The sequence below is a fragment of the Ignicoccus islandicus DSM 13165 genome (assembly GCF_001481685.1).
Lineage (GTDB): Archaea > Thermoproteota > Thermoprotei_A > Sulfolobales > Ignicoccaceae > Ignicoccus > Ignicoccus islandicus.
The window spans coordinates 111,730-341,705 of the sequence record NZ_CP006867.1; the positions used below are offsets into that span (position 1 = coordinate 111,730).

Below are 229,976 nucleotides of genomic sequence, written 5' to 3' on the forward strand. Positions count from 1 at the left end.
CTTCATCCAAGCGGGGGTGCCAAGATCTACCTCTTTTGAAATTTGTTGGAGTTCCGTAAAGAGCGAGTGAGAGATTGCTGCTATGTATTCAGCTCCTTGTCTTTGAATCCCGGCAGCTTTGAAAGGGAGACCTTCACTGCTAACGGAAACGTAGCTTATGCCCCTTAGTTTACTAACGCTGTCAACGAACTTACTTATCCTGTCTTCAGAACTCGAACTCATAACTTAGTGCCCATTCGTCAATTACGTTCGGACCTAGTTAAATAATTAACTTAAAATACGAAACGCGTAGATAGGGTAAGGAAACTATGGAGGAATTAGTACGGAAACTAGAAGAACTTCGAAAGAAGAGAAGAGCTTTCATATTAGCACACAATTACCAACTCCCGGAAGTTCAAGACGTTGCGGACTACGTTGGAGATAGCCTGGAAATGGCGAGGGTCGCCAAGGAAGTCGATAGCGACGTAATAGTAGTAGCCGGGGTTAGGTTCATGGCCGAAGTGGCCAAAGTCCTGAACCCAGATAAGGTGGTACTTCATCCGGAGCCAGCGTCCGGCTGTCCGTTGGCAGACTACATGACGGTTGAGGTCATAAAGAGGTTCAAGGAACTGTACCCTAATGCCCCCCTTGTAACTTACGTTAATTCGCCGATAGAAGCTAAGGCGCTAAGCGATATAGTAGTGACCAGCGCCTCTGCGCTAAAGGTCGTCTCAAAGCTTGAAGACGAAGTAGTTCTCTTTGGTCCAGATAAGAACCTAGCTTGGTACGTTTCTCAACGAGTAGATAAGGAAGTGGTGCCCGTTCCTCCTTGGGGTAGATGTCCCGTCCACGAGTACTTGGTATCCCCCTATTACCTTAGGAAAGCTAAGGAGAAACACCCCGGTTGTAAGCTCTTGGTTCATCCGGAAGCGCCTCCAAAGAGTCAAGAAATGGCCGACTTCATAGGTAGCACCAGTCAAATGCTGAAGGCTATAGGCGAGCTGGGGGCGGAGTGCTACATACTAGGTACAGAAGAGGGATTGAGCTATAGAGCGAGGAAGCTTTATCCGAATGTTGAGGTATATCCGCCGGATAACAGGACGATATGTATAGATATGAAGAAAATTACCCTCGATAAAATAGTTAAGAGCTTGGAAACATTGAAACCTCAAGTTAAAGTAGACGAATCAATAGCTAAAAGGGCCTTAGAGGCCATTGAGAAGGGATTGGAGCTAGCTACTAAGTAAATTGCTCAGTAGTTCCCTAACGTTACCCAACAGCTTGTTCCTCTCCCCTAGAGTTTTGAACGAATACGCAACTTCTTGAGAGGACGAGAGCTTTGGAGGCCTAGTTCCTATGATCAAGGCCCTTTCAGTTACTATTTCGCAATCCAATAGAGGCGCGTAACTCGAACTTAAGTTCGTAATAACGAGGTCCCAAGGCCCCCTTACTTCATTGCATCTCCGTCTGACCTTTTCCTTTAGTTCAATTAGTTCCATTTCGTTCAAGTCCTTTACGTAACTATCGTATGGTTCTATTGTCTCATCGCACCTTATTAGACCGTATTTAGCGCTAAGTACGTAACAATGAAGGCCCATTTCCTCGGCTAGTCGGAATAGGTTCCTAACTGATCCCATGTAAATCTCTTTTGCGGGACCTCTGAAACTTCTTTTCCGCTTCGTGCAGTTGGTAATCACCAATCCATTCATACGTACTTTCTACCCCCTTTAGTTAACTGGGCTGAAAAGTACTATTTTAAACCGGGGTAATATCCCAAATATGGAGAAGAATCAATGGAAATCAATCTATTTAATGACTATGAAATTTTCAATAAAGTTTTCAACGAGTTACTGAAGGTCGATGAAGGTAAGGTAACGCCGGAGGAGGCGGAGGAAGTAATTAAGAAGTACTTAGCTAACGTTAAAGTAAACTGCATGAAAATTAGGATGATCAGGTACCAAGCCAGAATTTCTCTAGATTATAAGTTAGCGTACGACGCGGTAGTTCAATCGATTATTGAGGAACTAGTTAAGATATTCAAGTCAGTGAGCAACCCCCCCCCCATAGACGTTAATAAAGAAAGCGAGATCAATAAGCTTAGGAAGCTCTTATACAATATACTGAACGATCTCTTTCAATGCGTTATAATGACTGTGGGATCACCTAAGAAGATATGGGAATACGTAGAAGACCCTCGTAAAAGGAAATTATTGGATGAGATATGTGTTTTCCCTACTCTAGTAAATTACATATATCCGTCTTATAAGGACGGGTTCAAGCGGTTAACCTTAACCCTATATATACTATTAGCTGTAATATTCTATGCAAATAGGAAATGCTTGGAAGACGTCAACGTTCACGAAATGAGGCTAGCTGAGTTATTGCCCCTTCTTGCGATTACGCTTGAGGGAAGGTGAAACTTGATAGAAATAGACGGATCCTTTGGAGAGGGAGGAGGTCAAATACTTAGAACGTCAGTTGCCCTCTCTGCTGTAACCTTGAGGCCCGTTAGAATATACAATATCAGAGCGAAGAGGAAGAACCCAGGACTTAGGAGACAGCACTTCACTGCTGTCAAAGCGTTAGCTGAAATGACCGATGCCGAGGTCGAGGGACTCTCCGTAGGCTCTATGGAACTCACTTTTAAACCTAAGAGATTGAAGGGTGGGAAGTTTAGATTCGATATAGGTACAGCCGGCAGCGTTAGCTTAGCCCTCCAAGCTATAACCCCCGTGACGGTCTTCGCTCCTTCTAGCGTTTCAGTGAGCTTGAGGGGAGGTACTGACGTTCCCATGAGCCCTCCCATAGACTACCTACGCTTCGTTTACTATCCGATACTCTCTAACTTTGGTTTCAAAGCCGAACTTTACCTAAAGAAAAGGGGACACTATCCGAAGGGTGGGGGAGAGGTCGAGTACGTTGTAAGGAACCCTCCACGAGAATTAAGCAATTGGGGTAGCGTACACCGAGGAGAAGTCTTAAAGGTAAGGGGTCTATCCCATTGCGTGAAGCTCCCGAAACACGTGGCTGAGAGGCAAGCTAAGTCGGCCATAGAGTTCCTCAAGTCTAAAGGATTCGATAAAGTTGAGATAGACCTCGAGTGGTATCCACCGGATAGAGATCCCCATCTGGGGCCCGGGAGCGGTATCGTACTATGGGCTATAACCGAGAAGAGTTTGTTAGGAGGAGACTCCATAGGAGCTAGAGGTAAGAGGGCTGAAGTAGTAGGTAAGGAAGCAGCCGAGAAACTTTACGAGGACTTAAGTACGGGTATGGCTTTGGATAGGCACATGAGCGATATGATACTGCCCTTCTCAGCGCTCTCGTGTGGTGAAGCTCAAATAGGCGGTTCCAAGTTGACTATGCACGCTTGGACCCATATTCATGTAATAAGGAAGATTCTCCCAGAGGCACGGATGGAGTTAAACGGTGAGTTGGGGAAACCGTTCAAACTAAAGGTTCAAGGAGCGTGTTGGAAGGTTTGAGCAACCGGGAGTAACGCCCGAGCACCTCATTGTCCCTCTTCCCGAGGGCCTCCGCGGGCTTCTCGGACTAACCTTCGGAGAGGAGCGTTTAAACGTTAGGTATGCATTTCTTACAACACTTAAACGAACCCTTCTCCTTCCACGAAACTTCGTCGTAAACCTTCCCGTAGAGTATTCCGCCTTTCCACGTCCCTTTCTGGTAGAAGGCGTTGTGGTGATAGTGGTAAACTTCCAGTGCGCTCAATGTCGAATAGGCCGTTTCTGGTCTGACCCTGACGATGACCGACTTGTTTTCCCAAGAAATGCCTACGTAGTGTTCTACGAGCTCTCCTATGAAATTCTCTATAACAAATACTAGTTCGGATTTCCATTTCAATTCCCATACTCTTCTTTCGCCCTTTATTCCGTCCGTTTTCTCTTCCGATTCCTCGCACGTTCCTAAGGGCTTCCTCAGTTGAGGTCTCCATACGTTCAGTACTTTAACGTCGCTTCCCCTCATTTGAGGTTCTACGAAGAGCTTAGCTAGAGGTAGCACTGTCGTTACTACTCTATCAATTACCTTAGAGGGGCTCTCTTGGGCCCTTTCTATATCTCTTAGCGCCCTTCGCGCTAACAACAAGTGAACGGGGCTTTCGACGCTTATTTTCAACTTACAAAGCTCGTTAAGAGGACCGTAAGACGCGAATATACCTTCTATTACCAACGGCCTCTTTAACTTTCTCTTATTATATCCAATCCTTCGGGAGAGAGTCATGTCGTAAACTGGTACGTTAACCTCTGTCTCTCCTCTAAGAGCATCCCTTACGACCTTTAACAATAGCTCCCAATCCAGTAAAGCTGGATGATCGAAAGTGGAGAGAACGGAAGCCATCTTCTCGGCATCTGGTAAATAGAAATCGTCCGTGCTTAATACGCTTCCGTCCAATAGCTCAGCGATGTTGGTAGCGAGAGTACTCTTTCCAGAAGCGGACGGACCTACTATGCATATAACGTCTTCTTCATTGATGACGTTAGCTACTACCTTGGCCGCTTCCCTTAAATCGGAGGTCTCAATCGAAATGCGCATTTTCAATTAAACCCATCGAAGCTATATACCTCTCCTTAAGTACTCCCCGAAGTCAAGCAAGTTCTTGACGTTTCCTTTAATTAGCTTCCCTAGTCCCAATAATACGCCTTCCCAGAAAACTAAAACGAAACCGCTTTTGCAAGGCCTCCTAACTAGTCTATAGGAATCTTTAAATAGGTCCCTTCCATATAAGAATAGCATTGCCTTTCTCTCCTCTTTTACCTCTATTAAGCCTCGCTTGGCGGTCCGCGATAACAACCAGATCCCTCCCGGCGTCACTTCGCCTTCGATTTCCACCGGGAAATGACCTCCGTCTATATAGGAGGCATAAGTTACCTTTCCTTCACGATGGAAGTTTAAGTAGTCAACCTTGGAGTCCAAACATTCCTTCAAAAACCAGAAAGACGGTCTCAAAGGTCCTCGGCCCTCACACGGGTCATCATTCTTCAGTGCCGGTGATCCTCTTCACAGGACCCAGTACTTTCTTATAGAATATGAATTCTTGAAGTTTGTTTAGAACGTTAGACACGTAGTCTATCTTCCTCCTGAGTTCGTAATCGCGTGGATTAACGTGTAACATGAACACGTATATCTTCTCTATCGCGTCCCTTATCTTTTCGGCCTCTTCGATCTTTCCTTCTATAAGGTAATCGGTAGCCAGCCTTAACATCTCCCCTGCAGAGTCCATGACACCAGCTACGTACTCTTGAACGCTAACGCCTATTTCCTCTGCTCTCGGTATTTCGCCTTTAGTAACGAAGTAATAGAGGGCAAGCGCTTCCACGTATTCTTGATCTGCGGTCGATACTATGTTTACCGAGGCCAATTTCAAGTTGTCTTTAATGAGATCGTATATTTCGGCCCTCATCTTCTCTATATCATCTAAATAGGACTTCGCTTTATCGTACTCCTTTCTCCTTATCGCATATATACACAACTTGCTGTTCTTTATTATCTTTCTAGAAAGATCGTAAACCTTGTCCTTTAAATCGTCGTACTCGTCTAACTTCTTAGATAGTTCTTCTGCGTAATCTAAGTTCAGGACCATTGGTCTCACACATCTATACCGGCTTGTTTCAATCTATTTCTCATTGTTGGTACGTCCGTCTCTGGGAAGAGGGATAACCTCTCCCTAATTTTCCTAATGTTCAGTTGGATCTTCCCTCTCTTAGCGAGTTCGTTTACTCCCCTTATTTGGTCTATGGCATCCGGATCTTCGGACCTCGACTTCAACACTACGTAATCTTCGGGGGAAATCTTCCTTATCTTCACGCCTTGCAGCTCTATGGTCCCGGCCTCGTTCAGTATCTCTTCCGGAACGTAGAAGTCCATGATATTATCGTAGAACTCGACCTCCACTTGGCTCTTAGGACCCCTGACGGTGTATTTAGGGGTACCTAGGCCGGTATGACCGTACTCCCATCCCTTTTCGAACGCTAGCGTTCTAAAGAAGTCTTCCTCAACTAGCGCGAAATGGTTCGTCGGAAAGAGGTCTAGATCTCCACTAAACTTATTAGTGCGTAATTCTAACTCGATTGCAGTACTACCAATTATTACGCTTTCCAGACCTCCTTCTTCTAAGTTTTTCATGATGAATACTAAGTCATCTAGCGTATACGTCAAACCTCATTACCTCTTGCCACCTAACTCGTAGTGTTTCGGTCTCAAGTTCTTGCTCCTACACCTCCTACATTTCGTTGCTCCCCAAGGGTTGAGAGCTCCGCAGTTCCTACAGACGTACTTTTTCAATGCCCTCTTTTGAACTATAGCAATTAGTTCGGGATCCGTTATTGGCATTGTTCAACCACCGATGCTCACGTAAGGGTGGAAGTAATTTAATAGTTGTGCTAGACCGTTCAAGGGGTTCTATGAGAGAAATATTAAATGCCATAATGAATCTCAGTTACGAGGAATTTAAAGATAGAGAGGAATTCTCGCTCCTCCGGGTAGATAGGGAAATAGTAGTAAGGATGGATGGGGTCAAATTCGGAAGGTTTACAAAGGAGTTCGGCAGTGTAAGAGATCCGACAGTTCACAACGCGCTCGTAAGCTCAACTAAGGCCTTAATTCAGACGTATTCTTGCGACGAAGCGTACGTCTCAAGCGACGAAATCAATGTCTTCTGTAAGAGACCTCCGTTCGCCGGAAGGATAGAGAAAATAGATAGCGTGTTCCCCTCCTTCGTTAGCGCTAATTTTTCCCTAGAGATAGGAAAGGCTGCTTGGTTTGACAGTAGGATCGTGTTAATTCGCGAAACCGAGTGGCCCAAGTACGTAGCTTGGAGATTGAAGGTAACTTTATGCAACTACGCCTCGAAGCTAACCAATCTCCCTTGCCACGAGGCGCTTACGACAATAGAACCCGACGAGTATGCTTTCGGAACTCTAATAAAGAGAGAAAAATATTTAAAGAGGGCAGTAAATCCTCTCACTGGGGAAGTTGTTACAGTAGAACGGAGAAAGTTGAAAGCAATAACTGGATGGGCCTTATTAGGAGAATTAAAAAATGTGGTAGGTAACCCCGGCTGAGAGTTAAACCGTGATGAGGGAAGTTTTCAACCGAAGAGCTAAGTAAGACTCCCTAAATAGACGGACCCTATTTTTAACATTTTTAGCATCACTATACATTGACGGGAACCAACGTGTCAATACCTTCGGACGAGAGGACTCCCAGAACCTATGACGATGCTCAATACTCAATTGACGAAATTGAGGAATTGAAGAGGAAGTTAACGAAATTGCAAAAGGAGAATAAGAGATTGAGAGCTGAAGTAGAGTATTGGAAGACGGAAATAAACAAGATGACTTCACCTCCGCTCGTCGAAGCTACTCTCCTCGACGTGCTCCCAGATGGGAGGGCCATAGTGAAGTCCAGTGCTGGCCCTAGTCTCATCGTAGAGGTTAGCGGCAAGGTTCCTAAGGATCTACTGAGGCCCGGCGTTAGCGTAGCTATAAATCAGAGAGGAAACTTGATAGTTGAAGTGCTATCTAACATTGAGGACCCTAACGTTAAGGCAATGGAAGTAGTCGAAAGGCCTAAGACGAGGTATAGCGATGTAGGTGGCCTCAAGGAGCAGTTAAGGGAAGTTAGGGAAGTAGTGGAATTACCTCTGAAGAACCCTGAACTATTCGAGGAACTCGGCGTGGAACCACTTAAGGGTGTCCTCTTATATGGACCTCCCGGTTGCGGTAAGACCTTGATTGCGAAGGCGGTAGCTGGAGAAGTAGGAGCCACCTTCATAAGGGTGGTCGGAAGCGAATTAATTAATAAGTTCATTGGAGAAGGCGCGAGGATCGTAAGGGAGGTATTCAACTTAGCTAGGAAGAAGGCTCCTAGTATTGTGTTTATTGATGAGATCGATGCAATCGCGGCCAAGAGAATAGAGTTGGGTACCAGTGGAGAAAGGGAGGTTCAGAGAACCCTCATGCAATTACTCGCGGAACTGGACGGTTTCAACCCACTCAAAGGAGTTGCAGTAATAGGTGCCACTAATAGGTTAGACATACTCGATCCGGCAATACTTCGACCCGGAAGGTTTGATAGAATAGTATACGTACCGCCGCCAGATAAGAAAGGCAGGTACGAAATATTCCTCATTCACACAAGGAAAATGAAGATGAGTCCAGACGTCGACTTAGAGAGACTGGCGGAATTAACGGAAGGAGCGACTGGAGCTGACATTAAGGCAATAGTAACGGAAGCTGGATACTACGCTATCAGAGCTGGAAGGAATTACGTAACAATGGACGACTTCATGAAAGCTATAGATAAAGTGATGTCTAAGAGACTCGGAACCACGTACAGGCAAGCTCCAAAGAAGGAACATTCGCTAAATACAATTTAAGCCCCATAGAACTCTCTATATTCCTTCTCGTACTTCTTAATGAATTCCTTGAAGGCTTCTCTACTCAATTGGTCAGCTTCCTTGTTCAATTCTCTGGGTACCCATTCCAATTGATATTCGAAGTCCTTCAGCAGTTCCATAGCTTTCCTATAAAGGGGTTTCATGCGTTCGGACCTCACTCTATATTCTCCTTTCAATTGCCTTATAACTAGCTGCGAATCCCCCCTTATTTTGACCTTCTTAATTCCCTTCTCTTTAAGACATTCCAATCCCCTTATCAAGGCCGTGTATTCCGCCACGTTGTTGGTAACGTCGTCTCCTAGGAAGCCGGCTCCTACTACGCCCTTTCCCTTGCATATAACTCTTCCGTCGCTCTTGGCCACGAATCCGTAAGTAGCTACGCCTCCCGGGTTCTTCGGTTCGCAAAGCCCATCGAAATACAAGACTACTTCCTTAGAGGAGATATGGGAGTTTCGCGTATCTCTTTGCGAATTCCTCTACCTCCGTCAATCGTATCTTCTCGTTCGGCTTATGGGCTTCCATGGAATCCCCGGGCCCCCAAGTTACCACGTCATATCCCCTATAGAACCTCATGTCTAAACCGGCCTCACATACCCTCTTCGGCTCGCCCCAAGTCTTTTCTATTAATTCCGCCAGTTCACTGTTTTCATTTAATATACCTTGATCAACGAACTTGACCCTTACTTTACCTCTTCCTTCCACTATTTCCTCGATCTTCCTAACTACGTCCTCTGGGCGGACCTCGGGAACGGTCCTCACGTCTATCGAGAACTTAAATGAACCTGGTATTACGTTTTCCTTGTTCGATGTAGAGTAAGCTACGCCACCTATGTTATAGACAGTGAACTTAGCCATGGGATGACCGCTGGTGTACTCGTACTTGCTGAAGGTCTTCGAGAACTCCTCTTTCAATGCTCTGTCTATTTCAATAGCTAATGATGCAGCTTTAATGAAGGCGTTCTCGCCGACCCATGGCATGGAAGCGTGGGCTTGGACGCCGCTCACTTCCACCTCTAACCATATTACGCCTTTGTGGCCTATCCATACCGTTCTAGAAGAGGGCTCAGCTATCACCACCTTCTTACCTACTGGGTACTTGTCCTTTAGCGCGTTTACTCTATAAGCAGTTCCGCATAACCCCCCAACCTCTTCGTCTGGAACTAGTACGGCCTTTATTTCACTACCTTTCCAATTGGAAAGGTTAGCCATTGCTAACATTATAGCTGCTACGCCGCCCTTCATGTCAACTGCTCCCCTGCCTATAACGTAACCGTTGACCAGCTTGGCATCGAACGGGTCGCTCTCCCAACCTTCGCCAGGGGGAACGACGTCGTAATGCCCATTGAATTCTAATAAAGGATCTCCATCCCCTACTTTGGCTATTATTATGGGTCTCTCGGAACCGGTAGGACAAACCTTCGATCTATAGTCCTTGTCTACGTATTCTATCTTGGCCTCAATACCTCGTTCTTCGAACCATCCTTTAACGAATTTAGCGAACTCCTCGTACTGCTTGCCTTCTGGCGAGACTGTATCATACGAAATAAGTTTCCTGAGTAGGGAAAATGCATCGTTGATGGATGACCACCGAAGCAAATTACCATAATAGAGCTAATTACCTTTTAGATAAAGGAATCGAATTGGGTGAGAGCATTAGAGGATTGGGTGAAAAGCAAATAAAAATGATATTCTATAGATATAGATTGAAGCTAAGCTATAGCGAAATAGGCGACATGCTCGGAACTTCGAAGCAGAACGTTCACTCTACGTTGAAAAGGATAAATCGGAACTATACGGAGTGCAAGGAGATCGTGGAACTAGTTGAACTCGCATCCAATCCGTTCGTAGAGGTAACCAAAGGTTCTAACGTTATGGACGTCTCGGACAGAGTTCTAGAAGTAGCCGACTCGGAAGGCATAAAGCTCCGTGGAAATAAGAGCGAGATAATTACGTGGATAAAGTGGCACTTCAATATGGACGATCTAATTATAAAGGAAGAAGGTGGCATTGTTATCAAAAACGATGGGAGTTTGATGAAGGTTAGCGACATTATATTGAAGAAGATAAAGGCGTTACTAAACCAATATGGTCAACAAAAATAGTTTACGAATTCACGGAGTGTTTTTAAATAATTCTAGAGATAGTCAACTTGGTGCATTTTATGAGAAGCAAGTTGATAGCTGCCTTCGTAATATTGGCTTTGATGACGGTAGGCCTCAGCCACCTAAGCTTTCAAAGGAACGAAAAGCCCCTCTTCCTACTAAACGCTGCAATGAAGAAAGCTTGGTTGAAAATACTACCTCTCTTTGAAAAGAAGTACAACGTGCAAGTAGAAGCCATATATGGTAGCTCCGGTCACTTGCTAGCGCAACTGGAAATAACCAAAACTGGAGAGGTCTATTCGCCAGCAACCCCAGTATATATGGAAAAGGCCGTAAGGGACGGCGTTGTTGACCCTAACACCGTTACTACTGTCGCATGCTTGAGATTAGCTATACTCGTCCCAGCCAATAGTCCGATAAGGAGCTTGGACGACCTCGTGAAAGGGAATTATAAAGTGGCCATGTGCGATCTAAAGAGTTGCGCTGTAGGTAAGTTCGCTAAACAATCTTTCGAAATGAGCGGTCTCTGGAATCAGCTTAGGGGTAAAGTAATCACTTTTACAGAGAATTTCTCTAAGCTAGTTAGCCTAGTTGCCCTAGGTCAGGTAGACGCAGCCATCGGATGGAGCGTGGGCCATTACTGGTATCCAGATAAGGTTAGAGCTATACCGCTTAACGTCTCAACCCCTTACGAACCCTGTATTCAGATAGCAATTACTAAGTACGCAAAGAATAGGGACTTGGCTGCGAAGTTCATTCAGTTCCTGAAAGAACCCGAAGTACAGCAAATACTCAAGGAACTGGGTTACGAGGTCGTGAACAAATGAAGGCCTTTGCCTTCGTAATGCCTACCTTTCTCCTCATGATTATAATTCTTCCCCTTTTCTCTGTACCACTTCGTTCCGTTGCCTCGGCCCTACTTGACCCGGAAACCCTGTATGCGTTCCAACTGAGCGTTTTCACTGCGTCCGTTGCTACAGCTCTCGCGTTATTGGTAGCGATACCATCGGGCTACTCGCTTTCCAAGGGGTGTAGGTTTTCTCGCGTACTTAAGGCGATCTCTATGATTCCATTGGCGTTACCGCCTGTAGCGTTAGGAGCGCTATTATTGATTTTCTTCTCCAGAACGCCACTAGGTAACCTCGTAAATTCCGTTATACCAATAGTATTCAACGTTCCCGGCTTGATAGTTGCCCAATTCGTCGTTGCGTACCCTATATCGCTGAGGGTAATTGAGAGTTCAATGCACATGCTCGATGAGGAACTGTTGACTTTGTCGCGCGTTTACGGTTGCGATGGACTGTGCTTGATAAGGAAAGTGATACTACCTATTATTGCACCCGGACTTCGGGCCGCTTCCCTACTCTCATTTGCTCGCTCCCTAGGTGAATTCGGTGCCTCCGTCACCTTGGCTGGGGCGATAAGGTTTAAGACGGAAACTCTCCCAATTGCGATTTACTTAACCCTTAGTTCGGGTGAGTTGGAAAAGACCTTAGCATTAATATTCGTAACGGCAATGCTCTCCTTAATATTGTTTATCATAGGTGAGGGCAATGAAGGCGCTGGAAGTTAGGAACCTAAGCTTTTCTTACAAAAAGAGACCTATTTTAAGTAACGTGAACTTAGACGTTTCACACCCATCAATAGTGGCAATAATAGGGCCTAATGGGTCCGGTAAGAGCACCTTCGCGAAAGTTATAGTTGGTCAGCTTAAAGGCGAGGGTGAAGTAAGGATCTTCAATAAGATAGTGTTGAGCAAGGGAATATATTTACCACCTAGTAGTAGGGGATTGGCTTACGTACCTCAAAGGAGCCCAGTCTTTCCACACCTCACTGTTAAGGAGAATCTGGAGTTCGTCGCTAAGAACGCTACTCCCCGCTTAATCGAGGAAGTGATGGGGCTCTTTGAATTAGAACCCATCTCCGATTTGAAGGGCAAGGAGCTTTCCGGAGGCCAAGCGAAGAGGCTTTCAATAGCAATGGCCTTCGCTAGCGGTAAAGAACTAATAATTATGGACGAACCCTTGAGCGGTGTAGACCCCAGTTCGCGCGAGAGCCTAGTTGAGGTAGTAAGGGAGCTCGCAAAGAAACGAAAAGTTTCGATCTTGTGGATTACTCACTTCAAGGAAGTAATGGAGAAATGTGACGAAGTGTATATGATGGATAAGGGATTTTTAATAAAAATTGATTAAAAATAGTGGAACTTTACTTGTTGCAAACGACTATAGTGGTAGTTACTGGTAGAGTTACAGTAGTGGTTACTACTACGGTCTTGGTGACAGTAACGACGTTACCAGCAGCCGGTGCCGGTTGGGTTGTGGTGGGTTGTTCGGCTTGCATTGGAACTGCGTTAACTATCTTAACGCCATAGGCGTCTCCAGTAGGTGCACCATCACCGTTAGCAGCTAGTGCAGCCACTTTCAGTTGGACTGGCTTGGCATCGTTAGGAGCTATCCACTCTACAACCCACTTGTTAACTTGAGCTCCCTCCTTAGTGTGAGTTACGAACGCTATAGTCTGACCGGTAGTGAAGTCGAAGGCTTGGGTTAGGAAGGTGTTCTCTGGATCAATTACCTTTAACTCGCCGGAAGAGACAGTGAAAGCGAAGCCAGCGCAGTTGCTCATAGCTGGAGTGCATTGGTGCTCGATTTCTATAGTTAGCTTGTAAGCCTTGCCGGGGACGTAATAGTACTTACCTCCCTTCTCAGGAAGACCCTTAATTATTATCTTGTTTGGAGGTAGTCCTTTCGCATCTACGTGGCATTGAGTGCAAGTTAATGAAGGCGCTCCGTTGCTCATTGCAAAGGTTACAAGGGAGGCGAGGAGTACTACCGATAATACTTTGTATGCCTTCACGAACCCTCACGCTCATAAGGGAAGAGCATGCCCTCCATAAAAATTCGTTTCGTTTAAATCGTTTGAATGGTCGCTTAACGTAGTTTTCGCCTTGATTTTTCTATTTACCTCCCTCAAAACTTGTCTCGGGGTACGAAGTCTTGGTATTCATGACCGGGTTCGTTCTAATAGATCCGAACTACAGGCACGGCGAGAAAAGGGAGGAAGTGAAGAACTTCTTAAGCAACATCGGGTTTGAAATATATGAAACTAATACGGAACCCTATCTGGTCTATTACGTAGAAGGTAGAACAGTTAAGGATCTAGATGAATTATCCAAGTTAGCGACTTCCCATCCCGGCGTCCTCAAGGTTTACGTTTCTTACGGTTACCTAGGGGATAACGAGAAACTTGAGAGCTTAGAAGAGGCTTTGGAAAGAGGGGAAATAGCCGTAGGCGAAAGCCTCATTGAATATTTGAAGGAACTCATTGAAGAGCTGAGAGGCAAATAATTACTTTTCTTCCTTTTTGAAGAAGCTCAAGGACAGAACGCCGTATGGACATACCTCAACGCACCTTCCGCAATGGAAGCAGCGATAATCGTCGATGTCTTTATTTCTGTTTATGTAATCTACTATATCAATACTCATAGGACATGCCATGCTGCATAGGTTGCACCTAGTACACTTTTTCTCATTTACTATCCTTATTCTCAACGGACTGTATTTATTCATCACGAACCCGTAGAGCGCGCCTATAGGACAAACGAACCTGCACCAGAACCTCTTTATTTTGAATACTTTCTCAGCAATTACGTTGACTACTAGCGCGAAGAGAGTAGTGTACCCGTAAGCTATTATGGAACCAACGAACGCAGCTGGTACGTTTGCCAGGACGGCAACTACGAACGCTCCGAACTTAGTCGTTCCAGCAACTGGTGACATGTTCGTAAAGAACGGCATCGCAAAGACGTAGCTCAGTACTACGTAAGCTAAGGCGAAAGCTATCGGTACTACCTTCTCGAGAGTCGTAGCCTTGTGGAACCTTATTTGAGGGGGGTCCCTAGGCATGTTGAGTTTCTTTTCAAATATTGAGAATAGTAAGTCCATGGGGCAAACCCATCCGCAGAAGAACCTTCCTAGAACGCTGTAGAGGAAAACTACTACCAAGACAGCAATAACGGATTCTAAAGTGAAACCTCTTGAAGCAGCAAGGTACTCAATCCACGCTATCGGATCCATCATTGGATAGTAGAACGTTCCAACGTTCTTCAAACTAACGAAATAGGACACTAACGTTAACACGCCTAGTGCGATTGAAGTTATGCCGAGAGCATACGCTAATCTCTTTATCCTCTCGTCTTTAGTTACCATTTCCTCTGCGTAAAGTCCGAAGCTTATAGCAGCGGCAACTGCAGCAGTAGACCCGAGTACAACCAATAAGTTTTCAGTAATTAAGAACGTTACGACGGCCATTGCAAGGAATATTGCTGAGGCGTTCATGCTGAACTTCAGTAACCCCGCCCCCTCTTTACTTATTCTCCAGAGGTAACCCAGGTAGAGCGTACCTCCAAGTATGAAGGTAATCCAAGCAGCTATTCCCGTATAATTTAACACTTCCTTAGGCTCTTGCTTGGTTCCTACCCTTATGATAGCTGTTACGTCTAAACCCAATCCTGTGAACAAGGAGTAAAGGGCAAGTATTGCGCCTATAGTTGCTAGACTCCCCCCTATTAGCCCTAGGTATTTCACCTTACCAGATTCTTTACTTAGAGATAGAGTGGCCTTCCAGAAGTGATAGGATGCAATGACGAAGAACACGGAAAGAGCTAAGTCGAGTAAGGTCTTGCTCGAGGCGAAGCTACCTTCTATGAAGTAACCGTGGAACAACGCTTGGGTAGTAAATAACGTGAGGAGGGATAGCTGTAAGAACCTTCGCAAGAAGGTGTACTTACCTCTAGGTGGCCTACCCTTCAAACTCTTTTTCAATTTCTCTATATTGATCATTCCCTTCCCCTCAGAACTCGCTAACTATCTTCTCCTTAATTAGACCCCTCTTATTGATAATGTAATCGGCGTTAATCGTGTATCTCCACGTTGCTTTCTCTGGGTCCTCGTTTTCTATCTTTTTAATCAATTTAGTGTATTCCTCGTAACTCATGCCCGTGTTCTTGAAGTTCTTCACTCTTTCTTCATATACTTCCTTAGGATACACGTGTATGGCAGCCCCTACTACTGGACAAGCTGGAATGCATTGACCACAACCGGTGCACCTTTCCGGTATGACTTCGGTGTGTACTCCGAACTCGTTGAAGGTGAACTTGAAGACTTCGCTACCGTAGGGGCAAGCCTTCGCGCAACTGTAACAGTCGCCGCTGTTCCATGCCCAGCATAGGTCAGGGTCGATCAGAGCAATTCCCATTTTGACTTTCTTTGGTTCTATTTCCTCTAGGGCTCCGGTCGGACAAGCTTTCGCACAGCTCATACATAGAGTACATGGGTAGTCCATTAGGTTCCACACAATTGGAACGCCGACCTTCTTAGAGCCGTCCTTTATGGTACCTAATCGTATTGTATGGTTTCCGTCCCTCATGCACGCGAAGTAACAGAGGCTACATCTGATACATCTTTCAGTTAACTTGAAGGCGCCTGGGGGTTCTAACTCGAACCTATCTTCGTGGTAGGGCTTCATGTACACGAGCGGCTTATCTGGGAGTACAGGATTAGCCGCATACCTCTTACCGTCTTTTTCAATTACATAACCCAAGGCTTTGTACATTTCATACCTATCGTTTTTCTCTAAAATAAATGGTTCGTACCAAACTTTCGGCACTTTCTTCTCTTCCTTATTTAAGGAGTATATTACGGGTGGGGAGAGGAGCGCCAGAGCTGATGCAGCAATAATACCCTTAAGGAACCTTCTCCTATTATTAGCATCCCCCACTACTTTTACCCGGTAAGTTAACGTGTCAAGAGGTAAATATTGAGCCGGTAAAAGAACGTAACCCTTAGACCTTGCGAGACGGAAGTATGAAGTAAAGCTTACCGCTTTCTTCTTTAGGACCTTTAGGCGTTCCCAGAACTCCTTCCCTCACTTTTTCTCTAATTGGATCGTTAGGATCGTCTAGGTCACCGAACATTCTAGCTCCCGTTGGACACGTTTCCACGCACGCTGGTTTCTGGCCTTTAGTTATTCTATGATAGCAGAATGTACATTTATCTACAGTGTAGCTGCTTGGATCCACGCTCCTCGCACCGTATGGACACGCTACAATGCACGCACCGCAGAGAATGCATTTCTCTTTATTAACTAAGACTATTCCCTCTTTCGTTTGGTAGGTCGCGGCCGTTGGGCAAACTGATACGCATGGAGCGTCGTCGCAATGGACGCACATTTTGTGCCACAGTAACACGTTTACGTTTGGGTATTCCCCTTCTTCTACCCTAACTATCTTCGTTCGTGGTTCGAACAGATTCAGTATTTCGGGATTGCCCTTAGCTTCTTTGAGTATCTCCTTGAGGGGTCGTCCTTTGTATAGTTTTATGGGTAAGTACTTGGATATTAGGGAGTATATTACGTTAGGTCTCTCTCCCTTTTCGCCTTTATATGAGTTTTCTGCAAGGCAAGCTGCTGTGCAAGCACCGCAACCGGTACATAGGTTCAGATCAATTACCATTACAGGCTTCAACTCACATCACCTTCTTTACTTTGACTTTAAAATCAACTAACAAATGAGTTCCCGTAATTGGATCTATATGATAGGGAGTCTGTAACTTGTTCAATGCTAGATACTTATATTTTGCAAACGGAAGGTCCACTTCGAAACCGTAGTTCGCTGGGATGAAGACAGTTGTCGGTTCTATAGCATTGGTAACCTTAGCTGGACCCCTAACGCATCCCCACTCGCTGCATACTTCGATTAAGTCACCGTTCTCTATTCCGAGTTCTTTCGCGCGAGCTTTGTTTATCCAAATTCCAGTGTCGTCGAGTAGGTAAGCCAAGACAGGGTTATCTTGAGTGGACGTATAACTCATGTTTCTTAGTTTTCCAGTAGTTGCAACGAATTCGTCCTTTCCTAAGGCCCCTCTCATCCATAATGGAGGTACCCATGTGGGAAGCGGATGCCACTCCGGCTTTATCTCGCCCTTTCTCTTCTTTATCAAATTGAGTAACTTCAGAGGAAGTATTTCCACTTTACCGCTTGCCGTATTGAGCCAGCCGTTAGTCAATATTTTCTCGTTCATTTCTAGTCCCCACTCCTCCGAGGTTTGATATACTATTCCGTTCTTCATTATATCATTATAGTTTATTCCCATTTTCTCGCACTGCAACTTAATCAATTCGTTCGTAAAGAAGTGTTTCTCGCCGCTATACTTCTTGGCTACTTCAACCAATTCTTCTTCGCATGCTGGACAGATGGCTTTCGCAACCCCTCTAGCATACGCTTCAATAGCATTGGAATCGACTTCCTTCAATAGGTCTAGAACGAACTCGTGGAAAGCCTTGCAGTCGCTATCTAAGGCTTGACCACCGACCATGAATCCCTTAGCGAGACTGAAGGGTATGCCACTTACTTGGTTGGGCCTCTCTAGGTAACTACATTCCGGGATGAAGACGTCCGAGTATAGGACAGTGTCGTCCTTCAGAAGCCCGAAGTCAAATATCAAGTTTACGTTTTTACTTCTCGCTATCTTCTGGAAGGCTTCTCCCATCATCGTTCTCGCAGGGTTTCCTCCTAGCACTAATATGACCCATCCGCGCTCCTTTTCAATTAGCTTAAGCAAACCAAAGTAGTTCCTTCCCCAAGGAAGCAACGGACCCTTAGTCTTGGTTCCATCTGACAGCTCTATCTCGGTTTCGTTTTCTTGAGACCACAAGTCGGAAGGTTTATCGGAAACTGGGGGTCCGGCCACCGGCGGAGAACCTCTTTGTAGAACCGTAGTAATTCCACCCATTGATAGGACTACTCCACCTCTTCTAAGGAGGCTTCCAAGTAGTATTGATAGTACTGCAGCAGCTCTGTAGGTCTGGAAGTGATTGTAAAACTTGTTGGCGCTCCATCCAGGTTCTATTGAAACGGGCTTAACAGAACCCATTTCCTTTGCTAGATCTCTAATGACGCTTGCTGGAACTCCAGTTACTTCCTCGGCCCACTCTGGAGTGTATTCTTCGACGTGTTTTCGTAACACGTTAAATACTGTCGTTACTTTCACACCGTTATAGTCTCCTTCGAAATATAGGGATGGAAGTTTGGCCTCGCGCGAGAACTTAAACGATTCGCTCGCTTCATCGTAAACTAGGAAGTCTATTGCGCTAAACTCTTTCATCGGATTCTTTAGCTTTACTTCCTTTGTTTCTATTGGCTCTAAGGTGGTAGGGTTCACTAGCATGGGTGCATTGGTGTACTTGATCAGATACTCTTCATCGTAAAGTTTCTCATTTAATATAACGTTTATTAAGGCTAGCAAGAGCGCTAAGTCAGTGCCCGGCCTTATAGGTATCCACTTATCAGCAACTATGGCCCACTCGCTTAGTCTGGGATCTACCACTACTAGCTCATACTTTCTCTTGCCTATTCCTGCCTTCCGGGTTTGGCCTACGGCAACGCTTCCTCCCAGATTTCTGCCGAAGGACAAGTAGAACCTAGTTCTCTTGTAATCTGGTACTAAGTACGCGTGATGACCTGGGACTCCTGAGAATCCCCAAGCGACTAGTTTCGAACCAATACACGTACTTAATGGCATTACTATTACGTTAGGCGTGCCTAGGGCCTTTGACAAAGCACCGACTACTTCCGGATTATGTCTCGCTGCGATAGCTTGACCTAAAATTACGACTACTTTGTTGCTTTCCCCTTTCTCTTTTAGCATTCTTATCTCGTTCGCTACTATGCTTAAAGCTTCCTGATAGCTCGATTCCCTAAAGTTCCATTCCCCTCTTCTTCCACCGTTCCTTATGAGCGGTTTCGTGAGACGACTAGGCATGTCTTGCAAATATATACCGCTGTTACCTCTAGGGCATATCCTCCCATCGTTGTGATAAATTGCATTAGGATTGCCCCTTATCCTTACTACTTCGCCATCCATCACTTCCATTATTACGCTACAACTGGCCGTACACATCCTACATATATGAGGAACTTCCCTTATCTCCTTCATTTCGTTCACCTTACATTATATTAAAATAGAAGTAACCAAGAAGAAAATCCAACCTAAAGCGTTCAAACCTATTATCAAGCTCTCCTTCGAATCAGCAAATTCGCTGCCGTATTTCCAATAGTACAGTTTGTACGGTTCCCTCTGTAGTCTCTGAAGTTGGGGGTAGTACGCACCCAGCATTTTCTCTATGAACACTCCAACTACCGCTAGTGGTGCCAGTAATGGATGTATTAGAGAAAGTACAAGCGGTACAGCGAAGTACAAGTACAACTTGAGCGGATACCTCTCAAGCCAGTATTCCCAGAAATTGATCAGTAGGTACGCGAATACAGCAAAGCCTAATGCGATCGGCTCATATACACCGAATGCTGTTGCGACGCTTAGGCCTAGCACGGCGGCGGAGAGCCAGAATATGCCTATTTTCCCTATACCTCTCCATCCTTCTATAGTACTCGTACCCATGGTCATTGCTAAATTGCTCTCTAGTAGTATGCCTAAGGCCATTGAAGCAATAGCTGAAATTGAAGATGGGAGTAAGAGGAACCATAATAGCGAGAGGAAGTAGAGACTGTAGAAAACGAGGTTCCATGCTATCCTCGAGCGAGGTTGAAAAGACGTTATCATGTGAAGTATGTGATCGGGTCTACCTAGATCTAATATAACTAACACCCAAGCTGGTATTAAGCTCAATATAGCTGCAACGACCATTCGCGGTTCTTGTATTCCTAGGAGATATAGCGAACCTGCTACCAGAGCCAGTCCTATTGATACGGAAGCGAAGAACATGTATGCAGGGACCATTGCTTTCCACGTTATTGAATTTCTCTTTACTAAATCAATCCCTATTAGCTCCCTCCATTTGAGGAGGGCTACCGCTATGGCGGCAACACCTATAATGAAGAAAAGTATCGCCGGAAGCATCAGTTATTGACCCAATAGTTTGACTGACTAGACAGTAAAAAGCATTCTCTTAACCAATTGGTCAACTTGGTGTCATTTCCATCACTAATCGCTTAATTACGCTATTGCGTGACTACTATTCAGATAGGGTGTGCTAGAGTTGATCTGTAGAGTATCACCCTTCGAGAAAAGAACTTCAGTGTGTTTGATAGCCTATAATATGCCTCTAATAGGAGATAGGGATCCGAGGCGATTGCCCCTGCTAGCAGTGAAAGTCAGTGTTGGTAAGGCCGTGGAGAAGGGGGCTCTCCATTACCTCACTTACGAATGGAAGAAAGGTTGGAGCGAGTGGCTTAGGGAATCGATTGAGTCGTTCCCTTCGGTTCTCGAGCATATCACCATGACGTTTCTAATAGAAGGTATATCGAGGGTAACCTCTCACCAGCTGGTTAGACATAGGCTGGCCTCCTACACTCAAGAAAGCCAGAGGTATTCTGAAGCTAGAATTCTGAGAAGCGTTGGTGCGGAAAACTTAGAGGAAGCTTTCGAGAAATGGAGCAGGGTATTGGGCGAAGCCAACCTTAAGGTTGTGGAGAGAACGTGCGTTTTGCCCTTTGAGGACTCGTGGAGAACGTGTGCTTCTTCGATTTTAGAATATATTACGTGTCGATTAAACGGATATAAGATGGAAGATTGTAGGTACGTCTTACCTCAAGCTATGAGGACTTCCCTTCTAATGACTACGAACCTCAGGGAATACTTACACGTAATTAAGTTGCGTTCGGATAAAAGGGCTCAATGGGAAATTAGGGGCATAGCAATTGCTATGAAGGAATTAATAGAGACAGTCGTACCGGATCTTAACTTAGAAGGGAATATATCGAAAGAAGCAGAGATAGAGTAGCTAATACTAAGATTACGTACCTGGTATTGAGTTTCATCGCGAGTCTGTTTGAAACGAACGCAACGAGTAGAGGAGGTATTGAATACACTATTGCGTAGAGCGTAAACAGTGGAATCCTCAAGGTTGGAGGTAGCGAGGACACGAAGGATATTGCACTTAAGTAAGCTCCTATTACGCATGGAGACATAGCTATAGTAGACGCAAAGATTCCTATTAGAACCGGTGACGCGCGCGACAAGGCCATTCTAGAAAGTTTGGACGAAAGCGTCCCAAAGAACTTCGATAGCCTCCTCCAAGGCTTTGCACTTAAGACAATCATGATTGAAGCAGCTATGATGCCTATAATAGAGTAGATCTTGTTTGCGCTTACTTGGGCTAACATCGTCCCTAATGCAATGTGAGCAGTAGAGTAGGCAATCACGAACTTTAATACGGCCTTCCAATACTCTTTGCGATCAGACTTCAAGTATACTGCATTGAGTAACGAGAAGACGGCTAGACCTACTGGGTTAAGCGAGTCAATTGTCATTGAAACGAGAAGGGGCACTAAATTAATAGTAGTTTCGTTTAAGCCGTTTCTAGCAACTACGCTCCAAAGCTTTTCTCCATAAAATACCTTTATTTCACTTGTTCCCGAACAATTCATTAAAGAGTACCAGAAGGCGTCGTCCTTAACTAGACCAATAACTAAGTACCTCAATGTGTCGTTACAGTACACTGCAGAAACAGGTACTTGAAACGGGAGACCGCTCCTCTCTATTAGTTCGGAAACTTTAGGCACTGGTTCAACGTTTCCTACCTTATCAATTGGTAACCAGACTAACTTGAATCCGTACCTATTGGATAATAGTTCCAAGTAATTTTTCATCTCAATACATGGCGGTCCATTCGAAACTCCTATTAAGTAAACGGTAACGTTGTTTGCTAGTAAGGTTACGTTGATCAAAGTAACTAGGGCCTTTACGCTTACGTTTGAGCAAACCACCATGATTACACCACCTTGTTAACCACTCGGTAAAGCTTCAGAAGGTAGTTTAATGGAAATAGCAACACGTGAAGGTCGTTACTAAATAAGGATATCAACAAAGCTACGACGCACGAGTAGTGTAACCAAAGAGTAAGGAAGGAGAAGTGAAATGCAAGTAACGTACCCGTTACTATACAGCAGAACATGGATATAGAGGTTGGGTTCCTCTTTATAATCAAGTTAACTAAAGAGATCGCGAGGAGCGCGAGATCTAAGACGGTCGTTGCTTCTAATTCGTATTCGTATTTAACTATTCCCCAGATGAACGTCAAGTAATATAAGGGGAGGGTTAAGTAAGCGTAACCTAGTATGAGAGCGTAAGCCCTCTTGATTTCGCCCTTAAGGAAGCTGAGTGGTATTAACGGTGCCAAGAACAACGCTGCCTTCCAGCCAACTAAGGGCCATATTATTTTAGATGCTATATGGAACAACATGAAAGGTATTATCGTGAGGTGAACAATTAGTGAGATAATCGCCCTAAGCTTCATTTCCTAACCGGCTAGTTAGGCATCATAGGCCAATATATAAGTTGTAATTCAATAACGCTCTTCAATGAATATATATAACTTAAAGGAGAACTCTAATCGGGTAATTGAAGATTGGATGAACACATATTTACGCTGAAGATAGGCTTTCTGAGAGTAGTAAACGGCATGGGATGTGGTGAAGAGATACAAGAGATATGGCCTAACATAAGGAACATCGGAATGTCACCCAGCGGATTTATTCACGTAAGGAATAACAAGAAGTTCATTGCCAGTCTCCTAATTGACATTGGTTCAGATCAGTACTATGGGGCTGTGATAGTTGAAACGGAACTACCAGATCCTAAGCCCCTCAGGGGTCCTTCTTATATATCTGCAATTGGTGCTGAGGCAGCCCGACTCTTAATAGATATGTATAAGAACGTAACGATCGAAGGTGAAAGGGAGGAAACCATACTAAAGTACAAGGATAAGAGCGTCGGTCTTAAGGAACTGTGTAAAATATGGGACGAGAGGGTGGTTCCGAGCGCAATAAGGTTGAAGGACATTAGAAGCGGTACAGAGGTGGTGTGCTCAACACCTATCTACGTCAACATGGAAGACGTAATAGATGATTTACCTAAGGTAGGAGCCGGTAGCGTTAGGGGAACTTCTAACGTCCTTAAACCTCTCTGCTACTCGGATCCATTTACTGTAGTAATAGCCGAAAGCAGTCTCGGGACAACCCTAATAGCCATAGGCGGAGAGGAAGGGATGGGAATAGGCGAGGAAATTTTCCTATAAGGTGATCGACATGGCAACGGAAGACTTAGTCTTGAAGGTAATTATGGAGGACGCTGGTTGCACAACGTTAACTAAGGATTGCATTGAGAACATCATCGAACTCGTAAAGGAAGGTAAGTATCCTAAACTAGACGAGGACGAGCTCAAGGCACTTGATGAGAGCCTGTCTAGGCTCATATTAAGGGGTGCTATAAGAGATCCCAAGCTCTCCGAAGAAGCTAGCGCCCTCGGACTTCAGAAGACGGCTGAGGCGTTAGCGGGCGAGTATACAGAGAAAGAAGAAGCACCTAAGGCCCAACCCCCTATGCCTTCGGTAAACAAGCAACCTACTAGACCGGTTCAGCAACCTATGCGAGTTCAAGAAGCGCCTCCTCAACCACCCGCTCCCCAAACTATAATTAGGGTCAAGACCAGTAAAGTTCCAGCGCTCTTGTCCTTAATTTCTCTAATAGTAAGTTTGGGACTGGCCTCACTTATCTTGGGCCTAATCACCTTACCCGAATTGCAGATACCGTCCACCTACACTATGCAACAATACGAACTCCAACTAAAGCAACTCGAGTCTAAATTAATGGAATTCCAAAAGAGTGTTGATTCAAAACTATCGAGCTTAGAGAATAAATTATCGAAACTGGAAGAGAAATCTAATATAATATCTTCTAAACTTTACAATTCTACCACTACGTTAACCAGAGAAATATCCAAGTTAAAGAACGATGTGAAAGACTTGGAGAAGAGAACTGACGTAATTGAAACAGCTATAGAGAACATACAGTTCCGAGTGAAGTATCTGAACGAAAGCTTCTCCTCTGAGTTAAACGCTATTAATGAGAAGATAATCCAGCTGAATTCAAGTTACACTGCCCTTAAGGGTATGGTATTAAATATTAAGAAGCACGTGGAAGAAATGAGGACGCAATTAAACGTTCTTAACGAGAAGATAGTTGAATTAAAGGCGAACTTAACCAACTACGCCAGCAAGAGCGACCTCGTTATCCTATTCAATAAGTTGAACAATACTGAAGAAGAAATCACTGAATTGAGGAACACTCTCAAGTACCTTTCAACCAACCTCGCTCGCAATTCAACGAGAATAGAATTAATAGAAAAGGAAGTAAACAGACTTTCTAAGAATGTAGATACATTAGAGAGAACGCTAGAGACCCTAAGCAACGTAACCTCGAAGATAACTGCAATTGAAAGCAAGTTACGGAACCTCAGGATGGAGATTCAAAGCCTTAATAGTAGTTTAGTTACCATAGAGAAAGATCTAGTTGAAAAGTTTAATGCAGTGAACGTAACCTACTCGAAGTACGTGAAGAAACTAGAAAACGAGATAACTGAATTACAGCGCGAGCTAGAGGCAGTGAAGAACGATTTGAAGGAAACTAAGGAAAGCATTAAGGAAATGTTATTAAAAGCATTGAATGATAAAGAAGTTATGGATAGGCTCGCTAAGAACTTGATAGATAAATCTCATCTAGATAAAAGGATAGCAGAAATCTTGTTACAACAAGGAAGCGCGTTCTATACGATGGTCCAGAGAATAGCCCTAGAGGTATACTATCAGATCTATCAAAACGCGAGCTTTCCCCAAACGCTAGTACCTGTAGGGTGAGAGGCTCAGCGACCGTGGGAGAGCTCATCGCATCGCTGCCCTATCGGGTCATCATTGCCATGAGAATCCTCACGCTTTCATTATAAACCTCACGTAACACTGAACCCTTTTTAGGCTCGCTCAATGAGGGTTATCTGGAGTGAGCTCGTTGAGTGAGAAGACTACTATTAGCGTTATTAAAGCGGATATAGGTTCTCTTGCTGGTCACCATACCGTTCACCCAGATTGTATGGCGGCCGCCTCGCGAGTATTGGCCGAAGGTAAGAGGGAAGGCGTAATAGAGGACTTCTACGTAACTCACGTCGGTGACGACCTAGTCCTCATCATGACTCATAGGAAAGGTAAGGACAATAAGGACGTTCACACCCTAGCGTGGAACGCTTTCAAGGAAGCCACGAAGGTATCTAAGGAACTGGGCCTATACGCAGCCGGTCAAGACTTGCTAAGCGACGCCTTCTCCGGTAACGTTAGAGGCTTGGGTCCAGCGGCGGCTGAAATGGAGATAGTAGAGAGACCCAGCGAACCTATCGTAATATTCGCTGCTGACAAGACAGAGCCTGGCGCGTTCAACCTACCTTTATTCAGGATATTTGCGGATCCCTTCAACACTGCTGGTCTAGTAATAGACCCCAGGTTACACATAGGCTTCACCTTCGAAGTGGTTGACGTATTCGAAGACAAAGGAGTACACATGAACAGCCCCGAAGAAATGTACGATATCCTCGCGCTCATCGGAACTCCCTCTAGGTACGTAATTAGAAGAGTTTTCCGTAAGGACGATGGTAGAATAGCTGCTGTAGTGGCCGTTGAAAGGCTCAACCTCATCGCAGGAAAGTACGTAGGAAAGGATGACCCCGTCATGATAGTAAGAGCGCAGAGCGGATTCCCCGCCGTGGGCGAAATCCTAGAGCCCTTCGCCTTCCCCCACATGGTGGCTGGATGGATGAGGGGATCCCACTTCGGTCCTCTAATGCCCGTTCCAGTAAGGGACGCTAGGCCCACGAGGTTCGATGGACCGCCAAGGGTAATAGCCCTCGGATTCCAAGTTAAGGACGCTAAGCTAATCGGTCCAAGCGACTTATTCGATGACCCAGCCTTCGATAAGGCTAGGCAAGTGGCCAACGAAGTTACCGATTACATAAGGAGGCACGGCCCCTTCATGCCTCACCGTCTAGATCCCAGTGAAATGGAGTACACTACCTTACCTCAGGTACTAGAGAAGCTTAAGGACAGGTTTAAGCCAGTAAAGGACCTACCCGAGCCCAAGATTAAACACAGCGAGATGCTAAGCGGGACCGAAGAAGCCCACGACTAAATTTTTTATTTCTGTTTGATCCAGACCCCTCTAGGTTTCGAAATGCTCAGGGGAGATTACAAGGAGATTGCTCTTAGAACGATTCTGGTAACCCCCAGCGGAGCCTTCAGTCCGGGTCTCCTTAGCGCGGCAGCAGTAGCCGTTGGAACTTCGCTAGGGCCCGTAGGGGGACTTATAGTCAGTACTGGTCACGTCGCCTTCGAGCTGCCTTACGTTTTCGTTTTAAGTAAGCTAATGGGGAAACTCAAACCGGTAATAAGACGACTAGAGAAGCCGCTTTCGTTAATTGTACTAGCTTTCTCGTTGTTCTTCGCGTGGGGATTGATTCAAGGAGGTTCGGCTCAAAGCAACGTAAGCGTAAGCGACGCTTTCCTTGCAGGATTCGTGTTCACCGCGTCCAACGTATACTTCCTATTGTGGTGGGCAACGATAGGCCTGCCTCTCGTAGAACTAACTGAAGGAAGGATAGATAAATTCCTAGTTATGTACAGTTCGCACGCTTGGCTTGACTACCTATGGTTGGGATTGCTAGCTGGGATAGGGAACGTGTCCAACTTATTGGGACCCTATCAAATAGCGTTTAACGCGACTCTAGCTGCATTGCTAGTGATCTTTGCCCTAGATATAACCCTACGAAGCTTCTTTGGGAAATCGTTACTTCCTTAAAACTTCGTCTATTACGACGTTCATTAACCTATTCAACAACCTTAGGCTTCTGACCTTGGAAGGGTCTCTCGAAACGGCCGCGGAACTCACTAATCCCTTCGTGCTCTGATCGTACAGGGCTGCATCGAAAGGCAATATTGCAACGACCTTAGCTCCTAGGCTGTTCTGAAGTTTCTTAGCTTCGAGCAATATTTTCTTGCTTTCTTGCGGGTTAGCGAGCATCGCTGGCGGAACCTTGTTTACCACTAAGGCTAGTATTTTCCCAGGGAACAACGTTTTCGCTAAATACTCAGTTTGCTGGAAGCTTTGCGGTAAGTGATCGACCACTACTATGAGCCACTTGGAGGTTACGTCAACTATTTCCTTGAACGCGTTTAAGCCCATCCACGAGGGCACTTGGAAGTCGTTTATGAGTATCTCACCGGCGGTGGCCATGTGCTTGGCTAGCAAGTTAGCCCTCTCGTCCCTTTCCGGATAGTTTGGCTTACCTAGCGCCTCCAGTATTTTGTCCGTTACTGCGCCGTAGCTCCTAGTAGGTGGTGAAAGGAATATAGAGAGAGGCCTACCTCCTTCTTCCCTCTTTACCTTTACTTTAATGACGGCCTTTACTGGATCGTTTCCGCAATCACCGGCTACGAAGTCCCAAGCACCGCAATCCACGTTCCAGTCGCTTCCCAGAATTCTCAACGTAGCTCTCGCGTTGTATGGGTCCCAATCTATAAGAGATGGAAACACGCCTTTTCTAGCAACTAAGAAACTCATTTCTATCGCTATTGCCGTTTTCCCTACTCCTCCCTTGAAACCGACTATACCGATGCTATTTGGAGGCGGTTCCAATTTCTTAGTGCCTTCCTTGCTCTTTCTCTTGAAAAGCGGCATTTCACTACTACCGAGTAGTTGAAGCAGTTCCATATTTATTTACGTTTTTAAGAAACGATCGCGTACCCTCTTAGGTCGTAAAAAGTATAGTCAGTAATCTTCGCTTTCGCGTTCTCACCCAGCTTCCCGTTCTCCAAAACGACTGGTATGTAATTGTTCATTCTTCCTACGAACGTTCCATGCTTCTCGTCGTACTCATCAATGAATACTTCCACTATCTTATCGAGGTATTTCCTATGCACCTCTTCGCCTACTTTAATCATGACGTCGTAAACCTCCTTGACCCTCCTAGACTTAACCATTTCACTTACCTGTTTCATTCTCGCAGCTAAGGTCAAAGGTCGAGGAGTATATGCGGCAATGTGAACTCTTTCGAACTTAAGCTCCTTTAAGGCTTCTATGGTCATTAAGTGATCTTCGTCGGTTTCATTGGGAAATCCTACGAGGATATCGGTCGCTATGCTGGGATCACCGAACTTCCCCCTAACCTCCTTTACTATTGACTTATATTGGTCATAAGTGTACTTCCTTCCCATGAGTTTCAGTAATTTGTCGCTCGCGCTCTGTAAGGGTAAGTGAAAGAACTTGAAAACCCTCTCGTCCTTCATGATATCCATTAGCTCATCCATAATCTCTTCAAACGTATCTGGATTCATCATACCCACCCTTACTTTCACGCCTTCTGGAAGGTTCTCCAACAACTCTTCTAGGAGGTTCGCCAAGTTAGTACCGAGATCTCTACCGTAAGCGGCAGCGTCCGGCGCGGTTAACCATATTTCCTTTGAACCTCTCTCAACTGCTTCGAGAGCGTATCTAATCACGCTTTCCGGTCTTTGACTCTTAAGAACGGGTCTGGCTACCTTGGTTATACAGAAGGTGCAATTGCCCAAGCATCCATCTGCTATAGGGATAACAGTAACGAACTTGCCTAGGGGTCCCTTAAGCCAATTTTCAGGTCTTTCGTAACCGAGTAGATTTCTACCATAGAGTATGGCCTCGGTTATTCGATGCATCATGCCGTTACTTACTACTACTGCTTTCGGTGAGAACGCCTTTATCAAACCGGGTTGGGCGGAAGCCAAGCAGCCGGTTACAATTACCCTCTCGTACCTCCTAGAAAGCTCCTTAATTCTAGCTATCATTCTCTGTTCCGTTTCGCTTCTAACTGTGCAAGTGAATACGAGCGCTACGTCGCCCTCTTCGTTGCTCACTTCAAAGCCATTCTCGACTAGATCGCTTAGGACCCTTTCAGCTTCTCCCCTCATTACGGCGCAACCGTAGATTTCGTAGTATACCTTCATACCCGTTCACCGAAAGCGTTCGAATTTCCTATTCGCTCCCTTTGGTACGCTTCAACAAATAAGTTTAGAGTTGGGGTAATCTTTTTACGAAGGACTCGATAGCCGCAACGGACGAAGGCGAAGAGATTGAGGCCAGTACACGAGATAGACTTAATGAAGAAAGTCGTGGTGGGTAGGGGGGTAAGAAGCAAGCTTCCGGAGGTGCTCAAGGAACTAGGTAATTACAAGGAAGTAGCCATAGTGAGCGGACCACACGTAGCGTCCACGTGGGGCAAAGAAATAAAGGAAATACTTGAGGACGGGGGATTCGACGTTCACATAGTGATTGTAAGAAGACCTACCAAGGACGACGCTGAAGCTGCATACGAGGAAGTCAAGACTACGGGTTCCGACGTAGTAGTTGGCGTCGGAGGCGGTAAGGCCATAGATGCGGCTAAGTACGTAGCCCATAAGCTTAACCTCGATGTAGTGAGCTTTCCCACTGCCGCTAGTCACGACGGCATCGCTTCGCCGTTCTCGTCCCTAAGAGGGATGAACGGGCCTACGAGCGTTAAGACGGTTGCGCCAATAGCTATAGTAGCCGATACAGAGGTCATTGTAAAAGCACCCAGGGAATTGAATCTAGCTGGTGTTGGGGACCTATTAGGGAAATTCTCTGCAGTAAAAGACTGGAGGCTTGCCCACAAGCTGAAGGGCGAGTACTACGGCTCGTACGCGGCGTCCCTCTCGCTAATGAGCGCGAAACACGTCCTGAAGTACTTGACTGCGCTTAAGCGAATGGACGAAATGGGCGTTAGAATACTGGTTGAGGGCCTAATTTCATCGGGAGTGGCCATGTGTATAGCCGGTTCGTCCAGGCCAGCTAGCGGCAGCGAGCACTTGTTCTCCCACGCACTTGATATAGTTGCGAACTATCCGGCTAGGCACGGCGAACAAGTGGCCATTGGAAGCGTTATGATGCTTTACCTATACGATTCGAAGTATTGGAAGAAAGTGAGGAAAGCCATAGAAGTGTTGGGCTTACCGAGGAACGCTAAGGAACTAGGCGTCTCTGAAGACAAAATAATAGAAGCGTTGCTAATCGCCCATAAGATACGGCCTGAGAGATATACTATTCTCGGCGAAGAAGGTCTAACAAGGGAAGCAGCCGAGAACTTAGCTAGAAGGACTGGAGTAATAGGGGACGAACCGGAAGAATGAAACGATGGATCTTGAAGTGGCGCGAGATCGGTGGCGAAAAGGTATCAGCTATAGGTTTAGGCTCATGGGACGTAAGGAACCCAAAGGCTTTCTTGGAAGTTTTGTTAGAGGCCTTCTCGCGTGGAGTTAACTTGGTAGACACTGCTGAAATGTACAAAACGGAACCTATAATAGGGGAAGCGCTCGCTGCCTATGGAGACAAGGACTCGATTTTCGTCACGACGAAGCTCTATCCATGGCATTTGAAGGACGAAGAGGAATGCTTCAAAGCGTTGGAAAGACAAAGGGAGAGGTTGGGGAAGGTTCCGGATCTCACGCTCGTTCACTGGCCTGAAGACATCGCGACCGAGGTTAGAGTGCTGGAAAAGGCGGCTGAGAAGGGTTTGACCAGAATGATAGGCGTGTCCAACGTAAACAAGGAGCAACTAGAGGTTGCCCTAAGTTCAACTAAGAAACACCCTATAGTAGCCGTTCAAAATAAATACTCATACACCTTCAGGAGGACGGAGGAACTCATTCCAATTCTCGAGGAAAGAAACATCGCCCTCCAGGCTCACACTCCATTGGATAAAGGCAAGTTTCCTCGGAACCTCCTAGAAGTCGCTAGCGAAGTGCAGTTACCGCCAGCAACGGTAGCTCTCCTCTTCCTACTCTCTAGATCTAAAGTTGTTATACCGATACCAAAGACAGAGAACAAGAAGCATCTAGAGGAGATATTGCTTGCTTTAGAGACGGAACTACCCGAAGAGGCCTTGAGGAAGCTAGAATGAAATTCCCTTAACGTACAAATAGAGCGTATGGTAAGAATGAGCGTCCTCGAACCTCCTAACGACAGTAGGTTTCCAAGAGGCCATAGGAAACTCGTAGCTCACGACCCTAGCGTTTTTAGGTAATTCTTTCTCCAACCTTCTCCTTATGGCTTCCATTAAGTCCGGCAATAGGAACATGGTAACTACAGTAGGTTCAACGAAGCTGACGTTCAATACGTTCCCGTGTATTATAGTCACTCTTCCCTCTAGTCCTCTCTTCTTCACCTCTTCTCTGGAAATTTCAACTAACTCCCTCCTTATTTCAATTCCAACAGCCTTTTTCACGCCGAACTCCTCTACGGCAATTATTAACACCCTCCCGTCTCCGGAGCCTAGGTCATATAGGACGTCGTCTCTTCCCGCCTTCGCTAGCTTCAACATTTCCCTAACTACGTGATGAGGAGTAGGGACGTAGGGGACATCGAAACCCAGTTCCGGGAAGAAAGGTATCTTGAACTGTTCCAAATAGGTCCTCCTACTCAACGCTCGAGGTAGAACCAGATAAGCTTTCTCACCAGAACCTCTTAGTTTTCAAGTAGACTTTTTCTGCCTTTATTATTGCGTCTATTAAGTCTTCCCTGCCGGTTACCCATCTTTCCAAGACCTTTGACGCTGTAGTTGCGCCTATGCCCCTTCCCGCTAAGGCCATTAGGGCGTTCCTTCCGTACAACGCCACCAAATTGGCCCTCTTCCTTGCCTCTTCCATTAGTTTCCTCTCGTCTCTCTTGAGCCTCTCACCCCGAGTAAACTTCGTTACTGCCGCTCTCAGCTCCTCCTCTGGGCGGAAGACCGGTATCACTACCTTTGCTCCGCAACTGGGACACGTTAATGGTACGTCGGCTACTTTGCCTTCCCATTTCCTGCCGCAGAGTAAGCAATACATTTCCACGTCCTTTTTCTGAAGCCTTAATTTTACAGCCTCCTTGACGACGGACTTCGTATCGCTTACGTGGTCCTTGGCGTAAGCTTGGCCCTCTACCGCCCATCTGCTCTGAGCAGATAGCCCGACCTTCGTTACTATTTCATACGAATCTAATTCGCTTACTAGCTCCTTCGCTTTTTCTAAATCGATCTTTTCCGTAAGTATTTCCCTTATGGCTTCTCTACCAGGTACCTCGTTCAGATAGGTTCTCCTTAGGCTCTTCTCGACTTTCCTTAACTCATCCAGACTCACCGTATTCCTATTTAATAACCCCATTCTAACCAACACCTTCATTAGCCTCCATGAGAACAGCTTCGACGTCTTTACGGCGCTCAATACTAGTTCCTCTATATCGAAATTCTTTAAAGAAAGCAATAGGTCCTTGGCTTCGTAAGGCGTCACCCTTGAGTTAACGAATATCATTACGTGGTAGGGCGTCGTATTGAAGGACGCCGATCCATACCTAAGCCTCGCTAACTCGCTTAACGCGTAAGCTAAGGCTAGGTTAACCTTACTTCCTCCATGCACGTTATAGACAATCAAGTTCCCCTCTACTTCTATCACTATTCTCTTATCGGTTGCAATGGGTGCGTTAATTTCGTTTAAGTAACTCCTTAACCTTTGGACGCTTTCGCGCGTTAATGGGTACGAACTTATCATCTTATCGAAGTTCCTCTTTAGCGCGCCGACTTCCCTTGCGATCTCGTATTCAACTGGTATCAGCTCCCCCTCCCAACAAGGAGGGGGTCCCTCACCGGAAGATTCCTCTACGTAAACGACTTCCCCTTCTATCCCAACTACTTTCCAGACCTTCCCTCCTAGAACGAACCTATCTCCCACGTTTAATTCCACTACGAACTCTTCATCGAGGGTTCCTACGAAGTGATTAGTTCCGTAAACCAATGCCTTGTATCTCTTGCTCTCCACTATAGGTCCAGTAGTCCTGTAGTATATTTCCCCCTTCTTCCTAGCTTTACACTTCCCTTCGGGATCGCATTCAATTAATCGGCTTTCCAACAACAAGTCAACTGTCTCTTCGAAGTCCCTCCTACTTAAGTTCCAATATGGAAAGGCTCTCCTTACTATATCGTATACCTCGTCCTTGCTCCTGGGCTCTTCCATAAGTATACCTACTATCTGATGAGCTAGCACGTCCAAGGGATTTAGGTGCACGCTGAGCTTCTCTAAATTTCCCGATTGGGCCCTCCTTGCTATTACCACTGCCTCGAACGCCTCGTAGGGCTTCAAACCAGTTACGAGCGCCCCTTTGGGTCTCTCGTTCGGTTTGTGTTCAGCTCTACCGATCCTCTGCACCAAATTGGTGGCTCTTCTCGGAGAAGTAAATTGGATAACGTACTTGATTTGACCTATATCTATTCCGAGTTCCAAGGAGGAAGTCGCCACTAACGCCTTCAACTTGCCTTCTCTAGCCGACTTTTCCGCCTCTTCCCTCTCTTTCTTTGATAGAGATCCGTGATGGACGGCAACGCCATCGAACTCTTCTCTAAGCCTCTTGCCTAGGACTTCAGCTGTATCTCTAGTATTGGTGAAGATTAGAACCGTACCATCAGTTCCAATTACTAGGTTCCTCAATCTATTTACCATCTCTTCAAAGTTCTCTTCAACGAAGACGCTTATTTCGGGTCTCTTCTCTCGTTCGTCCCTTACCTCAACAACGTATCTACCGCTACCTAGGAACTTCTTGGCTAAGTCTATTTGAGAAATAGTTGCGCTTATGCCTAATCTCTGAAAGCTCGACAAGAGCGACAGCCTCTCGAGCGCTACTGAGAGCTCTACGCCCCTCTTGTCTTCAATTACCTCATGGAGCTCATCAACGATGACGAACTTGACGTTTCGCAGCCTCTCCCTCATTTTCTTATTAACTAAGAGTATGTTAAGGCTTTCCGGCGTCGTTACCAGGACCTCCGGTGGCTTAGCGAGTATCTTCCTCCTCTTACTTTGAGGCGTATCTCCGTGCCATACGTCTACCTCTATTCCGACCTCCTTCAAGAGTTCGAACGCCCTAAGCCCTATGTCTCTATTGAGCGCTCTGAGGGGCGTTACGTATAGGACGCGTAGCTCGCCATACAGACTCTTTTCAATTATTTGGGACGCAACTGGTAAGAGAGCGGCTTCCGTCTTACCGCTTCCAGTTGGTGCCATTATCAGTGTGTTGAAACCTCTTCGTATCACCGGTATCGCCTTCTCTTGAATGGGCGTTGGCTTCTCGATCCCCCTCCTCTTGAGCGCTTCCCTTAGCGCTTCCGGCAGTTCGTCGAAGACGTTCGTAGCACCCCTCATATTCAACCTTTCGACTTACCCTATGAGAGGTTAATGAAGTAAGTGCGTTTTACTTTAGCTCACTACATACTTTATAAATTAATGTTACGAAACTGAAAGACGGGGTTTCAATTTTCATGGATGTGGTAAAAGCACTCACAATATTAAAGAAGTACGTGGACTTGATTGAAGAGACCGACCCACAGTACAAGGCAATAAAGAAGCTAGTTGACGTCCTTGGGGATAAGGCACTTCCAATAATTGTAGGTAACGCGTTAATTAGTTACAGGTTAAGTAGCACTGGAGAGCAGTATTGGAACGAGTTGGCAGACTACTTCTCGAAGAACCCTAATAGCACTTTAGAAGAGTTCCTCAAACAAAGCAAGTTCAATAGAGCCCTAAGGGAACAGAAACTAAAGAGGCTCAAGAAAGCGGAGGAACTACTGAAGGAGCTCTCCGAGGATCCCTTAAAGTTCTCAGATTTAGATCTCTTAAGATCGAGGTTAGCTGAAGTATTCAAGTCTAGGGGAACGGAAAAGACCATAGTATTCGCAGCCAAGATGGCCTATTACTTTTATAAGGCTAAGGGTATTGAAGTAAAGGGAGACGTTCCATTACCTATAGATCTGAGAATAGCTACCCTCACTTGCACTTCGGGAGTACTATACGATGAACCTGAGAGAATAATGGAAGTTTTGAGAGAAGAAGCAATGAATAAGTGGAGCGAGATAGCCAAGGAAGCCGGTATCAAGACTTTGCACTTGGACGCAATACTTTGGGTTCCCATGAGGGGAGTTAGGGAAAAGCTCATGAAACAAGGCGTTGAAGAAGCGCGGGAGAAGTTCAAGTCCAACCTCGAGAGCTTGGGAGTGAAGGAAGCGGAGGAAGTTAGCAAATTACTAATAGTTAAGCCTTGTCCTTCTTCCACGTAGCTGGGTATACCCCTCTCTTCATTACAACTCTTTTCGTCTTAACGACCCATCCCTTTTCCGCTTCTAAGATTTCCTTGGAGCTCATTAACGCCTCTCCTATAGCTACCAATTCTCCTTTCAGACTGAAAATGGCTACAACGTCGCCTTTCCTTATTCCATCCGTAAGGGCAGCTACTCCGGGAGCGGCTACGTGAGCTCCGTGGGCTATTGCGTCAACGGCACCGTCCATGACCATGACCTTCTGCATGTGACAAACGCTGTATTCACATGGCATTACGTACTTCCTCAATAGGCTGTCGTCCTTTTTCTCCTCCCATAAGAACTTGGCTTCGCTTAGCTCTTGCATGGTTACGAGGTTGTAACCCTCATGGAAGGGACCGCTTCTAGTTCTCCTCAACTCCCTCATATGGGCTCCAATGCCCATTAGCAAGCCCAAGTCGTGAGCAATCTTCCTCATATAGGTGCCGCTCTCTGAACCCACCCTAACCATAACCATTCTCCTTTCGGGATAGAATTCGATTAAGTGGATGTAGTAGACTTTCTTCGTTCTCAATTGCCTCTTGACACTGCTTCTGAGTGGAGGCCTTTGGTATATCTCGCCTACTAAGTACTTCAAGTTCTCTATAACGTCTTTCTCATTGAAGGCATCGTGGAATTGTATTACCATTACGTACTCCTTGCCCGATAGCATAACGTAATGGATCACTTTAGTAGCCTCTTTGAACGCAACCGGTAGAACGCCGGTTACTTTAGGATCTAGAGTACCGCCATGGCCTGCCTTATCTAAATTAAACATTCTCTTTATCCATGCTACAACTTCGTGCGACGTGGGTCCCGGTGGTTTATCCAAGTTGACTACACCGAGCTCTAACAGCTCTTCAGTTGTCCTTTCCCAAGGGTACTTTCCGTATCTAGGGTCAGTTTCCGATTCCTTCTTGATCAACCACTTCCCTTCGAAGTAGCACTTTTCGTGCATCTCGTTGAGCCATTGCATTGCTTCCTTCAATTCGATCAGTACCCGAGATGAGGGTAATGCGGACGAGGTTAAGAGGTATAGGAAACGTCCCGCGTTACCTTGCAAAATCCTTGTCTTCATTCACCATCCGATGGTGAATCCTCATCTCCACCTCTTGTCCAAATTCACTTTTCCATTTAATCACAATCAATTCACTCATTTCCTCAACCTTAACCATTTGAATTCAGAATTAATGGTCTCCTTAAGCACCTTCAGTTTCTACCAGCCTTCCTAATTGTCAGTTCAATTTAAACCAAATCAATTAGCATTGTATTTGCAAAAGCAAACAAGATTTACCAATCCAGAGTTCAGACCATCAGTACAAGGTTCTTTCAAGATCGATCTTTACAATGAGAAGGAGCTTAGAGGGGTTAATAAGCGATCATGGGAACTCTGATGATCATGGGGATTTCTACTCCAGCCTACCTTATACAAGCATATTCATGCATATATTGGACAACTAATTGAGTTCAAGTTCTGAAAGGGAAGGTGTGAATGTGGAAAGGCAAATGAGGGGAAAGGGTTAAAAGATGGGGAATTGATTGTTTAAATAGGAGGGCAACGGTAGAATCCCAATAGGGAGTGGAAAGAATCTGTAGACCTGCACTTCGCCGGTCCCGTCCCAGCAAAGCGTAGAATCCCAATAGGGAGTGGAAAGCATGTTACTATTACTCACTCACGGTTTTAAACATTTCGCTTTGTAGAATCCCAATAGGGAGTGGAAAGTAATGAAGAGACTTTTACGTTCGATAGGTGCGTTCTGATGTTCAATGTAGAATCCCAATAGGGAGTGGAAAGCTGTCTTGGTGGCTTCAGTAAACCGAGCTTCCTCATCCTTTCCTGTAGAATCCCAATAGGGAGTGGAAAGAGGACGTCTTTCAGGATTTTCCTAAGTCTTTCTTCACCTCTGTAGAATCCCAATAGGGAGTGGAAAGTTGAACTTTACCTCGATTACGTTCTCGAAATAGAGAGGCCTGTAGAATCCCAATAGGGAGTGGAAAGCGTAAATGGCTTCTGGCCTATCGACAGACCCGGAAGGGGTAGAATCCCAATAGGGAGTGGAAAGCTTTCAGTCTTCTTGAAATCAAAGATACAGTCGTTCCTCATTATGTAGAATCCCAATAGGGAGTGGAAAGTCTGTTTTCGATAGTGATGGCATAGATCGGTTCGTACTCGTGTAGAATCCCAATAGGGAGTGGAAAGTTCAGAACGACTCTTTTCTTCGCTTCGCTTAATGTAGTAGAATCCCAATAGGGAGTGGAAAGCTAATGGGTTATTCTTTATGTTTTCAGGAACAGGAAGCTTCAAGGTTTCTAGTGTAGAATCCCAATAGGGAGTGGAAAGGCTAGATAATATTTCGGTCTCCCCCTTCCTGGCTTCTTCACGTAGAGATCCAATAGGGAGTGGAAAGCTTCCTCGCCGATTTGGTCTGCGAACAATATGAAGGGGTTGTAGAGATCCAAGAGGGAGTGGAAAGTTAGTAGTTCGCTCGGTTCCATATTCGTTAATTTTAACTTCTTGTAGAGATCCAAGAGGGAGTGGAAAGGAAATATTCCCCGCATTGGTTTCCTGACTTTCATTATGAGGTAAAAATTCAAAGATGAAATAGAGATCTTTTCCTCAAACTCTATATTGTATTGGCATAATTGCTACATAGAAATGGAACAAGGAATGGAAAGTTGTAGAACAACTCATCAGCTAATATTCAAGTCAATGTTACGGAGAGAACATTCAATATCAATGACGTAAGTACGCCCGTCTTTTCGGAAGCACCGATGTTTTTACTAGAAAGGTATCATGTAGTAAGTACTGGAAATAAGGGCAACCTCGCGCAAGTCTCCGTTCAACTAACTTTACCATGGATGAGAATAAATTGGAATACTAGGCGTTTTCGATGAGTAAACGTGGTGGGGCCGCCGCCGGGATTTGAACCCGGGACCTCGGGATCTCCGCGGCCTCTCAGCCGGGCCTCCACAGTCCCGCGCTCTAACCAGCTGAGCTACGGCGGCCAGCTGAGGGCGGCGCCCCATTTACGGGTCTTTCGGAGTAAGATTAAAAAATTTAGTACCGATCCTCTTCGAAAAGCTGTAATAGAGATATATGAGGTGATGTGTGCGAAACGTTCCCCTAATCCTCTAGATATCCTATGTGTCACTGCGATTCTAGGCTCCGCGTAATATTCAGTCTTGGGGAGCATTGAATTCCATCAGTTCAATAACGGAAACTTTAGGTACTCTCAATGTTTAAGCACAAGGCATTGCGAGGCGTCTCGCTATCTATTTCATGGAAAGTCCTTAGCGAAGGATCGGCGCGCGAGGAAGGGTTACCGGTTCCCTTTTGTTACGCTTTTAACCATGTCAGATGGATTGAGTTGAACGGTAACAGATCTTGAGCCTTAGACTAGGTGGTAAGAAAGGGAGAATGACGTTTCTAGATAAGAGTTCTTCCAAGGCGGGCTTATACTTGTTAGCGATAGTGGTAATAGGTTACTTGATAGCATCTGCTTCTATAGAATACGAGCAAGCTGTTGCCAAGACGTACGTTCTCTCTAGGGGTTCCAGCATCGAAAACGTTGCCGCCTTCGATCAAATCTTGAAGGAGAACAAGTACGTTGCAATAATGTTCAAGAGCACAACGTGTCCAGTCTGCAAGAAAATGTATCCTTACTGGCTCCAATTAGAGGCAATGAGCGATGGAAAGGTAAGATATTACGATGTAACTTTCTCTCCTAGCACGGAGCCCATATTTAGGAGGTTTAACATAAACGACGTACCTACCTTCATGGTATTCAAAGACGGGAAGTTGGTTGGAAGACACATAGGAGGGTTCCCTGGGCCAGACGTAGCTACTCAAATGAAGAACTGGGTGTATTCGCGTCTAGGCCTCACGTCGTCTAAATTGGAAGCGGACTTGATGGAGTTCCAACTGGCTTGCGCCAGCTGCCACGGCAGTCCAAAGGAAGTCTCTAAGGAAGCGGTAATTGAATGGATCAACGAGGTTCCCCCGGATCCAACTTCCGCCAAATTGAACGAGATGTTCAGGAAAGCCTTTGCATCAAATACAACGCTCTTTGAGCTTTACGGTAAGGAGAGAGTAGTTGAAGGCGTTAAGTCAATGAAGACGTTCGTACCGAACCTAGACGAAAAGGCTTCCGAACGCTACGCAGAGTTCCTTAACGAACTAAGCAAGGTGGCCTTGGGGAGGGAGACCAAAGGAAGCGAGGCCGAATTGAACGCTCCTCTAGACGCTGGAGAGGCCAGCAAGTTAGAGGCCTCCGGTCTCCCAGCCAGCGCGCAATTGAGTTCGATACTTTCTTTCGTCGTTGGGTTAGCTACCGGACTAGCGGCCGCTCTCTCGCCTTGCGTCTTCCCGTTGTTCGTCACTCACGTCACCAGCAGCCTAAGGAGGTCTGAAAGCAACGTTAGCAAGTCCTTGGGATGTGGCGCGCTGGCGGCCCTAGGAGTGGTTGCGCTAGGCGCGCTATTCCTATTGTTCTCGAACGCCGTTCTAGCCGTTCAAAAAATCCTTCTCCCGGTAGTGGGAGGCGCTATAGTAATAGCTGGCTTAGCGAGTTTGCTTGACGTACCAATGGAAATTAGCAGCGCCAAGGTAGGCAAGAAGAGCGACTTCGCTTTCTGTGCGCTTTACGGCTTCCTATCAGTGCAATGTAACTTGCCTCTAGTAATAGGAGCTCTGTTACTAATAGCAACTACAGGTGGAGTAAGTACCTTAGCCGGATTCGCGTTAGGAATAGGTATACCGCTAGCGGTAACGTCGTACTTAGCGCCTAAGCTGAAGAACGTAGCAATAGTCTTAACTAAGAGGAGTAAGGAAATAGAGTTGATTAGCTCTGCGCTAATGGTCATAGCTGGAGTGTACTTGCTCCTCTATAGCTTTTCAGTAATATAACTCCTTTTCAATACTATTCCTTCAAATTTTCTCCCTGTATAAATTCTTATACAATGTAAAATCCCTTCAGCCGTACGGAGCTCTTAAGTAGTAGAAATGGTGCGGCGGCCGGGATTTGAACCCGGGATCACCGGCTTGGGAGGCCGGCATCCTAGTCCAGGCTAGACGACCGCCGCCCTTGAAGTCAGGCTTTCCAAGGATTAAAAAGCTTAGACTTGATAGCTATCCCCAAATGTCGTTTGACTCGGATTCTTCATAAGGATTATATTTGTACATTAATATTTTATGTAGATCGTAAGGGCCGTCCGCACCAACTATTATAGCGTATAAGCCCGAACTCGTTAGAGGCGTCATCTCAATTGAGGTTATCCTATACTCATTTGCAAATAGTAGCAGTTCATCAGTTATGTCTCTCGATACAATAACGTCGCCATTAGGTACGTTGAGGACGTAAAACGTTGTTGGCGTTGAGACTACGGCATATCGACAGTCATCGCTCACGCTAGAGTAGTAAACGTCCGAGGCGGTCACCTTCTTCCATAACATGGTTAGATCGCCATCCGTTTCGACCTCGTAAAGTTCCAGTACGCTATTACCTATTTCATCTTTACCAACCAATAGAATATATTTATCGCAATTGGAAATTGATTGAACCTTGAAGTCCAGTCTAAGAACTCCTCTCAGTTCACCCGTCTTCGAGTCGACTATATACAGAGTTCTTTGGTCTTTCCCCACGAGGTACATTGTACCATTTATGAAAGGTAAGAACGAGTGGGTTGTTACATCTAAGTCTATTTTCAAAGGTGCTTTCCAAACAACGTTCCCAGTCCTACTGTAAGCTGTGCAATTGTTTACGTTACAGACTACAAATCCGTAGTCGGTAGCAATTATTGTATCGTATTTATCCTTCAGCTCGATTACACCTTTCTTCACTCTAGAATCTAGTCCGCTTAGTCCATAGACCTCATATATCGTTACCTCATCCTTAAAGAGTTCGTAGCTGTAACCACAACAATAGTCTGTATCCATATCGAAGTCGCTCGAAGCAATTACGATGTACTTGTGCATGTCCGTCTTTAACTTCGCAACTGTGTAGTCGACGTCGATAGTCTTAGCTAACTCTAGACTGGCAGCCGAGAGGGCAAAGGCTAAAGCTAAGGCAACTAACGCCGTCCTCACCACTCATCGCCGAATTAAAGGAACGCGCAATTATTCTTTATTTATAGTATGAAACTGATCCGTTCGATCAACCTACATCTCGAAGGAGCTTCGATGGTAAAAGACAATTGATCATTTCTTGAAGTCGAACAAGCTCCTATATCTATGTACGGGTGGCAACTTCGGTCTAGCCTCTCTTTTATAAACTAGCAGGAAGTTGTCCCTAACCGGCTCATACACGTACTTAAAGAAGAGGTTGGGATCGCGGAGCACGTGTTCGGGAAACAGGGAAACGTATTCGAAGGCCCTGTCCCAAGCTATTTCGAACGGCATACCGGAGTAATCGAACTTCTTAGCTACTTGCTTGAAGAAGTCCTCCGGTCTCTGAACCTGACCCCCTATCTCGAACCACTTACCGCTTCTCGGGGCCTTGTCCTTCAAGGGGCCCAAGGGCCTCAATTTCTCTATTCGCTCTAGCTCTTCCTCGCTGTAACCTCTAGGCCTCCTTATCTTACTCGGGTTGTAGTGATACTTCAACCAAGCGTAAAATATTGCTCTATTTAGACCAAAGCTGAGCGCCTCGAGCACGTCTCCAGAAAGTATGTAGTACCTTACCGCTTGGAGCAATCCCATTACTGGAAACCTGCCCGGGTGTCTCGGGTTAGTTGGTACTTCCTTTTCGACTGCCTTAACGTAGTCGTTCAAGTCCCCTTCGCAACTATCTATAGCGTCGTCATCGCCGCTTGCCTTGTCTGGAGAAGCCAAGCTCGGAGCGAGCTCCATTACATTGTCAGACTTAAGTGGCACGTTCACTAAGTTCAAGCTCTTATGCAAACTGTATGGAGCCGATAAGAACTTCGCGATAGGTAAAACTTCATAGGGACTGAAGCCGGCATCCTCTACTATTTTTCTCATCAAATAAGATGGAGAAGCTGACTTCAGTTCTCCGTAATTGTAGCACTTCCAACTGACTATAGCGAAGGCAGATTCGCCGTTATATAAGAACCACGGAACGGCTCCCTTCCTCTTAACCGCCTCTGAGAGCTTGCGCGAAATTAACTTACACGAGTTCTCGTTAAAGCAGTAATAGCTAGCTATTAGGTCAGATCCCTTAACGTCCCTCAAGCTCTTAGATCCGTATTTGGTAGCGCTTGCCTCGACGCTCCTAGCGGATACCCTAAGGCCCTCGAGTTCCTCCCAAGAAGTTAAGATCAAGGGTTGACCCATATAGTACCTAATTACTTCGTCCTCTTTCGATAGACCGATCCATCTAAAGAGCATATGCTCCTTGAGCCTCTCGGTAACTTTAACGAACGGGAACACTTAACGCCCTATAAGATCCTATTTGTCCGTGGAGATCAATAAAGTGGGTTACCCGAGTTCTATTACGTTTATCCATTCGCCTAGACCCTTGAGCCTATCGTCCCTGCTCTCCAATACGATGGACTTCATCTCTCCCAAGGGTCCCTTTAATAGCTCCTTTAAGAAACTCAAGTAATACCTATCTCCCGGTACCTCCTCTATTATCAAGTAGCTGTGGTGGAGCGGAACGTACTCCAGTATCCTCCTCTCCATTTCCATTGTTGAGAGAGGTTCCCTTAACTTAAACATGCTTGAGAAACACTTGTAGTGCAAGGGAGCGTTCTTGAGCTCGACTTCCGCTAGGCTCCACCTACCCCTTGGAAGGAAGGCCACGTCGTCGCTACCCTCGAAGAGAGCTTCCAGCAGGAGGTCTTGAGGTAATTGAGATTCCTTTCGAAGGTCTAGCTTCCACGTGCCTTTGAGCTTTTCCCCAATGCACTTCGTTTCAACAGAGGACCCTTCAGACACTATTCTCAAATTGCATATCCTCCTCACTTCGAATTCGAACGGGTTCCTTCCCTCCACTCTCAGCTCAGCGTAGGGAAGAGAGAGCGAAACGAAAAGTTGGAACTCTGCCTTCTTCAAGGACGTAACTACGTCTTCCAAGCTTACTTCGAAATCGCAAGTAACGTTCTCTCCTTTTGAACATGATGAAAACTTCATTAACTCTGCTAGTTCATTAGAGGCCATCGAGATGAAGTGTCCTCTAACGCATCCTCCTTTAAACATCGACAGAGCTAGGTATAAGTACCTGATCAAAACGCTCTTACCGCTCGCTGGCGGACCGTAAATGACGTTAGTCTTACCTAATTCCACTTCCTTCTTAATTATAGGGGACGATACTCTAAACCTCATTTGCTCCCCCTAATCGTTTACGAGAGGCCGATGAAGAGCGCGTACTTGGCTGAAATGGTGATGTGGGGTCACGGGGAGAGGCCAAAAACTAACTAGGGAAGATTCCCCTATATGCCGCTTGGGGTTTATTGATATGAGAATTGCTGTAGCAGCTTGTGGGTGCGATGGTCCGAAGGAACTCGCAAAGGAGGTTGCGGAAGCGGCATCAATTCTTAATTTAGAGCTTGCTCTGGGAGGTTGCTGGGGGCTAATGGGCGAAGTGGTTAGGGAGGCCTTAGAGAGGGGCGTAAAGGTAAAGGTATTTCTCCCAATAGGAGCCGAATGTCCCTTTCCCGTTGACGTAATAGAAACTAATATGAGTCCTAACGTGAGGAGCGCTCTCCTCGTTACTTCCTCCAACGGATTACTGGCATTGGGTGGGGGCGCCGGGACGTTAATGGAAGTATTGATGGCTTACAGGGAAAGGAAACCTGTTGCCCTAATAGAGGGATGGGGCATGGACACCGACCCTTTCTTTAGCTTAATAAAGGAGAGGGGCATCGACTCGAGGAACTTATCGGACGTCGCTTCTTTCAATAAGCCTTTAGAAGCGCTTTCTTGGCTCTACGAGAGGTTGAAGTGTAAAATATAGTGAATTTAATAACGACGTGGAGGTAATGCCTTGGAGTTCTCTAATTGGTCGATTCCGGAAGGTATTTCCTTCGATATAGTAATAGCCAAGCTTCCTTTAAAGAGGAAATTCAGGACGAGCTTCGGCGAAGCCTACGGAACCAGAGTTTTCCTATTGAGTAGGGCTGACGAGTGCATTGGAATTGGCGAGGCCCCTGTAGACCCCTATCCGCTCTATTCCGGCGAGTTCGTTGAGAGCGTAGTTGAGTTCGCGAAGAAGGTTTTGCCGGAAGTAAAGGCTCAAGATACCGTGTCCGGTATGTACAACGTTTTGAGGAAATATAGGGGAAACAATTTCGCTAAGGCAATGATAGAGTATTCGATATTAACGTTAGTCTCTTGCCTAACTAACACCAGCTTGGTTAAAGCAGTTGGTGGAAGACCGTTCGCCTTACCAGTTCAAGAGAGCATAGGGATAGTGGATTCCGTTGATGAACTCCTTAAGTGGGCAGAAGAGGCGATCTCTTGGGGAGCGAGGAGGCTCAAGGTAAAGATTGAACCCGGCTGGGACGTGGAACCGGTGAAGGCCCTTTCTAGAGAGTTCCCTGGGGTTCCAATACTCGCTGACGCCAATGGCTCCTTCTCGCCCCTTAAGGACTCCCATTGGGAGATACTTAGCGAAGTCGCTCAGTACGTTAACTCCATTGAGCAACCCTTCCCTCCCGGCGATTTGGTCAATTCAGCTAAGCTATCCTACGAGGAAGCAATTGAAGTAACCTTGGACGAGTCCGTTACTTCTCCGAATAACGTAGTGGAATTAGCTACGTTGAATGAGGAAATGGGCTCCTTCCTTTCGTTCAACTTGAAGCCTCCCAGGATGGGGGGTTTAATGGAGAGCTTGAAGAGCGTTGAACTAGCCCAGCAGTACGACATTCCTCTATTTATAGGAGGAAGTTTGGAGACGGCAGTTGGAAGGAGCCTTAACATGGTCGTCGCTTCAACGGTTTCGAAGAACTTGGAACCCTCCGATTTCTCGCCAGATCAGTACTTCTATGAAAGATCTTTAGCGAAAGATCCATTTGATATAGAATGTGGTTTCGTGCGTTTGAGAGACGGTATAGGTGTAATGTTCGATATAGATATAGATTACTTAATGTCGAGGGCAATCGAAAAAATATCTATGTAAATTACTTAACTTTCAATTCGCCCTTAGCAACAGCAACTGGCTCCAATGGAAGTACCGGAATTAGTTTCTCTCCGTGTGCAACCAGTTCTAACTTGTAACCCCTTAGGAACCAATCGCCTTGAGCCTCGAACTCGATGCACTCTTGGAACGGTAGCTTACTTACGTAGACTACTTTCTCCTTAATTACTTGATCCGGTCTGAACGCCAAGTCCTTCTTCGCTCTTAATGACCCTTCCAAGGCAGGAACGCTCTCTGTAGGTACCAGTTGGGGTACGTAGACGCAGCCAGTTACCTTCTCTCCCTTGTTTACTTCGCTCACACTGGCTCCTCCCTTGTAGTAGACCGCGTACAAGTTCTTAGCAATATAGAACTTGAAGAAGTCGTAAACCGGAAGGTAGTAAAGGTCCTTACCTAGTACTTGAACGTACACTCCCCTAAGGAATATAGGGCCTACGCTGTAAGCCTTGGGAACCTTTACAGTCGTTACAGTTTCATTGCTTACCGTTACGGTCTTCAGCACTAAGTCCTCAAAACTAGCCACGTCAAGCTTAATTGTGGCATTGAGCGGAGCCCCACATGAGTTAACGAACTTGAAGCTGACTTCGCTACCGGGATAGGCAACAGCTTCATCAGCCTCAATCTTAAAGCAAGATACCAGCTTTCTCAGCAACTCTTGGTTTACCTCTTTAGGTTCCTTTCCCTTGTTCTTCTCAAGTATTTCATTAAAGGCTCTTTCTGCCTCTTTACCTAGAGACTTCAATTGAGAGACTAAGTCGGTTGGTTCATTAAAGATCTTTAGTATGCGGAGGTAACCTAGTCTCTCTATTTCAACGCCTTGGCTTCGGAAGTTAACGTAGAGCGCGTAAGCCTTCAAGCCATCTACGTTACCACCTTCCTTTTCATCGAAATATACCTTTACCTTTACGCAACCGGGCGCTTCAAAAGCGGAGACCTTTCCTATGCCCTCTGCTATTACTTCAACCGTCCCTTCGTTCTCCACACATAGCTTCAGAGAATACGAGGGTTTGTCGTCTATTAGAAACTTTATTGGTTTGCCTTCATAGGTCCAAGTAACGTTCACAACCGTTGCAAACACCATTGAAATTAGGGCTAGTAATAGTAAGCTCGTTCTCAATCCGTATTACCTCCTTTAAAATCGAATTACGAGTGAGTCTTTAAGTCAATATTCATAGTTAAATGGCCTCCGAACCCACTTCCATTGGTATTGAGTATTGCGGGCTTGGTTAATCGCTGTTGCACTAAGCGCTCTACTGCTGGCTAAGTGCGTTGTTTTCCCTAAGGACTTAGGACTGAGCGTTCAAGAAGAGGAAGTACTTGAAGTGGGCTTACTGGCAAAAGTATACATGACTAAGGTTAAGGCAAACGTTATACTTCTAACGCCCGATAACGAATACAGGTTTGAAATGAAGAAGTTAATAATGGACCACTTCAAGAAGGCCAGCGAGTTCCTTAATATAGCCAATAGAGACTTGGAAGCGGGCGTCCTAGACGAGGCGTTCATATACTATCTAGCTACCTTTAGGGAAGCTTACGTTAGTTACCATCTAATAGACTTAGCCAAGGCAAACGATCTGACCCAGTTGGCTAACAAGATAGAGAAAATAGGCGAAACTGTCTCTTCCTTAGCCTATACGTCCCTTAAAGTGGCCCTTAACCCAAGAAGCTGCGTTAACGTAACTAGAGTTGCATATGTATATAACTATTACACTTTTAAGGAAGTAGTTAACTTGCTTAACGATACCTTAAACAACATTCCAGGAGAATTCAATAAAGAGCTCGCACATAAAATTCAAACGATTTACGAAAAGGTTTCCAATTTGCTAGCGTATTCGTTGCTCCAATCTTACATGCAAACGTGGAACCTCGACGATAAGGCCGTCTTGCCTAATAAGGAAGCGCCTTGCCTAAATGGAATAGGACCTCGAACCGATTGGCTCCCGAAGGCTTGCTACGTAGTGCAAAACCCTTCATCCGATGGCTCTATTAAATACCCTTGTCAGAAGGCGGTGGGGGCTCTGGCCTACTTACTAGGCGATCAACAAATGATGAAAGTAATGTGTTCCCTAGGGTGATATAATGGAGAGGAGGGACGTTATAGTTGTGGGAGCCGGGCCTGCGGGCCTCACGGCTGCGGCTACTCTGAAGCAATACGGAATAGAACCTTTAGTTCTAGAAGGGGAAAAGGTAATGGCAACGGTTTACTCATATGCATGGAAACCTGTAGAGAACTACCCGGGTTTCGATGGGAAGAAAGCAATAGAAATTGCTAGGGCTTTCGAGGAGATGGTCAATTACTTCGGGTTTGAAGTTAGGGAAGGTGAGAGGGTAATTAAGGCCTTTAAAGAAGGGGAGGAGATAGTAATTGAAAGCACTAAATTAACGTACGCAACGAAGGTATTGATTATCGCAATAGGAATACTTGGAAGGCCTAGGAGGATGGGTCTACCAAACGAGGACTTACCGAACGTCCATTACATGGTAAAGGACCCAAAGGAGTTCTCTGGGACGAAGGTAGTAGTAGTTGGGGGAGGAGATACTGCAGTGGATACAGCAACGGCGTTGGCTATGGAAGGAGCAGACGTAACTATAGTGCATAGAAGGGATCAGTTCAGAGCTCCCAAGAGGAGCGTCGATAAGATGATTAGCGCGGGCGTGAAGTTGGTGCTAAACAGCGTAGTGAAGGAAATAATAGCGGAAGGCGGCAAGGCTAAGGCTGTAAAGGTAGAGAACAAGGAAGGTCAGACTTTCGTGATACCGCTCGATCACTTGATTTTCCTCATTGGATACGAACCCCCGGACCTATCTTGGATAAAGGACTTAGGCGTCTTAATGAGAGGTAGAGAGATAATAGTTGATGATAAAATGAAAACGAACGTCCAAGGAGTACTTGCGGCGGGAGACATAACGCCCGTCCCAAAGAGGATACTCGTGGCCTCGGCCCAAGGCTACATAGCCGCTTTAACTGCCTTTAGGTACTTAAAAACAGGGAAATGGTGAAAACTTTTAAACCGATATTCCGAAATGTTCTAACGGCGGGGTGACCTAGCGGGGTAGGGCAGCCTGGTAGCCCGCGGGGCTCATAACCCCGAGGTCGGTGGTTCAAATCCACCCCCCGCTACCAAGCGGGGCCCCGCCACCACTCCTTCTATCGAACGCTTCTAATACCCCTCTCTAAACACCTAATTCTTAGGTTCGAAAACCTTGGAACTGGGGCTCAAGGGGAAAAGGGTCCTCGTTACAGCCTCCACGAAAGGAATAGGATTTGCTATTGCTAAAACCTTCTTGAAGGAAGGAGCCCGGGTAGTGATAAGTTCTAGGAATCCCAAGAACGTGGAGAGCGCCTTAAGGGAACTCAAGAACTTAGGGGAAGTCTACGGCGTAGCTGCAGACGTCTCTTCTCCAACCCAAAGGGAAGAGCTCGTTCGAAGGGCGATCGAGGCGCTAGGCGGAATAGACGTATTCGTGTTCAATAGCGGGGGTCCGCCGACTAAGTCATTCATTGAGACTGAACTGGGCGATTGGGAAGCCTCCTATAGGCTCCTTCTCGAGAGCGCCGTTCACTTAACGAAGTTGATCTTACCTCAGATGGTTGAGAGGAAGTGGGGCAGAGTAGTCTACGTTACGAGCGTGGCAATAAAAATGCCCATAGAAGGCTTGGTTCTATCTAACTCCGTTAGGATAGGGATAGCTGGCTTGGCTAAGACCTTGGTAAAGGAGTTTAAGGGAAGTGGAGTAACGTTTAATGTAGTGATGCCAGGATACACCTTAACTAAAAGGATGGAAGAAGTTTTGAGGAAGAGCGCCCAACTTCACGGAAGGACTTTCGAGGAAGAGCTACGGGAGCTGGAGTCGAAGATACCCATAGGTAGGATAGGGAAGCCCGAGGAAATAGCCAACGTTGTGGTCTTCTTAGCCTCCGAAGCCGCCTCTTACGTTAATGGCGAGGCGATAGCAGTGGATGGAGGCCTCGTACCAACGGTGTTCTGAACGTATCACTTAATTGAGTCTAACTAGACCTTTGGAGGAACTAGTTCAAGTATTGGGGGATTTGCTTAAGGTACCCAATGGGAGAAGGGTTATTAACGAAATTTTGGAGAACTACTTGAAGGAGCTATACGAGTACAATTCGAAATTACCTAAGGGCTTCGCAGTGAAACCCATACATTACGTTAAGTCGAAGGGTAAGAAATACGTTTACTTCGGAAGATATTTCTATAAATATGAAAGAGTTGGAGGCAAGGTTCGCTGGAAGTACGTTGGGAGGGAACCTCCCAAGGGTTATCCCCCGCCCCCCGTTAATCCCCTCGAAGGCATTAAGTTCGTAGTAGAGAAGGACTACCTACTAGTGGATGAGAGCGAGGTCGAAACCAACGAGATCCTCAGTGGAATACTAAAGAAGTACCTCAAAAACAAGAACGTAGGAATCTGAATTGAGAGCGGAGGAGCCGAACAAACTCGTTCTCTTGTTAATCAAAGAAACCGTTGAGGAACTTCTAGATATGGCGGAACCTGACGAGAAGCACGTCATAATGGAATTGGCATCGCTAATTGATGAAAAGGGCATTAAGCCTTCGAATTCGTTCGAAAAGAGAACGGTTGAAGCTTTGAGGGAGAGTATGGAAATGAGGAGGAGAGTAGCGGAAAAACTCTACCCGATACTCAAGGACTTGATTCGCTCTGTTTATGAAGAATTAAGTACAAGAGACAGTTCAGCTTCGCAACAGTAGAATATAACCTCCAGTTACCCCTTTTAGGCAACAAGCCCTTCGACTTGAGCTCCCTAACTATCTTAATTGCCTCCTCGTTCGGCTTCTCTAAATTAGCTATTTTGCAACATTCCTCGCAAGGGGCCAAGGAACCGAGTATTTCCGAAAAGAACGATTCCAAAACTTGGGATACTAGTTCAAACACTTCCTCCCTAGTGCTAACGTATATATCTTCGAAGAGCAAGTACTTAACTCCAAGTTCCTTTGCCATTAAGTAGGCCTCTTCGTTGCTCCAACCGGTGCCCATAACCATTGGAGTAGCGCCTATGACCTTCGCGTTAGCGTAGGCTTGCCTAACTGCGCTCACGTCTATTTTCCCCGACTTTACTTCCACCGCATACTTGCTGCAAGGAGCGTTAGCTAGCAAGTCGATCTCTGCAACTGTTCTATCGCCTATCTTAACTTCCTCATTAGTCGAAACGATCTCGAAGCCTATTCCTTCCAAGACGGCCCTGGCTAATTCCTCGCTTACCTTCCCCTTCTTCATTGCTCTCGTCACTGTTAAGGGAGATTCGGAAAAAGAATAATATAAAGCGGGCTTCCAAAGAGGCGAAAGGGCAGAACCTCAATGGAGGCTAAGTACGATCCAGTGAAAGTCGAAGAGGAAGTACTGAAGTTCTGGAAGGAAAACAAAATCTACGAGAAAGTTAAGGAAATAAGCAAGAAGAGGGGGAAGTCAAAACCGTTCAGGTTCTTAGAAGGTCCACCTACAGCCAACGGATTCATGCACGTAGGACACATGAGAGGGAGGACCTACAAGGACGTTACGCTCCGTTTCTGGAGGTTGAGGGGCTACTGGGTTTGGGACCAAGCTGGATGGGACACTCAAGGGCTACCCGTAGAGCTAGAGGTTGAGAAGAAGTACGGTTTCAAGAGCAAGAAGGACATAATTAAGTTCGGCGTAGATAAGTTCGTTCAAGAATGCCAGAAGCTAGTGGACTTCTACATCGATAAGTGGAGGAGAGATAGCGAGAGGATGGGCCTCTGGTTAGACTACGATAACGCATATCAGACTAGACATCCTAAGTACTTGGACGCGGCTTGGAGTTACTTGAAGAAGATGTACGATGAGGGTAGGATCTACAAGGGCTTCAGGGTAGTGGCCGTTTGTCCTAGGTGCGAAACCGCCCTCTCCTCCCACGAAGTGGCTCAAGGTTACGAAACCGTTAGGGACCCCAGCTTCTACTTCAAGCTCCCCTTGAAGGGAGAAGAGAACGTTTACTTAATAGCTTGGACCACCACCCCTTGGACTATAATAGCTAACGAGGCGGCCGCCGTTCACCCAGAAGAGACTTACGTAAAAGTAAAGGTAAACTTCAATGGAAAAGAGGAATATTGGATATTAGCTGAGAAGAGGCTGGAGCCTGTCGCAAAGGAAGTGGGACTGAAGGAATACGAGCTCGTGGAGAAGTTCAAGGGAAGCGAGCTAATAGGGAAGGAGTACGTTCACCCGCTCTTGGAAGAGGTCCCGGCTCACAAGGAACACCAGAGGCCTAACCATACTGTAATAGAGGGAGCCTACGTTAGAGCTAGGAAGGTCGTTAACGGTAAGGAAGAAGTAATCAAGGAGATCTTCGTAACTATGGATTCCGGTACTGGAATAGTTCACATGGCCCCGGCCCACGGTGCAGAGGACTTCGAAGCTTCGAAGGAAGCCGGTGTCAAGATGTTCAAACCCATTAGAAAGGACGGTCACTTCACGGAAGAGGCCGGTAAGTACAGCGGAATGTGGTTTAAGGACGCCGAGAAAGAGGTCATGAAGGACCTCAAGAGGAAGGGCCTAGCTGTTCATATTGGAACTATAGAGCACGAGTACCCGCACTGTTGGAGGTGCGGAACGCCCCTCATGTACTACGCGGACGAGCAATGGTTCATTAAAGTGGAGGACTTGAGGGATTTAATGGTTAACGAGAACGACAAGGTCAAGTGGTATCCCAAATGGGCCTACGACAGAATGAGGGATTGGTTGCAGAACGCCAAGGACTGGACGATAAGTAGGGAAAGGTTCTGGGGAACTCCTCTCCCAATATGGACGTGTCCTAAATGCGGATACAGGAAGGCGTTCGGTAGCTTGGAAGAGGTCAAGAGGGAAGCGGTAAATCCCGAGAAGGTCGTAGACCATCACAGGCCTTGGATAGACGAGGTGAGAGTTAGATGCCCCAAGTGCGGGGCCGAAATGGTTAGGGAACCTTACGTGGTTGACGTTTGGTTGGACTCCGGCGTAGCGCACACGGCGGCCCTTCACCAGATAGGTAAGGACGATTACTGGAAACTGTTCTATCCGTACGACTGGATAACCGAGGCCTTGGACCAAACGAGGGGATGGTTCTACACCCTATTGGCTACCGGAGTTACTTGGCACGGAAGAACTCCCTATAAGAGGGTCCTCACCCAAGGACACATCTTAGATAAAGACGGTAAGAAGATGAGCAAGAGCAAGGGTAACGTCGTATGGGCAGAGGAGGCCTTCAAGACTTACGGGGCGGATCCGGTCAGGTTCTTCTTCGCAGTCAAGTCCGCTCCTTGGGAGTCCGTCAGGTTCGATCCGAAGGACATAAGGTTCTATAAGAGGACGCTGGACGTCCTGTGGAACTCAGTCAGGTTCGCCAAGAGCTACATGGAGTTAGACAAGTGGGACCTAAGCAAGTTCGAGGAAGGCCTGAAGTACTTGGAACCTGAGGACCATTGGGTGTTACATCAGGTTAACCAATATTCCAAGAAGATAATAGAAGCCATGGAGGAGTCTTCGATACACAAGGCCGCTCAGGCGTGGAACGAGTTAGTGAACGAAGTACTGAGTCACAAGTACGTCACTCTGATAAGGCCGAGAGTTTGGGAAGAGGAAGAGAGCCCCAGCAAATTAGCGGCATATTCGACCTTGTACGCCGTCTTGGAGGCTACAATAGTGATGGGCTCGATATTCGTTCCGTTCCTCGCAGAGTACCTCTACCAAAACTTCTCTCGGAAGCTGGGAAGGGAAGAGGAGAGCGTCCACATGTTAACGTGGCCCGAGGAGTTTACGGTACAGAACGAGGAGATAGCTCAAGCAGTAGAAGAATTCTTGGAAGCTGGAGATAAAATACTATCGCTTAGAATGGAGAGAGGGATCAAGAGGAGGTGGCCTCTACCGGAAGCAATAGTGGTACCGAAGAAGTTCGGCGAGAAGAGGCTCAAGAAGCTAGTGAAGAGGGAAAAGGGAGTTGAGGAAATGGAAGTTGAAGTACCAGTAATAAGCAGACCAGTAATAGAGGAAGCTTCTAAGGTACTCAAGGTATACGCCAACGTACTAGACGTAAGGCTAAGCGATGAGAGGCCCTCCGGCGATTACGACGTAATAGAGGAACCGGACTTCTGGGTTTACGTAAAGGTAAAGATGGACGAAAAGGTGAAAGCCTTAGGCTTGGTTAGGGAAGTGATAAGGAGAATTCAAGTAATGAGGAAGGAGGAGAACTTGGAGCTGGATTACGTCTTAAGGAAAGTCGTAATATGGGCCCCAGAGGATCTCAAGGAGGCAGTGAGGGAATACAAAGATTACGTAGCTAGGGAAGTGAGAGCCGAGGAAATAGAGCTCGTAGACGAACCCTTTGAGGGAGGCAAGAAGTGGGAAGTCGAAGGCAAAGAGTTAATAGTTAAGCTCGTCAAGTAACTCTCACGTATGGTTCCAATACGGTTTCAAATAAGATCGATTGAGCTCGTTCCTTCAATTTATTAATCGTTCATCCAACGGGAATAAGTTCGCAAGGAACTGCTCTATTGACCCTACCTTACCCTCAGTTCCATTTTAGCTCATTGAAGCCCTCTTATCCTTTAAGGAACTCGAAAACGCTTCTTAACTTCTTACGCCGTCCCATATGCTATAGTCAATGTTGAAGAGTTTCTGGAAGAGGAGAGAACTCTTTACAATATTAATACTCTAGAAAGGTTCTTTTTTCGGAGACAAACTTTGATCGGTAAGTTAGTGCTCCCCTTGCTTCCGTTCCTATTAGCTATAGGCTACTTCACGGGCTGGTTCCTCCCCTTCGTTAGCTCGGCCCTCCTTTGCGCGAAGGCCGCGCCGGGTCTGTGGACCCTTCTCGTCGCGCTCGCGCTTCCATTAGCGTTCTACCTAGCGAGGGAAGTTAGGGCCGGGAACGAGGTTAATTTGAGCTACCTAATAGCCTATTTAGTGGTAGTAGTTGGACCTCTGGCTTGGTTAGTAAGCGTAACGGCAGTTTCCCAAGTTGGGAGCTCCGTTAAGGTCGTCGAGTTGAGGGAGCTACCGAACTTAGTGGGAGTTTACAGATTAATACCTCTACCGACGGCCTATAAGTACGCAATAGACAGGATTCAGTTGCCTACGCATACAATCTACTATCAAGAAACTTACGTTTATTACAACGGAACCAGGCCCATTTACAATTGGCTCATAGAGCCTGAAGGCGTTCTCAATTCGCTTTTCAGGAATCCCCGCGGAGCTGTGTTCGTTTACGCAGACACCTATCCTCCGGAGGTCAAGATAGTGAAGCAAGATCTGACTTGGGGATTACATAACTACAAACTAACCCCTCTCTTCTTAGATTCGTTGGCTTTGGAGAGCCTTTTCAATGGGGCCTTCGGTAGAGAGGTTATATGGGAAGACGTCGCTGACGTGTATCTGAACGGTCAAGTTATTCAGCTATTGCCAGTAGTGGATTACAAACCCATGTTTCCGGGATCCTTGCCTTACATCGATTCTTACTTAGTCGTTTATCCTAATGGTACTATTTCGAAAGTGAGGCCAGAGGAGGTAGTCCGCTACGGAGTGCCCGCGTTACCGGAGAGGGTAGCTAGGCAGTGGGTAGACGCCTTGAGAATGAAGGATTGGGTTCAAGCCGTCTTCTTTCACAATACGTTTACCATAAGGGACGTTGGAGATAACCCCCAGCCATACCTCCTTTTGGATGATGAGGGTCGCCCTTGGTGGGTCTTCGTTGCGGAACCTCCTGGGAACACTTACTCCGCTTACATGATTCTACTGGTGAACGCTTCCTCCACCGAGCCGGTGATCTACGTCTACAAATTCAATAAACCTAAAATAGGGGTTTCGAAGGCCTATAGCTACGTAATGAAGGCACATCCCAATTGGGCTTGGAACTCGCTCAAGGTTCAGGAGCCCCTTCCCACGATAATTAACTCGACCTTCTATTGGAAGCTCTCAGTAACCACGTCTGACTCTAGGGGATTGGTAAGCATAGAGTTCGTTGACGCAGACAGCGGAAACACGATCAGCGTTAGCGTTGAAGGGAAACTTAACGCTAATGAGGTTCTAGCGAGCTTGCTCAAAGGAAAGGTCAACGAGAAAGAGGAACTGAACCTTAACGAACTCTTGAAGAAAATCGAACGAATAAAAGCCGAATTGAACGAGCTTGAGGAAATGGTGAAGAAGATAGCATCTAAGTAACCAGTGAGCGCAACTATTGTGCTCTAAGGTTATTTGAGAAACCTAATTAGGATGAGAAACGTCTTTACGAACGGTAAACGAGGTTTTGTAGTATGGAAAACAACGATAGGTTGGCGAAAGGTATAGGGCTAGTCACCTTCGGCTTGCTTTGGATGATCAGTGGTGACTTCTTGAAGTCTGCTTTAATAGCGTTGGGTGTGTACCTAATTGTACAAGCCCTAGGTGATAGACAGTGAACGTAGATAAGGCGTTCCACTTGATTAGCGGCCTCCTCTTCGTTTCAGCGGGAATCGCCTTAACCTTAGATATAAAAGTTCCACTTAGCTTTGACCCTAAGCTGCTGTTGGGCTTGCTTTTAATAGCGATTGGTGTGAGCATTGCCTTCGGCGCTTCGTTAGGTAGCGCCCTAGTATTCGGGTTATCCCTATTAGTTCTGCTCCTTTCCATTTCAAGTCTCTCGTTCCCGTTCGAGTTCAACGTTAAGGGCTCGACCCTTTCATCGAAAGGGAACGTAACTAATTGCGATGGCTTAAGCGTAAAGGCAATTCTCTCAAAAATGCGAATATTAAGTGGGAACTCGACCGAATACTTGACCGAGGGACCGAGCGATCAAGTTCTATTGAACGCTTGTTCCCTTCGCTTTTGTTGTTCCAACACTTCTCTGGAAATAGGAGACTTAAAATCGCTCGATTTAGAACTAGTTATGAGTTCCTTACGAGGCAACGTGAACAAGTGCTTAGGAGAGCTCCGAGTAAACTCAGTAATGAGCGATTCCTCCTTGGAACTGGAAATACCTTCCAACTGTAACTCGGAAATCCGCTTGGAATCCGTGATGGGATCCATTAAATTGAAAGTGATCGTTCCTAACGGAACTAAAGTGAAATACTCTCTTTCGGGCGCTCTCGGTGAAGCAGTAGTGGAGACCCCCGAAGGAGCTAGTAGTATTGGAGAATTCGGGGAAGGGAGCAACGAGGTACTCATTCGAGGCAAAGCGTCCCTCGGGGAAATTCGTGTCCAAATCCAACGCAAGTAAATTTATTCGGTTTAACGTAATTACCGAAAGCGCAGATGTGGAAGGATTATCGATGCGATCAGATGAGCGGCGGGAGTACGACCGAAGCGTTCTCCGGTATTTATTATCCTAGTGAGCCATTCGAAGTTCCTTAGGGAGTAAACGTGTCCCTTAAGGAGGTTAGAAGTCCAATACTGAAGAGCGTGGCCAAGATCGCTCTTCAGGAGCTCGGTGCCCAAGTAATAATTCCGGAAATGGAGATAGAGGGCAAGAAGGTAATTGGGGTAGGGATAAAGGGAGACGTAGCTTACGTAGTTGAGCCTAATGGAATGGAGAAAGAGCTAAAGAAGGTGTTAAGAGTTAAGAAGGTGATTGAACTATAAGGGTAGTGTTCGATACCAGCGCCCTCTTTAAAATACTGCTTAAGAGCCCCCAGTGCATTGTAGAACTGGCTAAGTTCTGCGATCGCGAGGAATGTTGGGTATCTAGAGGTTCCGTTGACGAAATGGTTAACGAGGTAGTAGAGAAAATGGTAAATTGGATGTTCGGAAAGGCGAAAGGAGACAGTGGAATGGAAAAGTTCAAGAGGCTTTGCATCAACGCAATAACGAATTCCGTCCAATTCCTACTAGTTGCCCGTGTAGGGGAGGGGGAAGCTCCCCGAGACGAGATATCGGAAGATATAGAAAGGAAGTTAAGATTAAGGGATGAGAACGATTTGCATTTGCTAAGGCTAGCTTTCGAGAAATCGCCGTGTACTTTGGTTTCGGATGATAAAGACCTGCTAGATTTATCTGACGAATTGAAGAGGAAAGGAATAGAGGTGAAGACGACAGATGAGTTCCTTAGAAGAGTTTGCCGAGGAACTGATTGAGGAACTGCGCGATAGAAAGAGGAAACTCGGTGAAGCCAAGAAGAGGCTAACGGAGCTCGGTGCCCAAGTAATAATTCCGGAAATGGAGATAGAGGGCAAGAAGGTAATTGGGGTAGGGATAAAGGGAGACGTAGCTTACGTAGTTGAGCCTAATGGAATGGAGAAAGAGCTAAAGAAGGTGTTAAGAGTTAAGGAAGTAGTGCTAGTTCCGGTTCGCTAAGTCCAATTACTCTAAACGATTCGTCTCGGAACATAGCACGTGCCTTCAACGTTTCTCTAATACTTAATTCGTTCAAACGCTCCGATTAATATTCGCCTAAGGTTACTTGGAAATACTTTAGACGGTGCGACCGGTCTAACTGGTGACAATTATAATCTCCTTATCCAAATCTACTCTCTGGTGTGAGGTCTAATGAAAAGAGTCGCCACCTTGTTCCTTATTCTAGCATTAGGACTGGCGTACGCTCAAACTGAGAACGTAACTAACACGTGCGTGCCCTCAACTACAACTATAATAGTAACTTCCATCCAACCAGTTACTAGCGTTGTAACGCAAAACGTTACCACGATACTTTACAAGACATTTACTATCCCGACTACCATAGTTTCAACCGTTACGAAGAGCGTAATTTCTACTATAACAACAACCGTAAGTACCGTGACCACGATATTCTCATCCTCTGTAAAATTCGTAACTGTAACGATTACAGTGCCTTCTGTAACTACTACGGCGATTACTAAATACATACTCACTACGACTACTATAATTCTTCCAACTACCATCTATGAGACCGTAACTAAGACAACTACTGTAACCGTAACCACGGTCCTATCGACCGTGAAGACTTTAACTACGACCCTCGTTACTACCGTTACTTCCTATATACCGACCTACGTAACAATGTGGTTGACCTCGACCGTTACGGACGTAATAACTCATAGCGTAACTGAAACGGTTACGACAACGTTATACAAGGCATTGACCTTAACTACCACCACTACTGTGATAAAGGAAGTAACTGACGTCGTAACGACCACCATAGAAAACAGTGGTAGCGTAATAGTCCCACTCGGACTAGGTGCCCTCCTAGTAATAGTTCTGGCCGTATTAGGCATAATATTCAGAACGGTTACTAAGGGCGAATAACGAGCCTATTTTTAAACTTAATTCTGGGTGTTTTCGTTAATCTTACACTTATTATCTATTATAACGCTTTTCACTTCCACAAGCTCTCCACTGTTCGTCATAACGCTTAAACTAAGTCCCACGTAGGATTCGTTACCTAAGGGCTTGAATAAAACGTCAACTTCCTTCCTTTCGAATGGGTTTAAATATATTGACGATTGCGATGACATCGAAAGGTATTCTACTCTGTTAACCTCGCTCTCGAAGTCTACGTAAACTGTCCGATTGGTTGGATTGCATAACTCTATGCGTATCTCGCACGTACCGTTGGATTCGAGGGACTGGAAATTGAAGTAATTGCACGATTTCATTAGAGCTATTTTCTTTACTAACTTGATCTCTAAGCTAATGTAGAGGAGCAGCGCAATTAAGAGTGCTACTCCGAGTCCCAGAAACACTCCATTTCGCATTCCCTTTCGTCCCTCGTCTCACAACGATTCGCGCGCTCTAAACATTCAACGACGTTCGCAACCCTACCTATTAGTTTATCTAGCTTCTCCACGTCCCATTGCTTTCTTAAGTCCCTCCAGTTAACCCTTAACCCCTCGCTCTTTAGCAACCTAATTGCCTTCGATACTAAGGTTCTTCCTTCACTATCTAATGATCCATATCGATCTATATGCTCACGCGCTTGAACTAGCAAGCTCAGAGCTTCCCTTAACCTCTTGGATTTCGCTTTCAATTTTCCTCTCCAACAACTGTAATTTCTTTTTACCTTCTAATAGAACTTCGTTTAGGACCTTAAGTACTTGGTCCAGCTTCGAGACGTCTAGAACTACTTCGTTGCCGACTTTAGCCAAGACGTTCGCTCTAACGCCGGTGGTTAGTTCAACTACCCACCCCTCTTCGTTAACTGAGAGTATACCACTATGTTTGAAACCTGCTTCCCTAGCCATTTTTATTATCTTCATTGCTGCATCGAAGTCCTTCGCAACAGCGTGAATTATGGGACCCATGACGTTTATCCAGAGCCTTTCAGTTATAGGTCTATTAAGAACCTGCTCCAACTCGGATATCTCCATAGGTCTGTGAACCTTGAATATTATCCTCCCTTCTCGAGACCACGGATACTGAGCGTCTATAGCAACTATTCTTCCAGAGCAACTAGACTTCGTGAAAGCGTAGGGTAAGCGAAAGAACTTTTCGATTAAGTCAATAATGTCCCTGTCCATGTACCCTATTTCGATGTCTTCCTTCATTCTCTCATATGCTCTGCGCTTAGCTTCTTCCCAAGGAATTTCCGAACACCCCTAGAGGTTTTCTAGTAACTTCGAGAGTTGATTAATCGATTGTTCGGTAATATCTCTCAATCTGATGAGAGCTTCGTACATATCGCTGGTATCGGGTTCTTCAATGCTCAAGTTACAATTGCTTATCTTATATAGTTTCGGTTCGCCTTCATCGAGTACTATCACTCCAGCGCTCGTCCTAATTCCAGTATAACAAGCTTCTATGCTGCAAGTTTTACCCAACTTGACGCATACCCTTTCAAGTAACTTCAGCCTATTGGCCTCCCTCATTAGTTCAGCTAATTCCTTCCTCAACCTATCTCTTCTTTTAACGAGTTCGTTCCTCAATTCCTCAAAGGTCCTCAAGTTACCCTTTATCTCTTCTATTAAGTCTCTTACTTGAGCTAAGCTCCCTCACCCTCTTAATCATGGCGTAAGCGGTGGATAAAGCTAGAAGCGGGTAAGCTAGGGCAATTAGTGGTTCGAGGCCCAGTAAAAGGTGGATCGTAATAGCTATGGCAGACCACGTGAGCCAGAAGGAGAGAACCTTTTGTTCGAAAGCCCTTAACCCCTTAGTAAGGAAGTATGCCGAAACCGAAGCAATTAGAGGTGGTAGGAATAACATTGATAGGTCTCGTAACACTTCCGTATCCCCCGGGCTTTCGAATAGTTAGAGGTAGGCTGTAACTATATCTTAAACGGTGTATTGAGATGGAAGTAAAGAAAATTCTGGAAATGGAGTTAGATAAGTTGGAGGAGGAAATAGAGTACTTGAGGAACAAGATAGCTCTATTGAAACCAATAGCAGAGGAAGACGAGGAAGCGAAGCTCGATTTGATAGGCTCGCAAATTCTACTTAATCTCTATGAGCAAGATAGAAGGAAAATAGCTTCCATGCTTGCTTAATTCCCGGTTCCCGCTTTCTTTAAGGGGGAACCTTTTTGGACGTAGTTTCGAAAGCCCGGGAAATAGCTAGGGAATATAGAGGGAAGCCCTCAATAGCAGCTTTAGCTAGCCACTCGGCACTGGACTTATTCGACGGAGCCAAGGACGAAGGTTTCAGAACGATAGCCCTATGCAAGAGAGGGAGGGACGTAGCATACAAGAGGTTTAGGAGGGTAGTTGACGTTTGCATAGAGCTAGACGACTACAAGGAAATTTTATCCAAAGAAGTAATGGAACGATTAATAGAGGAAGAGGCCATATTCGTACCAAACAGGAGCTTCGCCGTCTACGTGGGATATGACGCTATTGAGAACGATTTCATCGTACCTATGTTTGGAAACAGGTTCATGTTGAGATGGGAAGAGAGGACGGGAGAGAAGAACTATTACAAGCTATTGGACAAGGCTGGTATAAGGAGACCAAAGGTCTTCGGTAGTCCGGATGAAATAGATAGACCAGTAATAGTGAAAGTACCCGAAGCCAAGAGAAGGGTTGAAAGGGGCTTCTTCATAGCAATGGACAAGGATGACTATTATAAGAGAGTTGAAGAACTCCTCAAGGCGGGCGTAATAGACGAGGAGGGACTAAAGGAAGCCGTAATAGAGGAATTGGTGCTAGGAGCTCACTTCAATTTGAACTACTTCTATTCGCCGCTATACGATGAGGTAGAACTACACAGCGTTGATAGGAGGTTGCAAAGCGATCTCGATGGATGGCTAAGACTCCCGGCAAGGGAACAACTGCAATTAAGAGGTCAACCTAGAATGATAGAGGTCGGCCACATACCGACTACCATTAGGGAGAGCTTGCTTCACAAAGTATTCAAAATGGGAGACGTGTTCGTAGAGGCCACTAAGGAGCTAGAGCCTCCTGGAGCAATAGGGCCATTCACCTTGCAAGCAATGGTTACTCCGGATCTAGAGTTCGTAGTGTTCGACGTAGCTCCGAGGATAGGAGGAGGTAATAACGTCTACATGGGTATTGGCAGCCAATATAGCAAGTTGTACTTCGGAGAACCCATTAGCTTAGGAAGGAGGATTGCAATGGAAGTGAGATGGGCTTTCCAAGTTAAGGAAGTTGACCTAGTAGTTAGTTAAACTCTTGACCAAATAGTTAACGGGGGGTTGGGACGTGAAGGAGTTCGATCTCACTACTCAATCAGCCGTTTGCGGCGACATGGTTTCTAATCTAGCTATGGTTGCGCAAGAGCTAGAGCCGGGCGAGGAAGCTAAAGTTAAGATCCCAAAGGAATACGAAAAGGAAATTGAGATATACAAAGACATGTTGAAAATGCTGGACGTTGAAATAGAGGAAATCTCTAAGGAAGGGGACGAAATAATATTAATTTTGAAGAAGCTACCGAAGTGAAAGCACTTCCCAACGAGGCTCTCCATTAGAGCTCATGGGTTTCCAGTCAGGTCCCAGCGGTTCACTTGAAAAAACGTTTCCCTTCCTCCAAATTACGTGATAAGGGTCCCCTAAGTGATGGTTGTAAACTACGAACTTCATTTCGGAAGGTACTAGAGCTATGAAGTTGGCGGATGGCGTTGGCTTTATTCTCTTACTGAGTATATTTACCGCTCTCTCCGTGCCTAGACGCGAAACTAAATTGCCTAAGAAGCAAGCCAACCTTTCGCTAGAGCTTCTAAAGGCGAGGTTTAGGTCTTTGATAGCTTCTAATGGGAGAGCTACGCCGCCGTTATGTGCCATTACCACTCCGTTACAGACGTGAGGCTGTAAGTGATCAATAGATCTCCCCAACTTCTCGGCCCTTCTAGCGTGAACTAAGAACGCTATACCTTCCGGTAACCTAGTTGGTCTCTCCCAGATGGGGTACAGAGTTTTGAAGACCCTCAGTTGGCCCCTGGAATCGATTACTGCGTATCCCCAGCCATCGGGGTTGGGTTTCCCCTTAGAGTCCCTTCTAGCTATTTTTACGAATTCGGAAAGATAGCGAGGCTTTCCTAAACCGCCGAGGAGTCGACACACTGTATTATCTCCTTGAAACGGGCGTATAGTTGGAAGTCAAATTAAGGTTGTTGAGGCGTTTCATCCATATCCATTGATACCTTCAAGCCATTTATCTTGAAGAATTTGGTTGTAACTAAGGGTAAGGTCGATTTCACTCCTTCTATCTCACCTATTTCCCTTATCAATCGGAGCAATTCCTTGTGGTTCTTTATCCATACTTCGGCTATTATCGAGTACTTGCCAGTAACGGCGTACACGTTAACCGTTTGAGATAACTCAGCTATTTTCTCAGCGACCTCTTCAATCCTCTTAGGCTCGACCTCTATCATGAGTTGGACTACTGCGTTGTAGCCGAGCTTGTAAGGGTTGACTATGGCCGTGTAGAACTCTATTACCTTGTTCTCTTCGAGCCTCTTTATTCTCCTCCTGCTGGCTACGTCGCTTATCTTTAATTTGTGGGCTATGTCGGTTGTAGTGGTTTTAGCGTTCTTTACTAGAACTTCAATTATGGCCTTATCTTTATCGTCTAGGATAGAATTCTTGACGAACCCTATTTCTAAGTCTTTCTGAAGGCGCTTATGGAGAGTCACGTTGTATCCCTATTTTTACAGCGTAAACAAAGATTTAATGGTTTTCGCTTACCACACAGTTAACTGCGTTAGCCCACCTATCCGTATTTATTAATAAACGTGGTTCTGATCTCCAAGTCAGTTTGGAAATTAAATTAACAAATCGTATCTAACTACCAATAGTTACTACCGTTGAATGAAACCCTTGAGTTAGGATAATTTATAAATAATAGCTCGATGAGGACGCCCTCCGCTAAAGGGAAGGAATATAGCGTTCCTTCAAATAAGGTTTGAGGGGACCTAGGCTTGGAGGGAGGCTACATAGACTTCGAGGAAGGTAACAAGACCGAGGCAAGCATTGCTGAAATAAACTTGATAAACACCATAGACGAGATGCTCAAACAATTAATGGAGGAGAACAGGCTAATTTACGTTAACGCTCCCAAGCTAGTCAACATGACTCCCGAAGACGTGGATTCAGTAGTTAAAGAAGTTAGGAACGTGAAGGAGTCAATAGAGGACTTAAAGGATAGGGCCATGGAATATTTAGCTAGACTACCTTCCGAGCTCATAATGAAGGACATATTCGGGCCGATAATACTTCGATTAAACAACGTTAACCAACTAATGGAGGGTTCCTTCTACAGATTCGCGCTCCTCAATAAGAAGAGGAAGGCCTCTAACTCGCTGGTGGTCAATACTAGGGAACTAGTTGGACTCGTTCTAGACCAACTGAGCGTGTTCTCGAAAGCTCTCAAAATAATGAACGACTATCCTAAGGAGGCCTTAAAGGAATTGAGGAAAATAGACGAACTGGAAGACAAGATAGATACGCAATACAGGTCGAACTTATACGAAGTTCTAGAAGAGTCGAAGGACTGCCCGTGCGCGATACTGACTTGGGAAATACTCGGTAATATAGAGGACGCGTCGGACGAAATAAAGGAGGCTGCCGAGAACTTCAAGTACTACTTGTTGCACAAGGTGTGAGAAGTAGTGAAGGGAATAAGGGCCTACGTGGTAGGCGATAGATCAGTAGTATTGGAAGAAGACGCTGCTAAGAAGCTATATTGGGATGGCTTCTTCGGACACCCGTTTACTACTCCGAAACCAAAAACTCAGGAGGACGTCAAACCTCCTCTGGTCCTATCTCCTTTGGAAACAATATATTTAACCGAGAAAGGAGTTCTGAGACCTATTGACGTGAAGAGCGGGAAGGAATTGAGTCTAGAAGATCTGTGGAAAATGTGGGGTTCGGAAGACGTCAAGTTAACTTACTCGGTATATAAGGAGCTGAGGGACATGGGATTCGTAGTTAGATCTGGACTCAAATACGGTTCCGATTTCGCGGTCTATGAGTTCGGTCCCGGAATAGATCACGCCCCCTTCTTAGTAGACGTTAAGAAAGCCGACGAAGAGATAGACCCTGCTGAAATGGTTAGGTCGGGAAGAATGGCACACGGTGTTAAGAAGAGATTGATCTTCTCAATAGTGAAGGGCGATAAGATCAATCACATCGTTTTTAAATGGGTCCTACCCTAAGAGGGCATAGGCAAAACCCTCCCGACAACGGTGAGTACCTTGAGTTACAAGCGCCGTGGTGGCAGGAGAGAGGGAAGGGAACCTACTCCAAAGCCTATAGGCGATAAGTGTAACCCAGCTTGTCCCTTCTTCAGATGTTCACAGAACGCGCTCATGTACACGAAGAAGTACGTGAAGGGAAGGGTAATAACGGTAGTAATGTGTAGATTGGTTGGCGATAAGTGCATAGGTTACAACTGTCAGTACGCATATTGCCAAAAGAGGTACTTGTTGCCGGACGGCCGCTGCTCGTGGGCATTGAGGAAGGAGGAAAAGGAGGAGGACTTCCTTAGCGATCTCGAAAAAGAAGAGAAGGAGTTCAAGAGGTTGGGTAAAAAGGTGAAAGGTTTTGACGACTTCTACTAAGGTAGTCTCGTTCGACGACGTATGGGTGAAATACGATAGGGAATATGCCCTTCAAGGCGTGACTTTCGATGTTCCCGAAAAGGACTTCTTAGTCGTCTTGGGCCCTAACGGTGCCGGTAAGACCACCTTACTTAAGACAATTCTCGGTGTAGTTAAGCCTGCAAAAGGAAGGGTACTGGTTTTTGGTAAGGAACCTTGGGCTCATAGAGACGTAATAGTTAATTACGTAGGCTATGTTCCACAAAGAGAACATATTAATGAGAAAGTGCCGCTCAAAGTGATAGACGTAGTTATGATGGGCTTGACTGTGAAGAAGTTTTTCTTTAACAAGAAAAAGGCCTACGAGAAGGCAATCGAGGTTCTCCAGTACGTTGGACTCAAAGACTTAGCTTTTAAGAACTTCAACGAACTATCCGGAGGTCAAAAGCAGAGAGTATTAATTGCAAGGGCCATAATCAGCGATCCTAAACTATTGCTGCTGGACGAACCCTTCTCCGCTCTAGACGCGAATAGCTCTAGGTTAGTCTCTTCCCTATTAAAGAGGTTAAACGATGAAGGGAAAACTATAATATTGGTAACTCACACTTTGGATCCGGTATTTAATGTAATGAAGAGATTGCTCCTATTGAATAAAAAGTTAATAGCTATAGGTCCTCCCAAGGAGGTTCTAACACCTGAGAACTTAAAGAAGGCATATGGAATAGAAGTACCGGTAGTTACTTACAATAACACGTGCTATCCTATTCTCGGTGACCAGCATGGAAGGTAGTATGTTCGTAGTCTCACTAATATCGGCGTGGGCTCTCCTTAGATTGGGGAAATTTCTGGTTCCCATGAGTTCCGGTTTCGTAATCCCAATAAGTTCCGAGATGCTCTTCGCTGTAGCGATGATCTCGTTCTTGTGTTGCCCTAAGCTCCTTCTCGTAATGATTGCATTGGCTGGCCCCTTACTGTCGTTTCTATATTTCAAGAGAAGTTCGTCCAACCTCATACTCTTAAAGTCAATGGCTTATTCCATTTCGATAATAGGTGCTGCCTTCGTAGATTACAGCTATTATAGCACAATAGAATCTTTCGTAACTGGCTTCCTTTACCCAACGCCGGAACTAATTTCCTTAAGCATTATCGTTTTCTTACTAGCGATATTGCTTAAGGTTTTCGAGTATCCAATCAACTTCTCGCTCTTCGATATGGAATATAGTCAAATAAAGGGTCTTAAACCGAAATTGTGGCTTACGTTAGTATACGTTTCAGCTGCCTACGTGGGGGCCCAACTAACGTTCTTCCAAGGCTTCCTGTTAGCACACGTAACCTCGCTTAGCTTACTGGTAGTCGGATATCTATTAAGAGAGTTGAGGAGCGAAATAACGGCCCTACTCGTCTTCGCAGTTGTTAACTACGTTAGTGGAATTTACCTCCCCTTAGCCTACTCTTCCGCGGTATCTTCAGTTGCGTTGCTACTACTGTGGCAGGCCCGCGAAAAGGCGTTGCCCAACGTGCGGAAGACCCTTATGTGAAAGGCACGATTGTTACGCGTGCTCGAGAGGTAAGTGCGAAATTTGCGGTAAGGAACTGGCTATAGGTAGGTGTTACTATTGCGGTAGATTGATTTGCAGGAACTGCAGCGTCGAGCTATCTCCGGGCATAAGGGCTTGCAAGGAATGTTATTCCAAGAGGGACTACCTCGAAAGGAACAACGATCAATTGGAACTTTACGAACGATGGGTGGAAGGGAAGGTTAGAAGACTAACTCTTCTTTTGTATAGATTAGAATAGATGCGTTGGCGTCGTAGAGGGATAAGAGCAAGTTCTTTACGTGGTTCACTACGTGAAGGATCCTATATTTCAGTGTCTCATCTATTTCCCTTTCCACTATGCTCGCTTCTATGTGTTCAATCAGTTCTATTCTATCATTTATATCTTTTAAGCTCGTCTGCCCAAGCTTCATTTCCCTAACGAACTCCAATATCTCCACTAGCGAGTTTAATACGTCCATAACTAACCTGGACTTACCTTCTATTACTCTGGCCAATGGTATTACGGAATCGGAAGCGTTCTCAAGGCTCGTGAACAGTTTGGATAGGTGAATTGATTGTTGCTTCGAGAGATCGGGATTCGTTATTAACATCCTCATGCCGAGCCGACTGAGCTTGTCTATCTCGTTTTCAATATCTTCCAAGAACTTAATGTCAATTTGGTTTTCGCCTAAGTGTTTTATCATCGAAATTAGGAACTTAAGGGACCTGTTTACAAGCGATGGTACATCGTGAGACCTTATGTCGGTGAAAGTCTGGAGAACTATCCTATCAAGCGATTGATCTACTATCTCTAGTCCAATTAATCTAGAGGTCGCTTCCTTCGCCTGCTTTATTGCTTCCTTCAACAAGCTAACGTCTTCCACTTCTACAGAGATTTCAGTGGCTCCGTTAATGTAGGCCGAGACTATAGTTCTGTAAACGATGTTGTTCTCAGCGCTCTTAACCCTCAGCTTCACTGTGAGCTTAGATGAAGTCGTTTCGCCGCTTGGAGCTATTATTATTTCATTCTCCCCAATATATAGAGTTAGGGTGTCGCCGGCCTTCAGTTTCTTCCTTTTTATCCATTCAGCGGGCAACGAGACTACTAAGGTAGACTTCCCTAACTTCACTAACTTACGTTGTTCGATTGAGGCCAATGCACCTCACTCTCTGTCACGATATTCCCTAAGGTCCCATTTTAATCTACCTTCTGATTTTTACTTCCACCGGAATGGGACATGGAAGAGGTAGATCTTCTATTCATAGAAGGTCTGGCATTAAACGGATTAGTTGAAGACGCTAAAGTGATAGAAGAAGGTGGTAAGGCCAGGCTGTGGGTAAGAACTATTGATGGGAAAGAGTACGTAAGCAAGAGGGACGATCCGGGAAGCGTTAGGAAATCCTACTTCTTAGTTAGAGTTTATAGTCAGTGGGGTAAACTAATAAATCAGCCGATGAAGAGTGGTATTACCAGTGATCGATGAGCAGTGCCCCTCCCCTGAGGGATCTTCTTTTTATTAATCTAAACAATTAGAGAGAAACGGTAGGAAGCTTGGGAAGGCTCTTCGGTACAGATGGGGTCCGCGGAATAGTAAATGAGAGCATGACCCCGGAATTGGCTATGAAAGTTGCTCAAGCCACGTGTACGTGGTTCGGAAAGGGCAAGGTTCTGGTAGGCAGGGACGTAAGGTATGGTGGAGACATGTTAGTTAACGCAGTAAGCGCCGGGCTATTGTCGGCCGGATGCGAAGTTTACTACGCGGGCTTAGTCCCTACGCCCGCTTTACAATACGCTGTTCCGAGACTTGGGTACGATTTGGGAATAATGGTCACTGCTTCTCACAACCCACCTCCATACAACGGGGTTAAGGTAATAGGAAGTAATGGAGTCGAACTCCCTAGGGAATCTGAAAGAGAGATAGAGGAAATATTCTTCAATGAAAGATTCGTTCGCGTACCATTCAACCTAGTTAAGGGATGGAAGGAAGAAAAGAGGGTCTTGGAGACTTACGTAAAGGGAATACTTAAAGAGGTAGACGATAGTCTGATTAAGAAGAAGGAGTTCAAGGTCGTAGTAGACGGAGCCAATAGCGTGGGATCCCTCGCGACTCCGGTCGTCTTGAGGGCCCTGGGCGTCAAAGTATTGTGCGTTAACTGTAACTTGGACCCATCGTTTCCAGGTAGGGAACCAGAGCCTACACCTACTTCCTTAACCGACACCTCAGCTATGGCCGTCGCCGCTGGAGCCGACTTGATAGTGGCTCACGACGCCGATGCCGATAGGGCAATCATAGGGGACGACAGAGGCGAAATTTACTGGGGAGATAGGAGCGGTTCTTTACTAACCTACTTCTTATCAAGAAAGTACCCCCACTTGCCTAGGAGGACGTTCACTGGGGTATCTTCGTCCCACTTCGTCGTGGAGGGATTCCTAAAGGAGAAAGGAATTGAAGTTAGGTGGACGCCCGTAGGCAGCGTCGTGATTTCACATACCCTAATAAAAGAAGGGGGCATTAGTGGATTCGAGGAAAACGGAGGTTTCATCAACCCCGTTCACCACCCCGTTAGAGACGGCGCAATGACTGCCGCTTCGTTCCTAGAGATGATGGCAATTGAAGGCAAGAAGGCGTCCGAGCTCTTCTCGGAACTACCTAAAGCGTACGCTAAGAAAGGCAAGGTACCTAGGCCTGAGAAGTTGAACCTAGAGAAGCTTTACGAAGAGCTGTCGTCAACTTACAGTAGTTGCGAGCAGTGGAGAATAGACGGCCTCAAGGTGGTTTGCGAAGACTTCTGGTTCCTAGTGAGGCCATCTGGTACAGAGCCCGTATTGAGGATAATGGTAGAGACTAGGGATCCGAGAACGCTCGATGAGACGTATAGGAACGTTGAGGCTACTGTCTTGAAGTACCTCCAAGGGACTCCCTGAAGTAAGCCCCACCGCAGAGAGGTATGCCGTAGGTCTTCTTCCTAGTTTTCAAACACAATCCGGTTGTCTTCGAATAGTATAAGCATTTTTCGCACCCGCCCTTGCTCACGAGCTCTATTAATTGCTTCAGTTTCTCAATGCACCAGTCCAATTTCTCCAAGACAGACTTAAGTAGCGGCGCTACTAAGCAACACTGAGTACCCTTAGAGCACTCCTTGACGCTTTTCTTGAAAACGCCCTCTAGATCCTTCCTAAGGCTTTCAATTTGGGTTACAATGAATTCCAGTATTTCTACGGGCTTTTCGCTGTTACCTATTTTCAAGCCCTTCTCTAGGTCTGTTTGTAGCGTTAGTACTTCGTTAATTACTTCATTAAGAGTTAACGTTAGCTTCTCCAGTTCCTTTAAGTACGGGCAGTGACCGGCCTTTATAGCGACAGTGATCTCGAGGTCGGTCTCAGTGCATTTTTCACTTAATTCATCGAAAACGTTGACGCTGTTCTTGGTCGCCTTTATCTTACTTCCCCTATCCCCGCAAATGTAGACTACTTATGTTTTTAACATTAACGTTTAACACCCAGACTAATTTTTCCAGATTTAAAACTGGACTTCCGTAGCGGAATACGCGAGGCATAGCGACGCCCCTTCTTAATAAAACAACTCTAGTATCCCCTTCCCGGGTGATTCCTAATGGCGAAGGTAAAGGTAGGAGTTGTTGTATATAAGGAGAGCGACGAGGAAGGGACCTATTACTTGGCCGTAGAGCCATTGAGCGGTGCGCAAGCTCAAGGCGAAAGCGTTGAGGAAGCGATCCGAAAGGTAAAGGAAGAGATAGTTAAGATGGGCAGTGCATGGTGTGAATCTGAACTTAAGGAGGCTGTGGACGCTAGAGTAATTGAAGTAGAGCTCCCAGAGGAATGAGGACCATTGCTTTGGATGCCTCACGCGACTTCCAAGTGTAACCTTTCTTGTAAGTACTGCGGGGGGTCGTGGCCACCCGACCTCATGCCCCCATATCCCACCTATGAGGTCAGCGACTTAAGGAGGTACTTGGAAGCTGTAGATAGAGATCCTAAAATAGTATTCTATGGAGGTGAACCGTTACTAAACCCGAAATTCATCATTGAGGTTATGGACGAAATTGAGGCGACCTACGGTATCCAAACTAACGCGACCTTACACCACCTACTTCCTCCTAGGTATTGGGCGAGGTTCCACGCTGTTCTCATATCCGTAGATGGTCCGGAGGAATTCAATGACTCTAGGAGAGGGAAAGGTACGTACAAGAAGGCCATCGAACTTCTCAACAAAGTTAAGGGGCTTGGAGTTGAGAGAATAATAGCTAGGATGGCGGTTGATGCGGAAAGCGATATCTATAGGGACGTAAGCCACTTACTCCAGAAGTTTCCATACGTTCATTGGCAGCTGTCGGTAGATTGGGTAGACGAATGGGACCTAATCGGTTGGGCTAGGAGTAGCTACCTTCCGGGAATAAGGAGGTTAGCGGAGGAATTCGTCAAGACCTACGAGGAAACGGGAGAAGTGTTGGGTATAATTCCGTTCATCGCAATATTAAAGGCTCACAAGGAGCCTTGGGAAGGAGTTCCTTGCGGAGCGGGGTATTCAGCTTACTCTATATTGACTGATGGTACTATTACTGCTTGCCCGATTGCCGTGAAGGAGAAGTGGGCGAGGGTCGGCAACATATTCTCAATGGAACCACCTAAGGTAGTGAAGCCGGAAGTAAGCGAGTGTAACGGATGCAAATATAGGAGTTATTGCGGAGGTAGGTGTTTGTACTGGTTGATGGAGAGGTATTGGGGAAACGAAGGCTTCGCGAAAATATGCTTGGTTACTAAGAGATTCATTGAAACGTTCCTTGAAGTAGTAGGTCCCCTCATAGACAAGATGAGTTCCGAGAAAGTCGTTTTAGAGTACGACCCTACCAAGGACTCTACCGAAGCAATACCCTAGAGATTGAATGAGAAGTTCTATAAAGTCTCCGGAGGAGTAGGGCACTGGGAATCAAGCAATGCCGAGAAAGAGCGAGGAACCAGTAACTGGTCCCGAAAACCCTCTAAAGCACTTGAGGGCTGCTGTAGGCAACTTGGTCCTAGTGAAGCTAAAGGACGGCAGCGAGTACGTTGGACAACTAGAACTAGCCGACAACACGATGAATTTAATATTGAAAGACTGCGAAGAGCTCTCGCCAGAGACAGGTGAGACCATAGCTAAGTACGATAGAATATTGATCAGAGGAAGTTACGTAGTCTACGTCAGTTTAGATTACTTGAGAGCTAAAATGAAGGAGGGTAAGTAGAAATGAAGAACGTAGTAGTTTCTAGGCTACAGCTACCTTTACAAGACGAAATAGACACCGAAATAGTAGAGAGGAAGGGCACCGGACACCCCGACTACATTTCCGATGCTGTATCTGAAGAAGCGAGTAGGCAATTGTCGCTTTACTACCTCAAGGAATTCGGACACGTATTGCACCACAATCTCGATAAGACGCTCCTAGTGGGAGGTCAAGCCAATCCGAGGTTCGGCGGAGGAGAGGTTCTCCATCCCATATATATCATAATTTCCGGTAGGGCAATTACCGAGGTTAATACTGAAGACGGTAAGGTACTAGTACCTGTGGGAACCATAGTAATAGAGGCAGCTAAGAGGTGGTTAAGGGAGAACTTACCTCATCTAGACACTGATAAGGACGTAGTAGTAGACTATAAGATTGGTAGGGGATCTGCAGACCTAGTAGGCGTATTCGAACTAGGTAAAACTGTCCCACTGGCGAACGATACTTCCGTAGGCGTTGGATACGCCCCATTTAGTACTTTAGAGAAAGTAGTGTACAACGTAGAGAGGAAACTCAACTCTAAGGAGACGAAGAGCAAGATAAAGGCCCTAGGAGAAGACATAAAGGTAATGGGACTTAGACTAGGCAACAAAATAAAGCTAACCGTTGCTGCCGCCATAGTTAGCTCGGAAGTTAGGGACGCTGGGGAATACATGGCAGTGAAGGAGGAGGTAAAGGAAGTTGTTGAAGGCGTCGCGAGAGAGTTCGCTCCCAACCACGATATAGAGGTTTACGTAAATACAGCGGACGAACCGAGCAAGGGAATATACTACATAACCGTTACTGGAACCAGCTCCGAACAAGGCGACGATGGAATGACCGGGAGAGGAAACAGGGTAAACGGTCTCATTACGCCCATGAGGCCAATGAGCATGGAAGCAGCCGCTGGGAAGAACCCAGTCAGTCACGTAGGTAAGCTATACAACGTTATGGCTAACCGCATAGCCCAGAAGGTGGTTGAAGAAGTTCCTGAAAGCAAGGAGGTGTACGTCGAACTGTTAAGCCAAATAGGTAGGCCGATAACGGATCCGTTAGTGGCTACGATAAGAGTTAAGGGAGAGCTCACTCCAACGCTTGAAAAGAGAGTCAAAGAGATAGTAGACGAAATGCTGGATACGATACCGCAGTTAACGAAGGAAATAATAGAGGGTAAGGTCCAACTCTTCTAAATATCCCCCATATCAAACTTATATTCCATAAATGAGTAAAATTAAACGAGAACATGAGAGGTCAAGTGGAGTTAGTTGCTTACTTAGCTCTAGCTTTGGCAATGCTATCCATACTAACTTCCTACTACTTCTACAGCTCTCTTAAGAGCGAAGTAGAAGCGGTTCAGCAAGCGTCTAAAATTGCAATGAAGGCTTCCGAACCCCACTTGACGACTCAAAGAATCGAAAACGTGGTTTGCTTGAGTAGCGGCGGGGACATAGAGTTCCTTTTAAGCAACCCTACTGAAAAGGAATTGAACTTAACGTTAGTTCTCGTGGCTCCAGTAGGTATAACACTGAAGTACGACAATCTCCAGGTCTCCGGGCCCTCTCCCCTAGAGGTAACGGAGTCCGTCCCGCCTAACTCCTCCGCTGTTTTGGAAGTTAAAGTGTTGGCCTCAAAGGAGGGAACCTACTTCCTATTGGGCAAGGCAATATACGGTGGAAAAGAGACTTCCATTCAGTATCCGTTCATATTCTATAAATGTAGGTAATTTTGCCCCAACAATTAATCCCCTTTTTAGTAACGCTATTCCTAGGAACTACCTCAATGCTTCGACCATGGCAAGAGACGTTCGTTAAGGAAAGCCTAAGGGAAATCTCTTCGAAGGAATCCGTTGTGATAGCTATAGAGTCTCCAACTGGAAGCGGAAAAACGCTCACTGCCCTAAAGATCCTCGAGAGATCCCTGATCGAGGGATACGCGAAGAAGGGTTACTTCTTAGTAAGGACATCTACCCAAGTAATTCCACCAATAAGAGACGCAGAGAAGTTCGAACTAAAGCTACAGCTCATGCCCTTAGTTGGAAAAGAGAAGAGCTGTCCGTTAGGTTCTAGCATAGTTAACATGTGCAAGGAGTGTCCATGGAGAGACAGGATAGCGGGCCCTCCAGTTAGTTGGACCAAGGTTTTCGAATGGATAGAGTCCACTAAGCGTTCAAATAAATGTCCTTATATGAGTATGAGAAGACTCATAGACAATTACGACGTAGTAGTAATGCCTTACGCTTACTTAACCCCATCTATTGCGAACGCAATGAAGTTCGAGGTGAAGGACTCCATATTGGTCTTTGACGAAGCACACAACGTATTCAACTTCATGAGGGAAGAGGAAATAGAAGTAACTTCAGTTAAGAAGTTGATATCGAAGCTACCTAACTTCCTTAGGTACGTACATGAGAGAATGGGCGTTCACATAGACTCCGAAAGCTTGATCGAGGTGATGAAATCGTTGAAGAGAATGCTAAAGGAATTGGAGGCTTACCAAGCGATTTCCGGAAAGAGCGTTAGAGTGAGGGAAATAAAGGACTCAATCGGTCCGGAAATCTCGCTCCTAAGGAAGGACTTGGAATCCATTGTTAGCCTACTGGCTTTCAATTCCGATCCCAAGTACGATATCGGCGAAAAGGTGCTGTCCATTATCAAGGCATTGGAGCTATTAAGGGAAAGAGACACAATGGCGTATTACGAGAGAGGGGTGCTAAAGATAAAGGAATTGAGGCCATGGATCTCGAAATACGTGGACAGAGTTAGGGGAATAATATTATTAAGCGGGACGATGCCCTCGAAGGAATTCTTGGAAAGGGCCATTGGAAGGGTCGATCTATATCTTTCCCTATTCGAAATGAAGTCTGAACTGGAAGAGTACTTTAAGCTTTATAGACCAGAGAACGTTGAGGTAATTATAGTAACTGATTACACCAGTAAGTACAAAGTTAGGTACGATCTCTCGATGATTAAAGCCAGGGAAATGGTAGAGGAGGCGACGTTCCGCCTGGTAGACTTGCTCAACGGCATCGGGCTTCTTGTATACCCATCTTTTTCCATGCTCAAAGCGGTTAAAAGCGACTTGTTAGTTACTTCGAAGAAGACCGGCGTCCCGCTGGTGTTCAACGAGAGAGGCAGAGGTAGTGAGGTCTTAAATAGGGCAAAGGCTTTGGGCAAGTGCGTGATAGCTGCAGTAGCTAGGGACCAGTTAACTGAAGGCATTGAGATAACCGAGAACGGTAGGAGTTTAATAAAGGTTGTGAGCGTAATAGGGGCGCCTTATCCACTACCATCACCCTTCTTGGAGGACGTGGCCAAGGCTTTAGGAGATAAGGACGGAAGCGTTTTATGGAAATTGTATGAGGAAGAGATGCTCATGAGAGTCAAGCAAGCAATAGGGAGACTCGTTAGGAATCCGGAGGACAAGGGAATCGTTATCCTTGCGGACAACAGGTTCTCTAACTTTAAAAACGAGCTTGGGAAATACAGGAAACTACACGAAGTTACCGCTTCGCAGTTATTACAAGCCGTTCGTTCAGAGACCTCACGGCGGCGTTAGCTTGGAAGCTAAGTCCTCGGCTTCCCTTAGCAAGCTTTCGATTTCGTTCCAGTTAGAGGCCCTCTTGACTCCTCTAACTTCGATCTTAACCAAGTACTCGCCCTTCTCTTCTTCGATGTAACCTTCGAGTTTCTCTGATTCGAAAACAACTCTATCGCCAGATATCTTCACCTCCACGTCCTTTAGGACGGATTCTATTCTCTTTTTCAGGCTTTCCAGGTTGGTTATATCCTCGCTCTTTCCGCTCTTCACTTCCTCGAGAGCTTTCTCTATTGCTTTAACTATCTCTTCGTCGTCCTTATAGGCCTCTTTGGCCCTTTCAAGTATCTTTATTAATGCCGCTTCTGCTTCCGCTGCCTTAAATAGGCTTACTATTTCCTTCCATTCGGGCGATTGGAAGAACTTAACTAAGTTCTTGGGATTGCCCATGAAGGCTGAGAAGTCGTATTTGTTCTCCGCAATTTCTAGCTTCTTTCTAATTTCAGTCAATATTTGAGCGGGGATATCGAATTCAATTAGAGTCGGGTTAACCACTTGTCTTAAGAAGTCCTTAACCATCTCTTTCACTCCCCAATTCTCTGGAGTTAAGCTAGGTTTTAATGTAGGGGCGAAGTAGTCGAAGATATAGAAGGCCTCCAATGAGCATTGTAGTGGGCGAGAGAGTGACGTGGGAGAGAGCTAAGGAACCTTCCCTACAAATAGCTTTGGACTTTACTGATTTGGAAAGGGCGGTATGGGTAGCCTCCAAGGTGTACGATCTAGTAGACATACTAGAGGTCGGCACGCCTCTAATAAAATCAGAAGGAATGAAAGCCGTTAAGGTACTGAAGGCCTTCAACAAACCTGTGTTCGCAGACACTAAAACGTGTGATACGGGAGGCTTGGAAGCCGAGCTCGCCTTCTCCAATGGGGCAGACGCGATGTCGGTAATGGCTTTCGCGGACGATCCAGTAATTTCGGAGGCAATAGAAGTTGCTAGGAACAATGGGAAGAAAGTAGTCGCGGACTTGATGTTCATCAAGGATCCAGTTGAAAGGGCAAAGAAGCTGAAGGAACTCGGCGTAGAGGTAGTGGAGTTACACGTAGGCATCTCGCAGCAGCTAAAGTACGGCAAGGGTGCTGAGGAGCTCGCCGAGCTCGCCTCAGAGATAAGGAAGCTGGGACTAAAGGTTGCAATAGCCGGCGGCTTGAAACCCTCTACTATCCCGAAAGTCTTGGACAAGGCCGACGTGATAGTCGTAGGAGGTTACGTAACCAAGAGCGACGATCCTAGGAAAGCGGTAGTCGAAGTACTTAAGGCGATGGGGCGACTATAAGTCCGCTTTTCATACCTATTGAGACGAATTCGTGGACTATCCTCTCGGCTTCGTCCCTGCTCATTCCGGTTAGAGCGATAATTTGAGCCCTAACCTCCTCCACTGTAGCACCTTCCTTGAAAGCTTCCCATAATAGCAAGGCTCCGAGCCCCATCTCGAACTTCCTTTTTCCCTTCCGCAAGAGGGCTTTGTTTCCCTCCACTCGTATTACTTCACCTTCTGCTCTAAGCATGTAATTATCCCATATTATTAAGGTAGCATCTCATTATATAACTCTTTCCTGCAGGATAGGTTCACTAAATAATACTAAGATCATACAACTCCGGCTTTCAAGTCAGTGAAGGATTTCATACTTGAGGTCTAATGGATAGTTTAAATTAAGCGCACCAACGATGATGCTAAATCCTAATTTTAACCATTTTAAGGTATATTGTGTGTGCTATTGTATATTACTAACTATATAGAAATTTTTCTATTCTATCTTGGATCTCTACATGGTCTCTACTCTGGCCTCGTCTCCGTTTCTCCGTTTTCATAATATGACACTTTCTATTCCATGTTTGATCTGTACTAATATGAAGAATAAGAGGGGCCACAAACTTGTTTAACCAATCTTTCTATTCCCTATTGGGATTCTACACAACTTGGGGACGGCGATACCTTTATATTCTATTATGATATTTCTTTCTATTCCCTATTGGGATTCTACTCATTTCGAAATGGAAAAAGTAGTTTGGTCGAAAAACTTTCTATTCCCTATTGGGATTCTACCTATGTCATCCAGAGTGGGTTCGGCGGAGTACAAAGTACTGACTTTCTATTCCCTATTGGGATTCTACCGATGCCCTCCTATTTAAGCAACCAATTCCTCACCTTTTAACCCTTTCCCTTAGCTCTCCTTTCCACAACCATACCTTTCCTCTCAGAACTTGAATTCAAGTAGTTGTCCAATATATGCATACATATGCTTGTATAAGGTAGGCTGGAGTAGAAATCCCCATGATCATCAGAGTTCCCATGATCGCTTATTAACCCATCTAAGCTCCTTCTCATTGTAAAGATCGATCTTGAAAGGACCGTGTACTGATGGTATAACCTCTGGATTGGTAAATCTTGTTTGGTTTTGCAAATACAATGCTAATTGATTGGATTAAAGTGGAATTAACCATTAGGAAGGCTAGTAGAAACTGAAGGTGCTTAAGGAGACCATTGTTTCTGAATTCAAATGGTTAAGGTTGAGGAAATAAGGGAATTTATTGTTAGTAAATGGAAAAACGAGTTTGGACAAGAGGTGGAGATGGGCATTCACCATCCCATGGTGAATAAATCTGGAATGGAAACTTAGCAACACTTAAGCAACATTCACTTTTATGAGAAGTAAAACTTGGGCGTGGAATTGGAAGTAAAATTATCTTCAGATAAGAGATTCTATCTTAAAAATATAATGTTACCTAATTTAACTTCTCCCTAAGCGCTCTCCAAGTTTCGTTGAGGGCCTCCGGAAGCACCTTCGTGTGACCAATGGTTAACATGAAGTTGGCATCGCCCACCCATCTAGGAACTAGGTGTAAGTGAACGTGTCCTGGAATCCCAGCTCCTGCTGCCCTGCCCACGTTCCAACCCACGTTAAAGCCATCCGGTGAGTAGAGCTCCCTCAAGGCTCTCATAACTCTCTTCGTTACTTGCATGGCTTCCAATAGTTCGTTATCACTCAATTCCTCTAAAGATGAAACGTGCCTGTAAGGAACGATCATGACGTGACCGGTATTATAAGGGAAGGCATTGAGCATTACGAAGTTGTATTGACCGCGATAAACTATCAAGGCCTCCTCGTCATCCATTTCTTGGACCTTACAGAATAGACAGCCCTTCGGTTTCTCCTCCTTAACTACGCTCTTTATATATTCCATTCTCCACGGAGTCCATAAGACGTCGAACGGTCTCTCCACGTAGCGCTCACCGTTTAGCCGTCGAAAGTACCGTAATTACGCTATTGTTTATAGTCCATTTCATTGTAGCAAAAGGGGTGTCGAAACGAATGACCGCTGTAGTGAGAAGGGAGCAATACAGGGGAATGGGGGCAGCGGAGTTCTTCTACCGAAACAAAGAGATAGCGGGATTCGGCAACCCTGTCAGAGCCATTTATCAGACCATAAGGGAGCTCGTGGAGAACTCGCTGGACGCAACGGAAGTACACGGCATACTTCCGAGAATAACGATCCAAGTAGAGGAAGTGGATAAAGAGAAGGGCGTGTATAGAGTTATAGTGGACGATAACGGAATAGGAATTCCACCCGATAAGGCCCCATATGCTTTCGGAAGGGTACTTTACAGTTCCAAGTACGTTGCCAGACAGACCAGGGGAATGTACGGGTTAGGCGTAAAGATGGCCGTACTCTATGGTCAAATGACCACGGGAAAGCCTACTGTAGTTATCACCTCTCCGATGGGGTATTCGAAGAGCTACAAGTTCAAGGTAAAGGTAGGCGTTAAAACTAACGAACCAGAGGTACTGGAGAGGAGCGAGGCCTTCAAGAGCGCTAAGTGGCACGGCACCCGAGTAATAATAGAATTAGAGGCCGATTGGAGGAGAGCTCGTAACAAGGTCCTAGAATACGTTAAGAGGACGGCAATAGTGTCGCCTTACGCAGACATAACGCTAGTGACGCCGGAAGGTCTCTTAATAAGGTATCCGAGAACTACGACCAAGCTCCCACGCCCACCCAAGGAGGTCAAGCCCCATCCGAAGGGCGTTGACGTGGAAATGATGAAACAACTAATAGATAAGACAACCGCTAAGAGCCTAGTTCAGTTCCTAGTAAGCGAGTTCCAGAGCATAGGCCCCAAGACGGCTCAAACCCTCGTAAGCATGGCTCACCTAGACCCCTCCATGAACCCGAAGGCGCTAACTGATTCCCAAATAAAGGCCCTAGTTGACGCCTTCAGGGAATACCCGAGGTTCAAGCCGCCTAGTGCGGAGGCCCTTTCACCAATTGGAGAAGAGTTAATTAAGATAGGTTTGAGAAGCGTACTGAAGCCCGAGTTCGTGGAAGCCGTTACTAGAAGGCCCTCGGCCTACGAAGGGCACCCCTTCATTGTCGAAGTGGGTATCGCTTACGGAGGAGAAATACCACCGAGCGATGCGCCGATACTCTATAGGTATGCCAACAAAATACCTCTATTATATGACGAGAAGAGCGACGTAGCTTGGAAGGTAGTTGGTGAAAGCATAGACTGGAGCAACTACAAGGTAACCTTCCCAGCGCCCTTAGTAGTTCTGACTCACATAGCTAGCACGAAGATACCTTACAAGGGCGTAGGTAAGGAGAGCGTGGCCGATATACCGGAAATTGAGAAAGAACTGAAGCTCGCCGTCCAAGAGGTAGCTAGGAAATTGAAGGCGTACCTCACGAAGAAGGAGAAGGAAGAGGAGGTTCAGAAGAGGGTAGTAACCCTCATGAAGTACGTTCCAGAAGTATCTAGGAGCTTATCGATATTGAGTATAGATCCAAAGAGGAGGAAACCGAAGGTGGAGGAAAAGGTTATCGAGGAGAAGCTGAAGGAAGTAATAGCGAAGAAACTTGGCTTGAGGAAGGAGGAACTGCCGGAGGTAGTGGTGGAAATAGAGTAATTAGAGACCGTATTCATTCCACCTTCTCGCAACGATTTCCCTTATCCTAGGGTCTCCCTCAACTTCCTCGGGCCACTCGTAGCCGCATTCCTCCTTCCACTTCCTGGTGGCATCTATGCCCATTTTCGAACCTACTGGCGGAGTTGGGGTTGTGTGATCTAAAACGTCCACCACGTCGCCTTCAGTTAGGAGAACGTCTCTCTTGGGATCGACCGTGGAGGCCAAGGCGTAAGCCACTTGCCCCCAGTCGTGAACGTTGACGTCCTCGTCCACCACTATTACGACCTTAGTGAAGGCCATTTGACCCAAACCCCAGAGGGCGTGTATGACTTTCTTAGCGTGACCGGGATACTTTTTCTTTATCGAAACTATTGCTATGCCGTGAAACAGCCCTTCGGGAGGCAAGTTTACGTCTACCACCTCTGGCAATAGGAACTTAATGAAGGGCAGGAAGATCCTTTCCGTTGCCTTCCCTATGTAAGCGTCTTCAGTTAAGGGCTTCCCTACCACAGTGCCGTAGTAAATTGGGTCCCTCCTGGTGATCATTCTTTCTAAGTGGAAAACTGGGTATAGGTCCCTCGGAGTATAGTAGCCCGTGTGATCACCGAACGGTCCCTCCCAAGCAACTTCATTGGGATTAACGTGACCTATAAGTAAGGCTTCAGCGTTGGTCGGCGCTAGGAGGCCGTTAACTTCTATAACTTGAACCGGAGACCCCTTGAGCACTCCAGCGAACAAATATTTGTCTATTCCCTCAGGCACAGGTAAGGCTCCCGTAAGCAAAGTGACCGGATCGCCGCCTATCGCTATTACCACGGGCATCTCCTCGCCTCTTTCCTTATACTTGAAGTAGTGTTGAGCTCCCCTCTTGTGTATCTGCCAATGTATAACTGCTCTTCGTGGAGAATAGAGCATTATTCTATATACCCCGAAGTTATGTATCCCGGTATCAGGGTCCTTAGTGATAGTCAAGGCATAGGTTAAGTACCTCGAGGCGTCCTTGGGCCACGTCTTGAAGGCTGGAATCGAAAGGAGATCTGGCTCCCTCTCGATTTGCTCCACTGGACCTTTTCTCACCTTCTTAGGCAAGTACTTTCCAATTCCTATTACGTCCCCAAGCATCTTTATTTTATCAACGAGGCCCTCGGGTCTGCCCTTAAAGGGAGCTAGGAACCTCTCACCCAGTCCTTCCAGATCGCTAGTTCCGAGGGCCTTCTCTACCAACTTCATTGAACCGAACAAGTTCACTAACGCCTTCCAGTCCTCGAAGCCTTTCAAGTTCTCAAACAATACAGCTTTATCGTATTTCCTAGCGTACAATTCCCTTAGAATTTCCGGTATTTCCTTAATTGGATCAACTGGAATCGAAACCTTCCTAAGCAAGCCCTCCCTCTCGAGCAGTTCCAAATGGGACCTCAAGTCTTCGCTCATAGCAATGCTCCTCATAAGTATCTTATCACATTAAAGAAGGTATCCCTCTGTGCGGGTACCCTTCCGGAAGTCCTAGCGTAATGAGCGAGCTCATCTAAGCTCGCGTACGAGTCGTGGGGCGAAGCGGAGTTGAATATCTTCTCGCTAAAGGCAGTTCCAACTAAGTCGGATCCGCCGAAAGCTAAGAGCGCTGAAGCGTACTTCTTCCCGTACGCCACCCAATAAACGGAGATGTTGTCTATGAAACCGTGGAGGAGAATTCGAGATATTGCTATTACCTTTGCGTCGTAAATAGCGGAGACCTCGTCCCTTACTAAGCCTTCCTCGTAGAGCTTAGTGTTCCAAGGCTTGAACTTCAACGGAATGAAAGTTAGGAACCCCCCAGTCCTTTCTTGCAACCTCCTTACCTTCAATATGTGCTCCACTATGTGCCTCGGTTTCTCTACGTGGCCGTACAACATAGTGGCGTTGGTCCTTATACCAAGCTCGTGAGCCGTTTCAATTACTCTAAGCCATTCGCTCGCCCTCTTGGCTGGGGCAATTACTTTCAAGACTTCGTCGTTCAGTATTTCCGCTCCTCCTCCCGGCATTGCGTCGAGGCCCGCCTCTCTCAGTCGTTCGAGGACTTCCTTCACCGAGCTCCTGTTTACTTTAGCTATATAGGAAATCTCGGTCGCAGTGAGGGCCTTAATGGTTAGTTTCCTCCACCTCCTCTTTATTTCCCTAAAGAGCTCTTCGAAGTACTCTATAGTTAGCTCTGGAACTAAGCCACCTACTATGTGTATTTCGGTCGCGCCTAGAGCGTAGGCCTCTGCGACCTCTCTCAGTATTCGTTCAATAGATAAGAAATACGCGTCACGCGAGTTCCTCTCTCTGTAAAAGGCGCATAGGGGGCATCTAAAGGTACAGACGTTCGTGAAGTTAACGTTGTAATTCGCAACGAAGGTTACTACGTCTCCGACGCTTTTCCTCCTCCTCTCTTCAGCCATTCTCATTAAATCGTGGAGGTCGTAATACCACAACTCCTCCGCTTCGCTAACGCTGTCGAAGTCCATTAAGTCTGACCCTCGAATTTGAAGGTCGCGGGGAGAATTAGAACGGTTTGTTAACTACCGAATCGCGGAACTCTTCGTCTAACTTAACTCTTCCAAACGAGACGTACTTAGGCGTTCCGTTAAAGCAGCTCTTTACCTTCATAAACTTGCTTAGGTAGTCTATCTTTTGAACCATTCCCAAGACCTCGTTCCCCTCCTCGTCGCCTAAGGCAACTAACAGCCCCTTCTCTTCGCCCTCCTCTATTACTATTACGTTACTCCCTCTGGGAACGAAATACTTAGAACCCTTCTTCACTACTGCTACCACTTTATTGCGCCAACTGAAGGCCAAAAGGGGCCTCGTACCAATTAACTCCTCTACTTCGTCCCTTAGCTCGGGGCTCCAAGGACTGTTGAACGTAACCGAGTAAAGCGGGGGGACTTCGTTCAAGTTCAATTCGAGAGTTCCGCACTTTCCGAGGGCCTTAGCGTACTTAACCTTCCTTATGAACCTCCTGTCTTCCCTGTCCCTTGCTCTACCCGTGCTCGGTGGAAGGGAAATTACCTCCCAAGGTCCAGTCAACCACTTGGGAGCTTTCCCTAAGTATATCACTAACTTCGGCTTGACGGCTTGTAGAAGCGACCTCTTGTAGTGGGCTGCGTCCCATCCCTCGACCCATCCATCGGTATCCATTACGTAGTCTCCATTTACCAGAGAAGCGGTCGCAGCGATTACTCTGCTTTGCTCAACGGCCGGAGTTATGGTTCCGGTGAACTTAGTTACTGTGGGCTCTAAGTCTTGTAGCGTGAAAACGTAATCAGTAACTTCGGTTTTACAGACCATAGTAGGTGGACAGAAATTGCTTTGGCCAACGTCAGTATTCACTATAGTAACCCTATCTGCCCCTTTGGAAATTAGTAGGTTCGTTATCGTAGCTACTAAGCTGCTCTTTCCGCTATCCGTAGGGCCTACTATTACAACTCTGCTCAAGTCTCGCTTCGCTAAGGCCTCTTCCCATACCTTAGCTATGTTGAAGTCCACCACCCTAAGTTCGGAGGTAGCTGAGACGGACACGCTTAGCTTAAGGGGCGTTACGGCCCTTATGGCGTAAGTTCTCCAAGCTGGAACTATAACTATGTCCGCTGGACTCAGTTCCCGTCCCATTAACTTACCTTTCCCTTCCCTTACCCTTACTACGGCCGGTCCAGATATCTCCAAGAACTTGTCGTTAGGTACTTCGACGTTCCGTTCGCTTATGTCCAAAGAAGTTTGCCCTATTGAGATCGAAGTAATTTAAGGTAATTAACGTTATACGCGGAATTGCTTTATTAATTGGACCAACTTGAGTTAGCGACGGGATTGCGAAATGGGAAGGAAGAAAGTGGTTGGCATTGCCGGTAGGTTCGGAGCTAGGTACGGTTCCACCTTAAGGAAGAGATGGAAGCAAATAATGGAAGCTAGGTACGCTCCACACACTTGCCCAATATGTGGAATGAAGGGCTACGTGGTTAGGGTGAGCGTAGGCTTATGGAAGTGTAAGAAGTGCGGAGCAGTGTTCGCTGGAGCTGCCTACGTGCCCGTGTCCGGCTTGAACAAGGCTTACCACATGAAGCCTGAGAGGAGAAGGTAAATTATTATTTAATTATTTAATCAATCTAAAGTTAGGGCTTGTAGAACGATTGGAGGGAACGCGATACCTTATTTCGGCTCCTAATGGGGCATTCAATTCCTAGTTGCTTACTCAACTCGATCAGTGCTTCGCCCTCAACTTCGTCGGCTGTAAGGACTATGCAGAGGGCAGACGCCAAGTACTTGGCCTCGTCCACGTAATTGTAATAACGGTCCTCCAAATCTCTATATTTAGATTGGAAGTCGTTGGACGAGTACGCGCTAACTGCGTAGTATTCGAGCAAGTGCAACGCATCGATTGCTGTGAGCGGAGTGGGGTCCCTCGGATCAATTCCCTTTTCCTTAAGGAGTTCGAAGAGAGCCTCTGTTTTCTCTTTCCCTACAGGTTCGAGCAACGCGTATTCCTTAGATCTGGAGCCGGAACGCTCAGTGAGCACGCGCATATCAACCAAATCTCTTACGGATAGGTTACCGAGGAGAGATAAATATATAGCCGTGTTGGAATCAATCCTTCTTCGAGAGTTACCTCCCTTCTCTAAGAGCTTCGTAAGTACGTAGAACCTCGATTCGATGCTTAGGGAGCCGTAAATACTCGAACCCAGTATTCCTTTAAGCAACGCCTCAGTAGTTAGCGGATACACGAATTTCTCTATGAGATTGCTTGCGTCTCCCTTGAGCCCGATTATCTTGGCGTACTTCGTAGCGACTGACAACACGCATCCCATTGTGTATACGAACAAATCGAACCCTTCTAAGCCTTCCTTCCATCCTCTTTCCGATGCGCCAGGACACTTTTCGAGGACCTCGTTCCTCGCTTGCTGGAGGTTTATTGCATTCCCTATTCCCTTCCTAAAAACAACTACGAGGGAGGTATCTAAAACGCTCTTCCCCCTCCCAGTCACTCTCTCCCTCGATTCCGTTGCCATAGGCCAAGTAGCACTGACCCTTAATCCAGCTCCCTTACTGGCCTCTAATAGCGCGCTCCAAGCCTCGGGAGTCGTATGGGCGTAGTAGACGACTAGCACGCCATCTTCCTTGAGTACGTTGCTCATTGACCGAAAGGCCTTAGTTAGTAGCTTCTCGAAGTGTTCGTAGCTCCCAACTCCCTCGCCGAAGTGCTTGCTCCTACCAAGGTTCTCGCTCACTTCCTTATCCGCGAAGCGCTCCCACTGAGTACCTATTTCAATGCCATCCTCGAAGAAGGCCTCGGGTAGGAACTTGGGTTCTAAGACCTTTAATCCAAACTCTTCCTTTACATCGCTTAGCGCCCGCTTAAGCCAAACGTAGTAGAAATCGCTTAGTTCTGCGTAGGGCACGTCATCTCTATAAGGTGGATCAGTAACAATTACATCAAACATCTCATCTCCAAACTTGTTAAGCGCAGTAGTATCATCGAGTAAGACCCTAACCCTGCTAGGGCTATCAGAAATGGTAGAAACAAGATAAGACAAACCATTTACTAACGTGTTGAGATTTCTTAGGTATGTTCCGGTCCAGCTAGCCCAAGGTGTCATATCATTCCAATTCCACATCATAGCAATACCTCTCATTGAGAGAGAATGTCCCATTATTAGAGACTGATTCCATCCTGTAACAAGAGAACTATAATCAGCATACTTACATAGTGCTATTGCTAGGTATGTTGTTATTGCTTCTGTGTATCTGTATGCTTCCTCCCTACTCCATCCTTCTCCTAGCTTTTCTTCCTCGACCTTCCTACCTACCTCGCGTATTAGCTTTACCAACTTGATTATGGTGAGGAGCTGGCGTGGGTTGAAGAGCTTATAAAATCTATCGAATCCCCACACCCATATGCTTAGTGCACCACCACCGCTTGCCGAATATCTCCACAAACCTTCACTTGGTACATCCGGATCTCCCCAGTATTGCTTTAATTTTTCAAGCGCCTTCCATAGCTTCTCTTGATCCTTCATCTCTGCTGGTTGAAATTCCAATCCATTGTTTCCTACCCTTACCTTTACCAGAATTCTCGGTCTAGCCCTCGATGCATTTATCAGTGTATTTAAGTCGATTTGCCCTTGCAAATATTGTTCCAGTTTATTGTTCCATTCCTTTAGAGCTTCCTTGACGTACCACTCTTTGCCGCTTTTACCAATTTGATTACCGCAGTGTAGGCAAATAGCGGTGCTCCTCCTAGCGTCCACGTTCTTCTGTGGTACCCTGAACTCCTCACCAGCTACCTTAATCGTGCCCTTAGATGCATCAACCTTAGCGTCTATTGACTTGACTCCCAGTTCCTTAGTTAGGTCCCTTACGTTTACTTCTATTCGATCACCGCTTTTCACTGGTTCCATCCAAGCCAGTCGCTTGTACTTTCCTTTCGAGTCTCCTACCCTGGCTAACCACCAATTGCCTACTAGAGGCGTCCACTTGCCGCAATGCGGACACTTCACTTCCCAAGTGCCTATGTAGACGGCGACGTCTTCATCGTATAACTCCTTCAAGTCCGGATCTTCCTTCAGTCTCTTCGTGATCCATTCTCCCCAGCGTTCCACTCCCTTGACTAGTTCCTCTCCCATTCCATTCTCGACTGCCCACTTAGGGTACTCTAGAATTGCCTTAAGGAAGACGTAGGCCGTAGGCAGAAGCTCGGTTGCAACTACTTCCTCTACCCCCAGTCTGACCGCCTCTAGGGGTAAGTTTCCGAAACCAGCGAACGGATCGAGGAATTTGGCTCTGAAACGTCCCTTCCATTTATCGGGAATAGACGGATTGAACTTATGAGGTATTTTCTCATGGAGCTTTAAGGCATATATGAACTCGCTTTTATCTACGTCTTCGGGTAGGAGGGCTCCAGCTATTACAGCCCTCGCACCAATCAAAGGCTTCCTGGTCCACCAAAAGATCATTTCCCAATGGGGCGGCCTCCCACCGCCTTGCTTCTCTTTTAAGGATTTCTCGTTTATCAATCTTATAGGGAACTTCTCAGTTTCGATAAACCTTCTCAAATTAGTGGACCGAAGACTTGCCAATCTGTAAGTTTATATTAATACTCTCATGAAGGGTAGGACAACGTAGAATAAGGTTTGCGTGCGTTCAGTTCAAGGTGATGTACCTTTAAACCGTTCTATGAAGCCGCCAAACTACGGAAAGACGTTTTCGATGAGAGTCTCGACAAGGAAATGGCCCCGAGCTTGGGCGGCGTTTACTTAAAGAGGGAACATCAGATCTACGTCGATCCCTACGAGTTCTTCGAGAGGACGGTACTCACTCGCGAGATGATCGAAGTAATAAAGGAAGTGGGCACAGCTCTTTCAGGAAAAAGAGGCCGATTAATACTTTTAAATTCCCTTTTTGGAGGAGGAAAGACCCATACGATGCTATCGATATATCATGCCGTATCTCGACCTCCAGCACTCCGTAAGGCCTCGGTGGACGAAACGCTTCGCGAGGATTTATCTCTATTAAAGGATATTCTTTCCGGATTAAAGGACGTTCAAATCGTAGTAATAGACGGCCACGTATCAGCTACTGCCCCATCGCCCTTAGAGCCTCTCAAAGAAGGAAACGTAACAATAAGGACCTTGTGGGGATACCTAGCCTATAAGCTAGGAGTTTTCCCCAGATATTTGAATTACGAAGAGAACTTGACGCCGCCGGCAGTAGATAAAATAATTGAGATGTTTGAAAGTAGACCAACGCTTGTGCTGATAGATGAAATTTCGAATTACGTTAAAAGGTTGGCTGACTCGAGTAATGAAGACCTCAGGAAGTATTCGGAGCAAGTAATTACGTTTTTAGAGAATTTTGCCAAAGCTATAGAGTCATCACCCCACGCAGTTGCGATAATTTCGGTACCGAAGGAAGAGGGAGAAACAGAATCTCACTATAGAGAAATAGTTAGCAGAATTAACAAAGCCGTTGGAAGGATAGCGCTCCCCTACGCTCCCGTAAAACCAGACGATTTACCAAGGATCTTGAAGGTAAGGCTCTTCAAGGAAATAGACTTGGGAGCGGTAAATGAGGTAGTAGGCAAGTATTACGATTTAGTTACTAAACACGTAGACGAATTCGGTGGGAGCACAGCGTGGGTAAACGAGATCAACTCTACATACCCGTTCCATCCCGATTACATAGACGTAATTAAGACGATAATTGAGAACCACAAAGGCCTCCAAAAAACTAGAGATGCGTTAAGGATCTCCCGAATCGTCGTAAGGGAATTATTTAAAAGGAGGGAAAAAACGTCCCTAGTAATGCCGTATCACATTGACCCATCAATTGGAGGCCTCGAGGGAACCCTCTTTAGAGGCGAGCTCGAGGCGTTCTCAAGAGTTTTTAACGAAGACGTTCTCAAGAGGGCTTCGGAGTGCGATGAGCCAGAACTGGCCCAGAGAATAGCTAAATACGTCTTCGCGAAAACTTTCACTATTTCACACGCAATCCTCTCGAAACCAACGATACTTCCTTCCAAGTACGATGTGGTAAGAGCTACTTACGAAGTAATTTCTAGTGACCTAAACCGTTGGGAGCCATCGAAGTACTTGCAAACGCTGGAATGGTTGTACGAGAAACTGGGTTACCTCTACGAGAAGGACGGTAGGTACTACTTCCGCGTCATTGGTGACATTAGGAAACTTATCGAGGAAGAGGCCAGGAACGTCTCACGGGACGAGGCTCTCCAGCAGTTGTTAGATGAAATAGAAAAACGCTACGTTGATTCACCACCCAGTAACGTCAGGTCGAAGCCTAGGCGCGCGAGAGGCCAAAGGGCGCTCTTCGAAGACGTAATAGTTAAGAAAAGGCTTGAAGACTGGGACATAGACGAACGCAAATACGTTCTATGGATTGTGCTGGAAAAGCCATCGAAGGGCGAATTAGAACAACTCATGTTTAGAGTTGGTAACGGCATAAGGCGTTACAGTAACTCCATCTACGTGCTATATCCGGGAAACACCGAACGCATCGAAAGGACGTTGGAAACTATGAAGAAGCGAATTGGTTGCGAAAGACTCAAGGGCAGACTTAAGGAATCGTTCGCGAACTTAGATGAAGCCGACTTCAAAGCGATTGAAATGAAATTGAAGCTAACGTGCGATAAAATAGAGCAAGAACTCATAACGAACACCTACAGTTCGCTAAACGAGGTTGCTTACCCAACCCGTTCGGAGGACTTGATCTCGAACAGAGTCGATGCTTCCGAAATCAAGATCACTAACTACAGCATTGTAGAGAATGCCGAGAGGGCCTTATATGATGTAGGGAAGCTACTTTCGGCCAAGTACGGTAGCGAAGTTAGCTTGGAAGTCATTAAAGACTACTTAGAGCAATTGAGAGTAAGTATTATTGGAAAGACTATAGGCGAAATAGTAGATTACTTCTACGCGAATCCGACGCTACCCGCAATTCCTAAAGACGAAGTAATTAAGGCATTCGAAGAAGAATCGGACCTCATTTGCGGCAACGAGATCTACACCAAGATATTCAAGGTCGTTGAGGAGAGGTGCTCGAAGGGTCAATGTAACAGAATAAGAGAAATCACGTTCGACGGAACGAAAGTAGGAGAGAATTGCCGAGTAACGACCCCAGTGGAGATACTGAGGTACCTAATCGAATCATGGAACCCATTCGGAGAGAACATGTTGGAGGAACTCGAAATAGACAAAGGATCGATAGTAGAGAGGGTCAAGTATTACGCGAGAGTTGAAGGCGAAACAATTGAACTAAAATCATTGGAAAGCGTAATAGAAGATATCGAATACCTCTCCTCTCCAATTGAAATAGTTAGGAGGGTCGAAGAAATAGAGAAAGGAGTTAGAATTTCGAACGTAGAGGTGCCGAAGGCGGTAAAGCCCGGAGAAGAAACGGAGATCGCAATAGAGCTTGAGAACGTTGGAGAGTTTGAGGGAGAAGTCAGAATAACTAGCAACGAAGGACGCGTCGTGCCCGATAAAGTAACTTTCAATAAACCGGGCGAACGTAAAACTGCTAAATTGATCTTGAGGGTACCGGAAATGGAAGGAATACGTACTGTGGAAATAAAGGTTCTCTATAACGGTAATGAACTGAAGAAGGTTGTTGAGATACCGGTGAAAGGAATAGAAGAAGATTGGAACGAGGGAGTTCCGAACAAGGCGAAGGAAGTAATTTTGAAAGCGGAAAACGACCTCAAGCCGCTATTCATTCTCCTAAACAAGCTTGGTAATTGGAAAGCGACTAGGTTCACACTAAACGCAGAGAATGACGAAAGCGAAATGAGGATTGGATTAAGGAACTCTCCTACAACTCAAGTGAAGGCTGTGAGCGAGTTCGTTCTAAAGAGCTTTAGACCGAAGTCTATTAGCTACGAGATAGAGCTTCGAGGAGACGGACCAACTGAGCTCAAATTCGAAGAAGATGAGAGGAAAACTTTAGGAAAGTTCTACGTCCGCTATAGGTGATGGGTGATTTGGAAGAGAGCTCAGTAATAGAGTTAAGGAAGAAGAGATCCAAGGGGAGAGTTCACGAGTACGCTTACTTCAATGGCTTCCTCCGACTTAAATGCGACTGGAAGTACCTTTTATCGAACCTAGATACGCTTTCAAAGGAGATTGGAGTATATTACGAAAGCAATGGCACTAAGATACTGCTATACGGGGACGTAGACAGGCTCGTCAAGAAGTTGGTAATAACTTGCAGCGTTCGTCAATGCACTAAGAGCCTTAGAGCAATTGAGAAAGCAAGGGATATCGTCTGGGAACTTAATTACTTCGAGGACACCTTCTGGTATTCCAAAATAGTGGAAAACTTTGAAAGGGGCGGGTTTTGGAGCGTATGTAGGGTGGTCAGTTCGTTTCGAAAACTCTACAAACTCGATAAGTAACGCGAGACTAAGTTTAATTAAGAGAATAGTTGATGCGTTAAGCCTTCACCCATACGGGTTCCTCTCATCCCTAAAGGGGATACATCCACTTAACCATCAACTCGAGTTACTTACTGTAGCGACCTTTCGGGAGCCCGTAAGGGCGTTCATTGCAGACGAAGTCGGTCTCGGTAAGACGCTGGAGGCGGCGTTATTAGTTAAATACTATCAGTTGACCAGAGACTTCGAACCACTAGTCCTGATAGTAGTTCCCAGGATATTGTTGGAGCAATGGAAGGAAGAGTTAAGGGACAAATTCGGGGTAAACGTCGTCGAGATAACTAAGGACAACTTGAAGGAACTTAGTCTAATGCTTAGGGATAGGTGGTACTTGATTTCGATAGATAAACTCAAGAGGAGCGAATATTTAAGGGAAGTCTCGAAGGTTAGGTGGAACTTCGTTATAGTTGACGAGGCTCACAAGCTAGGTAGCAAGAAGGGAAGGACCACCCAAAGGTATAGAGCTATCGAAAGCATGTGCAAATATGACGACCTGAACTTAATACTGCTTTCAGCAACTCCACACAGAGGAGACCCCTACGACTACTTGTCTAGGTTGAAGTTGATCGATCCGTACCTTATTGAAGATCTAGGGAAACTGGACTCGCCGGAATTTTACTCTTTAACGAAAAATGCGTTAGTAATTAGAAGAACCAAACTAGACGTAAACGAGGTATACGAGAAAAGGAACGTATTTAAGAACGCGAAGTTCAAGGCTTTAATAGTGAAACTGAGTCCTGAGGAGAAAAGGTTCTATGAAGAGGCAATAGAGCTAGTAAGAAACGTTTATAAGAGAAAAGAGAAGGAGGGTCTTGGAATAGTATTAACAATACTCGCTAAGAGAATATCGTCCAGTCCCCTCGCTGCACAGAAGACCTTGCTGAGGTTGCTAAGCGACAAGGACTCTTCGACCCAACGCGAAGTAATTGAAAAACTAGAGGAGAGCTTAAGCGATTTCTATGACTATGAGGAAGAGATGGAACCGGACGAGCTATTGGAACGAATCGAATCCATATCTTTAGGTCTAACTCCAAGCGAGAGGACCAAGTTAGAGGAATTAATCGAACTATCTAATGAAGTGGCCAAACGCGATACGAAGCTATCGAAATTGATCAAGTATCTAACGGAACATATGGGGAGAAACGACGTTTCAGTGGTCTTTACTGAATATAAAGATACAGCCGAATACCTTTATGGAAAGCTCTCGAAGATGGAACAGTTTAAGGGACGAATTGCCTTAATAACTTCTAAAGAGGTCGTCCTACCTAAAGGGATAAAGAGAAGGAAAGAAGACGGATTGAGTCGACTAAAGAACGAGCTAGGAAGGAACGTTAAGGTTCTAATAGCGACCGACGTCGCTTCCGAAGGCTTGAACCTCCAGAAGGCGAACGTGATCATAAATTACGAACTGGTTTGGAGTCCCGTCAAACTGGAACAGAGATTAGGTAGGGTATGGAGATACGGTCAAGAACGAGAGGTTACGAGCTACGTAATGATGAGTGATTCCAGAATAGACAGCGACGTTCTCAATGTGCTATATTCAAAGCTTCTAGCTATGAGCGAATCAATAGAATACGATAGGAATATTCTTGGCGAAGAAATAATTCTCGTGGATAACTTCATTGAAAGGGGGACTTCAACGAGCCCTCCCGTACTAGAGGATGGTATGGAATTTAACGAACTCAAAGCAATTTCGGAATACTTGAAAGGCGGTAGGAAGGCCCTAGAAGAATACGTCAGGAGAGTTTCTCGAAAGATAGTGGAGCTCAATGAAGTAATGAGGAACATGTCGTTAAGGAGGGAGGAACGGGCTAAGTATTTCCAAGAGGTAGTTGAAAAGCTACTAGGGGGATTGGAAGCTAATAACGGGAAGAACGAGCTCCTAAGGCTGATACAAAAGGTGGCAGAGCTCCGGAACCTTAACTCTGAGTTAAGAGAAGGCAGAATTATTGTAAGAGACGGAACTCTCAAGCGTGAAGACACTAACCCTATGGTTCTACTAAGATCCCTTCTGGAAGGAACAAGGGCAACTGGAGACAAGCTATACTTCATAGCACCGAAGAGCGCGCTGGGGAGAGCTAACGAAATTCGAATATTTGAGGTCGAGGTCGCTTTAAATGAAAAACGCGTTAACAGATCCGTCTATAAGAATCTGATAGGCGTACGCGTAACGAGCGAACAGCCCAACAAGGACAAAGGCTTTGAATTGATGAGCGCTATAGAGGTCCTAAGAACGATTAACGACCTCGCGGATCTACTTCTGCCAGTGGAGATTAAAGCTGAAGATGAACCGAGAAACGCCTTTCTTGAGCTAAAATTGAAGTTGAAAAACACTATTATGAAGACCACCTTGATACGGGCCTATCCCAATTACTTGAAGAAGAGCGAGGAAAAGGGTTACGCTAGGAAAAGGCCGTACATACCTAAAGACGCGTCCAAAGATCTAGATATTAAATTGAAGGAAATAGCTAGAATATATGCAGTCGAAATTAGAAATCCGATTGGCGATGCTTCAGAGAAGGAAGTTGAGGAGATAGAGAAAATTGCTATGGAAAAGGCCATGGAATACGAAAAGCTGAACGGCAGGCAACCGACTGACGTCAGTAGGTACGAGCACTACGACATTTACAGTATAGATCCGAGGACTGGAGAAGAGAGATACATAGAAGTGAAGGGAAGGCAAGGAACTTCAATGTACGTAGAGTTAACTAAAAAGGAAATGGGATTTGCTTTGAAGAACAGAGACAAATATTGGCTCTATATAGTAATCAACGTTAAGAAGAATCCGTTGCTAATAGCTATACGGGATCCGGTAAACTTCATGGAAGAAATTTGCGAGACCAGGTACGTCCCTAAGTTGTAACGATCAATACACGAAACGGTAGTACCTTATTTCTCCCGCACCTCCAGTAATTAACACTAGAATATTTTAAAGTAGACCACGTAACTTATTTTAAACTTACATAAACATAACACTAGGAATGGGTAGATGTCCGATGAACGATGCCAACGTTGGAGTAGAGGGAACTGAGCTTTATTTCCCCTTGAGTGTAGTTGTGCATAACTTGGATACGGAATTAAAGAAATATCGCAGTGAGATGAATGGAATAGAAATTAAGGATTCCAAGAAGGTCCTACGCTTCTCCAAAGTTTTCCTAGGTGCGTTAAGTTTGCTTTACAAGAAGCGCGGCGATTTGCGCGTAGCCTTGAAGGAAACGAACGAACTACTATGGAGTTCTCCGATTGAGAAGAATGTTTTCGAGCCCAAGGAGAGCGAGGAGATAGTGAAGGAATTAAATGAATTCTTCAACCGAAACCTTGGAATCAAGGTTAGGTTTCGTAAGGGTAACAGCGTCGAAATAGCTGAAGAGGAAAGCGACGTAACTAAGCTAGAAGAAGCATTACTCGGGCTCGCTAACGTAATAGAAAGGAGGATTAACGAGTTGCTGGAAATAAAAGGGAGGGAGGACGCTTTAGCTCTATATAGTGCCACTCTAGGTTCCGAAGAATTCGTGACCATTTACGAGATAAGAAGGCGAGGTACCGAGTAATGGAAAGGCTTCCCGCAGGGGTACTATATCTAGGTCCTTGGAGCGGAAACGAAAAAGTTAGCTTGGGCAATACGTTATTCTTTCGAAATCTCAGTAGGTTGATAAGGGACGCTATAATAAAGACTGGAGTAAACGAAACCTTTGGTAAGCACCTCTTCTTGGAATCTACCGAAAAGGAATTTAGGGTCGGTTTATAGGGTGCGAGGCACCCTCCACCTCCCCGCCCAAACGTTATGAGACATATGCGTTCGCGTGGATGGCAGTAGTTTTGGATACAGTTCCATCAGGCGCAATTCTAGAGAGTGAGTTCGCTAGGGACTTCGGTCTATCGACGTTGTTCATTAGGAGCGGTACGTGTAACTGCTTCTTATCTCTAGAAGAGGTAGAAGGGTGTTCTGAGTTGAAGTGTGGATTTAGTGGAGATTGTAAAGTTTGGAGCTCAACTGAGATGTTGTATTCACACGTAGGAACGCTTTTCGTAACTGTGATTCTAAAAAGAGAGTTATTGGAAGCTATGGCTGGGAACGACGCGTTGAAAATAAACGAATTGATGAGCGATTTCGAAGAAGCGGAGCGCGTTCTAGAATGCGCCCTAGAGGCCTTGGAGAAGCAATTCGTTAAGAGAACTTCACTGTACAAAAGGTTGAGGGAAATGAGGTATTCTTCTTGACGCGTAGTTCGGGGTAGACTTACTTGGACTTGCTGTTATACCTTTCTATGGCCTCCTTTATCTTCTTGTAGGCCTCTTCCTTAGGTAACCAGTCCTTTATCTTGACCCACTTACCGGGCTCCAGCTCCTTGTAATGCTCGAAGAAGTGCTTTATTTTGTCCTTAGTTAAGTCGTCTAAGTCAGAGACGTCCCTTATTTCCTTGAACCTAGGGTCTACCTTCTCAACGGGCACAGCGATTATCTTGCTATCTGGACCCTCCTCGTCTTCCATTACTAGCACTCCAATGGGTCTCGCCTTAACGTAAGTACCGGGGTAGAAGGGATCGTGACTAATTACTAACACGTCTACTGGGTCTCCGTCCTCCTCGAGCGTTGCTGGTATGAAACCGTAATTGAAGGGGTAGTACATGGCAGTATATAGGACTCTATCGACCTTAATGAAACCCGTCTCCTTGTCCATTTCGTATTTTACGTAACCACCCATGGGAATTTCTATTACTACGTTGACTACTTCCGGAGCCTTTTCTCCTGGTCCGAGCTTATCCAAGTTAACCATAGGCCGTACCCGAATTACCTCTTCTAACTCAAGCAAAAAAGGTAACTTCATGTTCACTAGAGATAAATAATTTATATAGCCCGTTAGGTATACCTAACAGTGGTGGTAAGTATGCCTAAGTGGTGGAACTGGTTTGGTAGAGGAATGGGCGGTAGAGGTCCCGGTTGGGGAAGAGGATGGAGAGGTAGGGGTCCAGGTCCTTGCTGGTGGCTATGGGCCCAAGAGAGAGGCATAACGCCCCCCACCCCGGAGGAAATTGAGAGGACGTTCGATGAGATACCTCCGTTCTGGGCACCCGGAAGGGGTTGGTGGTTCTGGTACTACTACATGAAAGAGAAAGAGAAGAAGTAATTTCTTATTTTCCATATAAGTACTTCGCGTAGTCCCCGTAAGGACATTCTTTCCCGACCATTTGTAAGAGTGCCAACGCATCCATTTGATTGACCGTTCCGTCTTGGGTGAAGTCGCCAGTTACGCTGAACAAGTTCATCAAGATAGGCGGTATAGAAGACAGAAGCGCGTTACAGTACTCTTGGTTCTTTATAACGCCAGTCATGCAACCCACCAATTCGAAGTCCTTCATTGTATACTTTCCGTCCAAGTCCACGTCGCCAGGGCACTTCCTTTCGAAGCCCACTTCGAAGCTCTGCATAACAGCAGCAACGAAGGCGGCCGGTAGCTTCAAGTTAGGTACGGCTTGCGGGTAGGACGCTACTGCAACAGTGGCTTGGAGCGGAGGAACCGATATTAAGCCCGAAGGACCTCTCTGGGCGCTCCACGTTCCTTGAGTAGGGTAATTCATTTGCGCGTTCACGTTTACGGTAACGTAAACGTTCTTCGGATAGTCCCAATAGGAGACCGGCTTGATGAAGTTAGGTAACACCCAACCCCAAGCCAATTGAAGTAAGTCTACTCCACCGAAGTTGTAAACCGTTGGCAGAGGTTGCAAGTATAGACCGCCCCAAGGGCAGTTGTTGAACAGAGCCCTCCTACCTAGCAAACTAACGTCCGTTGGAGAGGTTGACATGAAGTAAACCAACTCTATGGTATCTCCGGGCTTGAGCTGGACTCCGTAAGGAGCTATCGAGAAGAAGTAGAAGGTCTTCATTCCGTAATTTAGGAATTGGCCTATGGTTCCCTTTATCGTGTTCACTGCCGCCCCGAAATCGGGCTTCAAAGTGCACATGATGAACAGCTTGTCAGCAACTGGACCGAGATAGTTCTTTAATATGGAATAAGTTGGTGGTACGGTCGTTAGCACCTTGAACCTCACCCTAAGGAACTCCCATACAGATCCCGATGGCAGCGTCGAGTTCAAGAGACCTTGGACCTGGAAGTTGCACGTAGGCTGAGTTAAGCATTGATCTAACGGAGTCATCAAGTATATCTTACTGAAGAGCTTTTCTTGAAAGGTCAAGCTCTCTATTTGAAGCAGTCCGTTTCCGTAGAAAGTAAACCCGTAACTACCTATTGCCCTCACTGGATTCATCAATGGCGATGCCGTAAGTATCGTCTGCAAGGCGATAATCGTTAGAATTGCCTTCTTCATACTTAACGACCTCCCACCCAGTTGCTTCTAAGGAATCGATAAACTCCTTTATCCTCTCCTTTGGAAAAGCGTATCGAGTGGCTAGGAAGAAGGCGTTACAGAAGTCGCTCCAAGTCAGTATGGGCGACTCATCTAGAGGCCTTAAGGTTTCCTTGGCCTCCTTGACCTTTTGAAAGCACTCCGATTTAGTTTCGCACTTAACTTCCAAGGCCAAGTAACTGGTACCGAACCTCGTGTCCCACACAAAAACCCTTCCCGACTTCAAACCGATCGGTGCCTCCTTGGGCTTTACGGAAGAGAGACTTCTAAATTTAGTGAGGGAGATGGGAGTTAAAACTGGTAAGCTAGGTCCCGGAGACGACTGCGACTGCATCGAGATAGCGGAAACGTCGCTTTGCGTTAACGTTGACGGATTTGCAGCGAAGGAAGTAATGATGGACTTCATGGACTTAAGCGATGTAGGGTGGAGGGGAGTAATTGCGTCCCTGAGCGACTTAGTAGCTAAGGGATGCGTTCCCAGGGGAAGCGGGTATTCGGTTTACGCTAACGATATCGAAAGCGCGCTTCAACTAAGCAGGGGAGCGTTGGAAGCGGTCTCCGAATATTCCTTGACCTTTCTAGGGGCCGATACGAATAGGGGAAATGAGTCAATAGATGCCTTCTCATTGGGAACTTGTAGTAACCCAATCCCAATTGATGGGGCTGAGGAAGGCGACCTAGTGGTAATACCTAAGGGGTGTTGGGGTTGCGTCAAAGCATGCTTAGAAGGAATAGCTGGAGACGAGGAAAGGGCCCATTGCAAGAGACCGCGAATTCCAAAGGGCCTAGCGGAAGCCTTAGTAAAATATAGGAAGTTCATCAGAGCTTCGACTGATTCGAGCGATTCGCTGGCCGTGAGCCTTTGGAAGCTCGCTAAAGCATCGAATAAGGCCATAGAATTACATGTCCTTCCAAGCAACTTAGATGAGAAGTACGTGTTGTATTCCGGAGAGGAATATTTGCCTGTGCTCGTAGTGGATCGAGAAGGACTAGAATTGGTTAAAGAGATCGACGGTATGGTAATAGGAAGAGTTAGGGAAGGTCCAGCCAAAGTTACCTTATACGGAAGGGAAGTGAAACCGCTCGGATGGGAATGGTTCTAGCTCCTCATCGTTCAGCGTTTGCACCCTTCCTCATCGCTTACTTCATTATTTCCGAAAGTATTTCGACAGCGCTCTCCCTTATCATTGCGACTCCCAGACCAGCTAGCAATATTGCGATTATTCTCGAAAGGGCCGTTATTCCGTTTTTACCAAGCACCTTGTAGATAACTTCTCCGTATCTCAACATCGGGATTGAGATAGCCATTACTATTAGTACGGCTACGCTTGTGCATATTGGTCCACAGACGGAACGATAGTACAAAACCAAGCTTATGGCACCAGGACCAGCGAGCATTGGAATGGCCATGGGCACTATAGCTATGCTTTCTGGGTCTATCATTTGCGCCTCAGTTTGGCCCAAGAGCGCTTGTATGGAGTAAACTAATAGAATCAAGCCGGTAGCCATTCTAACGTCAGTCAGATTCATTCCAAAGGGCTTTACTATGTAATCGCCTAGAATTGAGAAAACTAACAAGACTATTGTTGCTACTATTACGCTTTTCGTTATTATTCTCTTCCTCACGTTACTGGGCAAGTGAGAAGTCATGCTATGAAATATTGGACCGTTTGTTAAAGGATCTATTATTACAAATAGAGCAATTACCAAGTTCAAGATTTCGTCCATTCGATGCCCCTTCTACGAGCGTCATTTGTAGTTAATGTCGTTAGAGTTCCATGGACTTATTCATCTATCTCATTCACCATCCGATGGTGAATGCCCATCTCCACCTCTTGTCCAAATTCGATTTTCCATTTACTCACAATCAATTCCATTATTTCCTCAACCTTAACCATTTGAATTCAGAAACAATGGTCTCCTTAAGCACCTTCAGTTTCTACCAGACTTCCTAATGCTCAATTCCATTTCAACCCAATCATTCAACATTGTATTTGCGAAAACAAATGCAATTTACCACTCTTGAGCTTAGACCATTAGTACAAGGTCCTTTCAAGATCGATCTTTACAATGAGAAGTTGCATTGAGGGGTTAATAAGCGATCATGAGAACTCTGATGATCATGGGGATTTCTACTCCGGCCTACCTTATACAAGCATATGCATGAATATATTGGACAACTACTTGAATTCAAGTTCTGAGAGGAAAGGTGTGAATGTGGAAAGGCAGATGAAGGGAAAGGGTTAAAAGATGGAGAATTGGTTGTTTAAATAGGAGGGCAACGGTAGAGATCCAATAGGGAGTGGAAAGAGTGAGTAGTTTCGAGTTGAGCGAGTGGTCAAGTGAAAGTAAGGTAGAGATCCAATAGGGAGTGGAAAGAATCCTTCACCTTTTGCGCGCTCAACTGCCAGAGTTTTTGTAGAGATCCAATAGGGAGTGGAAAGAGGGTAACACAGTTTGCTTTAGTATGCGTCTCTCTTCTTCCTCGCGGTAGAGATCCAATAGGGAGTGGAAAGACTTCATGCTAAGACTGTTAGGAATCGATTTAGAGATTTTGGTAGAGTCCCAATAGGGAGTGGAAAGTTGTGTTGACGATGTCGGCCCCCGCTTCCTCGCAGACCTTCGTAGAGTCCCAATAGGGAGTGGAAAGCGGCGAGTATTTTCAGTGCGTACGTCTCGAACGCCCTGTAGAGTCCCAATAGGGAGTGGAAAGTATCGAAACCAAACTTGTTGCGAACTTTTCGTTCAATTTGTAGAGTCCCAATAGGGAGTGGAAAGTCACAAATATGGATGTGAGGAAGTTCGTCGCAAGGAACCTAGTAGAGTCCCAATAGGGAGTGGAAAGCATCTTTAACCGTATCATAATCAAAAACAACGTCATAAAGCCGTAGAGATCCAAGAGAGAGTGGAAAGTAGGAAAGCTTCTTGTTTAGAACATAATACACAAGAACAAGTAGAGATCCAAAATGGAATAGAAAGTAAGTACACCTACTTGAGCGTTCAAGCGAAAGCGTAAAGCAGAGATCCATGATAGAAAAACTTATTTCCTTCATAGCAAAAGAATGAAAAAAGTTCATTCAAGCGCGCGAAAACGAATGGATAAAATTGGTTCCGAATCGAAGCCAATTCGAAGTTCACTTTAAATTTCCAACTCGTCTCTGTAGAAACTGGCCCCGTAGCTCAGCCAGGAGGAGCGCGGGCCTTCGGAGCCCGTGGTCCCGGGTTCAAATCCCGGCGGGGCCGCTGCCCCCTCACATAACTTTCTACGCTTTTTGAACGCGTCACATCGTTATTTCCGCCTGTCAAATAATACTTTAAAAATGTTCCTATTTTTATTCAATTGAGCATGGAAGAAAATATTTTTATAGACCTATCTTGCCTCCATTTTCCGAGGGCCCGTCGTCTAGCCCGGAAGGACGCCGCCCTCACACGGCGGTAGTCCGGGGTTCAAATCCCCGCGGGCCCACTACTTCTCTTGACCACCAAGGTACTTTTCGGATGTTCCAAAACAGCCCTTGCGAACTCGCAAAGGGTTAAGCTATATACGAAGAAATTTACAGGTTTCGAAAACTTAATGCTCTAGATAAGTGCATAGATCTTAACGTTCTTGCGATATCTCCATCTTCTAAGCCAAGTGTTCTCACTGGGGTGGAGTTCCCGTTTTTAGAGCTCGTCCGTTTCGTATAGTTCGGGTAATGAAGAAATCGAGGTAGACCGAAAAGGGGGTATGTGGTAGTTATCCCCGTCTGAACCCTTTACTGAGTGCCCTTGTGGTAGTCAGGCACTTCCCTTACCGCTCTCGGCTTGGCCTTTCCGCTTGCTTCGTGTCTCTTCCTAAGTTCCCTCTCCTTCTGTTTCCTCTTCCACTTGTGCTTGACTGTGCCTCTCAGTCCCCTGCTCTTCCTAAGTCCCCTCATCTTCTTTCCTGCACTAGTTAGTCCCCTGAACACCCTTCCTCTATTGGATGGGTTAGCTAACCAGTTGAGTTCCGGATCGCTCTTTATTGCGGGGTGATGTGGGTCCACAAGTATTACTTCGTACCACTCGTACTGGCCGTCTTCACCTACCCAGTAGGAGTTGAGCACTTCTAGGCCGGGATACTTCCTAGCTGCCCTCTCTTCAGCTATTAGACGGGTTGGTTTAGCTGGAGCGTATCCGTAAACACCCATTCTCTTTGGTCTCCTACCCTTGTTAGGCCTCGGTCTGTTCAGCCCACCTTTACTGACCCTTACCCTAACTACTACTACTCCAGGCTTGGCCTTGTAGCCTAGCGCCCTAGCTCTGTCTAGCCTAGTAGGTTTCTCGATTCGAACTACTGCCGGCTCCCTCCTCCACTGGATGAACCTCTGCTTCATGAGCTCTCCGTGTTCACCGTCGTAAGGCCTCTTCCATTGTTCCCTTAGGTAATGGTACAGACCCTTGGCCATATTTATCTTTCCCCTTGGGAGTAGAAGTGGATGGGATATAAAGTCTCGCTTAGATTACTTCGCATTTCAGCCTCTTTTCTCCTTTAATGAGAGCCCACCCGAGGGATACTGCTCTCCTCCACCATTCAAGCGAGTACGCCACGTCATCGAAATTGGTTAGTAACGCAACTATTCCTGCTGCTCCTATGTCTGCCATGGGAGTGAAAACTACGGTATAGAAGGTGTATAAGGTCTTGTTCCCTTTAAGGTAGAGCAACTCGAAGCCCAGTAGGGAGCTGACGAGGAAGAAGGACGCGTACCAAGGTAAGGAGTATCGCCTCCTATCTTTGAGGGGATACAAGATAAGGAAGGAGAGTAGCGCCGTTTTCATTATTGCAGCGTTAGTTACAGAGTAAACTGCCGGATCGATGTACAGCGGGGAAGGTACCCTACCTTCTATCCAATCCAAGGGACTGGCTGGAGGAGGGCCCGAGGGTCTGGAAACGGTGAACCAAGAGAGGCCGTTTAGCACCTCCGTTATCCACTTAGTCACGCCCAATTTGATTGCGAGAGGCATTGATAGCAGCGCGAAAGCGATGAGGGCAGCTAGCGCTGGGAGCGCTACTGACGCTAAAGGCGACTTACCTTTCTTTAAGAGCAAGTACGCTATGGGTAAAGCGTAGAAGGCGGCCGTGTACTTAGAGCTGACCGCTAGGGCAAAGGCGATTATCGCTAATTCTACTTTGAAGGGCAGTAGCGCTAATGAGATCATGCTAAATACAGCTGAGTAAATATCTAACATAGCAACCATGCTCATGGTCCTAAAGGCCACGTCGTGGTAGATCAAGAGGGCTATTGCAACCCATAGCCAGAGGCTCCTAGTAGCCAAGTAACTCCCCAGTAATACAGAGAATAGGGCTATCGAGGCCAAGGCGATTCCGGGGACTCTCCACATCCATGGTACGTCTTCCTTAAGCATTGCAGAGGCTATGAAATACTTCCCCAGAGGGGGATGTTCCAAGTTCAAGTACCTCAATATCCCCTTTTGTTCTGGGTACTTCCATCCCGGCTGGACTATAGTTAAGTTCAACTCGTCTCTCTTTTTCATTATTTCCTTTAATTCGTCCTTTGGAATGGAAACGTATATCGCGTTCTCGACCTTTTGGTAGTGGTACAGAACGTCTACGGAGTAGTTACCGGCGTAGTTCAATAAGAAGTAAGATAAATTGAGGGCGCTATTGAACTGCAAGGTCGCGTTACAACCGCTTACGCAAGGCGGATAGAGGTTGAATACCTCCCTTAGGATGTTCCTAGCCGCACTAGTATACCACACTTCGTCGCCAATGTATTCGTGTGATACTGGCTCCATTTGAGCAAATTGATACTCTTCGTAGAAGAAGTTGAGGGTAAGCGCGAGGGAAATTAAGACGACAAATAAAAGCTTTGCTTTTTCCAAGCGTTCGCTCATAATTCCTCTTCCTCTTCCTCGAGCTCATCGAGGGTAATCAATTCCTCCTCTTCCTCGACCATAACCTCGAATTCGTCCATTTCCTCACGGAAGTATTCCATAGGTACCCTCCCACATAACTCGAGTGCCGCGAAAGGGGAAATAAGGCTTTTTATTTCATTAAAGTTATATAGTCATTTCTTCGTTCGACCTCGTAGGTGCGAGCAGTTGGCTAAGAAGAGAAGGAGGGCAGGAGACAGCGGACTCGTCACTGCCATGGGTCTGATGAGATTTTACGAAGAGATAGAATCTAAGATCAAGGTACCACCGGAAGCGGTAGTGGGGGCGGCCTTCGGTATCTCAGTTCTAGCGTTGATACTGAGAATAGTATTGGGTTGAAGAGGGCAAACCGTGAAATATCGCTCTACCTCCCAGCTACGGAGAAAACGGGATGCTAGAGGCGGCGATACCCTTAATTCCCCAACTCCTTTGGGCGACGAACTTCGTTATCTCTAAGATCGTGGTGAGTAGTGGTCTTCACCCATTAGCGCTCACAGCTATCAGATGGACCATAGCGACTTTCTTGATGTACCTTTACGCTCGATTGGTAGGGATGAGAATTAGCCTAGATAGGTCGCTATCGTTCCTAGCGCTAACTGGGATAACGGGGTTCAGCGCGCTAATATACCTAGGTCTCATGTTCTCGAAGGCGTCAATAGTGGGCCTTACAATGGCCTTTATCCCTATAGCCACTTCAATTCTCGCTGCCATATTCCTAAAAGAAAGAATTTCGAAGCTCGTTGCCGCGTCAGTGGTTCTAGGCAGTCTGGGCGGGATCCTCTTGAGCGCCGGTAACTTGAACGGTCTCTCTTGGCTAGGAGTGCTCTTCGGGGTGTTGGCCTCAATAGACTGGGGCATCTATACAGTATGGTCCAAGAAAGCCATGGTCGAGTTATCCCCCATGGAGCTATTAGTGAGCATATCTATCTTAGCTCAGCCAGTGAATTGGATATTGGCCCTTCCGTTCCTAAGCATTGAGCCGCTCTTGAAGGAAGAGGTATTACTTGGAACGCTCTACGTCTCGCTAGTGCCAGGCTTCGTTGCCTACTTCCTATGGCTTTACTCCGTAAAGCTCATCGGTGCATCGAGAGCGGGGGTTTACATAAACGCTTTACCGTTATTCACGTTAATAATTTCAGTCCTCACCTTAGGTGAGAGGCTAGACGCTTTCGAGGTAGCGGGAAGCGCCTTGATAATAGCGGCTCTGACGTTAGTTACTGTTGATTATCTGAATAGAACTTACCGCGCAAGTAGGCAATGAGCAAGGCCTCTAATGCGGCGGCGAGAGCCGTTTCGGTGGAAAGAGTTCTCCCCGGAGCTACATCGATTACGAAGTCAGCCAACTTATATATTCCCATAGGGACGCCCTTCCTAGAGCCTAGGAACGCCTTAACTCTCTTGGCCTTCCTCAAGGCCTTAGCCAACTCCTCTTCCACTTCCTCGAAGCTCTTGCCCTCCGGTTCGAACACAACCATTAATTCCTTCTTAGATTTCGAGAGGGCCAAGTGATATACATCGAATACCTTGAGCTTGGTAGATAGCGCCTTACCTTCTACCTTCTCCTCTTGCTTCCTCCTCGCTTCCATGCCGTCTCGAACTGACTCTATGAATTGGGCCAATTGAAGGGCGTCCGTTTCCTCAATTAGGCCTATGTAGTACTCCCCTACCCCGTAACTTTGGAGGATTCTCCCTATCCTCTTGCCCAGTTCTTCAATAGACTTTGGGGGACCTAAGTAAGGCTCTTGTATTACAGATAGTCTCGACAAGAACCTCGCTGTGTCCTCCTTCCCTAATTTCTTCTTCAATCCAGCGTAAGAGGGGTCCACCACAGCTAAGTATGCCTCCTCCCCAATTATCTCGACCATTAGAACTGCCTCTGGATTCGTTAGGTCTACCTTACTCCCATTGGCTTCCCTTAGTATCAAAGCTCCTAGCTCGGCGTTAACTTCTATTGATGTAAACGGATGGGAACCCCTCCTGATCGTTCTGACGGCGAACCTCTTACCCTCTAATTTCCTTGCGAGCCTCTTGGCTGCTTCCTTGAGTTCCTTTAAGTCCGCTCTGACGCACTCTTCTGCTATCATGAACCTAATTACCTCGGGCATCCCGTTGAGCCTCTCAATGACCTCTTCCAAGTTCTTACAGTTCTTCATGAGCACGAGTCCCTTGAAGCCCATTGGAGCTGCAACGATTTCGCAGTCCACGTCTAAGGAATTAGCTACGTACCTTTCCATACCTAACTCCGTCTTAACTAAAATCACTGAGCACTCCGACAACTCGCCACTCCAAGCTCTTCTCGATGCAAAAATTTAAGTAATGACTAGCGAGCCCCTCGGGGTCTCAATTGAAGAATGCGTTGGCAATGACTGTAGTCGCATTACTGATATCTATAGTACCGGTTCTCAGTCTTCTGAACTTTAATTTCAGTACTGATGCAGCGAACGTTGCTTGCAGAGCTGGGTGCGCGTGCGGTTTTAAGTTCGCTCATCTCTACTTAATACTGGTCCCCTTCAAGTTCCTCTGTCCTTACTTACCACCTTGGTTCTTCACTGTCTTCTTAGCTTGGATCCACGGTTTAGCTGTTGCCGTTACAGCCTTGATTCTCTATAAGGCTGGAGAAGAAGTGAAGAGCGGATACGGTATTCCAATTGCCCTCACCTTCTTACTGTATCCGGGAACTTGGGGAGCCCTCTCCTTTGATTTCCATCCCGATAACATCGGACTCGTCTTTATGGCCTTAGCTTACTACCTTGTGCTTATTAAAGAGAGACCGCTCTCAGGTTACGCTGTATCGTCGCTCGCTATATTGAGTAAGGAGAGTTACGCCTTTCCTATATTAGGATTAGCTCTCTATAGGGTGGTGAGCTCGAAGGGCAGAGACAAGGTAAGCTTGTTAGCGTTAATAGCTTTCGTTGCTATCGGATACCTAGCTGTATTCGAGCTGCTCCCGAGGCTCGGAGGCGCCAAGGGAGGTTTGCTGACATTTAGGTGGGGTCCACTAACGTTCGATAACTTCGTTGAGAAATTGATTACGTTGCCACTTCACGAAAAGAAGTTCTTGATGTTGATACTAATACCTATTGTTAACCCTCTCGCTGCAATAGCCTCAATAAGCTTTAAGTCATTGTTATTCTTACCAGATTACTTTAACTTATTCATGACTCTTTATCGCTATGACGTAAAGTTCGACTTCGGATTTCACTACCACGCAATTATAGCCCTCGAGTTCGCAGTAATGATCTTACTGGCAGTAAGAGAGGGTCTTTTCGATAAACTGAGCGTTCTCAAGAAGAACTTAGGGGTTATGCTGTTACTCAACATCTTTCTCAACCCAATTACGCCCCTCCCGTACTACTCCTACGTCTATGATTCGTTAACGCACCAATTAAGGTTCCAGAGCCTCATTTACCCGTTCGTTAAGTACGTGACGTACAGGCCGTTATACACTGGATGGTGGGAATGCTTCCCTAACCAGATACACATGTTGGAGTTATTCGCATCGGAAGCGAATCCGAACGTGCCAGTAGTGGTATCGTTCAACGTCGCTCCGCTCTTGAGTCCAGCCTATAAAGTGGGTTGGCTGGGAAGTCCAGCAACTGATTGGCGTACGTACTTCAGATTGCTTCCAGCGGGGCCGATCTATTGGAACGCCGTATTGTATCCGGATTCGTTGCGAACCCTTACCGGAGGACTGCTTCACTTAATTATATATTACGGAGACTATTGGGGTCCTACAACTAGGTTTTACCTAATTCAAGCTAACGGCCTCAAGCAATCTTTCGATATACCATACTTCCTATTAAAGAAAATTGCTATAGATTTCAATTACGTCAAGGGAGCCGGTTTCTATGCCCTCGTGAACGCTACTAAGCTAAGGGAACTTGCTAAGAATTTAAGTATAAACGAACTTCCATGGGGAGTTAAGGGACCGAACGGAATTAGGGCTCCAGCCTTCGGAGACGGGTATCCTATAGGAACGTATAGAGGATATCTATATGTAGATCACAACGGTACCTATGAGTTTTACTTAAATGGTGTTGAATACGTGGAAGTCGATGGAGTTACGCTAAAGCCTACCGCGTTCGAGCTAGTTTTAATCAAGGACGGAATGTTCGCCGTTTACGCAGGCAAGGTGTACCTTACTAGGGGTTGGCACGAAATAGAGTGGAAGACTTACTCTCCGCTCTTCGGCGTTTATTGGAAGGGACCTTACAGTTGCGCCCCTAGGCCCTTATCGGTCTTGAGGTTGGCTCAAGAGCTAACGCCCGAACTCCTAAGTTTCACTACCTAAAATTTTACCTCCCCTCTGAAGAACCAGACGGGTAGCGCAATTGAAGCCACAACACTTGACTGCTAAGCCCGGAGAAGTGGCCGAGAAAGTGTTAGCAGTAGGCGATCCGGCTAGGGCCAAAATGGTAGCGGAAAAGTACTTAGAGGAAGCTAAATTAGTGAGTTCTAACAGAGAGCTCCTAGTGTACACCGGCAAGTATAACGGAGAGGAAGTGAGCGTCGCAGTTCACGGAATAGGTGGACCGAGCGCTGCAATAGTTTTCGAAGAGCTTCGAATGTTGGGCGCGAAGCTAATAGTTAGGCTCGGAACGGCCGGTAGCTTGAGGAAGGAGATAGGAGTTCCCGAACCAATAGTAGTTACCGGTGCCTCCTACTACGAAGGCGGAGTACTCGGCGTTTACTCCCCTAACACTTGCCTCTCTACGTCACCCGACCCGATCCTAACTTCCCATATCGCCAAGACTTTCAGCCAAAGGAACGTGAACTACCATCTAGGCCCCGTAATTAGCAACGACGCTTTCTACGCTGAAAGCGAAAACTTCGCTGAGTATTGGGCTAAGAGGGGAATGGTTGCAGTGGAAATGGAGTGCGCCACTTTGTTCGCATTGGGATGGATGAGGGGCTTCAAGACGGGGGCGGTAGTAGTAACGGCCGATAGCCTGGTAGACCCTTCGAAGAAGGACTTACTTCACCACGAACAACTGGCGCCAGTCATGGAAAAGGTCACCGAAGCCTTGTTAGATGCGATTTCAACCTTTAGTTTATGAGACACCCTTCCGCCTCCGCTTCCCCCAACAGTTCCAATACTTCCTCATCGCTCAAATCGTACCAGTTCTCGTACGCATCAGCCACGGCGAACGGGTAATAGGTCCTCAGGTTTAGAATTACCACTAAATCGGCCACTTGGGCCACTGCTTCCGCACCACTCGCACTGGAAGTAGGTGCACAAGCCCATACTTCCTCTGCACCGAGCTTCTTCAGTGACCTCACGGCAACTCTCATGGTGTAACCGGCTGCTATTCCATCATCAATTGCGCAGACTTTCAGCCCAGTTAAATCTGGGTAAGGTCTCCCCTTTCTAAATAACTTCTCCCTTTCCCTTACTCTCTCCAGCGCCGCCTCTATTTGCCTCTTCACCACCTCTTCTGGGAGACCTACGTCCGCCACTTCGAAATCCAAGGAACTAACTGCTCCGAAGCCTGCCTCCGTAGTCCAAGGATATAATACCTTCTTTACGATTATTAGATCCATCTTAGATCTTAGCGTTTTGCATGCTTCCAAAGCCACCGGAACTCCGCCAGCCGGTATTGCGAAGATAAGGTCGGGTACTAGGTCTAATTTCTTCAAGAACGTTCCTAGCTTCCTACCCGCGTCCCTTCTATCTTTGAAAACGGGAGCCAGGTCCACGAGGTTTTCATCAAATACGATTCTACCCATAACTACGACCTAAGTTTACGAGTTAAATTATGGGATAAAAGAAGGGGTTCTAGGCCTTTGGAAGGTAACCTAGCTCCTCGAAGTAGCTCTTGGAAACTTCGGTGAGTTCGTCCTTCTTCTCTACCATTAAGTTGTAGAACTTCTCTAACGCAATGTACGCTCTAGAACTCACCTTGCTCTTGAACCAAGATATGTCCTTTGCATTGCCTACGTAATCCGAGAAGTCGAAGTCCCAATATTCGTCTTTAGTCCTGTTGAATATTAAGTACTCGAGCTCCAAAAGGAGCGTTCCCCTCGGGAGGACGTAATCGCCGAAGTCGTCTAACATTTGTATTATTTGCTTCCTAATTTTGCTTAAGTTCCTTATTCCAGCTAACTTATCCGGACTGGGCCTTATCTTAACTACTTGAAGTATTCCTAGGTAAGTGAGTATTAAGCTGAGGTCGCTTATAGGTTCGTACCAAGGCCTTCCCTCGACGCCCTCTATAGCAGGGGTTCTGTTAAGGACCTGACGCGCCAAGAGCAAATTGTACGGATTGGCCCTCCTGAATTTCTCCATTAGCGCGACTTCGCTTAGGCTTGCCGCTCTGGTAACGGCGATCATAGTATGCCTCGCTGGGGTTGGGAGCATTAAGCCGGCATAGAAGCTGAAGAGCAGTGCCGCTTCGGGGGAGTCCTTTAGCGCTTCGTAAACGCTTTGGGAAACGTAGGTTCTCCTCACAGCTATCTCGTTGAGCCTGTTCGGTATTTCGTCTAACTCTATTATTTCTAGAACGTGGAAGCTCTGAGGTAACCTCAAGTAGTAAAGCAAGTCTGTTATACCGAAGTTCTTTAGGGTAGCGTACCTCTCGCCCAGCTTATCCACGTGAGTAATTCCGCCCACGAGCTCGCTTAACGGGATCGGTTCCTCGTTTGGAGATGGGGCGCCGGCTATTAGGTCCAAGTAGAACTGTAAGAAACCCTTAACGTTACTGAGCTTCCCTTGGGCAGCTGCTATTACTTCCTTGAACCTCTTCGGAGTCCATAGTTTTGGACTCAGCGACACGCTTAACACGTCACTTTTCACCCGTTAGTAGAAAATGGCCAGAAACTATATATTGTTATAGGGAGGAAAAACCATTAATTTTCAAATAGCTATATAGTAATTTCTGTGAAGGATGATGCGTATTGGACGGTAATACAACAGTTATAACTGTTTGTGCTTCCAACGAAAGGATGTTCATAGCAATGGCAATTTCCGTTTCGATAGCTACCGTTGTTGGAATATACGTCGGTACCTTGCTCTGCAAGAGGCTCAAGAACAAAGCGGGCTCGTGAAAACCATCAGCTTATAATTAACTAGATAGTATAGTTCTCACACGGTATCGAAGGGGGATTCTAATGAGCGTTTCGTCAGCTCTCCCAATTCCAAAGGAAGTCTTAGAAGACCTATCGAGAGACCCCATAGCGAAACAAGTATTAATAACGATCTTTAGGGCCGGGAGCGTCGCTCCTCAAGTAGGCCTCGAAAGCGGGGTTCGATACCCCCAGCTCGATAATATACCTAACTGGAAGCAAGTAATCGAGAAGCTGATAAAGTATAACCTCGTTGAAAGAGAAATAGCGGATAGACTAATACACTGTCCTAGATGCGGTTCGATCCACGTAGCCTCCAAGCTCCTCTGTCCTTGGTGTAAGAGCTTCAACATAGAGTTAACGTACATAATTCAACACACCCTCTGTGGGTACATAGATACTGAGACGAAGTTCAGGGATCCTAACACCGGTAACCTGGTTTGTCCGAAATGCAGGAGGCCTTTGAGGAAGGAGGGTTTGGACTACGTAGTTATTGGTAAAGTGTTCGAATGCATGGAATGTAGAAGGAAAACCAATAAGCCATTAATAGTGTTCCAGTGCAAGAACTGTAATCACCAATTCGATTACTTAAACGCATCCTACGAACCAGTTTACGAGTACACTCTGACGCCCTTAGGATCCAAGCTAGTAACTTCTGGAGCGTTACTGAAGGACGAAATAATAGAGGCCCTCAAGGACCTAGGGTTAGTAGTGGAGTCTCCGGGTAAGGAAAGGGGCAGAAGCGGAATAGAGCACAGCTTCGATATCATCGCTAGAACGAACACCGGTAGAGTGCTCGCGATAGACTTCGTTGACGAGAACGACCCTTCGGCTGCGTTAACTTCGAGGATGCCTAAGGTCCTAGACACGGGGATAGATAGGTACGTTATAATACTACCATCGGGAGCTCTGGAAGCATCGATGTTCGTTCAAATGAAGAACGTAATAGTCTTAGATCTATCTGAACCGTATATTATTGACAGAATAGTATCCATTGCTCGAGAACTGCTGAGAGGTGAGGTGAAGACCGTCGAAGTCGAAGCACCCCCCGCCGAAGAGGGTGGAGAAGAGCTCTTCTTCGGAGAAGGCGCCGAAGTATCGCCAGAGAAGGAGGAACTACTGGTATCCGGTCCCGGTCCAGAAGAGGGATTGAATATAGGAGTTCCGGAAGAAGAGGAACTCAAGGAACTGGTCAACCAAGCTCAAAGGAAGGAGAGGAAGGAAAAAGAGAAGAAAGAAGAGGAGTTATTGGGCGCGGAAGAGTTCTTCGGGGGATGAACGGCTTTTAGCGGCTGACCGAGGAAGGAATGAAGTTTTCACGGACCGGGAGACCCCTCTAACGAGGGCCTCGCGAAGTGTTCGCAATAGGAGCCATACCTTACGATTCAAAAGAGAAAGTTAGGAGAAGGATATTGAAAGCGACTGCTCTAGGGGCCGATCTAGTTGAGTTCCGGTTAGATTACTGGAACGGACCAATGCCCGACTTTTCAGAAGAAGCAGAGCTAGCCAGGAGGTACGGAATGGACGTAATAGTTACTGTGAGAGATCCTAGCGAGGGAGGAGTTAGAAAAATCGAATGGAAGAAGGAGGCGTACGAGCTAGCGAACGAACTCGGTTGTTGGTGCGATGTCGAAGCTAAGTTATATCCCGAACCCCCCTGCGAGAACAGTATCGCTTCAATTCATTTTTTCAACGAACCTACTGAAAGCGATTACGAATTAATAGAGAAATTGTCTCTTTCAAGGATCAATTTCTCCGTTTTTAAAGTAGCTGCGAAGGTGTCTACTATTGACGAATTGCTGAAGCTGGTGAGGTCAATAAGGCATCCAAGGAAGGCTTTCATGCCTATGGGGAAGGGGACGGAGAAACTGAGACTAATTACGCCCCTCTTGGGCTCCTATTTCTCTTACGGATCAGTAGAGGAGAGTACTGCGCCGGGCCAAGTACCGCTAGAGTTAATAGTAAAAGCTGTAACGCTTTCGCGGAGCGCCGATGAGCTATACTCCCCAGAGCGACAAGAATGAGCGAAATTCCTTTAGGTGAGGTTTCAGATCCCTACGAATCCGTCCGGTAGCTCGGTCGTTATTACGTTCTTCAAGTCCTCGCTAATTCTCTTGGCCTCTTCCAACATGTCAAAGACTTCTACGATTCTTCCCTCATTTATTAGGCTTTCCACCTTCTCCTTTATCTCAGCTATCTCCTTTAATCTGCTTAACAGTTCCTCGCAGTTGTCCTTCAGTAGGACGTATAAGACCATTTCGGTTAAGTTCGGTAACTTTATACCCAGATCGTCCTCATATTTCTTTAAGTCCTTCAACAAGAGAGCTAAGGCGAACACGCACTCCATTATTTCCAGCGCCTTTTCACATCCAAATTTCTCTACTAATGCAACAGAGGTAGGTATTTGAGCCGGTAGCAAATCGCTCGGACTGAGTTCCATTAGGTCTATCAATAGGTTGGAGACCTTCTTTATACACAAGCTGTTCTTAGATACTGAGTCGAGCCATTTCTCGAAGTTATCGCAACCGTCCTTTAACGCTTCCACGATGTCCTCCATGCTCATCAAATCTTTCAAGATTTTCTTCACTACATCCAAATGTTTCAATAAGCATGGTAAGGCGTAAAGGAGCTTCGGACCAAGGTTCCTAAGCGTTAGGAAATCGTCGATGGGTACGTCGTTCCCAAGCTCGGTAATTATTTCCCACAAGGCTTTCTCTAAGGCCTTACAAAGTATCTTCGCCCTTTCTTCGCACTTACTCTCCTCAACTATCGACTTCAGTATATTGATTACCTTAGGAGTTCCTATAGTTACCAGTTCACCGCTCTCTAGAATAACTGCAACTTCCGTGACCGTTGGGGAGTAGTCTAGCTTTATTGGAATAGACTTGAAATATTCCCTCGCAACTATCTTCCCATCAACTGAGAAAAACGTTAGGGACTTATCGACGTTATCGGCGACGGCGAACTCGTCTCCCTTAGGGCTCCACTTTAGATCGTTAACTCCTCCTAGGGTAGCTATTTCTTCCAAGTTCAATCTCTCATAGTTAACTACCTTGAATACCTTCCCGTTATTGGTGCCTACCACCAAGTAGGGGCCCCACGAAAGCCCGAATATAGGGGAACCGAGTTCCGTTGACCACGTTATCCTGCCCTCATCTATAACTAATAGCCTACCCTCCATTGTTCCGGCTACAATTATTCCCTTCTTAGCTGCCACGGCAGTTACGTTCAGGCCCACTTGTATAGTTTCCATTTCAATGCTTCTATTTAATGGAAGTATTGATACCCAGCCGTTGCCGGCAGCTATTACTTTACCATCGCTGTAGGTCAAGGCGTTAACGTCAGATTGAACCTCGAATTCCTTCTTTACCTTTAGTACGTTATTGAATATAATTACCCTCGAGCTCGATCCGACTACTAAGTCGTCATTAATCCAGAGTAAGTTGTAAGCTGGCACGTCTACCGTCTTCTCTACTTTCCCTTTCTTCGGTTCAACTAAATAGAAACCCTTAACGCCTAATGCGACTGCTATGTAAGTGTTTCCCCAAGCTATGTCGGTAGGAGGTGTTAGAAGCCTCACTTGCAACCTCGTTCGTGGGACTTCCATGACTCATCTTCTCGTTACTTCCGATCTGGAGCGATCGATAATAGCTTTACGTGCCTAAATTCTGAGTTTGTTCGAATGCATATCTAAACCGAGGTCCTTGGGAGATAGACCTAGAGCCAAGCCCACTAGTTGATGCAAATGAACTACGGGTTTCCCCCTCACGCTAGTATCAATGTGATATTGGCAGAAGGGACACAGGGTTACTATTACGTCGCTATCTAAGGACCTGCGAACCACCTCATGAGCCATTCTCGTCGCATTAGGTTTGTCGTACGTAACTACAGGGAACCCGCAACAGAACTCTATTCTAGGACCTATTTCAACTCCAAGTTTCCTTAGGATCCTTTCCATTACTTCAAATACGTCCTTCCCTTTTGCCTTGAAGCCGAACTTAGCTTGACATCCCGGATAGAGGGCTACCTTTAAGTTAGCGAGCGGACGTAGGACGTGGTCTTCAGTTAACTTCTCGTCTAATATTTCTATGAAGTGAAGCACCTCCATTTTAACTAAGTCCATGTGCTTGCTCTCCATAACCTCCTTAGTCCTCTCATACAAGTCCTTGTTCCGAAACGCCTCCTCGTTCCACTTTATCAATTGATTGAAACATATACCGCAGGCTGTAAAAACCTTCTCGCAACCTTGCTCCTTAGCTAGGTAGAGGTTCGAGTTAGCTAATACTGCTGCTCCCAATGGAGATAGGTCCGCTACCATACCGGCTCCGCAACAGCCCCATCCGTCAATTTCCTTATAGCTGATGCCGAGCTTCCTAGATACTGCTTCAACCGCCTTCTCCATGTCCCTTCCGATACCTTTAGCGCTGCAACCCGGATAGTAACAAAGCATTCTAGGGCCCGCGTATCTATTTCGAGCGAGCCCTTTTCAAAGGATGTAGTCGAAGGGCCTCTAAGCACCCTTAATTTGAGTTCGTGAAACATGCTTTAAGGAAAGAGGCCTTCGTGAGTTGGGATTGAACGTTGATTTACGTAACGCCCACGCAGATGAAGATAGTTGAGCTGATAGTTGAGAAAGGTATAATGGATATTGATGAGATAGCCAAGGAATTGGGTAAGAAGAGAGAGGACTTAATGAGGGAACTAGCGGAGCTACAAAGAGTTGAATTAGTTGAAGTTGTAACTAGGACCAAGAAGCTAGCCAAGCTTAACGATAAGGGAGTTATCTACTTGAAGAGACCTCTTCCCGAGGAGGTCGTTCTAGAACTTTTAGAGAAGGGGGACGTTCCAATAAGTCAGCTCAAAGACAAGCTGGAAAAAGACGAGATATCAGCTGCTTTAGGTAAGCTAAAGGCGTTCAAAGTTGTAAAGATGGAAAAGGGCGTTTTAAGGAAAGCTGGCGATGATAAGGAGCTTCGGGAGTATATAAAGAGATTGAAGGAGTGCATTTCGAAGTACAGATTTCCATCTGAACCAGACGACTGCTTCAAGCTATTGAAGGAAAGGGGATTCGTCGAAACTGAGCAGAGGAAGATAATTGAAATTAAGCCTACCAATAAGTTGATCGAACTTTGGAACCAAGGCAAATTGGTTGAGAAGGAAGTTGTTACCAAGCTAACTAGCGAAATGATAACTTCTGGTAAGTGGAAGGAGATAACGTTAAAGAAGTTTGACTTAACTATAGAAATGCCTTCCGCAAGGGGAGGCAAGAGGCACCCGCTAACGGAGCTTTACGACCACGTAAGGGAAGTGTTAATCTCAATGGGTTTCGAAGAAGCTTCGGGGAACTTCGTTGAGCACGCGTTATGGAACTTCGACGTCCTCCTAGTCCCCCAGTACCACCCGGCCCGCTACGAAACGGACGTCTTCTACGTAGAAAACGCCGAACTTCCTCGACCCCCAGAGGACGTTATAGAAAGAGCCAAGGCCGTTCATGAAAGGCTATATAGATACAAGTGGGAGGCCCGTGAAGCCCTTAGATTGCTCTTGAGAACCCATACCACGGCCGTCTCCGCTCATCAAATGTATGAGAGGGGCGATGGAGAGTACAAGGTATTTTCGTTAGATAGGGTATTCAGGTCCGAGACGCTCGATCAGACTCACTCAATGGAATTCCACCAGCTGGAAGGAATAGTCGTCGGGAGGAACGTGAAGTTCAACCACTTACTTGGTTTCTTCAAGGAGTTCAGTAAGAAAATGGGTCTCGGAGAAGTGAAGTTCAAGCCAGCTTACTTCCCCTTTACTGAACCTTCAGTTGAAGGGTTCATTAGACATCCCAAGTTAGGTTGGATAGAAGTGTTCCCTGGAGGTATGTTTAGACCGGAGCTATTGGAGGTAGTCGGATTGTCCAAGGACTACAAGGTTATTGCATGGGGAATTGGAATAGATAGGATAGCAATGATGCTACTGGACTTGGACGACATAAGGGATCTGTATACCAACGACCTAGTTACTATAAGGTCCCTTAAACAACCCTTGAAGGTGATCTTAGGTGCCAGTAGTAAGGGTTGACGTCAACGACCTTAGTAGGATCGCTAAGACCGATTTGGACGCCGAGCGAGTTTCCCAAATCCTTCCCGTACTCAAGGGAGAAGTCGAAAAGGTGGAGGGAGACGAGATAGAATACGAGGCTTCACACGACAGGGCAGACTTGTTCTCCGCAGAAGGGTTGGGGAGGGCCATTGGAATATTCCTAGGAAGTAGAGGTAACCCCAAGTACAAGGTAGTTGATTCGGAATACGTCCTGGACTTGAGTAAGGCTCCGTCGTACAGACCTTACGCTATGTTGGCTATAGTTAGGAACTTAGAGCTAGATAACGAAGCAATTAGGCAAGTATTTCAACTTCAAGAGAAATTGGCTATAAGCTACGGCGTTCATAGAAAGCTCGTTTCCGTAGGACTTTACGATCTAAAGTACATTAAGGGTAAGGTAATACGCTACCAGACTCTCCCCCAAGGAAAGTACGTCCCCTTGGATTACGAGGTGGAAATGACGTTCGAGGAAGTTTTAGAGAAGACGGAGAAGGGAAGGACATACGGTCACTTAATAAAGAAAGGAGAGTATCCCGTATTAGCTGACGAAGAGAACGTTCTCTCGTTAGTTCCAATATTGAACGCTAACTATAATAAGGTAACTGAAAATACGAGGGACGTGTTGATTGACGTCACTGGTACTGAACCCTATCTGATGGCTAGGGTATTGGACGTAATGGTTACGTCCTTAATAGAGCGATCTAACGACCCGGTAATCGAAAGGGTTAAGGCCGTTAGGGGGAACGAAGTGCTCTTCGAGACGCCTGAACTGCCTATCAAGGAAATCGAGCTTACAATGAAGACCGTAAGGGAGTTCGTCGAAGTAAATATCGATTTAGAGAAAGCTAAGGACTTGCTGAACAAGATGGGGTTAGAAGCGAAGGTAGTTGAAGGAAAGGTAAAGGTCAGTGTACCTCCATATAGAATAGACGTTCACGGGGAGGTCGACTTGATCGAAGACTTGATTTCAGCCTATGGCTACAACGAGTTGGAAACCTTAAGGGACAGCGTAGTAGACTACGGAGAACTAACTCCCATGACCAAGCTGGTTAGGTTCGTCTCGGACAAACTCGTCTCGTTGGGCTTAGTTGAGGTGTTCAACTTCTCTTTAACGAGCTCCGAACTCCTAGAATTGTTAGGTGAGAACAACTTCGTGAAAATAGTCAATCCTAGGATGAAGAGTTACGACTCCGTCAGAACGAGCCTAGTTCCCTCGCTGCTCCTTACAGCACTAGAGAACCAGAAGTCCCACTCAAAGTTCAAGGCATTCGAGGTCGGGGACGTCCTAGTAAACGAAGGGTATACGAGAAGGGAGAAGAGATTGGGGATACTCCTTTACGGAGACTTCACTTTGACTGATGCGATATCGCACCTAAACGCGCTCTTCGAGGAACTAGGGCTTAAGGCGAAGTACGTTGAACGAGAAATTCCATACTTCATCCCCGAGAGGAGCGCAAAGGTCGTAATAGGAAATATAGAGGTAGGTTCGGTTGGAGAAGTGAACCCCCAGATCCTCGTCAGCTTAGGCGTGAAGGCACCGGTAACTATAGCCGAGATATCTCTAGATAAGATATTGGAATTATTTTAGACTGTCGTCTAAACACCGTTTAAGAAAATGTCTTAAGTTGTCCTCTAAAGAGCTCCGTGGGTGAACGTATCTCGTCAGTCGGAATTTCCGGTTGGGGCGCTTACGTACCTATTTATAGAATAAGAGGAGAGGAAATAGCTGAACATTGGGAAGGCGATCCTTCCGTTCCGTTAGGCCTAGGCGTGCCGGAGAAGTCTGTAGCGGGAATAGATGAGGACAACATTACTATGGCGTGGGAAGCGGCGAAGAACGCGCTAACTAGGTCTCAAATAGCTCCAAGCGAAATAGGCATGGTATTCATTGGTTCTGAATCGAAACCATATGCTGTAAAACCGTCTGCTGTTGTAATTGCAGAGGCGCTGGGAATAACCCCCCATACCATGGCAATAGACGCCGAATTCGCGTGTAGAGCTGGAAGCGAGGGCTTGAGGCACGCCTTTTCAATGGTTAACGAGGGAGCTATCGAAGCCGCTTTAATAATTGGGAGCGATACTGCCCAAGGAGCTCCAGGAGACGTCTTGGAATACACAGCTGCTTCCGGTGCGGCTGCATTCGTTGTTTCTAAAAAGAACGTAGTTGCGAAGCTACTGGACGCGGTCACGTACGTTACAGATACGCCCGATTTCTGGAGGAGGGAGCTTTCTCCATACCCTAGACATGGCGAAGGGTTCACCGGGGAACCGGCTTACTTCCATCACTTAACCTCCGCTATAAGGGAGTTAATGGAGAGGAACGGCTTGAGTCCCAATGACGTGACCTACTTCGTTCCGCACCAACCAAACGCGAGGTTTCCTCTGAAGTTAGCGTCCAAATTAGGCTTCCCAAAAGAGAAGGTCCTCCCAGCGCTAACCACTGCGAAGATAGGTAATACGTACAACGCTTCTGCCTTCATAGGAATGACTAGGATACTAGATATGGCCAAGCCCGGAGAGATCGTTCTCATGGCACCCTTCGGCTCAGGAGCCGGTGCCGATGCGTACTTATTCGAAATTACTGATAGGGTAGAAGAGGTTTCCGGGCTAGCGCCTCCAACTGATTCATATATAGAAAGAAAGGTCTACATAGGATACGGTAGGTACTTGAAGTTCAGGAATAAGATAAAGAGGTTGATATGATGTACGTATGCGACGTCGCAGTTAGACCAATAGGCAGAGAATATTCGAAGAGCACACTGGACATGGCCCTCGAAGTTTCGTCGAAAGTAATTGACTCTTGCGGCGAGCCAGAAGCAATAGTTTTCTCGACCTACGCGTCTACGTTCCAGGAGAAGTTCGGGAATATAGCATTCGCTCTGGCGGAAGCTCTAGGTTTGGATGCGGAAACGTACGAAGTTAGGGCCGGTGATGGTAGCGGTGGCGCGGCCATTGCGGTAGGCACCAAGCTAGTAAAGGCTGGATTCAAGAAAGTGCTCGTAGTTGGCGCCGATAAGACTAACGACTTCCACTCGAAGCACGCCGTGTCCCATCTAAGGACCCTAATTCAACCCTACGAGACCATTTACGGCTTGACTTACTCCGCCGTTCACGCTTTGGCTGCTAAACTTTACATGAAGAAGTACGGCGTCTCCCACGAGGACTTGCTGCAGTGGGCCGTCCTAATGCACGATCACGCCACCGAGGTCCCACACGCGCAATTGAAGTTTCAGATAAACTTGAAGAAGGCACTAAACGGTACTATCGTTTCGGAACCACTTAATTTGTTCGATTCGCATCCGTTTAGCGATGGAGCCGCTGCAGTAATGATAACGTCCGAAAGCGCTCCGGTGAAAATAGAGACTGCCTCGGCCACCCACGTCCTATCTGTCTCTAAGCGAGATCTAACCTTCATGTATTCCACTAAGAAGGCAATTGAAAGGCTTGGCGTAGACGTTGAGTCCATTGAAGGTTTCGAGGTCTACGACCCGTTCTCAATAGCTGGTATAATAGCCTTGGAGTCCTTGGGACTGGCCGAGAGGGGCGAGGGACTAAAGGTTCTAGACGAGATGCCGAACGCGATAAATCCCTCTGGCGGCTTGAAGGCCAGAGGTCACCCAATCGGTGCAACTGGAGTATATCAAGTAGCGGAGGGGTTCTTGGCCGTAACGGAGGGGTTAGGCAAATTAGGTAAAGTATCAACCTTCCTAACTCACGCAACGAATTTGTTTGGTGCTTCAACGTACTTAACTTTACTGAAGGAGGTGTGAAGGTATGGACGTGAGTCCCGCGAGATTATGGAGGGAAAAGGAGTTCGCCTACAAACTATCAGTCTTAAAATGTGAGAAATGTGGATGGACGTACGTTGGTAACCTAGAGAAGTGTCCTAAGTGCGGCTCCCCCCTAAGGAGGGTCCAAATGCCCAAGAAAGGGAAAGTGATCTCTTGGACCAAGCTAGTCCAAGTACCGGAGGAGCTAGAGGACTTCGCGCCGATATATTTGGCCCTAATAGAATTGGAAGACGGTAGTACTGTAGTGAGTCGCTTAGTTGACGTTATCGGCGAACCCACCGATGGCATGGAGGTTGAGGCCGTCTTGAGGAGGCTTAGGGTGGATGGGGTTTCGGGGTTAATTGAATACGGCTTGGTCTTTAGACCAGTCTTGAATAGATAGGACCTTTTTGAGCACTTCCCAAGAGCTCGAAGCGTAAGAATAGTTAACCGCTTCCGGGACGTCTAGATCCGAATGATATATTTCGAAGAGCTTCTCCCAATCGGACGTTATTCCGACTGCCTTACTCAAGAAGTTCTCGTTACGAAACGGGAGTAACTCCCTCAAGTCCTCTAGATTCCTGGTAACAATAGGTTCGCTCAAACCTATCGAGTCGTACGCAACTATTACTTCCGATCTCTCTAGTACGTCTTTAAACTCGTTTTCGAGGTGTCGGAAACCGTAACCCCAGTATATGGGCCACTCGTCCGAGAGCTCATCGGGGGCTGAAAAGACAATGAGGTTCTTAGAGAGATCTATTTCCGTTATTCTCTCTAAGGTAATTGCGACCGCTGCCCCGTTGTCCACGGAGCCTCCTCCGAAGGAATCGTAGTGAATGAAGACTGTTCCAACCGGGTCCTCGAGGTTGCCGACGAGCACTTCCGTGAAGGGGTACTCCTTCCAAGTCACTTCTATCTCTCCGCCCGAACCCTCCCAAACTTTCCGAACGTCCTTACGCGAAACAGTTATTGAGGGAACCTTGGTGTACAGCGCAGTAGATATTGAGGGGCACTTAGAGTTGTAAAGGAACGCCGCTTCGCTAGGTATCTCGTCCCGTTTGAAGAGCTCGTATGTATCGAACGCTACCGGTTCGACCGAGCCGCTTTCGAATCCCGTCGGTTTGCAAGGAACCCTTTCATCGAATACCTCGCATTTCAGATACACTGGTAAGCGGACCTTGCCCGTTACTTCGTAGTACGAAACACCCCTCTTAGAGAGCTCTTCCTTGATGAACTCGGCCGTCTTTTCAATGTTCTCGTAAAGCCTGGGGCTGAGGTCGTAAAGTTTCCTCAAGTACTCAATGAACGAGAAGATCTCACCTGCTAGTTACCGGTTTCTTATTCCTTTATAAAGCTGTGAATGCGGGCTAGATTCTGAAAGGGTAACAGTGAGTTGAAAGCGATATACAGAGATGGCTGCCCGGTCTGCGGCGGAGCCATAAGCTCGGACAGACTAGCCAAGGGGTTACCTTGCGAGAGGTGTTTACCGGAGGAAGTGCCACGCGACAGGCTTAAGGAGATGAACTTAGGAGGTCCGCTAGGACAATATTTTAAAATTGAGAAAGAAGTCGAGGAAGCGGAAAGGGTTTTCCATGAAGTAACTAAGAGCGTGTTCTGGTCCGCCCAAAGGGCTTGGTTGATAAGGGCCCTTAGGGGGGAGAGTTTCTCCATAGTGGCACCAACGGGAATGGGTAAGAGCACTTTCGGCGCGCTAGTTTCAGTACTCTTTGCAAAGAAGTTCGGTAAGAGTTACGTGATATTGCCTACAACGCCCCTAGTTGAAATGATGTACAAGAAGGCTAAGCCCTTCGCCGACATCCTAGGCGTCGAGGTAGTTAAGATCCATTCTAAGATGAGCAAGGGGGAGAGGAAGGAAGCGCTCGAAAAGTTCGAGAAAGGGGAATTCGGAGTTCTAATAACCACTTCGCGATTTATGATAAATAAATTGGATGAGCTAACCAAGTTCAAGTTCTCATTAATATTTGTAGATGACGTTGACTCCGTTCTGAAGAGCAACAAGAACGTGGACAGAATACTCCAATTGCTGGGTTTGAATGAAGAAGATCTCAAAGAGCTCTGGAACATAGTCAATAAAGAAAAGAGAATAATGAGGTATTTGCTTAACACAAACGATCCGGAGAAGAGGCTCTCTTTCTTAGAAGAGCTCGAAGAGATCGAAGAGCGAGTTAAGGAATTGAGGATGAAGGTTAACGGTATACTGATCTTCAGTTCGGCTACGGGCAAGGTGAGAACCAACAGGATCGCCATGGTTAGGAAGCTCTTGAATTTCGAACCAGGAGGAACGAGCGAAGGCGTTAGGAACGTAATAGACAGCTATACCCGAGAGGGTTTCGTTAAGGTCGTTAAGGCACTGGGTAAGGGAGGTCTGGTCTTCGTTCCAGCCGACAAAGGCCTCTCCTTCGCTGAAGAGGTAGCTAGGAAGCTGAAAGAGAACGGGGTCTCGGCGGAGGTCGTTTCATCGGAGAGGGTAAACGTAATTGAAGCCTTTGAGAGGGGAGAGGTTAGCGTATTAGTGGGCGTCGCTACGCATTACGGCGTTCTCACCCGCGGAATTGACCTACCCCACGTGATTAGGTACGCCGTTTTCGTTGGCGTGCCGAGGCTTAAGTTCAAGTTGAAGATGGACGAGCCCGTTCCTAGAGCTATTGTTAACGTCTTGAGAATTGCAGTTGAGGTCGGCTTCGAGGAATACGCAAAGATATACAAGGAGTTAGCGAAGAGGTACAGGAGCTTGACCCAACAAGCGGTCGAAATGCTCAAAGAGAGATTGATGAATGGAATAGTCGAAACGGACTTAGAGAAGCTGTTCATGAAAGGGTTTGAAATAATTAGGAACCTAGCCTCTAAGCCAGAGTTCGTTGAGAGGGTCAGGCGAAGCGGGTTCTACGAGATAGTAGAGGAGGGCGGGGAGCTCTACTTGCTCGTACCTGACTCCGCGACTTACCTCCAAGCTTCCGGGAGGACCTCTAGGCTGTACGCGGGCGGAGTAACCAAGGGTTTGTCAGTAGTAATTGTGGATAGCGAGCATTTGTTCAATGGACTGAAGAAGAGGTTGAGGTGGGTAATTGAAAATTGGTACCCGTTCGAGCAACTCGATCTAGGGGAGTTGCTGAAAGAGATCGACGAGGACAGGAGAAAGGTCCTTAAAGTGCTTAGAGGTGAACTAAGTACCAACGAGATAAGGAACCTATTGAAAACCTCCCTCCTAATTGTCGAGTCTCCAAATAAAGCTAGAACTATTACCAACTTCTTTGGTAGGCCTTCAATTAGGACCGTCAAGGGAGTAAGGGTATACGAGATAGGGCTCGGCAACAGGATACTCTACGTGACGGCTTCGGGTGGTCACACGAACGACCTAGTCAGCGATAGCGATCCCCTTTGCATTATGGAAGGCGGAAACTGTTTGTACTATGGAATAGAAGAAAACGGAACCCAACACCTAACGAGCATCAAGAGGTGTATGGTCTGTGGAACTCAATTCTCTGAAGAGATAAATAGATGTGTTCGTTGTGGATCTAAGTACTTGAAGAACTCAAAGGAAGTCATAGAGGGCTTGAGACTCCTGGCCGAAGAAGTAGATGAGGTTCTAATAGGAACGGACCCTGATACCGAAGGTGAGAAAATAGGTTGGGACGTAGCGAACCTGGTTAATCCCTTTGCAAAGAAGGTTCTAAGGGTAGAGTTCCACGAGGTCACTAAGCGGGCCTTGTTGGAGGCTATAGACAATCCCAGACCCTTTAACTTCAACTTAGTCGGTTCCCAAATGCTCAGAAGGGCCGAAGACAGGCTCATAGGCTTCACTTTGAGTCCAAAGCTATGGTTCGATTTATGGCCTAGGTACACCAATACTCCAGTAGCTTGTAAGATATCGAGGAACTTGTCTGCCGGTAGGGTGCAAACGCCCGTCCTCGGATGGGTAATCAAGAGGTACGAGGAATACAAGAGGTCCAGGAAGAAGTTCTACATAGTGAGCTACGGGGAAGGATGGAGGGAAACCTTCCCCGAGGACTCCTTCGGATTGAAGCCTACGAGGAAAGACGTGGAAAGGAGCACGGTAGTAGTGAAATACATCGAAAGGTGGGAAGAGACCGTGCCTCCTAGGCCTCCTTTTACCACCGACAGTTTATTGGAGGAAGCTAACGAGGTCTTGAGGTTAAGCGCAGATCAGACGATGAAGCTGGCGCAAGACTTGTTCGAAATGGGTTTCATTACATACCATAGAACCGATTCGGTAAGGGTTTCGGACGTTGGAATTGCCTTGGCCAAGGAGTGGATAGCCCAAAACTTCGGCGAAGAGCTCTTCGTTCCAAGAAGATGGGGCCAAGGCGGAGCTCACGAAGCCATAAGGCCTACCAGGCCAATAGACGCAGATGAATTGAAGTTAATGATAGAAGAGGGTACAATTACAACTGCGAAGCCCTTGACGAACAAACACTTGCAGTTGTACGACCTTATATTTAGGAGGTTCATGGCCAGCCAAATGAGGGAGGCTAAGGTTAGGAAGCTTAAATTAGAAATAAGCCTCGAAGAGTTAGAAGCTATAATAACAAAGGATTTAGTTGAAGAGATTGTTGAAGCGGGGTGGACGTTAGTGTATCCTAGGATTAAGGTAGAGGTGCCTCCGCCGGAAGGCAGTTACAGCGTGAAGGAAGTAATAGTGAGGAGTTGGAACACGGTGCCGCTGTATTCTCAAGCCGACCTAATTAGGTTAATGAAAGAGAGAGGTCTCGGTAGGCCTAGTACGTATGCAAAAATAGTTAGCACGTTAATGGAGAGGAAGTACGTTATTGAAAGCCCGAAGCAGAGGAAGCTCATTCCGACCAAGAAGGGAATGAGCGTGTACTTTTACTTAACTGAGAACTATTCCGACTTGGTAAGCGAGGAGAGGACGAGGAAGCTGGAAGAGCTAATGGACGCAATATCGGAGGGTAAGGCCAGTTACGATAAGGTAGTGAGAAGCGTGATCGAAGAAGTTAAATGGATACCGATAAAAGGGAGTCCGTTAAGCAACTCTCTCTAATACTATATAGCACTTGCCCTCGTCTTTCTTCAATACCGGGTAAACTATGTAGCCTTCCTTGATGAACTTCTTTTGCGAAGGATCTCTTACAGGATAGGCCTTTAGACCGAGTCCCCTGGATATACCGGCTACAATGCCTACGTAGGGGGCGGCCGCCACTATATCCACTGGACACTTATTCAGAATGAACTTCAATGTACCTTTTTCTTCATCGTATTCCATTGGTATAAGCCCTATGTCTCCAACGGTTCCGTATTTACTTGTCTCCTTATGAAGTTCGATGTGGCACTTGCTGTTAAGCTCCATAATGGCTTTAAGGATATCGGCTTGCTCGCCCTCCTTTAGGAACCCCAAGTTCTTCGCCATCTTAGGTATAGCTTTACTCGAGGTACCCATGACTATTTTGGTTATGACTCCATAGGCGGTATCTCCCAGTATGTCCCTTAACTCCTTGGGCAATGCACTAAAAGTTATTTCCCTGAAATAGGTCTGATAGAAGTAGGCTATCCACTCGAGAACTTTACAATCTCCATTTCCTGCCATTCCGGCTTCCCTATTTCCACTTGGTCTACGCTTGAATTATATGTTAGAGCTTCTCAGAATAAAATCGTAAGTCCGAAGCTATTTCGGCTAGGAGCAATGAAACCCATTCACGCTCAAGGGTACTACTTCGTAACGCCTTTGGGGAGTTCTTGGCAAATAATTGAGGTGGTTAACTACTATTATTACGATGAGGAAGGCCTTCTAGCCTCGAAGCTACACAAACCGCGCGAATATAGGGAAGAAATACTAACTACATGGGAGAACATGCAAAGGGCCTTGGATAGCGAGGAAGTTAAGGTAAATGGGAAACCTACTAAGGTTACCGTCAGGAACGTTTCGATGGAGTTCGTCGGATTTAAGGAAGTTCCATATTTTACCTTTGTTCTAGAGTTCCACGGACCCATTGTGGAAGGAATCAACTGCTTCGAGAACTCCTTCGAGGAAGGCGTTGCTGAGTACGACTACGAGGCCTTCTGGCTCCTCCCTCCCGGCTACGAGTTCGTAGAAGCCGTTACTTCTTGCGAATACGATCTTCCAGATGAAGAGGGCAGGATACTCATGCTCTGGTGTAGGAAGGGAGACAAAGTAAAGGGATACGAGAGGATATGCTGGAGGAGCTCCAATAAGTAGTTAACCCCTTATTATTTCTCTTATCTTGACTGCAACCTTTAGCATCTCCTTGAGTAGTTCCGTATATTCAATGCAATACTTGATTCTCGACTTTATTGGCTCTTTAGTATTGTTGAATATTCCGTAAACTTTGAAGTCAACGTCCTTTACTTCCATTAACGCTCTCAAAGGCTCAACTAAAGCTTGAAGCTGGATGGCGCTAGGTATTGCTAATAGACCTTTTTCCATTAAATAGAACGAGATACTTTCGTACACGAACCTCTTATACCTGAGGAACTCCCTTCCCCTCTTCCTCAAGGAATAAGCCATTGCTGAACCGAACCTGAACCTTATGTCGTTCGTTCCAACGTTCTTCACGTTGTGGTCTATTATTTCCATCACCGTTTCCTCCGCTCTGGCTACTAGTTCCTTCACCTTGAAGGAGTGGACGCCTGAATCCATTGCATTCCACAAGTGCTCTAAGAATATGTCCGTTAGAGAAACCTCAATTGGTACCTTGAAGTCCGCTAAGACGCTTATCAAGTTCTCTGTATATACCCTCTTGTCATCATAGTACATCGTTGCTCTGAAGTACATCCTCTTGGGATCTACGTCCAGTCTAGATAGAAGTTCGTCTACTATTAACCTAAGTCTCTTCTCGTAATCGCTGACACTCATCGAATGCCTATCTCTTTCGTCCTTCATTAACCTAGGATACATTATCGCAACAGTTCTCTCGTCGAAATGTAGCAACTCTTTCATTAACTTTAGAGCTCCTTCGTATTTCGATACTAAGTTCTCCAATGTAAAGTATGGCGAGTGAACGTTAAAAGTAGCTATCTCCTTTCGCTTTTCCATGAAGTCCATCCAAGCCTTCACGACGTTCTCTTGAGTTACGTACTTTCCGAACGCAGAGCTCTTCTTGTAGGTTAAGACCCTTGGCGATATTTCCAGTACTTTAGCTGGGTAATTGTAGGGCACGTGGTCTGGTAATATGAAGTAAGTTCCAATTGAGATCTCCATAACGCTTCTTCCCTCCTTACAATGTAACCTAATAGGTAATGAATGGAATTACACTACCTCGACGCTTAACCCCATAGACTTCAAAGTTTCTACAATTTTCTTCCTCTGTTCTGCCTTCACGGACTTCTTCTCGACGTATGCTCTCTCGATAGGATCTCTACTTTTTTCCACCATCTGAACTAGCAAATCTTCGTTTATTGAGCCTATTACGTACTTTGGAGCAATATGGCCGATGGAATTAATTCCTTCAAAACACCTCTTTGCAGCTCTCTTATTGTAATGAGGTCCGCCTATCCATATTGCGGAAGGGAGGTCTTCCATTTCCTCGTAGTTTAAGACGGCCTTCGCGAGTATATCGTGATTCCTTGGATCGGTCCAGTCTTCTAACGATGAGCCAATCTCTATAAAGACAATGCCCTTATTTATGGTCGGACCGTGGTGAGTTGCCTCGTAAACCACTTCGTAGTCCTCGCGATAGTTGTACTTGCTCAACGCGTTCAAGAGCTTACATCCGATCTTTGGTAAAGCTATTGAAAGCGTTCTCGGTTGACCACCTAGTTTGGCTTCATCTGAGAAGTTCCCTGTGAAGTGGACCGTGAAGGCCTTGACCCTTTTCTCGCTCGAATGTCTTGACAATACTATGAAGTCGTCTCCTTCGACTTCGCTGAAATCGGAAAACGGAGCGTCTCTAGAGAGCGGATAAACTTCTATGCCTTCCTTCATTAGACGTTCTGCAACGCCCTTAGCGGCCGGGTCGTTGGGACTGTAAACTATCTTCAACAAGCTTCGTTCCCCGCCTTCCTTCAGTACGTTAAGTTAATCTAGTAGAAGCATCTGTCTTCTTTGAACTTATAGGTCCTTGTTTAATATCATCCAAACCCTAATTGAAGCTTCATTCAATAAAGGTAAAACGAAATGCTCTATCTATGGAATCTCATTCACCATCCCATGGTGAATTCTCATCTCCACCTCTTGTCCAAATTTAATTTTCCATTTACTTACAATTAATTCACTCATTTCCTCAACCCTAACCATTTACGAAAAGAAACAATGGTCTCCTTAAGTACCTTCAGTTTCTACTAGACTTCCCAATTGTTAATTCCATTTCAATCCAATCATTCAACGTCGTATTTTCAAAACCAAATGTAATTTACCACTCTAGAGCTTAGACCATCAGTACAAGCCCATTTCAAGATCGATCTTTACAATGAGAAGAAGCTTAGAGGGGTTAATAAGCGATCATGGGAACTCTGATGATCATGGGGATTTCTACTCCAGCCTACCTTATACAAGCATATTCATGCATATATTGGACAACTACTTGAGTTCAAGTTCGAAGAGGGAAGGTGTGAATGTGGAAAGACAGATGAAGGGAAAGGGTTAAAAGATGGGGAATTGGTTGTTTAAATAGGAGGGTAACGGTAGAGTCCCAATAGGGAGTGGAAAGACCCTGTAAATTCAAGGCTAACGAAAAAGTATATGCAGTCGTAGAGTCCCAATAGGGAGTGGAAAGGAGGTTGAGTTTTAAACTTGGGTGGAGTATTAAAGCGAGTAGAGTCCCAATAGGGAGTGGAAAGCTTGTTCAGCTTTACTCTACCATTGATAACGAGCCAAGCAAGTAGAGTCCCAATAGGGAGTGGAAAGTACATTTGTTCGGCTTGGGGCTGTAATCCTATATAATTTTGTAGAGTCCCAATAGGGAGTGGAAAGTCGGCCTCGAGCCCCCTCGGGGCTTTAAGAGTCCCGTTTTCCTTGTAGAGTCCCAATAGGGAGTGGAAAGCCTCATCAACCAAAGCTGATAAAATTGCAGTGTATACTAACGTAGAGTCCCAATAGGGAGTGGAAAGAAGGAAATTGTAAAGCCACCTTAATTCGTCAAGCGTAAGTTTCGGGTAGAGTCCCAATAGGGAGTGGAAAGGGTGATTCTAATTTCGGCCTCGGCAAAGGACGGTACCTAGTAGAGATCCAAGAGGGAGTGGAAAGATCGATGGCAACGGTCGTTTTCGAAGCAATGAATGGCAGAAGTAGAGATCCAATAGGGAATAGAAAGGAAACCGCATTTAACGTCAGCGTCGCGTTGCACATTATTCTGTAGAATCCCAATAGGGAATAGAAAGATCGAAGAGAAGGTGGCTGAGCTGAAAGCAAAGTACAACGTTAGTAGAGTCCCAATAGGGAATAGAAAGCCTGGTGTCATTGACTCTGTGTTTAATAAAGTTTTAACAAGTAGAATCCCAATAGGGAATAGAAAGCAGTACTAGTCTCTAATCATACCGTTCTCATAAATAGAACAGTAGGGATCCAAGATGGAATAGAAAAAAGGAGTTTCATAGTTACCAGCTCTCGTATCTCTCAACTCCTTGTCAAAATAATCCGTATGTAGAGAATACGTTACTACCTTACCTATTTCCTTGAAATCGAACAATGGGTCAGAAAGACATCGAACGTGAGCTAGATACTAGCCCTTTTTTACTTCGTTCCAATCCAGAGAGGTCGGTGGACCTCAATGGCTGCTCAGAAGGGCGACGTCGTAGTTCTAGACTACGTCTTGAAGCTAAAGGATACTGGAGAAGTAATAGACACCACCTTAGAGGAAGTAGCTAAGGAGAGCGGTATATATAAAGAAGGTACCAAGTACGAACCTTTCGTAGTAGTTCTCGGCGAGGGTAGGTTGATACAAGGAATTGAAGAAGCCGTCGAAGGCATGGAAAAGGGCCAAGAAAAGGAGGTGGAAATTCCTCCAGAGAAGGCTTTCGGACCTAGGGATCCAAGTAAGATAAGGAGGTATACTGTAAACGAATTCAGGAAAGCGGGAATAAGGAACGTATATCCGGGTATGGTCGTTGAAATAGGGAACAACGTAGGCGTTGTTAAGGCAGTAAGTGGCGGTAGAGTGATAGTTGACTTCAACCACCCCTACGCTGGTAAGACCTTAGTAGCTAAGATAATACTAAAGGACATAATAAAGGACGAGAAGGAGAAGATTAAAGCATTAGTAAAGAGAAGGATGAAGGACGCTGAAGTAGAAATAAGCGACGGTAAGGTAGTGATAAAGGTTCCAGAGAAGTACTTACTGGCTGAAGGTCTCCAATTAGCGAAGCTATCGATAGTCAATGACCTCTTTAGGTATACGAACGTTAAAGAGGTTGCGTTCATAGAGGAAATCAAGAAGAGGGAAGAGAAGGCTGAGACGCAAGAGTCTCAAGAGAGCTCCTCCTAATACTAAAATAAAAATTCAGAAATGACCTTGCGGTCTTATTTCAACGGGCGCGTCTAGTAGCTCACTTAACACTTTCTCCAATTCCTCCTTTGGGGCGGGCCACCTCTTCCCCTTCCTGTCAACCCTTATTACGTACTTCTGAGTGCCATCGGGAGTCCAGACTATGTTGACTCCTCTTACGTCCAAAGGTATTAGCAATTGGGCAGCCATTTCCCTTGGATCGGCTCCCTTAACTACTACCCTAACCTTTCTATTCAATTCCCTAGATAGGGCTTGACGTATCCTCCTAACTACGTCCTTGTCCCAATCGGGTAGTTTGAGTACTATTACTAATAGGTCGCCTAAGTCGTAGCTCTTAACGTACTCCGCGTCCTTCAGCTCCTTTATCCTTTCTTCCAAATCCAAAAGCTTCCTCATTATATCTACTTCGTATTCCTTCACTAAACCGCTACTAACTTTCCTCTGACAGCTCGGACAAAGAATACCGGTCTTGACGCATATAGTGTCTAATGGTATCTTCAACCTTGGCATCACCTCACTGTCTCCAGTCTTAAGGTATGATCCATCTAAGCCAAGCCCTTACGCGGATTAATTAACGGTTTCTTCAAACCAACCCGCTAGTAAACCCAATTAAGCAATTCCTTTCCAGACTACTGTGAAGGAACGGTCCCCCAATTCGTATTAACTAATTGACCGCTCGCGCATCTAGAGACGCTACCTTGAGCGAGTTACCTCGGAAGTTCCGTTAGCAAGGAGACGGAACTGAAATTCACCAATAGCCATTAAACTTCATTAAAGGTTACGAAGGGTGGAGGAACGGTTTGTCTGAAGACTTCGTTTTGAGAACTGAAGGGCTGAAGAAGTGGTACAAGATAGGGGGCATTTTCTCAGTAAAAGGTTACGTTAGAGCCGTGGACGGAGTGGACGTGACCATTAGGAAGGGCGAAGTTTACTGCGTAGTAGGGGAGAGTGGGTGCGGAAAGAGTACTTTAGCTAGGACGATAATGGGATTGGAGGAAATTACCAGCGGAGAGATCTACTTTAACGCATCCCCATCAACCGCTAAGCTACTCGAGAAGAAGGGAGAAAAGGTACACGGGACTATTGTTAAGTACAGTGAGCTTTCCGAGAAGGGCTTGAGAATACTGAAAAGGGACATGCAAATGGTTTTCCAAGACCCCTACGCCAGCCTAGATCCCAAGATGAAAATATGGGAAATCGTCGCAGAGCCCGTCTTGGTTCACAAACTGGCGAGCAAGAAGAAGGCGAGGGAAATAGCGGCTCAAGCGTTAGAGAAAGTTAAGCTCGGAGAGGAGTTCCTAGACAGATATCCACACGAGCTCTCAGGTGGTCAGAAACAGAGAGTAATGATAGCAAGGGCTCTCAGTATAAGCCCTAAATTCATCGTAGCGGACGAGCCAGTATCCATGCTCGATGTATCCATAAGGGCCGAGATAATACACCTACTCAAGGAAATAAGGGACAAGGAGAACGTAAGCTTAATGGTTATAACTCACGACTTGGCTACAACTCCTCACTTATGCGACAGAATTGGAGTAATGTATCTCGGTAAGATAGTGGAAGAGGGGCCTACGCGAGAAGTGATAGAGAACCCGCTTCACCCATATACCAAAGCCTTGATGGCAGCCGTTCTAGAGCCCAGTCCAGAGAACAGGAAGAGGAGAATAGAGGTCCCAATTAAGGGCGAAGTTGGGGTCCCTCCGGAAAGGGGTTGTCGCTTCCTCCCTAGATGCGTCCTAGTTGATCAGATAGAGGGAATTAGGCCCATGTGTTCCGAAAAAGAGCCCCCGCTCGTCGGAGACGGGCATAAGGTAGCTTGTTGGGGCGCCAAGGAGGTTCATTCGTAGTTGCGAACTGAGTGCATAGCTTTTAGTTTACCTATTGGTCAGCAACCTATAGGACGCTAGATGGATTATAGTTATATGGAAAGAGAAAAGATTAAGGACGAATTCATATCTATGTTCGAAGCCTTTATGTTTGAAATAGTACCAGAGAAGTTGAGGAAGTTTTTCGGTGAGGGAGCTCTCATCGCTCTAATGTACGATATAGTTAAAGATGCGTCTAAGAAGACGATAACCCGTTACGCACCGAGGAACGTGGTTGAGGCGATAGAGTACGCTTTAAAGCTTCAGCAAACGGTCTTCGGTGACTTCGAATTCCAAATTAGAGAACTAGGAGGGAAGGTCTGCGTTGAAGTAATCAAGTGCCCTCACCAGAAGTACGTCGATGGAGCACCGTATAGGTGCGTTCCGTGTATAGCCATGATAGCTGGAGCGATCGAATCTACTGGAAAGAGGGTTCAAGTGAATTACTTCGGTAGGAAAGTGGGGGCTAGGGAGCCGCACGTTGTAATAAAGATCGAAAAACACAAGCCGTTAGGTCACGATAGGTGCTTACTAGAGGTTCTAGTGTCCGAAGACGCTGGTTCCGAGTAGACCCTCCATTACGGTTCCGAAGACGTAGCTTCCGAACGCCGTTATCATCAGCAACGTTACGGTCTCTAAGTACTCCCTCTTGAAGTCTTTCTCATTTATAACTGAGCTATAGTATATGAAACCTCCTAGGATAATCAACGCTATTAATAGAGAGGCTGCGAAGGCCGCCCAAATGTTATGTATAAGGAAATATGGTAGGGCCAATAGTATAACTGACAATAGGTATGAGAGGCCAGTGACGCCGGCGCTCAAGGGCGCCTTGACTTCCGGATCGTGCTTAGCTTGGACGTAAGCTGCTCCGGTCATTGAGAGGGAGGCGGAGAAGCCCACTATCAGACCAGCTAATCCCGCTAGCACGGTGTTTAGCTGTAGCGCCGAGGAAGCCGGCGTGTACTCCAGTGACCTCTACTACGGCATCGGCGAGGCCCAGGGCAACGTAACCTAGGTACTTAACCCTAGGGTCCTCCACTTCGCTCATTAGGGCCCGTTCGTGTTCCATTTCCTCCTCCAGTATTTCCTCGAGTTCCTTTCTCAACTGCTCGTCCTTTATCATTTCCTTTATCTTCTTATAGCATTCGACTGCGTTCTTTTCCGATAACTCCATTTTCTTTAAGACGAATTGGACGCCTAATAACTTAGCGATTAGTTTAACTTTCTTTAGATCCACCTTGGGAGGTTCACACCTACTTATTTTCCTCCAAAACTCGAAGTGTTTCCTCTCTTGTTCAGCTATCCTCTTCAACTTCTCAGCGTTCTCCTTGTTTTTCTCGAGGGAAGCTAGGTAGCTGTAGATAGTATAGGACTCCCATTCCTCTCTACACATTTCCTTGCCTATTTCCTCTAGCGAAAGTTGAGCTGAACTCATTGCAGTAACCCACCACTTACTCCAGTTCCGCGAACCTTTCAGTTAAGGCCGCCCCTATTCCCGAAAGGACTGCTATCGTTACGCTACCTAGGCTTAAGCTGCTGGCCAAGGAAGGGTCAATGGAGCTCCCTATGGCTGATACAATGAAGGCCACTGCTAAGGAAATAAGGAGAATTAGCGTTAGCGCGTCGTTGACTTTAGACCAAAGCCCCGCTGCCATTTCTATAACCGGTTTCACGTAGGTGGCTCCACCTTAAAGACCTTGACCACGTTCTCTACATTAACTCTATATAGGTAGTCCTCCTCAACCAAGCCGTTCTCTAAGAGTTCTTTTTGGTTCCTTGCCATCTCCCATGGGTAGACTACTATTCCCGGCCTCTTCGGATCGTCTATGTGGTCGCTCTCAATGATATACTCTGGAGGCAAGGAGACGACGTTCTCTAAAAGACCTTTAACTCCCGGGACAGTGCACCTAACTCCCTCTTCGATAGCGTACCTAAGCGTCTTGCCCCTCAAGTGATGCATTACTATTCTATCTGAATTGGTACCGTATCTTTCAATTCGTTCTTTTATATCGATCACGCTTACCTTACCGCCTTGCTCCAAATGTAAATGAACCACGGCATCGAAGTCCTTTGAGATTTGGAACGCCCTATCCATTATTTTCTCTGCTATTACGACAGAGATCGGATGGGTCTTGTAGTGTTGTCTCCCAACCTCGCCTATCCCATCGAGCTTGCCTTCCCTTAACCCCTTCTCGACTAGTTCGAGGACCTTTAGGCCGAGTTCCAGTACCTCGTGGGGCTGCATTCTACCCATGAACTTATCCACGTCAGCTGGATGGAAGCCGAAGAGGCACGATGCCTTCAAGCCGGCTTTCCTCGCCTTCTCGCACTCCCTTACAGTAATCTCAAGCGCCTTCTCGTATCCCTCAAAGGTTGCTTCCAACCCGTAGTGCCACGGACTCAACCCCACTATTGCAACGAACCATCCGCCTTCTTCCCTGAACTTAGGAGCTATCTTCTCCATACCTAAACCCTTGACTGGATTGGAATGCGTGTGGCCGTCCGCAATAGGTACCATTGGCTTTAACCCCAAGACCTCGCTGTCGCGTTAGCTGATTAATTGAGCGCAGCTCCCGTTTGGAGGGAAAGCGAAATGGAAGAGTTCGTGGAAGGGTTGAAGGAGGCCTTTGAGAAGGTTCTGTGCGAATTTACGGGAGACTGTTACGTTTGTTACGCCAAGAGAGGCAATAGATGGTACGTTATCGGAGCTTCCGAAGGCTCGATCGCATACGCTAAGGTGGCCCCTTACGAGGACCTCCCTCCAATTCAGAACTGCGAAGGTTTGCTCGCTTATCCCAAGGGCTTATTCGCCTTCGCTAAGGACCAGCGAGAACTGGCCAAGAAGGTTATTGAGAAGGTTGAGAAACTAGGGTAACGACTCTTTCCCCCTCCGTTACCCTATCGAGTTGACCCACGGGGGCAGTGTAGATAATTGCAGTTCCTCTCTCAACCTCTTCCTTTAAGAGATTGAGGAGGGCCTCCTTACCCGGAGCGTCTAGCCCAACGAATGGTTCGTCCAAGAGGAGTACCTTAGGCGAATGGAGGAGCGCCCTGACTAGTTCTAACCTCTTCCTCCAACCGAAACTCAATTCCATTGCTTTCTGCATACTTCTCTTGTCTAGACCTACCTCCTTGCAAAGCCTCGTAGCTCTCTCCATAGAAACGCCGTAGAGCTTCGAAAAGAGTTCCAAGTTCTCCCTTACTGTTAACTCGTCGTAGGTCATATTGAAATGCATTACCACTCCCAATTTCCTCTTAGCGTTGAGGCTCCAAGGCGGTTCGCCGTCTACTAAGACTTCCCCGCTGCTAGGCCTCTCTATTCCAGAGGCTATCTTGAGTATTGTGGTTTTGCCGGAACCGTTAGGTCCTTCCAGCCTAATTACTTCCCCTTCTTCAACTACCATATCGAAGTCTTTCAAGACGTATCTATCTAAGTACCTTTTAGAGACTTTGTTGAAGACCAGTATCTCCTTCATTTCAGCTCGGGAGTATTGGAAAGGGAGAAATAAAACGTTTTCAGCAAGACTATCCTTAGGGGAAAGGCCTAGTGAAAAGGTTGAGAAAGGGACTCATTAGCGATATAATAGCGGAATACTTAACTCCAATTAACATGCTCCTATTCATTACGTTCTTGATGATGATAGCTGTAATAGCTTGGTTCATCAACGTTTGGTGGACCGTGGAGCAACAGAAGCTCTTGTTACTAAAGCAGTCTCAGCAAGCCGTCTCGGTTCCCTAAAGGTAGCCCCTTACGAGGGCGTATCCCTTCTTTCTCTTCACCTCGACTTCTCTGAAGAGCTCTTTGAAGAGTTCCTCTGCCCGTTCACCGCCTTTAGCGAAAACCATTTGAAGCGATCCGCCCTTAGCCAGCCTCTCCGGAGCGCCCCTAATTACGCTCTCAACTACCTCTTTGCCTGCCGCGAGCGGCGGGTTACTTACTATAGTTGAAAATTCCCTCAAGCCTAAGGCATCCGTTGGCTCGTATAGGTTTCCTTGCAAGACCGTTACCTCTAAACCGTTTCTCTCAGCGTTCCTCCTGCTGGCCTTCACTGCTTGGGGGTTCACGTCCACCATGTATACGTCTAGTTGAGGGTTGAATGCCTTAGCGAAGAGCCCTATTGGCCCGTAACCGCAACCTATATCGAGAAGCTTCCCCTTGTCCGGTATTTCCATCCACTCTATCAGTAACCTAGTTCCCAAATCTATTTGGGAACTGGAGAAGAGGCCCGGTGGTGTGGTTAGTACTAGCCTCACTCCCCTAGCTTCCAATACTATCTCTATCGGTCTCCCGCCTTTTCCCTTTTTATAGTAATGCAATTCTTACCCAAGCTTGAAAACTGCTCCTCCGTTATTGGTATTGCGGTGAAAGGCAATTGTATAAGGTACCATTAAAGACTTTCAACTGGTTCATAGAGGTTCAAACGCCTTGTTCAGCTCACATGCACGGAATAGAAGAAGTTTACTATAAAGGCAGGAGTCAGTACCAAGAGATAGTCGTAGCGAAGCTCTGCAACGTCGGGAAGGCCCTCATATTAGACGGCAAAATTCAATCGAGCGAATACGACGAATGGATTTATCATGAGAGCTTAGTTCATCCAGTAATGATCGCTCACCCCAATCCCAAGAGAGTCGCTATACTGGGAGGTGGCGAGGGCGCTACGCTAAGGGAAGTGTTAAAGTACGATGTAGAGAAAGTTGTAATGGTTGACTTGGATAGGGAGGTGGTAGAGGTAGCTAAGAAGTTCTTGCCGGAATGGCACAAGGGCGCCTTCGATGATCCGAGGACGGAATTAGTAATAAAGGACGGTAGGAAGTTCTTGGAAGAAACGGAGCCCGGGTCATTCGACGTAATTATACTTGATCTCGTCGATCCGTTCGAAGGTGGACCAGCCGCTAAGCTGTACACAAAGGAGTTCTATCAGCTAGTAAAGAGGGCTCTCAGGGAAGGAGGTATAATGGTTACGCAAGCAACTTCAACGTCCTATACGCTCAAGATGTTCTCAGTAATATATAGAACAGTAAAGGAAGTGTTCGCTAATGCTAACGGCTACCATTCCTTCATTCAAGCCTTCGATAGCACTTGGGGCTTCGTGTGGGGTTCCGATGCGATTAATCTAAACGAACTGAAGCCGGAAGAGGTAGATTCAAGGATAAAGGCAAGGGTTAGAGGAGAGTTGAGGTACTACGACGGTTTGACTCACCTGAGCATGACCAACTTACCTAAGCATGTCAGGAAAGCTATGGAAAGTGAGACCATTGTTAGTACCGATGAGAAACCCTTCCTTCTAGAAGTTTAGAGGAACTTATCTTTTAGTTCTTCGACGTACCTTACGCTGTCCTTTACGTCCACGAACTTCTTCTCGACTTCCTCAACGTCTTCAGCCTTTACTTCTTCCCTTCCCTTCCTATGAGCAACTATTCTGGCTGGCTGCATGAGGTGTATCGCGTACCTCAAGCTCCTCTGTTCGCCTATTTCACCTAGCTTCTTTACTGCGTCTTCACTCAACTTCACTCCTTCCTCTTCAGCTCTTATTCTAACTATTTCTTCGATCTCGTCCCTCGTGTAAGGCCTAGTTCTAACTATTAACAATCTGTCCAACATGTCCAGAGGCATTCCGTGGGGAGCTACTTCGTCTGTACCCCTTATTTTGGCCATGCCTCTGTTAGTTGCCAATACTATTATTGGCGCGAACTCCTTTTCCATCGCTCTTGATAGGAAGCTGAATACCTCGAGATCGAGCATGTGGGCGTCATCGATGAAGAGGACGCCGGGCACTAGCTCGCCCTTGCCTTCCTTTAACCACTCGCTCACTAACTTATCAACTTGCTTCCTCACTTCGTCGCTAACGCTCTCCGGACCGAAGCCGGCAAGTAAGCTGAGCGGGGCTTGTTGAGCAGCGTAGTAAGTGTCTAAATCGTGAAGAGTTAAGGTGTGAACGACTTCCGTTTCTTTGAACACGGGACCCTTCGGTAGCTCAGTCTCTTTTATTAGCTTTATCCCACTACTCTCCTCCTCTTTGCTTTTAGCTCTCCCTATTTTGTAGACTCTTCCGGTATCCGCGTCTATGGCTATCACGTCTCCCCTCCTAATGCCCAATTGCAGAAGTTGGTACGCTATTTCTTCATCAGCCCTCAGCTCCTTTTCGTCGTCCTCTGTTTCGAGAGTAATGATAGCTTCCCTAGGCACCTTAACGTAGGGGTTGTAGGGATGCCTTACCATTTTGAACTTCAAGTTCTTTACTACGCCTTCATACACCTTTCTCTTTTCCTTTATTCTTATTCCTATTGCCCTCCTCATTGCTTGCATCAAGACCTCGCTCTTCCTTGGACTACCCATTATTTCGGAACCGCCTAGAGCAACGAAAGGCGTGTCTTCGCCGAGCTCCTTCGCTAACGCTATTGCAAGCGCCGTCTTACCGGTTCCAGGCGGACCAACTATCAGAACGCCCCTACCGGCCATTCTTCCTTCTCTTACCATCTCAACGACTAGTCCTAGAGCTTCCCTTGCCTCCTCTTGACCCACTAGCCCGTCTGCTACCTTCTTCGCCCTGCCTTTCTCATCAAGACCCAAACCTCTTATATGAGTATGGAAGCCAACCCTTACTTCGCCCTTACTCGTCTTTGGTATTTCCTCAATTACCACTATCTAATCCCCAGAGACAGATCAATCATCGGTTATATTTAAGTTTTTGCATAAATTTAGCATTCACCATCCCATGGTGAATCCTCATCTCCACCTCTTGTCCAAATTAACTTTTCAATTTACTCACAATCAATTTACTCATTTCCTCAACCTTAACCATTTGAATTCAGAAATGATGGTCTCATTAAGCACCTTCAGTTTCTACTAGACTTCATAATGCTCAATTCCATTTAAACCTAATCATTCAAAATTGCCTTTAAGAAATCAAATGCAATTTACCACTCTAGAGCTCAGACCATCAGTACATGGTCCTTTCAAGATCGATCTTTACAATGAGAAGTTGCATTGAGGGGTTAATAAGCGATCATGGGAACTTTGATGATCATGGGGATTTCCACTCCAGCCTACCTTATACAAGCATATGCATGCATATATTGGACAACTAATTGAGTTCAAGTTCTGGAAGGGAAGGTGTGAATGTGGAAAGGAGAGCTAAGGGAAAGGGTTAAAAGATGGGGAATTGGTTGTTTAAATAGGAGGGCAACGGTAGAATCCCAATAGGGAATAGAAAGTCTCTTCCATCTCATTCACCTCATACTATACTACTCATGTGCAGTAGAATCCCAATAGGGAATAGAAAGCTAAGGAGGTCGGCGATATCGTCGAACCCCTCCTCTTGTAGAATCCCAATAGGGAATAGAAAGTTTCGTCATTGTGATGATCGAAGATGACCACTCTTATTCCTGTAGAATCCCAATAGGGAATAGAAAGAAACGATAGAGCACGTTCACTTCAGTACTTTCGTTTTCGAGTAGAATCCCAATAGGGAATAGAAAGTAACGCAATACTCGGTTTTCTCTCGAGTTTCACGCCCGATCCGAGTGTAGAATCCCAATAGGGAATAGAAAGACCCCCGATTCTGTCCACAATCTCCCGTAAGATTTAAACATGTAGAATCCCAATAGGGAATAGAAAGCAACTTTACCGTTATAGTATCCGAGCGCTATCCTGTCCCTCGTAGAATCCCAATAGGGAATAGAAAGAGACTCCGTATGATTCTTTAAAACGGTATAGGCTTCCATTGTAGAATCCCAATAGGGAATAGAAAGCTCGTTGAAATCGAACTATCAAAGCACCATGCAATCATATCTAGTAGAATCCCAATAGGGAATAGAAAGACGCATCTTGGAGAAGCTGAACGTACCAATTCCGAAAGAAGTAGAATCCCAAGATGGAATAGAAAGCCCTCCAAAACTTTGCCGTACTGGGTGGCTACGTGTTTGGTAGAGATCCATGATGAAATGGAAACTTATTTCCTTCATAGAAAATGAATGAAAAAAGTTCACTCAAGCGCGCGAAAACGAATGGATAAAATTGGTTCCGAATCGAAGCCAATTCGAAGTTCACTTTAAATTTCCAACTCGTCTCTGTAGAAACTGGCCCCGTAGCTCAGCCAGGAGGAGCGCGGGCCTTCGGAGCCGCTAGGGTCCCCGGGCCCGCTAATCCCGGTGGGGCTGCCACTTATATGCCCTATTTTGTAGCCCCAAAATATTGTTTGTCTTATTTAGGGGTTAGCTGAATGTTGCTATTATTTTAACAGTTTTCTTACTGCTTCAGTTATAGTCCATATTTCTACTATTTTAGCCCTTCTTAGGTTTTGGAAGTCTTTGTCATTAGTTATTAGGATGCAGTGTGCTTTGAGGCATGTTGCAGCGTGGTATATGTCTGCGCTCTCTGTCTCCGGGAAATATTGTTTAACCCTATTAACGTCGTCGTTGCTCGGGCGCTCTAATTTGGCCTTATCTTTTATCAGTGAGTATAGGTGTTCCGCTTGTTCGCGTATTCTGGGGAGTCTAGTAGATAGTATTTTAAACCACTTCTCATATTCTTTGAGGAGTACATCATCTACAATTAGTTCAACCTCGGGGTCTAGTAGTAATTTTAGGAGGAGTTCTGTTGTTGTCGTGTAACCTGATTTGAATGCCGATATAAAGACATTTGTGTCAATCATGTATCTTTTGTTTTGCAAGCTCGTTGGCCTCCTCTTCTATCTCCCTCTCTATCGCACTTATCTCCAGTCCGGCTTTTGTCACTTCTTCAGCTATATCCCTAAGCATCTTCTCGACATCTATCTTCTTCAAAACAATAAGGTCATCCCTAAGCCCTACAACCATGAATGCATCCCCTCTCCTAAGCTTGAGTTCTTTCCTAAGCCTACTAGGAACTACTATTCTTCCCCTATCATCTATGACCACAACACTCAACCCATAACACCCATATTACCCATTTTACCCACCCATTATTTTAAACCTTGCCAACCAATATGCTTAATACAATACACTTGATCATCGATGCTACGATACTATACCCGATTCTCTTGAAAACAAACATAGATATAGGTGCACGCCATAATCAGTACACTTAACCGATCCTTACCTCATATGTTTAGATCTCGAAGGCCCCCGTACAGTCAAACCTCATTGTATTAAGTCTTTTCTTGGGAGGCTTAATTATGTGGCCTTATAGTCTCTCTGTACCTATTATTTTGAGCCATGGTATACGCTTAAAGTCTTCGTCGAACGTTGCTAGCGATTCTATGTTGCTATGCTTGCAAGTTAAGACTATTTGCGCATCGTTTGGTGCCAGTCTATAAAACTCAATTGCCTTTACTAGCTCGTCTGGGTCTTGATAATCCCTTAGCATGGTTACTTTGAAATCTCTAATGAAGTCGCTAACCTTTTCTATGGCTTCTTCGGGAAATCCGTGCTTGGCTATATGCTTCCTAAAAGAGTATTTTCCCTTAACACCATATTTTTACCCGTGCAATCTTGGCGCCTACGATGTAGAGCAACTCATTGTATACTATCATAGGGATAGCCATACCTCCTATAATGGCCTCCCGGAGGATTTTCTCTGAGGTATTTGTTAGTTCTGTTTCAAAGAGGAAGTGATAGATGACATTTGTATCAAGGCATATCACTGGGTTTGTGCCTCCTCCTCGAGCTCCTTGAACTCCTCAACAGATGATTTCCCGAGAACACCTCTGTACCTTTTGATTAGTTCATCTATGTCCTCTTCCACTATCACCTTGTACTCTTTGCCCTCCTCAAGGTTGACGCTATTCAGCGGTTTTAGCACGCCCTTCTCATACTTCACTCTAACAACCTTGGACAAATCTTCCGCACCCATATCAAATGTGGCTCCATTAACCAATTAGCCTTTCCCCATACCGGGTGTTTCCAAATTATCAGCAATGGTATTCGCGGTGATAAGCGTTCCTAAAGAGCGTTTCCAATTCATGGTTTCACTTGGAAACATGGTTAATATGTTATCGGCCTTCGGAACTAATGGTCGCAAGTTCGAGTTCCGGCGGGTCAGCCACCTTCGTATTCACGGGATTACCTTGAGCCATGGAACACGCTTGAAGTCTTCGTCGAACGTAAGGATAGTATCTATATCGTAGTGCTTGCAAGTTAAAGCTATGATGGCGTCGCTTGGCAACAATCTAAACTCCGTTAGAACTTTATATAGCTCGTGCTCGGTGTACATGCTTGGTATTAGCCCTATTATCTAATCTCTTAAATAATTCTCTAACAGCGTTCACTACTTCCTCGGGGTACCCATGTTTCTTTACCCATTTCTTGGCTAAGTATGCTCCCTTTACCCCGTGTATGTGTTCTAGGTAACGTCTCGTTGACGCATATATTATCTCGTTATGAACCATCATGTCAATGACATAATCACCGGGATTCTCTTCTAGTATGGTTAACGCTTCCTCTGTTCTAGGTGTTTTATGGAGGATATAATATAGTACGTTAGTGTCCACGAAAATCACGACTGCCAGGCCTCCTCTAAGTACCTCTCTAGCTCCTCCTCGCTAGACTCGCCGAGAATACCGATAATACCTTTCAGCCTCTCCCTAATGTTCTCCTCAATCCTTATCCTTACTTCTTCACCTTCTCTAAGCTTGACGGGTTCTAGAGGCTTTAGCACACCCTTCTCGTATCTTACTCTTATAACCTTGGACAATTCTAGCCCCACTTATTACATTAGGTGCATTAGGGCAAATTAGCGCTTTACCCCAACCCTACAGCGTGTTTCCAGATTATTCGCCCTGATGCCTCTAGCGAACTTGAAGTTTCTTAGAAAACCATTAACCCCGACTCTCCAAGGACTCTTTCGTCAACGCCATATTTCGTCTTACCAATCCTGGGTACCAACTGCGGAACCGGATCTTAGAACAATTCCTTGCAGCCTCGCTCCCGCAATTGTTTTTCCATCGACCTCACGCAGTACGACCTCAGAACACCCTCGTAATCGATTGGATCTTCATTATAGGAGAGTAAGGCGCACTCCCCTAACGCCCCTTTCGACCCACGGAGCCCCTCGTCCTTTCAATTCGTTGCTATTTCGAAATTTGAGTTCAGTAACCCCATCGACGGTTCAGAATTTCATAAAGATTTCAATTAATTAAACTAAGACGTTGGAAGTCCCCGAAATTGCGTGAGGGGAAAGCTCTAAATTACGGCAGAGGGGCTCAATAAGCCCCGTGCTTCTTGGCCCACTCTTCATACATCTTGACGGTCTCGGGCTTAACGCTAGGCTTCCTCCTCTTTAAGGCAGCCTTCACGTCTTCCATAGTTATAGGCCTCGGATCCCCTATGCCACCGGTTTCCTTGAAGAGCTCCCTCACGGTTATCATATGGGCGTCTCTCAAGATTGCGACTATGTCTGCGGATGAATAGCCTTCGGTCAGCCTGACCAGCTCCTCAACGTCTATTCCGTTGTGGTTGAGCCTAGCTAAGGTTTTCTCTATTAAACGTCTTCTAGCCTCTTCATCGGGGAGAGGAATATATATTCTCTTTTCGAACCTCCTTATGAAGCCTTCGTCCAGTTTCCAAGGCTTGTTGGTAGCGGCGATAACGTAAACGAAATACCTCTCCCCCTTGTCCTGAAGGCCATCCATCTCTTTCAAGAACTGGTTCCTTGCTCTGACTTCACCACCGACCTCGTTGGAGTACGTGCCCAGAAGGGAGTCGACCTCGTCAATGAATATTACCACGGGCCTGCCTTCCTTGGCTATTTCCCTAGCCTTCTTGAATATCTTTGCCACGTTCTTCTCTGCTTCGCCCAGCCACTTGCTCATAATTGTGGCAGCGTCAACGTAAATGAATTCTCCGTCTATCTCAGACGCTATAGCAGCAGCTAGCATGGTCTTTCCGCATCCCGGAGGTCCGAAGAGGAGTATTCCCCTAGGCCATCCCAAGGGGAACAAGTCTGGCCTTTTAGTCGGAAATATTATCGCTTCTTCTATGGCCCTCTTCGCTTCCTCCAGACCTACTACGTCTTCCCACTTCACCTTGGGCTTGCTCTGGAGCTCTATTTCCTCTTCCTCCCCTCCTATGGGTTCTGGCATCATATCGCTTTGAAGCAGCTTTATCTTGTTATTTATATGGTCTAGATACTCTAAGTATACGTTCTTTAATGGGTGATCTGGTTCGAGCTCGAGGGCCTTCTTGATCATATTAGCAGCTATCTTGTAATTCTTTAAAGCTTCGTCTTTCTTACCGTTCTTTTCTAGTTGAAACGCCTTGTGGAGGTAACTGTGGGCCACTTGTTCAAGTTTCCCCACCTTTTCATCCCCTCTTCCTTATCGCTATCTTCCCTTCCTTCTCTAGCCTCTCCAGAGCCTTCCTAACCTCAGCCTCTGTGATACCTAGATGAGACGCGATCTTCTTAACGGAGAGCTTGTGTGCCCTACCGTATTGGTGATAGATCCTAATTACTTCGTAAACTTTCTCTACTACCTCATCGAATGAGTACTTCCTTATGGCACCGTCCGCCAACGCTACCGGTTGCGTTGATGGGGTAGACCAGTACGCGTTATTGTAAGCGTCGTTTAATTCCTTCTCTAATCCGCTATCGATAGGCTTCAATAGTTCGGTGGAGTCTATCATTACCTCTTTGAGAGCTTGTGCATTGGGAGTCGGCATATCGAGACCCTTCAACTCTATGAGTACGTTCTCAATATTGGACTTTGCCCTTTCAGCATACGGCAATAGCGCCCCTTCCAGTATAGCCTTCCTGTCTTCCAGAACCTCGTAGATCCTCTGAAGAGTGGCCACTGCGTTTGCGTGGCTGGTTTCCTTTTCCATCTTCCTTAGTTCCATTTCAAGTAAGTTCTTCGTGGTCTTTAGATCCCTTACCTTCTTGCTTAGGTCCTTTATTTCTATTTCGAGCGCCCTAGCCTTCTCCTCTTCCTTTTCCCTAAGCGCCCTTAGGTACTCCTCTTTCCTCTCCTCTTTCAGTCTCTCTAATTCAAATATCTCTTCGTCTAGCTTCCTCACCAGTTCGTTTAGTTTTATTAACCTATCAATGTAAACGTGCTTGAGCCTCCTCCCTTGCTTCTTCTTTTTCCGAAAGAAAAGCCATATTACCATAGTAGCGCACCTCTTCGGAGTTTTCCGCGCTTATTCGAAAACGATGGGCTTAGTCGGACAAGTCTAGCATTATCGGTGGTACGCTAGGTTGGCTCACTTGGTGGTGAACGTTTTGAACGCCTTCGCTCTCCTCAGTGGGCTTCTCGAGCTTCTCTAACTTCTCTATCCACTCCTTAACGCTCTTCTTCTCCTCGTAAGCCATTTCCTTCTGATGCCTTATTGCGCTAGCAGCTTGCTGATACCTTTTGTCGCTAATCTCTCCAGCCATGTAGCTCATCTGGAGGTTTATCAAGGCCCTATCCATTTCGAGTATCTGGTCCTCTAACTCCCCTATCCTCTCCCTTAGCATCTTCTTTACGTCGCCTAGCTTACCCTTCAAGCTCTGTAGTTGTTGTTCCATTTTCTTCTTCATCTCAATTACTATGTCCTTGTTAACTTCGCTGTTACTCATCATGGTTTCTAGGGCCTTTATCCTCCTTATCGCTGTATCCATTTTCCTGTATATGCTCTTAGCCTCGGCCATCCATTCAGGAAGCACAACTACTTCTTCGCCCTTCTTAGAGAGCCTCTCAGAAGGTATTCTAGTGAACTTGTTACCTCCAACTGCTAACTCTACTGCCTCCACTTCTCCATCCACGTTGGAGTAAACGCTTACTAAGGTTCCAACTATCCTACCGAACGGGTCCTTTACGGGTTCACCGACGTACTTCTCTACGAGAGTTATCTCCATACCTAGGTCCCGTAGTAATACTAGGGTATCTCCTGACCCTTATTAAGGGGTAAACCGGGAATCGCTTTTACCTACGAATTCGAAGACCTCACTTGGTGAACGAGATAAGAATAAGCGAAGCGTTACGAGAAATGAAACTTGAGTTAGCTTACTTCGCATCCGGTGTAATTACAGCGGCCCTCTCACCGCTGACTGGGCCCTTCTCGATCGCTCTCTTCTGGATAGGAATGGCTTTACTGAGCATTGGATGGATCGCCATAGGAATTAAAATAAGGGCTCTCATACATCTCAAGAGGATCGAGGTTCTCAGGAGGGCAATAAGGGAAAATGTGGAGGGAGCTCCTAAACGAGAAGATGGAGCAGCTAATGAAAATAACGAAAGTGGAAGTGGAAATGGAGGTTAATTCAAGCAATTATTTGGAACTAGTTGTATTGAGCGATTTGATAACGTCCTTGAACGTAACCAAAGTTTACAGTCCCAAGGTTATAGGAACTGAATTGAAATATGTTGAGGGTCTCTTCGTACCCAAGTGGCGCTCGAAGAGGTTGGAGGGAACGAGGGAAGTGATAGGGAGCGTGTTGCCGTTCTTGATAGAGGGGGACGTGAAGGCCTCGCTCTGGTTTCAGTCTCCCCACCCGCAAGGCGGAGTACCGGACGTAATGATGAGCTTCGGATGGGAAGTTAGCGTTTCAGACAACATTGTAAACTTCGCGGAGCCAGCTTGGAGGATAGAGAGAATAGGTAGGTCCGTGAGGTTGGAAGGGCTTTGGTGGAAACCTGATTTAGTTATAGAAGTAAAGAGGACGCCGAAGAGGGCGAGAACGTATCCGGCGAGGAAGAGGTTGATGGTTTCCTTAGTTGAGGGAGAAGTGACCGGATGGGAAGTAGTGGAGCTGAGGTCCTTAAGGGAAGTCATTAGAAAGTTCATTCATGAACTTGCACACGTTTATTAGTTCCCTTGTGCACGAAGTAACGGAGTTAGGCCTTGGTGCAACTAGTCAAGATAGAGGTGGACGTCCATCAAAAATACTTGGAGAAGGCTCGTCAACTTAGAGAGATTTACGATAAAGCTGGAGTTAAGGTTTTCGAGCTACTAGGGAGTCCCGGATCGGGTAAAACGGCCTTAGCGGAAGCGCTGATAGATAGGATCAAGGACAAGTATTCCATATTGTACCTAGGAGGCGACGTGGCCTCTACTCTAGACGCAGAGAGGATAGCTAGACATGGGGTAGACGCTACCGAAATAAACACTGGAGGCATATGTCACCTCGAACCGGATCACGTTATGAAAGCTTTGAGTAACGTTGACTTGAGCAAGTACGATGTGATGTTTATAGAGAACGTCGGGAACCTCATATGTCCCTTCAGCTTCCCCTTGGGGGCTCACAAGAGGATAATGGTGGTATCCGTTGCAGAGGGCGAAGACAAGTTCGTGAAGCATCCAATGAGCACGAGGCTTTCCGACGTTATTGTAATAAGCAAAGTCGACTTAGCTCCCGCAATAGGCGTCAACGTTGAGAAGATGGAAGAGGACGCGAGGAAGCTCAATCCCAAAGCTCCGATAGTTAAAGTCTCCGTTAAGACGGGAGAAGGTTTGAACGAACTGGTTTCAGTGCTCGGCCTCTAACTCGCACCTCCGATTTTCTCCGAAAGATATATTGATATTATCCCTATTCCTAATTAAGTGATAACGGGTTAACGCAGTGATGTTAGAGGTACTAGAGCGTAAGTTGAGCGAACTCAACGGACCCATTGTCGCGGCTAACGTAGGCCCCCCAGACGCGGACAAGGTAATTGGTGGAAAGAGGGTTTGCAAGTTAGTAGTTGTAACTACGGAGGAAATGGCCGGTAGCTACTTCCCGTTAGGATTCGAAATGGTAGCTACTGACTTGGCAGTAGCTTACATGACCTTCAACGAGGAGGAAGCGGCTGCAATCGATAGGCTTAGGCAGTTGGGCGACGTTCTAATAGTGAGTAAGGCGAAGAGAGACGGAAAGTACTACGTCTTCGACGGCGTAATGATGGCTTACGAGGTCGCTACAGTGGGTAACTTGAGCTGGCACGTTCTCAAAGGCATCTACCCGCCCCTAATGGAGGGCAAGGAGTACCTCTACAAGGCGCCCATTGCCTTAAGCCTAATCGAATCGGTGGCTTCCGGGGGAGGGTTGAGCGTACCCGCCAAGGAGCTTTACCCTATTGAGGTAACTAAGGGGCTCACTACTAATGTGAAGGTTGACCCGAAGGCTGGGAAGAAGGAGGAAAGGTTCGAAGTTCCCGGAATTTTACTCTTGCCGGCCCTAGTCGCGAAGTGGAGAGCCCATCGTGTTAGCAGTAAGAAGGCTTCACCCGAAGGCTAAGTTACCGAAGAGGTCCAATCCATGGGATGCGGGGTTGGACCTATTCTCTATTGAGAATGTAACTATAGGACCTTCCGAGCTGAAGGTAGTTAGAACTGGAATAGCAGTCGCGATTCCCAGGGGGTTCGTCGGAATAATAAAGGACAGGTCCTCGAAGGCATTAAAGGGTTTACACTGCTTGGCGGGAGTGATAGATCCGGGATATAGGGACGAGATAAAAGTAATAGTTATTAACTTGGGCAAGGAGCAAATTGAAATAACGGAGGGCGAGAGGTTCGCCCAGCTCCTCTTGGTCCCAATAGCCTACATGGATCCAATAGAGGTGGAGGAACTCCCTCCTAACGATGGAAGGTCGGGAGGTTTCGGATCAACGGGGATGAAGTAACGACGGTCTCCTGAATTTAAGTGATGAGTCTTCTCTCCCCGACCCTTTACTTGCCGTACCTCCTCTTCCTCCTTTGATAGTCCCTAATCGCCCTCAAGATGTCTATCTTCCTTATTTCGGGCCAGTACATGTCCGCGAAATAGAACTCGCTGTAAGCCGATTGCCACAATAGGAAATTGCTTATCCTCTCTTCGCCGCTAGTCCTAATTATTAGGTCTGGATCAGGGACGCCCGCAGTGTAGAGGTGCTCGCTTATCGTCTCTTCAGTTATCTCCTCGGGCTTTAGTTTCCCTTCCAATACTTCCATTGCTATTTTCTTGACAGCGTCCACTATCTCTTGCCTACCTCCGTAGCATACGGCCACGTAAAGGTACCTCTCGTTATAATGTTGGGTAGCCTTTTGCACCTCTTCCGCTGCTTCCTTCAAGTACTTGGGCCACATTTCGCACTTCCCTATTACGTTAACCTTAACTTTATGTTCGTGAATTATCTTCTCCTTCGCGAGTTCCCTTAAACCGCCGCTTATCAGATCGAACAAATTCCTCCTCTCCTCTTCGCTCCTCCTAGTGCAGTTCTCGGTAGACATTGCGAAGACCGTGACGGTCTCTATACCTAGGTCCAGTAACCAAAGCAATACTTCCCTCATTTTCTTGTAGCCTTCCTTGTGACCGTACCACTCCTTGAAGCCCTTCATCTTAGCCCATCGCCTGTTTCCGTCTGGAATTATGGCTACGTGGCGCGGTAGGGGTCTGGACTTCACTTCAGCCTCTAATCTCTTTTCGTAGATTCCGTAAACTGGTTTCAATAGCTTGTCAGTTACTCTGAATCCCTTCAACGCGATGTTGTACCTTCGCCTATTCAAAGGCACTATTCCAATACCCGTAGTTTCGAAGGCGCCTAATGATATTAAAGTGGATTATTAGATTCAGAGAATTGGTACAGCTCTATCCTACCCCATCCACCTACAGCTATTTCGCTGTTCCTCCAGTAGGAGCTCTCCATCGATCTAGGTCCCATTCCCCTAAGAAGAAGGTTTCCTCGAGAATCATAGACTTCCGCAGTACCGTTCCAATCGAGTACGAATAGATACTTGCAATTGTCGCTCCAAGAGAGCGCCCTTACGTCGAAGAAGTCCCTCTTCCCCCAAACCATTTGGAAGCCTGTCTCTCCGTACCTCAAAACGTACAATTGTCCGGGCTCGAAGGTACCTACTGCTATCAGATCGCCGCATACCTTGACCCTATTAACGTTCTCAGCTAATGGAAGCTTGTGTAGAACTTTCCCTTCCCTATTCACGGCATACAAGAAACCGTCGAACCCTGCCCCTAGTATGACGTCCTCGTACCAATCTACTGAGTATATGTGATTGTCCGTTTCCAAGTGCCATGCCACCTTTCCGTCCTTCATTAGTGCCATTCCATTGCAACAGAGGCCTATCGCGACCTCTTCTCCCTTTACAGCACACGAGTTGACCCCGTAATCGAGCGGAATCTCTTTAACCTCGTCTCCTAATATTAGGACTTTCCTAGCCTCGCTCCCTATTAGGAGGTTTCCCGAGTAGGGTCTGACGCAAGTTAATCCGGCCGTAGACGTGTAAAGCACGTCAGCCCTCCCTTCCTCTAAGGCCAGTAAAGCGTTCTCGTTGACAGCCAGGACCGATCCGTTCTCGCGAATGTAAACGTCGTACACGTGTCCCTTCGTGGGAAACACCCACTTCCTTTCTATCTTCAAACTCTTACCTAGAGCGCTTTCGAATGCTCCCAGTTAAAGCTCCTCCCTCGTAAGCTCCTTGTGGAGATGGTAATGAAAGTCGTTGGAATACTAGGTTCTCCTAGGAAATATGGATCCTCTTTCAAGGGCCTGATGCTAGCTCTCAAGGCGGCCGAGAAGTTCGGGGCTCAAACGGAGTTCTACCATTTGTACCAAATGGACATTAAGCCTTGTTTGGGTTGCGTCTCGGAAGACGTAAAGGTTTGTAGATATCCTTGCATTATAGAGGACGACATGAGGAAGCTATACGACGCTTTGATAGAAGCGGACGGCTTCGTAATAGCGACGCCCGTTTACTGGTATTCGCCTAGCGGCGTGGTAAAGAACTTCATTGATAGACTAACCGCGCTCGAGAACATGATACACATAGACGGTAAGAGCTGGTTGGATGGAAAGGTAGCGGGCTTCATTGCTACGGGTAACGATAGCGGAGCCATGATGGCCATCTCACAGCTAATGGTAATAATGAACTCAATGGGCGTTGTAATACCTCCTTGGAGTATGGCTTATACAAACGAACTAGTTGATCCCCTGGAAAAGGAGTCGTTCGTTACGGACGCGTTAAACGTTGGGAGGAACGTAGTTCTAATGGCAAAGGCGATGAAGGGAGAGGCGGTAAACAGATGGTATGATCCAGAACTTTATGAATGGTATGAAAAAGAACTTAAGGATTGGATAGTTGAGCTTGCGAGAGAGGAGGAAGCTAAGGCTGAGAAGCCTTGGAAACGCTTTACTTCCTAATTTCCGGCTACCATAGAAGCATTCCGGTCGAAGAGGTAATTGCCCTTCACGAGGCCGAGGGGTGCCCCTTTCAGCTCCTATCCGTTCATAACGGTCTCGTTTTAGGGAGGGGCGATCCTAAGTGTTCGATGAGGCTAACGTATAGGAGCGCATACGTAAAGGAGATTGGAACGGTAGGTTACGTTAGCGACGGGGTTTCAACTACGGTCTTGAAAGAGCTTGACTGTGGGAAACTGAAGGTTCACGTTGTAGGGGGGTCGGAGGTTCCGGAGGTTCGTTTGGAAGGCAAAGGTACTTGCAGAGCAATAGCAACGGAAGACTTCATAGTTATAGGAAAGGAGTTGTCTAAAAGAGCTCACGGGAAGAGCGAGAAGGGCCCCTTCTTCTCCCCCGGTTCCATGGATCCAATTTTAGCTAGGGCTATGGTCAACTTGAGCAGGCTTAAGAAGGGAGGGACTTTCCTTGACCCCTTCTGCGGGACGGGCGTTTTCGTTATGGAGGCATCTAAGGTAGCTAAACTGGGCTTATGTTTCGATTTAGATCCAGCAATGTGCTACGGGGGGAGGATAAACTTGAAGTGGGCTGGAGCTCTAAGCGATAACGCCTTGACGGACTCCTTCTCACTCCCAATTAAGAGTAATAGCGTAGATGCCATAGCAACCGACCCTCCGTACGGAAGGAGCGTCGTTAGCTTGGCCCACGATCCCATAGAGCTTTTCGCTTCCTTCTTAGGGGAAGCGGAAAGGGTACTCAAGCCCGGATCGTACGTAACGTTTGCCATGTCCAGTAAGGTTAGAGTCATGGATGCAATAGGAACTACTAATCTGAAGTTGATGAAGTGTCACGTTCAGAGAGTACATAGGAGCTTGGCCAGATTGATTTGCACACTGAGAAAGGCGTAGTTAATTACGTTCCCGAAAAACGATGAATTGTGGCTGATTAACCATTTAAGCAGCTAACATATATATAACGATGCGTGAAGCTAGCTGGTTATGAGTCTTGAGGAACTCGGAGGAAGTTGAACGTGTGGTCAACGAAACTATTGAGGTAATTAAGGAGAGGGACGTTCCTCTCCAATCGTTAACCCTTGCCGCTCTCTTGGCTTCCCTACAACAACTCGGAATACTAACCCAGGGCACAGTAGCTACGTTGGCTAAGTACTTCTCGCTCAGAATAATTGCGTACATGATTTATCACAAAATAGTTGATATGAACAAGAGCGTTGAAGAGAACCTAATGAGCGCCTTCAAGCAATACGGCTTCAAAGATAGCGAAATCTCTATAAACTCGAAAAATGGGGAAGTCGAGATAGATATTGTTACCGCTAAGTGTAAGCTGTGCCCTAAGGGCGTAGGCGGGGCGGAGCTGGAGGGGAATGCTTGCCCCGTTCCGTACCTCGTTTCCTACGCGTTAACTGCCATGGAGGGGAAGACGTGGAAGCCGGAGCTTATAAAGAACGGGTCTTCGGCCAAGTTGACTGTCGTTTCTAAGACGGGCGGCATTTGTAGAATGAAGATTAAGAGAACTGAATGAGTAATTCCTCCGCGCTGGATACCAACTTACAGGCTACCGTCCAAGCCTTTAAGCTATCCTTCCAAATGCTGTATAGCTTTCGCGCCTTTTTGATAGTGCTCCTCCTGAAATCTCCCCTGGGGAAAACGCCTATCCCAATAGCCGCATTGGTTTCAATTGCTTCCGAGACCACCTCCGAGACTCTCCTAAGCTCGCCTTTTTCGTGCATTAGGATGAATTTCCCGTGATCCTTTACGAACTGAGACAAGTCGTCGTAGGCCTTCCATATAAGGGGCTCTTCCGAATCACGGGGAACTTTCCCATATTGAAGTAATTGCGCCATTATCTCCTTGAAGGCATCGTAGTGCTTGGGAACTCTCTCGTCAGACCTCACCTTGTAAACTTCGCCAGTTATCGTGTGGAAGTAGAGTTCCAGTAACCCTTCCCGATTCAAGACGGAGTCTTGGAGGATTAGTAAGGTGGTGTGGAGGATGTCCGGTCTACCTCTCTTCCACTTCTGGGGGAAGTTAGATAGCTTGTGGTAATGGTACCTCTTATCTATCAAGGGACCGTAAGGCCAATTGCTGGGAGCCAGCTCCAAGGAGGCTTCAAGCAGTATTACTTTCAACTTTCTCAATTCCCTTCCCCAGTTTTAAGAGCAGTTCGGCCAATCTCTTAGGGTTCTTTGAGTATAAACGATAACTAGGGACGCCCGGCTTCTTCGAAACTAAGTCCACTGCCTTACTCTCTTCGACTACCTTAATTTCGTAGTCCTTTAATGGGAAAGGTATGTTGCCGAATGGTTTAATTTGTATGCCGCCTTCGGTTACCTTGTAGGACGTAATGGGTTTCGGAATTTCCGCCATTTTCTTCATTGCGTGCTTGTTCAAGAAGTAGTTTAGGACAGTGTATCCTTCGAAGTAGGCAACTATCGCTGCGAATCGATATACCGGGTTGGGGATGTGAGTTATAGTTGGCCACAAGGTGAAACCGAAGAGCAATAGAACCATTATTGGAAGGGAGCTGAAGAGGCTCTGACTCATCTGACCCTTCAAGATCCTTTCCATCTCTGGATCCGTTTCCAAGAGCTCCTTCGAGTTCTCCTCATAATGTACCTTTCCCTTAGGTCTTTCCATAGCCTTTTTCAAGTGTTTTCCGAAGTACTTGTACATTATTACCAGCATTAATATGAAGTAAATTACTAACAAGAAGCCGTAGTACTGAGGGAAGAACGACATTATAGTTGCAAATGTTAGCATGCTTGCTTGGGATAACAACATCGCCTTTTTACCGAACGGGTTCGGTTCCATTTCAAGTACCCATCCTCACCCATCGGTGCCCGTATTATTGTTTGTCCCTAACGTCTATCTTTACTACCTTCCACTTGGCCTCTGCGGCGCTTTTGGGAACGACCTCGGTGGTAACCAATATGGCTGAGGAACTCCTCATTCTGATGCCTTTCATCAATCTTAGAACTTCCTCTTCTTCCTCGTCGAACCAATACCCGTCGGTTAAGATCACTACAGCGTCACCGAACCTCATTTTACTTAAAACGAACTTAAGGGGTTCCTCTGCTACAGTACCTCCGCCTCCCTTGAGGGATCTCAGTAAGTTCCTGAGCTTCGAGACGTTCCTCGAGTTGAGTACTTGATGTACTTCCGCGTCCCAAGAGACTACGTGAATTCTGTTGGCGTACTTAGCTGCTTCAATTACTTCGCCCGCGAATTGGGAGAGCTCCCTCTTCGTTATCGAACCGGAAGTGTCTACTAAGAACCATATGTCCGCGCCCCTCCTCACGTAGCCCGGGACGTTTTTCAATCCCCTCCTGTTGGGCCTTTGCCAAGTCCTGAAGCTCTTGCCCAATCCCTCCCTTAAGGAACTCCTGAGCTCCGTTCTCCACGATACCTTCGAAGAGAGGAACTCCTCTAGCCTCCTCTTCAAGCCTAGGGGCAAGTTACCCGCGCTCTTCTGGACTTCGATGGCCTCTGCCAAGGCTTGAGCCAACAACCTCCTCGTAGCAGACCTATCAACTACTGAGGTCTCTTTCACCTCTCTAGCGAACTCCTCATCGCCTTCCCAAACGGTTTCCCTCTTCCCCTCAACTATTTCCGTAGGCAAGTCTTCGAAGCCGCTCGCTCCCCCGTAAGCTTCTGCGAGGTTGGGGCTTCGGGAACCTATCTTCCCTCTGAGTTTATCGTATACTGTTTCGGCTGGGTCGTCTGGCAGAACTCCGAGGGTTTCGAAGGTCCTCCAAGTAACGGGTTTCGCCTTGATTATCCTAACGCTCATGTTCTCTAAATCTTTAAGCATGTTCATTTCTTCAAGAATTCTGTTAACTTCAACGTCGCATGCCACGTTCCAAAGCTTCGGATCGACCTCACTGCCCTTCAGAGGAATCCAGTGCCCTAGGATGGCGTGAAGCATTTCGTGTACTAACAAACTGGCTAATTCCCTTTCGTTCGCCCTCGGTACCCATTCCTTCGGTATCACTATGCTCATATTCCTGTAGTCAAAGAAAGCGGAAGGGGCGCCCTCTTGCACTTGTACTTTGAACTTCTTTAGTAATATCCACATCCCTATGTAGCTCATTGCCAAGTAGTCCTTTGCTCTATTGAACTTAATCGAATCCATTTCATCACTCCCTTGCGAAGAAGGCTATGAAGCCGCACTTAGGGCACCTGAAGACCTCGACGTTCTTAACTTCGTTCGGTATGAAGCCCCCTACTAGGGGCATTTTCGAGGCTAGCTCGCCTAACTTACCTTCCATCTTCATTTCGGTTCCGCAAAAGGGACACTTCATTACCTATCCCACTTCCGTTACCCTAAAGGCCTTATAGGTTAACCACGCGCCAATTAACGAACCTAGAGCGTTGGCGAGTAAATCCCCCAAATCGAACGTCCTCCACGGAACGAACCACTGAGCTAACTCAGTTAGCCCCCCGAGAACGGCTGAAATTAGCATACCGTCCCATCCGTATAACGTCGCGGAAACGAACGAGTAAATTGCGAAGAGCGAGAAGTGCCTCAACGAGGATTGAGGATCGAACGGCAAATAGGTAATTTCCTCCACTTCCTTAACTACTTCCGCCGGAGCTATCGTCAACCCCCAAGCTATAGCTACCGTTAGGAGCGCCCAAACTGCCTTGAGAACCCTCTTCCACATAATAACTCCCCCTCTCGATGGCTGTGGGGCTTAGAAAGTTGAGTTCGTTCAACGTAACGGTGGCGTGTTGGAGAGGTAAGGAAGTAAAGGCCGAATTGGAACTGAAGAGCTACTGGGGCAAGAACTTCGTAGTAGTGAGAAAGCAGCCTAGCCTGTTGATAGTAAAATACAACGGCGATCCGTTCGAAGCGGTCAAGAAGCTGAAGGAAGTGGTCGACCCTAGGTACACCACTCTGCTAAAGGCCATACCTTACGACGCGAGCGTTCCAGCTGACATAGAGGAAGTTATAAAGGCAGTTGAGAAATTCTCTAAAAAGATAGGAGAGGGAGAGACCTATAGAATAACTTTGAAGGGACCCATCTACGAGTTCAAAGACGATGATTGGAGGGAGCTTCCGAAGGAGGAGGCTATTAGGAGGATAGCCGAGGTCATAGATAGGAAGGTAGACCTGGAGAACCCCGATTGGGTCGTATACATCAGGAGCTTGCCGTTGAGGGGAATTCAACAAGCCGGAGTGAGCGTTCATAAGCCAGAGTGGATCTTTTCCGTTCAGCAATGAGGTGTTGAACCATTTACTACGCTTTGAGACCTCCTAACGGGACTAAGAGCTACGATTACTGGCTCTTGAAGCAAGCCAGCTTAGCTAGGAGGTATTACATTGGAACGTTCTACGTTCCTTCAAAGAACCTTTACTCCCCCGTCTTCAGAAGGATAGGGAAGGCCGACCCTAAGGCGTTCCTTACTATTACGGCGAGGGAGCTAAGGGACTCCTATAAAATGGTTTGCATTAAGGGTTGCGGCCAATGTTGCGAGAGGAACTCGAACGCGGTAATATTTGAGGAGGAAGCGAGAGAGCTTGGAATACAGATAAGAGATAAACCCTCTTTCGAGGTCGAATTGGTTGACGGATCCAAATTGAAAGTATATAGGCTAGACACTAGGAGGAACGGCCAATGCGTATTTTATAATAGGAGAAGGAAGACGTGTTCTCTAGGAAGAAACAGGCCGATATTATGCGTGATTCACTATTGCTCGGCTTTCGCGGAAAGGGTTGAAAACGGGAGGAAGGTAATGTACGTTAAGGTTTCCGGTAAAGAGCTTGGGAACGGGCTAGTTGAAATGAAGTTCGAGAGAGTTAGCAACGAAGAGTGGGAAGAGATAGTAAGGATGGTGAAGAACGGGGTAAACGTTTGGAGAGCAGTAGCTGAAATACTGAGGAAGAGGAACTTAGGGAAAGCTTGAGTGGTGCGGGGGGTGGGATTTGAACCCACGCAGGCCTACGCCATCGGGTCCTCAGCCCGACCCCTTTGGCCAGGCTCGGGCACCCCCGCGATTTCCCGGGAGCTTCACGAAGTTTTATTTATAAGTTTTTGCTTCCCTAGCTTCGACCCGACCGGACAACAGTCCATTCGATTTGAACGTTGCTCACAGTAGAGGATATACGGATAGGTGAGGGATAATATAGGGTTCACCACTATAAAGGTAAGGTTGTAACATTGAAATCAATCACAGTAATCTTACTGACTTTCATCTTAGCTAACGCGTTCGAGTTAAAATTAATGTGGAGTTTCGATGAACCTAGCGATCGAATAGAAGACATGGTCTTCTCCAGCAAAGGTAATCTCGGTATAGCCTCTTGGGATAATTGTGCGTACGTTGTTGACCTTAATGGCCATCAACTAGGTAAGACATGTGGAACTTGGGATATGGATGGGGCTGGGTATTTTAATGGATTATTCGGTTTCGTTAATCTCGATAACTACGTGTATCTCATTAACAATAATGGTACTTTCTGGAAGAAGATATATGTAGGTGATTATCATCATACTGCTATCGCACTCTTGAATAACGGTTTCGTTGCGTGCGATAGTTATTGCGCAAGATTTAATCTCAATGGAGAAAAACTATGGGATACTTACGTAGGCGCGTACGTTGAAGACGTGGCTATTCGTAAGGGTTACATATACGCAGCTAATAGTGGAAGCCAGAAACTTCAAGTAATCGATCTAAACACAGGTAAGGTAGTTAGTGAAATAAAGTACGAAAGAAGACCGGGTAGTGTAAGCGTTTGCAATGACTACTTGGCAGTTATAGCGGGGGAACTATACTTTTACGATATCAGTGACCCAAGAAATCCGAAGTTGATTTGGAAGAGTACTGGACTAAACGTTGATGATAACGAACATTCTCCTGCCTTTTCTCCAAATTGTAAGTACGTTGCTGTGGCAGACAATTATTGGTTTATTACGTCTATCGGTAACAGTGAATTGAAGATATTTGACGTAAACGGTGATCTAATTTACTCAAAGTACTTGCCCGGAATTACGTCCGTTGCGTGGTGGAACGATGTAATAGCTGTCGGCTACCTTAGCGGTAAGGTGGAATTATATCGCGTTATAAATTATACATCACCAATAGCTCGTTATTCCGAAATAGAGAAGATGAATGGAGCGGGAACGCTCGTGATTCAAATAAAGCCCCTCTATGTCTACCAAGATGAGTTTTCTAAGGTACCAATAATAGGTAGGCTCTTAGTTGCCGGGCTCGTAAAGGCGCTTTACGGAAAACTGAGCTTAGATTCACTCTATGTTAGCGTAAAGGCTTATTTGGAAACGATCAACCTAGCTAAATCGTACTACATTCAAGCTGAGAAGTTCTTTAAGAATGGAGATTTCGTAAACTCCTTGGAAAAATTAAAAGTGGCCAAGGCACTATTACATACGATTAATACCACCTACTCAAACTTAAAGGCTTCTTGGGAAAGAATCGAAACGCAGATGAGGTCCTTAGAGGAACGAATTGTTCCAGTTAGAGAAATACTCGTAAACGCTTGCGGAACCGATATAGGCGTGGACTGGAATAGTTCTATTGCAATCGAAAAGTTAAAGGAGTGTTCAACATCAATAGAAAAGATATTGAACCTAATTGAAGCTCTTAAGCGATACAAGGGCTGGGAAGGTTTCTCGGCTTCATTGGTACTTAGAGACTTGACCGAGTTTGGAAATACAATTAAAGAGATGTACCCAAGAGTAGAAGATTTAAGCAATCGAATAATTGAACTGGAAACGAAGGCGAAATTGGTTTTAGAGAGTAATTGATTTTCAACGTTCTTTTTCATGTTTGGATTAAATTCCTTTGGCGAAGCCATGGACTAACAATTATCGTTCCCTTTTCAATTAATTCGACCACCTTCCAAGAGATTTCCTCTTGCTTTAGCCACTGACCCCAAGCCTTACCTTCACCTACCAACTTCGCTATTTCCTTCCTAACCCTTTGGGGTAAGGGAGCGGGCTTCTCGAAGGCAAAGGGGGTTCCGGGAAGGGGCATGAAGTAGTGTAAGTGAGCTCTAGCGCCCATGGATATCAGCTTCCTCATTCCTTCCAACGTCGCCATCATTTCCTCCTCGCTTTCGCCCGGGAGGCCCAAAATGAAGTCCACTTCCGGCGTGAAGCCGTGCTCAACGCTCAACTGAACGGCGTTAACTACGTCCTCCCAAGTATGGCCTCTGTTCAACCTCTTCAGTACCTCATCGCTGGCGCTCTGGGCCCCTATTACTATTCTTTTATTCGAAACATACTTCCTCATTACCTTGAGAGCCTCTTCGTTCACGAACTCTGGCCTGACTTCGCTGGGGAAGGAACCGAAGAAGACCCTTACCCCGGTGCTCTTTACGGCGCTCAAGAGCTCCTCTACTTTATCGAGTTCGAGCCTCCTTCCGTCTCCGCCATAGGAAAGGGAGTTGGGCGAAATGAACCTGAGGTCCTTCCCTCCCAATTCCCTCAACTTCTTCGAGTACTCCCTAACGTTCTCAACGCTTCTGTGCCTAACTATGGCCTTGAATATGAACGACGTTTGGCAGTACTTACAAGCGAACGGGCAACCCCTAGTTACTTCAATTGGACCGAAAGTTCCTCTCCAGTAAGGCCAAGGCGGGTAATCGTCCAGTTCAATTAACTTCCTCGGGCCCGTATAGCTTCCATCGCTCAAATATATTCCCTTAACCTCCTCCGGGTTTCCTTCCTGGAGGGCCTCGAGGAGCTCAGCTAGGCTCTCTTCCGCTTCCCCCTTAACCACGTAATCGAAGCCTAACTTCAAAGTTCCATAGGGATCCCCAGTGGCGTGAGGGCCTCCGGCTATTAGAGTCACCTTTCCCTTGAGGAGCCTTATTTTCATCGTAAGCTCGTCGTCTAATAGATGGGTGGTTAGGAGGGAAATTCCGAGAGCGACGTTCCCCTTGAGTTCGAGAACTTCTAACGGGTCCCTTACCCACCTTACCTTAATTCCCTTCTTCTCTAACGCGGCCGTAAGAGCGTAGACGCTGTACTTAACTTCCCTCCTTAGTAGTAGAGCGAACGTTAACTCCTTCAATTCCAGTCTCCTCCATAATTCTCTTATATATCAGTTTGAGTACCTCGTCCCTTTGCGATTGCCTCTTGGCTATTTCCGAAACCCTACGGGCCCTCCAGTTGGCCTCCTTCTTCAGTAATTCGTTTAACACCTCGTTCAGTTTAAGGTCTTCTTCTCTAATACCTAATAAGTTCCATATTCCCTTGTTCAGTTTATAGTACAATTTGCCCAACTTCCTCGCTAGGGCAACCACGGTGTCCTCGTCAGCTACGTTCAAGAAGAGTAGCAAGGCCAATATTAATATCGGCAGCTCACCCGTCTCCGCTAAGAATATCATTAAAACCAAGCCCAGTAGCGCTCCGAGCACGTTCAAATGAAGTTCCCAATGCCCTTTCGCGGGGACGAACAAAAAGCTTTAAGCGGGTGGCTCCACTTCCTCCAATATCTCCCTAACAACCTTCTCAGCAGTATCTCTAGCCAAGAAAAGCCTGTCTCCGGCCGCCTCAACGACTAATCTATGGACCAACACCATTGGAGCTACCTCTTTAACGTCATCTGTAATCACCACTTCCCTGTCCTCTATCGATGCCTTCGCCTTAGCTGCCCTAACTAAGTGTATAGCCGCCCTAGTAGTGGCCCCCAGTAACACTTCCGGTCTCTCTCTAGTGGCCCTTACCAAGTCAACGGCGTACTCAGCGACCTTCCTAGGAACTTCGACAGCTTGAGCTTCCTCTATTGCTTGCAAGACTGTCTCTTTATCTAACGACTTCTCCGCCTTAGGTTCAATAGCCTTCCTCATCGCATCGAGCATTACGGCCTCTATTTCTACCTCCCTCGGAGGGAACCTCAAGTCAACGCTAACGGTAAACCTGTCCTTAGCCACCTCCGGGAGCTGATACGTTCCGACCATCTCGACTGGGTTCATAGTAGCTATCACGAAGAAGGGCTTCGGGAGCTCGTACGTTTCGCCCTCTATCGTTACTTGCCCCTCTTGCATAGCTTCTATTAGAGCCGACTGGGTCCTCGGGGAAGCTCTATTTATTTCGTCCACCAACAAAACGTTCGTGAAAATGGGGCCTAATATCGTTCTGAATTGACCGCTCTTCGGGTCGAACACCTTTCCGCCTATTAAGTCCATCGGTAACGTGTCCGGGGTCATTTGGACTCTCTTGAATTCCAGTCCTAGGGTTTGGGCGAACAGCTTAGCTAACGTGGTCTTGGCCGTTCCCGGAACCCCCTCTAAGAGTACGTGACCTCTGGAAAGCATTGCTATGGTCAACGCCTTAACTGGTCTTTCCATGCCGGATAGGTGTTTGCTTATTTCGCTCAAGACAGTCTCGTAAAAGAGCTTGGGTTTCCTCATATAATTTCGACCCGAAGAATTTCAGGAGATAGGAGCGGAAAAACGGGGGTCTTACCTCAAGAGCTCTTCGAGTTGGGCTACTACCTTCTGCCTTAACGCCTTTCCTAGGGGCGCGTAGCCCATCTTGGTTACTTGAGATTGCAGCTGATCGCTTAGTAGATATTCAGCGAACTTAACCAAGCTCTTGAGCTTCGGGCTGTCCTTGTAGAATATCATGTAGGGAACTCCAACTATCGGGTAGGAGTTCTTGCCGGGCGCTAGTATTAGGGAGTGAGCGAACTCATAGGGCGCGTGAAGCGGGCAAGCCCAGTACTTCATTGCGCCTTCCGTCGCTGCGCTTATGGTCTCCGCAGTAGGCTCAACGAAGTATCCTTCCGCGTTCTTCAATGCTGCAGTGGGCAACTTTGCTTGCCAAGCGTAGGCTAGCTCTACGTAGCCTATGCTGTAGGGAGTCTTAGATACTGTAGCGGCAACTCCTTGGTTCTTGGGAGCGCCTATACCTCTCCCCATCTCGTCTACAGGCCACTTCACTACTAGTCCGCTTCCTACCTTTTGAGACCATTCGCTGGAGCTCTTGGATAAGTAGGTGGTAAAGATGGCGGTAGTTCCAGAAGCGTCAGATCTGTGAACTGCGATTATGGGCTTGTGAGGTAATCTGGAGGCCACTGCAGGGTCTTGGAGGGCCTTTATTCTGGGGTCGTCCCAGTACTTTATCTCGCCCATGTATATCTTAGCTATAGTCTCTCCATCGAGCTTTAGCTTCATTCCGTTTAACTCGGGTACGTTATAAACGACGACGACTCCTCCGGCTACTAATGGGACGTGAATTACTTGCTTACCTTGGTATAATAACGGACAGTACTTCGCTGGCGGAATGGGAACGTCGCTCGCAGCGAAGTCCGTGAGGCCGTTTATTAGGTTGGAAATTCCGGCACCGGATCCAGTCGCCTGGTATTGGACGTTAGCTTGGGTGTAGTAGTAAGCTGCAGTAGCTAGGAACGGGTATACGAAGCTCGAACCAGTTCCATACAAGTTAACGGCTAGAGTTGGAAAAATTAAGGCGAGCATGCTTACCATTGCGATTTTCTTATTCATACCGGGTTTCCTCGTGTAAGAAGTAGGATTTAGTAATTAAATTCGTTTCCGAAAAAGAGCTTATAACCGCGCTAGGTATGGTAGACTAGGTACTCAAAGAAATTACCTCCATTTGGGAGTCACTAGCTTTTGCTTCTCAAGGGGTACCTATTAATCGTTTCCAGAGGAACGCGAGAGGTGTGAGTAGGTGAAGTGCTCCGAAGTTGGAGTAACTTGTTTGGATGACCCGGAACTCTTGAAGGCTTACGTTAGCGATGCGTCTCCGCTTAGGGGCGAAGTACCTAAAGCCGCGTTCTTTCCAATCGATGCGACCGAAGTAGCTAAGGTTCTTAAATGGGCTAATAAGGAGAAGATTGCCGTTTACCCCTTTGCCGGAGGAACCAGCCTAGTTGGCTCCCCCCTTCCCTCCGAAGGGGTTGTAATGGACCTAATCCTAATGGATTACTTGGAAGTGTTCCCGAAGGATAAGCTAGCCTTGGTGGGAAGCGGATGGAAGCCATCAGAGCTCAATTCAGAACTTAGGGAATACGGTCTATGGTTTCCAATAGACCCGGGCAGTTACGATATAGCGACCATTGGTGGTATGATAGCAACTAACGCCGGTGGAATAAGGGCAGTGAAATACGGCGTTACGGCAGATAGAGTAAGGGCTTTGGAATTCGTTACGCCTACTGGCGAAATAGTTTGGAGCGGGGCTTGGAGCAAGAAGAGCAGTACTTGGATACGGCTTCACCAACTTCTAGTAGGCTCCGAGGGACAGTTCGGAGTAGTTACGAAGGCCCTTCTGGAATTGGAACGACTTCCCGAGAAAGCGGAGGTTCTGATGATCGAAACGAATCTAGAGGAGGTAGGAGACTTAGTCTTGAAACTCATGGAATTCGAACCGTCGGCAGTGGAGTTCATGGACGAAACCACTGTTGAGGCAGTGAACCACCATCCATCGGCCCCGTTCAAGCTCGAAGGAAACTCTATTTTACTCGTGGAATTCGATGATGAGAGGGCTTCGGAGAAGGCAGAGTCTATAGAAATGGAACTGAACGCTACCAGGGGCGAACCGGAGAAGCTCTGGAAGTACCGGAAGCTAGCTGGACAAGCTTTAACTTACAAATACGGCAAGAGGGCCGATTGGGACGTAGCAGTTCCGCTCAGCGAGCTCTCACCCGCTTTGAAGTTCGTTAAGGATAGGTTGGAAGAGGGGGCCGTTTTCGGACACTTCGGCGATGGGAACATGCACATCAATTACCTAGGCAAGTCCGTAGAGGAGGTTATTGAGGATGCGAAGGAATTGGTGTGTGAAATGGTGAAGAGGTTCAAGGCAACTGTGAGCGGAGAGCACGGAATAGGTCTCTTAAAGCTACCTATGCTCAAATGCGAGGTTTCGGATGAAGCGATAGAGGTATGGAGGAAGCTTAAGTTAGCCTTGGATCCCAACTTAATACTGAATCCCGGTAAGAAGATACCCCTTTAGAGCTCTATCAAGAACTTGGATAACAGTAAGGCAAGTATCGTAAACGAGAACGATGGTAAGAAGAACCCGTATCCGGGACTCCCAACTATGCATTCCACTGCAGTTGAAACCGTACTGAAGAGGTAAGGTGCGGAGAGGGCAGCTATTGATACCGAAGCTAATAGCGTTCCAACGTCAGTGTAAATGATCATGAAGGAGACTAGGGCGCCCAATGAAGACATGTACATAGATAGTGCGAGTAAGTACATTAAGTAATCGAAAGTGATGAACAACTGGGAACTTAGGAAGGAAGCTATCGAAGCGTATGCTATGTTTAGAGATATTGTGAATAGGAAAATGACTACGGTCTTCGCCAAGAACATCACTTCCGGTGCAATTGGAGCCATCCTTAACGCGTAAAGCGTCCCCTTTTCGGCCTCTCTTATAACCATTAGAAAGCCTAGGAGGGTCGAAATAAGTATTGAAAGACCTATCTGACCAATAACTACTAAGTTGGCTGCCTCTACTTGAGTTAGAACTGTAGTTCCTGGTCCAGAGATCAAGTAAGATAAAGGTAATGAAAAAGCAGCTGAGAGTGAGAACAAGGCTAGTATTTCGTGGGGTCTCCTCGCCTCCTCTTTAACGTCCTTCGATACCAGCGTCGCTAACTGTATCAAGGGCGTGCTTCCCTTTAGGTGCTAACCGTGGGTTGTTGATATGCGCTGTGACATCCCTTGAGGATATCGCTAATTCTGAGCACGTTTCCGTCCCAGTAGCCCTTCACTACCATTTCTCCCTTGGTAATTACGACTTGGTTCAAGGGACCGTACTTTTTCTCTATGTAGCTAACAGGAACTCTCGCCGTTATTTTATCTCCCTTCTTGCCTTCTAGGATTAAGACCAGATCGCTCCCTTGAACGGTCCATCTAACTACGTCACCCCTAACCATGTATACTCCGGGCTTCTTGTGTATTAGGTCGCTAACGTCTACGTAAGATGAACTAGAAGTGGCGTATATCCCTATAGCGCCGAACAACGCGAACAGCGAAACGGAAAGTAATAGGAACCTCTTGTTGTCCTTCTTCAACTGCCGAACCCTAAGGATACGTAACGCATCGCTCCGTAAAACTTTAACTAGTCTAATCGAACTGGAACTCCCCTTTCTCTAAGGTATTCCTTAACCTCTCTTACCCTATACTTACCGTAATGGAATATAGACGCTGCTAAGGCAGCGTCCGCTTCGCCTTTCGTGAGGACTTCGTAGATGTGTTCCGGACTTCCGGCGCCTCCAGAGGCTATAACTGGTATTCCAACGCTTTCGCTAACTTTCCTCGTGAGTTCTATATCATATCCCATTTGGGTGCCGTCGTAATCGATGGAAGTAAGCAAAATTTCCCCTGCCCCAAGTTCTTCAACCCTCTTAGCCCACTCGATAGCATCGAGGCCAGTTGGGACCTTTCCAGCGCTAACGTATACTTCCCAGCTACTTCCCTTCCTCTTTGCGTCTATTGCTACTACAACGGCCTGCGATCCGAACTCGGACGCTGCTATTGTGATCAGTTCGGGATTCTTAACAGCTGCTGTATTGACGCTTACCTTATCGGCACCGGAAGACAAGAGCTTCGCGAAGTGGCTTAGGGACCTGACTCCTCCCCCTACGGTTAGCGGTATAGTGAGGACCGAAGCAGTATCCCTCACGACCTTAACCATCGTCTCCCTTCCCTCGGGCGTGGCAGATATGTCTAGGAAGACTACCTCGTCAGCCCCCTCTTCCTCGTACCTCGCGGCGAGTTCAACGGGGTCTCCGGCGTCCCTTAAGTTCTCGAAGTTTACCCCCTTAACGACTCTTCCGTCCTTTACGTCCAAGCACGGAATGATTCTTTTCTTGAGCATCTTTGCACCTAAGTTGTTGAATCGCTTAGATAGGTTTGAAGGTTTCGTCTCCTAAGAAGCCACAAATAATAACCCTTCTAATGGGCTTCCCTCTGGGATGCGGAGATGGTAGTCCGTAGAAGGAAGAAGAGCAGGAAGTTGAGGGGAAGGAGCAGGACCATGGGTTGGGGTCAAATAGGCCAGCACAGGAAGAACGGTGCTAGAGGAGGATTCGGTAACGCCGGAATGCACAAACACATGTGGACGTGGGTAACTGCTAAGAGTCCCGGCTACTTCGGTAAGTTCGGTTTCAAGCTCCCTCCGGAAGCTAAAGTGGAGTTCGTTGAGATCAACGTTGACGCATTGGACGACCTAGCTAGGAAACTGAACACAACCACTTTGGACTTAGCTGCGATGGGTTACAATAAGCTCTTGGGAAGAGGAAAGGTCAAAGGCGCGTATACAGTAATAGTAGCCAATGCCTCCCCTAGCGCTATCAAGAAGGTCGTGGAGGCCGGTGGTAAGGTAATTACTCCAGATGGCGAGGAACTTAAGGTAGAGGAGTAAGGCGTGTTACTGGAGGGTCCAAAGGTAGTAACGGTAGTAGTCACTACCCTAATTGGACCCTTAGTGAACGACACTTCTCCCTTTACCGAGCTTAACTCTTCAATTTCCGTAGTGACGGTGACCCAAACTCTCTCCCTCGTCACAACGAAACTGATAAGGGAAACTGTTACTACCACGGTAGAGGGTTCTTGCGACAGGTTCTATGGCGCTCTGGCGTTTTTCTCTATATTAGTTTTAATTCTCCTGTATAAATATTATAAGAAGTCAAAGAGCTGTAAAGGAACATCCGAGCCCCAATTCTATTAACTCATCCGGACCCAGAACTAGCTCTCCGTTCACGTAGTATTGAATAGTATTACTAACTATAGCGAACCTAGCTTTAGATCCGTATCTAAAGCTCGGGACTTCTTCCCCAGCGAACCTCCAACAAGCTTCGTCCAAGTGCTTGGCTCTCGCCCCTTCGTTCCAGTAGTGACTTTTCGCGATTAATTCCGCCAAGAAGGAAGCGAATACTGGACCGGTACATGGGGTATAAGGCGAATATATTGCTTCAAGTAATTCGAGGGGGATTGGACTAGATATTCCCCATCTAGGTCCCATTTCGGTCACGAAGGCCGGTAACTCAATTAGCCTCGTTTCCCACGTAGTTACCCAAAAAGGATTCAGAACGATCTTGTTTTTCAGCTTCTCTGAAGCGTGCCTTATTGGCCACTCTCCGAACTTCCTCTTATATCCGTACGAGCTCTCCGGAGTGACGGACCTTTGAACCACTGCCTTTTCATCCGGTAACTCTTCCGGTGGGGTCATTGGATCCATAATGAACTTAGTTTCCACTTGAGGTAAAGGCGATTTCCTCTTTTTCGGTACTATTGCTAACCCAACGCCTCCTAGAATCAACGAGTCGAGGAAGCGTTCCGGGGGTTCTGGATGCTCTATTAGCTCTTCCAACGATCTCGCTGGGTTTACAGCTAGAGTACACTTCAATGGAACTACGCGAGCTTCCTTACAGTCTATTCTCTCGGACTGTTCCTCTTCAACAATTAATCCCTTCCTAACGTTTATTGAGAGCCCATTTCTACAATTATAGAAAGTAATACCACCCATAAATCCTACCTTGTATGTGTTCGTTCCTCAATGTAAGTTTATTTAGGTGTACGTGTGACACTCTCTTGAGGAGAGAGTCTTGAAGAAGATAACTTTCTTACTACTAGTCGGTTTACTAGCTCCGGCTTTCGCGAAAATCGTTGCGACCGTAGTAGTATCGCCTCCAAGTGGTTACACTGTAACGTATTATTACAGACTGAACGCAACTCTGAACATACCGGGATATGGGGTATTGCCCTTAGGGATAGAAAACACTACTACTGTTACCGATGGCCAACCGTTCACGACAACTGCAACCATACCAGTTGACGTGGAAATCACTTACACTAACACTACTTACGCGACCTTTGAGGTAACTTACTATATATTTGCTAAGAACGACGACGTTCCTACTACCATGACTAACACTACTGCCTCTGCAATAGTAAAGACGGCCTTACTACTACCGGGTCAGAACATTGATTATCATTACGACGTAAACCTAGGGAGTTACTTCGGTAAGAGTAGCTTCAGCGTGAAAGCGGGCTTCAACGGTACAATACTCCCAATTGTAGGCCTCGCCGGAGCCGGAGCAGTTGCCTACCTAAAGAGAAAGCTTTCTAGGAGGAACTGACTTTTTTAGAACTTCCTCTGTTACAACGATCACACCATCTTCAGCCTTAACTTCGAAATGATTTCTTCTCAAGTAAGCCCAAGCGGCTATTGCGCAGAGGCAAGCGTCAATTTCGTCGTTATCCATTTCTCTTATCCAATTCAAGTAGTTCCCTACTCCTCTAGGGAAAGTTTCGATGACTCGAACTTTGGTTTCGTCGAGGGCCTCTAGCACTCTCTCTACGAGTTTCCTCATCCCCCTCCAACCTGGAGGCAGTACTTTGAGCCCTAACTTCCTAGCTTTCCTATCGACGTCCCTCATGGGTCCATTCGGTAATTGAAGGGGCGAGTCTATTGCTATAACGCTAGCTCCCATTCCAACAGCCACTCTCAAGAGGGTCTCCAAATCGCCTTTTAAGGTTAAATTAAGGGAACCGAAGAGGCAAAGGGTCGAAGGTCTGACAGCAGCCGGATCTATTCCAGCTACTAGCAAGCTCCTACCCATTCACATATAATGGAAGAGGAATATATTGAGAGATACGCTAGAGCGAAAGCTAATGCGGAATAAAGCAGTAACGTTTCAATCAACGCACCCAAATCCGTCAATAAGAACAAGTTTCCGCTTATTATAGAAATGAAGAGGTTAGCTAATCCAACGGACAGTCCTATTACTAAGGCGAGTCTTAAATCGTCCAAAGTTCTCTCCCGCTAATCCATTCCTTGCATCGGATTAAATCCTCAGTATTTTAGGAGCCTTCGTTGTTGCGTTGATGGGTTACGGCGTTGAAGGTATACTTGGTTGCGCACGCTCCATCGAGCGTCCAAAGGCTCGAGGACTTCGCTAAGTTAGCTTTTAACTTAGATTTGGTGGACGTCCTAGTGGTCACCAAGCCTTCGGGAGTGGCAGCCCAAGTCGGGCTCCCTGAAATATCCAAGATGGCCTATAAGCTAGATAAGAAGTTAGTGGTTTTACCCGATATAGATGATGCAGTAGAGTTACTTAAACCGGACAAGGTCTACACTGTCTCCCATGACTACGGTCGAAGAGTTAGGGAACTGGAGAAGGCTGATAGCGTAATGATAGTAGTTGGATTGAGCGATCCGGGCCTTACTAAGACGGAAGCTCAGAAAGGAGAGGCAATATATCCAGACGGTACTTCCGGCGACATAGGTCCTATAGCTGCCGTTTCAATACTGCTATCGGGACTCGGAAAGTGATAGATAGGGTCGAAATCCAAGTTCACTCCCACGCTACCGAGGACGTTGAGAAAGTGAAGGAGGCAGTTAGGAAGCTACTGGGCGTTGAGCAAATAGAGTTCACTGAGTTGAAGGCAAGGGGGCACCACGGCAATCCGATAATTACGTTAATCGCTACCCTCAAAGGGAAAGAGGCTGAGAGGGCCGTAAGGAACCTCTTATCGAAAATGGATGAGTTCGATTTCGAAATTATGGTTAGAGAATTAGATATCAGGAGCGAGAAAAGCAAACTGTACTTGAGGTTCGATAAACAAAAGGCTTACCTCGGTAAGACTGAAATGAGCTCCGGATCGGACGTAATAAGGGTAGTAATAGTGTTCAAGGGAAGGAAAGTGAGCGAGGACTTGCTAAGGGAGCTCAGAGGTTCGGAGTGAATGCTTTGCTGTGGAGCTGACGAAGCGTACTTCTCAAAGAACAGCGAAATGTGTATAGGAGTAGTGTGCTTAGAGTACAGTAAGGATGAAAAGGTCAGTAAGTGCGGAATGAACGTTGTAGAGAAGATAAAGGAGCTCTGTAAGGTTAAAGGCGTCAGGGAATTGAAGGGTTCCAGTCTCTTGAAGAGTAAGAAGTGCAATTCAAGTTACTTAGAGGGAGTCCTATTGAAATTGACCTATTCAGTTAAGTGTAGTAGGGAAGCAGCTTCGAGCGAGCTAAAGGAAAGGTTGTTAAGGGAGGCTTTAGGTGAGATACTTGAACGAAGTGAAGTCCGAATAGTAATTGTAGACGAAGGCTTAGTTAGGAATCTCACTAAGAGCATTTCAATAGAAGGTCGTAAGGAGGTCCGTTTAAAGCCTTAGGTCCGGTCACAAAGCGCCAGTAGTGCAGCTAGCGGACGTACTCATACACTATTACAAGAAGGCGGGTTCGTGACTGCTCCCCGGTCCTTCGTCCCCCTCCGTCGGGGGGGCATCCCCGGGCTCATCGCGTTCCATCCATCGCTTTCCCCTCGTTCCTAATAAATCAACGCCTATTAATTGAGAGAGTTCGCTCAGCTCCTTTAATCCCTTCTCCGTACACCTCACCATTAGTTTAGGTCTCCCTATCAAGGTTAGCGCTTTGAAGGTTTTGACTAAGTTCAGTTCCTCTAACCTATGTAGGCACTCCCACAAGGAAGACTTACTCAGTTCTAACGCATTGATTACTTCCTTGAAGCTGGCTTCTCCGTGAACGCATACGTAAATCAAAGCAACTAAGCACTTACTCCCCCTTACTTCCTTCCACACTCCCTTGCACCTCTATGTAAGGTAAGAGCTCGTACGCGCCCCTTACTAACAAGTCGAGCGATATTGCGGAATACACCACTATTACGGAAATAGCGAAGGATTTCAACGAATCGAGCCCACTAAATGTAGCGAACGCAGTTAGTGGAAAGAGAGCGAACGATAGGAGGGCCTCTAGTACCTCCCTTAACGCAAGCAACGTAATTGAGACGAAAACGGAGATCGAGAGCGAGAGGGGCAAGAAGAACGAGCAACGCGGATAGGCGAATTGGAACGCGAGGAACGCCGCAATAGACGCTACAAAAGCTATGACCTTATCCTTCTTATTAATAGCGTGAGTTAGCGTACCGAGCCTCTTTACAGTCCAAGAGTAAGGGATTAGTGAAAGGGCAGTGAAAACTGGCACGAAAGCTGGCTCCTTCAGTGCTTCGTATAGATAAAGTCCGAAGCTCATTGGAGCGACCCATGAGAGGAAGGTAAGCGCTTCGAGCCTCTTTTTCTCCACCTTTATTAAGGATCTTATTGCCAATTCGCTCACAAATCTATTTTTACGAGAACTATATATTTCGGTTACATCAAGTTCGGAGGACCGAACTTTGTAGTATGTAGAAATATTTCCATTACATTAAAACACTATGAGGTGGAGAGAGTGTTGGAAATCGTTTTCCCGATATTTACTAGCTTAGCCATAGCCTTGGTCCTCTTCTATCTCTGGAAAGGTCCTCAATTCCTTCAGGAGGCCTTGGGCGGAGCCTTAATAGCCATGCTCTTTGGGAGCGTTGGAGCTTACTTAGGAACGCTGATCTTCGCGGGTCAATACGCTACTCCGGAAGTATTAACTGCCTCGGTGATAGCGGCGTCAATAACGGCCATTTGGACTTACCTTTTCGCCTACGCACATAAATAGTTCTGAATAGGGCTTAAGACTAGAGCTAGAGTAAGGCCGTCAACTCTTACTAATTTTCTCTTTAATCATTTCCCTTACTAATTTGGGATCTGCCCTTCCCTTAGTAGCCTTGAGCACTTGACCTACGAGGAAGTTGATTGCTTTTTCGTTCCTCTTGGCGTCCTCTACGGCTTTCGGATTGCTTTTAATTACTTTTTCCACGATTTTTTCAATTTCACTAACGTCTTTAATTGCGCGAAGTCCCTTTTCTTTAGCTATAGCTTTCGGTCTTTTACCTGTCTTCAGTACCTCCGGGAATACGATCTCCTTAGCCTGCTTCCAAGTAATTTCTCCTTTATCAACCATGTTGAACAGTTCCTTCAAATACCCTGCATTTAAACCCTCGCCAATGTCCATACCGAGCTCCTTGACCCATCTCAAGTACTCGACTACGAGGAAGTTCGCTACCCTAATTGGGTCGCCTACAGTTTTAGCGACTTCTTCGAAGGTATCCGCTAATTTCTTGGAAGAGGTCAGTACCTTAGCTAAATATTCGCTAACTTTATACTCTTTTACGAATCTCTCTGCCCTCTCGTCCGGTAGTTCAGGCAATTCCATTCTAATTCTCTCTATCATTTCCTCACTTACGTAATATGGCGGTATGTTAGGCTCCGGCATGTATCTGTAATCTGCCTCAAATTCCTTACTTCTAGATGGTATTGTAACCCTCTTCGAAGAGTCCCAGTGTCTAGTTTCCCTCTCAACCTTCCCGCCTTGCTTTATCAAAGTAGTTTGCCTCACTATTTCGAACGTTAAGGCCTTCTCCACTTCTTTAGGGGAGCCTATGTTCTTTACTTCGACCCTCTCTCCACCGGGAACGCTTACGTTAGCGTCTGCCCTCATTGCGCCTTCCAAGGAACAATCGCAAATGCCTAAGTGCTCCAATACGCTCCTGAGCTTTTCGAGGAAGGCCCTCGCTTCCCTCGGACTCTCCATATCGGGTTCCGTCACTATTTCCAGCAACGCTACACCGGATCTATTGTAATCTACCAATACGTACCTCGACGCGAAGCCTTGAGGCCAAACGAGCCTCCCGGGATCTTCCTCTAACTGAACCCTTCTTATTCTGACTACCTTTTCCTTTCCATCGACGTTTATCGGTATGTAACCACCGGTACAAATTGGAGAAGAGCCTAGCTTGGTGAATTGCGAGATTTGGAATCCCTTAGGTAGATCGGGGTAAAAGTAGTGTTTCCTTGCGAACACCATCTTTTCGCTTACTTTACCCTTTAAAGCCAGACATAGAGAAACTGCCATTTCAACGGCCCTTTCGTTGAGAATAGGTAACGCACCGGGCAACCCCAAGCAAACTGGGCAGACGTTAGTGTTAGGCGGCTTGTCCCTGTAATCGCTAGGACAAGAACAGAAGAGCTTCGTTTTTAATGACGTTAATTGAACGTGGACTTCGAGCCCTATGGTCGCCATTGAGATCCAAGCCGTAAGAGAGGGAGGAAAGGAGGAGTAAAAAGCTACTTCTTTCTAAGAGAAAGGACTAGGAGGGCCAGACCTATTAGCGCCACTACCGGGCTTCCGTAGTATATTATAGGCGGGTACCAGTAGCCCAACTCTTCTAACGGAAGCCTGCTCCATGGACTGTGGCAATCGACGCACTTCAAGGACTCCGATACTGGCACGACGCCGTGATCCACGTTCATGTACCTAACCATTTTTATGAATTTGCCAGTAAACGTCAAGTTAGCTACTTGCGCTCCCATTTGTACGGCCTTGTTTACGTCTCCGAGCGCGAACACAACGCCGACCTTGATCGGTATTGGTATCCTCTTCTGTTCGTCGAAAGGCACGTAAGCAACGTGTTCTCTGAAGGGATAGATTTTGCCGTCTTCCTCGCTCCCTACGGGAGCAGCGTATACTATTTCGTTACCGTTCACTGGATCGGGATACAAGTAGGCCTTTCTTTCCTTGCCGTTCCACCATAGATAAGCGGGCTTCACGTTCTTCTTTAGGACGAGCTTAGGCTCCCATCTACCGAGCTTCTCGTTGAACTCAATGTGTCTCCAGTCCCTCTCCACGTCTATCGGATACTGTCCGTGAGCTATGTACGGAATGTGGCAAGTCTGGCAAGCTACCTTGTGATGGAAGTTCTCAATAATGAAACCGACTATAGGGGCCCTGTGCCTCTCCTTGTGGCAGTCCGTGCAAGCGACCGCTTCAGCTTCCCTAGACCACGTACCTACCGCTTTCGTACCTACTTTATGGTCTTCGAACTTATGGCAGTCTACGCAGTGGAGACCTCTAGCCATATGAACGTCGAAGTGAACGGAAACCGTACCCATTAGGTCCGGGCTTAAGTTAGGTCTCTTGAAGTGCGGGCCTCCACCCGCGAACGCGTGACAAGCGAGGCAGGCGTCCTTAGAAGGCTTCGCAACTATCTTAGCGGCCTTCTCAATAGGGATATTGGGTACGTACCTCCATCCCTTTTCGGTCTTAACAACTACTTTCATTCCTTTCTTAACTCCAATTGCCCCTCCTTTGTAGTAGTTTGAGTGACATACGAGGCAGTCGACGTTCTCCAAGTCCTCCTTGGTAGGAGTTACGCTCGGTATCTTGCCTAGGCTCACTCCGTGACACATGGAGCAGCCAGTAGCGATTAGCTTGCCCTTCAGTTCTTCTTTTCCGGGTGGAGTTTTCTTTAATACGGCCTTCCCAATGAAGTTAACGGATACGTTTCCGTTCCAGAAGATAGCTCCGCAGAAGTCGTTGTAGAGCGTTCTACTACCGGCCCAAGTAACGCCTTTTCCAGCTACGTCGTCTACTTGGTTTATCAGTCGATAGTGATAGCTGTGGACTAGGTCCCTTACCTCCTTCTCGTGACACTTCAAGCACGTCTTAGAACCTTCGTACTTCGTTACGTTGAACTTTTGGAACACTTCCGTGTGATCAGCTATTCTGACTCCCTTCTCTTCAACGTATTTCCATGCGTCCTCTGCACTGGGGGCGAGCGAACAGAGCTGGGTTCCCACGACGAATATCGCTATGGTGCCGGCGCCTACTAAAAGTAGTAGAAGACCCAAAAGCGCTTGCATCCTCACAACAACTTCCCGCTTTAGAGCTTACTGACCAGTCAGAAATATTATGTAGTAAACATTTTCACACCGAATTTCTCTTTACCTAACCAATTGGTCAATTAGTTAACCCTTTAACGCTGTCAAAAGGGAAACTAGAGCTCCAATTACGGAAGCGATGTAAAACATAGAAGTTTTGTCGGGCCCATGAGATAAGAATGTCTACACCGTTCGGTACTTCAACTCTTTAAGAAATTCTCAGTCTACTAGCCAAGTATCAATTCAGTAAAGTAACAATATCGTCGAAGAGCGAATTCCAATATTCCTTAGTCTTAGTCAAGGAATATATGTGAACCTTCTAAACGCTTAGGGTTTTGACTAAAAGCGGGGACTCTTCAATGTTCTGTTCCTTGGTTCTTTTGCTTCATAACGTTACTTCACATGGCATTACCCTTCAGTATCTCTGGTTCCAGAACAATACGGTGGCGCTTTCTCTAACGCTTCCAAATCCATGTTACAAAGTAACCGTCTCTAACTCAACCATAAGCGTTGAGAGGTACGGATTCGCTTGCATTCAAGTACTTCGTAGAGACGAGATATTTCTTACCGTTAAAGGTAATGCCACGTTTACGTTGAACTACTTAAATGATTCAATTCAGTTCGGCAAAGCGTATAGGTTTTGTGCAAATAACTCGGTTAAGCTAATTGATATTCTCAATTATACTAGCAAATTTGTCAATAAGATGCTTGAACTAAAACTACTCTGTCTAGGATACTCTATCCCAGTTAATTTACCCGGCCCACCTTTCAAAGCGCCTCCGGTAACTAAATGCGATAGCGTAGTTACAGACGGATCCGCTTGGATCTACGTAAGGGGACCACTTTGCACTAGACCTATAGAGGTCCTAGTGAAGGCAAAGGTAAGGATTGCGAAGGTTCCAAGCGGAATGGTACCCTATTTAGAGGTCATTGATGTACTTGGGAGATGGCCTAGATGAGGTGACGTATCCCTTGGAGCGCCGTTTGAGGACACCGCCCAAGATAAAGGTATTGGAAGCGCTAGGAGCTATAGCTGATGGAAGGGTCGCACCAACTTCAGGCGGATTCAAGGTGAGGTCCAGTACTGGTGAGAGGACTTACGAGGTTTGGGTTGATTTGGAAAGAGGCTTAGTTTGTAGTGACGATAACGGGACCAAGTTCAGAGGTTACGTAGGATACCCGATAATTGCCGTTCTAATGCTTAAGGGGAAGCTGCCGTTTAATGAAAAGTTAGCCGAAGCCCTTAAAGGGATTCCTTGGAAGAAGCTTAATGAAGAGATGAAGAGCTACTCTAAGGTTATGGAGCTAATTTATGCAATGCTAAGGGATAAAGGAATAGATAGGAGCGAAGTGGATGAATTCGTCAATGAAGTAATTAGTTCCTTGAAGAAACTAAAACTTAAGAAAGTCTGTCCCGAGAATAAGTAGTTTCACCTCTTCGCAACCACTTCTATGAACTTTTCCAACAGTTTGTTGTTAGTTTCCAATTGGGCGCTCAGCTTGCCCATGCTCACTTTCAGTTCCTCGATCGAGGTCTCCATTTCACTAAACATGGAATAATCCTCGCGCCATGTCTTTGTTGAGGATAAAATTTAGACGAAGTAGAGTTCATTGGCTTAATCAATGTTCTTAAAGAGACTCAGAATGATGAAAAAGGTGAAAAGGCTTAATATGTTTTAGAGTTAATTATCCAGCCAGCAGAGTTTGCCGAAGCCATAACTTATAATCGAGAATAATCGATAGTAGGAAACGGATGATGATGATTGAGCCTGTTGGTCATATCGACATGGGGATTTTCGGGAAGCTGGAAGAGAGTTACTTACCGATTAGACGACCTACGGAAGGTTCTCGAAACTCCGTTATCTTCTGAAGTCATTTCATGTAATGTACTGAAACTTTTTAAAGGAGAGAATATAAGGAGAGTAATACTCCTACCGATAACGCTCCTTGATACCAAAGTCAACAACTTCGAGGAAGCAGAAGATGTGATACGGAATTCGATTATTGCATCGAATCCTGATGACAATTGCAAGAGAGATTTAGAAGAAATTCTACACGATTCCCAAGTAAAAGTAGTCTTGGGTAGTGGGTATTTCCTTTCGAATACAAATCTTAATGAATTTATTGTGCCTTTTAGTAGCGTGTTGTCTGACATATACTTGAAAATATATGAGAGCTTGGAGGAAGCATATAACAATCCAAGGAGCGAGCTCAGAATTATTCTAGATATAACTCACGGCGTTAATTACTATCCAGTAAGTTTGAGAGCAGTAGTTGAGAAAATGTTAGCAATTATGAGTCATAGGGGAAGAACCAAGTTATACGTTGCTTCGAGCGATCCATTTATATCCTCACGTAATAGTCAAAGCAAAGATATTGAAAAAAAGGTACTTAAGTATCACATAATTGAATGGAGAGAATTTCCGAAATCGAAAGTATTTTCGATGACCTCTAACATCAAACTTAAAAGCATTGTAAGGAGTCGCGACGAATTAAACACTCAACTTAGAGGGCTTAAGAGTATAGTAAAATACATAAAGCTATTAGAGGTCCCAAGCATCCTTGCGTGGAGTTATCTTAAGTATAAATTATATGAACCATTGAATAAGTGCGATAAAAATAGCATAGATAAGGCTAAGGAACTACTGGAAGAGATCAAGAAAGAAGCTAAACGGTTTAGTATCGAAGGGAATAAGTTTATTTTCCCAAAGGAATTCGACCCTGAGGGTATATTCGATTTAATATCGTTAATTGAAATTGGAAGAGCTCTCAGTGACTTAAATGGAAAAATTGAGGATAACCTATACGTAGTAAATCTCAAAGATTTGAAGAGTTATAATGAAAGGTATAGCGAATACATGGAAGCAGTATCTAAACATCTTTGGAAGAAGGAATTCGATGATTTGGTGAGAGCAGTTGAGCTATACCGAGAAAGGATACTTGATGCTAATGAAGCCCTAGAGGTAATTCCACTTAATGGTATCGAAAAGCTAGAACTTGATAATATTTTGATAGACAAGTTAAAGAAAATGGAAAAGAGGAAGATCCAAAGAAAGTTAGAGGAACTACGTAGTCTAATCTCGATGGGGTGGCTTCCATACTCGTTCCTTAAAGTTGAAGCTAGAAAGAAGAACGGTGAAGATAAGGACGAGAGCAAGGACAAGGAATACTTACTGAAAGAACTTATAAAAGAAGCGCTATGGTGGGCTGTCTGGGATAACTCACTTAACGAGAATTACGTAAGAAACTTCATAGCTCATGCAGGCCTAGAGAAGAACCTAACTTTCGTGAGTAGCGAGAGCGTTGGTTACTATATTCCATACCTCGAGCAAATAATAAGTATTATGAAATGACGCAGAATCTTTGCATACTGCTCAAATGAGCTTGAGATAAGTCGAAAGTTGAATAACGCGGTTCATATACAAATCATGGGGATGAGTTCGTGGATTTAACCCAGGAGGTTACAAGGAATTTCAATACATCTTTGTGGAGAGAATTAGGGAAGTTTACGAACTATACCCCCTTGATGGTGGGGGATTGGAAAGGCGATACCTATACTAAGGTTGGGAACAATAGAATTGTTACTGGAATACCTCGAGCTCAAGCACTCTTAAGTAGGGCACGTTATGCTACTACTTTAGCCCTAAGTTCCTATTTAACGAATCCAAAGAGTTTCAATGAAGTATACGAAAAGGTGAAAGTAAAGAGTACAGTCGGAGCAATACCACTTCTATGTTTAATATACGGCTGTTCAGAGCCTCCCTTTTCATCACTGTTTAAGTTATCCCTCTCTGTTAATGTCAAGAAATGGAATGCATGGAATCCCGCTTACGCGAAGGCGAATAGATATCACGCAATAATTTCGAGAGGCGAAAGAAGATACTCAAGGGGTCTAAAAAGTCCTTTGATTCCTGGAGCTATTGAAGTGGAAGTAAAGTATTTAATTGATAGTAACAGAGCCAAAGCTTTAGGGTTGTCGGAAGATATTATAGATAGCATAAGAAACATCTTCGAATATAGCCTTAAAGTTGCACTGGTAGTCTTGGGTTTAGGAAAGGGGTCTAGTAGGGGGTTCGGTAAGTTCTGGTATAATGATAGAGGTCCTGCATGTAGAGATATTAAGGAGTTACTTGACGGATTGTTACTAGAGATCGAACATATACTTAAATACTTAATGAGTAAAGATCTACTAGTCAGTAAAGACATTCTCCTCAAACCTCTCAGTACAGAAACTATTGAAAGGAATAGAATGATCCCCTTCTTCAAGAAGCCAGATGAACTTTGTAGTAATAAATTGTTCGTACGGAACGCGAGTGATTACGGAAGGAAAATAGAACTAATAGCTAAAGCTGTGTTAAAAGCCAATTGGAAAAAGGCGTCTCGTAGGAAGGGGTCTGGAAGCAACTTCCATACCTGGCCTCTAGGTCTACCCCGATCGTCTTCGATAAAGTGTACTTGCAATGGTAAAGTGTATGAAAAAAGGAAGTATGGTTACTTGGTTTCCACAATAGCCATAGCTGATCTATATTGTGAAAATTTCTGTAAGTCTTTCGAAAGCGTAAGCGCAACTGATGCCAGAAGGGTCTCAATGATACATTTCGTTCCAACGTTAGACGGAATAGTAATACTTCCCCTTTTCGACTATTCCTTACTCCCTTTAATAAAGGGGGATAAGGGGAGGACCATTTATCATGTAAGTGGTAAATTCATGAAACATGAGAAGGTAAAAATACATTGCGACAGAACGTTTGTAAAACTAAAGAACGTTCTTATGAATAATAAACCCAAATCATCCTATCGAGGAGGTAATTGTTCTAAACCAACTTACGGTATATCTTTACCCCCGAACTCCCATGGATTATTCCAAACCGAACCTAAGAGTATCGAAGATGCTTACGTAACAGCGCTCAACGCAGCTTTGCAATGGGTAATTTACATACTCAAGAATCCGCTGCTTTAATTTGTCCACACAACGTAAATGACTGAAAAAATCTTTATTTAGAGTCAGCTTTATAAGTAGAATATAGATCTTCTCTATAGGGTTACTAAAGTGGCCAATAACGAACGCTTTAAAAAGTCTTTTACACCATGGATTCCGGATAAGGACACGTTCAAATGTCTCGAAAATACACGAGAAGAGTTACGTGAATTAATTCAAGCAATACGTGACTTTTACGATGATTCAAGGGAGTACTTTAACGAATATATCGGGACGGGTGAATCAGAAACAGAAAGACTGATCAATAACTATAAAAAGTTATGCAGATACATCGAGTCAAGATCCAACGCCATATTCGTACATGGTCCGCCCGGAAGTGGAAAATCCACAATAATGGGTCACGCCTTGTGGTATCTCTCAATTAATGAGGATTCGAGGTTTTCTGAACATCCGATTAATGTCCCGTTATATCTCCTCGGGATTCTTGATATAAGCTTACTACCCCCAAACGATACCCTAATGCAATGGCTCTTTACACTGTTAGAAGAAAATACTAGGGAATTGATCGAACGTTACAATAAACTTGGCTATACTCGAGAAGAAGATATAGAGAATATGAAAGAACTCAAAAGACATCTTAATAGTTTGAAGAAATATTTCCCATTCTTTGAAACGGGAATTGTAGACCTAGCAAAGTTTTTCTCGACGGATATAGAGGAATTGGAAGAGGTTGTTCAATAAATTCTACGCTCAGGGTACGATATAAGACCTACAGAGTTCCTGAAGGCCCTAATTTTCTGCAGAATAATTTCATTAGATCCTTTTACGATATGTCTATTTACCATAAGGAGTGAAGGCCTCGACAAGGTCGCATGAACCTACATCAATATTCACTTAAAATGATATAATAGACCTTTGGTCAAGATTACATCATATCAATTCCTTAAGGACCATTTTGATCAATGCAATGTATCCTTCAACTCTATTAATAAGTGAATTGAATATCGATCTCAAACGTTTGCTCGGAACGCCGACTTACGTACCTGAACACATAATAAACCTTGCAAGAGAATACTTCCGGTTTTATAACAAACACTTTGACAGGTTAGATCTCATAGAATTTATCACTAAGGATGGACAAATTGAGAGAACCAAAATTAAACGAATACTAGAAACGCTTAGATCCAAAATGATTAGTGAACTAAAAAAGAGAAACATAGTAATAGAATCTTGCCCTACCTCCAACATGGTAATTACGTGGCAATTAGGTGAACATCCACTTGAGTGCTTCCTCAAAGAGGGCCTTAGAGTAGTAATTGGTACTGATGATCCAATGGTCTTGAATACCGATATACTATCGGAACTGGCTCTAGCTAAAGCATTAAGAACCCGTAGTTTAAATTTAACATTATAAAATACTCAGCAATAGGATAAGCATTATAACGTCTGAGAATTAGGAGTAACCTCGGGTGTAATCTCTCATTGAAAAACTTTGAGGATAAAGTTCTGCCAGCATTAATGAGTGCAATTACCCACGTTCACGTTGGTTCTGGAAAAAGCTACGGTGATGTAGATCAACCAATAATTAGGGATCCCCTTGGAGTACCTTTCATACCCGGTTCTTCCATAAAAGGAGCTCTCAAATCGAAGTTCCTAATTGAGAAGAATTGCGTAGAGAAGTGTAATGGGGACTGCGAGCAAGAGGAGAAATGTGAAGAGGAATGTTATCAAGTGTATTGCCTTTTCGGACCTGAAAGAGGAGATAAGGGGGCATCTAGAATAGTTGTTGCAGACTTCTATCCTCTTTTCGTTCCTATGCCATCGCTAAGTAGCGGATACGTTTACGTAACATCGAATTTCCTTTTGCAATATGCAGAAACTCTTAACGTTAAATTGGTAGAAGGGAAAGGAGAGAGTGAGGAAATATTCATTGGAACCCAGAAGATCAAAGCTGAAGTGGTTAGAATCAATGAACGTATCATAGAGATTCATCCATTTCTAAAGAATTTCTATAGAAAGGCGGACGGTAAGGGATACGTAACGGTGTACAAGATCAACGACAAGCATCTATTCCACCTCATAGATAGAGCGCTATTAAGACTCACGAGAGTTAAGATAGAGAGGACTACGAAGACTGCCGAACGTAATAAACTTTGGACTGAGGAATACCTACCTCACGGAACCATTCTGGTGGGCGCCTTCGTATACAGACCTTGGAGAAATGCTTGCTGCGAAAAATGCAAACATTGCGAGAACCTCTTAGAAGAGTTGAATGACATATTCTTCGTAGTTGGTGGTAAGGAAACGATTGGCAAGGGCTTGGCTAGAATCAAAGTAATGGAGGGAGCATAGAATGAGCGAAACGATAGCGACGGTAGCTAATCCCATGAAGTTAGCGCTAACTCACATTCTGAAAATAGAACGCCTTAGGAAGGAGTACCTTGAGAAACAGTTAGTGGAGGACAGCGAAAAGCTTGATCTCGGGGGATTCGTTACTCGAATGAAGCAATATCCGTCGCTCTTGATGAGTTCCGGTTTAGTAACTTCAGTAAGCTTCTATATATCGAAAATTGAAAAAGAGAAAGGATCCGGTGAAGCATTGAGACTTCTTTACGAATACCTCACTACTAATCGCGATGAAAGTCATGAAGACGAAGAAAGATCAGTACTTGAAAAGTTGACTACTAGCGAATCAGTGAGGAAAGCAATTCTTAGTGAAATGAAGAGCGACGCGAAGGGGTACCTAATTGCATCAGCATTGCTAATAGCAGCTATAAGCGAGTTCTCACGGGCGATAGGCCTTGAATTGCCCGATGAGGGAGAATTCCTAACGAAATTCATTGAATTCTTAAAGGAATTACTTGAGGACACATCGTTAGAAAATCTAATTCTATTAGAAAACTTGATGAGGGAGTACTCCATTGAGGTAAAGAGGCTTGTAGAGGCTTATAAGTCAATTGTATGGGAGGGTAAAGATAATGGAAAGGCCTGACTTAAAGGCGGAAGAAATGTATGTAAGGGCAGTCCTCAGCGGAGGAGGTACTCTGGACGAGCGTTCCAAGAAGGCTATAGTAAGAATAATTACAGGCAACGTTTCATTTCTCCAGGAGATGCTTAAGCTATCGAAAGAGAACATGGAAGCCATCGAAACGGGATACGAGAAAGCCGGATATATGGTCGGATCAATAAATGTGGTCCTCAAGTCAGAGGGCTTAGTGGGTATAGGTTCTGGCGCTTTTAAGTCAATCTTTGAGGTTGGCCTAAATATCGATCCTATCTTAGGTTTACCCTACTATCCGGGATCTGGGATTAAAGGCGCAGTGAGATCGTTCATCGAAAGCTTCTTACCTTCGGGGAAAGGAATTGAATACTTGGAGGAGATATTTGGTTCAAGTAGAGCTAATAAGGGTGAGGAGGTCAGCTCAAGTGATGGTTCGAGTGGAGCCGAAGGCATGATAGTGTTCTCAGATATGTATCCAATAGGTTGCAAGAGTGGTGGGTGCTCGATATATACACCACTAGTAATTACTCCACATTACTTCAAAGGCGGTAAGGTAGTTGATACGGAGTTAGACGTTCAGCCAGTCCCCGTTGTACACATAGGTATATCAAAGGACTTGGTATTCAAATTAATAATAGCTATTAGGAAGGACTTGAAAGAACGATTAATGAAAAACCTGAAAGGGATATTCGAAATGATCAAGAAAAGCGATGGAACGACCCCTCTTTTCAAAGGAATTAGAGAAGATCCCTTAATCGCGATAGGTTTGATTACTATATATACTCTAAATATGGGTATCGGAGCGAGATCGGCTAAAGGCTATAACTTGTTCGAACCGTATTCGGGTCCCCTTGCATTCAAAGTTAGTAAGTACGTTCTAAGGAGGTAATAGGTATGGACTGCAATGGATTACTAAAAAAGAAAATTGTTGCATTGCTTCACGATACACCCGAGAAAACGTGGCTAATGTACACTCGCACAAGACACGAAGATTACGCTAAAAATAGAATAAGAGAGCTTTACGGAGAAGATTACTTAGAATACCTTAGGGATGTAAAAAAGTACGACGTTATCTCCTCTACTATTGATAGATGGGTCATACCATCGCGTACGATAATACCTCGAGTCGTCAGGTTACTCAACCCGTTCGATCCAAGCTTTTACTACGAAGTTGATATAGGACAGATTGATAAAGAAAAAGTGAATGAGTATTGGCGTAGCCTCAGAGAGTGCTTAGGTAAGTTAAGTAACGATAGAGAAAGATACCATGTTCAATACGCACTCATGGAACTGTTATGGTATAAGATAGTGGGAAGTCCTCTCCCGGCAGATACTAGGTTCCCTACGCATACCGTTTTCGATCACGTTTACTCGACGGCGTCTGTAGTTAATATCTACCACGAAGGGAAGTTCACAGGTTTCTTAGTAGAGGTTGATATACCGGGTATTCAAAACTTCGTGAGTGGTGGACGAAGACCCGGAGATTGGTGGATTAGAAGTTGGCTGATTTCCGCGATAACGTGGTATTTAATAAAGGATCTCGTCTGGGAGTTCGGACCAGATATACTATTGAGCCCGAGCGCTCGGTACAATCCCTTCTATTATTCGACCATTTTAGAAAAAATTCCATTTATCAGTAAATGCATCAGTTCAGATAATCTAGATGAGGCAGAGAAGAAATTTGTTAAAAGTCTCATTACGCCCGATCAACCGTTGATGCCAGCTACGGTGACCTTGTTACTTCCTAAGTGCTCTCTAGAGTTCATATTAAGAGATGTTTCTACCTCAGATACCTATGATGCGATAAGGCAGTATTTTAAGCAGTATTTTAAGAAGAGATTGGAAGAGGTATGGAAAAATATAGTTAACGAGCTACAGAGAAGCCTAGATAGAAAGTTGAATGACGATAAAGCTTGGCAGAATCAATTTGAAGGAGTCAGATATTGCTTAGAAAGTTGTAACGACAGTATAACGTATGAAGACCTCAAGAGAATAATAGAAAGAGCGGAAAAGCCTCCCTTCGAAATTAGAGTTACAGTCATAGATATAGAAAAAGCCTACGAAGACTTTCGCAATATTTTCAATTCTCAAAAAAGCGAAATTAGGAATAGAATAAACCAACGTTTAAATGGAACGAAAAGGAAACTGGAAATAGGGAAAGACGTCTTCCCTTATTCTAAAGACATTGATGATGTAATGAACGATTTAGAAAAGAAACTATTCTTTCACTGGCTCCTCACTAAAAAATATCCCGAGGAGGTGCATAGAGTAAAGAGTATTAGTATAGACCCATTGCTTCTAGATAGTTGGACGCTCGAGATCACTAACGCTAGGTATAGTAAGTATAGCGAGAAAACGGCGCTTACGTGCACTTGCGGTAGACCAGCTGCAATCCATAATCCAAGGGACGAACCCACCTCAATCCTCAGATCACACGAGGCCCTTTGTCCATACTGCTTCGTCCTAAGATTGCTTCAATATAATACTGACGCTCTAACTCGTCTGGTGCCTTCCGGAGAAATTAGAGTGCCGAAGATAGTGACCTCCACCTTGGCAGCTCTACCCGAATTGATTGAATGGTTCCTTAACGATAAAGAAGTGATTGAGTTCCTAGATCAAGAAGGTAATAAAATAGAGGTTAAAGGTGATCAACTACGATATTTGCTATTAGAGACATTGAAGCAACATAATCCTCCGATACGTAGTACTTCGTTTCCTCACGGTTACAATACTCGCTTTCACTTAAACCTTGAAGAGCTGGTAGATGAACTGCAAAGGATCGATAAGATTACATCACTAATAGTAGTTCCTTCTAACCTTAAAGACATGCTTTCCAATCCTTCTGAACAACAGTTGTACTTGAAGGTATCGTTAAGTAATAAAACAAGTAAGCATTTACGCGTACTTAACTCCTTAAATAAGTATATAGTGATGATAAGGGCTGACGCCGATAATATGGGTGATCTCAAAAGAGGTGCATTAGGTTATAGTACTAGAGATTACTTCAACAAGGTTTTCGAACATCTCAAGATTTACAGTGTTAATGATAAAGATGCAGAACTATACAGTGCGGCAAGTAGTATTATAGAAAGCGTACTGGAAAGGTTTTATGAAAGTTACCCAAGGGAGGTTTCTAAGGACTCTAAGAAGAATGACGGCTCACAGCAACTCCCTACCACGTTAGTCACGCCAACGTACTTATCCCAGCTTTCTTATTCGCTGATGATAGAAGCTATACTGGATAAGGAAATAATCGAAAGTAACTATGGCATAGTAATATTCTCTGGAGGAGACGATCTACTAGCCCTCCTTCCAGCTAGGAGCGTCTTTAGTAAATCTCCTATACCCCCTCTTAGAGATTTGGAATCACTACTCTCTAACGAATTGCTAAACCTAGTAAAGAGGTTCTACTACTCTCCAGCGCTCTGGGTTTGGTGGCTAACCAGACTCAATCACTGGGGATTGCTTAAGGGAATAGATGGATTCAGACATACTAAAAGCTTCTTTGCTCCGGCCTTAGTAGCCTATGGGCGGAGCTACGGGATAGCCGTGAGACATTACCGTGATCCCTTGGCCAAGGTCTTTGAAGACGTGAAAGATCTAGAAGATAAAGCGAAACATCAGAAAGAAGAGGTCACTAAAGATAAAGTAAAAGATGGAGTAAGCGTAAGCTACGGCCGATTAGGGGCGGAAGGCGTTGCTCTGTCGAATACATTAGGCACGAAGGAGAAGCGCGATTTACGAGAGCGTAACTCCTTGGGTCCTTTCGTGGCTACCTTTGCATCTCTCCATTACCAAGGTTTAAGCAATAATTACTATTACGATATCATAAGAGAATTGCAAAGACACCTAGATCTATATGAGGAGGATCGATACCTTATAAGCGATCCATTCATGGTCCTGCTAAGGTACATAATTAAAAGAAATATACGTAACGAAGGAGCGAAATCACAGCCCCCCTTGCTGAACCTTAAAGAGACGTTAGAATTTTTGGAATCAGTGAAAAACGACCTTTTCGATTTGTTGAAGTTCGGCTTTATGTGGCACAAATCGATGAGGTGAATGCGTTGATAGTATTGGAGCCACTTAGCTTTGTAAGTTTCAGAAAGCCTGGACCTTTCGGTATAACTCAACGAGGACCTCTTTCCACGAGTTCCACCTATTTCATGAAGACGACTACATTAATAGGGGCACTAGCCTATTTAGCTTATACCCAGAACGTTGAATGTAGTAATAAGGAAGGTCTCTTTGAAGCAACTAGGGAATGCCTAAGACGATGTTTTAGAGGAAATCTGAGGGGACCCTATGTTGTTTGTAAGGATCAACCCTCGTTATTCTTCGCTGAAGAAAAGCTGTTGGACTTGAACATCTTGTTCGAAAGGTGGGATGATATTAGAGTGGACCTAGCAATGCTCCTCAACGGTAAAGTTGTCCTAAAAAGGAAAAAGAAGGGACTAATCGAACATTACTTGAGCGACGAAGAACGAGATTGCATCCCTAAAATCTTCGAGAAACACGCTACTGGAAAAACGCGAAGGAAATTAATTTCTCATCAGTTTTCCAATAAGTTGCAGAAGTTTAGCAAGAATAGCGAATTTATCTTTGTCAGAGAAAGGCTTTACGCTAGGGGCCTCAAGTTCTTTCTCGAAGTTAATGAATTCAACGAGCAGTGTCTCTATGATACGCTAATACCTTTGGGGGGTGACGGGGGTCTTGCGAAAGTAGAAATCGTAACCGGAAATCCAATAGAAGAAAACCTCAGGAAATTATGGGGCAACGAGTGCTGGGAAACATGTAAGGGGAAGCGATCGGTAGTAGTAGTGATCTCTCCCTTAATACTAGAATCTAGTTCTAACTCTAAATGTGATTATAAGGATTACAAATGCCACTTCCAAGAGATCCTTGAAGTCGAGGAAATAGCACCTCTCTACGATAGATATTCTGTTAAGGCATATCCTCTAGGCTGGGACTTAAGGAAGGACCGTCCACGACCATTCGTTCCCACAGTAACTCCTGGATCCGCTGTAGTTGGAACGCTGAAGAAATCGCCAAGAGACGTCTATTGGGAAGGCGTAGGTCTCTTTAAAGATATCGGTTTTGGAACAGTAATCCCATTACCTTTTGACTAATTGCTCCCCTCCCACTTCTGGGAGGATCATCGCATTCTCTCCACTCAACGCTCTACTATACCATTCCTCCTCGCGTCATTTCTTTCTAACCCCGTATTGAGGGTAGTTACGTCGGAGCCTAAGTTACTTCTAACTCAGTAACATCTGCAAATTACTTTATTCGTATTAATACCATTAAATTAGTCTTGAAAAACCAACTTACAGAAGCTATATTTAGCGAGCCCTAAACATAGGTATTACAATAGCTAGGTGTTACCAGGAAATTAGGTTCAAAGGATCTAGATAATTTAGACAGCTAATCGAGCCTAAATCAAGGTTCGTAATATTAAAATAAGGCCTAATTCGGCACAACCTTCATGACGTGGAAGGGAACGCTTCAAACGAGTTCGAACTGATTAAGTGAATTGAATTTACTTCCGTACAGGGAGGTAATAAGGGCCTCCAAGGAGATGCAAATGTGATGGTGTACCGGGATAACACCGTTGATGGTAGAGTTAACGCCCACTTAACTTTCCAGCTTGGAAAGTTAACCTCCGGGATGGTTTGCTAGCGGTAATACGAGGAGATGTAAATGCCGATTGAATCCGGGGGACCGGAACGGGTTTAGGATCTGTAAGGAACTGAGGTCTTGATCGATAGCTAGGCACATATTTATTATGAATTTCGGTGCTATAGTAGCTTGGGGTATAGCGCCCAGGTGGCTGCCAAACCTCGCGCCTGGGCGGCTGCCAAAGCGTATCTCAACACGCCCTTCCAATTACCTCACATAGCTCTCCAACAAAGTTGCTCGTTAAATCGAAGCCCCTTGCGAAAGCTAGCTTCTCCTTAAGGCGCTCATTGCGATGCAATAGGGCGTTCCTATAGCTCCCAGCTAACACGTCTACAATAGCGAACGGTAGAGCGTGATGCGACTTCACTTCCATCGCATCTACAACTTTATAACATTGGAAGCGTCTCTTAGGTAGTTCCCTATCGCTTATGCCTCTCCAAGAGAAGAACTTTTCATCAAACAAGACGAGCGCGTCTTCGATCAACGAGTTACAAAGCTCCGTCTTAACGTTATTAAACACGTAAGGCTTCATGGTCTTCGATAAGGCCTCTCTTAACGGCTCGGAGAATTCGCCTAAACCCTTCAAGAACTTAGCTATCTCTGCTTTGTTAACGTAATGAATTAAGGCTCTCATGGAACTACACGTACGAAGTGAAGTAACTACGTCGAAGAACTTCCCGAGGGCTTCATCTATTGCTTCGTTCACTTCCTTCGTTTCGGTACCCTTAAAGCACTTAACGAGTTCGCCCGTTAAGGAGTTATACTTCAATTCAATGCCTCCTTCAATCATCTTCTTAATGATGTCTTCGCACCCTACTACTGAAGCCATCTCCTCGAAAGCCCTTACTAACTCTCGTGAAAGCTCTGAATAGCACTTGGGTGAGAGTATTAATGTTGCTATTAGGAAGTACTTGGTTTTCTTACCACCTTTCTTTAAATTAACGTTCGTATCTCCGCTCTCATCTAGCAGAACTACCTCCAACTTTTCGATCCCGATGGTCCTCGGAACGCTTAGGTATTTCTCTAGGATTACTTCCGTTTCACACACTAACTACCTCGTTTCCTATCACTTAGCCGTTTGTGATCTAAGGAATTGACGGGTGTTGTAAAGTGAAGGTTATACGGAAGGTGTAGTGAGGCATCGCTAGGAGGGTTTCATAGCGATGATCCTCCCAAAAGCGGGAGGGGAGCAAGGACGTTAGTACAAGCTGTGACGAAAGTACTATTAATAGAGGGTATCGACGAATCGAGGTATATAGAAAGCGTTCAGTATGATCCGATAGGTTCTGGAACTCTGCGCCAGTCGGAGGGTTCTCTGCAAAGCTACCTCAAGTAATTCACTTTAGATTATAACGCAAAAGTCTTCAGAAGCTCAGAAGGTAAGAATAACCATAGCTATCGAGCAAGACAACCTAAGAAGTGAGATCAATTCACTTGAAAAATGTGAACTTAGCTCTCACTTCTCAGGCAAAGTTCGAGATGGCGAGGTTAGAAGAGAACGAAATTCCGATTAGTCTACCTCAATTCCTCGAATCATTTTATACAAAGGAATCGATTACGCGTTAATAAGTAGAGTTCAATTAACACCATTGAATATTAAACTTGGAAAGCGCTAATCTACCATTGAACCGGGGGTATGTAATAGGAAATGCTGTTACCTATTGTTGGTAAAGTTCAGATCAGTAAAGATGAGATAAAGGCTCTAGCCTCCTCAGAAGGTTACGTAGGCGCGATAAGCGAAAAGGTCGCATCTATACTTTCACCTCAACTGAGGGTATTCAAAGTAATAAGGAGTAAGGTAGCTTTCACCGACGTGGCAAGCTACGGATACTTCGTATTTTTAGATGAAGATGGAAGAGTATATCTATCTTCTCCGGATGGAACGGTCTCGAAGAGCTTCATTATAGACGAACAGTTCGCATTAAAGGTCCATATAGGGCCTTATGGAATAGTAGCGTGCAAGAACGAATGTGGAAGTTTCAGCTTGGCTGGAAACTTGAATTGGAGGACGAAGGTTTGGATTCGCAAGCGACGTGACTGGTGATGAGGAGAAAGTATTCGTAGGAGACTGGGTCAACGAACGAATAGTAATATTGGATCCTATGACAGGCGAGGTATTGAATTCGGTTAGGGTTGATGGGAAACCGTTGTATATGGACGTATGTATGAAGCTACTAGGTGTAGGAACGAGCAAGGGACTTTGGATATACGAGGTAGATGGGAACGAACTGAAAGAGGTTAGGGCTTGCAGGGGTTACGGTTACATAGTAGCGTTCTCTAAAAGCTGTAATTTCTTGGCCACGTCCTTCCAAGGGGGAAGAGGCCTGAGAATATGTGATAGGGAAGGTAGGACATTGGAGGAACTAGATATACTTAACGTGAGATCGATAACTTGGCTGGACGGCGAGCTGGTAGTAGGCAACTCGTGGGGAGAATTAACGTTCTTCCGTTTCCCCTAACCGGTAAACTTATTAACTTCTTCATTCCGAAGCACCTTCGGAAGAGCGGCGGTCGTCTAGCCTGGACTAGGACGCCGGCCTGCCACGCCGGAGATCCCGGGTTCAAATCCCGGCCGCCGCACCACCCAAACTCTTCTCAAAAGTGGTTACCCTATCCAATCGTATCCTCACACAGAGAGTTCGATGGAAACGTAGGAAGGCTTGTATCAAAACCTCATCTCTTAGTACTTAGGGGTCCGATATGCGGTCACGATTCTAATTTTATCCTTAACAGCAATTATTACAACGAGCGAGTATTTCTTAAGACCCCTACAAATAACCTAGTACTTCTGGCTGTCTTGAAGTATTACTTCCTTGTTTCTATAAGATGGATCCAGACACTGCTCTATATCCCTCCTAGATATCCCCCCTCTGTTTCATTCCCTCAAGGACGTGTTTACTATATTCTATCTTCAATATCAAAACCTATTCGTTCGTTCATTGTATCAGCTGAATCGCTTTTGTCCTCGCATCGTGTTACTTTGTAACATACATTACTACATATCCAATAACTGTCGACTAATATAATGAAGATTGACAAAAAGCTAGAGCTGGCTAGTGGGGGATGATACCTAGTAAAGGTGAAAGTCGATAAAGACGTCGATGCGGAATATATACCTTGATAAGGGACGAGTTAGGGAGATCATCGAAATACGTAATAGTAGATCTTGACCAGAAAGGTAATATTATAGGGATTGAAATATTGGACTACTCGAAGAACCGAGATCTGATCGAAAAGATATTTGAAATCGCGAACTCGATCCGCTGAAGGCTAAGGAGTGGTTGAACCGATTTTCAATAACTCGCGAAAGCACTGAAATTGAAGGGAGCGCGTTACTTGATGGTCCGGAGCTCCCCATTGATACCCCTTATCTTCGCCTCCAACATTGCGGCTATCACGTAGCTCTCTTCGGGGCAATCGCTCTGTAGTTCACTTAAATCAACGCTACACTCCTCGAACACTACCGCGTTCCTCCTAGGATCTAAGTAGACCCTTTCGCTAACTAAGATCCCCTTAGCTTTCTCCAAGTCTTCGCGGGTCACAGGCCTCTTGAGTACCGAAGCCACCGTTTCCAAATCCAGTTTCCTTAGTGCCTCTTCTATCTCCATTAACCTCTCCTTCGTTAATATCGCTTTAGACCACTCGAGGGCTAAGTCTAAATCACCTCCTCCGTACTCCAGCTTCCTCTCCCTTATCCTGACGAGAGCGGGCTTGGGTACTACTGGTCCAACTATCATTGCCATACCGGGCTTCAACGAAGGTAAATCGCTAGCTAAAGCCGCTCCAAGCTCTTCCGAGGATTCAATTACCACTTGCTGATCCTTCGGATTAACTATTCTCAATATTATCTGAGATTGGCATTGGCTCAAGACCGTTTGATCTACTCTGCTAGGTCTTTGGGTAATGACTGTCAAGAACACTCCGAACTTCCTTCCTTCTGAGGCTATTCTCTTTATCATTGATGTGGTCCAAGGACTTCCTTCGGATGGGGGCGGGGCGAACCTATGCGCTTCTTCCACAATCACTTCTATGGGGTAGGGGTATTTCTCCCCTTTCAATCTCCTGAGGTGTCTGACTCTCGCATTGAAAATCCTCTTTAAGATATTGTAAACTAAGTGTACTTGGACCTCTTCCCTTATTCCGCTTAAATTGAACACGGTTACTGTGGAGGGCCTCAGGAACGCGCCTATAGGTATGGAGGACGTACCGTATATTCCCAATCTATCTAATTCCTCTACGTACTTTAGGAGACCGTAAATCACTTCTGCGTTCTTCGCTATTGACGCCCAAACCCTCTTGACCAAATTCTCGTGCACATTTATGTTGCGTGAAGAGAACAACGCTTGCAATTGCTTGTGAGACGATAGGTTAGCGGCCTCTAGGGTTAGGCTTAACAGTTCCTTCAGCTTCTCCAAGTTCATCCATTGAGGATCTTTAGTTTGGAAGTACATCTCCTTTGCTATTTCTCGGATCGAGCTCAAGAGGGCTCTTAAGCGGGAGGCGTTCTTCGGAATTCCCATCACGAAGGCGAGCTCATCGGAATCGACGCTCTTAAGGTCAATAGAGTAGGTTACGTCCCCTTCTTGGTCCGAATGAGCCTTCAGTACTAAGCAAGATCCCCCCACTTCCTCAACGTTTTCCCTTATCCTAGCGTATTCCCCATGAGGATCTAACACCAATATAGTGGCGCCCTTCTTCAGTAATTCCTCTATTAAGACTATGGTTGTCCACGTCTTGCCGGAGCCCGTAGCCGCTATTATCGCTAAGTGCCTCGAGAGAGCGTTTAGGTCTAAGTGAATTGGAACTGTAGGCCTCGAGGCGAGGAAGCCAACGTGGAGCGCCCTATTGGATGGAACGGCGTATAGGGATGCTACGTCGCTATCGCTGGCTCTATAAACCCAAGAGCCGACTCTAGGCGTACCTTCGGAGACGATCCTAACTCTAGCCACTGTAACGGTCGTCTTCTCGTTTATTGGTACCTCCGTGGCCACGTTCCACGGTAATTCACTATAGAGCAAGGGCCTCGATCTCACGCTCTCGACGTATCCCATCACTTTGAAACCGTTCTCATCGATAAAGTAAACGAAGTCGTATTTAGAAGGCTTAACGTCGCTAGATATTACCATTGAATAGCTGTCCAATCCATCTACTTCTATTACCCTCCCAATAGGCGAAGTTATTCCATCTCCCTCAAGCTACGCTCGGAAGATCGCTTAAAAGACGACTTACTCTTTAGAGAGCATCTCGTATAGCTCTCTTAAGCTATCCCTCTTCTTAGGCTTGCCCTCCACTTCCGTCTCCGCGAGGGCTTCCACGACGCTCTTCCTCTTCTCCGTTACGCACTTCTCCACGTCTTCAGACTTCACGCAATCCCTTACGTTCAATATAACTGCGTAGTACTCAACGTTCTCAGCCCCCGGTATCGAGTCGAACTGGGATCGACCTAATTTGGCTATTCTCAACGTGTTCCTTAAATGGGCTATTTCCAAGAGTTCTTCGACGTCCTTGAGTAAGTCCTCCTCAAATATAAAGAAGCCGAAGGACTCGAACGCCTTCCTCATTCTTTCTCTTAACTCCTTCATTTCCATCCCTAACGCACCTCTTAAACGAACAATAGCCTCCTCTTTCCCGATCTAAGTATCACTTGCCTCCTATAGGCCATTTGCAACAACCATCCGGCCTCCCTCTTTAGAGGGCTAACTTCAACTTCAAGCAACGGTTCCCTCCTTACCTTCCACCCTAGCAACTTAACGCCAATCATCTCTAGACCCTCTCTTAGGTCTCTCTCGTCTATCGCCGGTAGCAAATCACATAATTCCCTATCGTACTTACAACTGTCCCAACACACTTCCCCGTGATGTCTAGCGTTGGCGTCGCACGCAGTGAAGTATACCTTCATATCCCTTTTCGATGCTTCCCTTATCAAGGCGATCTTCAAGTCTCGCGTGTTAACGTAAACTTGCCTCCTCCCTCTAGGCCTCTCCCTAAGCCTACCTTCCAACTCGACTCCTCTCTTCAATAGCTCCTCGTATATCCTCTCCGTTACCCTCAAACCTCCTACTACCACCTCGTTAACCCCGTAGCTCAAGGACGTCTCCAGTAGCTTCCCCATCTCCTTCTCTATTACACCAGGTAAGAGGGGACGGACGAACAAGGCCACCCTCTTACCTCTCTTTAAGAGCTTTTCCGCAAACTGCAACCTCTGCTCGGGCGATGGAACCTTGGGCTCGAAGTCCCTCCACCTTTCAATAGTCGTTATCGAAACTAAGACGCTTAGCCTATCTTCGGAGGCCGAAGTTAAGAGGTCGACCTTGCTTTCGGGAACTATCATTTTATAGGAAATCTGGGTGTAATTTCCCAAGTACTTGAGCCACTTCAAATATTCGATAGTTTTACTCAATAATAGCGGATGGAATGGTTCCGTTATCGATCCAACAGCTAAGTAGGACCCAGTAGGTCCGATACCTACGTTGGGGTTGGAAGCTATTGCTATAGCCAGTTCCCTTCCGCTTAGGGGATAAGGCTCGACCTTATCGGTAGGGAACCCCATGTCCTTAATGTAACAATACACGCACCCCAAATCGCAACCTATCCCGGGGTGAACGGTCAGTCCGCAGTCCCTAGGCTCCCTCTTAGCGTGGTAGTCTTCCTTAGCCCTCTCGCTCGGGCCTAACTCACGTAAGACTTCCCTCTTCCTTTCAATTGCTTTAATCAAGCGCATTTCATTACGTCCTCCAAACCCATTTCCTTCCATTGCGCCGTTCTTCCATATAGCTCAATGCCCTCGATTCGTTCCACTCGAACGTCTTCCAAGGCATAGTAGTCTATTAGGTAAGAAGTTGCTCTCGAAACTTCCTTCAAGTAACCCTTCTTTACTAATCTTTCCAAGGCGTTCCTTCCGTCCACTGCACCAGGGGCAACGGAAATCACCGTTCCGTTTAGACAGATGAAAGACAATATTGGATTACCTTTTCCGAAATGGAAGTATATCCCGTTGTTACATCTACCTTGAGCTATCGAAACGGTAGCTTTCAATCTCCTCGGTTCCTTCAAGTTAAGCAACTTAGATAGAACGGGATAGGGTGCTGTCCACACCAGCTCCTCGAACTCCAATTGCCTTAATCCGCTCAAGTATACCTTACCCTCTTCTAAGTCTATTCTCTTTAACTTCGAATTAAGTAACCTCAAGTTCTTGGGTTCTACTTTCAATCGAGTAACTAGGTACCACTTGTCCCTTTCCAACCATCTGAGAGGCCACGGTTTTTGGCAATTGAAATTTCCGCAAGCCTTCTCCTCAGCATCGCCTTCCTTAACTACTCCTTCAACTTGCAGTTCAACGCATTCGCTCTCTGGAGGACATCTCTCGACGAGAATCGGGACGAGGGGGAGCTCTTTATCGCCTATTTCGACCTTCCTTAAGGGAAGGGGAGGCAAGCCCACGGGATCAATTACTATCGAATTGGGAAAACAATAGGAAGCGAGCGTGTGACCGATTACCACTCTAACTTTCTCCAACGGCTACCCCGTCTTCCCTAAGAAAAACTCTACTTATTCCAAGCTCTCTCATCAAGTTAGCTATTACTCCTAACTTAGCAGCTAATTCCTCAACGTCCTTGCCTTCCGCTTCCTCTACTTCAACGGGTAACCCGTCGTAAGCGACGACCCTCATGGTTCCTCGATACTTTACTAGTGCACTTACGGAAGTTCAATTGAAGTTCGAAGTAATTAGCGAGTGATACCTCTTTCTCTCTTTATATAGCGAACGCTTTTAAATCTTGTTGAGCACGAGGGCAAGGGAAGCGAGATGAAGGGTGTTTACGAAATTCATAGATAACAAAGCCCCTCCGGAAGTAGAGGTTCTAGATACTACCTTAAGAGATGGAGCTCAAGCGAAAGACGTAAGCTTCGATATACAAGCCAAGGTTAGAATCGCGTTAGCGCTAGATCAAATAGGCGTCCATTTCATAGAGGCCGGGTGGCCCGGCAGTAACCCCAAGGACGAACTCTTCTTTAAAGAGATAAAGAGATATACTCTCGAGAACGCGGAAATAGTCGCCTTCACCTCAACTAGAAGGAAGGGGCTGAGCGCGTCCCAAGATCCAATATTAGAGAAAGTATTAGATGCTGATACGAAATGGGTAACGGTGTTCGGCAAGAGCTGGGACCTACACGTAACGGAAGTACTGAATACTACCCTTGAAGAGAACTTGAACATGGTATACGATACAATAAAGTATTTAAAAGAGAACGGTAGGAGCGTTATATTCGATGCTGAGCATTTCTTCGACGGTTTCAAGAGGAACTCCGAATACGCAATGGAGGTATTGAGGACGGCAATTGAAGCGGGGGCAGATAGAATAGTTCTAGCCGATACTAACGGAGGCATGTTGCCCCACGAGGTCTATAACGTCGTTAGGTACGTAGTTGAGGAGCTACCCGGCGTCCCTATAGGCGTTCACATGCATAACGATAGCGGATGCGCTGTAGCTAACACAGTAATGGGCGTGGTAGCGGGAGCCAGTCACGTCCACGTCACGGTCAATGGGATAGGGGAAAGAACGGGTAACGCGGACCTCTGCGCCGTAGTTCCCAATTTGGAACTGAAGTTGGGCGTCAGAGCGCTTAAGAATAGAGATGGCTTGAAGATGTTAAAGCAATTATCTAAATTAGTGTACGACTTGGCTGGCTTGAAGCCAAATCCGTATCAGCCTTACGTAGGTGATAACGCGTTCGCTCACAAGGCCGGAGTTCACGTCGATGCGATACTTAAGAACCCAGTTGCATACGAACACGTACCTCCGGAGAGCGTAGGCAACAGGAGGTCGTTAGCTATCTCGGAACTCAGTGGAGCGGCTAACCTAATAGGTTGGGCTAAGAGGGAATTGGGTCTACACCTAGATAAGAGGGATCCAGCAGTAAGAAGGGCACTGAAGAGAATAAAGGAGCTTGAGAACGAGGGCTATAGCTTCGACAACGCTGTCGCCTCGGCTCTGTTAATACTGTTAGAAGAACTCGGTTTGAGAGGTAAGGCCTTCAGGATGTTAGATTGGAGGGTCATAAGCGAAGGGAACGAGGGCGGATCCAAGAGCTGGGGAATGGTGAAAGTAGGAAACGGCGAAACGTACTTAGAGGCCGAAGAGGGCATAGGTCCAGTTGAGGCCGTCGAAAAGGCGTTGAGGAAGGCATTGAAGAACGTGGTACCGGAGGTAGAGAACGTTTCCTTAGTAGATTACAGGGTTCACTTGCCGGGAGTCTCGAAGCACACGGAGAGCGACGTTAGGGTCGAGATAACCTTTACCGATGGTAAGAGGCTTTGGACTACTACATCAGTATCTAGGAACATAATAGAAGCCAGCTTAAAGGCCCTTATGGAAGGCATAGAATATTACGTCATAAGGAACAAGCTAGAAAAGATAAGGGGAGTGCTCCAAGCCAATGAAGAGGCCCCTACTCTCTGACTAGGTGAGGACTGCGGTCCTTCACGGAGGCAGAAAAACCGCCTTAGCTTTCCTTTTCCTCGGTAATTAATCATGAACGAATGGACTTGGAAATTCGCTTTTTGGATAACTACCTTCCTAGTACCTCCCTTACTAGGCATCTACTTGGATTCCCTATGTAAAATTGGAAAGTTACAATTAATGGTTCCGATAGGAATCATTTTGTTGATAGTAATACTGTTGGTTAGCTCAGCGGCCGGGAGAGCGTTGAGGCTATGTGGTCATTCCAGAAAGGCGAGGAGACTAACGCCTCCAGATAAGCTCGTTACGAGCTCCGTGTTTTCTTGTATGAGACATCCCAACCAATTTTCAATGTCCTTCATGCCCTTGGCTATTTCCATGATATTGGGATCTCCCTGCGGCGTGCTTCTCTCGGGATGGGGGATCGCGTTGGGTCTAGCGTTCATACTTTACGTGGAAGAGAAATTAGTTCACGAGAGCTTCTGCCCAGAGTATTGCGAATACGCGAAAGAGGTAAGGGCAGTGTCGCTTTCGCCTAAGTGCATCGTAGAGGCGATTAGAACGCTCTTAGGGGCCTCGAAGTGCTGAGGAAGTTCGATATTATCCTCTTACCAACTGCCAAGTTTCCAACGCTCTCGGGGTGAAACTGGACTCCGTAGACCGAGTTCTCAACGTCTTGGATGGCCATTATCTCTCCGTCGGAGAGCGATAGGGCCGATACTTCCAAGCCTTCTCCGAGCTCGTCTATAACTAGACTGTGATACCTAGTTCCCTTGAACTTTTGAGGGATTCCCAAGAATATGGGGCTTTCCTTAGTTATCATTACCTCGTCGACTATTCCATGATATATTCTTTTAGCTCTTCTAAGGGTTCCTCCCCTCGCAACGTTAATTATCTGAAGACCTAAGCACACTCCTAGTATAGGTATCTTCCCAGCGAACTCCTTAACCAAGGTTATGCTTTTCGAGAACCTTTCTTTCTGTAAGTAAGGGTTTCCAGGGCCGGGTGAGAGAATTAGGTAGCTAGGCCTTATCCTTTCAATGCCCCTTAAACTAACCTCTTCGGGTCTCAGAGTAACGACGCTGAACCCGAGCTCCTCCACTATTTGTTCAATATTGTGAACGAAACTATCTCTATGATCAATAAGCAGTACGGGCCTCACTTCCAACTCCGCTCCGATATAAAGGTCACCGAGCAATTACCTTTCCGGGTCGTGAAGAGAAGTATGGGCTCCGATCGATGAGGAGTCGGTTCTCGTCAGAGCCCTCTTAAAGCTCCAATGGAAAGTTACGGCAGCTATTGAAATTGCAATAGATATTCCAATGGCTGCAGTCCCGATGTCGTTCACTTCAGTAAACGGGAGGGCTACCACTGAAGAAATAGCCATTAACGTATAGGTGAAGCCCAGGGCACTGGCTGGCGCTTCTCTAGCTATAGATGAAACTAACGATATTACGGACACTTCGTAAAAGGGGTAAACCGGCACGGACCACGCGAGTAGGCAAACGGGAGGAGGTGTCAAGAGAATTACTAAGGAAAGAATTGAGTAGGCTACCATTACTCCAATTAGAACTACGTGGGGCCTCACCTTTTCAATTACCCTTCCAGCCACGTAACCGCCTATGGAAGAGGTAACGCTAGGCCCAATTGCATAGAAAAGAGCGAACTCCAATCCGCTAGTGAGTTGGGCAAACCTATAAGCGGTTAAAGTATAGAGTAAGTACTCAGAGCCCATGAAAAGGGCGAGGGAAGGAACCAGTGGAAGGAGCTTAGGGACGGCTGCCAACAAGCCGCTCTGGGAAGGCTCAGCCGATACGCTAACTATTGAGAGAATGGTTCCCAGTAAGAACGAGAAGTTGATCAGGAGCATTGGGAAGTTGAGAGCAATTACTATTACGCCCAAGCCCCATCCCAAGGACAAGGCGCTAACTGCCTTACCCAACTCCCTAGAGTCCTTACTAGATTCTATCATGACTGCTAGGAAAGACGCATAGAAGGACGAGAGAGTTACGAACACTGTTACGGGGGTTACGGGCAGTAGGGACGTAAGGAAGGAGAGCAATCCTATAGGGGCTATGAACCTGAGCCCCTTCCTGTCTCCGATCCACCCAGCTATTACCCCGGGCGCTGAGGCTAACATCTCAGCCAAGGCTATTTGAGAGGCTATTGAAGGAGAGGCGGCGCTTACGCGCGCAAAGGTAGTGTAGCCTCCGTAACCCAAGGCCAGTAAGGCAACGGCCAATATTAGCGCGTTCTTCCTCAATCCCTTCCTTCACCTTCCGGTTCAATAGAGCGGGCAGTTCAAGTAGAATTGCAACATATGTCGAACTAATGTGACATATATGTTTAATGTGATATATGGTACGTATAGATACCTTGCTTATAAACCCTTCGTTACTAGCTACTAACGGCGAATAGAGATGAAGGCGATACAAATAAGGAAACCCATGATATTGCCCCTACCACCGGAGGACGTAAGCGAAGAGATGTTTTTGATGGAAGAGGAGACCGTCCTCGAGACCAACTAATGAGTTTTTGTAACCTAATAGATCGTTTAAAAAGTTGCTCAAAGTATATCTCTCCGGATCCTAGTAATGGAATCGGTTGACCTCAAGGAGGAGCTACGAGTTCTCAGCCTAAACGCTAGAATGCTCGCTACTTCTTTTGTAATAGGAATTATCGCTGGACTAATCACGTCAGTTTTTACGGATGCCTTCGTTATAGCGGATCGATTGAGGTATACAATAATTACCGATTGGCCAACTCTATTCGTCGCATTAAGCCTAGCTCTAATATTTGCAACAGCATACTCGCTAAAGAGGTTATTGAATACAGTCCACGGATCTTCAACTTCTTACGTAGTAAAAGCTTACCATTGGAGGTTCGGTTACATAGGTTTGAAGGAGCTTGGGATATACACGCTAGGAGCGATAGCTTCAGTGTTGGGGGGAGCGGTAGTCGGCCCCGAGGGTCCCGGTATCGCGATAGGTACTTTCACCGGTTACTGGATAGCGAGAAGGTTGGGTTTTAGGGGAGATAACTTAAGGAAGTTAGTATTAGTTGGAGCCGCCGCCGGTATCGCTTCTGTGTTTAGAGCGCCCCTAACGGCAATGGCGTTCGCAATAGAAGTTCCTTACAAGAGGTCGCTTGAAACGGGCGTGTTCCTCCCAGCCCTAGTTGCTACCATGACCTCGTACGTCATAACAGTTTTCATAGCCGGTCCTCAGAGGCTTCTACTAGATGTGAAGCCGTTCAAGCCGCCGACTCCTTCGCCCCTCTTGATCATCGACTCCGTTTTGATAGGCTTTGGAGCAGCTGCAATGACCTACGCGATGTACTTAGTTAAGCACTTCCTAGGCTCGCTCTCAGACTTAAAGCCCAGATATTGGTTCGTCTTCCCACTAGCTCTCTCCACGTTGATAATAGCAGCCACCTTTACTGTATCTGTACACGTACCAGGATCGGGGGACGTGCTCACCGAAAGAGTCTTCAACGAACCAGAGGAGTTCGAAGTTGGGGACACTGTTTCCATTATGTTAGCCAGAGGTCTCTTGCTTCCCCTCTCGCTCACGTGGGGGGCTACGGGCGGACTATTCATGCCTCTAATTTCCATAGGCACCTTACTCGGCTTAACCTTCGCTAAGCTGTTCTCTGTAGATCCTCATTTACTCTACCCCTTGTTAATAGCGGGTATTTCGGCGGTCTTCAGTGGAGCTCAAAAGACGCTCTTTACCAGCGTGTTGTTGGGAGTAGAGTTCCTAGGCTTCGGAGGGTTCTTCACGTCAACTATAGCTGCTGCAGTTTCATACATCCTTACCTTGGACATAAGCCTCATCTCCGGACAGCTACCCGAGGTTCAAGATAGAAAGAAGAGAGCTATGGTGGAGCTACTAGATAAGCTCCTGAGCAATCCGAACGTCGCTAACGAAATGAACAAGAAAGTAATAGAGATAGCTAATACTAAGGTTACTGCACTGAAAGCGTATGCAAGAGTAAGGGACGTGCTACCTAGAATATATGAAGAGATGCACGAGATGTACCCAGTAGTGGATAACAGTTGGAAACTAGTTGGAAAGATATCTCTGGATACCTTAGCCTCCGTGTCCCCGGATTCGAGAATAGGAGACGTTATGGAAGAGCCGAACTACGTGAACGAAAAAGAGAGGTTAATTGAGGCATTGAACGTAATGTTAGAAGAAAACGTTGACAAATTATACGTAGTTGACGACCAGAAGAAGTTACTGGGCGTGTTAAGTAAATCGGACTTCTTGAGGTTCGCCTTAAAGGTAATACTTGAAAAGATATTGAGAATTAAGTCCTCTTCTGAGCCCTGACGGCCGCTATAGTATTATCAGAGATACCGTGTTCCTTCATGAGTTCCTCGTTCACGTGGACTTCGTTTACAGGGACCTTCTCGTCCTTAACGGCTTCAAAAGAGAACCTCTTTCCTGAGACTGCTACTTCCAGCTTGTCGCTAATTCCTAGTTCTTGCGCTAGTTGGGGGTTGATTTTAGCCTTGGTGGGGGGAACGTCGCTCCAGCGTACCCTTACCCTCTTCTCTCTGACCTTGGCTTCCCTTTGCTTTAAGGCGCTGGCGGGAGGCACTAACGCCATTAACGCCTTTACGTCGAGCTTCTTCTCCTCACCAGTTTTCTCTTCTTCGACCATCTTCATCACCGCGAGCTTATCTTCGAGCGGACGTGGAAAAGCTTTACTTATTCATTAAGAACTTTCTTCAGCTTCTCAATTGATGTTCTTATGTCTTCCTCGGTTACTACGTAAGGCGGCAGGAACCTTATCACAGTTGCACCGGCCTTGAGGGAGAGCACCCCCTCCCTTTGTAGGGCTTCTATGTATTTACCGGGCTTAACCCTCAATTCAACGCCTATCATCAATCCCAAGTTCCTAATTTCCCTCACTATTCTTAGCCCCTCTACTTCCTCCCTTAGGAGCTCATCGAATAGCTTGCCTTTCTCCTTCGCTTTCTGAGGTACGTTGTCCTTTAGAAGCACGTCTATTGCTCCGCTAACGGCAGCCAATGCTAACGGGTTTGCACCGTACGTGGAGCCGTGAATTCCGCTCTTCACCGATTCAGCGATTTCGTCGTTAACCGCTACCATAGAGACGGGTATTCCATTGCCTATTGCCTTAGCGCTCAAGAGGACGTCTGGATCGCTAGCCCCTATTCCCTGATAGGCCCAAACGCTTCCGGTTCTACCGAACCCCGCTTGAATTTCATCGAATATTAGAACGGCTCCAACTTCCTTGGTCCTATTCCTCAACGCCATTAGGAACTCCCTGGTAGCGGGGTTTATCCCGCCCTCTCCTTGAACTGGTTCAACAATTACTGCTGCCGTGTCTTCATCTATGACCTTATCCAAGTTCTCAGTGCTATTGAATTCCGCGAAGACGACGTCCTTAAGTAGGAGTTCCTCAACTGGGGCTCTGTAGTCCTTCCCCCACGTAACGCTCAAGCTTCCTAGCGTCCTTCCGTGGAAGGACCTCTTGAAGGCAACTACCTTCTTCCTCTTAGTATAGTAAAACGAGAGCTTTAGCGCGAGTTCGACCGCTTCCGTACCGCTGTTTTGGAAGTACACGTTCAATAGAGTTTTAGGTAATATTTTCGGCAATTTGTTTAGAAGCTCCTCTTTGACGGGATCATCGAAGGAAGGCGAATTTATTACCAACGTACCTAGCTGTTCAACTACCTTTGCTACAACTATAGGATTTCTATGACCTAAGAACCCTACTCCGTAGCCGTTGTAGAAGTCTAGGTACTTCCTCCAGTTCTCGTCCCATACGTATTGCATGTAAGCCTTAACTATCTTCAGACCCCTCGGGGGATAGAACCTAAGTAACTTCGCTACTTCCACTTCCGCTAACCGTATTCAAATTCTAGCGAGGATTATTATTGCGTGACGTTGAACCTCAAGCTTATTCCGGTTCGTTTCAGCATCACGATATAGAGGCTGAAGTAAATGGAAGGTATAGAACTAATGAAAGACCTCTACTTGTTGCCCTTCGGCGGAATTCTTTATAAAGATTATGTTATAATAGCCGACCTTCACTTAGGCTTCGAAGAGGAAATGTTGAGTAAGGGAGTTTACTTACCGCCAGCTCAATTAAAGAGGGCCTTGGAAGTTCTGGAACTCGCTACCAAGCTTTCCAAAAAGATCGTAGTAGCGGGCGACTTGAAGCACATGTTTTCCAAGCTTGGAAAGAGGGAACAGAGGGACGTTAAGGCCTTCTTGGACAGGGCCGAGATGTTAGACGTCGAACTAGTCTTGGTAAGAGGGAACCACGACAACTTCGTGAGGCACTTACTAGAGGAAAGGGGCTTTGACGTAGTTACCCAATTGGACTTGGGAGAAGTGAAGGTAGTTCACGGTCACGAGCGAGTTGAGTGGGACGGTATCATACTCATGGGTCACGAGCACCCGAGCTTGGGCGTTAGGGACGAAATAGGCGTGTCCGTTAAGTTCCCATGCTTCCTAAGGGTTCCGCTTGACAAGGGAGAGGCGATAGTACTCCCAGCCATAGGTCCTTATCAGACCGGAAACAACGTAAGCTTACATAAGGAGGCCTACCTATCTCCAATAATTAGAGATAGAGGGAGAATTGAAGAGGCCGTGCCTTACGTAATTGACGAGGAATTGAGCGTAATAGAGTTCCCGTCGCTCGGGCTACTTGAAGGCATGCTCCTCGTTCAATAGCTCGTCTTCAACGCGTCTCCAATTCTTCATTGACGGTCTTATTCTTATTTCGCAACGCTCGTGGTCTACCTTTACCTCGAACTCCTCTCCACAGATCTCGACGAATCCCTTAGGAACGTAAACGTGAAGGTGATACTCTATATATTCCTTGTCGTACCTCTTTTTAACAACCTTCTTTACCCTTACCAACGTCAACTCCTCACAACGTACCTTTGAGAAGTGAATTTAACTGATTGACCCATTTTGCGTTGCAAAAAAGCGTGGAACGTTACGTGCTTCGTACGACTGACTCTGGGTTTGGGGAGCTGGGTTGACTAGTCGCTTGGAGCTTCTCTATGCTCCTCTTGGAGTATGTGTATATCAGTATTAGCGCTACGAAGAGGGCTGTGTCACCTATCATGTTCTCTGATGTGTTAATCGATATGGATTTTATTATTTTTAGTAGCCACGCTACCATGTATAGTATCCCCGCTACCTTGAAGCCGTCCTCAATGCCCTCGATCTCCGAGAGTCTTATTAACATAGTCCCGAAGCGCCAGATGCCTATAACGATTAGCACTGCACCCGCTAGTAGAGCGCTTATCAATACAAGAATTATTGGAGTCAGCTTCGTGGATTCCGCTCCGTAAGGAATCGCTGCTAACACAAAAAGAAATAAAAGATCTACCACGATAATCACTAAGCCTATCAGATGAAGCATCAGCCCTGACCTACCTATGCCAAGCCTCTGGGAATCGAATTCTCTTAACTTACCAGTTGCACGAAGCCACAGGATGATAGCAGCTATCTCGAATACCGTAAAAACGAGAATGGCTCCCGGTACTGCTCCTTCAACAGGAATAGTACCGCTTAATGTTGTAGGTACTACTACTATTGTAGGCACTACTACAGCGAACAGTGCGAGAAGAGCACCCGCCTTAAGCCCCTTTAGAGCCTCTATCAACAGCGCCTTGTCCGACACAACCTCTGTCGCTCTACCCACGTCCATCCTCTCAACAAATTGTGCTTCTCCGAACCTAATAAAATTACTAATGCATACCACCACGCCAGTAAGTACCGAGGAACGCCATCCGTGCTACAATTAAGCGAAAGCTTGTTTCAGAAATATGGGTAAGGGGATACAAAGCACATACTGGTATGTTCTGGATCATGCTATGAGACTATGGGTGAGGACGTAGCGTAAGTGTAGCATGAGCGTGGTGGAGTACTCTCAAATGGGGGATCCCTCCGCATACCAAGGGACTCGCACGAACTTGAGCGTACAGAGCGGACCCTTCAAGGCGTTAGAGAAGAGGCTAGAGACCCGCTCCTCAATAACAGCAGTAAAGCATAAACACATACCGGAAAAGTCGTCAACGCACTACCTAATTAAGAGCGAGGTACTTACGCCAGAAAAGAGGTACGTTCCATCCACTCGACGCGTAGGCTCAGTCCTCTGAACGAATACTCAAATACGCCCGTAAACGCGTTATAAGTTGCTTTGCACGGTAATGAACGGTTGTATACGTTTGCACCACCATGAGATGGGTTCCAAGAGAGCGGTTCGTGAGGGGATGCGTTTAAGCGGAAGGTTTGAGGTTAAGGGGCCTTTCCCTAACCCTCATGAAGTTTAATGACTACTGGCGCTCTGAGGGAGTTGTGCCCCCTCCCTCGCGGGAAGCGTCCGCACAATTGGGTGGAACTTCCATCGCACTGCGGCTCGTCTGGAATTTCGATACTGAGTAGCTAGGAGGTATTGCAAACTATTAGAAGTTACGCTAGCCCGAAACAGCCTTTATGTGAGCGACCTTCCCACGCCCCCTAAAGAACGTAAATACAGTTAAAGGCTGCTCGTTCTGGAGCTTTAAACTAAGTAGCTCAAGTCAACTGGTATCCTAACCCTCTTTCCTATTAAGTTTACGACGTCGCCTTCCATGGAATTAATTACCTCCACTAAGTCCTCCATTCCGCCGCTCACGTTCGTTCTCTTCGAGGCTCCGAAGTCCCACTTCCTTATGAACAACTTCCCTTCCTTTGCTTCGTTCTCACCGATGTAAATTACTACGGGCGGTTTGAGAGTGCCTTCGACCTTCCTTACGTCTTTCTTGAGCCTAGTCTTGGTCGAATACATGGAGGAAACCCTAATTTCCATCTCTCGTAACTTCGATTCAACTTCCTTTACCATTTCATCGATCTTAGAATCCACTTCCTCGTTCCCCGTCTTTATTCCTACTACTAGCGCTTGCAAGGGGGCTAAGGTAAAGGGTAACCTACCTTTGAACATTTCCAAGTAAATTCCTATGAATCTCTCTATGCTCCCAAGTAAGGCTCTATGGATCATGTACAAGTCCTCTATTCCATGCGTTTCCTTAACTAGTTCCGCTAGCTTGAACCTCCTAGGCAAGTTGAAATCGAACTGGGCGGTACCTATCTGCCATTCCTTCCTTTCCTCGCCTAGGTATACAACCAAGTCTAGCTTGGGACCATAGAACGCTGCCTCCCCTTCCTGAGCGAAGTATTCTATTCCATATTTCCTCTTAATTTCGTCCGCAGCCTTGTGGAGCATTTCCTCGGAGAACTCCCATTCCTCCCTCGAGCCCATGAACTCTTCGCCTATTTTTGACTTATCAGATAAGCTTAACCTTAGCTTCACGCTCTCAGCGGTAACGGGTATGTGGAAGATCTTCTCGTATACGTCCTTCATCATTTCAAATACTTCGAGGATCGCCGGTAGTACGTTCGCTTGATTAGCGAATATGTGGGCGTCGTCTTGGGTGAAGGCCCTAACTCTCAGCAAACCCCTGAGAGCTCCAGCTATCTCGTATCTATGAACTTTACCCAGTTCGAACGTCTTGAAAGGTATCGGTACCTTGGAACCGTACTTCTGAAGGGAATGCATGAATATTAATACGTGGAAGGGACAATTCATGGGCTTTATTGCGTACTCGTCTCCCTCTATGTTTAATAGAAACATGTTCTCTTTATAAAAATGAAGGTGACCGGTCAATTCGTAAAGCGTAGTTCTGGCTAGGATGGGCGTCTCAACTAGCTTATACCCCTTGAGAACGTGGTACCTCTTAAAGATCTCACCTAAGGCTTCCCTCAAGACGGCCCCTCCTACGCTGAAGAGGGGGTTCCCCGCTCCAACGTAGTATCCGTATTCGTTTCCTATCTTCGGAACCGGTGTGGTTGGTTTAACCGCTATATCAAGTTCGACCGCGTAATCCATGTGGTCTTTCTGCATCTCATAGGTCCCACTTACAGGAATTACGAGGACGTAAAGAACTGCTACGTCTACGTTCAACTATCAACGACTCCTCTCCTATACTTTAACCTTCCTAATCGAAATCGATCTGGTGGAAAGTTTGTGTTGGGAGACCGCTCGGGCCTCCAGTTTGTTGAGGTTAAAGAAAGACATTGAGGAAGGGCTAGTTGACGAGGAATTGATAGAGCTATTGAAAGCTCTAAACGAGAACGAAATGCTGTTTACCACTTCTAGTTGCGCTGGGAGGATAACCCTAGGGTGTAGCGACGATTTCCTAAACAACAAGGTAGCAGCTAATAACGTTATAGTTAGTCATTCGCCAGTGAGCGTCGACCTAGTACTCAATGCGTTAAAGGGAATGGAGTGCAAGTGGAGCTGGTTGAAGGCCTCTCATCCGCTCTTAGACATAGCAGTAAAGGACTTGGACTTAGCTTTGGATCTAGTTGGCTTCGCTCAGAGAGCAGGCTTCAAGTATTCGGGCATACAGAGGTCCAGGTGCTGTTATAGAGTGATAGTTAGGGGTTCGGATAACTTGCAGGCCCCGCTGACTGGCAACGAGGATCCGAAGACCGTAGCCAAGCTCGTAGGAACTGCCAACAGGTTCCTCATTAACGGGAAGCTGAAGCTAACTAAGTTCGTTAGCATCTTAGAATCCGAAGGAGTAATCGATGGACTCGATGAGCTCCTACTTGAGGATCTGTTCGACTCTCCTTAGGATCTTCTCTATGTCCTCCAACCTGAAGTTACCTTCTACGCGCCTTATTTCCTTCCAGTCCTCATCGTAAATAACTATCGCGGGAAGCCAACTTATACCCTTCTCTTTCAATATTTTGCTAGTTTCCGCGCTATATTCGACCTTGATAGTGATGAGCTCGCCTTTGTAGAGCCTCTTGAGCTCCCTCCATACGTGCTCTACGTCGGAACAAGTTGGGCAGTACTTGGAGGTATAGAAGACCGCGAATAACACTTTTCCGTTCCCTGCAGGAAAGTCGCGGTTCTCCTTAAAAAATTGTAATACTGAGGAATTACTTTCAGTTCCCTTCCAAATTCATCTGCACCTAACGACCTTCAGCTTGGAAACGCCTTCCCTAACCTTTCTCAGAGCTTCCTCTACGGTTGAGCCGGTAGCTATCGCAACTCCCATCCTCCTCTCGACGTAGCTCCTCGGTTTACCGAACCACCACAGGTGGAAGCCACGTACCTTCAGCGCCTCCCTTACCCCCTCCAAACAAGGGGCCTCGATTTCCTCGCTAGCCAGTATTACCTTACTAGCCGCAGGAGTTAGGAGCTTCGGTAAGGGCACGGGAAGACCTAGGACCGCTCTAGCGTGGATGGCGAACTCGCTTAGTTCCATACTGGCCAGAGTAACCAAACCGGTATCGTGGGGCCTCGGAGACACTTCGCTGAAGAGAACCCTACCGTCCTTAGTAACTAGTATTTCAACACCGAATATACCGAGTCCGCCTAAGGCTTCCACTACCTTCTCAGCTATTCCTTGCGCTTTCGAAATTACTTCCTCGCTTACAGTAGCGGGATGCCAAGATTCGTAATAATAGTATATACCCTTGGGCCTTTGATGCTCCACGGGAACCAACGGAACCGTTTCGATTCCATTACCGGTATCGTGTCTGTACGTTAAGGCGGTGAGTTCGGTCGCCACCTCAACGAACTCTTCAACTATAACCTTCTCGCTCTTACCCCTCGCGTGAGCAATCGCTTCCTTGAACGCCTTCTTAGCTTCCTCTTTATTGGAAGCTAAGGCGTGACCGTGACCGGAAGAGCTCATTTCGGGTTTTATTAAACACGGAAAACCTACGGCCTCGCACGCCTCAGCCGCTTCGTCTTCATTGAATGCGAACTTGTACTTGGTAGTGGACACGCCAACCTTCTCGGCCGCGAACTCTCTCAACCTAAGCCTATTCATAGTTATTCCAACGGCTTCCGCGTTCGGAATTACCCTATAACCTTCGGCCTCCAAGTCTTTTAATGCATCTAAGTTGATCGCCTCCACTTCGGGAATTACTACGTCCGGATGTTCCCTCCTGACGACGTCCACAACTTGATCGTAATCGAGCATGTTTATTACGTACCTTTTATGGGCCACGTGCATCGCCGGAGCGCGGTCGTATCTATCGACCGCAATCGTCTCGATACCCAACCTCTGGAGCTCTATGACCACTTCCTTCCCTAGTTCCCCCGATCCAAGCAATAGCGCCTTATTTGCGGAGGAGGTCCAAGCAGTTCCAAGTAGTTTGATCATAAGAATTTCCACCAAGACCTCTAGTTCAAAGTCGTTACATTAACTTTATCGTCATAGGGTAATACCCGCACTCTTACGTGAAATAAACTCAGTTAGAAATCCTAACAGTGAGGGACGAATCGTGGAAGAAGTAATTAAGTTCTCGAAAGATGGTATCGAAGCACTAGTGGCGCCTTGCAGCGAACTGGAAAAGGAGCTCACTTCCAATGACTTCGTCATTTTAATAGGAAAAAAGGGTAAATTGGAAGCGGAGGCGGAAACCGCTTCAGTAGAGGTTACCAAGGACTCCATAAAGTCTATGGATCAATTCGTTGATGTATTGAAGAAAGCAATTGAAGCATTGGAGAATGGAAGGAGAATAGCCGCTTGTTGTCCTAAAGGGTGTACTAGGTCCACTATGGCAGTGTCAGCCGCTCTAATAGCCTACGGCGTTCCGTACAAGGAACTGGAGGAATTCTTCACGGAAAAGGGATGTTGGCCTAAGAGCTGTACTCACAGAGCCCTGCTAATGATTCTGGAGTACTTAAGGAGGAAAGGAATTACTGGCACAGAAGCCGTAGAGGAACTCAAGAACGTGGCCGACCTATTCTCTAAGTAATTACTTAATCAACTTTTTGGTTCATTTCCGACTTATCACTCACTTCTTCTCTATATTCGTTACTACGCTTGGACGTTTGCAGTAGTAACTGCTATAGAGATGTTGCGCTTGCATAAATTTAGCATTCACCATCCCATGGTGAATCCTCATCTCCACCTCTTGTCCAAATTCGCTTTTCCATTTACTCACAATCAATTCACTCATTCCCTTAACCTTAACCATTTGAATTCAGAATTAATGGTCTTCTTAAGCACCTTCAGTTTCTACCAGCCTTCCCAATTGTTAATTTCATTTCAACTTAATCAATTAGCATTGTATTTGCAAAATCAAACGTAATTTACCAATTCAGAGCTCAGGCCATCAGTACAAGGTTCTTTCAAGATCGATCTTTACAATGAGAAGGTGCTTAGAGGCGTTAATAAGCGATCATGAGAACTCTGATGATCATGGGGATTTCTACTCCAGCCTACCTTATACAAGCATATGCATGCATATATTGGACAACTACTTGAGTTTAAGTTCGAAGAGGGAAGATATGGTTGAGGAAAGGCAGATGAAGGGAAAGGGTTAAAAAGTGAGAAAGAGGTTGTTTAAATAGGAGGGCAACGGTAGAGATCCAATAGGGAATAGAAAGTCCATCTCTTCAAACAAGTCCCTGAGATTCTCTGATAAGAGGTAGAGATCCAATAGGGAATAGAAAGTCGTTCACTGTGAACGGTAGGTCTGCGATAATTAATATCGAGTAGAGTCCCAATAGGGAATAGAAAGTTTACAGAAACTTCAACTTCAAAGTGTGGTGTACAATTGTAGAGTCCCAATAGGGAATAGAAAGCGAGTTCACGCACCCCCTCCTGTACTCGATTCATTTCATCAAAGTAGAATCCCAATAGGGAATAGAAATATTCTAGATAGTGAATTCGAAGAAGAAAATGAGGGAAAGAGGGTAGAATCCCAATAGGGAACAGAAAGTTACACCCGTAGTAACCTTTGCGATTACGCACTATCCCATGGAATTTCTCTGAAAAGAATCAGAACTTTCCTTCACAACCTTCGCGACATTAAATTATTGGAAACGCAGAGGCGCCCGTTTCCTATTAATAGATCAATTGCAAAATTATGGACTAATTACGTCCATTCTCGTTAAGGTGACCTCGTTCAAGCTAATTTGAAGTTTAGAGCGAAAAATTCGAGTGAACCGCGGGAAACGGGAGAACTAAGGTATTGAAAATTACTCTATGTCGAATACCTTCTTACCGTACCTACTTACGAAGTACTCCACGTTCTCATTGGATACACCAGTTCCGCCTTCCTTTTCTATGTTCCAATACGTTCTCAAGCACCTTCTCCCGAATTCCTTCAAGACGGCCACTTGCTTCCTAAACTTTATTTTCGTCTCCTCTTCCACTTCCTCCCAATCTCTTCCTTGAAGAACCTTAGTTATTAAAGTGATCTTAGTGTCCTCGTCTATTTCCGGCCTCCATTTGCGCGGTTGCGACCAGTACGTTATTGCTAGGCGGTATATCAGGTCGCTAGCGGCTTCGAAAGTCATTGGGCCGTAGGAATAGATCCACAACCTATCTACATCGACTGGATGAAGCTTCGGTTTCCTCAGACTCGGGTTAATTGGTATGGGGTCCGTCTCCAATATTAGTTTGGCTGCGTCCCATTCCAACGTCCTGTAATTTAAGTGAAGCGAAAGCAAGACCTTCCTTCTGAAAAGCCTGTTCGCTTCCAAGATCATCCATTTCAGCTTCGGCGTCAGAGGTTTGGCAACTAGTATTGTGAACTCACCGCTCGTTGGGTTCCTATCGGGGCTCATGTGAACCGGTAGGAAACCCGACCTAATCCAGAACTTCAAGAGCTTCTCTGTAACGCCGAAGCCAGAGGCTATCCAATCGTATCCCCTTTCCTTCGCCTCTTCGCTCGCCTTAGCCAAGGCGAACGTACCTATCCCCTTACCTTGGACTTCCGGATGGGTCGCGATCCTAACTACCCTCCAACCCCTCGTGAAGGCGAAGTCCCGAACCCTTAGGTGCTTGAGGAATCTATCTGGAATGATGTTGCCGGGAATCTTACCGCCTCTAAGTAAATCGTCTATCATGTCCTCGGGAATGGGGCCCTCCTCTGCGAGCTGGAGAGCCCCAACGACCTTTCCAGTATCGGTCGCGACAGCTCTAACGCTGTGGTGAGGGGCATCGGCTATCATTCCCAAGTCATCGGGTTCGTTCCTATAGTGAGCTAGAACGTATATTCCGAACAAGTTCCTGAGGAGGTCCTCCCCTTCCTTCGAAAACAACCACTTCGGATCCAACCTCAAGTACTTCAGTCTCCCCTCCTCGATCGCTTTAAGGTCCTCCTCGTCTAGCTTAGCTGGCTCTGCGTCTAGTAGCAATACGTCGTAGAGCCATCTCTCTACGGGATCTCCGGGAGCGTACCTTATGGGCTCATCCATCTTCACGTGCTTTATTTCGGTACCTTTATCGTTAAGTAGAGTTGGTAAGAACCTTACGTTGAACCCTCTACCAGCCCCTTCGTAGCCGTGAATTGTAGTCGCGTAAACGCTTCTCTTGTGATTCCTCCAAATCTTGTGAAGGACTGGAACCGGAACGCCAGCTGCCTCGTCTACTACGACTAGGTCAGCGTTCTTCTCCGCAGCCTTCAATGGAGGCCAGTACTCTACGCTCCAACTCTCGCCGTGAACCTCGTATATCGTCCCGTCCCTTTCTATCTTCTTTGCCTTCATACCAATGGTTTCAGCTGCCTTCATTAGGAGCTTGAATAGCGTTTGAACGCCGAAGGGGTCGCCACTTGTTACTATTACCTTCACGAAACCGCTCTTCGATTTACTGAAGGCTTGAACGAAGCCTGCTAACGCTATCCCGAGGGCACCGCTCTTGCCTCTACCTCTATCAGCAGTGATTACGAGCACCCTGTGCTTCTTCTTCCTTCCCAACATCCACTCCATCGAATGTATCACTTCGACTTGGTCTTGGGTGAGAGCCAAAGCATACAACTTCTTAGGGAACCTTATTTCCTTGGGTATCTCTAATTCCTTCTTCTTATACTTAGGACTTTCGAAGAGTTCTTGCTTTACCTTCTTGTCCTTATCTACGTGGTACACGTGAGATGGGTGCTCTAGTATCTTCCTCTTGAACCAAGTTATGAAGACGTGCCTGGGTTGAGGATACTGCGGTACGCATAAGTTCTTTTTAAATATAGTCTCCCATTCGTCCCACTCTTCCCATGTCGGTACGAGAAGTATTACTGGAGAGCCGCCCTCAACGACCTCGACTAGCCTTCCCACGTCATTGGGCTTTAAGTCCCTTGTAAGGTCAAGCACTATGCCTTGATAAGTGGTACCGAGGAGCTTGTTTGACTCCTCGTAGACCCTTATTTCGAGTTTGATTTTCTTTGCGTTCTCCTTTACGCTACCCTTCGCCACGTCCTTTATTTGACGAGCCTCGGGAAACTCATCGTGAAATACGTATAGGACCTTACCTTCACCAAGTCCCTTCTCTTCCCTCAATTTATCGTATAAGAGAAGAACTTTCGAAAGGGCCTCTCCTAACTTCTGGGGATCGTTACCCGAGAGAACTACGAGTCTCCTGTGCCTTCCTTCTATTGCGTTCTCCAAGTCTTCCTTCAATTTGTCCAGGAAAGCTTCCATTATTTCTCCCTACTCCCCGTTTGCGGAGGAAGTTTTGAAAGAGAGGCGCTAGTAATGGGAGAACGGGTAAGTTGGAAGCAGTTACTAGGTAGGTAGAGCCCTCGGAAACGCACTGAGTAGTGGCAACTTGGATGGGAGCCAGTTCCATTAGCCCGCAAGGACAAGCGACAGTTACCGGAACCCGCCGGCATTCGCTGGAGCCTTCAATTAGGTACCCTTTCATGGTTACTCCGTTCTTTACGAAAGCGACTTCCCTTACAGTTAGCGTTTCCAAACACCCATTGGGGTCCACGGAGACCGTGGTCGTTGGCGCGAGAGTTGCGTTAATGGCTACTATTTTCACCTCGTACGCCATTGAAGGATGGATTCCAAGAACGAGGACAACGAGCCAGCAAGTAAGGCAACCACTGTGAAGTAGACGAAGGACATTGGATCTAAAGTAACCAAGAAGGAAGTTACAGCTAACGCCATACCTACAGAGAAAGCACATATCCCTCCCTTCGAAGTCGATCACCCATTTGCGATGCGCTCGGCGTTTAACGATCTCTCGGACCGCCGAAACTAATCGATCTCCTCCGTAAGGGGGAGCCGCACGCCGGGCATTCCCTTAGATGCCTCTCGAAAGTCCTACCGCAATTAGGGCAGTACCACACCCACTTCCTCCTTTCGCTTATACCCTTGGTCCTAACGGTCTTCCAAGGTATTCCGAGCTCCGAGGCTACGTTTAAGACGCCGTAATCGTCGCTCAGAAGCGTTGCTCTTAATTGGAGGGCGAGGGCTAAGACGGCCACGTCCGCATCTGAGAGGTTTTCTCCCAACTCTTCGGACTTCTCCTTTACTATTCTTAGAAACTTCGCCTCGGGTTCAACGACCTTTAACTTTTCAATATAGATAGAGAGGAAGTTCTTGCTCTCCTTATCCCTAACCTCCTTCAAGTTCAATGGAGTTGTATAGTTCTCACCGATAAGCAGAGATGGCGTTCCCGCTAAGAGGGATCCAGTATCGTGTACGAACTTATTTCCCTTAGGTTTAAGCAATTTAGCCCTGAAGGGAACTTCTGAGGGGGATGAATAAGTTGAAGTTCAAGCTAACGTACCTAGGCCACTCCGCCTTTCACGTAGAGTATAACGGTAAGGGAATAGTTATTGATCCATGGATTGAGAACCCCCTCTCGCCCATGTCCTTAGACCAGTTCTTAGATAAGTTCCCAGTGGACCTAGTAGTTATAACTCACGCGCACGAGGACCACATTGGTAACGCCGAGGAAATTATGAGGAGGACCGGTGCTAAGTTCTTCGCAATCCACGAGATATTTGTGGATCTAACTAAGAAGGGCTTTGAAGGGGTAGGAGCTAATATCGGCGGACCAGCGAACTTGAGTTCAATAGTACCGGGACTATCCATTGCAATGACGCCGGCAACGCACTCGAGCTACGATAAAGGCGTTCCAACGGGAGTCATCTTGTTCTTCGATGGCGAAGCGGGACTCTACCACGCAGGCGACACGGGCCTGTTCGCGGAGATGCAGTTCATAGGAGAACTATACGCGCCCAAGGTGGCGCTCTTACCCATTGGAGGCCACTATACGATGGACATAACTCAAGCCGTCTACGCAACTAAGATGCTCAAGCCTAAGGTCGTAGTGCCCATGCACTACGACACGTTCCCGCCAATAAAGGCCGATCCGAACGAGTTCAAGAAGAGGGTCGAAAGCGAAGGTTTGGCTCAAGTAAGGGTAATGAGACCGGGAGAAACAGAGGTATTCGAGTTTTGATAGCGATTCTGGCGGGGGGTAAGGGGAAGAGGTACGGTAAAGATAAGCTCAACGAGCTGATAGATGGCAGAAGGGTAATAGAGAGGCTCCTCTCGGAGTTCCCTCAAGCAACGCTCATTACTACCTCGGAAGAAAGGTGCAAGCTGTACTCCGCGATCCGTTGCGTCATAGATAACGGAGAGGGTCCGGCCGAAGCAATGAGGTCCTTGAGCGGAACGGTAACGTTCATACCCGGAGACATGCCCTTTGTTACGAAGGAAATGGTGGAGAAATTAGTTTCCTATAAGAACGTCTTCAAAGCGGACGTGGCCGTCCCAATACACGCGGACGGGTTCATGGAATCGCTCTTCATTTCAGTTAACTTGGATGCTTTAGACTTAGAGAAGGTGAAAAGGAAGTTGGGTAGGCCACTGAGGGCTACGGACTTTATCAGATTCGCTAATAGGCGCATCTTCGTTGGCTCGAAGCTCATCTCGCGCTTTCCAGTAAACTTTGCGCACCTTAATACGCCCCTCGATTTAAGGATTAGGTATTCCAAGTCTCCTTTAGGAGAGGAACTCCTCGTTCTAAACTCTCCATTTGAGCCGTGTGAAAGCATAGAGGAAGAACTGAAGACCTATAGGAAATTGGGTTTGGTTCAATTAGAGACCCATGCAAGGAGAGATTTAGAGGTATGCAACCAAATATATACTTCTAGTACTACCCAAGCTAGGCGTCTGGATTGAGAAGGAGCGAGATATTTCTGAGGCCTGAATACGCGCCCCACAGGGCTCTCTGGAAGGCGTCCGGTTTAATAGAAGAAGAACTCAAGAGGCCTCTTATTGGAATTGCAAACGCGTGGAACGAAATAGTTCCCGGTCACGTTCACTTGGACAAAGTAGCGGAAGCCGTCAAGGCCGGTGTAAGAATGGCCGGTGGTACCCCCTTAGAGTTCGGTACCATAGCGGTCTGCGATGGAATAGCGATGGGTCACGAAGGAATGCGTTACTCGCTTCCTTCGAGGGAAGTGATAGCAGATACCGTCGAAATAATGGTTGAAGCTCATAGGTTGGATGCAGTCGTAATGGTGACCAACTGCGACAAGATAACGCCGGGGTTCTTGCTGGCAGCTGCTAGGCTCGAGGTACCAGTTATACTCATAAACGGAGGACCAATGATGCCCGGAAGTTACGATCACCAAAGGATAGACTTCAAGGACTTAATGGAAAGAATGAACGTCTTGATAAAGGAAGGGAGAACAGAAGAGCTGAAGAAGTTAGAGGAGAGTGCGCTACCGGGTCCGGGGAGCTGCGCGGGCCTCTTCACTGCCAATACAATGAACATGCTAAGTGAGGCCATGGGTATGATGCTACCTGGGGCCTCCACAGTTCCAGCTACTGAAGCTAGGAGAATATGGTACGCCAAATGGACGGGCATGAGAATAGTGAAAATGATCGAAGAGGGTCTTACACCCGATAAGATACTCACTAGAAAGGCCCTAGAGAACGCTATAGCAGTTGATATGGCCCTGGGCGGTTCCACGAACTCCGTACTTCACTTGGAAGCACTAGCCTACGAACTGGGAATAGACTTACCTTTAGAGGTGTTTGACGAGATCAGTAGGAAGGTACCCCATATAGCTTCCATATCGCCAGCAGGGAAGCACTTCGTTGTAGACTTGGATAGAGCCGGTGGAATTCCAGCGATATTAAAGGAACTCGGACTAAAGGGCTTGATACACAAGGACGCGTTAACTGTTACAGGCAAGACCGTTTGGGAGAACGTAAGGAACGCCCAAGTGTTAGATAGGGAAGTCATAAGACCCTTGGACGACCCGTACCATCCGTTCGGAGGCTTAGCCATTCTAAAGGGTTCCTTAGCTCCGAGGGGCGCCGTAGTGAAGGCCTCCGCAGTCGACAGGAAGCTGTGGAAGTTCAAGGGAGTAGCTAGAGTATTTGATGGCGAAGAGAAGGCGGTAGAGGCCATAAGATCTGGTAGGATCGAACCGGGAAGCGTGATCGTAATTCGCTACGAGGGACCCAAGGGAGGTCCCGGCATGAGGGAAATGTTGACTGCCACTGCAGCAGTAATGGCGCTCGGTCTCGGAGAAAGCGTTGCGCTCGTTACGGACGGTAGGTTCTCTGGGGCCACGAGAGGTCCGGCAATAGGTCACGTATCGCCGGAGGCGGCCGAAGGAGGTCCGATAGCTCTAGTTAGGGACGGCGACGAAATCGTGATAGATATAGAGAACAGGAAACTCGACTTACTGGTCGACGAGAAGGAACTGGAGGAAAGGAGGAAGGAGTGGAAGCCTCTCAAGAAGCCACTAAGGAGGGGAGTGTTGAGGAGGTACGCGAAAATGGCGTTAAGCGCTGATAAAGGAGGAGCTTTGGAATATTGAAAAATTAACTTTAACCGAAGAGGGCTCCCAAGCCGGCTGAGAGCTCCTCCTCGCTCACTTCCTCCTTCTTCTCTTCCTCTTCCTCCTTCTCTTCCTTCTTCTCCTCAGCAGCCGGAGCAGCTGCCGGGGCGGCTACTGGAGCTGCAGCCACTGGCAAGGCCGCGCTCTTCAATACCTCGTCAATGTTCACTTCCTTCAAGGCGGCTACCAATGCCTTTACCCTGGTCTCGTCCACTTGAACTCCTGCCGCCTCTAGGACCTTCTTTATTGCCTCCTCGGTTATCTCCTTACCGGCGCTATGGAGCAAGAGGGAAGCGTATATGTACTCCATCGTTCCACCGACTGATAAAGGCAGATAGATGGATTAAAATGGGTTCCGCTTTATGCGTTGAGGCGTCAGATGGTTTGCTAACGCTCATCGTCTCGCTCTGGGACGGCCTCTTCATCCGCCAACTAGCGTTTGACCTCGGTATTATACTCTAGGCGTTTATTGAGTAATTGGAAGCGGGAAAGTTGAAGCAATACGTAGTTAACGATCTCTCTAAATTAAGTAAAATATATATTGGTGAAGAATTGGATCCATTGGAACTGATAGATTTAGTGCCGGAAAGTTTAGAGAGGGCTAGGAACCTACTCGAGAGGGCGTTAGGTAAGAAGGTAGAGCCTTACGAGTGCGATGAACTATGTATGACATTAGGTTATAAGATAGCCGTCATAGTGGCTGCAGTACTAAAGGATAAGTGGTTACAAAACAAATTAGCTAACTTCGTAGCTATGGAAATAGCCAAGTCCTTAAATAAAGACGATCTCGTATCAACGATTACCTTGCTAAGGAAGCTAGGTTACGACGTTACCGACTTGGACGAACCCCTTCAAGTACCGATTAAGGTTCATAGAGGAGTTGTTCTACCGGAGGTCTACCCCGTTAAGATCCACTTAATATCTTACGTTAAATTGGCTAAGAGGTTTCTAAGCGATCCACATTGGAAAGTGGTTAATAAACCCTTGCTCAATGGATTCGTGTACTTGAAGCCCGATGAGATCATTAGGTTAGCTCAGGAAGCCGTCTACTCGAAGGTAATTCAAGACGTTAAGGAAATAGGTAACTTGGAAGTAAGCGATTTACCGAATAGGTTGAGGGAGATAGTGGAAGAGCTCTCTTCTGCAATCAGGAAAACTGTAGTTAAGAGAAAGAGAGTTGAGGAAAGCGTAAAGGGCTTGTACCCTGAAGCTCTACCCCCATGCATTAAGTCAATATACGCGAGGGCCTTGGAAGGAGCTAACCTTTCTCATCAAGAGAGGTTCACCTTAGCTACGTTCCTGTTAAACATAGGGTTGGACGTTGACGAAGTACTCGAAGTGTTTTCTAGAGCACCAGATTTCAACGAAAAGATAGCTCGATATCAAATAGAGCACTTAGCGGGCCTCAGAGGTTCTAGGAAGAAATACTCTCCGCCCTCTTGTAAGACCTTAGTTTCGTGGAACTTATGCCCTACTAAGGAGGAATGCAAAGCAAATCATCCATTAAGTGAGTACAAGAGGAGGCTAAGGGCGAGGAGGAAAAGTGATGCACAAGGTAATGGTAGCGATATTGAAGGGGTATCGCGAATGGACGGAGGAACTCGGGAGCGATAGGGAGTGGAAAATTCAATTAGTTCAAGCATCGATCGAGAAGATTGCAAGTGAAGAAGCAGCGAAGTGTAACTCGTTCTACGTTCCGCACAGAAAGGACGTTCTGATCTTTCTAGCAAACGGTGTAGAAGAAGAGTGCTTAAGAGAAGTAATTAGTAAAATAGAGAAGGTATCGCCCGTTCCCGTTGAAACCAGTATAGGGTGTGGTTCCACTCCCTTGAGCGCTCTGAGAGGCGAATCGAGGAAGTGCGAAGGCAGCGACGTCGCCGTAGTTCATATAGACTTAAACTACTTCTCCAAAGACGAGATCTACTCAGCATACGTAAGGGCAATGAACAACTACTCCACCCTCTTAAACCTTTTCTTAGGGGTAGGTGGTATTGGGGCTTACTTAGGCGGGGATAACTTCGTCTTCTTCATTGACCCTAAGGACTTACATATAATAGATGAGGTTAAAATGATTTTAAAGGACGCCAAGATCGGAGTGGGTATAGGCAAAAACCCAAGGGAAGCTCTATCTAAGGCGGCGTCTTCTCTAAAGTTTCTTAGAGAGAATAGAAATCTGAGGTCCTATTTAATACAGTAACGGAGAGATACCGAACACGGGAACTCATGCTTGAACGTAAGGGTACCTTACGCTTTAGTGGGCGAGGACCTAGAACTAGTAGAGGAAGTCACAATAATTCTCAATAATCAAGGGATTGAGGCAATAGAAGAGGGTTGGGACTCGAAAGGGATACTGGTGAACGCGCTTGCTATGCCATCTCTATTTAACGCTCACATCCACTTGGGCGATTCCGTTATCTTGGAAAGGTGGATAAACAAGGAGCTAAGCGATATAGTAGACCCAAGGAAGGGTTTGAAGATAAGAGCGTTTGAAAAGGTTAAGGACGAACAAATGATAAAGTCAATGAGCCAGACATTGGGTTTACTGAAGTTAATTGGAGTGTTTGGGGTTAGCGACTTCCGTGAAGAAGGTTACAAGGGCGTTAAGAAGGGGCTGAGCGCGGCCGAAAGGGCGAACTTCGAAGGTTACTTACCATTCGCCAGGGCCTCTTCCTTGGAAGAGGGTCTTAAAGTGCTCAAGATATCCCACGGCCTCGGCTTGCCCGAGCCTACTTATCCAGACCCTAACATAGCTCGAAAGCTCTCGGAAATCTTCAAGAACGCCGGTAAACCTGTTGGAACGCACGTAGCTGAAGTAGGCGGTAGAGAGGAACTCTATCAAGCCTTCGAATTAGGAGTGGATTTCGTCGTGCATGGCGTAAACTTGGAACTAGAGGACTTTGAGGAACTCAGGAAGAGGAACGTAGCAATAGTATTTTGTACCAGAGCTAACAACTGGTTTAAATTAGAACCTAAATTGAAATACGCCATAGAGGCAGACGTGAAGTTCTTAATAGGGACCGATAACGTTGCTTGGACTAAACCAGACCTTTGGAGGGAAATGGAATTAATTTCGATAAAGCTTAGGAAAGACGGATTATTCGATGAAGAAATAGCGAAGAGGATACTAAAAGCGTCAACTGTCTGGGCGCAAGACGTGATGAAGGTTCCGTGGAGGATACCTTTAGAGAAGGGTTCAGACGGATTCTTCTTACTATTGGATATAGAGAGATTGGGTTTCGAGAACTCGCCTAATAAGTATTCAGTGATAGTGAAAAGAGGTGGACCCGAAACCATAGTTGGATACATAATACGGGGACAGTTCCATCAGAAGGTAATGTGTTGAAAATGGAGCCGGGGCCGGGATTCGAACCCGGGAAAGATCGGGTATCGACAGGCGGAGGCCTATACGCCACTGCAGCCCGACCCCTTAGGCCACTCGGGCACCCCGGCATGTGAAGGATTGGAATAATCATTTTTAAGCTTATACTAAGGCACTTAAAACAACTGTAAGGAACGATCCTATTACGCCCAACTTTATCGCATTGGTAATGTTGCTCCTCACTTCCTTCTTATATATGAGGTCTCCCATGCTCAAGTACTCTATTTCCCGTCTTCGATAACTGTTGGAGAGACTTAAGTTGCGAAGTACTTCGAATGACTTAACGTCGCTAACCTCGTACTTAGTTCGACCGAACCCTGCGCAAGTGTGGTCGTCTAAAGTGGATACTTCCATGAGACCCTCCCTAACTAACTCGTCTCTATTACCTCTTCTCATGTTGTTTCCGAAAACTACGAGCCAACTCCTAGTACCTCTCTCACAAGACAAATTCAACAAGATTCCCTTGTCCCAGCAAAGTCCTTTACCATTCACTTGAACCTCCTTAACGCTCTCGAAAACGCACTCGTCTTTCCAAATTTCCTTAAGGTTCCTGAGCTCCTTTTCGAGTACTTCAGCCTTTACGGGCTCCCCTTCGTTATTATGCGGATCAGCGATTTCTACTCCGTAGTCCCCACATTCTAGGTCATCGGCGCCGTTTTTGTGGTATATTACTTTGATTCCGTTTAGCCCTAAGCATTCTATTTCCTCACCTTCTTCCTTCCTAACTTCAATTACGTTCTTCGAGTCTTCTTCACCTTTCGCCACCTTCAGAGCTAGTTTGAAGGTCTCCCATCTGTTAGCCGGGTTGTTCTCGTGAGATCCGCAAAGCCTGTGAGGAATTCTTCCATTTACGAATAACAAATATGGGAAGAGCGTTCCCATGGAATATCTCATTAAGCCGAAGTGAACGTCCGTAAACGTAATCGGTCCCAGGCTTAATACTTTAGCTATCCTTTTCTTTCCGTACTTCGTTACGATTTCCTCCAAGTGAACGTAGTCATCGCCCATCCACGCCCGGAGCCACGCTATCCCTAGAGGCATTACCCCCTTGACGTGACCGTACGTTGAAACTAACCATACCGGTAGCAAGGCCAGTAAAGACTTAGGAAAGAAAGGTATCAATGGAAGTATTGCAACGATCTCGATGAGCGGATGGGCTATTGCAAGGACGGACACCATAGAATATAAAGCTACAGATAGCTCCGGTTTCGCTAACATTAGAACGTTCGAAACGGCATATAGAAAACCCAACCTCCTACCGTTCAGGATCCTGTTTTCGTAAAACAGTATTGTGAAGTACGCTTGTTGTACGAGCGCTAGGACTAGGAGTTCCTTCTTTAATCCTAGAACCGCGTAACTTGCGAGTAGCGAAACGAATATCGCTTCGTTTGGAGGTAAGGTAAAGAGTAGTTTATAGTATTTTAATATCTCCTTCAAGTTCGCGTGCCGGGTAGTCAATTTTGGGTAAAGTAATAATAACGTTCGATGGGACCGTTTACTGTTACGTAAAGGTTGACGAGAAAGGAGAGGCCTTAGAGAGAGTGTGTTGCGAGAACGCGAAGGAGGTTATTTCAAAAACGCAATGTACTATTAGCGGATATTCCGATAGACCGGGATTCATTATGGAATGCGATGGAGTTGCTGAATGCAGTGAGGGACGCTTGATTACTTACACTTGACGTTCAAGTTCTCAATACATATTTTAAGTTTCTTAATGACATCGCAGATGTTCTTTTTAGGAACAATTGCTAAACCACCCATATCGTTTTCTAGCAAAAACATATCCTTGAGTTCCTTCTTTATTCTAACTGTCTGGACACACTCAATGTCGTCGAACATTTTCGGTTCACACTAAGGGTAGGTCTAGGAAGTCCATCGGGAGCCTCTTCCCTTTAGACGTTATTTCGTCGTACTTCTTGGCCAAGTACTTAATGAAGACGGGGCAACCATCGAACTTACCGGCCCTATCGCACTTGTAATCCATTTCTAGGAAGCACTTACCAGTTCTCTTATCATAATAAGGACATAGCTTGTGATACTTCTTAGCCGACATCATTATTTGTCTAACCCACTTGTACTTTGGATCGTCCTTCTTAGTTAGGTCCTCAGTTTCTACTCCAGTGGTACTTTCAAGTAACTTTTCCAAATCCTTATCGCTAACGGTCTTATGCATTACGTCCTCACCTCCTGAACGCAATTGAATATTACAATTAGACGTCCTCGACACTTCATATCAGCGAACAAATTAAAGTCTAATAGTTTCGGTGTGCTTGCAATCGCAGAAAATTCAAATCCATTCGTTCGAAACTTACTCGAAGTGCGTTGAGCGAAATTGAAAAATTAGAGAAAATGGCAGTGTTGCTATCCCTTCCCGGAACGGCCTTACTAGTGTTACTACCATTGTACATAAAGGATCTAGGCGGTAGCAGCGAGCTAATAGGTATAGCGAGCAGCGTTGGCCCGATCTCCTTCTCTATTGTCAGGTTAATAGGAGGGGCTGCCACAGATATGTTTGGAAGGAAGAGCACGTTCTTATTTGGAATAGCCCTGTATACCCTCGGACTCCTAGTGTTAGCCATTGCGCCCGATGCCAACGCCGTGGCCCTAGGTGGTTCCCTCAGTGGAGCTGGAGCCATGATAGCGATGACTTCCGCAATAGTAATGGTTGCAGACGTTGCGGGGTTCGCGGAAATTTACGGTAGATTGACTAGCAAGATGGCCTTAGGGGGAGTAATTGGAGCGGTGGTACCTTTCTCGTTATTGTACTTCTTCCCAGAAGTAGTAGCCTTCAGAGCCTCTTTTCTAATATACTTCTTAACGTCCCTATATTCAACGTTCAAGTCGTTAGAACTGAGGGAAACCAAACCACCGAAGGCTGTAATATCGTTTGAGTTCACTCGCGAGTGGTTTATTGCAACCGTGATAGGTTCCCTAGTTTCAATTGCTTCTGGCATGGTAACGCCTTTCTATCCAGTCTTCGTTGCCTCGAAGTTCGAATTGAACGCTAATGACGTTATGCTTACTTACATTCCCTCTGCCATATCAGCCATTGGATCGCCCAGGATAGCTGGAATGTTCGACCCCCTTTACACGTTGGTTCTATTTAGTGCAATTGGCACCATAGGATCATTGACAATAGTTATAGGTGGCTTGGCACTAGCAGCCATTGGCTTAGCGTTAGTGGTCGGCGCCGTTGGTGGGTGTACTGTAGCTCAAGACGCATTGGTTGCTAAGGGCTGTAAGAGGTCATGCGGTTTCATGATAGGCCTCTATGCCGCCGTAACTCAATTCTTCATGGGTATAGGATCGCTAGTGGCTGGAATAATTTACTCGTATCGTGGCGATCTAGTTTTCGGTACCGCCGCCGTGGCGTTGTTCCTATCAACCGTTCTATCGGCGACCTTCTTAGGACTGAATGCTTTAAAGGGCGGAACCAGATCCTTATTTGGTCACAAGACGGGACATTAGTAACTATCGTCCGGTGTTGAGCTGTGCCCACGTTAGGCGAAGTAATAGCTAACGTTCAAAGGAACTTACTTGAACTAATTGGCAAAATAAAGAGAGGGGAGAGCGTAACTCAGACTCTAGAAAGAATCAGAAAAGAGAGACCTGCAGTAGGCGAACCCGGAGTAGCCAGCGCGGGCGGTAGGGTACTTAGAAGCCTCATCCCGGCTGAGAAGCTCGTGGATTTCTACTCGGTTAAACCACCCTATAGTTACGTCCTCATATATATCGACGATCAAGAAAGGATAAGGTACCACACCATCGAGCCCATTCTAACAAGGAGGGAGCTAGCTGGTTTAATAAAACTCAAGGCCTTACTCTTTCAAGAATTTCATGTCAGAGGAGACATTCTAAGGAAGTCCGTTAAAGATCCTCTAGAAGCGGGAAAGTTAATAGCTCAGACAGTTAGGAGGATGGCCCGAGACTACGGTCTGAAGCTTCCCGTTTTAAGCATTGAGAAGCTCACGTACTACGTCGTTAGGGATACTGTAGGTTACGGTCCACTCGACGTTATCATCAACGATCCGGCCATAGAGGACATATTCTGTGACGGTACCGGGCTCCCGATTTACGTCTGGCACCAAAGGTACGAGTGGTTGAGGAGCAACGTAGTCTTCATTGATGAAGACGAATTAATGAGATACGTTAGGAAACTGGCAGTTAGGTCCGGTAAGGAGTTAAGTTACGCTCAACCTCTATTGGACGGTGCGATACCTCCTTGGAAGTACAGGCTTCACGCGACCCATCCAGTAGTAACTTACAGAGGTCCTTCCTTTACTATAAGAAAGTTCCGTGAAAACCCATTCACTCTACCCGAACTAGTTAGGCTCGGAACGCTCCCACCGGAGATAGCGGCTTACCTTTGGATACTGGTAGATTCAATAAACTCAGCCTTGGTAGTAGGCGCAATGGCGTCCGGTAAAACTACGCTGCTTAACGCAATTGCAATGATGATCCCACCAGAGAGCAAGATAGTTACTGCGGAAGACACACCTGAAATAAGGTTACCTCACGAGAACTGGGTAGCAATGGTAACGAGACCTTCCAGCGAACCGGGAGTAGAGGACATCACCCTTTACGACTTGCTTAGATCCGCTCTGAGGCAGAGGCCTGAATTCATTATAGTAGGTGAGATAAGAGGTGAAGAGGCCTTCACCTTCTTCCAAGCCGTCTCAGTAGGTCACGGAGGTCTTGGAACAGTCCACGGTGAAACGATCGATGCCGCAATAAAGAGGCTCATTACCAAACCAATGGACGTACCCAAAGGCTTGATACCAGCAGTCAAGGTATTCATCCTCAATGCGAGAGTCAAGTATGGAGGGAAGATCGTTAGAAGGAGCCTGGAGGTAAGGGAAATAATAACCATAGACGAGAGAGGAGAACTAGTCATGAACACCGCGTTCAAATGGGACCCAGAAACGGACTCTTGGGAGGAAGCGCAACACCTCTACCTAATTGAAAACGCTGCTGAGAAAATGCTAGTAGACTACAACCAGCTGTACAACGAAATGAAGAGGAGAGCTCTAATAATGAAATGGATGGCTTGGAGGGAGAAGACGTCCGTTAGGGACGTCATGGATATGGTAAGGAGGTACAGGAGGAACCCCGATATGGTATTTACTCAAGTCGCTTCGGAGCTCAGAGCCTCAGGTCTCATGGAGGAGGTGGCCCTACTATGAGCACTAGAATAGTTCTAGAAGAAATAGAAGCCAAGACTAAGAAAAGGGAAAAAGCTGAAGTTAAGAGCGCTAACGCTCTGTTCTATATCTTCTACAGGATATCCAAAAGCATAGGAATTCAGAGGTTCTTGGAAGAATCCTTCAAAGGCCTAGAGAAGTACATACTCGGCTCCAGACTTCAAGTCTCCTTCCCAGTTTACGTTGCAACCATGGCCTTGCTCCCCCTCGCAATCGCCCCGTTAATCTCAGCCTTCGTATTCGTTACAACTTTCTATGTATTATACATGCCTCCCTTGCTCTCTATTGGTTTAACAATTATTTCATTCGTAGTCGGATACGCCATAGTTTTCATGCTCTTGTACGTTGTTCCAGTGGCAATGTTCAGTTCAAGAAGCCCAGTTCTAGAGAAGAGCTTAGTCGTTCTATACGCTTACCTAGCTGCCTTAGGAGTTTCCGGCGCTAGCTACGTCGAAGCTCTGAGGAAGCTATGGGAGAAGAGCGAAAGCTTAGGTGCCGAACCGGAACTTGCTGAGGTGATTACGAGAATATACCTACTAGGAGAGGACGTAGTAGACGTCCTTAAGGACGTGGCGGAAAGGGCTCCCAATAGGGAATTCGCGAACTTCCTAAGAGGTCTGGCTAATGTAATAGAATCCGGTGCCGGCCTCGATAAGTTCGCAGAGGTTGGTTTCGAGAGCTCCATGGCAATAATGCAAGCTAAAATGAAGGAAGCAATGGGTGCACTAGAAATAATGAGCGAAATGTACGTGACTGGATCATCAGTAATGCCAATTTTGGGACTCTCGTTCGCAGTGGTTCTAGCTACCATGGGCCCCTCTGCTAAGATGTTCGGATTAACGCTTCCAATGAAGCCAGCCACCTTGGCCGGCCTAATGTCCTTCTTCGGTATTCCACTAATATCCATATTCGCGATACTCATGGTGGATGGTACACTAAGTAAGATAAGGGGATGGTGATCCCCTTGGTTAAGATGGAAAAACAAGAGATAATGTTAATGGCAGTAACGCCCGTTTTGGGAATAGTATTGATGATAATAACCTACGTGCCACCAGGAGAGAAAGTGTTCGAAGCCCTTCCAAGGATTTACTTGCCTTACAACCCCGATACTTTGAGATCGATAACCATAGGTATACTAACCATCTTAGCCGGTCCAGCTTTAGCTTATTACTTGTATATGAAGAGGATAGAGAGCATAATTAGCAACACGCCCTTAATGCTACAAGACATCGCAGTAACGGTTAGAAGCGGTACTAAGGTTTACGCCTCTTTCGTTGAGATAAGCGATAGGGACTACGGAGCTCTAACTCCGTTCATTAGGAGAATAGCTTCCCTAATCTACTTGCTCGGCCTAGACATGCTCGATGCCTTAAGGCTGGTTCTAAACGACTTACCCAAGGAAACGAGGAAGTACTTCTACTTCATCGAAGAGGCGTACGAGAGCGGAGGTAGGGCTGTCGAGGTCCTAGATAAGGCCTCGGAACTTGCGAGGAGAATTATGGAATTCGAAGAAGAAAGGGAAAAGACCCTCAAGAGCCAAGGTTTCATAATTCTCTTTAGCGTTGTAATTTTCGTAGCGACGGCAGCTATACTTTACTACTTAGCTGTCCAAATGTACGCTTCTTCCGTTGAAGTTAACAAGAAATTAGGCGAACAACAGTTACAGCCAATAGATCCATTAGAAGTATTAGGATACGTATACTACATGTCCATCTCCCTATCCTTGTTCGCTGGGATAGCCACT

At 46.1% G+C, this 229,976-nt stretch carries 254 protein-coding genes, 8 tRNA genes and 3 CRISPR repeat arrays (2 of these 265 only partly in view); of the genes, 137 read left to right on the plus strand and 125 right to left on the minus strand.

Features of this window, described 5'->3' with window-relative positions; genetic code table 11:
- Positions 1-222: the beginning of a roadblock/LC7 domain-containing protein gene (locus EYM_RS00675; protein ID WP_075049208.1), read on the minus strand. The gene continues 354 nt to the left of window position 1, outside the view; 222 of the gene's 576 nt are visible here — the first part of the coding sequence; its start codon is at positions 220-222; its stop codon lies off the left edge, out of view.
- A gap of 86 nt (positions 223-308) precedes the next feature.
- On the opposite strand from EYM_RS00675, the gene nadA reads away from it, so the two are divergent.
- A complete protein-coding gene (nadA, locus tag EYM_RS00680) occupies positions 309-1,226 on the plus strand; it encodes a quinolinate synthase NadA (RefSeq protein WP_075049209.1) in 918 nt (305 codons plus the stop codon).
- Here nadA and EYM_RS00685 read toward each other — a convergent pair.
- Positions 1,212-1,688 carry a DUF6884 domain-containing protein gene (locus tag EYM_RS00685; RefSeq protein WP_075049210.1) on the minus strand — a complete coding sequence of 159 codons (477 nt, stop codon included), beginning with the start codon at positions 1,686-1,688 and terminating at the stop codon, positions 1,212-1,214. The two genes, nadA and EYM_RS00685, sit on opposite strands and share 15 nt — an antisense overlap.
- Positions 1,689-1,772: 84 nt before the next feature.
- On the opposite strand from EYM_RS00685, the gene EYM_RS00690 reads away from it, so the two are divergent.
- Both EYM_RS00690 and rtcA read left to right on the plus strand, forming a co-directional pair.
- On the plus strand, positions 1,773-2,396 hold the full coding sequence (locus EYM_RS00690; RefSeq protein ID WP_075049211.1) for a hypothetical protein: 624 nt from the start codon (positions 1,773-1,775) through the stop codon (positions 2,394-2,396).
- Between the two features lie 3 nt (positions 2,397-2,399).
- Positions 2,400-3,464 carry an RNA 3'-terminal phosphate cyclase gene (gene rtcA, locus EYM_RS00695; protein WP_075049212.1) on the plus strand — a complete coding sequence of 355 codons (1,065 nt, stop codon included), beginning with the start codon at positions 2,400-2,402 and terminating at the stop codon, positions 3,462-3,464.
- Between the two features lie 88 nt (positions 3,465-3,552).
- Here rtcA and EYM_RS00700 read toward each other — a convergent pair whose 3' ends face one another.
- The 5 genes from EYM_RS00700 to EYM_RS00720 are packed head-to-tail and all read right to left on the minus strand — an operon-like array spanning position 3,553 to position 6,327.
- Positions 3,553-4,530, minus strand: a complete 978-nt coding sequence (locus EYM_RS00700; RefSeq protein ID WP_075049213.1) for a uridine kinase family protein — start codon at positions 4,528-4,530, stop codon at positions 3,553-3,555.
- Between the two features lie 21 nt (positions 4,531-4,551).
- The gene (locus EYM_RS00705) at positions 4,552-4,944 is read right to left on the minus strand and encodes a methyltransferase RsmF C-terminal domain-like protein (RefSeq protein ID WP_075049214.1); all 393 of its coding nucleotides are present in this window, start codon (positions 4,942-4,944) and stop codon (positions 4,552-4,554) included.
- A gap of 25 nt (positions 4,945-4,969) precedes the next feature.
- Positions 4,970-5,578, minus strand: a complete 609-nt coding sequence (locus EYM_RS00710; RefSeq protein WP_236943441.1) for a translin family protein — start codon at positions 5,576-5,578, stop codon at positions 4,970-4,972.
- Between the two features lie 5 nt (positions 5,579-5,583).
- The gene (locus EYM_RS00715; RefSeq protein ID WP_075049216.1) at positions 5,584-6,153 is read right to left on the minus strand and encodes a nucleotidyltransferase; all 570 of its coding nucleotides are present in this window, start codon (positions 6,151-6,153) and stop codon (positions 5,584-5,586) included.
- Positions 6,154-6,159: 6 nt separating this feature from the next.
- Entirely contained in the window at positions 6,160-6,327 is a 168-nt protein-coding gene (locus tag EYM_RS00720) for a 50S ribosomal protein L40e (RefSeq protein WP_075049217.1), read from the minus strand.
- 71 nt (positions 6,328-6,398) lie between these two features.
- Between EYM_RS00720 and EYM_RS00725 the strand changes: the two genes are divergently transcribed.
- Entirely contained in the window at positions 6,399-7,058 is a 660-nt protein-coding gene (locus tag EYM_RS00725) for a tRNA(His) guanylyltransferase Thg1 family protein (RefSeq protein WP_075049218.1), read from the plus strand.
- 170 nt (positions 7,059-7,228) lie between these two features.
- Positions 7,229-8,374 carry a proteasome-activating nucleotidase gene (locus EYM_RS00730; protein WP_236943442.1) on the plus strand — a complete coding sequence of 382 codons (1,146 nt, stop codon included), beginning with the start codon at positions 7,229-7,231 and terminating at the stop codon, positions 8,372-8,374.
- Here the strand turns inward: EYM_RS00730 and rnhA are convergent.
- Together rnhA and EYM_RS00740 are read right to left on the minus strand one after the other, a co-directional pair.
- Positions 8,371-8,817, minus strand: coding sequence for a ribonuclease HI (rnhA, locus tag EYM_RS00735; RefSeq protein ID WP_236943418.1), 447 nt, complete (start codon positions 8,815-8,817; stop codon positions 8,371-8,373). The two genes, EYM_RS00730 and rnhA, sit on opposite strands and share 4 nt — an antisense overlap.
- A gap of 10 nt (positions 8,818-8,827) precedes the next feature.
- A complete protein-coding gene (locus EYM_RS00740; protein WP_236943419.1) occupies positions 8,828-9,991 on the minus strand; it encodes a M20 family metallopeptidase in 1,164 nt (387 codons plus the stop codon).
- Positions 9,992-10,035: 44 nt separating this feature from the next.
- On the opposite strand from EYM_RS00740, the gene EYM_RS00745 reads away from it, so the two are divergent.
- The 4 genes from EYM_RS00745 to EYM_RS00760 are packed head-to-tail and all read left to right on the plus strand — an operon-like array spanning position 10,036 to position 12,689.
- On the plus strand, positions 10,036-10,497 hold the full coding sequence (locus tag EYM_RS00745) for a hypothetical protein (RefSeq protein ID WP_075049220.1): 462 nt from the start codon (positions 10,036-10,038) through the stop codon (positions 10,495-10,497).
- A 59-nt stretch (positions 10,498-10,556) separates the two neighbouring features.
- Positions 10,557-11,324: a molybdate ABC transporter substrate-binding protein gene (modA, locus tag EYM_RS00750; protein ID WP_075049221.1), complete on the plus strand. Its 768-nt coding sequence runs from the start codon at positions 10,557-10,559 to the stop codon at positions 11,322-11,324.
- Positions 11,321-12,070 carry a molybdate ABC transporter permease subunit gene (locus EYM_RS00755; RefSeq protein ID WP_075049222.1) on the plus strand — a complete coding sequence of 250 codons (750 nt, stop codon included), beginning with the start codon at positions 11,321-11,323 and terminating at the stop codon, positions 12,068-12,070. The genes modA and EYM_RS00755 overlap by 4 nt, the downstream gene beginning before the upstream one ends.
- Entirely contained in the window at positions 12,051-12,689 is a 639-nt protein-coding gene (locus tag EYM_RS00760) for an ABC transporter ATP-binding protein (protein WP_075049223.1), read from the plus strand. The genes EYM_RS00755 and EYM_RS00760 overlap by 20 nt, the downstream gene beginning before the upstream one ends.
- A gap of 13 nt (positions 12,690-12,702) precedes the next feature.
- Here EYM_RS00760 and EYM_RS00765 read toward each other — a convergent pair whose 3' ends face one another.
- Positions 12,703-13,353, minus strand: a complete 651-nt coding sequence (locus EYM_RS00765) for a choice-of-anchor V domain-containing protein (RefSeq protein ID WP_075049224.1) — start codon at positions 13,351-13,353, stop codon at positions 12,703-12,705.
- Between the two features lie 140 nt (positions 13,354-13,493).
- Between EYM_RS00765 and EYM_RS00770 the strand changes: the two genes are divergently transcribed.
- Positions 13,494-13,844, plus strand: coding sequence for a hypothetical protein (locus EYM_RS00770; protein ID WP_075049225.1), 351 nt, complete (start codon positions 13,494-13,496; stop codon positions 13,842-13,844).
- On the opposite strand, the gene EYM_RS07915 is transcribed toward EYM_RS00770, so the two are convergent.
- From EYM_RS07915 to nrfD, 5 genes are all read right to left on the minus strand, one after another.
- A complete protein-coding gene (locus tag EYM_RS07915) occupies positions 13,845-15,338 on the minus strand; it encodes a 4Fe-4S binding protein (RefSeq protein ID WP_075049226.1) in 1,494 nt (497 codons plus the stop codon).
- 10 nt (positions 15,339-15,348) lie between these two features.
- Complete coding sequence (locus EYM_RS00780) at positions 15,349-16,275, minus strand: 4Fe-4S dicluster domain-containing protein (RefSeq protein WP_075049227.1); 927 nt, start codon at positions 16,273-16,275, stop codon at positions 15,349-15,351.
- Between the two features lie 64 nt (positions 16,276-16,339).
- Positions 16,340-17,020 carry a 4Fe-4S dicluster domain-containing protein gene (locus EYM_RS00785; RefSeq protein ID WP_075049228.1) on the minus strand — a complete coding sequence of 227 codons (681 nt, stop codon included), beginning with the start codon at positions 17,018-17,020 and terminating at the stop codon, positions 16,340-16,342.
- Position 17,021: 1 nt separating this feature from the next.
- Positions 17,022-19,490 carry a molybdopterin-containing oxidoreductase family protein gene (locus EYM_RS00790; RefSeq protein WP_075049229.1) on the minus strand — a complete coding sequence of 823 codons (2,469 nt, stop codon included), beginning with the start codon at positions 19,488-19,490 and terminating at the stop codon, positions 17,022-17,024.
- A gap of 15 nt (positions 19,491-19,505) precedes the next feature.
- Entirely contained in the window at positions 19,506-20,411 is a 906-nt protein-coding gene (gene nrfD / locus EYM_RS00795; protein WP_075049230.1) for an NrfD/PsrC family molybdoenzyme membrane anchor subunit, read from the minus strand.
- Between the two features lie 139 nt (positions 20,412-20,550).
- On the opposite strand from nrfD, the gene thyX reads away from it, so the two are divergent.
- On the plus strand, positions 20,551-21,294 hold the full coding sequence (gene thyX, locus EYM_RS00800; protein WP_075049231.1) for an FAD-dependent thymidylate synthase: 744 nt from the start codon (positions 20,551-20,553) through the stop codon (positions 21,292-21,294).
- Here the strand turns inward: thyX and EYM_RS00805 are convergent.
- Positions 21,251-22,282, minus strand: a complete 1,032-nt coding sequence (locus EYM_RS00805) for a hypothetical protein (RefSeq protein WP_075049232.1) — start codon at positions 22,280-22,282, stop codon at positions 21,251-21,253. The genes thyX and EYM_RS00805 overlap by 44 nt on opposite strands.
- Before the next feature lie 2 nt (positions 22,283-22,284).
- Positions 22,285-22,809 carry a hypothetical protein gene (locus EYM_RS00810; protein WP_075049233.1) on the minus strand — a complete coding sequence of 175 codons (525 nt, stop codon included), beginning with the start codon at positions 22,807-22,809 and terminating at the stop codon, positions 22,285-22,287.
- A gap of 111 nt (positions 22,810-22,920) precedes the next feature.
- Between EYM_RS00810 and EYM_RS00815 the strand changes: the two genes are divergently transcribed.
- The 4 genes from EYM_RS00815 to EYM_RS00830 all read left to right on the plus strand — a co-directional run bounded on the left by EYM_RS00815 (position 22,921) and on the right by EYM_RS00830 (position 27,188).
- Positions 22,921-23,589 carry a hypothetical protein gene (locus EYM_RS00815; RefSeq protein ID WP_075049234.1) on the plus strand — a complete coding sequence of 223 codons (669 nt, stop codon included), beginning with the start codon at positions 22,921-22,923 and terminating at the stop codon, positions 23,587-23,589.
- 10 nt (positions 23,590-23,599) lie between these two features.
- Positions 23,600-25,207 (plus strand): coiled-coil domain-containing protein, encoded by a 1,608-nt coding sequence (locus EYM_RS00820; protein WP_075049235.1) that lies wholly within the window; start codon positions 23,600-23,602, stop codon positions 25,205-25,207.
- Between the two features lie 148 nt (positions 25,208-25,355).
- A complete protein-coding gene (fbp, locus tag EYM_RS00825) occupies positions 25,356-26,522 on the plus strand; it encodes a fructose-1,6-bisphosphate aldolase/phosphatase (protein WP_075050560.1) in 1,167 nt (388 codons plus the stop codon).
- Between the two features lie 42 nt (positions 26,523-26,564).
- Entirely contained in the window at positions 26,565-27,188 is a 624-nt protein-coding gene (locus tag EYM_RS00830; RefSeq protein WP_075049236.1) for a LysE family transporter, read from the plus strand.
- On the opposite strand, the gene EYM_RS00835 is transcribed toward EYM_RS00830, so the two are convergent.
- Both EYM_RS00835 and EYM_RS00840 read right to left on the minus strand, forming a co-directional pair.
- Positions 27,177-28,067 (minus strand): nucleotide-binding protein, encoded by an 891-nt coding sequence (locus tag EYM_RS00835; protein ID WP_075049237.1) that lies wholly within the window; start codon positions 28,065-28,067, stop codon positions 27,177-27,179. The two genes, EYM_RS00830 and EYM_RS00835, sit on opposite strands and share 12 nt — an antisense overlap.
- A gap of 47 nt (positions 28,068-28,114) precedes the next feature.
- Positions 28,115-29,368, minus strand: a complete 1,254-nt coding sequence (locus EYM_RS00840) for a tRNA (N(6)-L-threonylcarbamoyladenosine(37)-C(2))-methylthiotransferase (RefSeq protein WP_075049238.1) — start codon at positions 29,366-29,368, stop codon at positions 28,115-28,117.
- 126 nt (positions 29,369-29,494) lie between these two features.
- Here EYM_RS00840 and EYM_RS00845 point away from each other — a divergent pair, with 126 nt between their 5' ends.
- Positions 29,495-30,568, plus strand: coding sequence for an NAD(P)-dependent glycerol-1-phosphate dehydrogenase (locus EYM_RS00845; RefSeq protein WP_075049239.1), 1,074 nt, complete (start codon positions 29,495-29,497; stop codon positions 30,566-30,568).
- On the plus strand, positions 30,565-31,338 hold the full coding sequence (locus EYM_RS00850) for an aldo/keto reductase (RefSeq protein WP_075049240.1): 774 nt from the start codon (positions 30,565-30,567) through the stop codon (positions 31,336-31,338). The genes EYM_RS00845 and EYM_RS00850 overlap by 4 nt, the downstream gene beginning before the upstream one ends.
- Here EYM_RS00850 and EYM_RS00855 read toward each other — a convergent pair.
- Positions 31,330-31,842: a class I SAM-dependent methyltransferase gene (locus EYM_RS00855; protein ID WP_236943420.1), complete on the minus strand. Its 513-nt coding sequence runs from the start codon at positions 31,840-31,842 to the stop codon at positions 31,330-31,332. The two genes, EYM_RS00850 and EYM_RS00855, sit on opposite strands and share 9 nt — an antisense overlap.
- Positions 31,843-31,888: 46 nt before the next feature.
- Positions 31,889-34,600, minus strand: coding sequence for a DEAD/DEAH box helicase (locus EYM_RS00860; protein ID WP_157058697.1), 2,712 nt, complete (start codon positions 34,598-34,600; stop codon positions 31,889-31,891).
- Between the two features lie 116 nt (positions 34,601-34,716).
- Between EYM_RS00860 and EYM_RS00865 the strand changes: the two genes are divergently transcribed.
- Positions 34,717-35,511, plus strand: a complete 795-nt coding sequence (locus EYM_RS00865; RefSeq protein ID WP_075049242.1) for an N-glycosylase/DNA lyase — start codon at positions 34,717-34,719, stop codon at positions 35,509-35,511.
- On the opposite strand, the gene EYM_RS00870 is transcribed toward EYM_RS00865, so the two are convergent.
- The gene (locus tag EYM_RS00870) at positions 35,486-36,517 is read right to left on the minus strand and encodes an RNA-guided pseudouridylation complex pseudouridine synthase subunit Cbf5 (RefSeq protein WP_083494967.1); all 1,032 of its coding nucleotides are present in this window, start codon (positions 36,515-36,517) and stop codon (positions 35,486-35,488) included. The two genes, EYM_RS00865 and EYM_RS00870, sit on opposite strands and share 26 nt — an antisense overlap.
- Before the next feature lie 573 nt (positions 36,518-37,090).
- Positions 37,091-38,072: a CRISPR direct-repeat array (repeat unit 26 nt; unit sequence GTAGAATCCCAATAGGGAGTGGAAAG).
- 362 nt (positions 38,073-38,434) lie between these two features.
- A tRNA-His gene (locus EYM_RS00875) sits at positions 38,435-38,535 on the minus strand.
- Between the two features lie 379 nt (positions 38,536-38,914).
- Between EYM_RS00875 and EYM_RS00880 the strand changes: the two genes are divergently transcribed.
- A complete protein-coding gene (locus tag EYM_RS00880) occupies positions 38,915-40,435 on the plus strand; it encodes a thioredoxin domain-containing protein (protein WP_075049243.1) in 1,521 nt (506 codons plus the stop codon).
- A 97-nt stretch (positions 40,436-40,532) separates the two neighbouring features.
- Here the strand turns inward: EYM_RS00880 and EYM_RS00885 are convergent.
- The 4 genes from EYM_RS00885 to EYM_RS00900 form a co-directional block, all read right to left on the minus strand.
- Positions 40,533-40,611 (minus strand) — tRNA-Gly (locus tag EYM_RS00885).
- Positions 40,612-40,657: 46 nt separating this feature from the next.
- On the minus strand, positions 40,658-41,614 hold the full coding sequence (locus EYM_RS00890; protein WP_075049244.1) for a hypothetical protein: 957 nt from the start codon (positions 41,612-41,614) through the stop codon (positions 40,658-40,660).
- Between the two features lie 111 nt (positions 41,615-41,725).
- On the minus strand, positions 41,726-42,916 hold the full coding sequence (locus EYM_RS00895) for a hypothetical protein (protein ID WP_075049245.1): 1,191 nt from the start codon (positions 42,914-42,916) through the stop codon (positions 41,726-41,728).
- A gap of 48 nt (positions 42,917-42,964) precedes the next feature.
- Complete coding sequence (locus EYM_RS00900) at positions 42,965-43,810, minus strand: hypothetical protein (protein ID WP_075049246.1); 846 nt, start codon at positions 43,808-43,810, stop codon at positions 42,965-42,967.
- 133 nt (positions 43,811-43,943) lie between these two features.
- Between EYM_RS00900 and EYM_RS00905 the strand changes: the two genes are divergently transcribed.
- Both EYM_RS00905 and EYM_RS00910 read left to right on the plus strand, forming a co-directional pair.
- The gene (locus EYM_RS00905; RefSeq protein WP_075049247.1) at positions 43,944-44,441 is read left to right on the plus strand and encodes an SLOG cluster 4 domain-containing protein; all 498 of its coding nucleotides are present in this window, start codon (positions 43,944-43,946) and stop codon (positions 44,439-44,441) included.
- A 30-nt stretch (positions 44,442-44,471) separates the two neighbouring features.
- On the plus strand, positions 44,472-45,605 hold the full coding sequence (locus tag EYM_RS00910; RefSeq protein WP_075049248.1) for an enolase C-terminal domain-like protein: 1,134 nt from the start codon (positions 44,472-44,474) through the stop codon (positions 45,603-45,605).
- 1 nt (position 45,606) lies between these two features.
- On the opposite strand, the gene EYM_RS00915 is transcribed toward EYM_RS00910, so the two are convergent.
- The gene (locus EYM_RS00915; RefSeq protein ID WP_075049249.1) at positions 45,607-46,740 is read right to left on the minus strand and encodes a hypothetical protein; all 1,134 of its coding nucleotides are present in this window, start codon (positions 46,738-46,740) and stop codon (positions 45,607-45,609) included.
- A gap of 97 nt (positions 46,741-46,837) precedes the next feature.
- Between EYM_RS00915 and EYM_RS00920 the strand changes: the two genes are divergently transcribed.
- The 6 genes from EYM_RS00920 to EYM_RS07745 all read left to right on the plus strand — a co-directional run bounded on the left by EYM_RS00920 (position 46,838) and on the right by EYM_RS07745 (position 50,353).
- Positions 46,838-47,698: a hypothetical protein gene (locus tag EYM_RS00920; protein ID WP_075049250.1), complete on the plus strand. Its 861-nt coding sequence runs from the start codon at positions 46,838-46,840 to the stop codon at positions 47,696-47,698.
- A gap of 4 nt (positions 47,699-47,702) precedes the next feature.
- Positions 47,703-48,623 (plus strand): NAD(P)/FAD-dependent oxidoreductase, encoded by a 921-nt coding sequence (locus EYM_RS00925; RefSeq protein WP_075049251.1) that lies wholly within the window; start codon positions 47,703-47,705, stop codon positions 48,621-48,623.
- Positions 48,624-48,670: 47 nt separating this feature from the next.
- Positions 48,671-48,747: transfer RNA gene (locus tag EYM_RS00930), tRNA-Met, on the plus strand.
- An 80-nt stretch (positions 48,748-48,827) separates the two neighbouring features.
- The gene (locus EYM_RS00935; protein ID WP_075049252.1) at positions 48,828-49,613 is read left to right on the plus strand and encodes an SDR family oxidoreductase; all 786 of its coding nucleotides are present in this window, start codon (positions 48,828-48,830) and stop codon (positions 49,611-49,613) included.
- A gap of 13 nt (positions 49,614-49,626) precedes the next feature.
- Positions 49,627-50,055 carry a hypothetical protein gene (locus tag EYM_RS00940; protein ID WP_075049253.1) on the plus strand — a complete coding sequence of 143 codons (429 nt, stop codon included), beginning with the start codon at positions 49,627-49,629 and terminating at the stop codon, positions 50,053-50,055.
- A 1-nt stretch (position 50,056) separates the two neighbouring features.
- Positions 50,057-50,353: a hypothetical protein gene (locus EYM_RS07745; RefSeq protein ID WP_157058698.1), complete on the plus strand. Its 297-nt coding sequence runs from the start codon at positions 50,057-50,059 to the stop codon at positions 50,351-50,353.
- Here the strand turns inward: EYM_RS07745 and EYM_RS00945 are convergent.
- Positions 50,286-50,879, minus strand: coding sequence for a hypothetical protein (locus EYM_RS00945; protein ID WP_075049254.1), 594 nt, complete (start codon positions 50,877-50,879; stop codon positions 50,286-50,288). The two genes, EYM_RS07745 and EYM_RS00945, sit on opposite strands and share 68 nt — an antisense overlap.
- 81 nt (positions 50,880-50,960) lie before the next feature.
- Here EYM_RS00945 and ileS point away from each other — a divergent pair, with 81 nt between their 5' ends.
- The 8 genes from ileS to EYM_RS00980 all read left to right on the plus strand — a co-directional run bounded on the left by ileS (position 50,961) and on the right by EYM_RS00980 (position 58,844).
- Entirely contained in the window at positions 50,961-54,038 is a 3,078-nt protein-coding gene (gene ileS, locus EYM_RS00950; protein WP_075049255.1) for an isoleucine--tRNA ligase, read from the plus strand.
- 297 nt (positions 54,039-54,335) lie between these two features.
- Positions 54,336-55,811 carry a hypothetical protein gene (locus tag EYM_RS00955; protein ID WP_075049256.1) on the plus strand — a complete coding sequence of 492 codons (1,476 nt, stop codon included), beginning with the start codon at positions 54,336-54,338 and terminating at the stop codon, positions 55,809-55,811.
- Positions 55,812-55,903: 92 nt separating this feature from the next.
- Entirely contained in the window at positions 55,904-56,047 is a 144-nt protein-coding gene (locus EYM_RS07750) for a hypothetical protein (RefSeq protein WP_157058699.1), read from the plus strand.
- Positions 56,044-56,844, plus strand: a complete 801-nt coding sequence (locus tag EYM_RS00960; RefSeq protein WP_075049257.1) for a hypothetical protein — start codon at positions 56,044-56,046, stop codon at positions 56,842-56,844. The genes EYM_RS07750 and EYM_RS00960 overlap by 4 nt, the downstream gene beginning before the upstream one ends.
- A 143-nt stretch (positions 56,845-56,987) precedes the next feature.
- Entirely contained in the window at positions 56,988-57,206 is a 219-nt protein-coding gene (locus EYM_RS00965; protein WP_075049258.1) for a hypothetical protein, read from the plus strand.
- A 5-nt stretch (positions 57,207-57,211) separates the two neighbouring features.
- Positions 57,212-57,697, plus strand: a complete 486-nt coding sequence (locus tag EYM_RS00970; RefSeq protein WP_075049259.1) for a hypothetical protein — start codon at positions 57,212-57,214, stop codon at positions 57,695-57,697.
- Positions 57,660-57,917: a hypothetical protein gene (locus EYM_RS00975; protein WP_075049260.1), complete on the plus strand. Its 258-nt coding sequence runs from the start codon at positions 57,660-57,662 to the stop codon at positions 57,915-57,917. Before EYM_RS00970 ends, EYM_RS00975 begins: the two co-directional genes overlap by 38 nt.
- Positions 57,918-58,109: 192 nt before the next feature.
- Positions 58,110-58,844, plus strand: a complete 735-nt coding sequence (locus EYM_RS00980) for a hypothetical protein (RefSeq protein ID WP_075049261.1) — start codon at positions 58,110-58,112, stop codon at positions 58,842-58,844.
- 17 nt (positions 58,845-58,861) lie between these two features.
- Here the strand turns inward: EYM_RS00980 and EYM_RS00985 are convergent, their stop codons facing one another.
- Genes EYM_RS00985 through EYM_RS01005 form a run of 5 tightly spaced genes read right to left on the minus strand, consistent with a single transcriptional unit; the run spans position 58,862 to position 60,755 of the window.
- Positions 58,862-59,293, minus strand: coding sequence for a hypothetical protein (locus EYM_RS00985; RefSeq protein ID WP_168050136.1), 432 nt, complete (start codon positions 59,291-59,293; stop codon positions 58,862-58,864).
- Complete coding sequence (locus EYM_RS00990; RefSeq protein WP_157058701.1) at positions 59,260-59,565, minus strand: hypothetical protein; 306 nt, start codon at positions 59,563-59,565, stop codon at positions 59,260-59,262. The genes EYM_RS00985 and EYM_RS00990 overlap by 34 nt, the downstream gene beginning before the upstream one ends.
- Positions 59,507-60,082, minus strand: coding sequence for a tRNA(Phe) 7-((3-amino-3-carboxypropyl)-4-demethylwyosine(37)-N(4))-methyltransferase (locus EYM_RS00995; protein WP_075049264.1), 576 nt, complete (start codon positions 60,080-60,082; stop codon positions 59,507-59,509). The genes EYM_RS00990 and EYM_RS00995 overlap by 59 nt, the downstream gene beginning before the upstream one ends.
- Positions 60,083-60,133: 51 nt before the next feature.
- Positions 60,134-60,478 (minus strand): hypothetical protein, encoded by a 345-nt coding sequence (locus EYM_RS01000; RefSeq protein ID WP_075049265.1) that lies wholly within the window; start codon positions 60,476-60,478, stop codon positions 60,134-60,136.
- Between the two features lies 1 nt (position 60,479).
- Entirely contained in the window at positions 60,480-60,755 is a 276-nt protein-coding gene (locus EYM_RS01005) for a hypothetical protein (protein ID WP_075049266.1), read from the minus strand.
- A 68-nt stretch (positions 60,756-60,823) separates the two neighbouring features.
- Here EYM_RS01005 and EYM_RS01010 point away from each other — a divergent pair, with 68 nt between their 5' ends.
- The 3 genes from EYM_RS01010 to EYM_RS01020 are packed head-to-tail and all read left to right on the plus strand — an operon-like array spanning position 60,824 to position 62,425.
- On the plus strand, positions 60,824-61,018 hold the full coding sequence (locus EYM_RS01010; protein ID WP_075049267.1) for a hypothetical protein: 195 nt from the start codon (positions 60,824-60,826) through the stop codon (positions 61,016-61,018).
- A gap of 35 nt (positions 61,019-61,053) precedes the next feature.
- Positions 61,054-62,154, plus strand: a complete 1,101-nt coding sequence (locus EYM_RS01015; protein WP_083494968.1) for a formate--phosphoribosylaminoimidazolecarboxamide ligase family protein — start codon at positions 61,054-61,056, stop codon at positions 62,152-62,154.
- A gap of 34 nt (positions 62,155-62,188) precedes the next feature.
- Positions 62,189-62,425 carry a hypothetical protein gene (locus EYM_RS01020; RefSeq protein WP_075049268.1) on the plus strand — a complete coding sequence of 79 codons (237 nt, stop codon included), beginning with the start codon at positions 62,189-62,191 and terminating at the stop codon, positions 62,423-62,425.
- Here EYM_RS01020 and EYM_RS01025 read toward each other — a convergent pair.
- Positions 62,414-63,046: a class II glutamine amidotransferase gene (locus EYM_RS01025; RefSeq protein ID WP_075049269.1), complete on the minus strand. Its 633-nt coding sequence runs from the start codon at positions 63,044-63,046 to the stop codon at positions 62,414-62,416. The genes EYM_RS01020 and EYM_RS01025 overlap by 12 nt on opposite strands.
- Positions 63,047-63,087: 41 nt before the next feature.
- Positions 63,088-63,618: an Lrp/AsnC family transcriptional regulator gene (locus tag EYM_RS01030; RefSeq protein ID WP_075049270.1), complete on the minus strand. Its 531-nt coding sequence runs from the start codon at positions 63,616-63,618 to the stop codon at positions 63,088-63,090.
- 285 nt (positions 63,619-63,903) lie between these two features.
- On the opposite strand from EYM_RS01030, the gene EYM_RS01035 reads away from it, so the two are divergent.
- The 6 genes from EYM_RS01035 to EYM_RS07895 are packed head-to-tail and all read left to right on the plus strand — an operon-like array spanning position 63,904 to position 67,320.
- A complete protein-coding gene (locus tag EYM_RS01035) occupies positions 63,904-64,587 on the plus strand; it encodes a hypothetical protein (RefSeq protein ID WP_075049271.1) in 684 nt (227 codons plus the stop codon).
- A 6-nt stretch (positions 64,588-64,593) separates the two neighbouring features.
- Complete coding sequence (gene endA, locus EYM_RS01040; protein ID WP_083494969.1) at positions 64,594-65,139, plus strand: tRNA-intron lyase; 546 nt, start codon at positions 64,594-64,596, stop codon at positions 65,137-65,139.
- Positions 65,140-65,178: 39 nt separating this feature from the next.
- Positions 65,179-65,544 carry a hypothetical protein gene (locus tag EYM_RS01045; RefSeq protein ID WP_075049272.1) on the plus strand — a complete coding sequence of 122 codons (366 nt, stop codon included), beginning with the start codon at positions 65,179-65,181 and terminating at the stop codon, positions 65,542-65,544.
- Complete coding sequence (locus EYM_RS01050) at positions 65,528-66,313, plus strand: metal ABC transporter ATP-binding protein (protein WP_075049273.1); 786 nt, start codon at positions 65,528-65,530, stop codon at positions 66,311-66,313. Before EYM_RS01045 ends, EYM_RS01050 begins: the two co-directional genes overlap by 17 nt.
- Positions 66,303-67,061: a hypothetical protein gene (locus tag EYM_RS01055; protein WP_075049274.1), complete on the plus strand. Its 759-nt coding sequence runs from the start codon at positions 66,303-66,305 to the stop codon at positions 67,059-67,061. The genes EYM_RS01050 and EYM_RS01055 overlap by 11 nt, the downstream gene beginning before the upstream one ends.
- Positions 66,994-67,320 carry a hypothetical protein gene (locus EYM_RS07895; protein ID WP_174500659.1) on the plus strand — a complete coding sequence of 109 codons (327 nt, stop codon included), beginning with the start codon at positions 66,994-66,996 and terminating at the stop codon, positions 67,318-67,320. The genes EYM_RS01055 and EYM_RS07895 overlap by 68 nt, the downstream gene beginning before the upstream one ends.
- Here EYM_RS07895 and EYM_RS01060 read toward each other — a convergent pair.
- On the minus strand, positions 67,283-68,218 hold the full coding sequence (locus EYM_RS01060) for an AbrB/MazE/SpoVT family DNA-binding domain-containing protein (RefSeq protein WP_075049275.1): 936 nt from the start codon (positions 68,216-68,218) through the stop codon (positions 67,283-67,285). The genes EYM_RS07895 and EYM_RS01060 overlap by 38 nt on opposite strands.
- Positions 68,219-68,299: 81 nt before the next feature.
- Between EYM_RS01060 and EYM_RS01065 the strand changes: the two genes are divergently transcribed.
- Complete coding sequence (locus EYM_RS01065; protein ID WP_075049276.1) at positions 68,300-68,545, plus strand: hypothetical protein; 246 nt, start codon at positions 68,300-68,302, stop codon at positions 68,543-68,545.
- Between the two features lie 68 nt (positions 68,546-68,613).
- Positions 68,614-69,987, plus strand: a complete 1,374-nt coding sequence (gene glmM, locus EYM_RS01070) for a phosphoglucosamine mutase (protein ID WP_075049277.1) — start codon at positions 68,614-68,616, stop codon at positions 69,985-69,987.
- On the opposite strand, the gene EYM_RS01075 is transcribed toward glmM, so the two are convergent.
- Positions 69,953-70,309: a hypothetical protein gene (locus tag EYM_RS01075; RefSeq protein WP_075049278.1), complete on the minus strand. Its 357-nt coding sequence runs from the start codon at positions 70,307-70,309 to the stop codon at positions 69,953-69,955. The two genes, glmM and EYM_RS01075, sit on opposite strands and share 35 nt — an antisense overlap.
- Positions 70,310-70,675: 366 nt before the next feature.
- On the opposite strand from EYM_RS01075, the gene EYM_RS01080 reads away from it, so the two are divergent.
- Genes EYM_RS01080 through EYM_RS01105 form a run of 6 tightly spaced genes read left to right on the plus strand, consistent with a single transcriptional unit; the run spans position 70,676 to position 75,878 of the window.
- Positions 70,676-70,906, plus strand: a complete 231-nt coding sequence (locus EYM_RS01080; protein WP_075049279.1) for a hypothetical protein — start codon at positions 70,676-70,678, stop codon at positions 70,904-70,906.
- 15 nt (positions 70,907-70,921) lie between these two features.
- On the plus strand, positions 70,922-71,959 hold the full coding sequence (locus tag EYM_RS01085; RefSeq protein ID WP_075050564.1) for a TIGR04084 family radical SAM/SPASM domain-containing protein: 1,038 nt from the start codon (positions 70,922-70,924) through the stop codon (positions 71,957-71,959).
- A 58-nt stretch (positions 71,960-72,017) separates the two neighbouring features.
- Positions 72,018-72,305 carry a U6 snRNA-associated Sm-like protein LSm6 gene (locus EYM_RS01090; protein WP_075049280.1) on the plus strand — a complete coding sequence of 96 codons (288 nt, stop codon included), beginning with the start codon at positions 72,018-72,020 and terminating at the stop codon, positions 72,303-72,305.
- A gap of 2 nt (positions 72,306-72,307) precedes the next feature.
- Positions 72,308-73,513 carry a methionine adenosyltransferase gene (locus EYM_RS01095; protein WP_075049281.1) on the plus strand — a complete coding sequence of 402 codons (1,206 nt, stop codon included), beginning with the start codon at positions 72,308-72,310 and terminating at the stop codon, positions 73,511-73,513.
- 53 nt (positions 73,514-73,566) lie between these two features.
- Complete coding sequence (locus tag EYM_RS01100) at positions 73,567-74,046, plus strand: hypothetical protein (protein WP_075049282.1); 480 nt, start codon at positions 73,567-73,569, stop codon at positions 74,044-74,046.
- A 56-nt stretch (positions 74,047-74,102) separates the two neighbouring features.
- Positions 74,103-75,878, plus strand: coding sequence for a helicase C-terminal domain-containing protein (locus EYM_RS01105; RefSeq protein WP_157058704.1), 1,776 nt, complete (start codon positions 74,103-74,105; stop codon positions 75,876-75,878).
- Here EYM_RS01105 and EYM_RS01110 read toward each other — a convergent pair.
- Positions 75,864-76,445, minus strand: coding sequence for a beta/alpha barrel domain-containing protein (locus EYM_RS01110; protein ID WP_168050138.1), 582 nt, complete (start codon positions 76,443-76,445; stop codon positions 75,864-75,866). The genes EYM_RS01105 and EYM_RS01110 overlap by 15 nt on opposite strands.
- A gap of 71 nt (positions 76,446-76,516) precedes the next feature.
- Between EYM_RS01110 and EYM_RS01115 the strand changes: the two genes are divergently transcribed.
- Complete coding sequence (locus EYM_RS01115; protein WP_075049285.1) at positions 76,517-77,194, plus strand: orotidine 5'-phosphate decarboxylase / HUMPS family protein; 678 nt, start codon at positions 76,517-76,519, stop codon at positions 77,192-77,194.
- Here the strand turns inward: EYM_RS01115 and EYM_RS01120 are convergent.
- A complete protein-coding gene (locus tag EYM_RS01120; RefSeq protein WP_075049286.1) occupies positions 77,172-77,426 on the minus strand; it encodes a PqqD family protein in 255 nt (84 codons plus the stop codon). The two genes, EYM_RS01115 and EYM_RS01120, sit on opposite strands and share 23 nt — an antisense overlap.
- Positions 77,427-78,645: 1,219 nt before the next feature.
- The gene (locus EYM_RS01125; protein WP_075050565.1) at positions 78,646-79,104 is read right to left on the minus strand and encodes an HIT family protein; all 459 of its coding nucleotides are present in this window, start codon (positions 79,102-79,104) and stop codon (positions 78,646-78,648) included.
- 128 nt (positions 79,105-79,232) lie between these two features.
- Between EYM_RS01125 and EYM_RS01130 the strand changes: the two genes are divergently transcribed.
- A complete protein-coding gene (locus EYM_RS01130) occupies positions 79,233-80,825 on the plus strand; it encodes a DNA topoisomerase VI subunit B (protein ID WP_075049287.1) in 1,593 nt (530 codons plus the stop codon).
- On the opposite strand, the gene EYM_RS01135 is transcribed toward EYM_RS01130, so the two are convergent.
- Genes EYM_RS01135 through EYM_RS01145 form a run of 3 tightly spaced genes read right to left on the minus strand, consistent with a single transcriptional unit; the run spans position 80,826 to position 84,554 of the window.
- On the minus strand, positions 80,826-82,256 hold the full coding sequence (locus EYM_RS01135) for a UbiD family decarboxylase (RefSeq protein ID WP_236943421.1): 1,431 nt from the start codon (positions 82,254-82,256) through the stop codon (positions 80,826-80,828).
- A gap of 11 nt (positions 82,257-82,267) precedes the next feature.
- Positions 82,268-83,311 carry a radical SAM protein gene (locus tag EYM_RS01140; protein WP_083494971.1) on the minus strand — a complete coding sequence of 348 codons (1,044 nt, stop codon included), beginning with the start codon at positions 83,309-83,311 and terminating at the stop codon, positions 82,268-82,270.
- 37 nt (positions 83,312-83,348) lie between these two features.
- Positions 83,349-84,554 (minus strand): Clp1/GlmU family protein, encoded by a 1,206-nt coding sequence (locus tag EYM_RS01145; RefSeq protein ID WP_075049290.1) that lies wholly within the window; start codon positions 84,552-84,554, stop codon positions 83,349-83,351.
- Positions 84,555-84,657: 103 nt separating this feature from the next.
- Between EYM_RS01145 and EYM_RS01150 the strand changes: the two genes are divergently transcribed.
- Positions 84,658-84,921 (plus strand): 50S ribosomal protein L37ae, encoded by a 264-nt coding sequence (locus tag EYM_RS01150; protein WP_075049291.1) that lies wholly within the window; start codon positions 84,658-84,660, stop codon positions 84,919-84,921.
- A 31-nt stretch (positions 84,922-84,952) separates the two neighbouring features.
- On the opposite strand, the gene EYM_RS01155 is transcribed toward EYM_RS01150, so the two are convergent.
- Entirely contained in the window at positions 84,953-87,889 is a 2,937-nt protein-coding gene (locus EYM_RS01155) for a DUF1156 domain-containing protein (protein ID WP_075049292.1), read from the minus strand.
- A 174-nt stretch (positions 87,890-88,063) separates the two neighbouring features.
- Here EYM_RS01155 and EYM_RS01160 point away from each other — a divergent pair, with 174 nt between their 5' ends.
- The 6 genes from EYM_RS01160 to EYM_RS01185 all read left to right on the plus strand — a co-directional run bounded on the left by EYM_RS01160 (position 88,064) and on the right by EYM_RS01185 (position 96,003).
- A complete protein-coding gene (locus EYM_RS01160; protein WP_075049293.1) occupies positions 88,064-91,321 on the plus strand; it encodes a DUF499 domain-containing protein in 3,258 nt (1,085 codons plus the stop codon).
- 8 nt (positions 91,322-91,329) lie between these two features.
- Complete coding sequence (locus tag EYM_RS01165; RefSeq protein WP_157058707.1) at positions 91,330-91,743, plus strand: hypothetical protein; 414 nt, start codon at positions 91,330-91,332, stop codon at positions 91,741-91,743.
- A complete protein-coding gene (locus EYM_RS01170; RefSeq protein ID WP_075049295.1) occupies positions 91,670-94,645 on the plus strand; it encodes a protein NO VEIN domain-containing protein in 2,976 nt (991 codons plus the stop codon). Before EYM_RS01165 ends, EYM_RS01170 begins: the two co-directional genes overlap by 74 nt.
- A gap of 133 nt (positions 94,646-94,778) precedes the next feature.
- Positions 94,779-95,333, plus strand: a complete 555-nt coding sequence (locus EYM_RS01175) for a hypothetical protein (RefSeq protein WP_075049296.1) — start codon at positions 94,779-94,781, stop codon at positions 95,331-95,333.
- A complete protein-coding gene (locus EYM_RS01180) occupies positions 95,333-95,530 on the plus strand; it encodes a hypothetical protein (RefSeq protein ID WP_075049297.1) in 198 nt (65 codons plus the stop codon). Before EYM_RS01175 ends, EYM_RS01180 begins: the two co-directional genes overlap by 1 nt.
- 59 nt (positions 95,531-95,589) lie before the next feature.
- Positions 95,590-96,003, plus strand: coding sequence for a hypothetical protein (locus EYM_RS01185; protein ID WP_157058708.1), 414 nt, complete (start codon positions 95,590-95,592; stop codon positions 96,001-96,003).
- 19 nt (positions 96,004-96,022) lie between these two features.
- Here the strand turns inward: EYM_RS01185 and ppa are convergent, their stop codons facing one another.
- Complete coding sequence (ppa, locus tag EYM_RS01190) at positions 96,023-96,559, minus strand: inorganic diphosphatase (RefSeq protein ID WP_075049299.1); 537 nt, start codon at positions 96,557-96,559, stop codon at positions 96,023-96,025.
- A gap of 111 nt (positions 96,560-96,670) precedes the next feature.
- Between ppa and EYM_RS01195 the strand changes: the two genes are divergently transcribed.
- The gene (locus EYM_RS01195) at positions 96,671-96,910 is read left to right on the plus strand and encodes a hypothetical protein (RefSeq protein WP_075049300.1); all 240 of its coding nucleotides are present in this window, start codon (positions 96,671-96,673) and stop codon (positions 96,908-96,910) included.
- A gap of 4 nt (positions 96,911-96,914) precedes the next feature.
- Here the strand turns inward: EYM_RS01195 and EYM_RS01200 are convergent, their stop codons facing one another.
- Positions 96,915-98,108, minus strand: coding sequence for a hypothetical protein (locus tag EYM_RS01200; protein ID WP_168050140.1), 1,194 nt, complete (start codon positions 98,106-98,108; stop codon positions 96,915-96,917).
- A complete protein-coding gene (locus tag EYM_RS01205) occupies positions 98,023-98,352 on the minus strand; it encodes a hypothetical protein (RefSeq protein WP_075049302.1) in 330 nt (109 codons plus the stop codon). The genes EYM_RS01200 and EYM_RS01205 overlap by 86 nt, the downstream gene beginning before the upstream one ends.
- On the opposite strand from EYM_RS01205, the gene EYM_RS01210 reads away from it, so the two are divergent.
- Positions 98,342-99,250, plus strand: a complete 909-nt coding sequence (locus EYM_RS01210) for a thiamine-phosphate kinase (protein WP_157058709.1) — start codon at positions 98,342-98,344, stop codon at positions 99,248-99,250. The two genes, EYM_RS01205 and EYM_RS01210, sit on opposite strands and share 11 nt — an antisense overlap.
- A gap of 37 nt (positions 99,251-99,287) precedes the next feature.
- Here EYM_RS01210 and EYM_RS01215 read toward each other — a convergent pair whose 3' ends face one another.
- Positions 99,288-99,875 carry a MarC family protein gene (locus EYM_RS01215; RefSeq protein ID WP_075049304.1) on the minus strand — a complete coding sequence of 196 codons (588 nt, stop codon included), beginning with the start codon at positions 99,873-99,875 and terminating at the stop codon, positions 99,288-99,290.
- 556 nt (positions 99,876-100,431) lie between these two features.
- Positions 100,432-101,060: a CRISPR direct-repeat array (repeat unit 26 nt; unit sequence GTAGAGTCCCAATAGGGAGTGGAAAG).
- A 256-nt stretch (positions 101,061-101,316) separates the two neighbouring features.
- Between EYM_RS01215 and EYM_RS01220 the strand changes: the two genes are divergently transcribed.
- Together EYM_RS01220 and EYM_RS01225 are read left to right on the plus strand one after the other, a co-directional pair.
- Positions 101,317-101,390: transfer RNA gene (locus tag EYM_RS01220), tRNA-Arg, on the plus strand.
- Between the two features lie 149 nt (positions 101,391-101,539).
- Positions 101,540-101,613: transfer RNA gene (locus EYM_RS01225), tRNA-Val, on the plus strand.
- A gap of 289 nt (positions 101,614-101,902) precedes the next feature.
- Here the strand turns inward: EYM_RS01225 and EYM_RS01230 are convergent.
- Both EYM_RS01230 and EYM_RS01235 read right to left on the minus strand, forming a co-directional pair.
- A complete protein-coding gene (locus tag EYM_RS01230; protein WP_075049305.1) occupies positions 101,903-102,574 on the minus strand; it encodes a 50S ribosomal protein L15e in 672 nt (223 codons plus the stop codon).
- Positions 102,575-102,623: 49 nt separating this feature from the next.
- Positions 102,624-104,021: a hypothetical protein gene (locus EYM_RS01235; RefSeq protein WP_075049306.1), complete on the minus strand. Its 1,398-nt coding sequence runs from the start codon at positions 104,019-104,021 to the stop codon at positions 102,624-102,626.
- 207 nt (positions 104,022-104,228) lie between these two features.
- Here EYM_RS01235 and EYM_RS01240 point away from each other — a divergent pair, with 207 nt between their 5' ends.
- Entirely contained in the window at positions 104,229-104,399 is a 171-nt protein-coding gene (locus EYM_RS01240; RefSeq protein ID WP_083494973.1) for a preprotein translocase subunit Sec61beta, read from the plus strand.
- A 52-nt stretch (positions 104,400-104,451) separates the two neighbouring features.
- On the plus strand, positions 104,452-105,321 hold the full coding sequence (locus EYM_RS01245) for a DMT family transporter (protein ID WP_075049307.1): 870 nt from the start codon (positions 104,452-104,454) through the stop codon (positions 105,319-105,321).
- On the opposite strand, the gene EYM_RS01250 is transcribed toward EYM_RS01245, so the two are convergent.
- Positions 105,275-106,336 (minus strand): SPOUT family RNA methylase, encoded by a 1,062-nt coding sequence (locus EYM_RS01250; RefSeq protein WP_075049308.1) that lies wholly within the window; start codon positions 106,334-106,336, stop codon positions 105,275-105,277. The genes EYM_RS01245 and EYM_RS01250 overlap by 47 nt on opposite strands.
- 68 nt (positions 106,337-106,404) lie before the next feature.
- Between EYM_RS01250 and EYM_RS01255 the strand changes: the two genes are divergently transcribed.
- Complete coding sequence (locus EYM_RS01255) at positions 106,405-108,351, plus strand: glycosyltransferase family protein (protein ID WP_075049309.1); 1,947 nt, start codon at positions 106,405-106,407, stop codon at positions 108,349-108,351.
- 40 nt (positions 108,352-108,391) lie between these two features.
- A complete protein-coding gene (locus EYM_RS01260) occupies positions 108,392-109,117 on the plus strand; it encodes a purine-nucleoside phosphorylase (protein WP_075049310.1) in 726 nt (241 codons plus the stop codon).
- Here EYM_RS01260 and EYM_RS01265 read toward each other — a convergent pair.
- Together EYM_RS01265 and EYM_RS01270 are read right to left on the minus strand one after the other, a co-directional pair.
- Entirely contained in the window at positions 109,107-109,787 is a 681-nt protein-coding gene (locus EYM_RS01265; protein WP_075049311.1) for a phosphoribosyltransferase, read from the minus strand. The genes EYM_RS01260 and EYM_RS01265 overlap by 11 nt on opposite strands.
- 49 nt (positions 109,788-109,836) lie before the next feature.
- The gene (locus EYM_RS01270; RefSeq protein WP_157058710.1) at positions 109,837-110,832 is read right to left on the minus strand and encodes a hypothetical protein; all 996 of its coding nucleotides are present in this window, start codon (positions 110,830-110,832) and stop codon (positions 109,837-109,839) included.
- 122 nt (positions 110,833-110,954) lie between these two features.
- Between EYM_RS01270 and EYM_RS07760 the strand changes: the two genes are divergently transcribed.
- From EYM_RS07760 to EYM_RS01280, 3 genes are all read left to right on the plus strand, one after another.
- Entirely contained in the window at positions 110,955-111,104 is a 150-nt protein-coding gene (locus EYM_RS07760) for a hypothetical protein (RefSeq protein WP_157058711.1), read from the plus strand.
- A 63-nt stretch (positions 111,105-111,167) separates the two neighbouring features.
- Positions 111,168-112,400 (plus strand): TackOD1 domain-containing metal-binding protein, encoded by a 1,233-nt coding sequence (locus EYM_RS01275; protein WP_075049312.1) that lies wholly within the window; start codon positions 111,168-111,170, stop codon positions 112,398-112,400.
- A 77-nt stretch (positions 112,401-112,477) separates the two neighbouring features.
- Positions 112,478-113,146 (plus strand): type I 3-dehydroquinate dehydratase, encoded by a 669-nt coding sequence (locus EYM_RS01280; protein ID WP_075049313.1) that lies wholly within the window; start codon positions 112,478-112,480, stop codon positions 113,144-113,146.
- A gap of 23 nt (positions 113,147-113,169) precedes the next feature.
- Here the strand turns inward: EYM_RS01280 and EYM_RS01285 are convergent, their stop codons facing one another.
- Both EYM_RS01285 and EYM_RS01290 read right to left on the minus strand, forming a co-directional pair.
- Positions 113,170-114,729, minus strand: coding sequence for a YncE family protein (locus EYM_RS01285; RefSeq protein ID WP_075049314.1), 1,560 nt, complete (start codon positions 114,727-114,729; stop codon positions 113,170-113,172).
- Positions 114,730-114,783: 54 nt separating this feature from the next.
- Positions 114,784-115,572 (minus strand): heterodisulfide reductase-related iron-sulfur binding cluster, encoded by a 789-nt coding sequence (locus EYM_RS01290; RefSeq protein WP_075049315.1) that lies wholly within the window; start codon positions 115,570-115,572, stop codon positions 114,784-114,786.
- A 131-nt stretch (positions 115,573-115,703) separates the two neighbouring features.
- Between EYM_RS01290 and pheS the strand changes: the two genes are divergently transcribed.
- Genes pheS through EYM_RS01315 form a run of 5 tightly spaced genes read left to right on the plus strand, consistent with a single transcriptional unit; the run spans position 115,704 to position 121,385 of the window.
- Positions 115,704-117,191, plus strand: coding sequence for a phenylalanine--tRNA ligase subunit alpha (gene pheS, locus EYM_RS01295; RefSeq protein WP_083494976.1), 1,488 nt, complete (start codon positions 115,704-115,706; stop codon positions 117,189-117,191).
- Positions 117,172-118,800, plus strand: coding sequence for a phenylalanine--tRNA ligase subunit beta (gene pheT / locus EYM_RS01300; protein ID WP_075049316.1), 1,629 nt, complete (start codon positions 117,172-117,174; stop codon positions 118,798-118,800). Before pheS ends, pheT begins: the two co-directional genes overlap by 20 nt.
- 56 nt (positions 118,801-118,856) lie before the next feature.
- Positions 118,857-119,915, plus strand: a complete 1,059-nt coding sequence (locus EYM_RS01305) for a hydroxymethylglutaryl-CoA synthase (protein ID WP_075049317.1) — start codon at positions 118,857-118,859, stop codon at positions 119,913-119,915.
- The gene (locus EYM_RS01310) at positions 119,915-120,982 is read left to right on the plus strand and encodes a thiolase C-terminal domain-containing protein (RefSeq protein ID WP_075049318.1); all 1,068 of its coding nucleotides are present in this window, start codon (positions 119,915-119,917) and stop codon (positions 120,980-120,982) included. Before EYM_RS01305 ends, EYM_RS01310 begins: the two co-directional genes overlap by 1 nt.
- A gap of 4 nt (positions 120,983-120,986) precedes the next feature.
- The gene (locus EYM_RS01315) at positions 120,987-121,385 is read left to right on the plus strand and encodes a Zn-ribbon domain-containing OB-fold protein (RefSeq protein ID WP_075049319.1); all 399 of its coding nucleotides are present in this window, start codon (positions 120,987-120,989) and stop codon (positions 121,383-121,385) included.
- On the opposite strand, the gene EYM_RS01320 is transcribed toward EYM_RS01315, so the two are convergent.
- Complete coding sequence (locus EYM_RS01320) at positions 121,341-122,276, minus strand: hypothetical protein (protein WP_075049320.1); 936 nt, start codon at positions 122,274-122,276, stop codon at positions 121,341-121,343. The genes EYM_RS01315 and EYM_RS01320 overlap by 45 nt on opposite strands.
- A gap of 99 nt (positions 122,277-122,375) precedes the next feature.
- Between EYM_RS01320 and rgy the strand changes: the two genes are divergently transcribed.
- The gene (gene rgy / locus EYM_RS01325; RefSeq protein WP_075049321.1) at positions 122,376-126,023 is read left to right on the plus strand and encodes a reverse gyrase; all 3,648 of its coding nucleotides are present in this window, start codon (positions 122,376-122,378) and stop codon (positions 126,021-126,023) included.
- Here rgy and EYM_RS01330 read toward each other — a convergent pair.
- Entirely contained in the window at positions 126,006-126,566 is a 561-nt protein-coding gene (locus EYM_RS01330; protein WP_075049322.1) for a hypothetical protein, read from the minus strand. The two genes, rgy and EYM_RS01330, sit on opposite strands and share 18 nt — an antisense overlap.
- A gap of 96 nt (positions 126,567-126,662) precedes the next feature.
- Between EYM_RS01330 and EYM_RS01335 the strand changes: the two genes are divergently transcribed.
- On the plus strand, positions 126,663-127,196 hold the full coding sequence (locus EYM_RS01335; protein ID WP_075049323.1) for a hypothetical protein: 534 nt from the start codon (positions 126,663-126,665) through the stop codon (positions 127,194-127,196).
- Here the strand turns inward: EYM_RS01335 and EYM_RS01340 are convergent, their stop codons facing one another.
- Both EYM_RS01340 and EYM_RS01345 read right to left on the minus strand, forming a co-directional pair.
- Positions 127,197-128,198 carry a hypothetical protein gene (locus tag EYM_RS01340; protein WP_075049324.1) on the minus strand — a complete coding sequence of 334 codons (1,002 nt, stop codon included), beginning with the start codon at positions 128,196-128,198 and terminating at the stop codon, positions 127,197-127,199.
- Between the two features lie 48 nt (positions 128,199-128,246).
- Positions 128,247-128,981, minus strand: a complete 735-nt coding sequence (locus EYM_RS01345; RefSeq protein ID WP_075049325.1) for a D-aminoacyl-tRNA deacylase — start codon at positions 128,979-128,981, stop codon at positions 128,247-128,249.
- 1,723 nt (positions 128,982-130,704) lie between these two features.
- Here EYM_RS01345 and EYM_RS01350 point away from each other — a divergent pair.
- Positions 130,705-131,418: a peptidylprolyl isomerase gene (locus EYM_RS01350; RefSeq protein ID WP_075049326.1), complete on the plus strand. Its 714-nt coding sequence runs from the start codon at positions 130,705-130,707 to the stop codon at positions 131,416-131,418.
- A gap of 15 nt (positions 131,419-131,433) precedes the next feature.
- On the opposite strand, the gene EYM_RS01355 is transcribed toward EYM_RS01350, so the two are convergent.
- A complete protein-coding gene (locus EYM_RS01355) occupies positions 131,434-131,949 on the minus strand; it encodes a transcription elongation factor (protein WP_157058712.1) in 516 nt (171 codons plus the stop codon).
- Between the two features lie 290 nt (positions 131,950-132,239).
- On the opposite strand from EYM_RS01355, the gene EYM_RS01360 reads away from it, so the two are divergent.
- Both EYM_RS01360 and EYM_RS01365 read left to right on the plus strand, forming a co-directional pair.
- Entirely contained in the window at positions 132,240-133,286 is a 1,047-nt protein-coding gene (locus EYM_RS01360; RefSeq protein ID WP_083494978.1) for an ABC transporter ATP-binding protein, read from the plus strand.
- A 75-nt stretch (positions 133,287-133,361) separates the two neighbouring features.
- The gene (locus EYM_RS01365; RefSeq protein ID WP_075049329.1) at positions 133,362-133,874 is read left to right on the plus strand and encodes a methanogen output domain 1-containing protein; all 513 of its coding nucleotides are present in this window, start codon (positions 133,362-133,364) and stop codon (positions 133,872-133,874) included.
- On the opposite strand, the gene EYM_RS07920 is transcribed toward EYM_RS01365, so the two are convergent.
- Genes EYM_RS07920 through EYM_RS01380 form a run of 4 tightly spaced genes read right to left on the minus strand, consistent with a single transcriptional unit; the run spans position 133,845 to position 135,822 of the window.
- Positions 133,845-134,180 (minus strand): VIT1/CCC1 transporter family protein, encoded by a 336-nt coding sequence (locus tag EYM_RS07920; protein ID WP_236943422.1) that lies wholly within the window; start codon positions 134,178-134,180, stop codon positions 133,845-133,847. The genes EYM_RS01365 and EYM_RS07920 overlap by 30 nt on opposite strands.
- The gene (locus EYM_RS01370; protein WP_236943423.1) at positions 134,152-134,739 is read right to left on the minus strand and encodes a ferritin family protein; all 588 of its coding nucleotides are present in this window, start codon (positions 134,737-134,739) and stop codon (positions 134,152-134,154) included. Before EYM_RS01370 ends, EYM_RS07920 begins: the two co-directional genes overlap by 29 nt.
- 16 nt (positions 134,740-134,755) lie before the next feature.
- The gene (locus EYM_RS01375; protein ID WP_075049330.1) at positions 134,756-134,977 is read right to left on the minus strand and encodes a hypothetical protein; all 222 of its coding nucleotides are present in this window, start codon (positions 134,975-134,977) and stop codon (positions 134,756-134,758) included.
- The gene (locus EYM_RS01380) at positions 134,974-135,822 is read right to left on the minus strand and encodes a TatD family hydrolase (protein ID WP_075049331.1); all 849 of its coding nucleotides are present in this window, start codon (positions 135,820-135,822) and stop codon (positions 134,974-134,976) included. Before EYM_RS01380 ends, EYM_RS01375 begins: the two co-directional genes overlap by 4 nt.
- 75 nt (positions 135,823-135,897) lie before the next feature.
- Here EYM_RS01380 and EYM_RS01385 point away from each other — a divergent pair, with 75 nt between their 5' ends.
- The gene (locus EYM_RS01385) at positions 135,898-136,179 is read left to right on the plus strand and encodes a hypothetical protein (protein WP_075049332.1); all 282 of its coding nucleotides are present in this window, start codon (positions 135,898-135,900) and stop codon (positions 136,177-136,179) included.
- Here the strand turns inward: EYM_RS01385 and EYM_RS01390 are convergent.
- Entirely contained in the window at positions 136,151-136,780 is a 630-nt protein-coding gene (locus EYM_RS01390) for an ABC transporter ATP-binding protein (protein ID WP_075049333.1), read from the minus strand. The genes EYM_RS01385 and EYM_RS01390 overlap by 29 nt on opposite strands.
- A gap of 71 nt (positions 136,781-136,851) precedes the next feature.
- Between EYM_RS01390 and EYM_RS01395 the strand changes: the two genes are divergently transcribed.
- Positions 136,852-137,043 (plus strand): hypothetical protein, encoded by a 192-nt coding sequence (locus EYM_RS01395; RefSeq protein WP_075049334.1) that lies wholly within the window; start codon positions 136,852-136,854, stop codon positions 137,041-137,043.
- Here the strand turns inward: EYM_RS01395 and EYM_RS01400 are convergent.
- Positions 137,040-137,621, minus strand: a complete 582-nt coding sequence (locus EYM_RS01400) for a class I SAM-dependent methyltransferase (RefSeq protein WP_075049335.1) — start codon at positions 137,619-137,621, stop codon at positions 137,040-137,042. The genes EYM_RS01395 and EYM_RS01400 overlap by 4 nt on opposite strands.
- 56 nt (positions 137,622-137,677) lie before the next feature.
- Here EYM_RS01400 and speE point away from each other — a divergent pair, with 56 nt between their 5' ends.
- Positions 137,678-138,601, plus strand: a complete 924-nt coding sequence (gene speE, locus EYM_RS01405; RefSeq protein ID WP_075049336.1) for a polyamine aminopropyltransferase — start codon at positions 137,678-137,680, stop codon at positions 138,599-138,601.
- Here speE and EYM_RS01410 read toward each other — a convergent pair.
- The 12 genes from EYM_RS01410 to EYM_RS01465 all read right to left on the minus strand — a co-directional run bounded on the left by EYM_RS01410 (position 138,598) and on the right by EYM_RS01465 (position 147,117).
- Positions 138,598-139,950: a RuvB-like helicase gene (locus tag EYM_RS01410; RefSeq protein WP_083494979.1), complete on the minus strand. Its 1,353-nt coding sequence runs from the start codon at positions 139,948-139,950 to the stop codon at positions 138,598-138,600. The two genes, speE and EYM_RS01410, sit on opposite strands and share 4 nt — an antisense overlap.
- 543 nt (positions 139,951-140,493) lie before the next feature.
- Positions 140,494-141,191: direct repeats of the CRISPR family, unit length 26 nt; unit sequence GTAGAATCCCAATAGGGAATAGAAAG.
- Positions 141,192-141,535: 344 nt separating this feature from the next.
- Positions 141,536-141,976 carry a type II toxin-antitoxin system VapC family toxin gene (locus EYM_RS01415; RefSeq protein ID WP_157058713.1) on the minus strand — a complete coding sequence of 147 codons (441 nt, stop codon included), beginning with the start codon at positions 141,974-141,976 and terminating at the stop codon, positions 141,536-141,538.
- On the minus strand, positions 141,951-142,202 hold the full coding sequence (locus EYM_RS01420) for an AbrB/MazE/SpoVT family DNA-binding domain-containing protein (protein WP_236943443.1): 252 nt from the start codon (positions 142,200-142,202) through the stop codon (positions 141,951-141,953). The genes EYM_RS01415 and EYM_RS01420 overlap by 26 nt, the downstream gene beginning before the upstream one ends.
- 265 nt (positions 142,203-142,467) lie before the next feature.
- Positions 142,468-142,722 carry a PIN domain-containing protein gene (locus EYM_RS01425; RefSeq protein ID WP_075049338.1) on the minus strand — a complete coding sequence of 85 codons (255 nt, stop codon included), beginning with the start codon at positions 142,720-142,722 and terminating at the stop codon, positions 142,468-142,470.
- 25 nt (positions 142,723-142,747) lie between these two features.
- A complete protein-coding gene (locus EYM_RS07975; RefSeq protein ID WP_075049339.1) occupies positions 142,748-142,927 on the minus strand; it encodes a PIN domain-containing protein in 180 nt (59 codons plus the stop codon).
- Entirely contained in the window at positions 142,924-143,160 is a 237-nt protein-coding gene (locus EYM_RS01435; RefSeq protein ID WP_236943424.1) for an antitoxin family protein, read from the minus strand. The genes EYM_RS07975 and EYM_RS01435 overlap by 4 nt, the downstream gene beginning before the upstream one ends.
- Before the next feature lie 177 nt (positions 143,161-143,337).
- Complete coding sequence (locus EYM_RS07945; RefSeq protein ID WP_075049340.1) at positions 143,338-143,496, minus strand: PIN domain-containing protein; 159 nt, start codon at positions 143,494-143,496, stop codon at positions 143,338-143,340.
- Positions 143,471-143,782 carry a PIN domain-containing protein gene (locus tag EYM_RS07925; protein WP_075049341.1) on the minus strand — a complete coding sequence of 104 codons (312 nt, stop codon included), beginning with the start codon at positions 143,780-143,782 and terminating at the stop codon, positions 143,471-143,473. Before EYM_RS07925 ends, EYM_RS07945 begins: the two co-directional genes overlap by 26 nt.
- Positions 143,779-143,976, minus strand: a complete 198-nt coding sequence (locus EYM_RS01450) for an antitoxin family protein (protein WP_075049342.1) — start codon at positions 143,974-143,976, stop codon at positions 143,779-143,781. The genes EYM_RS07925 and EYM_RS01450 overlap by 4 nt, the downstream gene beginning before the upstream one ends.
- 508 nt (positions 143,977-144,484) lie before the next feature.
- A complete protein-coding gene (locus EYM_RS01455) occupies positions 144,485-145,579 on the minus strand; it encodes an AAA family ATPase (protein ID WP_075049343.1) in 1,095 nt (364 codons plus the stop codon).
- 4 nt (positions 145,580-145,583) lie between these two features.
- The gene (locus EYM_RS01460) at positions 145,584-146,387 is read right to left on the minus strand and encodes a helix-turn-helix domain-containing protein (protein ID WP_075049344.1); all 804 of its coding nucleotides are present in this window, start codon (positions 146,385-146,387) and stop codon (positions 145,584-145,586) included.
- Between the two features lie 49 nt (positions 146,388-146,436).
- A complete protein-coding gene (locus tag EYM_RS01465; RefSeq protein ID WP_075049345.1) occupies positions 146,437-147,117 on the minus strand; it encodes a CdvA-like protein in 681 nt (226 codons plus the stop codon).
- A gap of 95 nt (positions 147,118-147,212) precedes the next feature.
- On the opposite strand from EYM_RS01465, the gene EYM_RS01470 reads away from it, so the two are divergent.
- From EYM_RS01470 to dut, 5 genes are all read left to right on the plus strand, one after another.
- On the plus strand, positions 147,213-147,521 hold the full coding sequence (locus tag EYM_RS01470; RefSeq protein ID WP_157058715.1) for a hypothetical protein: 309 nt from the start codon (positions 147,213-147,215) through the stop codon (positions 147,519-147,521).
- The gene (locus EYM_RS01475) at positions 147,484-148,071 is read left to right on the plus strand and encodes a hypothetical protein (RefSeq protein ID WP_075049347.1); all 588 of its coding nucleotides are present in this window, start codon (positions 147,484-147,486) and stop codon (positions 148,069-148,071) included. Before EYM_RS01470 ends, EYM_RS01475 begins: the two co-directional genes overlap by 38 nt.
- Before the next feature lie 35 nt (positions 148,072-148,106).
- On the plus strand, positions 148,107-148,745 hold the full coding sequence (hypB, locus tag EYM_RS01480; RefSeq protein WP_236943425.1) for a hydrogenase nickel incorporation protein HypB: 639 nt from the start codon (positions 148,107-148,109) through the stop codon (positions 148,743-148,745).
- Positions 148,746-148,824: 79 nt separating this feature from the next.
- Entirely contained in the window at positions 148,825-149,475 is a 651-nt protein-coding gene (locus EYM_RS01485; RefSeq protein WP_075049349.1) for a hypothetical protein, read from the plus strand.
- Positions 149,441-149,860, plus strand: coding sequence for a dUTP diphosphatase (gene dut, locus EYM_RS01490; protein ID WP_168050144.1), 420 nt, complete (start codon positions 149,441-149,443; stop codon positions 149,858-149,860). Before EYM_RS01485 ends, dut begins: the two co-directional genes overlap by 35 nt.
- A gap of 46 nt (positions 149,861-149,906) precedes the next feature.
- On the opposite strand, the gene uppS is transcribed toward dut, so the two are convergent.
- Positions 149,907-150,728, minus strand: a complete 822-nt coding sequence (gene uppS / locus EYM_RS01495; protein WP_338034271.1) for a polyprenyl diphosphate synthase — start codon at positions 150,726-150,728, stop codon at positions 149,907-149,909.
- 38 nt (positions 150,729-150,766) lie between these two features.
- The gene (locus EYM_RS01500) at positions 150,767-151,591 is read right to left on the minus strand and encodes a hypothetical protein (protein WP_075049351.1); all 825 of its coding nucleotides are present in this window, start codon (positions 151,589-151,591) and stop codon (positions 150,767-150,769) included.
- Between the two features lie 72 nt (positions 151,592-151,663).
- Here EYM_RS01500 and EYM_RS01505 point away from each other — a divergent pair, with 72 nt between their 5' ends.
- From EYM_RS01505 to EYM_RS01515, 3 genes are all read left to right on the plus strand, one after another.
- On the plus strand, positions 151,664-152,371 hold the full coding sequence (locus tag EYM_RS01505; RefSeq protein WP_075049352.1) for a flavodoxin family protein: 708 nt from the start codon (positions 151,664-151,666) through the stop codon (positions 152,369-152,371).
- On the plus strand, positions 152,350-153,273 hold the full coding sequence (locus EYM_RS01510; RefSeq protein ID WP_075049353.1) for a TRM11 family SAM-dependent methyltransferase: 924 nt from the start codon (positions 152,350-152,352) through the stop codon (positions 153,271-153,273). The genes EYM_RS01505 and EYM_RS01510 overlap by 22 nt, the downstream gene beginning before the upstream one ends.
- Before the next feature lie 97 nt (positions 153,274-153,370).
- Positions 153,371-153,904 carry a hypothetical protein gene (locus tag EYM_RS01515; protein ID WP_075049354.1) on the plus strand — a complete coding sequence of 178 codons (534 nt, stop codon included), beginning with the start codon at positions 153,371-153,373 and terminating at the stop codon, positions 153,902-153,904.
- On the opposite strand, the gene EYM_RS01520 is transcribed toward EYM_RS01515, so the two are convergent.
- The 5 genes from EYM_RS01520 to EYM_RS01535 are packed head-to-tail and all read right to left on the minus strand — an operon-like array spanning position 153,888 to position 157,046.
- Positions 153,888-154,520 carry a 16S rRNA methyltransferase gene (locus EYM_RS01520; protein ID WP_075049355.1) on the minus strand — a complete coding sequence of 211 codons (633 nt, stop codon included), beginning with the start codon at positions 154,518-154,520 and terminating at the stop codon, positions 153,888-153,890. The two genes, EYM_RS01515 and EYM_RS01520, sit on opposite strands and share 17 nt — an antisense overlap.
- On the minus strand, positions 154,492-155,193 hold the full coding sequence (locus tag EYM_RS01525; RefSeq protein WP_075049356.1) for a DUF2208 family protein: 702 nt from the start codon (positions 155,191-155,193) through the stop codon (positions 154,492-154,494). Before EYM_RS01525 ends, EYM_RS01520 begins: the two co-directional genes overlap by 29 nt.
- A 34-nt stretch (positions 155,194-155,227) precedes the next feature.
- Positions 155,228-156,514: a vWA domain-containing protein gene (locus tag EYM_RS01530; RefSeq protein ID WP_075049357.1), complete on the minus strand. Its 1,287-nt coding sequence runs from the start codon at positions 156,512-156,514 to the stop codon at positions 155,228-155,230.
- Positions 156,515-156,518: 4 nt separating this feature from the next.
- Complete coding sequence (locus EYM_RS07765; protein ID WP_157058716.1) at positions 156,519-156,683, minus strand: TFIIB-type zinc ribbon-containing protein; 165 nt, start codon at positions 156,681-156,683, stop codon at positions 156,519-156,521.
- A gap of 3 nt (positions 156,684-156,686) precedes the next feature.
- On the minus strand, positions 156,687-157,046 hold the full coding sequence (locus EYM_RS01535; RefSeq protein ID WP_075049358.1) for a VanZ family protein: 360 nt from the start codon (positions 157,044-157,046) through the stop codon (positions 156,687-156,689).
- Between the two features lie 38 nt (positions 157,047-157,084).
- On the opposite strand from EYM_RS01535, the gene EYM_RS01540 reads away from it, so the two are divergent.
- Both EYM_RS01540 and EYM_RS01545 read left to right on the plus strand, forming a co-directional pair.
- Positions 157,085-157,606: a THUMP domain-containing protein gene (locus EYM_RS01540; protein WP_075049359.1), complete on the plus strand. Its 522-nt coding sequence runs from the start codon at positions 157,085-157,087 to the stop codon at positions 157,604-157,606.
- Positions 157,607-157,629: 23 nt separating this feature from the next.
- Positions 157,630-158,289, plus strand: coding sequence for a YkgJ family cysteine cluster protein (locus tag EYM_RS01545; RefSeq protein ID WP_075049360.1), 660 nt, complete (start codon positions 157,630-157,632; stop codon positions 158,287-158,289).
- 1 nt (position 158,290) lies between these two features.
- Here EYM_RS01545 and EYM_RS01550 read toward each other — a convergent pair.
- Positions 158,291-158,378, minus strand: a tRNA-Leu gene (locus EYM_RS01550).
- Between the two features lie 165 nt (positions 158,379-158,543).
- Between EYM_RS01550 and EYM_RS01555 the strand changes: the two genes are divergently transcribed.
- Positions 158,544-160,145, plus strand: a complete 1,602-nt coding sequence (locus tag EYM_RS01555) for a hypothetical protein (RefSeq protein ID WP_075049361.1) — start codon at positions 158,544-158,546, stop codon at positions 160,143-160,145.
- 16 nt (positions 160,146-160,161) lie between these two features.
- Here EYM_RS01555 and EYM_RS01560 read toward each other — a convergent pair whose 3' ends face one another.
- The 4 genes from EYM_RS01560 to pstS are packed head-to-tail and all read right to left on the minus strand — an operon-like array spanning position 160,162 to position 163,852.
- Positions 160,162-161,415, minus strand: coding sequence for a TIGR04013 family B12-binding domain/radical SAM domain-containing protein (locus EYM_RS01560; protein ID WP_075049362.1), 1,254 nt, complete (start codon positions 161,413-161,415; stop codon positions 160,162-160,164).
- Complete coding sequence (locus tag EYM_RS01565) at positions 161,372-161,767, minus strand: hypothetical protein (protein WP_075049363.1); 396 nt, start codon at positions 161,765-161,767, stop codon at positions 161,372-161,374. Before EYM_RS01565 ends, EYM_RS01560 begins: the two co-directional genes overlap by 44 nt.
- A gap of 42 nt (positions 161,768-161,809) precedes the next feature.
- A complete protein-coding gene (locus EYM_RS01570; RefSeq protein ID WP_075049364.1) occupies positions 161,810-162,757 on the minus strand; it encodes an AAA family ATPase in 948 nt (315 codons plus the stop codon).
- Positions 162,758-162,808: 51 nt separating this feature from the next.
- Entirely contained in the window at positions 162,809-163,852 is a 1,044-nt protein-coding gene (gene pstS / locus EYM_RS01575; RefSeq protein ID WP_075049365.1) for a phosphate ABC transporter substrate-binding protein PstS, read from the minus strand.
- A 187-nt stretch (positions 163,853-164,039) separates the two neighbouring features.
- Between pstS and EYM_RS01580 the strand changes: the two genes are divergently transcribed.
- On the plus strand, positions 164,040-165,320 hold the full coding sequence (locus tag EYM_RS01580) for an FAD-binding oxidoreductase (protein WP_075049366.1): 1,281 nt from the start codon (positions 164,040-164,042) through the stop codon (positions 165,318-165,320).
- Here the strand turns inward: EYM_RS01580 and EYM_RS01585 are convergent.
- Genes EYM_RS01585 through hisF form a run of 3 tightly spaced genes read right to left on the minus strand, consistent with a single transcriptional unit; the run spans position 165,317 to position 167,192 of the window.
- Complete coding sequence (locus EYM_RS01585; protein WP_075049367.1) at positions 165,317-165,976, minus strand: hypothetical protein; 660 nt, start codon at positions 165,974-165,976, stop codon at positions 165,317-165,319. The two genes, EYM_RS01580 and EYM_RS01585, sit on opposite strands and share 4 nt — an antisense overlap.
- Positions 165,977-165,990: 14 nt before the next feature.
- Positions 165,991-166,386: a hypothetical protein gene (locus tag EYM_RS01590; protein ID WP_075049368.1), complete on the minus strand. Its 396-nt coding sequence runs from the start codon at positions 166,384-166,386 to the stop codon at positions 165,991-165,993.
- 47 nt (positions 166,387-166,433) lie between these two features.
- Positions 166,434-167,192, minus strand: coding sequence for an imidazole glycerol phosphate synthase subunit HisF (gene hisF, locus EYM_RS01595; protein WP_075049369.1), 759 nt, complete (start codon positions 167,190-167,192; stop codon positions 166,434-166,436).
- A gap of 105 nt (positions 167,193-167,297) precedes the next feature.
- Between hisF and EYM_RS01600 the strand changes: the two genes are divergently transcribed.
- Positions 167,298-167,738: an uL15m family ribosomal protein gene (locus tag EYM_RS01600; protein WP_075049370.1), complete on the plus strand. Its 441-nt coding sequence runs from the start codon at positions 167,298-167,300 to the stop codon at positions 167,736-167,738.
- Between the two features lie 264 nt (positions 167,739-168,002).
- Here the strand turns inward: EYM_RS01600 and EYM_RS01605 are convergent, their stop codons facing one another.
- Positions 168,003-168,842, minus strand: a complete 840-nt coding sequence (locus tag EYM_RS01605) for a hypothetical protein (RefSeq protein ID WP_075049371.1) — start codon at positions 168,840-168,842, stop codon at positions 168,003-168,005.
- A 79-nt stretch (positions 168,843-168,921) separates the two neighbouring features.
- Between EYM_RS01605 and EYM_RS01610 the strand changes: the two genes are divergently transcribed.
- Entirely contained in the window at positions 168,922-169,455 is a 534-nt protein-coding gene (locus EYM_RS01610) for a hypothetical protein (RefSeq protein ID WP_075049372.1), read from the plus strand.
- On the opposite strand, the gene EYM_RS01615 is transcribed toward EYM_RS01610, so the two are convergent.
- Positions 169,426-169,926 carry a hypothetical protein gene (locus tag EYM_RS01615; protein ID WP_075049373.1) on the minus strand — a complete coding sequence of 167 codons (501 nt, stop codon included), beginning with the start codon at positions 169,924-169,926 and terminating at the stop codon, positions 169,426-169,428. The two genes, EYM_RS01610 and EYM_RS01615, sit on opposite strands and share 30 nt — an antisense overlap.
- Positions 169,920-170,129 carry a hypothetical protein gene (locus EYM_RS01620; RefSeq protein WP_075049374.1) on the minus strand — a complete coding sequence of 70 codons (210 nt, stop codon included), beginning with the start codon at positions 170,127-170,129 and terminating at the stop codon, positions 169,920-169,922. Before EYM_RS01620 ends, EYM_RS01615 begins: the two co-directional genes overlap by 7 nt.
- 87 nt (positions 170,130-170,216) lie before the next feature.
- Here EYM_RS01620 and EYM_RS01625 point away from each other — a divergent pair, with 87 nt between their 5' ends.
- From EYM_RS01625 to EYM_RS01635, 3 genes are read left to right on the plus strand one after another with little or no spacing between them, the layout of a single operon-like run.
- Positions 170,217-170,651 carry a RecB-family nuclease gene (locus EYM_RS01625; protein ID WP_075049375.1) on the plus strand — a complete coding sequence of 145 codons (435 nt, stop codon included), beginning with the start codon at positions 170,217-170,219 and terminating at the stop codon, positions 170,649-170,651.
- The gene (locus EYM_RS01630) at positions 170,648-171,064 is read left to right on the plus strand and encodes an RNA-binding domain-containing protein (protein ID WP_075049376.1); all 417 of its coding nucleotides are present in this window, start codon (positions 170,648-170,650) and stop codon (positions 171,062-171,064) included. Before EYM_RS01625 ends, EYM_RS01630 begins: the two co-directional genes overlap by 4 nt.
- A complete protein-coding gene (locus EYM_RS01635) occupies positions 171,065-171,487 on the plus strand; it encodes a hypothetical protein (protein WP_075049377.1) in 423 nt (140 codons plus the stop codon).
- Positions 171,488-171,538: 51 nt separating this feature from the next.
- On the opposite strand, the gene EYM_RS01640 is transcribed toward EYM_RS01635, so the two are convergent.
- Both EYM_RS01640 and EYM_RS01645 read right to left on the minus strand, forming a co-directional pair.
- Positions 171,539-171,913 carry a helix-turn-helix domain-containing protein gene (locus EYM_RS01640; protein WP_075049378.1) on the minus strand — a complete coding sequence of 125 codons (375 nt, stop codon included), beginning with the start codon at positions 171,911-171,913 and terminating at the stop codon, positions 171,539-171,541.
- A complete protein-coding gene (locus EYM_RS01645) occupies positions 171,888-172,439 on the minus strand; it encodes a hypothetical protein (RefSeq protein WP_075049379.1) in 552 nt (183 codons plus the stop codon). The genes EYM_RS01640 and EYM_RS01645 overlap by 26 nt, the downstream gene beginning before the upstream one ends.
- Before the next feature lie 123 nt (positions 172,440-172,562).
- Here EYM_RS01645 and EYM_RS01650 point away from each other — a divergent pair, with 123 nt between their 5' ends.
- On the plus strand, positions 172,563-172,817 hold the full coding sequence (locus tag EYM_RS01650) for a hypothetical protein (protein WP_075049380.1): 255 nt from the start codon (positions 172,563-172,565) through the stop codon (positions 172,815-172,817).
- 39 nt (positions 172,818-172,856) lie between these two features.
- On the opposite strand, the gene gatB is transcribed toward EYM_RS01650, so the two are convergent.
- A complete protein-coding gene (gene gatB / locus EYM_RS01655; protein WP_075049381.1) occupies positions 172,857-174,281 on the minus strand; it encodes an Asp-tRNA(Asn)/Glu-tRNA(Gln) amidotransferase subunit GatB in 1,425 nt (474 codons plus the stop codon).
- A gap of 44 nt (positions 174,282-174,325) precedes the next feature.
- Positions 174,326-175,900: a cytochrome c3 family protein gene (locus EYM_RS01660; protein WP_168050148.1), complete on the minus strand. Its 1,575-nt coding sequence runs from the start codon at positions 175,898-175,900 to the stop codon at positions 174,326-174,328.
- Positions 175,901-176,277: 377 nt separating this feature from the next.
- Between EYM_RS01660 and EYM_RS01665 the strand changes: the two genes are divergently transcribed.
- Both EYM_RS01665 and EYM_RS01670 read left to right on the plus strand, forming a co-directional pair.
- Positions 176,278-176,877: a hypothetical protein gene (locus EYM_RS01665; protein ID WP_075049383.1), complete on the plus strand. Its 600-nt coding sequence runs from the start codon at positions 176,278-176,280 to the stop codon at positions 176,875-176,877.
- A gap of 13 nt (positions 176,878-176,890) precedes the next feature.
- A complete protein-coding gene (locus tag EYM_RS01670) occupies positions 176,891-177,346 on the plus strand; it encodes a hypothetical protein (protein WP_236943426.1) in 456 nt (151 codons plus the stop codon).
- Between the two features lie 2 nt (positions 177,347-177,348).
- On the opposite strand, the gene EYM_RS07950 is transcribed toward EYM_RS01670, so the two are convergent.
- Positions 177,349-177,471, minus strand: a complete 123-nt coding sequence (locus EYM_RS07950) for a hypothetical protein (protein ID WP_257720670.1) — start codon at positions 177,469-177,471, stop codon at positions 177,349-177,351.
- 210 nt (positions 177,472-177,681) lie between these two features.
- On the opposite strand from EYM_RS07950, the gene EYM_RS01675 reads away from it, so the two are divergent.
- The 9 genes from EYM_RS01675 (at position 177,682) to EYM_RS01715 (ending at position 188,987) form a co-directional block, all read left to right on the plus strand.
- Entirely contained in the window at positions 177,682-179,271 is a 1,590-nt protein-coding gene (locus EYM_RS01675) for a CRISPR-associated DxTHG motif protein (protein WP_075049385.1), read from the plus strand.
- Between the two features lie 89 nt (positions 179,272-179,360).
- Positions 179,361-180,878, plus strand: a complete 1,518-nt coding sequence (locus EYM_RS01680) for a hypothetical protein (protein ID WP_075049386.1) — start codon at positions 179,361-179,363, stop codon at positions 180,876-180,878.
- 90 nt (positions 180,879-180,968) lie between these two features.
- Positions 180,969-181,598 carry an ATP-binding protein gene (locus EYM_RS01685; RefSeq protein ID WP_075049387.1) on the plus strand — a complete coding sequence of 210 codons (630 nt, stop codon included), beginning with the start codon at positions 180,969-180,971 and terminating at the stop codon, positions 181,596-181,598.
- 214 nt (positions 181,599-181,812) lie between these two features.
- Positions 181,813-182,271, plus strand: coding sequence for a hypothetical protein (locus tag EYM_RS07900; protein WP_075049388.1), 459 nt, complete (start codon positions 181,813-181,815; stop codon positions 182,269-182,271).
- 68 nt (positions 182,272-182,339) lie between these two features.
- The gene (gene cmr4, locus EYM_RS01695; protein WP_075049389.1) at positions 182,340-183,209 is read left to right on the plus strand and encodes a type III-B CRISPR module RAMP protein Cmr4; all 870 of its coding nucleotides are present in this window, start codon (positions 182,340-182,342) and stop codon (positions 183,207-183,209) included.
- 1 nt (position 183,210) lies between these two features.
- Positions 183,211-183,849 (plus strand): type III-B CRISPR module-associated protein Cmr5, encoded by a 639-nt coding sequence (locus EYM_RS01700; protein WP_075049390.1) that lies wholly within the window; start codon positions 183,211-183,213, stop codon positions 183,847-183,849.
- Positions 183,836-184,747 (plus strand): type III-B CRISPR module RAMP protein Cmr6, encoded by a 912-nt coding sequence (gene cmr6 / locus EYM_RS01705; protein WP_075049391.1) that lies wholly within the window; start codon positions 183,836-183,838, stop codon positions 184,745-184,747. The genes EYM_RS01700 and cmr6 overlap by 14 nt, the downstream gene beginning before the upstream one ends.
- A 5-nt stretch (positions 184,748-184,752) precedes the next feature.
- Positions 184,753-187,920, plus strand: a complete 3,168-nt coding sequence (gene cas10 / locus EYM_RS01710) for a type III-B CRISPR-associated protein Cas10/Cmr2 (RefSeq protein WP_075049392.1) — start codon at positions 184,753-184,755, stop codon at positions 187,918-187,920.
- Positions 187,921-187,925: 5 nt separating this feature from the next.
- Positions 187,926-188,987, plus strand: coding sequence for a hypothetical protein (locus tag EYM_RS01715; RefSeq protein ID WP_075049393.1), 1,062 nt, complete (start codon positions 187,926-187,928; stop codon positions 188,985-188,987).
- Positions 188,988-189,727: 740 nt separating this feature from the next.
- On the opposite strand, the gene EYM_RS01720 is transcribed toward EYM_RS01715, so the two are convergent.
- Positions 189,728-190,585 carry a hypothetical protein gene (locus EYM_RS01720; RefSeq protein WP_075049394.1) on the minus strand — a complete coding sequence of 286 codons (858 nt, stop codon included), beginning with the start codon at positions 190,583-190,585 and terminating at the stop codon, positions 189,728-189,730.
- Between the two features lie 600 nt (positions 190,586-191,185).
- Here EYM_RS01720 and EYM_RS01725 point away from each other — a divergent pair.
- The 4 genes from EYM_RS01725 (at position 191,186) to EYM_RS07710 (ending at position 192,804) form a co-directional block, all read left to right on the plus strand.
- The gene (locus tag EYM_RS01725; RefSeq protein ID WP_075049395.1) at positions 191,186-191,581 is read left to right on the plus strand and encodes a hypothetical protein; all 396 of its coding nucleotides are present in this window, start codon (positions 191,186-191,188) and stop codon (positions 191,579-191,581) included.
- Positions 191,571-191,996 (plus strand): hypothetical protein, encoded by a 426-nt coding sequence (locus EYM_RS01730; protein ID WP_075049396.1) that lies wholly within the window; start codon positions 191,571-191,573, stop codon positions 191,994-191,996. The genes EYM_RS01725 and EYM_RS01730 overlap by 11 nt, the downstream gene beginning before the upstream one ends.
- Positions 191,997-192,041: 45 nt before the next feature.
- A tRNA-Gly gene (locus EYM_RS01735) sits at positions 192,042-192,120 on the plus strand.
- Positions 192,121-192,654: 534 nt separating this feature from the next.
- Positions 192,655-192,804, plus strand: a complete 150-nt coding sequence (locus tag EYM_RS07710; protein WP_168050153.1) for a DUF2283 domain-containing protein — start codon at positions 192,655-192,657, stop codon at positions 192,802-192,804.
- Between the two features lie 65 nt (positions 192,805-192,869).
- On the opposite strand, the gene EYM_RS01745 is transcribed toward EYM_RS07710, so the two are convergent.
- The 5 genes from EYM_RS01745 to EYM_RS07770 form a co-directional block, all read right to left on the minus strand.
- Positions 192,870-194,663, minus strand: coding sequence for an ATP-binding protein (locus tag EYM_RS01745; RefSeq protein ID WP_075049397.1), 1,794 nt, complete (start codon positions 194,661-194,663; stop codon positions 192,870-192,872).
- A 99-nt stretch (positions 194,664-194,762) separates the two neighbouring features.
- Positions 194,763-195,119, minus strand: a complete 357-nt coding sequence (locus EYM_RS01750) for a hypothetical protein (protein ID WP_157058718.1) — start codon at positions 195,117-195,119, stop codon at positions 194,763-194,765.
- A gap of 20 nt (positions 195,120-195,139) precedes the next feature.
- The gene (locus EYM_RS01755; protein WP_157058719.1) at positions 195,140-196,258 is read right to left on the minus strand and encodes a radical SAM protein; all 1,119 of its coding nucleotides are present in this window, start codon (positions 196,256-196,258) and stop codon (positions 195,140-195,142) included.
- Positions 196,249-197,052 carry a hypothetical protein gene (locus EYM_RS01760; protein WP_075049400.1) on the minus strand — a complete coding sequence of 268 codons (804 nt, stop codon included), beginning with the start codon at positions 197,050-197,052 and terminating at the stop codon, positions 196,249-196,251. Before EYM_RS01760 ends, EYM_RS01755 begins: the two co-directional genes overlap by 10 nt.
- Positions 197,039-197,206: a hypothetical protein gene (locus tag EYM_RS07770; protein ID WP_157058720.1), complete on the minus strand. Its 168-nt coding sequence runs from the start codon at positions 197,204-197,206 to the stop codon at positions 197,039-197,041. Before EYM_RS07770 ends, EYM_RS01760 begins: the two co-directional genes overlap by 14 nt.
- A gap of 142 nt (positions 197,207-197,348) precedes the next feature.
- Between EYM_RS07770 and cimA the strand changes: the two genes are divergently transcribed.
- Positions 197,349-198,995: a citramalate synthase gene (gene cimA / locus EYM_RS01765; protein ID WP_083494985.1), complete on the plus strand. Its 1,647-nt coding sequence runs from the start codon at positions 197,349-197,351 to the stop codon at positions 198,993-198,995.
- 72 nt (positions 198,996-199,067) lie between these two features.
- Entirely contained in the window at positions 199,068-199,583 is a 516-nt protein-coding gene (locus EYM_RS01770) for a methyltransferase family protein (RefSeq protein WP_075049401.1), read from the plus strand.
- Here EYM_RS01770 and EYM_RS01775 read toward each other — a convergent pair.
- Both EYM_RS01775 and EYM_RS01780 read right to left on the minus strand, forming a co-directional pair.
- Positions 199,552-200,163, minus strand: coding sequence for an anthranilate synthase component II (locus tag EYM_RS01775; protein WP_217221089.1), 612 nt, complete (start codon positions 200,161-200,163; stop codon positions 199,552-199,554). The genes EYM_RS01770 and EYM_RS01775 overlap by 32 nt on opposite strands.
- A 30-nt stretch (positions 200,164-200,193) precedes the next feature.
- The gene (locus EYM_RS01780) at positions 200,194-201,258 is read right to left on the minus strand and encodes an MFS transporter (protein WP_075049402.1); all 1,065 of its coding nucleotides are present in this window, start codon (positions 201,256-201,258) and stop codon (positions 200,194-200,196) included.
- A 331-nt stretch (positions 201,259-201,589) separates the two neighbouring features.
- Between EYM_RS01780 and EYM_RS01785 the strand changes: the two genes are divergently transcribed.
- Positions 201,590-203,329 (plus strand): chloride channel protein, encoded by a 1,740-nt coding sequence (locus tag EYM_RS01785; RefSeq protein ID WP_075049403.1) that lies wholly within the window; start codon positions 201,590-201,592, stop codon positions 203,327-203,329.
- Here EYM_RS01785 and EYM_RS01790 read toward each other — a convergent pair.
- Both EYM_RS01790 and EYM_RS01795 read right to left on the minus strand, forming a co-directional pair.
- Positions 203,307-203,669, minus strand: a complete 363-nt coding sequence (locus EYM_RS01790; RefSeq protein WP_075049404.1) for a hypothetical protein — start codon at positions 203,667-203,669, stop codon at positions 203,307-203,309. The genes EYM_RS01785 and EYM_RS01790 overlap by 23 nt on opposite strands.
- Before the next feature lie 41 nt (positions 203,670-203,710).
- Positions 203,711-204,868 (minus strand): aspartate aminotransferase family protein, encoded by a 1,158-nt coding sequence (locus EYM_RS01795; protein ID WP_236943427.1) that lies wholly within the window; start codon positions 204,866-204,868, stop codon positions 203,711-203,713.
- Positions 204,869-204,973: 105 nt separating this feature from the next.
- On the opposite strand from EYM_RS01795, the gene EYM_RS01800 reads away from it, so the two are divergent.
- Positions 204,974-205,708: a metallophosphoesterase gene (locus EYM_RS01800; RefSeq protein ID WP_075049406.1), complete on the plus strand. Its 735-nt coding sequence runs from the start codon at positions 204,974-204,976 to the stop codon at positions 205,706-205,708.
- Here EYM_RS01800 and EYM_RS01805 read toward each other — a convergent pair.
- Positions 205,679-205,897, minus strand: a complete 219-nt coding sequence (locus tag EYM_RS01805) for a hypothetical protein (RefSeq protein ID WP_075049407.1) — start codon at positions 205,895-205,897, stop codon at positions 205,679-205,681. The two genes, EYM_RS01800 and EYM_RS01805, sit on opposite strands and share 30 nt — an antisense overlap.
- Before the next feature lie 79 nt (positions 205,898-205,976).
- The gene (locus EYM_RS01810) at positions 205,977-206,753 is read right to left on the minus strand and encodes a hypothetical protein (RefSeq protein ID WP_075049408.1); all 777 of its coding nucleotides are present in this window, start codon (positions 206,751-206,753) and stop codon (positions 205,977-205,979) included.
- Between the two features lie 145 nt (positions 206,754-206,898).
- Between EYM_RS01810 and EYM_RS01815 the strand changes: the two genes are divergently transcribed.
- Positions 206,899-207,147, plus strand: coding sequence for a hypothetical protein (locus EYM_RS01815; protein ID WP_157058721.1), 249 nt, complete (start codon positions 206,899-206,901; stop codon positions 207,145-207,147).
- A gap of 404 nt (positions 207,148-207,551) precedes the next feature.
- On the opposite strand, the gene EYM_RS01820 is transcribed toward EYM_RS01815, so the two are convergent.
- Positions 207,552-208,991, minus strand: coding sequence for an aminoacyl--tRNA ligase-related protein (locus EYM_RS01820; protein WP_236943428.1), 1,440 nt, complete (start codon positions 208,989-208,991; stop codon positions 207,552-207,554).
- Positions 208,992-209,082: 91 nt separating this feature from the next.
- Between EYM_RS01820 and EYM_RS01825 the strand changes: the two genes are divergently transcribed.
- Entirely contained in the window at positions 209,083-209,667 is a 585-nt protein-coding gene (locus EYM_RS01825; protein ID WP_075049410.1) for a tRNA-wybutosine modification methyltransferase TYW3, read from the plus strand.
- Here EYM_RS01825 and EYM_RS01830 read toward each other — a convergent pair.
- The gene (locus tag EYM_RS01830; RefSeq protein ID WP_083494987.1) at positions 209,638-210,000 is read right to left on the minus strand and encodes a TlpA family protein disulfide reductase; all 363 of its coding nucleotides are present in this window, start codon (positions 209,998-210,000) and stop codon (positions 209,638-209,640) included. The genes EYM_RS01825 and EYM_RS01830 overlap by 30 nt on opposite strands.
- Positions 210,001-211,212, minus strand: coding sequence for a formate-dependent phosphoribosylglycinamide formyltransferase (purT, locus tag EYM_RS01835; RefSeq protein ID WP_075049412.1), 1,212 nt, complete (start codon positions 211,210-211,212; stop codon positions 210,001-210,003).
- 121 nt (positions 211,213-211,333) lie between these two features.
- Here purT and EYM_RS01840 point away from each other — a divergent pair, with 121 nt between their 5' ends.
- Positions 211,334-211,810: a hypothetical protein gene (locus EYM_RS01840; protein WP_075049413.1), complete on the plus strand. Its 477-nt coding sequence runs from the start codon at positions 211,334-211,336 to the stop codon at positions 211,808-211,810.
- 394 nt (positions 211,811-212,204) lie between these two features.
- Complete coding sequence (locus tag EYM_RS07775) at positions 212,205-212,381, plus strand: hypothetical protein (RefSeq protein WP_157058722.1); 177 nt, start codon at positions 212,205-212,207, stop codon at positions 212,379-212,381.
- A gap of 657 nt (positions 212,382-213,038) precedes the next feature.
- Here EYM_RS07775 and EYM_RS01850 read toward each other — a convergent pair.
- The 3 genes from EYM_RS01850 to EYM_RS01860 form a co-directional block, all read right to left on the minus strand.
- A complete protein-coding gene (locus tag EYM_RS01850; protein ID WP_236943429.1) occupies positions 213,039-215,477 on the minus strand; it encodes a tRNA(Met) cytidine acetyltransferase TmcA in 2,439 nt (812 codons plus the stop codon).
- Positions 215,392-215,832 carry a hypothetical protein gene (locus tag EYM_RS07875; RefSeq protein ID WP_168050155.1) on the minus strand — a complete coding sequence of 147 codons (441 nt, stop codon included), beginning with the start codon at positions 215,830-215,832 and terminating at the stop codon, positions 215,392-215,394. Before EYM_RS07875 ends, EYM_RS01850 begins: the two co-directional genes overlap by 86 nt.
- Before the next feature lie 181 nt (positions 215,833-216,013).
- Positions 216,014-216,514, minus strand: coding sequence for an NOB1 family endonuclease (locus tag EYM_RS01860; RefSeq protein ID WP_075049417.1), 501 nt, complete (start codon positions 216,512-216,514; stop codon positions 216,014-216,016).
- 29 nt (positions 216,515-216,543) lie between these two features.
- Between EYM_RS01860 and EYM_RS01865 the strand changes: the two genes are divergently transcribed.
- Genes EYM_RS01865 through ilvD form a run of 3 tightly spaced genes read left to right on the plus strand, consistent with a single transcriptional unit; the run spans position 216,544 to position 219,631 of the window.
- Positions 216,544-217,251 carry a metal-dependent hydrolase gene (locus EYM_RS01865; RefSeq protein ID WP_075049418.1) on the plus strand — a complete coding sequence of 236 codons (708 nt, stop codon included), beginning with the start codon at positions 216,544-216,546 and terminating at the stop codon, positions 217,249-217,251.
- A complete protein-coding gene (locus EYM_RS01870) occupies positions 217,248-217,976 on the plus strand; it encodes an NTP transferase domain-containing protein (RefSeq protein WP_075049419.1) in 729 nt (242 codons plus the stop codon). The genes EYM_RS01865 and EYM_RS01870 overlap by 4 nt, the downstream gene beginning before the upstream one ends.
- On the plus strand, positions 217,973-219,631 hold the full coding sequence (gene ilvD / locus EYM_RS01875) for a dihydroxy-acid dehydratase (protein WP_075049420.1): 1,659 nt from the start codon (positions 217,973-217,975) through the stop codon (positions 219,629-219,631). Before EYM_RS01870 ends, ilvD begins: the two co-directional genes overlap by 4 nt.
- Before the next feature lie 10 nt (positions 219,632-219,641).
- On the opposite strand, the gene rpl12p is transcribed toward ilvD, so the two are convergent.
- On the minus strand, positions 219,642-219,962 hold the full coding sequence (gene rpl12p, locus EYM_RS01880) for a 50S ribosomal protein P1 (protein ID WP_075049421.1): 321 nt from the start codon (positions 219,960-219,962) through the stop codon (positions 219,642-219,644).
- A 167-nt stretch (positions 219,963-220,129) separates the two neighbouring features.
- On the opposite strand from rpl12p, the gene EYM_RS01885 reads away from it, so the two are divergent.
- The 3 genes from EYM_RS01885 to EYM_RS01895 are packed head-to-tail and all read left to right on the plus strand — an operon-like array spanning position 220,130 to position 222,995.
- Entirely contained in the window at positions 220,130-221,266 is a 1,137-nt protein-coding gene (locus EYM_RS01885) for a hypothetical protein (protein WP_075049422.1), read from the plus strand.
- A complete protein-coding gene (locus EYM_RS01890; protein WP_075049423.1) occupies positions 221,199-221,849 on the plus strand; it encodes a GTP cyclohydrolase IIa in 651 nt (216 codons plus the stop codon). The genes EYM_RS01885 and EYM_RS01890 overlap by 68 nt, the downstream gene beginning before the upstream one ends.
- 30 nt (positions 221,850-221,879) lie before the next feature.
- On the plus strand, positions 221,880-222,995 hold the full coding sequence (locus EYM_RS01895; RefSeq protein WP_075049424.1) for an amidohydrolase family protein: 1,116 nt from the start codon (positions 221,880-221,882) through the stop codon (positions 222,993-222,995).
- Between the two features lie 3 nt (positions 222,996-222,998).
- On the opposite strand, the gene EYM_RS01900 is transcribed toward EYM_RS01895, so the two are convergent.
- Both EYM_RS01900 and EYM_RS01905 read right to left on the minus strand, forming a co-directional pair.
- Positions 222,999-223,102, minus strand: a tRNA-Cys gene (locus EYM_RS01900).
- Between the two features lie 31 nt (positions 223,103-223,133).
- Positions 223,134-224,468, minus strand: a complete 1,335-nt coding sequence (locus EYM_RS01905; RefSeq protein ID WP_168050157.1) for a DUF2070 family protein — start codon at positions 224,466-224,468, stop codon at positions 223,134-223,136.
- Between the two features lie 23 nt (positions 224,469-224,491).
- Between EYM_RS01905 and EYM_RS01910 the strand changes: the two genes are divergently transcribed.
- A complete protein-coding gene (locus EYM_RS01910; protein WP_075049426.1) occupies positions 224,492-224,710 on the plus strand; it encodes a hypothetical protein in 219 nt (72 codons plus the stop codon).
- Here EYM_RS01910 and EYM_RS07780 read toward each other — a convergent pair.
- Both EYM_RS07780 and EYM_RS01915 read right to left on the minus strand, forming a co-directional pair.
- Entirely contained in the window at positions 224,697-224,870 is a 174-nt protein-coding gene (locus tag EYM_RS07780; RefSeq protein WP_157058723.1) for a hypothetical protein, read from the minus strand. The two genes, EYM_RS01910 and EYM_RS07780, sit on opposite strands and share 14 nt — an antisense overlap.
- A 7-nt stretch (positions 224,871-224,877) precedes the next feature.
- Entirely contained in the window at positions 224,878-225,204 is a 327-nt protein-coding gene (locus EYM_RS01915; protein ID WP_075049427.1) for a hypothetical protein, read from the minus strand.
- 149 nt (positions 225,205-225,353) lie between these two features.
- Between EYM_RS01915 and EYM_RS01920 the strand changes: the two genes are divergently transcribed.
- The 4 genes in view from EYM_RS01920 to EYM_RS01935 are tightly spaced (at most 23 nt apart) and all read left to right on the plus strand, a layout consistent with a single transcriptional unit that may run on beyond the window.
- Complete coding sequence (locus EYM_RS01920) at positions 225,354-226,499, plus strand: MFS transporter (RefSeq protein ID WP_075049428.1); 1,146 nt, start codon at positions 225,354-225,356, stop codon at positions 226,497-226,499.
- A 23-nt stretch (positions 226,500-226,522) separates the two neighbouring features.
- Positions 226,523-228,214 carry a type II/IV secretion system ATPase subunit gene (locus EYM_RS01925; protein ID WP_083494989.1) on the plus strand — a complete coding sequence of 564 codons (1,692 nt, stop codon included), beginning with the start codon at positions 226,523-226,525 and terminating at the stop codon, positions 228,212-228,214.
- Complete coding sequence (locus EYM_RS01930) at positions 228,211-229,191, plus strand: type II secretion system F family protein (RefSeq protein WP_075049429.1); 981 nt, start codon at positions 228,211-228,213, stop codon at positions 229,189-229,191. The genes EYM_RS01925 and EYM_RS01930 overlap by 4 nt, the downstream gene beginning before the upstream one ends.
- 14 nt (positions 229,192-229,205) lie before the next feature.
- On the plus strand, positions 229,206-229,976 hold the 5' portion of the coding sequence (locus tag EYM_RS01935; protein ID WP_236943445.1) for a type II secretion system F family protein. 159 nt of this gene lie beyond the right edge of the window; only the first 771 of its 930 coding nucleotides appear in the window; the start codon lies at positions 229,206-229,208; the stop codon falls past the right edge of the window.

Bases quoted from the DNA above. Each gene is read 5' to 3' on its own strand.
- nrfD (WP_075049230.1), bottom strand. From the start codon at position 20,411: ATGCTTCCGGCGATACTTTTCTTCATTATAGGTGTTGCCGCCATAGCG.
- EYM_RS01635 (WP_075049377.1), top strand. From the start codon at position 171,065: ATGCTTTGCTGTGGAGCTGACGAAGCGTACTTCTCAAAGAACAGCGAA.
- EYM_RS01385 (WP_075049332.1), top strand. From the start codon at position 135,898: ATGGAAGAGTTCGTGGAAGGGTTGAAGGAGGCCTTTGAGAAGGTTCTG.
- EYM_RS01175 (WP_075049296.1), top strand. From the start codon at position 94,779: ATGAACGATGCCAACGTTGGAGTAGAGGGAACTGAGCTTTATTTCCCC.
- purT (WP_075049412.1), bottom strand. From the start codon at position 211,212: ATGATCAAACTACTTGGAACTGCTTGGACCTCCTCCGCAAATAAGGCG.
- cmr6 (WP_075049391.1), top strand. From the start codon at position 183,836: ATGGAAAGGCCTGACTTAAAGGCGGAAGAAATGTATGTAAGGGCAGTC.
- EYM_RS01380 (WP_075049331.1), bottom strand. From the start codon at position 135,822: ATGGTACCTATTGCGGACGGCCACACGCATTCCAATCCAGTCAAGGGT.
- EYM_RS01135 (WP_236943421.1), bottom strand. From the start codon at position 82,256: ATGAGCGAAGACTTGAGGTCCCATTTGGAACTGCTCGAGAGGGAGGGC.
- EYM_RS07950 (WP_257720670.1), bottom strand. From the start codon at position 177,471: ATGTTTAGTGAAATGGAGACCTCGATCGAGGAACTGAAAGTGAGCATG.
- EYM_RS00790 (WP_075049229.1), bottom strand. From the start codon at position 19,490: ATGAAGGAGATAAGGGAAGTTCCTCATATATGTAGGATGTGTACGGCC.
- EYM_RS01815 (WP_157058721.1), top strand. From the start codon at position 206,899: ATGAGCGTGGTGGAGTACTCTCAAATGGGGGATCCCTCCGCATACCAA.
- EYM_RS07945 (WP_075049340.1), bottom strand. From the start codon at position 143,496: ATGTACACCGAGCACGAGCTATATAAAGTTCTAACGGAGTTTAGATTG.
- hisF (WP_075049369.1), bottom strand. From the start codon at position 167,192: ATGCTCAAGAAAAGAATCATTCCGTGCTTGGACGTAAAGGACGGAAGA.
- EYM_RS01350 (WP_075049326.1), top strand. From the start codon at position 130,705: ATGGCTGCTCAGAAGGGCGACGTCGTAGTTCTAGACTACGTCTTGAAG.
- EYM_RS01745 (WP_075049397.1), bottom strand. From the start codon at position 194,663: ATGGTAATATCTAGCGACGTTAAGCCTTCTAAATACGACTTCGTTTAC.
- EYM_RS01185 (WP_157058708.1), top strand. From the start codon at position 95,590: ATGGCAGTAGTTTTGGATACAGTTCCATCAGGCGCAATTCTAGAGAGT.
- EYM_RS01390 (WP_075049333.1), bottom strand. From the start codon at position 136,780: ATGAAGGAGATACTGGTCTTCAACAAAGTCTCTAAAAGGTACTTAGAT.
- EYM_RS01370 (WP_236943423.1), bottom strand. From the start codon at position 134,739: ATGAGTTCAGCTCAACTTTCGCTAGAGGAAATAGGCAAGGAAATGTGT.
- EYM_RS00925 (WP_075049251.1), top strand. From the start codon at position 47,703: ATGGAGAGGAGGGACGTTATAGTTGTGGGAGCCGGGCCTGCGGGCCTC.
- EYM_RS01355 (WP_157058712.1), bottom strand. From the start codon at position 131,949: ATGCCAAGGTTGAAGATACCATTAGACACTATATGCGTCAAGACCGGT.
- EYM_RS01180 (WP_075049297.1), top strand. From the start codon at position 95,333: ATGGAAAGGCTTCCCGCAGGGGTACTATATCTAGGTCCTTGGAGCGGA.
- EYM_RS01700 (WP_075049390.1), top strand. From the start codon at position 183,211: ATGAGCGAAACGATAGCGACGGTAGCTAATCCCATGAAGTTAGCGCTA.
- EYM_RS01275 (WP_075049312.1), top strand. From the start codon at position 111,168: ATGAGCGTTTCGTCAGCTCTCCCAATTCCAAAGGAAGTCTTAGAAGAC.
- ppa (WP_075049299.1), bottom strand. From the start codon at position 96,559: ATGGTTAACTTGGATAAGCTCGGACCAGGAGAAAAGGCTCCGGAAGTA.
- EYM_RS01330 (WP_075049322.1), bottom strand. From the start codon at position 126,566: ATGGCAGGAAATGGAGATTGTAAAGTTCTCGAGTGGATAGCCTACTTC.
- EYM_RS00725 (WP_075049218.1), top strand. From the start codon at position 6,399: ATGAGAGAAATATTAAATGCCATAATGAATCTCAGTTACGAGGAATTT.
- EYM_RS01105 (WP_157058704.1), top strand. From the start codon at position 74,103: ATGCTTCGACCATGGCAAGAGACGTTCGTTAAGGAAAGCCTAAGGGAA.
- EYM_RS01665 (WP_075049383.1), top strand. From the start codon at position 176,278: ATGTTCTGTTCCTTGGTTCTTTTGCTTCATAACGTTACTTCACATGGC.
- EYM_RS01230 (WP_075049305.1), bottom strand. From the start codon at position 102,574: ATGGCCAAGGGTCTGTACCATTACCTAAGGGAACAATGGAAGAGGCCT.
- EYM_RS01065 (WP_075049276.1), top strand. From the start codon at position 68,300: ATGGAAGAGGTAGATCTTCTATTCATAGAAGGTCTGGCATTAAACGGA.
- EYM_RS00900 (WP_075049246.1), bottom strand. From the start codon at position 43,810: ATGAGGTTTAGAGTATCGTCCCCTATAATTAAGAAGGAAGTGGAATTA.
- EYM_RS01750 (WP_157058718.1), bottom strand. From the start codon at position 195,119: ATGAAGGAGTTAAGAGAAAGAATGAGGAAGGCGTTCGAGTCCTTCGGC.
- EYM_RS01085 (WP_075050564.1), top strand. From the start codon at position 70,922: ATGCCTCACGCGACTTCCAAGTGTAACCTTTCTTGTAAGTACTGCGGG.
- EYM_RS01130 (WP_075049287.1), top strand. From the start codon at position 79,233: ATGACCGCTGTAGTGAGAAGGGAGCAATACAGGGGAATGGGGGCAGCG.
- EYM_RS01755 (WP_157058719.1), bottom strand. From the start codon at position 196,258: ATGCGCTTGATTAAAGCAATTGAAAGGAAGAGGGAAGTCTTACGTGAG.
- EYM_RS01865 (WP_075049418.1), top strand. From the start codon at position 216,544: ATGAATAAGTTGAAGTTCAAGCTAACGTACCTAGGCCACTCCGCCTTT.
- EYM_RS00830 (WP_075049236.1), top strand. From the start codon at position 26,565: ATGCTCAGGGGAGATTACAAGGAGATTGCTCTTAGAACGATTCTGGTA.
- EYM_RS07765 (WP_157058716.1), bottom strand. From the start codon at position 156,683: ATGAAGTGTCCCTTTTGCGGAACCGAAATGAAGATGGAAGGTAAGTTA.
- EYM_RS07780 (WP_157058723.1), bottom strand. From the start codon at position 224,870: ATGTTCGACGACATTGAGTGTGTCCAGACAGTTAGAATAAAGAAGGAA.
- EYM_RS00975 (WP_075049260.1), top strand. From the start codon at position 57,660: ATGAGTTCCTTAGAAGAGTTTGCCGAGGAACTGATTGAGGAACTGCGC.
- EYM_RS00860 (WP_157058697.1), bottom strand. From the start codon at position 34,600: ATGAGGGGTGCTACGAACGTCTTCGACGAACTGCCGGAAGCGCTAAGG.
- EYM_RS01335 (WP_075049323.1), top strand. From the start codon at position 126,663: ATGAAACCCATTCACGCTCAAGGGTACTACTTCGTAACGCCTTTGGGG.
- EYM_RS01115 (WP_075049285.1), top strand. From the start codon at position 76,517: ATGAGCATTGTAGTGGGCGAGAGAGTGACGTGGGAGAGAGCTAAGGAA.
- EYM_RS01605 (WP_075049371.1), bottom strand. From the start codon at position 168,842: ATGGGTGGTATTACTTTCTATAATTGTAGAAATGGGCTCTCAATAAAC.
- EYM_RS01570 (WP_075049364.1), bottom strand. From the start codon at position 162,757: ATGAGGAAACCCAAGCTCTTTTACGAGACTGTCTTGAGCGAAATAAGC.
- EYM_RS00805 (WP_075049232.1), bottom strand. From the start codon at position 22,282: ATGGTGGTTTGCTCAAACGTAAGCGTAAAGGCCCTAGTTACTTTGATC.
- EYM_RS00850 (WP_075049240.1), top strand. From the start codon at position 30,565: ATGAAACGATGGATCTTGAAGTGGCGCGAGATCGGTGGCGAAAAGGTA.
- EYM_RS01930 (WP_075049429.1), top strand. From the start codon at position 228,211: ATGAGCACTAGAATAGTTCTAGAAGAAATAGAAGCCAAGACTAAGAAA.
- ileS (WP_075049255.1), top strand. From the start codon at position 50,961: ATGGAGGCTAAGTACGATCCAGTGAAAGTCGAAGAGGAAGTACTGAAG.
- EYM_RS01010 (WP_075049267.1), top strand. From the start codon at position 60,824: ATGGAAGTAAAGAAAATTCTGGAAATGGAGTTAGATAAGTTGGAGGAG.
- EYM_RS00905 (WP_075049247.1), top strand. From the start codon at position 43,944: ATGAGAATTGCTGTAGCAGCTTGTGGGTGCGATGGTCCGAAGGAACTC.
- EYM_RS00810 (WP_075049233.1), bottom strand. From the start codon at position 22,809: ATGAAGCTTAGGGCGATTATCTCACTAATTGTTCACCTCACGATAATA.
- EYM_RS00820 (WP_075049235.1), top strand. From the start codon at position 23,600: ATGGCAACGGAAGACTTAGTCTTGAAGGTAATTATGGAGGACGCTGGT.
- EYM_RS00685 (WP_075049210.1), bottom strand. From the start codon at position 1,688: ATGAATGGATTGGTGATTACCAACTGCACGAAGCGGAAAAGAAGTTTC.
- EYM_RS01265 (WP_075049311.1), bottom strand. From the start codon at position 109,787: ATGGGTAGAATCGTATTTGATGAAAACCTCGTGGACCTGGCTCCCGTT.
- EYM_RS01080 (WP_075049279.1), top strand. From the start codon at position 70,676: ATGGCGAAGGTAAAGGTAGGAGTTGTTGTATATAAGGAGAGCGACGAG.
- EYM_RS01315 (WP_075049319.1), top strand. From the start codon at position 120,987: ATGGACGTGAGTCCCGCGAGATTATGGAGGGAAAAGGAGTTCGCCTAC.
- EYM_RS01215 (WP_075049304.1), bottom strand. From the start codon at position 99,875: ATGGACGAAATCTTGAACTTGGTAATTGCTCTATTTGTAATAATAGAT.
- EYM_RS01285 (WP_075049314.1), bottom strand. From the start codon at position 114,729: ATGGAAGTCCCACGAACGAGGTTGCAAGTGAGGCTTCTAACACCTCCT.
- EYM_RS01125 (WP_075050565.1), bottom strand. From the start codon at position 79,104: ATGGAATATATAAAGAGCGTAGTTAAGGAGGAGAAACCGAAGGGCTGT.
- EYM_RS00700 (WP_075049213.1), bottom strand. From the start codon at position 4,530: ATGCGCATTTCGATTGAGACCTCCGATTTAAGGGAAGCGGCCAAGGTA.
- EYM_RS01100 (WP_075049282.1), top strand. From the start codon at position 73,567: ATGAGAGGTCAAGTGGAGTTAGTTGCTTACTTAGCTCTAGCTTTGGCA.
- EYM_RS01890 (WP_075049423.1), top strand. From the start codon at position 221,199: ATGCACAAGGTAATGGTAGCGATATTGAAGGGGTATCGCGAATGGACG.
- EYM_RS01200 (WP_168050140.1), bottom strand. From the start codon at position 98,108: ATGAAGAAGGCAATTCTAACGATTATCGCCTTGCAGACGATACTTACG.
- modA (WP_075049221.1), top strand. From the start codon at position 10,557: ATGAGAAGCAAGTTGATAGCTGCCTTCGTAATATTGGCTTTGATGACG.
- EYM_RS00840 (WP_075049238.1), bottom strand. From the start codon at position 29,368: ATGAAGGTATACTACGAAATCTACGGTTGCGCCGTAATGAGGGGAGAA.
- EYM_RS01525 (WP_075049356.1), bottom strand. From the start codon at position 155,193: ATGGAACCGAACCCGTTCGGTAAAAAGGCGATGTTGTTATCCCAAGCA.
- EYM_RS00720 (WP_075049217.1), bottom strand. From the start codon at position 6,327: ATGCCAATAACGGATCCCGAACTAATTGCTATAGTTCAAAAGAGGGCA.
- EYM_RS01460 (WP_075049344.1), bottom strand. From the start codon at position 146,387: ATGGTAATATGGCTTTTCTTTCGGAAAAAGAAGAAGCAAGGGAGGAGG.
- EYM_RS01245 (WP_075049307.1), top strand. From the start codon at position 104,452: ATGCTAGAGGCGGCGATACCCTTAATTCCCCAACTCCTTTGGGCGACG.
- EYM_RS01475 (WP_075049347.1), top strand. From the start codon at position 147,484: ATGAAAATAACGAAAGTGGAAGTGGAAATGGAGGTTAATTCAAGCAAT.
- EYM_RS01150 (WP_075049291.1), top strand. From the start codon at position 84,658: ATGGGAAGGAAGAAAGTGGTTGGCATTGCCGGTAGGTTCGGAGCTAGG.
- EYM_RS01095 (WP_075049281.1), top strand. From the start codon at position 72,308: ATGAAGAACGTAGTAGTTTCTAGGCTACAGCTACCTTTACAAGACGAA.
- EYM_RS01505 (WP_075049352.1), top strand. From the start codon at position 151,664: ATGAAAGTCGTTGGAATACTAGGTTCTCCTAGGAAATATGGATCCTCT.
- EYM_RS07775 (WP_157058722.1), top strand. From the start codon at position 212,205: ATGAGAAGGTGCTTAGAGGCGTTAATAAGCGATCATGAGAACTCTGAT.
- EYM_RS01140 (WP_083494971.1), bottom strand. From the start codon at position 83,311: ATGGACTTCGACAGCGTTAGCGAAGCGGAGGAGTTGTGGTATTACGAC.
- EYM_RS07750 (WP_157058699.1), top strand. From the start codon at position 55,904: ATGGAAAACAACGATAGGTTGGCGAAAGGTATAGGGCTAGTCACCTTC.
- EYM_RS07875 (WP_168050155.1), bottom strand. From the start codon at position 215,832: ATGGCGTACGAGGTGAAAATAGTAGCCATTAACGCAACTCTCGCGCCA.
- EYM_RS01770 (WP_075049401.1), top strand. From the start codon at position 199,068: ATGAACGAATGGACTTGGAAATTCGCTTTTTGGATAACTACCTTCCTA.
- EYM_RS01195 (WP_075049300.1), top strand. From the start codon at position 96,671: ATGCCTAAGTGGTGGAACTGGTTTGGTAGAGGAATGGGCGGTAGAGGT.
- EYM_RS01725 (WP_075049395.1), top strand. From the start codon at position 191,186: ATGCTGTTACCTATTGTTGGTAAAGTTCAGATCAGTAAAGATGAGATA.
- EYM_RS01365 (WP_075049329.1), top strand. From the start codon at position 133,362: ATGGAAAGAGAAAAGATTAAGGACGAATTCATATCTATGTTCGAAGCC.
- EYM_RS01120 (WP_075049286.1), bottom strand. From the start codon at position 77,426: ATGCTTAGAGCAGAAGGTGAAGTAATACGAGTGGAGGGAAACAAAGCC.
- EYM_RS00755 (WP_075049222.1), top strand. From the start codon at position 11,321: ATGAAGGCCTTTGCCTTCGTAATGCCTACCTTTCTCCTCATGATTATA.
- EYM_RS01290 (WP_075049315.1), bottom strand. From the start codon at position 115,572: ATGCTTTGTTACTATCCGGGTTGCAGCGCTAAAGGTATCGGAAGGGAC.
- EYM_RS07915 (WP_075049226.1), bottom strand. From the start codon at position 15,338: ATGATCAATATAGAGAAATTGAAAAAGAGTTTGAAGGGTAGGCCACCT.
- EYM_RS07770 (WP_157058720.1), bottom strand. From the start codon at position 197,206: ATGAGGGTCGTCGCTTACGACGGGTTACCCGTTGAAGTAGAGGAAGCG.
- EYM_RS01660 (WP_168050148.1), bottom strand. From the start codon at position 175,900: ATGCAAGCGCTTTTGGGTCTTCTACTACTTTTAGTAGGCGCCGGCACC.
- EYM_RS00760 (WP_075049223.1), top strand. From the start codon at position 12,051: ATGAAGGCGCTGGAAGTTAGGAACCTAAGCTTTTCTTACAAAAAGAGA.
- EYM_RS07920 (WP_236943422.1), bottom strand. From the start codon at position 134,180: ATGACCGGAGCAGCTTACGTCCAAGCTAAGCACGATCCGGAAGTCAAG.
- cas10 (WP_075049392.1), top strand. From the start codon at position 184,753: ATGGACTGCAATGGATTACTAAAAAAGAAAATTGTTGCATTGCTTCAC.
- nadA (WP_075049209.1), top strand. From the start codon at position 309: ATGGAGGAATTAGTACGGAAACTAGAAGAACTTCGAAAGAAGAGAAGA.
- EYM_RS01090 (WP_075049280.1), top strand. From the start codon at position 72,018: ATGCCGAGAAAGAGCGAGGAACCAGTAACTGGTCCCGAAAACCCTCTA.
- EYM_RS01160 (WP_075049293.1), top strand. From the start codon at position 88,064: ATGGCCCCGAGCTTGGGCGGCGTTTACTTAAAGAGGGAACATCAGATC.
- EYM_RS01310 (WP_075049318.1), top strand. From the start codon at position 119,915: ATGTACGTATGCGACGTCGCAGTTAGACCAATAGGCAGAGAATATTCG.
- EYM_RS01785 (WP_075049403.1), top strand. From the start codon at position 201,590: ATGGAATCGGTTGACCTCAAGGAGGAGCTACGAGTTCTCAGCCTAAAC.
- EYM_RS00985 (WP_168050136.1), bottom strand. From the start codon at position 59,293: ATGCGAAATGGAGTGTTTCTGGGACTCGGAGTAGCACTCTTAATTGCG.
- EYM_RS01790 (WP_075049404.1), bottom strand. From the start codon at position 203,669: ATGAAGATGGTCGAAGAAGAGAAAACTGGTGAGGAGAAGAAGCTCGAC.
- EYM_RS00980 (WP_075049261.1), top strand. From the start codon at position 58,110: ATGAAAAGAGTCGCCACCTTGTTCCTTATTCTAGCATTAGGACTGGCG.
- EYM_RS00995 (WP_075049264.1), bottom strand. From the start codon at position 60,082: ATGAAGGAAGACATCGAAATAGGGTACATGGACAGGGACATTATTGAC.
- gatB (WP_075049381.1), bottom strand. From the start codon at position 174,281: ATGGCGACCATAGGGCTCGAAGTCCACGTTCAATTAACGTCATTAAAA.
- EYM_RS00865 (WP_075049242.1), top strand. From the start codon at position 34,717: ATGGATGTGGTAAAAGCACTCACAATATTAAAGAAGTACGTGGACTTG.
- EYM_RS00710 (WP_236943441.1), bottom strand. From the start codon at position 5,578: ATGGTCCTGAACTTAGATTACGCAGAAGAACTATCTAAGAAGTTAGAC.
- EYM_RS00690 (WP_075049211.1), top strand. From the start codon at position 1,773: ATGGAAATCAATCTATTTAATGACTATGAAATTTTCAATAAAGTTTTC.
- EYM_RS01235 (WP_075049306.1), bottom strand. From the start codon at position 104,021: ATGAGCGAACGCTTGGAAAAAGCAAAGCTTTTATTTGTCGTCTTAATT.
- EYM_RS01055 (WP_075049274.1), top strand. From the start codon at position 66,303: ATGGAAGGTAGTATGTTCGTAGTCTCACTAATATCGGCGTGGGCTCTC.
- EYM_RS01915 (WP_075049427.1), bottom strand. From the start codon at position 225,204: ATGCATAAGACCGTTAGCGATAAGGATTTGGAAAAGTTACTTGAAAGT.
- EYM_RS01465 (WP_075049345.1), bottom strand. From the start codon at position 147,117: ATGGAGATAACTCTCGTAGAGAAGTACGTCGGTGAACCCGTAAAGGAC.
- EYM_RS00835 (WP_075049237.1), bottom strand. From the start codon at position 28,067: ATGCCGCTTTTCAAGAGAAAGAGCAAGGAAGGCACTAAGAAATTGGAA.
- rpl12p (WP_075049421.1), bottom strand. From the start codon at position 219,962: ATGGAGTACATATACGCTTCCCTCTTGCTCCATAGCGCCGGTAAGGAG.
- EYM_RS01850 (WP_236943429.1), bottom strand. From the start codon at position 215,477: ATGGAAGCTTTCCTGGACAAATTGAAGGAAGACTTGGAGAACGCAATA.
- pstS (WP_075049365.1), bottom strand. From the start codon at position 163,852: ATGAATAAGAAAATCGCAATGGTAAGCATGCTCGCCTTAATTTTTCCA.
- EYM_RS01340 (WP_075049324.1), bottom strand. From the start codon at position 128,198: ATGGAGATCTCAATTGGAACTTACTTCATATTACCAGACCACGTGCCC.
- EYM_RS01800 (WP_075049406.1), top strand. From the start codon at position 204,974: ATGGAAGGTATAGAACTAATGAAAGACCTCTACTTGTTGCCCTTCGGC.
- EYM_RS01535 (WP_075049358.1), bottom strand. From the start codon at position 157,046: ATGTGGAAGAGGGTTCTCAAGGCAGTTTGGGCGCTCCTAACGGTAGCT.
- EYM_RS01485 (WP_075049349.1), top strand. From the start codon at position 148,825: ATGTTAGAGGTACTAGAGCGTAAGTTGAGCGAACTCAACGGACCCATT.
- EYM_RS01530 (WP_075049357.1), bottom strand. From the start codon at position 156,514: ATGGATTCGATTAAGTTCAATAGAGCAAAGGACTACTTGGCAATGAGC.
- EYM_RS01600 (WP_075049370.1), top strand. From the start codon at position 167,298: ATGGTAGTCCGTAGAAGGAAGAAGAGCAGGAAGTTGAGGGGAAGGAGC.
- EYM_RS00945 (WP_075049254.1), bottom strand. From the start codon at position 50,879: ATGAAGAAGGGGAAGGTAAGCGAGGAATTAGCCAGGGCCGTCTTGGAA.